The following is a 224,249-nucleotide window of genomic DNA, read 5'->3' as shown; positions in this document are numbered from 1 at the left end:
CGCGACCAGAGTGCGAAGGCGACCTCCGCGACCGCTTCGGGTTCGAGGACGGTGGGCCGTCCGCGTCCCCGTCCGCTCGCGGGTCGAGTGGACGGCTCTGAGGGTGAGGATTCTTCGCGACTCACGGTCCGAGAACACCATTATTGGCGTAATGTGTCAAATATCGGGCTGCCGGACACGGCGGCGGCGGTTCGATGAGCGAAAGGTGAAGGGCGTGGGCGTGTATGCGGTGACCGGATCCGCCTCGGGTATGGGTCGTGCGGTCGCGGAGAGGCTCCGGGGAGCCGGGCACACGGTCATCGGTGTCGACATCAGGGAGGCCGATGTCGTGGCGGACCTGTCGACCGCCCAGGGCAGGCGACAGGCTGTGCGGGACGTGCTGGCGGCCGCGGGCGACCGACTGGACGGCGCCGTCCTCGCCGCGGGACTCGGCCCGGCGCCGGGACGAGACCGCCCCAGGCTGATCGCCGAGGTCAACTACTTCGGTGTCGTCGACCTGCTGGAGGGGTGGCGGGATGCGCTCGCCGCGGCGGGCAACGCCAAGGTGGTCGTCTTCTCCAGCAACTCGACCACGACAACTCCGGCCGTCCCTCGGCGCACGATCAAGGCGTTCCTCGATGGCGACGCGCACCGGGCAGTGCGGTCGGTCCGCGTGTTCGGAAAGGCCGCTCCCGCAATCGCCTACGCGGGATCGAAGATCGCAGTCAGCAGGTGGGTGCGCCGCACAGCGGTGCGATCGGAGTGGGCGGGCGCCGGCATCCGCCTGAACGCACTCGCCCCCGGTGCGATCATGACGCCGCTGCTCGAGAAGCAGCTCTCCACTCCGTCGGAGGCGAAGGCCATCCGCTCGTTCCCGGTCCCCGTCGGAGGATTCGGCGACGCCGGCCAACTCGGCGACTGGGTGGTGTTCATGTTGTCCGACGCCGCCGATTTCCTCTGTGGGAGTGTCGTCTTCGTCGACGGTGGCTCCGACGCGTACTTCCGGCCAGACGACTGGCCGCGGTCCGTCCCGGTTCGGCGGATTGTCTCTTATCTCCGCCGATTCCGGGGATTCGGACGGTGACTCAACGAGGCGCGGGTTCCCGGCACTCGTAGAACCGTGGGGTCGTGTCGACCCGGAGGCGGGTCAGTGCGCGTCGGCTGATGAGCCAACGCCCGTCCTCCTTGCGGTACTCCTCGTGGTAGTGGCCGTACCCGTGGAGGTGCTCCTCCTGGTCGCCGTTCGTCCACCACAGGTGGTCCTCCATCGCCCAGATTCCACGGGCGGTCGTGTCGGAGGTCAGTTCGATCTCGGGGGTGTGACCGTGGTGCACCGAGGTGATCGGGTACCGGCCGTCCAGGACCCGCTTGATGGATGCCGTCACGGCGTCCGGTCCGACCACGCTGTGGTCGCCGAATGTCAGGCTGACGACGTCGTCCGTGTGCAGTGTCGGATAGATGTGCCACTCCTTGTTGTCCATGCACCGCAGCCGCGCCGCGAAGGTTCGCTTGATCTCCTCGATGGCCAGGAACTGTTCAGCGGGGCTGAGTGAATTTTCGATCGTCATGGTGAAACTGTCGGTCATCGTGTGGTCGAGCGCAACAGGTGCTTCGGCTCAGGGGCTGACGAAAACTGTTGCTGCTCTGTGCCGCACGGTCCTGTGTGGTTTGCCGACGGTAATGCCGAGAAGGCGCGGGAGAACAGCGCCCCCGACCGCGCGAGGCTGACTCTCGCCGCCCACGAGGCGATGCAGTTGCAGACAACTCACCGGTGCGAGGTCGGCGAGCTGTGCGGATCCGACGTGATCTCCCGCACAACGGGAGACGGTGATCCGTCGGCGCCTTTGCGGTCCTAGCGTGAGCGAATGGCCGACCAGAGGATCTACATAGTCGATCGCGTGACGACCGAACCCGGGCGCGGGCGAGCTTTCGTCGACGCGTACATGTCGGACTACGTGCCGCAGGCCACGCGCATCGGGATGACGCTCGACCGGGTGCTGGTGAGCCCTCCGGTGTGGTTCGAGGACGACGGGAACACGGTGACCGCGACCTGGACGGTCTCCGGCCACGAGCAGTGGTGGCAGACCGCGATCGCCCGCCGATTCGACGCCGGCTTCGTCGACTTCTGGAATCGCGTCGAGCCGATGGTGGCACAGCGTTCACGCTCGATGGCGGCCGAAGCAGAGAGTGTGGAGGGAATGTGCCGTGTTTAGCGTGACCCGTCTCGTTCACCTGACCGAACCGAGTGACGTGGCCGCCGTCGTCGACCGGATCCGTACCGCCGTGGAGGCGACGCCCCGCCGGTACGCGCTGGTGCGGCCGACGCTCGATGGCGTCCGCAACGGCGGCGACGTCCTCGTCCATCTCCGATTCGCGACACAGGCGGAGTGGGAGCGCTGTCGGTCGGCCGTGGAGTCGGCGATCGGCGGACCGGACGTCCGGCACGTCGACGGCGCAGACTACGTCGCCGGCAGCGGGCGGGAGTCGTGGAGCGGGTCACGCACCGGCGCAGTGGAACCCACGGTGTACCGGACACTGCTCCTGCGGGTGGACGACTCCGCCGCACGCGACCTCGTGGAGAGGTTCGAACAGGAGATGCTCAGGATGCCGCGGCATGTCACGTCGATGCTGTCGTGGCAGCTCAGTCGCGTCACCTCCGCGATCGGCGCGAGCGAGTGGACCCACGTCTGGGAGCAGTCCTTCACGGATGTCGACGGACTCCTCGGTGAGTACATGGCCCACCCGGTGCACTGGGGGTACGTCGACAAGTGGTTCGACCCGGAAGCCGCTGAGTACATCGTGAAGGACCTTGTCTGCCACAGCTTTTGCGCTCTTTCCAACGAGATTCCGCTGAATCGGAATCCGCTCGACAAGAAGGAGGACGGCGTGCGCCGATCCGATCTGCACCCCGACGTCGAGGCGATGCTCGCCGGCCTGGAGGCCGGGTTCCCCGACGTGACGCAGTACCCCGCCGCCGAGCTTCGGCAGGTCATCGTCTCGCGGCGCGCGCCGCTGACCCGGACCCCGGACATGCGGGTCGCGCAGGATGTGGTGATCGACGGACCGGGTGGCGATCTGGCGCTGCGGGTGTACGTCCCGCACGGCGACACCGCATCCCCGCGCCCGGTGATCGTGTTCGCCCACGGCGGCGGCTTCGTGTTCTGCGATCTCGACAGCCACGACGAGTTCTGCCGGTCGATGGCCGAGGCCGTCGACGCCGTCGTCGTGTCGGTGGACTACCGGCTGGCGCCGGAGCATCCGGCGCCGGCGGCGATGGAGGACGTGTACGCGGCGGTGTGCTGGACCGTGGCGAACGCCGCGTCCTACGGGGGCGATCCGGCGCGCGTCGCGGTCGCGGGTGACAGTGCGGGAGGCAATCTTTCGGCGGCGGTGTCGGTGGCGGCGCGGGAGCGCGGCGGCCCGTCGATCGCGGCGCAGATCCTGCTGTACCCGGTGATCGGGGACGACTTCGAGACGGAGTCCTACCAGCGGTACGGCGTCGGCTACTACAACACCACGAAGGCGATGCGCTGGTACTGGGAGCAGTACGCGCCGCACAGCCGGGACAGCGAACTCGTCGTCCCGAGTCGTGCTACGACACTGACGGGGCTGCCACCGGCGTTGGTGGCCACCGCGGAGCTGGACCCGCCGTGCACGGAGGGCGAGGCGTACGCCGAGCGGCTCGCCGCGGACGGCGTTCCGGTGATCGCGCACCGCTTCGACGGCCTGTTCCACGGATTTCTCACCTTCCCGCAGCTGTCGCTGACCGGGCCGGCGAGGCAGGAGCTGTGGCAGCTGATCCGCCGGATCCTCGACCCCGGCTTCGGTGCGTCGAACGCCGAGGAATCGCACGCGCACGCCACGACACGACACTGACGATTCGGGGTGCGAACCCCAACACGCGCAGACACGACAGGGAACACATGACACAACGATTGACGGGCCGCACCGCACTGGTGACGGGAAGCAGCCGGGGGATCGGGCGGGCGATCGCACAGCGTCTGGCGGCGGAGGGCGCCACGGTGGTGGTCACCGCGCGCTCGACGACGCCGTCGCGGTCGGTTCGGGAGGGTCGCGAGCACGTGCTCGAGGGCACCCTCGCCGAGACCGTGGAGCTGATCGAGCGCGCCGGAGGTCGGGCCGTGGCGATCGCGGCGGACCTGGAGGATCCGGTGCAGCGTGCCGGACTGGTCGATGCCGCGGTCGACGCCGTCGGAGGCGTCGACATCCTCGTCAACAATGCCGGTTTCGCCGACTACTCATCGATCGAGTCGATGGGGGAGGACACCTTCGACCGTACTGTCGAGCACTACCTGAAGGTTCCGTTCCTGTTGTCGCAGGCGGTGATTCCCCGTATGCGCAAGGCGGGCGCCGGCTGGATCGTGAACATCGGCTCCTCCACCGGACTCCCGCCGATCCGACCGTTCCGCGAGTACAACAAGACGTCCGGCGACGTGATCTACGCGTCCGCGAAGGCGGCGCTGCACCGATTCACGCAGGGACTGGCGGCGGAGGTTCAGGACGACAACATCGCCGTCAACGTGGTGGGGCCTTCGACGGCGATCATGACGCCCGGTGCGGCGTCGTTGCTGCCGGAGGGCTACGAGGCCGAACCGGTGGAGTACCTCGCGCAGACCGTGCTGGAGATGTGCACCCTGCCCGCGGCGGAGCGCACCGGACTGGTCGCGTTCAGCCTGCACTTCCCGTGGTCGCAGGGCATCGCGGTGACCAGTCTGGACGGCGGGCGTGAACTTCCGCGCCTCGAGCCGCCAGCGTGGGCGAACCCGAACATCGCGGCGGACGGATTGGGGGCGTGACGGTGCAGGTGGGTGCGGCGCGGGAACGCTTCTCCCACGGGGTCGCGGTGGTGACGGGGGCGGCGGCCGGGATCGGTGAGGGCATTGCACGGCATCTCGCGTCACTGGGGATGACGGTGGTGGTCGCGGACGTCGACACCGAGCGGGCAGGGACGGTGGCCGACGACATCGTGGCAGGGGGCGGTCGCGCCGAGCCGTACACCGTCGATGTCGCCGACCCGGAGTCCGTCGAGGCGATGGCGGCGGCCGTGTTCGACTCGCACGGCAGCGTCGAACTGCTCGTGAACAATGCGGGCGTGGAGACCGCCGGCCTGCTGTGGGAGATCGACCGGGAGCGGTGGCGCCGGCTGATGCAGATCAACGTCGACGGCGTCTTCCACTGCCTGCGGTCCTTCGTCCCGCGGATGATCGCGACGGGGACGCCGTCGTGCATCGCGAACCTGTCGTCGGTGGGCGGGCTGAACTCGGTCGCCGTCCAGTCGCCGTACATCGTCAGCAAGCACGCGGTGCTGGCGATGACCGAGTGCCTGCACCAGGACCTGTCGATCGTCGGCGCACCCATCCAGGTCAGTGCGGTCATCCCGCATTCGATTCGCAGCGAGATCTTCCTGTCGGCGCAGCGTGAGGCGCCGACGGCCAACGCCACCGCGAACGCGGTGTTCGCCGCGATGCAGCGCGACAACGTCGAGAGGGGGCTCGATCCGCTCGTCGCAGCGGAGCACATGATCGAGCAGATCGCCCGGGGGGAGTTCTGGATCCACTCGGACGACGAGCTGTGCATCGCCGCCGTCCACCGCCGTGGCCGGCAACTCTTGGAGCTGAACCCGCCCGATGATCCGCACGCCATGCTCACCCGTATGGGGGTGACGGTCGACGGGTCGCGGTGAGGGTGCGTGTTCGCCGAGACGGCGGGCGGCGTGCGCCCGAGATCGTGGCCGGCACGGAACTCCCTGGAGGTGCGGCGCGTCAGTTCTGTATCTGATCGTCCGGCGGGTCCAGGTGGGCACGCTGGCCGTCGCGGTCGAGGATCGACAGCACCTCCGCGGGAGCGTCGTAGGCGGTGATGCCGTGCGGCGTCATCGTGGAGAACTGGGCCGCCTGGCCCGCCTCGACGCGGATCGTGCGTTCGCCGAGCTGGAGCCGCACGGTTCCGGACAACACGGTGAACCACTCGAGGCCCGGATGGATGCCGAGCTTGTCGGCGGGCACCGGGGTCTCGTCGGTGATGCGCAACTTGGCCACGGTCACCCCAGGCAGGCTGCCCTCGCGGGACAGCAGCCACGTCGTGACACCGCGACGTTGCTGCGGTTCGGGCCGGATCACGACGTCGGCGTCGTCGGGCGACTCGACCAGTTCGTCCAGGGTGGTGTCGAGCGCGCGCGCGATGGGCACCAGCTGGTCGAGAGCGATCCGGCGGTGTCCGGTCTCGATGCGGCTCAGCGTGGACGGGCTCATGTGGCAGCGGGCGGCGAGGGCGTCCAGTGACCAGCCGCGGGCCAGCCGCAGGCTGCGGATGCGACGGCGGACCACGTCCTCCAGGACCACTTCTTGCGTCATAGGCAAGATTGTATGCCCCAAGCGCATGAAGGGGTTAGCGTGGCGTCATGGCTCAGCACGCACACACCCATCATCCCGACGGTCACGGTCACGGTCACGGTCACGGGCATGGCCACGGCCACGACCAGACCGGGCTCGCGGACATGCTCGACCTCGACGCCGAGGTGCACGGCCCGCTTCTCGACGAGCTCACCGGGTGGGTGGCCGGACATGCACCGACGGAGGTTCGCACCGTTGCCGACATCGGAGCGGGCACAGGCACCGGCACGCTGGCCTTGGCGCGGCGGTTCCCGGACGCCGACCTGGTCGGGATCGACCGCTCGGCCGTGATGCTCGACCGCGTGCGTGCGGCGGCGCAGGCGCAGGATCTGGACGGACGGGTGCGGCTCGTACGGGCCGATCTCGACGTCGAGTGGCCGGCCGTCGACTCGGTCGACGTCGCGTGGGCGGCGCTGGCGCTGCACGAGGTCGCCGACCCGGACCGTCTGCTCGGCGACGTCCACGGCGCACTGAATCCCGGCGGCGTGCTTGCGGTCGTCGAGATGGACGGGTTCCCCCGGTTCCTGCCCGACGAGATCGGGTTCGGCAGGCCCGGACTGGAGGCCCGCTGTCACGAGGCCCTCCTCGGTGCGGGCTGGAACACCCACCCGGACTGGCGTGAGCACCTCGTTCGGGCCGGGTTCGAGGTCGCCGACCAGCGCACCTTCCCCGTGCGGCACCCCGCGACCGAGAACACGGGCCGCTACGCGCAGACCTTCCTGGGGCGGGCGCGTGACTTCCTCGCCGACCGGATCGACGCCGACGATCTCGCGGCCCTCGACCGGCTGCTCGGTGACGGTCCCGACGCCGTCACGAGGCGCGGCGACCTCGTCGTCGGTGGCAGCCGCACCGCGTGGGCGGCCCGCCGGCCCGCCGATCGGTGACGGCCGTACGGTTGTTCGGAGGTCGCCGGACCCGACGACCGGACCGGCACGCGACGAAGGAGTAAGCGCCCCATGACATCCGCCCGTCCCCGACACTCCCGCGCCGTCGACCGTGAGGTGGTGCGCTGGCGCAACGGTCAGGGCACCACGCAGGTCGTCGCGGAAACCGATCTGTGGCGGGTGAGCATCGCGGACGAGCCGACGAGGTCCACGTTCTCGGTCATCGAGGGCTACGACCGGCTGCTGATGCCGACCGGATCGGTGACGATGGAGATGAGTGGACCGCCGTACGAGACGTCCGGGGAGGTGCAGTCGCAGGGCGAGGTGCACCGGGTGGCGCCGCCCAGGCAGGTGTTCGCGTTTCCGGGCGAGTGGGCCCCGAGTTGCCGGGCGGCCGACCGCACCCGGGCACTGAACGTGATGGGCCGGCGGGGCCGCGTCGAGATGTCACTGCGGATCGTCGACGTGACCGCACGGGTGGACGTCGATGCGGTGCGGATCTACGTCGATCTCGACACCGAGGACGCGGTGATCGTGTCGCCCGGCGACGACACGACGCCCGACTGGGCCGGCGAGTGCGCGGTGGTCTCGATCCGGACTAGGTGAGGATGATCAGCTCCGTCGGGGAGGCGATCTCGACCGTCAGGCCCGCCTTGGCGGCGACCCGGGCGACGCCCTTCACATCGGACGGCTCCGCTCGCGAGACGACGAGGGCGCGCGCCAGCAAGCCCTTGTGATGCTTGTTGAAGTGGCTTACGACCGACCTGCTGCCGTCCGGCTTCTCGGTGAGGACGGTCGCGGTCACCGCCCCGGAGAGCGGGCCGAGCTGCTGGTAGGTGCCGGAGCGGAGGTCCACCACCAGTCCCTCGTCCTCCGCTTCGAGCGCCGGGGTCAGCTCCGGCTTCCACAGCGACTGCAACGTGCCCATCCCGGGCAGCTTCGATCCGCCGGACAGGCGGTACGCGGGGATCGCGTCGCCGGCCCGCACCACACCGAACAGCGCCGACCCGATCGCCAGCCGGGACAGTGCCTTCGCCTTCTGTGCGCGGGTGAACGACTTCGCGTCGAGCGCGTCGAACAGCACCCCGGTGTAGCGCTCGAGTGCGGGACGGGTGGGGGAGGTCCACAAGGCGGCGTTGCGGGCGACCTCGTCGGCCTGGCCGGCGCTGAGGCCCAGCGCCCGGCTGGACGCCTCGACGTCCGCGGCCAACTCGACGAGCGTGTCGACGAGCATCTCGCGGGTCGCGGTCAGCTTCGGAAGCGAGAGTTCCCCGAGATCGAGCGGGGCGCCCTTGCCGCCGTCGGACTTGGTCTCGGATGGGGGCAGCAGTACCAGCACGGGCGGTAACGGTACCGGGCCGCGGACCCGGGCCGGAGGGCCGACTGTCCTGGTACGCCGGTGTGCCGACTATCCTGGTATCCCGTGATCACCCGCCTGTCTCAGCTGTTCCTGCGTACGCTCCGCGACGACCCGGCCGACGCCGAGGTTCCGAGCCACAAGCTGCTCGTTCGTGCCGGCTACGTCCGCCGCATCGCGCCGGGCGTCTACTCGTGGCTGCCGCTGGGCCTGCGGGTGCTGCGCGAGGTCGAGCGCGTTGTCCGTGAGGAGATGGATGCCATTGGCGCCCAGGAGATCTCGCTACCGGCGCTGCTGCCGCGCGACCCCTACGAGACGTCGAACCGGTGGACCGAGTACGGCCAGGGTCTGTTCCGGTTGCAGGACCGCAAGGGCAACGACTACCTCCTCGGTCCCACCCACGAGGAGATGTTCGCGCTCACCGTCAAGGGCGAATACAACTCCTACAAGGACTTCCCGGTCACGCTCTACCAGGTGCAGACCAAGTACCGCGACGAGGAGCGGCCGCGGGCCGGCATCCTGCGCGGCCGCGAGTTCATCATGAAGGACTCGTACTCCTTCGACCTGACCGACGAGGGCCTGGCCACGTCCTACCGCGCGCACCGCGACGCGTACGAGCGCATCCTGCAGCGGCTGGCTGTCAAGTACGTCATCGTCTCCGCGACGTCCGGCGCCATGGGTGGCAGCGCGTCCGAGGAGTTCCTGGCCGAGTCCGAGGTCGGCGAGGACACGTTTGTCCGCTGCCTCGAGTCCGGATACGCGGCGAACGTCGAGGCCGTGACCACGCCGGCGCCCGCGCCGATCCCGTTCGACGGGCTGCCGGCCGCGGTCGTCCACGACACCCCCGACGCCCCGACCATCGCCACGCTCGTGCACTGGGCGAACTCGGCCGGCGTCACGGTCGCCGAAGGTCGTCCGGTTGCCGCCGCCGACACCCTGAAGAACATCGTCGTCAAGACGCGGCGCCCGGGCGGGGAGTGGGAACTGCTCGGCATCGGCCTCCCGGGTGACCGCGAGGTGGACGACAAGCGGCTCGAGGCATCCCTCGAGCCTGCCGAGGTCGAGCTCCTCACGGAGGCCGACTTCGCCGCGAACCCGTTCCTCGTGAAGGGTTACATCGGTCCGAAGGCGCTGCTGGACAACGGTGTTCGCTACCTCGTCGACCCGCGCGTCGCCGACGGCACGTCCTGGATCACCGGGGCCGACGAGCAGGGCAAGCACGTCGTCGGACTGGTCGCCGGCCGCGATTTCACCCCTGACGGCACCATCGAGGCCGCCGAGGTCCGCGACGGCGACCCGTCCCCGGACGGCGCGGGCAAGCTGGTCTCCGCCCGCGGCATCGAGGTCGGGCACGTCTTCCAGCTCGGCCGCAAGTACACCGACGCGTTCGAGGTGAACGTCCTCGGCGAGAACGGCAAGCCCGTTCGCCCGACGATGGGCTCGTACGGCATCGGCGTCTCCCGCCTCGTCGCCGTGATCGCCGAGCAGCAGCACGACGACAAGGGCCTGCGCTGGCCCGCCGAGGTGTCCCCGGCGAACGTGCACCTGGTGATCGCCAACAAGGACGACGCCGCCCGCGAGGGCGCCGAGGCGCTCGCCGCGCAGCTCGACAAGGCCGGCCTGTCGGTGATCCTCGACGACCGCAAGGCCTCGCCCGGCGTGAAGTTCAAGGACTCGGAGCTGCTCGGCGTCCCGCTGATCGTGGTCGTCGGCCGCGGCTACGCCGACGGCAACGTCGAACTGCGGGACCGCTTCACCGGCGAGGCGCGGGAGGTGCCCGCCGACACCGCGCTCGACGAGGTCCTGGCCATCGTCCGGGGCTAGTAGCAGCCGAGCAGGGACCGGGGCCCCGACGCGCAGGCGTCGGGGCCCCGTCGTCACTTCCGGGGGTGCGATCGGCGTCAGACGCCGATCCGCCAGCTCGCGGTGAAGCCGCTCGCCAGATCTCCGGTCACGGTGGCGAGGTTGTCGGCGACGCCGTCGCCCTCCTTCACGAAGACCTGGTCGGTGGCATTGGTGGTCGGGTTGGTGCCCGGGTATCCGGTGCTGTGGTTGACCAGTCCGTTGGTGGTCTCGTCGAAGGCGGCCTGGGTGGTCTTCTTCACAGTGTTGCCGTCCTTGTGCACCTTGAAGTGGATGTGCGTGGTGCGGCCCGAGTACCAGCCCGGGTAGACGGTGTCGAAGGTGACCGCGCCCTGCGCGTCGGTGATCTGGAAGCCGCGCAGGTAGGTGGTGCCGGTGCCGTTGTATCCGCCCGGCTGGCCGGCATATTCGGAGTAGTGGCCGGACGGATCGCAGTGCCAGATCTCGACCGTGTACCCCTCGAGCGGGGCGCATTCGGTGGACGCGTCGGTGACGATCACGGTCATCGCCAGTGGCACGGCCGCCGGGTACAGGCCCTCGGTGATGTCGCGCCGGTAGTACTTCTCGTCGGCCATCATGCCCACCTTGTCGGGGTAAGGGCCCGCGGTCGTGTCGTCGGCCGCGCCGCAACCGGAGCCGTCGTCCGGGGTGGTCGTGGTGGTGTCGTCCGACCCGGAGGTGAGGTCGGACGAGCCGGACCCGAACAGGTCCAGCAGATTGCTGCTCGCGGCGGTGGTGCCGGCGACGGCGAGGAACTTGAGCGCGGAACGGCGATCGAGTGGGGACACGAACTCTCCTGACGGCGGGACCGGTCGTGTGGACCGGCGCGGGCGGACCGGTGGCCGCCCGTGGGCGACATCTCCGGTGAATCGCCACGGACGCTAGCCGCCGGCGATCCGGTCCCGCCGGGGATTCTCCATGGGAGTTTGCTGTCAGTTCGGATCTGTGTTCTCGCTGGTCAACGCCTGTGAATCGGCTGCGAGTGGGGCGATTCGGTGCTCGTACGAGGCCCGATCGGAGGTCACGTCCAGGAACACCCGGTCGAGTCCGAACCAGCGGCGCATCACCTTGGCGGCGGGCCGCGGGAACAGTTGCCACAGCGCGCTTCCGGTGGAAAGCCGGCCCGGGACCACGGCGTGCCTGCCGCCGCGGCGCAGGACCCGTAGGACGGTCGCGGCGACCTGTTCCGGCGGTATGGGACGAGTCAGCGGGCCCGGCGTGGTGCCCGCGATCAATTCGGTGTTCGTGAACGAGGGCAGCACGGTCGAGACCCGCACCCCGCGGTCGGCGAGTTCGGCGTCGAGGGCCTCGCCGAATCCGACCACCGCGAACTTGGTTCCGGTGTAGACGGCCATCCCGGGCGCGGGCATGCGGCCTGCGATGGACGCCACGTTCACGATCCGGCCACCGCCGCGGGTGACCATGCGGCGGGCGGCGGCGCGGGCGCCGTTGATCACGCCGAGGACGTTGATGTCGATCGCGCGGCGGATCAGCGCGTCGTCCTGGTCGAGCACCGGACCGATCGGCATGATGCCGGCGTTGTTCACCCACACGGTGATCGGTCCGAGAGCCGACTCCACCTCGTCGGCGAACGCCGCGACGGAGCCGGGATCGGTGACGTCGAGCCGGTGTCCGTGCACCCCGAGTTCCGCGCAGGTCGCCTCCAGTCGCGCCGTGTCGACATCGCCGACGGCCACCTTCGCCCCCGCGTCGCGCAGCGCGATCGCGATGGTCCGGCCGATGCCGCGGGCACCGCCCGTGACGACCGCCACCCGGCCGGTCGGATCGATTCCCCTCATGCGCGCTGCTCCTTCCGGTCGGTCCTCGCATCGGTGTCGGCACCGGCGTCGAGATCGTCGAGGGTGCGCCGCAGCACCTTTCCCGACGATCCCCGGGACAGGGTGTCGACGAAGACGACGTCTCGCGGCATCCGGGACCGCGGTAGATGTGCGGTCACGTGGGCCCGCACCGCCTCCTCGTCGAGGTCGCCGGTTCCGGGCTGCGTCGCGCCGCGCACGACGTAGGCGCGCAGGCGTTGCCCGAACTCCGCGTCGTCGACCGGCGTGACGGCGGCGTCGTCGATGCCGGGGTGCGTGAGCAGGACGAGCTCGACCTCCTCCGGATAGACGTTCTCGCCGCCCGACACGATCATCGAGTCGGAGCGACCGGACACGTGCAACCGCCCGAGCGGATCGAGGTGGCCGCGGTCGCCGGTGTCGAGGAAACCGTCGGTGTCGCTGCGGCTGGTGCCGTCGGTGTACGCCTCGATCTGGGCGGGTGTGCGCACCAGGATCCGGCCCTCGGTGCCTGCGGTTTCGGACCTGCCGCGGGCGTCGACGATGCGCACCACCGTGCCCAGCGTCGGCCGACCCGCGCAGTTCGGGGCGTCCGCGAGATCCCGGGGCGTCGCGATGCTGATGTAGGCGGCCTCCGTCGACCCGTACAGGTTGTGCAGCACCGGCCCGAACACCTCGGTCGCCTGGGTGACCAGCGCGCCTTCCAGCCGCGCGCCGCCACTGGCAACGATGCGCAGGCTCGACAGGTCCGCGACCCGGACCTGCTCGCCGAGGTCGAGTACCCGCCGGATCATCGTCGGCACCGCGATGAACGCGGCGCACCGCTGCCGTGTGAGGTCGGCAAGTGCCCGAGACGCATCGAAGCGGCGGTGCAGGATCAGCGTCGATCCGAGCATCAGGGTGAGGACCGCGACGAGTAGCCCCCACCCGTGGAACACGGGTGCCGACAACAGGACTCGCTCGCCTCCGCGCAGTGGTATCCGTTCGAGCAGGCCTGCGGTGAGCATCAGGGTGCGCGGTTCGGCGCGGGGTGCGCCCTTCGGCGTTCCACTGGAACCGCTGGTGAGGATCACCAGTGATGCCGCGTGCTTCGGCCGCGGCGGCGGCGTCGCGGACTGCGGTTCGAGCAAGAGGGCCAGCGCGTCCGGGGGGATCTCGCCGTCGTACCAGGCACACCACCGGTGGCCGTCGAAATCGGCAACGGCACCGGCGAACTCCTGGTCGTAGACGATCGCGTCGAGACGCTCCCTGGCGGCGACCACCTCCACCTGCGCGGGCCCGAAGTCTGCGCCGAGCAGGACCACCCGGGCGCCCGCCGCGGACGCCGCGCACAGCGTCACCAGCGCATCCGCATGATTGCGGCAGAGGATCCCGATGCTCTGCTGGGTGTCGTCCACCGGCAGTGTGGCGCGCAGCGCGTTGGCGAGCCGATGGGTGCGGGAGGCGAACTCGTCGAACGTCAGGGCACCGCGGTCGTCGACGAACGCGACCGCGCCGCGGTGCACCGCCGCGCAGTAGGCGGGGAGGCCGCCGAACGGGCCGAGGCGGGCCACGGCCCTGACGCCGGCGGCCAGCGCGCGCGGCCTGCCGGACACCATTCCGGCCCGCCACAGGATACGGGCGGCGACGGCTTCGTTGCGGACTCGGGTTCGCAGGGCGTGAGCGTTCATCGTCGTCCTCGGAGTCGTTGCGGAAAGCCGTCTTTCGCGGGCAGGGCCAGTTTCATGCGGCTGGTCGCGTTCATGACGTGCAGCAGTCCGGCGCGCAACCGGTCGGGGTAGGCGGTGGGGACGCGCTGGGTGGTGACGGTCTGCGGCTCGGTGTAGCGGACGATGCCCTCGCGGCCGTGCCTGCGCCCGACGCCACTGGTCCGCATGCCGCCCATCGGCGCATCGAGCGCAGCGATCGCGGACAGGTAGCCGTCGTTGACGTTGACCGCTCCCGCGATGATCCGCGCAGCGAGTTCGCGGCCGCGCCGCACGTCCTTCGTCCAGACACTCGCGCTCAACCCGTACTCGCCCTCGTTGGCGAGCCGGACCGCCTCCTCGTCCGACGTGACGCGGTACACCGACACCACGGGGCCGAAGGTCTCCTCGGCGTACACGCTCATGTCGGCGGTGACGTCGGTCAGCACCGTCGGGTCGTGGAACAGTGGCCCGACGTCCGGGCGGGGGCGCCCGCCGGTGACCACCGTCGCGCCCTTGGCGACTGCGTCCTCGACGTGCGCGGCGGTGGCCGCGAGTTGACGTCCGGACGTCAGCGACCCCATGTCGACGGCATACGTGTAGCCCGATCCGAGCCGAAGCCTGCGGGTGCGGTCGACGAGGGCCTCCACGAACTGCCCGTAGACCCGCTCGTGGACGTAGATCCGTTCGATGCCGATGCACATCTGGCCCGCATTGGAGAAGCATGCCTGGACCGCGCCGGTCGCCGCGGCGCCGATGTCGGCGTCGGCGCACACGATCATCGGGTTCTTCCCCCCGAGTTCGAGCGACGCCCCGATCAGCCGGTCGGCGCACTGCCGCGCGATGGCGCGCCCGGTCGCGGTGGACCCGGTGAAGCACAGGTGGTCGACGGCGCCGATCAGCGCGGAACCGATCTCGGCTCCCGGTCCCGCGACCACCTGCCAGACCCGTGGCGGCAGACCGGATTCGACCGCGAGCTTGCGTGCAAGCAGCAGTGTCCACGGGGCCTGGGAATCGGCCTTGCTCAGCACGGCGTTCCCGGCGACGAGCGCCGGGATCACGTCGCCGACGGCGAGGAAGAGCGGATAGTTCCACGGCGCGATCACCCCGACCAGGCCCTTGGGCCGGAACCCGACCCGGGCGGCCACGACCCCGGGAACGGCGGTGCTCGCCCGCCTGCCCCGCAGGTGCTGGGCACCGGTGCGGCCGTAATACGTGGCCACCGAGATCACGCCCTGCACCTCGACCGCGGCGTGCACCCGCGCCTTGCCCGTCTCCCACTGCATCAGGTCGCAGAGCAGGTCGTGATGGTCGATCAGGGCCCGCGCGTAACGGCGGACGACTCGCTCGCGGTCTCGGATCGGGGTGTCCGCCCACGCGGTCTGGGCTTCGCGCGCGGACCGTGCCGCGTCGGCCACCGCGGCCGGATCGGCCTGGGGCACACCGGGCAGCGGTTCGCCGGTGAACGGGGCGTTCGCCCGGCGCAGTGGACCGGTGTGGGGGAGTTGAGCGCGCAGCGTGCGGATCAGGGCCGCATCGACCGCGCGGGGATGATCGGCGGCGGGTGGGTCACCGATGTCGGGTGAGCTGACGGATGTCACGTGTTGTTGTCTCCTCGCTCGGAGGGATGGGGGACGGCCCGGCCGCCGAGGGGTGGGGTGACGGCTCGGCCGCCGAGGGGACGGGCTGCGTAACAGTGTGGGGCGGCCGGGGTGCCGGTGTGCCTGTGTGGTCAGCGGTGACGGCGTCGGACGCCGGTCACCACACCAGGCGGACCAGGTAGCGCTCGGCGTACTGCCGAACCGCTTCCTGATTCGAGATGTCCAGCTGGCCTTGAGGATTCAGCATCAGGGACACCGCGATCCGGACGAGGATCTCGGAGACCGCGGTCAGATCCTCGTCCGACATCGTCACCCCGCTGCGGCGCAGGGTGACGGCGACCTGCGCGGCGGCCTGGGTGATCGGCGCGCCATCGGTTCGGTTGGTCAGTCCGAGGATCAGTTCCGGTTCGCTCTCGAGGATCCGCGCGACCAGCGGCATCTCCTGGGCGAGCCGGACACCACGGGTGAAGCACTCCACGACGGCGCTGCGCGGGTCGCGGTTCGCCGCCACCCGGTCCAGTTCCGCGAAGAACGCCGCGGTGTCGTGGAGAACGAGCGTCTCGACCAGTGTGTCCTTGTTCGGGAACCGGCGATAGAGGGTGCTGCGGGAGATGCCGGCCCGGCGGGCGATGTCGTCCATGTTGGTGCGCCGGATTCCGTACCGCTCGAACTCGTCCCGCGCGGCGTCGAGCATCGCCATCTCCGGCGACGCGGACCGCGCGGTGGGTTCGACTGGTGTGGGCATCGGGGTGAGCATATCGGTCGCCGCCTTCCGGCACCGTGGGCGATCCTGGTGCGCCTCGCACGTCGGTACTCGCCTACAGTGCGCGAAGGCGCACCGGCAGGCGGTCCTTCGGTACCGGCAGGGTGGAGTTGTCGAGTTCCCAGCGATAGTCCTCCGGTACCGACCACTCGTACCTGAGCAGCATGTTGTGCATGATCGTCTTGATCTCCATCTGAGCGAAGTACAGACCGATGCACTTGTGCACCCCGCCACCGAAGGGCATCCAGGCGTAGCGGTGCACCTTGTCCTCGGCGCGTTCCTTGGTGAAACGGTCGGGGTCGAAGCGCTCGGGGTCGTTCCACAGCGCGGGATTGTGGTGGTTGACCATGCCGATCGCCGAGACGTAGGTGCCCTCGGGGATGTGGTGTCCGCAGATCTCGGTGTCCTTGATCGCTCGCCGGGGCAGGCCGGGGACCGGGGAGTTCAGCCGCAGCGACTCCTTCATGATCCGGTCCAGGACGGTGAACTCGTCGAGGGTGTCGTAGGAGATCTCGGGGGGCAGGTTCCGCGATTGTTCGCGGGCCTTCTCCTGCCACTCGGGGTGCCGGGCCATGTAGTACGCCATCGTGGTCAGGGTGATGGTCGACGTGTCGTGCGCGGCCATCAGCACGAAGATCATGTGGTTGACCACGTCTTCGTCGGTGAAGGTGTGGCCCTCCTCGTCCTGGGCGTGACACAGCACGGAGAACAGGTCGGGGGTCGCCGTGGCGCGCTTGGCGGGCAGGTGCTCGTAGAAGAAGGCCTCGAGCAGCTTGCGGCCGGCCAGACCGCGCGCCCAGCGCGTGCCGGGGATGTTCTTGCGGATGATCGACAGACCGGCACCGACGCAGTCGACGAACGCCTTGTTGATCCGGTCGGCCTCGGCCCGCGGCAGGTCCAAGCCGAGGAAGATCTCCAGCGCCAGGTCGAGAGTGATCTGTTTGAACTCGTCGAGCAGTCGCACGTCGTCACCGAGTGGCAGGTGGGCGACCCGCTCCGCGAGCATCGGCTGCATGTCCTGCAGGTAGCCCTTGAGATGGGTGTTGCTGAAGGCCTGCTGCATGATTCGCCGGTGGTGACGGTGCTCCTCGAAGTCCATCAGCATGATGCCGCGGCGGAAGAAGGGGCCGATCAGGAATCCCCACGCCGGCTCGTTGGCGAAGGCCTTGTCGCGGTTCATCGCGACGGCCTCGCTGCCGTCGGCGTCGAGGGGGATCACGAACTTGAGGCCGAACGAATTGATGTAGGTGATGTCGCCGTACGCGGCGCGGCGCTTGGCGACCATGTTGATCGGGTCCCGGAAGAACCGGAGCACCTCGATCACGCCCGGGTCGCCGGTTCCGTGAATCGGTTTGAGGCCACTACCCGCCGGAACGGTGGCCAACTGCTTGCGACGCATGGGAACTCCTGAAGGTCGTTCGAAGGTGGTCAGGCCGCGGTGTTGTGCAGGCGTCGCGGATCGACGCCGACGCGCCGCCAGGCGTCGCGGGCCCACGGCAGGTACAGCGCCCCGACGGGGAGCCGGTTGAACACCGGGTTCAGTGCCCGCATGACGCGCGCGAACCTTTGAAAGCGCTTCTCCTTCTTGGCGTCCCATTCGAGGCGGCACACCTCGCGCATCTGTGGGGGCACGGTGCCGACGACGACGGTCCGGGTGAAGGCGTTCAGCGGTGCGGACAGCACCTTCCAGATCGGCGTGGGGATCTGTCGGGGGCCGGGGATACCCTTCCGGATGTACCCGGTCGCGTAGACGATCGTCTTGGTCGGCACGAACCGGTCCAGCATTCCGTCCCAGTACTCGACGAACTCGGCATAGGTCTGCGGCTGGCCGCGGTCGCTGACCCCGTACAGCCGGTACCAGGCCTTGCTCTCCTCGAAGATCTGTTCCTTCTCGGCCTCGGACAGGCGACGAATGAACGTGTCGGTGACGTACAGGACCTGGTCGACGAATGTCGCGTGCGCCCAGTAGAACAACTCGGGGTTCAGCGCGTGGTAGCGCGATCCGTCGGCGATCGTGCCCTTGATGGGCTTGTGGAAGTCGCGGACCGTCCGGCCCCACGCGTGCGGGTCCGCGCTGTAGACGGTCTTCATGATCGGTGGTGCGCTGCGCTTCGCCCGGCCGATCGTGTCGGCGAAGATCACCGAGTGGTCCTCGACGGCCTTGCCGAGCTGTTCGATGCAGTTCTCGGTGCCCGCGAGCCGCTGGAACCCGAGCAGACCGCGCACGTCGCCGTAGAACTTCCACACCAGTGAGTCCGGACCGAGTGGCACCACCAGGTCGGCGGTGTCGTCGTCGACCGGCATCGGCAGTGCCTCGCGGATGCCCTCGTCGAATCCGGGCCGTACCGGCTCGCCGGTCGCGGTGTCGCCGACGGACTCGTGGGTTGACGTCATGCGAACTCCTGTCGCCGGGGACATCGAAGGATCGGGAATGGAAGGAGCGAGACGTTGGAACAAATCTGTGTCTGTGTGTCACACGGTAGCAACGTGGCCCCGCTCACACAAGGGGTTCGGGCATGCAAGTCCGGCCCGACCGGTCACTGCTCGGTCGGGCCGGACTGTTCGTCGAGAGTTTAGGGCGTGGGCTGGTCGCTCGGCGGCAACCATGTACGGGCGGCGGTCACCAACGCGGTCACGCCGATCGGCAGAGTCGGCTCGATGACCGGGGCGTAGTGGGGTGAGTGGTTGGACGGCAGGGTGAGCAGCGCGGGGTCCGTCATGTCTCCCGTGGTGAACAGGGACGGATCCGCCCCGCCGAGCAGCCAGTAGGACAGCGGCGCCCCGGAACTGGTCGCGAGGATGCCGACGTCCTCGCTGCCTGCTCCCGCGCCCGGATCGAGAATGTTGTCCTGGCCGAGCCATGTGGCGAACGCGTCGAGGCTCTTCTTCAATGCCTCCGGGGTGTTCGTGACGACCGGAAACCGTTCGATTTCCGTTATCGTCGGCTCCTCCGGTGCTCCGGCGGTCTCCGCTTCACCGCGAACGATGCGCTCGACACTGTCGAGGATGCGGCGTCGCACGGTGGTGTCGTAGCTGCGAATGTTCAACTGGATCTCGGCGTGACCGGGAATCACGTTGGCGGCGTCACCTGCGTGGATCGACCCGACGGTGAGCACGGCCGTCGCGGTGCTCGGGACCTCGCGGGAAATGATGGTCTGCAGGCGCAGCACCGTTGCCGACGCCAGCACGATGGGATCGACCGAGGCCTCCGGCATCGACCCGTGTGCACCCTTGCCGACGAGCCGCACACGCAGTGAATCCGACCCCGCGTAGGACGCGCCCGGATGCCCGGCGATCTTCCCTGCGGGCAGGGGTGCCACGTGCTGACCGAGCACGACGTCGGGCTTGGGGAACCTGTCGAACAATCCGTCGTCGACCATCGCTTGCGCGCCCGCACCCAGCTCTTCGGCCGGCTGGAACACGAGCAGCAGTGTGCCGTTCCAGCGGGACCGGTCGGCGGCGAGGATCTGCGCCGCGCCGAGCAGGCACGTGGTGTGCAGGTCGTGGCCGCACGCATGGGCGACCGGGACCGTGCCGCCGTGCCCGTCGGTGACCGTCACGGTGCTGGCGTAGTCGAGTCCGGTGTCCTCTCGGATGGGCAGCGCATCCATGTCCGCCCGCAGCAGCGCGGTCGGGCCCGCGCCGTTCTTCAGGACACCGACCACCCCGGTCTTCCCGATTCCGGTGGTGACCTCGAATCCTGCAGCCGTCAGTCGCTCGGCGACGAGGGCGGCGGTGCGGTGTTCCTGGAATCCGAGTTCGGGATGTCGGTGCAGGTCCTTGTACAGGTCGGCGAGCGCCGGATCGATCACGATGTCGCTGGGTGCTGTCATGGTTTTCCCTTCGACGAAGGTCATCTGCTGGGCAGGTGACCCGATTTCGGGTTTCCATGTGCCTTGTGTCCGCCGCCTCGAACGGCGCGCACGTGGGTGCCATTCTTTCATTTCTCATCCGAGCGGGCGCGTTGAGTCGGCGGGTGCGCGAGGCGCACCGAACGCGCGCGCTCCCGGTTGCCCGGTGGCCCGAAGTGGGTCCCCAATCAAGTTACTGGCTGGTAATTTGAGCTGGGACTCCGACGAAAGGCCGAGCCGTGACCGAGCTGCTGTTCAACCCGAAAACCTACGACCCGCAGGAATTCGATCCGGAGACCCGGCGACTTCTGCGCGCGACGATCGACTGGTTCGAGAACCGCGGCAAGGAGCGACTGCTCGCCGACGACCTCGAGGCGGTATGGGTCGCGGACTTTCTCGAGTTCGTGAAGGACGAGAAGCTGTTCGCCACCTTCCAGACCCCTGCCGAGTTCGGCGGCGACGACCCGAACCGGCGCTGGGACGCGGCCCGCAACGCGGCGCTGAGTGAGATCCTCGGGTTCTACGGCCTGGCGTACTGGTACGCCTGGCAGGTCACCATCCTCGGCCTCGGGCCGATCTGGATGAGCGAGAACGACAAGGCCCGCCAGCGTGCCGCCGACGAACTGTCCGCGGGCGGCGTGATGGCCTTCGGCCTGTCCGAGCGCGCGCACGGCGCCGACGTGTACTCCACCGACATGCTTCTCACCCCGGTCGCCGGGGACGACGCGTCGGGTGATGGAGGGATCGCGTTCCGGGCGACGGGGGACAAGTACTACATCGGCAACGGCAACGTGGCCGGCATGGTCTCGGTGTTCGGCCGACGCACCGACATCGACGGCCCCGAGGGCTACGTCTTCTTCGTCGCGGACAGTCGACACCCGAACTACCAGCTGATCGACAACGTCATCCACGGCCAGATGTACGTCAGCACCTTCCGGCTCGAGGACTACCCGGTCCGTGAGGAGGACATCCTGCACACCGGGGTGCAGGCGTTCGAGGCCGCGCTCAACACCGTCAACGTCGGCAAGTTCAATCTGTGTACCGGCTCGATCGGCATCAGCGAGCATGCCTTCTACGAAGCGATCACCCACGCGCACAACCGGATCCTCTACGGGAACCCGGTCACCGACTTCACCCATGTGCGCGCCGCGTTCGTGGACGCATACAGCCGACTCGTCGCGATGAAGCAGTTCAGTGCCCGTGCGGTGGACTACTTCCGCAGCGCCGGCTCGGGCGACCGCCGCTACCTGCTCTTCAACCCGATGACCAAGGCCAAGGTCACCTCCGAGGGCGAGCGGGTGATCGCGCTGCTGCACGACGTCATCGCCGCCAAGGGCTACGAGAAGAACACCTACTTCCGCGAGGCCGTCGAGGTGATCGGCACCCTCCCCAAGCTCGAGGGCACCGTCCACGTGAACGTCGGACTGATCCTCAAGTTCATGCCGAACTACCTGTTCGCCCCGGCGGAGTACCCGGAGATCGGCACCCGGCTCGACGCCGCCGACGACGAGTTCTTCTGGCACCAGGGCCCCACCCGGGGTGCGGCCAAGGTGCAGTTCCACGACTGGGTTCCGGTCTACGAGCGGCACGCCGACCTCCCCAACGTGGCGCTGTTCCTCGAGCAGGCGCGGGCCCTGCAGGAGCTGCTCACCACCGCGGGCCCGGACGCCGCGCAGCAGAAGGATCTGGACTTCCTGCTCAACGTCGGTCACCTGTTCTCGCTGGTCGTCTACGGCCAGCTGATCCTCGAACAGGCCGAGCTCACCGGCCTCGACCGCGATCTGCTCGACCAGATCTTCGACTTCCAGGTCCGCGACTTCTCCGCGTATGCCGTGGCACTGCACGGCAAGCCCTCCTCGACGCAGGCCCAGCAGGCGTGGGCGCTGGGGGTGATCCGCAAGCCGGTGGTCGACGGCCAGCGGTTCGCGAGGGTCTGGGACCAGGTGGTGGCCTACGATGGCGCCTACGAGATGACGCCGTAGCGTCGGCTGGGGGGAACACGATGAAACTTGTTCGTGCGGTGGTGGTGTCGGCAGTCGTTGCGGCATCGATGACGGGCGGCACCGCCGCGGCGTCGACCGGCTCGTCGGCCGACCCGGCAGGGATCTCGCCCACGTACACGCTCGGCGGAGGGGCGCTCGGGTGCGTCGGGACCGTGGATGCGCACTACGATCCGAACGCCCTCTTCTACGGGCAGAACCCGACGATCTGGGTGCGACCGGAGTTCACCTTCGTCCCTGGCCTGTTCCAGAACCCGTACTGCGGCGTCGAGGCCACACTGCGCTGGAAGAACCTGGACACCGGCGCGAGCGGAGTCTTCCCGGGGCCGCCGGTCCCGCTCGGCGACGACACACCGCTGTCGCCGACGGACGGCCCGTGGGTGCCGATGACCGCACCCACCGGGGCCGGACGGATCGAGGTCCAGATCGACACCAATTTCCCGCACGTTCCGGGTCGCGGCACCATCGTCGTCGGCTAGCCATTCGCCACGCCGGTGGGAGATGGCGACCCCTGACGTGCGGGGGCTCTGATCCCGGTTGAGGGCGTGACGCCCGGTGGTGATTCCGCCGGCCGTCGCGCCCTTTCCCGTGTGACGCGGCCGCCGTCGCAGAAGGCTTCGGGTGCGCAGGAACGTGTGTCATGGCGACGGCAGTGATCGGGTGGAGATGGCTGGTCTGCCGCTGTGAGGACTCGGTGAACGAGTTCCAGATTGTTGATCGACACCGGTCGACTGGACACCTTGATAAACAGGTGTCCAGCAAATAGTGTCGGGGACGAGCGACGAGTTGTTCGTCACAGTGCGAGGAGGCTTTGGTGGAGTTTGGCATCACGCTGTTCACGAGCGACCGCGGTATCACCCCCGCGGCCGCGGCGCGGGCGGTGGAACGGTTCGGATTCGATTCGTTCTACGTCCCCGAGCACACGCACATCCCCGTCCGGCGCGACGCCGCGCACCCGCAGACCGGCGACGAATCGCTGCCCGACGACCGGTACATGCGCACCCTGGACCCGTGGGTCTCGCTCGGGACCGCCGCGTCGGTGACCGAGCGGATCCGGCTCGGCACCGCCGTCGCGTTGCCCGTCGAACACGACCCGATCACCCTGGCGAAGACCATCGCCTCCCTCGACCACCTGTCCGGTGGCCGCGTCACCCTCGGCGTCGGCTACGGCTGGAACCTCGACGAACTCACCGACCACGGTGTCCCGACCGGCAAGCGCCGCACCATGCTGCGCGAGTACCTCGAAGGCATGCAGGCGCTGTGGTCGCAGGAGGAGGCGTCCTACGAGGGCGAGTTCCTCAGCTTCGGTCCGAGCTGGGCGTGGCCGAAAACCATTCAGCAGCCGAGGGTTCCGATCATCGTCGGGGCGGCGGGCAACGAGAAGAACTTCAAGTGGATCGCCCGGTCCGCGGACGGCTGGATGACCACCCCGATCGAGCAGGACATCGACGACAACGTCCTGCTCCTGCGCAAGACGTGGGAGGCCGCGGGCCGGGAGGGTTCGCCGCGGATCGTCGTCCTCGACCGCAAGCCGGTCCCCGAAACACTCTCGCGTTGGGAAGACCTCGGGGTCGACGAGGTGGTGTACGGGATGCCGGACGCCGACGAAGCGACCGTCGTCGCGTACCTCGAGAAGCTGGCGGGCAAGCTCGACCGCTCGCCCGCTGCGAACTGAGCGGGGTCGAACACGCTGCGCCCGGACGGGTTTCCCGCCCGGGCGCCTTCGTCTCAGGTGGAGGAGGTGTGCGGTGGCGCATTTCGTGACGCGATACGATTTCCGGGCTCCGGGATACTCGCCCGATGCCCGGCGGCGCCTGTTCGCGGTCGCGCTGGAGCAGGCGTCCTATGTGGATGCGAAGGGGCACACGGCGATCACGCTGTCCGAGCATCACGGCTCGGACGACGGCTACCTGCCCAGTCCGCTGCTCGTGGCGTCCGCGTTCGCGGCACGCACGACGCGGATCCCGATCTCCGTCGCCGCGCTGGTGGTGAACCTCTACGACCCGATCCGTCTCGCCGAGGACATCGCCGTGCTCGACCACCTCAGTGGCGGGCGCGTCACCTACACCGTCGGACTCGGGTACCGGCCCGAGGAGTACGCGCTGTTCGGGCGTCCGTGGAAAACCCGCGCGCGAGACCTGGAGACGGCGATCGGTCGGATATTCGACGCCTGGGCGAGCGGCGAGGTGACACCGGCGCCGTTGACCGTGCCGCACCCGGTGATGTTCTACGGCGGCGGGGTGCCGGCGGCCGCGACGCGGGCGGCACGGCTTGGGTTGCACTTCCAGCCGGAGGTGGTCGACCGGGAGCTGAAGCGGCTCTATGTCGACGAGTGCCGTGCGCTCGGCCGCGACCCGGGGCTCGTGATGTTCCCGCCGCCGGGTCCCGCGACGGTGTTCTGTGCTGACGACCCCGACGCGTTCTGGGCGAAGTTCGGCCACCACCTGCTCGCCGATGCACTGGCCTACCGGTCCTGGATCGGCGAGCGGGACTCGCACGTGAAGGACTCCTCGGCCACCGTCGACGAACTGCGCGAGGCCGGCGTCTACCGGGTGTACACGCCGGAGGATCTGATCGAGGCATGCCGGTCCGGCGTGGTCCCCGTGGTCACCAGCCACCCGCTGTGCGGCGGTATGCCCGAGGAGCCGTCGTGGGAGAGTCTGCGGCTCATCAGCGAAGTGGTCATGCCCGCAACGTGATCAGCGTGGCCTCCCACCGTCCGCCTGGGGGAGCCCGCAACTCCAAGAAGGTTGATTCCGCAGGTTCAGGGGTTGTGCGCGCGGCCGAAGCAGCGGCCAGACCTGGCCTGAGCAGGGCGCCAGTGGTTCGCGTTGCACGGCGGCGGATGCAACGAGTACCCAGTCCTGCTGGTCGTCTTTCCCAGCAACGGACGGCTTTCCGTTGCTCGTGCCGTCGTGACCCATGAGAAGTCGGCTCGCGGGGCGGCAGGAGATGGTCGACGGCCTCGGCGCACTCGGCAATATTGCGTTGGTGGGGCGTAGCCATCGCCCGCCGGCAGGTATCCGCCTATGTCAAGGGCGACGTTCTGCGGATCGCATCTGCCGAGGGTTCCGGCCGGAACGCCTTGAACTGATTCGCGGCATCGTTGGTGTCGAACTCGCGCTCCACACGAGGTCACTCCGAGGTGCAAGTCGGATGCCGATGGCCAGTCCTTGTGTGTGGCACAGCAACGCCCCGGGCCGCGACCCGTCGTGGGGTCGTGGCCCGGGCGGTGCTGTTCGGTTGTGCTTGTTCAGCTGGTGAAGATGAGTTCTCTTCGGTTGTGGGCGGGCACGGGTCTTCGCTGCGGATCCATCCAGCGCGGAGGCACGAACCACGGGTGACCGTCGTCCGTGCTGACGAACACTTCCCATTCACCCTTGTGGATGAGGCCGTGGTGGAAGCGGCAGAGCAGCACCAGGTTCGAGAGTTTCGTGGGACCGCCGTTCGACCAGTGGTGGATGGGGGCACCTCCCTGCACGAAGTGCTTGGGGGAGGGTGGCCGTCGGTCCAGGCGGCCGGGCGGCCGCAGCCTGGGGGTGCCCCCTGCACGAAGTGCTTGGGGGAGGAAGGCGCAGCCGCAGTCGCGGGCGTCGAGGGCGCGGCGGATGCGGCGGGGGATCACGCGGGTGGTGGTGCCGACGTCGAGGGGGTTGCCGTCGTCGTCCATGGCAATCGGGGTTACTGAAGCGTCGCAGGACAGCATGGCCGCGAGGCGAATGCTGATCGGCCCCAGCCATGGCATCCAAGCGGGACCTCTGCGGATGTACGACCGCCCCGGCTCGGCGGCGTTCGCGACGGCCTGCGCGACAGGGCAGCCGTCGGATCCGCAAGTTCCGTAGCAATCTCCTGGACCGCACTGGTTCTCGCTGCGATCGCAGACGGTCGATCGAGCATTGCTCGTGCCGCGGGTACCAATACCCGTGCGGGTGCTCGTGTCGGTATCGGTGTCGGTGCATGCGACGGTGACAGTGACTGTGTTGGTGGTCGGGGTTCCTGCGTCCGTGGTGGTGCGAGTGGCGTTGGCGAGGTCCTTGAGTCCGACGAACATGGTCATGTGCGGTTTCTCGCCGCCTTCTCCGGGTGCGTCACCGGAGTCGAGGTAGTGGCGGACGATGTCGGCGAACGCGTCGGCGCGGCGTCGCGGCGCGGTCCTGAGGTCCTGGTCGGGTTCGCCGTGGGTGTTGTTGCGTCCGGGTTGCGGCTTGGACAGCGCGGACAGGGCGGTGAGGAGTTGTTCGCCGGTGGTCTTGTCGAAGTGCCCTTTGACGCGGACTCTGCCGCCGGCGGTGGGGGAGGCGAAGAACTCGTTGAGTGCCTCGTTCTCGTCGTCGGAGGGTGGCCCGTCGTTGTCTCTTTCGAGCATGGTCTTGAGGGCGGTGGCGCGGTTGGCGGTGTCGGCGGAGTGTTCGTGTTCGGCTGCGGCGACGAGGTAGTCGGTGCACTGTTGGGTGCATTCGGCGACCGGGTCGACCAGCTCGCCGTCCACGACGACGGGGTCGACGTCGGAGAGAAGGTCGGGGATCTGATCGAGCAGGTTGGTGATGGCCCGTACCTGATCGACATCGACGGTGCCGGCTGTGAAGGCGTCCGCGACGTCGGGTCGGTTCCGGAGGCTGCGTCCGGCGGTGATGATCTTCTTCGCGTGCCCGGGGGTGAGTTTGCAGGTGCCGGACAGCCACGCCTGTGTCGACGACGCGCCGACGGTCTGGGCGACACACCGTTCGTCGATCTCGTGGACCAGACGCACCCGCAGGGCGTCGAGTTGCCGCATCCGCGCCGACAGCTCCGGTACCAACTCGAGCAGGGTCTTCTCGTCGAGACGCCAGGCCTCCGCCCCGTGGGGTGCGGTGAGCATCTCGTCGAGTTCCATGAACGAACACTACTAGAACAGGCGTTCGAGTTCAATGGGTTAGCTTGGTGCGCAACAATATTCGAGATCAGTAGCTCGATCATCTGCTGGTGCCGCGGGATGGGGGAAGCGGCGACGGTGGTCACGCCGGCCATTGTCGGCCTGCTGACGGCACCGTAGTCGGGATCGGCAGTAGCTACTATCTTGACAGTAACTGTCATCTAGGGAGACACTTCCAGCATGCGCTGAGGTGTCCTGGAGGTCGCCTTCGCGATCATGGTCGGCACAGGAGGTCTGGAATGTCACTGAGGGAGCGGCAGCGGGCGTTGGTCCGAGCCGAGATTCAGCATGCGGCGTTCGCGCTGTTCGCCCGGGACGGGTTCGATGCCGTGACGACGGACCAGATCGCCGCCGAGGCGGGTGTCTCTCCGAGCACCTACTTCAGGCACGTCCGGAGCAAGGACGATCTGCTGTTGGATCCGGTCCGCGAGGGCGGTGCCGGAATCGTGGCGCTGCTCGAGGAGCGTCCTGCCGACGAGCCGGCGGATGTCGCTCTCTCGCAATCGATCCTGTCGCGCTCGAACGCATTCGCGGCGACAGAGATCGAGCAGTGGCGGGCGGCGTTCCGCACGGCCCCGCACCTGCTCGACCGGGTCGCGCTGATCACCCCGGAACACCGGACGCGGCTGGTCGAACTCGTCGGCCGGCGGATGTCACGGGATCCCGAAGTCGACAGCAACCCCGGACTGCTCGTGCACCTGATGCTCGCCGCCGCCGAATTCGGCTACCTGCAGTGGCTGCGCGGCTCGAGCGACCGAGGCGCTTCCCTGCCCGTGTGCGTCGAGGGAGCTCTCGACGCCGTGCTCGACGAACGGTGGAGCGCAGAACCGAAGGAGCCGCGCGGTCGGAGGGGCCGCGGCTCGGCATCGTGATTCACGACCAAGGACATGGAGGGTTGTCCCAATGAAGCAGGAGCTCAATTCGCCGGATGACACGGTCGATCTGATCGTCATCGGATCGGGCGCAGGCGGGATGGCGGCGGCGATCACCGCCGCGCACAGTGGACTCGACGTCGTCATCGTGGAGAAGTCGGAGTACTGGGGCGGATCGTCCGCCCGATCCGGTGGCGGGGTGTGGATTCCCGGCAACTCCGTGCTGCGACAGCAGGCGCCGGCGGACGATCTCGAGTCGGCACGCACATATCTGACGAGCATCGTCGGTGACGGTGCCGACCGCGAGCGGATCGACACGTACATCGATCGCGGGCACGAGGCCCTCGACTTCCTCATCGAGAACTCGGGGCTGGACCTCGAGTGGGTTCGTGGCTACTCGGACTACTTCCCGGAAGCGCCCGGTGGACGCGTCACCGGACGCTCCTGCGAACCGCGCCCGTTCGACGGCCGGAAGCTCGGGGACGATCTGGCGACCCTGCACCCGTCGTACACGAAGGCGCCGCTCGGTGTGGTCGTCAAGCAGTCCGACTACCGGTGGCTGAGCACCGGGCTGCGGCACTGGCGTGGACCCCAGCGCATGGCCGCGGTGGGGACCCGCACCGCACTGGGCCGTCTCCGCGGAAAGAAGCTGGTCGGCCTCGGTTCCGCGCTCATGGGACAGCTGATGCTGGGTGTTCGCGCCGCCGGGGTGCCGGTTCGGCTGGGGACTGCGATGACCGAGCTTGTCACCGAGGGCGACCGCGTGGTCGGCGTCGTTCTCGACGAGGGAGGTGCCCGCACCACCCTGCGCGCCCGCCGCGGTGTAGTGCTCGCCTGCGGTGGGTTCGACCACAACGCCACGATGCGACAGCAGTACCAGCGCGCCCCGGTGGACACCTCGTGGAGCCTCGGGGCGCCGACCAACACCGGCGACGGGATCACCGCCGGCCTCACCGTCGGAGCCACGGTCTCCTGCATGGACGACGCCTGGTGGGCGCCGTCGATCCCGCTGCCGAACGGGCCGTGGTTCGCGCTGGCCGAGCGGTCGCTGCCGCGCAGCCTGATGGTCAACGCCCGCGGGACGCGGTTCATGAACGAGTCGCTGCCCTATGTGGAGGCCACGCACCGCATGTTCGGCGGGCCGTTCGGGCAGGGCGACGGCCCGGCCGAGAACCTGCCCGCCTGGCTGATCTTCGACCAGACCTACCGGGACCGGTACATGTTTGCCGGCGTTCCCGCCCGGCAACCGTTGCCGCGTTCCTGGCAGCGCGCCGGCGTGATCACCACCGCGCCGACGCTCGCCGACCTGGCCGAGAAGATCGGGGTCCCGGGCGACGCGCTGACCGACACGGTCGACCGGTTCAACTCGCACGCCCGCGCCGGGCACGACCCCGACTTCGGTCGCGGCCAGAGCGGCTACGACCACTACTACGGCGACATCACGAACAAGCCCAACCCCAGCCTCGGCGAGCTGACCAAGGCGCCCTTCTACGCGGCCAAGATGGTGCCGGGGGATCTCGGCACCAAGGGTGGAATCGACACGGACAGTTCCGCACACGCGCTCCGCGCGGACGGCACCGTGATCGCCGGGCTCTACGCGGTGGGCAACACCAGCGCCCCGGTCATGGGACACACCTACGCCGGACCGGGCGCCACCATCGGCCCCGCGATCGTCTTCGGCTATCTCGCCGCGCTCGACGCCGCGCGCAGCTGACGCCGGGCACGACGCGAGCGACGTCGAAGGCCTTTCATCGCGCCGGGTGATATCGGTTCGGGGCCGGCAGCCACGCATCGGCTCGGGGGCCTTCCCGACACCGAAACCTGCGAAAGTCACTCGGGCGCCGCCCATCCCTCGGGATGAGCGGCGCCCGTTTCCGTGTGTCCGTTCAGGCCTTCGCGGCGGAGATCCCCGCGCGGCGGCCGTAGAAGCTGCCGTCGCCGAGGGAGGTGCCCGATGCGTAGCCGCCGGCGCAGACGCCTGCGGTGCAGCGGCCGGCGGCGAAGAGGCCGGGGATCGGTTCGCCGGAGACGTGCAGGACCTCGGAGTCGATCGAGGTGCGCAGGCCGCCGAGGGTGAAGCCGGCGGTGCAGTTCCTCAGATCGAGCGCGGCGATGGGGGAGCCGATCGGCTTGACCCACTCCGGCTTCTTGCCGAGCACCGGGTCCTCACCGTTCTCCGCGTGCCGGTTGTACACCTCGACGGTCGCCTGCAGGGTGCCCGCGGGCAGCCCCATGTCGGACTCGAGTTCCTCGACTGTCTCGGCCACCCACTTGGGCTGGAACCGGAAGAACGGCGTCGAGCTGGTCGCCGCGCAGCCTTCTTCGTAGGCCGCCTCGTCGATGATCAGATAGGCCTGGTTCTCGTTGCGCAGCAACGTTTCCTGGCCGATCCGGCCGGGGTACGTGTCCTCGTTGACGTACCGCTGGCCGCGTCCGTTGACGAGGATGCCGCGGACCATGAGCTGTGGGTCGCCGAAGAACGCGACCTCGGTCGCGTCCATGTGCGCGAGATCCGCACCGATCGCCTGTGCCATCTGGATGGCCTTGCCGTCGTGCTCCTCGATCGCGGCGCCGGGGCGCCCGATCAGCCGCGGTGCGTACGACTGCACCATCTCCTTGTTGTAGGCGAAGCTGCCGGTCGCGAGCACGACGCCGCGGCGGGCGCGGATCGCGAGTTCCTTGCCGTACTGCTTGGCGACGATGCCGACGACGCGCCCCGTCTCGTCCACGATCAGTCGCTGTACCCGCATGTCGTACTCGGACCGCACGCCGAGTGCCTCGGCAGTCTCGACGAGCGGCTTCATCAGCATGTAGCCACCGCCCTTCTCGCCGGTCCGCTTGCCCGTCATCTGCGGGACGTGACCGCGCGGGGCGGGGGAGGCGATCTCCTTGAACGGGGAGGAGTTCTCGCCGCCGGAGTACATCAGCCCGTCGTCGAACGGGGTCTCCCAGCCGGGCTGACCGTAGAAGCTCTCCTTGAACGGCACCCCGTTGTCGACGAGCCAGTTGTAGTGGTCGACGCTGCCGTTGCAGTAGTCGGTGATCTTCTCCTCGTCGGCGCCCGGACCGAGGGCGGCCATCATGAACGCCTTCATGTTCTCGGGGGTGTCGTCGAACCCGAGCGCCTTCTGCAGCGGCGTGCCGCCGCCCAGGTAGATGAACCCACCGGCCAGGGCGGCCGCGCCACCCCATCCGCTGGTCCGCTCGAGCACCAGCACCTCGGCGCCTGCGCGGGCGGCCTCGATCGCGGCGCTGACGCCGGCGATGCCGTAGCCGGCGATGACGACGTCGGCTTCGTGGTGCCAGGTCTCGACGCTCTCTGCGGACTGGGGACGGATGGGGGTGGCCTCGGCCATTGGTGATCGGGTCCTTCTCGTCGGGGATTGTTACTTCAGTGCAAGTATTTCCGCCGCGGGCTCGTCCCGCGGCGGAATCCGCGGACTAGTCCGAACCGTTCTCGGTGGCTTTCGCCGCCGCCTTCTCTGCCGCCCGGGCGGCCTTCGCACGATCCGCGACGACCGCGATGCGGGAGGCGTTCACGCCGCTCGCGAGGGGATACCCGACGTAGTGGGCAAGGAGGATGACGATCTCCTCCATCTGCTCCTCGGTCAGTTCCTCGTTCTGCAGCGCCGCATTGATCTGCACCTTCGCCAGGTCGAACTGGCCCTGAGCCGCGAGCGCCCCGAGTACGAGCAGTCTGCGATCCCTGATCGTCAGCCCGGGCCGGTTCCAGATCTCGCCGAAGAGGTGCTCGACGGTCTGGGTGTAGAAGTCGCCGAGGTCGCCCGAGGGCATCTCCCAGCCGTACACCGTCTTCATCGTCTTCAGTCCGCGGGCACGGATCTCGCTGATCCCGTTCTGATCGGTCATGCGTTCTCCTTCGCAAAGGTGGTGGCGATCTCGCCCGGGCCGACGCCGAGGCCGGCGCCCAGTCCGGCGATCGCGCGGACGGCCAGCGGCAGCTCGACGTCGAGTCGGTCACCGAGGCCGAGGGCGAGCGAGAGGTCCTTCTCACCGAGGTTGCGGGTGTGCGAGAGGATCGGGAACCACGGATCGGACTCCTCGAGCGCCGCGGTCGTCTCGCGCAGCATGATCGCGCCCGCCCCGCCGGTGATGGAATCGGTGTGCCGAACCACCTTCCCGAGCTTGCGGATGTCGATCCCGGCGGCCTCCGCCAGGCGCTGCGCCTCGGTCGCCGCCGTGAACGAGATGAAGTGAAGGAGGTTGCGGGCCAGTTTCATCCGGGTGCCCGCGCCCACCTCACCCGCGTGCACGACCATCTCCGCGAACAGGCCGAACGGCTCCTTCACGGCCGCGAACGCCTCCTCGTCGGCGCCGACCATGACGGCGAGGCGGCCCTGTTGGGCACCCATCGCGCCGCCACTGATCGGGGCGTCCACCAGGTGCACGCCCTCCTCCCGGCAGGTCTGCGCCAGCTCCACCGCGGTGGTGTCCGAGATCGTCGAATGGACCGCGACGACGGTGCCTGGCCGCGCGGTGGACAGGATGCCGTCCGGTCCGGCGACGACATCGCGGACCTGGGCGTCGTCGAGGACGGTCACCGAGATGACCGACGCCTCGGCGGCGACGGCGGCCGGTGTGGCCGCGGCCCGGGCGCCGTCGGCGACGAACGGCTCGACTGCTTCGGGGCGGGCATCGCACACCACGAGCCCACCCGGCCAGGCGAGCAGACGCTTGGCCATCGGGGCGCCCATGTTGCCGAGGCCGATGTAGCCGACGGTCACCGCCGTCGAATCGGGAGCGCTCACGAGCGGTACACCTGCCCGCCGTCGACGTTGTAGATCTGACCGCTGATCCAGCTCGCCTCATCGGAGAGCAGGAACAGGCACAGCCCGGCGAGATCCTCGGGGGTTCCCATACGCTGCAACGGGATCCGCTGGACGATCTGGTCGACAATGGCCTTCGGGGTGGACGTGCGGGTGGCCTCGGTGTCGATCGGGCCGGGTGCGATCGCGTTGATCCGGATCTTCGACCAGCCCAGCTCGGTGGCCAGCTGCTGCGTCAGGCTGTTGATGCCTGCCTTGGCTAGGCCGTAGTAGTTCGAGTAGGTCCAGGCCGCGGTCGAGGACTGGTTCACGATCGAGCCGCCCTTGGCCCGCATGTGGGGGACCACCGCACGGCACACCAGCAGGGCGCCGTCCATGTTGACGCTCATGAACCTGCGGTAGTAGTCCCAGTCCACGGTGAGCAGCGAGTCGATCTTCATGCCGCCGTAGATCGCGGCGTTGTTGACCAGGTGGTCGATGCCGCCGAACTTCTCGATCGTCACGTCGGCCAGTTCCTGCGCCGAGGCGCCGTCGGACACGTCGACCCGCTGGAAGATCGCGGAGCCGCCGTCGGCGACGATCTGCTTGGCGACCTGCTCGCCGAGGTCGGCGTTCAGGTCGGCGACCACCACGTTCGCGCCCTCGGCGGCGAGGCGCTTGGCGTAGACCTCACCGATGCCCTGTGCGGCGCCGGTGACGATCGCGGTGCGTCCGTCGAAACGTCCCATGCTGTTGTCCTGCTTTCTGTCGAGTCGAAGATTGCTCGGGAAGTGGCCGGGTTCTAGGAGGTGGCCGGGCCGGCGACGAGCTTGGTCTCGAGGTACTCCTCGAAGCCCGCGACACCCATCTCCCGGCCGATGCCGGACTGCTTGTAGCCGCCGAACGGGGCGTCCGCGGAGTACCAGAGACCGCCGTTGACGCCGAGGGTGCCGGTGCGCACCCCGGCGACCACCCGTTCGATGCGTCCGGGGTCGGTGCCCCACACGGCCCCGGACAGGCCGTACGGCGAGTCGTTGGCGATCCGGATCGCATCCTCGTCCCCGTCGTAGGGCAGGATCACGAGCACGGGTCCGAAGATCTCCTCCTGTGCCACTCGCGCGGAGTTGTCCAGTCCGGCAATGAGAGTCGGCTGGATGAAGTAGCCGCGCTCCTGGCTTTCGAGGCGACCGCCGCCCGTGACGAAGGTGCCGCCCTCCTCGAGTGCGAGGTTCAGGTAGCCCTCGACGCGCTCGCGCTGCTTCGCCGAGATCAGCGGTCCGCAGACGACGCCGGGCTTGGTCGGGTCGCCGACCCCGACCCCCGCGAGTGCCTTGGCGGCGGCCGCGACGGCCTCGTCGTACTTCTCACGGGGCACCAGCAGGCGGGTGCACAGCGCGCAGCCCTGGCCGGCGTGCACGGCCACCGAGAACGCCGCCATGGAGCTTGCGGCCTTGATGTCGGCGTCGTCGAGGACGATGAACGCGGACTTGCCGCCGAGTTCGAGGAACACCTTCTTCAGGGACTGCGAGGCCGCGGCCATCACGGCGCGGCCGGTCGCCGTGGACCCGGTGAACGAGACCAGGTCGACGCGAGGATCGGTGCACAGTTGCTCGCCGAGCTTGTGATCGGTGGAGGTGACGATGTTGACGACGCCGGCCGGGATCTCGGTCTCCTCGGCGATCACCTTGCCGACCAGCGCGGCGCACCACGGGGTGTCGGGGGCGGGCTTGAGCACGACGGTGTTGCCCGCGGCGAGTGCAGGCCCCAGCTTGGCGAAGTTGATCTGGTGCGGGAAGTTCCACGGTGTGATTGCGCCGACCACACCGACCGCCTCCTTGAGCAGCCGGCGGTGCGTGGGGATTCCCATCGGAGTCGCGTTGCCGAGATCCTGTTCCCACGAATAGCTTTCGGCGAGATCTGCCCAGTAGCGCAGGTCCTCGATCGGACCCTCGAGCTGCGGGCCTGCGGTGAGCATGGCCGGCGCGCCGACCTCGGCGATGGTGACCTCGCGCAGTTCCTCGATGTGCGACTGCAGCGCGTCGCAGAGTTGGCGCAGGCAGCGGGCGCGGAAGGCGTGGTTTCGGGACCAGTCGGTGGTGTCGAAGGCGCGGCGGGCCGCGGTGATCGCGGCATCCATGTCCGACGCAGTGGCCTCGGCGGCGTGGCCGATCACCTCTTCGGTGGCCGGGTTCACGATCTCGAATGTGCCGCCGGAGCCGGGAACCAGTTTGCCGTCGACGAGCAGTGCCGAGCTGTCGGCAGGTCGAAGCGTCATTGCGCAGAACCTTCCTTTCTGGACAGGTGTCTGGACTATAGTTCGAACAAATGTCACACGCAATGGGTTTCGGGCAGAAGTGAATTCGAGATCGGGTCTCGACAAAACGTGAAAGCGGTGTCTACTGTGGGCACCGCCTCGGCGCCCCGGAGTCAGTTTCCGGGCCGTGGGTCGAGTGCTCTCTCGTTTCCCTGTTCGACTGATCGAAGGGAGTTCGTCATGAATCGAGTCGATGTGAGCGCCGGCGGCGGTGTCGTCGGTCGAACCGGGTTTGCCCGGTCGTGCCTCGTGAGATCGGAACGGTAGGGCGCTCAGCCCTGCTGACCAGCGACGATGGCGCGCGACGCGATCCGGGATTCGGCCCGGAAGGATGGTTACGGGCAGCGAACTGTAGTAATGTCTGGACATGTGTCTAGTAGTAATCGTGTTTCCAGTAGCTTCGAATCCACCCGCCGGCGTCTGACGCCCAAGCAGGCCGACACCGTCGACCGCCTCTGTGTGGCCGCGGTGGACGTTCTGCGAGAAGAGGACTTCGCCGGGCTGACGGTCCGCACCGTCGCGGCCAGGGCGGGTGTCGGCCCCGCGACGGCGTACACCTACTTCTCGTCCAAGGAACACCTCGTCGCGGAGGTGTTCTGGCGCAGGCTCTCGCAGTCGCCGCGACCGGAGACGAACGGACACGATCGCACCGGGCGCGTCGTCGCGGTGCTGCGGGACATTGCGCTGCTGCTCGCCGACGAGCCCGGGCTCTCCGCCGCGGTCACCAACGCGCTGCTCGGCAGTGACCCGGACGTCGAACACCTGCGGTTGCGGATCGGCATCGAGATCCGGGACCGGCTCGTCGAGGCGCTGGGCGAGGACGCCGACCCCGACGTGCTCGAGACGCTCGAACTTCTCTACGCCGGAGCGCTGCTCCGAGCCGGCATGGGCTACGGGTCCTACGCGGACCTCGCCGACCGGCTGGAGCGTTCCGCCACAATAATTCTGGAGTAGCCAATGACCGACCCGACTGGTGCGACCCGCGCCGGATCCCTGATCGACCCGGTGGTCTTCAACCCGTACGACTACGACTTCCACGAGGATCCGTATCCCACGTACGCGCGGTTGCGCGCCGAGGCGCCGCTCTACCACAATCCGGAGATCGGGTTCTGGGCGTTGTCCCGGCACGCCGACGTCCAGGATGCGTTCAAGGACAACACGCGGCTCTCCAGTGCCAACGGGGTCTCGCTCGACCCGGCGGCCTACGGTCCGCACGCACACCTGGTGATGTCCTTCCTCGCCATGGACGACCCGCGGCACATGCGGCTCCGGCAGCTCGTCTCCCGCGGCTTCACTCCGCGCCGGGTCGCCGAGATGGACGGCCGGATCCTGGAACTGACACGGCAGTACCTGGATCCGGCGCTGGCGTCGGGTGAGTTCGACTGGATCGCCGAGGTCGCGGGCAAGCTGCCGATGGACGTGATCTCCGAACTGATGGGTGTGCCCCAACCCGACCGTGCGGAACTGCGACGGCTCGCGGATCTGGTGGTGCACCGCGAGGACGGGGTGCTCGACGTGCCGCAGGCGTCGGTCGAGGCGTCGATAAGCCTGATGGGCTACTACAAGGAGATGATCGAGCAGCGCCGGCGCTCTCGCACCGAGGACCTCACGTCGGCCCTGCTGGACGCCGAGATCGACGGCGACAAGCTGTCCGATCAGGAGATTCTCGGGTTCATGTTCCTCATGGTGGTCGCAGGCAACGAGACCACCACCAAGCTCCTCGGCAACGCCCTGTACTGGGGTGCGCACAATCCGGACCAGGTCGCGCCGGTGCTCGGTGACCCAGACCGGGTGTCGGACTGGGTCGAGGAGACCCTCCGCTACGACACCTCCAGCCAGATCGTCGCCCGCACCACCGCCGTCGACCTCGAGTACTACGGGCAGACGGTGCCGGCGGGGGAGAAGATGCTGCTGGTGATCGGGTCGGCCAACCGGGACGAGGACGTGTTCGACGACGCCGACCAGTTTCAGATCGGTCGTGACTCGACCAACAAGCTCGCGAGTTTCGGTGGCGGGGTGCACTTCTGCCTCGGCGCCCACCTCGCCCGGCTCGAAGCCAACATCGCGCTGCGGGAGTTCGCAACCCGGGTGCGCGAGTACGACGTCGACGAGTCCGGAATCGAACGTGTCCATTCGACGAACGTGCGGGGCTTCGCGGCCCTGCCGGTGAAGGTGAAGGTGCGCTGATGCCCCGTTTCGAGCCCAACCCCGACCGCAGGCCCGCGCTGATCAGCGGGGCATCCTCCGGAATCGGCGAGGCCACCGCCTACGCCCTCGCCGAGCTCGGGCACCCGGTCGCACTCGGCGCCCGCCGAGTCGAGCAGACCGAGGCGATCGCGGAGAAGATCCGCGCCAACGGCGGCGAGGCGTTCGTCCACCACCTCGACGTCACCGACGGCGAGTCCGTCGACGCATTCGTCACCGCCGCCGAGGCCGCCCTCGGACCGATCGAGATCGTGGTCTCCGGTGCCGGCGACCTCGAGTTCGGCATGGCCGACGAGATGGATCCGCTCCGCTTCTCCAAGCAGATCGACGTGCACCTGGTCGGCGCGCAGCGACTGGCTCACCGGGTGCTGCCCGGCATGCGCGAGCGCCAGCGCGGCGACTTCGTGTTGATCGGGTCGGACTGCGCCGACCGCCCGCGGCCGGGCATGGGCGCCTACGACGCCGCCAAGGCAGGCCTCGAGGCGATGGGCCGACAGATGCGAATGGAGCTCGAGGGCACCGGAATTCGGGCCTCGATCGTCCGCCCCGGGCCGACCTTCACCGGGATGGGCATGGACTCCACCCCGGAGATCCTCGCCCCCGTCGCCGAACTCTGGAGCAAGTGGGGCTTCGCGCGGCACGGCTACATGCTGCGCGCCTCCGACATGGCCAATGCCGTGCTCGCGGTCGTCACCGCGCCGCGCGGAGCGCATCTCGTGCTCGTCGAGGTGCAGCCGGAGGCCCCGCTGGCACCCCGTCCCACCCCCGAGAGCACCGACTCCACCGAGGAGAAGAACTGATGACGCTTCCACTCCCGCCCCGGGTGTCCGGCGGCGAACACGAGCACGGCCACCTCGAGGAACTGCGCACCGACCCGATCGCGCTGATGCGCCGGGTTCGCGAGGAGTGCGGCGATGTCGGGGTGTTCCGGCTCGTCGATCGTGACGTGGTGATGCTCTCGGGCGCCGAGGCCAACGAGTTCTTCTTCCGGTCCGACGACGAGGACCTCGATCAGCAGGCCGCCTACCCGTTCATGAAGCCGGTGTTCGGCGAGGGTGTCGTCTTCGATGCGAGCCCGGAGCGCCGCAAGGAGATGCTGCACAACACCGCGCTGCGTGGTGAGCAGATGAAGGGCCACGCGACCACGATCGGCATCGAGGTCGAGGACATGCTCTCGCGGTGGGGCGACGAGGGCGAGATCGACCTGCTCGAGTTCTTCGCCGAGCTGACCATCTACACATCCTCGGCGTGCCTGATCGGCAAGAAGTTCCGGGACGAGCTGGACGGCCGCTTCGCCGAGCTGTACCACGATCTCGAGCAGGGCACCGACGCCCTGGCCTTCGTGGACCCGTACGCGCCGATCGAGAGCTTCCGCCGCCGGGACGCCGCGCGCGTCGCCCTCGTCGAGCTGGTGCAGGGCATCATGGACGGCCGGATCGCGAATCCGCCTCAGGGCAAGGAGGATCGGGACATGCTCGACGTCCTGGTCTCGATCAAGGACGAGGAGGGCGACCTCCGGTTCTCCGCCGACGAGATCACCGGCATCTTCATCTCGATGATGTTTGCCGGCCACCACACCACCTCCGGCACCGCGGCGTGGTCGCTGATCGAACTGCTGCGCCACCCCGAGACGATGGCGGCGGTGACGACCGAGCTCGACGAGCTGTACTCCGACGGCGCGGACATCAGCTTCCACGCGCTACGCCAGATCCCGGTGCTCGAGGCCGTGATCAAGGAGACCCTCCGCCTGCACCCGCCGCTGATCCTGCTGCTGCGCGTCGCCCGCGGCGACTTCGAGGTCGGCGGGTTCGCGATCAACGAGGGCGATCTCGTCGCCGCGACCCCGGCGATCTCGAACCGGATCCCCGAGGACTTCCCGAATCCGGACCACTTCGATCCGGGCCGCTACATCGACCCGAACCAGGAGGACATCGTCAACCGGTGGACCTGGATCCCGTTCGGGGCGGGCAGGCACCGCTGCGTCGGCGCGGCCTTCGCGCAGATGCAGCTCAAGGCGATCTTCTCGTTGCTGTTGCGGGACTACGAGTTCGAGATGGCGCAGCCGGCGGACAGCTACCGCAACGACCACTCCAAGATGGTCGTCCAGCTGCAGCAGCCGTGCACGGTCCGCTACCGCAGGCGCACGAGCCGCGCGGCCGCCGTCGGTGCGGCCGCCGCTGCACCCGCGGGCTGCCCGGTCGCGCACAGCACGAGCGAGGCGTGATCATGCGCGTCGAGGCGGACCTGGACCTGTGCCAGGGGCACGCCGCCTGCGAGATGGAGGCGCCGGACGTGTTCACGGTGCCCAAACGGGGGAAGGTCGAAATCCTCGACGCGAACCCGCCCGAGTCGTTGCGCCCCGACGTGGAGAACGCGGTCCGCTACTGCCCGACCCAGGCGCTGCGGATCGTGGAGGACTGACGGCCGGGCGGCCGTCACACACACAGCCCCACCCACACACTTTTTCGAAGGAGAAGAAACCGATGACCGGATTCGATCGCGCCGAGCTCGACGAGATGGTGCAGCGTTGGCTGGATGCGAACAAGAAGGCCGAGGCCGAGGGTGACTGGAAGCCGTTGGCCGAGTTCTACACCGAGGACGCGACGTACGGCTGGAACTACGGTCCGAAGCAGGACTTCATGGCCGTCGGTCGGGACGAGATCCGGGAGGTGGCGCTGGGCCTCGAGATGCAGGGCCTCGAGGGCTGGGAGTACGACTACAAGCACGTTCTCGTCGACGACCGCACCGGCGACGTGATCGGGCTCTGGACCCAGGTCTCCGACGCCAAGCGTGAGGACGGCACCAACTACTCCGTGTACGGCATCGGCGGCAGCTGGTTCAAGTACGGCGGCAACTTCCAGTGGTCCTGGCAGCGCGACTTCTTCGACTTCGGCAACGTCTCCGCACTCTTCATGGAGATGATCCAGAACAACGCGCTGTCCGCGGGTATGCAGTCGCGGATCCAGCGATCCATCTCCGGCGAGAAGCTGCCGGGCTGGTACCCCGTCGGCCAGGCCCCGGTCCCGCTGTGGTGAGTCCCGAGACGGAGCCGGCGCGCTCGTTCGCGGCGCTCTCGCGTGCAGATCTCGCCACCCTGGTGCCGGAACTGCTGCTGACCGGCCAACTCATCGACCGCTCCGGCATGGCGCACCTGATCGTCGAATTCGGGCGCGAGGGTATGGCCCAGGTCGCGATCGAGGAATGGCAGGCGTCGAGTCCCTGGTACACCCGGCGCATGCAGAAGGCGCTGCGGTACGAGGGCGACGACGTGGTGACCATCTTCAAGGGTCTGCAACTCGACATCGGGGCGCCGCCGCAGTTCATGGACTTCCGGTACCGGGTGGACGACCCGCAGCACGGAGAGTTCTGGCTCGACCACTGCGGGGCACTGATGGACGTCGAGCCGCTCGGCGACGAGTACGTCACCGCTATGTGCCACGACATCGAGGACCCGACCTTCGACGCGACGGCACTCGCGACCAACCCGCATGCGCAGGTGCGGCCGATCCACCGGCCGCCGCGGCGGCCCGCCGACCGGCACCCGCACTGCGCGTGGACGGTGATCATCGACGACGCGCACGTTCCGCCCGTCATGGAGTCGCACACCGAGCAGATCGGGCGCACCGCCGCCAACGGCCTGGAACTGAGCCCGATCGACACCAGCGGCGAGGGCAACCACGACTACTCGGGCCCACTGCTCTCGGATGTCCGGTTCGCGGATTTCTCGCAGTCGGCACTGGTGCGGATCGCCGAGGAGGTGTCCCTGCAGCAGCATCTGCTCGCGCTCGGCTTCCTGATCGCCGTCCGCAAGCGGGCCGACGAGGGCAAGGCGCTGGAGATCACCCGCAAGCAGCTCACCGGTATCGCCGGCGTCACCGCGCAGCGGATCCGGGACGCGCTCGGACTGTCCGACGATCTCGAGAGTCTGGCGACGGTGCTGTCGCTGCATCCGCTGTTCAACCCGAAACAGTACGTGGACAGTGAGATTCGTTTCGACGGTGACCGGCTCGAACTCTGGATCGGACGTGGCGGACCGGTGGACGCGGACGGTGGCTGGCCGACCCTGATCGACGGCGAGCACCTGGAGGCGCTGCACGCGCTGGTGCGCGGAGTGAATCCGCGCTTCACCGTCCGGGTCGTTGGCGAGGAGCCCTCGGGCCTGCTCGTCGTGGTCGACACCACCGACGAGCCCGCTCGCGAATGCGTCGAGGTCGCGATCACCAAGGTCAGCACCGGCGCCGCTTTTGTTTTCGAAGACCGCGGAATTCCCCTGCCGCTGTATGTAATCTGACGCTCCACGTCAGCTGCGCGGCCGAACACTCGCAAAGGACATTTGCATGGCCTACACGTTCGCCGATCTGTTCGAGCACTCTGTGGACGCAATGCCCGACCGCGTCGCGATGATCGTCTCCGGCGAGGAGGTGACCTACCGTGAGCTCGACGAGCGGGCCAACCGGCTCGCCCACCACCTCGAGAACACCGGTTTCGGCGTGGGCGCCCACATCGGCATCCACATGCACAACTCGATCGAGACGATGGTCGCGATCATCGCGGCGTTCAAGCTCCGCGCCGTGCCGCTGACCGTGAACTACCGGTACACAGCCGACGAGCTGCAGTACCTCTACGACAACGCCGACCTCGAGGCCCTGGTGTTCCACCAGGGTTTCGCGGACAACGTCGCCGCGGTGCTGCCCGCGGCACCGCGAATCCGGCACCTGATCTCGGTTCCCGACGAGTTGGCGACCGGGCAGGAGGCACAGGTTCCGGACGCGCTCGCGTTCACCGACGCCCTGGCGGAGAGCACGCCCGAGAGGGGATTCGGGGAACGCAGCCCCGACGACCACTACATCTTCTACACCGGTGGCACGACCGGCAGGCCCAAGGGCGTGGTCTGGCGGCACGAGGACATCTGGCGGGTGCTCGCCGGCGGCATCGACTTCTATTCCGGTGAGCCGATCGCCGACGAGTTCCAGCAGTCCCGGAACGGTGTGGCCGCGGGCGAGGCGATGCGGTGGGTGATGCTGCCGCCGCTGATCCACACCTCGGCCCTGATGCCGACCTTCAACGCCTTCTTCTCGGGCAACACCGTGATCATGGAGCCGAAGTTCGACGCCGCCCGGGTGTGGGAGTTGGTCGCCGAACACCGGCCGCAGGTCATGGTGATCACCGGAGACGCGATGGGCAGGCCCCTGATCGACACCTTCCACGAACAGGACCGGGACACTTCGAGCCTGGCGGTGCTCGCATCCGGTGCGGCGTTGTTCTCCGGGTCGGTCAAGGATGCCTTCTTCGAGGCGATGCCGAACCTGATGATCTCCGACTCGGTCGGATCCTCCGAGACAGGATTCGGCGGTATCGGTTTCGCCACCAAGGGGGTGGAGCAACACGGCGGCCCCAAGGTCGGCGGCAACAAGTACTCGGTCGTGGTCGACGACGACGGCCGCATCCTGCCGCCGGGCTCCGGCGGCGAGGGGTGGCTCACCAAGCTCGGCAACATCCCGGTCGGCTACTACAACGACCCCACGAAATCCGGCGAGATCTTCCGCACGGTGACGGGCTCCGCCGACGGGAGTTCCGCGAGCTCCACTCAACGCGCCGTCGTCACCGGCGACCGCGCCCGGATCGAGGACGACGGTTCGATCACCCTGCTCGGCCGCGGAAACATGGTGATCAACACCGGCGGTGAGAAGGTATTCGCGGAGGAGGTCGAGGCGGTCGTCAAGGCGCACCCGGACGTCTACGACGCGATCGTGATCGGCGTTCCCGACGACCGGTGGGGCAACCGGGTCGCCGCGGTGTTGCGGGCCCGCGACGGCGTCGAGCTGGACTTCGAATCCATCGAGAAGCACTCGCGCAGCCAGTTGGCCGGCTACAAGATTCCCCGCACCTTCTGGGTCGCGGCGGAGGTTGTGCGAACTCCCAGCGGCAAGCCCGACTTCGGCTGGGCCAAGGCCCACGCGACGGCGAACGACCCAGACCACCGAATCGACTAGACCTCCGCGCTCGGCGCGGACCTACGAGGAGTCCACTGCAATGGCCGACAACATCGACCTCGATCTGCCCGAAGGCTTCGACTTCACGAGCCCACAACTGCACGGCGAGCGGATGCCGTTCGAGGAGTACGCGAAGCTGCGTCGGCACGCGCCGGTGTGGTGGAACGCAAAGGACCCCGGGATCGACGGGTTCCAGGACGACGGCTTCTGGGTCGTCTCGCGGCACGCCGACATCCGGGACGTCTCCCTGCGTTCGGACGAGTTCTCCTCCAATGTGAACGGCGCGATTCCCCGTCACGAGGCCACGATTTCACCCGAGGAACTCGAGGTCACCAAGCACGTCCTGATCAACAAGGACGCCCCCGACCACACCAAACTGCGCAAACTGGTCTCGCGTCTGTTCACGCCGAGATCCGTGGAGTCGATGCGCGACGAACTCGAGGAACGCGCCGATCGGATCGCCTCGGGGGCCGTCGAGAGCGGTAGCGGTGACTTCGTGCACGAGGTCGCCAGTGAGCTCCCGATGCAGGCGATCTCGGAGCTGCTCGGGGTTCCCGCCGAGGCGCGGCAGCAGCTGTTCGAGTGGTCCAATCAGATGACCGGTTACGACGACGAGACCCTGGCCGGCGAGTCCCGGATGGCCTCGGCGCAGATCCTCGGCTACGCGTACGAGTTGGCGGAGGCTCGGCGGGCGGAACCGCTCGACGACATCATCTCCGCCCTCGTGCAGGCCGACGTCGACGGCGAGGCCCTGACTCCGGAACAGTTCGGGTTCTTCGTCGTGATGCTCGCGGTTGCCGGAAACGAAACAACCCGAAACGCAACGACTCTCGGCTTGATGGCGTTTCTCGAGCACCCCGAACAGTGGGAGCTGTTCAAGCGGGAACGGCCGAAGACCGCTGCAGACGAGATCATCCGCTGGGCGTCACCGCTCATCGCGCAGCAGCGCACCGCGTTGCTGGACACCGAGATCGCGGGTACCTCGATCGCGAAGGGTCAGCGAGTGGTGCTGCTGTACGGGTCGGCGAACTTCGACGAGGAGGTGTTCGAGAACCCGAACACCTTCGACATCCTGCGTGACCCCAACCCGCATCTCGCCTTCGGCGGGACCGGTCCGCACTACTGCATCGGTGCGAATCTCGCGCGGATGGAGATCGATCTGATCTTCAACGCGATCGCCGACCACATGCCCGACATCACCAGACTCGGCGATGCGGTCCGGCTGCAGTCAGGGTGGATCAACGGCATCAAGGAGTTGCGGGTCGACTACGGCTGCCCGCAGTCGGCGAAGGCGCCGGCCGGCGCCGATCAGTGTCCCGTGGTGCACTGAACGTGACGGCGCCGGCGGGGTCGGGGGGACGCAATACCGCGGTGGCACTCCGGGGGCCGACGCGGGATTTCGGGAGAGGGGTGCTGCGGGGGCTCGGCGAGTTCTACAAGATGGCGGCGGATGTCGCCGTCGGCTTGGTGCGGACCCGTTTCCAGCTCCAGGAGTTCCTCGAACAGAGCTGGATGATCGCGCGGGTGTCGATCGTGCCGACCGTTCTGGTCGCCGTGCCGTTCACCGTGCTGGTGAGCTTCACCCTCAACATCCTGCTCCGTGAGATCGGCGCCGCGGACCTCAGCGGTGCGGGTGCCGCTCTCGGTGCGGTCACCCAGGTCGGTCCGGTCGTGACGGTCCTCATCGTGGCCGGCGCAGGCGCGACCGCGATCTGCGCCGACCTCGGGTCCCGGACCATCCGGGAGGAGATCGACGCGATGGAGGTGCTCGGCATCGACCCGATCAACCGCCTGGTCATCCCGAGGGTCGTCGCGTCGACGGTGGTCGCGCTGCTGCTCAACGGACTGGTGTGCGTGATCGGCATCGCAGGCGGTTTCGTGTTCTCGGTGTTCCTGCAGGGCGTCAACCCGGGCGCGTTCGCGGACGGCATCACACTTCTCACCGGCCTGCCGGAGGTGGCCATCTCGATGGTCAAGGCGGCACTGTTCGGACTGCTCGCGGGTCTCGTCGCATGCTACCGCGGCCTGACCGTCCGGGGAGGCCCGAAGGGCGTGGGTGAGGCGGTCAACGAGACCGTCGTCTACGCGTTCATGGCCCTGTTCGTGGTGAACACCATCGTCACCGCCGTCGGTATCCGCCTGACGGCGGGCTGAGAGGGGGGCACGTGGCACTCACACCGACCGGAAAGTTCGGTCCCACCCGGGCCCGTGTCGCCCGGGCGTCGAGGTCGATGGACGACCTCGGGCGCCAGGCCGAGTTCTTCGCCCGCGCCATCGGGTTCATCCCGTGGGCACTGCGCAAGCATCCGAAGGAGGTGCTGAGGCTGATCGCCGAGATCAGCATGGGCACCGGTGCGCTCGCCCTGATCGGTGGCACCGTGGCCGTCGTGGGGTTCCTGACCCTGGCCTCGGGCGGCACCATCGCGATCCAGGGCTTCAGTTCGCTCGGCAACATCGGTGTCGAGGCCCTGACCGGATTCTTTTCCGCGTTCATCAACGTGCGGATCGCGGCACCGGTGATCGCGGGAATCGGGCTGTCCGCGACCATCGGGGCCGGGTCGACCGCACAGCTCGGCGCGATGCGGATCAGTGAGGAGATCGACGCGCTCGAGTCGATGGCGATCAGCTCGATTCCCTACGTCGTCAGCACCCGCGTCCTCGCAGGCATGCTGTCGATACTCCCGCTGTACTCGCTGGCGCTGGTCGCCTCGTTCCTCGCCGGTCGCTTCACCACCGTGATCATCTTCGGGCAGTCCTCGGGCCTGTACGACCACTACTTCACGACCTTCCTCGACCCGGTCGACGTCGCGTGGTCGTTCGTTCAGGTGCTGGTGATGGCGATGCTCGTGATGCTCATCCACACGTACTACGGCTTCAACGCCGCCGGTGGGCCGTCCGGAGTGGGCACAGCGGTCGGTCGCGGCGTACGGCTGTCCCTGATCTGCGTGGTCGCGGTGACGCTGCTCGTCTCGCTCGCGATCTACGGCGGCTCCGGCAACTTCAATCTGTCCGGTTAGGGGGGTACGTGCGCAGGTACGGATACAAGCTGGCCGCGGTGGCGCTGGTCGTCGCGGTCGCCGGCGTCGTCACCCTGGCGATCGCGCTGTTCAATCAGTCGTTCACGCAGCGTGTCCCGGTCACGGTGGTCGCCGAGCGCGCCGGACTCGTCATGGATCCCGGCGCCCGGGTGAAGATGGCCGGGGTGACGGTCGGGACCGTCGAGTCGATCTCCCCGGACAGCGATGCGACCGCGCGACTGTCGCTGCTGCTCGACCCGGACGCGCTCGCCGCGATCCCCGCGAATGTGGCGGTCGAGATCACCTCGAACACCGCATTCGGCGCCAAGTTCGTGAGCATGTCCGCGCCGGCGGAGCCGAGCGAAGCCAGGCTGGCTGCCGGCGCCACCATCGACGCGTCGCACGTGACCGTGGAGATGAACACGGTCTTCGAGAACCTGACCGAGGTGCTGCGCACCGTCCAGCCCGAGAAGCTCGACGCCACCCTCGGCGCCATCTCCACCGCACTGCAAGGTCGGGGTGACCGTCTCGGAAACGCTCTCTCGCAAGCGGATTCGTCCTTGGTTGAGTTCTCGGGCGCCTACCCGGAGCTCGATCGGACGCTGACCTCGCTGCCTCCGGTCACCGACACCTACGCGGCTGTGTCTCCGGACCTCATGCGGTCACTGGAGTCGCTGACCACCTCGGGCGACACAATCGTGGACCAGCAGAAGAACCTGAGTCTGCTGCTGCTGAATGTGACCGGGCTGGCGAACACCGGGGGCGAGGTCCTGGCGCAGAACACCGACGCGGCGACGTCGGTGATGTCCCTGATGCGGCCGACCACCGCCGTGCTCGAGGAGTATTCGCCGGTGTTTCCGTGCATGTTCCACGGTCTGGAGGAGAGCAAGCACATCGGGTGGGGCGCCTACAACGGCCAGCCCGGACTGAAGATGTCGATCAGCCTCGTCCCCGGTGCCGAGCCCTACCACTACCCGGACGACCTGCCGAAAGTCGCGGCGACCGGCGGACCGCACTGCATGGGTCTGCCACTGCGTGACCCGAACGTCAACGCCCCCTATCTGGTGACCGACACCGGAGTGAACCCCTTCGCGCCGGACCGGCAGCCGGGCGGCGGGCAGTCGAACACCACGAAGGATCTGATGAGCTACCTGTTCGGGACGGCGGGCCGATGAGCGCCGGTTCGGCCCTGCGCAAGGGCTACGCGGTCAAGTTCGGCATCTTCGTTCTGGTCATGCTTCTCGTCAACGCGGGCCTGATCCTGGTGTTCGGCCAGCTGCGCAGTGGTGGCGCCACCACCCATGCCGCCGAGTTCACCAGTGCGTCGGGCCTCAAGCCCGGCGACAAGGTGCGCATCGCCGGCGTGCCGGTCGGCGCGGTCAGCTCGGTGCGGCTCGCCGGCGACCACCGCGCCGACGTGGAATTCACCGTCGACGACGGCAACACGCTGACGATCGCGACGAGGGCCGCGGTCCGCTACCAGGACCTCGTCGGGAACCGGTACCTGGAACTGCTCGACAGTCCCGGTGGTGCCGGCAGCGCACAGCCGCTCGCAGCGGGGGAGACGATCCCGGTGGAACGCACCGCACCTGCCCTCGACCTCGACGCGCTGCTCGGCGGGTTCAAGCCGCTGTTCCAGGCGTTGGATCCGGATCAGGTCAACGCGCTGTCGATGTCGCTGCTGGAGGTGTTCCAGGGCCAGTCGGGCACCGTCTCCTCGGTGCTCGCGCACACCGGGTCCATCACGAACACTCTCGCGGACCGGGACGAACTGATCGGCCGGGTGATCGACAACCTCGACGCCGTCCTCGCGGAACTACGGGGACGCGGCGGGCAGTTCGGCGACACCCTCGACCACCTGCAGCAACTCGTCAGCGGCCTGGACGCGGACCGGGAACTGATCGGCGCGGCGGTGTCGAGCGTGAACACGGCGACCGGTACGTTCGCCGACCTGCTCGCGGACACCCGGCCGGACATCTCCGGAACCCTCACCCAGCTCGGTGCGACCCTCGATCCACTGGTCGAGCAGCAGGGCGAGCTGAACCGGATCGTCGAGTCGATGCCGGCGAACTACCGCCAGCTCGTGCGAATCGGCGCCTACGGGTCGTTCTTCAACTTCTACCTGTGCGGCATCGCGATGAAGGTCGACGGCGCCGAGGGCAAGCCGATGACCGTGAACCTGATCGAGCAGAAGACCGGGAGGTGTGCGCCGCGATGAGAACCATGACGGAGAACCGGGCGGTGCGGGTGGGTGTGGTCGGACTGGCCGTCACCGCCGCGGTCGTGGTGGCCGCTCTGCAGTACCAGAACCTGCAGTTCCTCAAGTCCGGTGTCCGGTACAGCGCGGTGTTCGTCGACGCCAGCGGACTCGCTGCAGGCGACGAGGTGAACGCGGCCGGCGTGAAGATCGGCACCGTCGAGGCCATCGGCGTCGAGAAGGGCCGGGCACGAGTCGATTTCCGCCTCGACGAGACCGTCGGCATGGGGGAGAGCACCGCGGCGGCGATCACCACGATGTCGCTCCTCGGCAAGCGGGCGGTGAGCCTGGACCTGCAGGGCGAGGGGCGGATCCCCGTCGAGGGGCAGATACCGCTCGATCGGACCCGCTCGGCGTACTCGCTGCCCGACGTCCTCGGTGACCTGACCACCACCGTCGAGGACATCGACCTCGATCAGCTGTCGGCGTCGCTGGACGAGGTCGGAAAGGTGATGGCGGACAGCGCCCCCAACCTGCGGCCGGCGCTCGACGGTGTCGCCCGCATCTCCGACAGCCTGAACCGGCGCGACGAGACGCTGCGGGCGCTGCTCTCCGACGCCGACAACGTCGCCGGCATCCTCGCCGAACGTGGCCCCCAGGTCGATTCCCTGCTCGTGGACGGCAACGCGCTGCTCGGGGAGCTGGACCGGCGCCAGGCCGCGCTGTCGGAGGTGATCACCAACGTCTCGGCCGTCTCCACCCAGCTCAGTGGGCTGGTACACGACAACGAGGCGCAGATGGCCCCGGTCCTGGACAAGCTCAACACCGTGGTCGGGATCCTGCAGAAGAACAGGGACAACATGTCCCAGGGCATCGACGGGCTCGGCACCTATGTCGGCACGCTCGGCGACACCGTGGCCAGCGGACCCTTCTACTACTCGTACATCCAGAACCTGCTGCCAGGGCAGTTCACCCAGCCGTTGCTCAACGCGGGATTCGGGTTGCCACCCGCGCCGCTGCCCATCCCGGAGATCAAATGACGACCATCCCAGCCGCCTGGCGCAGGCCGGCCCTCGCGGTGGCCGCGCTCGTGCTCGTCGCCGCGCTCGTCGGCGCGGGTTACCTTGCGGTGCAGCATCTTCGCTACTACCGGGTGACCGCCTACTTCACCTCCACCACCGGCCTCTACGTCGGTGACGACGTCCGGGTGGTCGGGGTGGACGTCGGCCGCGTCACGGGTATCGACCCCGACGGGGAGCGGATGCGGGTGCAGCTGAAGCTGGACCGGGCGGTGCCCGTCGCCGTGGACGCGAAGGCGGTCATCGTGGCGCAGTCGCTGGTCTCCGCGCGTTTCGTGCAGTTGACGCCGGCGGTCACCGACGACGACGCGCCCGCGCTGGCCGACGGTGCGGTCATCGGGGTCGATCGCACCGCGGTCCCGGTCGAGTGGGACCAGGTCAAGGCCGAGTTGGGGCGCGCGGCCGACGCCCTCGGCCCCAAGGACGGTGACCCGGGTCCCGCCGCGAACCTGCTCAACGGCGCGGGAACCGCGTTGCAGGGCAACGGAACCGCACTGGGTAACTCGGTCGTCGAGCTGTCGCAGGCGATGAGCACGCTGTCCGACAGCGGCGGCGACCTCTTCGGTACCATCCGCGGACTGCAGGCGTTCACCACGGCGCTCGCCGCGAGCAACGAGCAGATCGTGCAGTTCCAGGGTCGACTGGCGTCGGTGTCGGGCCTGTTGGCGGACAGTCGAACCCAGCTGGCACCGGCACTCGGAGACCTGGACACCGCAATCGTCGACGTGCAGCGGTTCGTCGCGGAGAACCGGACCGGCCTCACCGACCAGGTGCAGAAGCTGGCGGACGTGTCGCAGGTGCTGGTCGACAAGCGGGACGGACTCGAGAAGATCCTGCACCTGGGTCCGACCGCGCTGTCGAACTACTACAACATCTACCGGCCTGCGCTCGGCTCGATGATCGGTGTGCCCGCCTTCCAGAACGTCGGCAATCCGATCAACTTCATCTGCGGAGCGATCGCCGGTGTCGCGAACGAGACGTCGGAGAAGGGCGCTGAGCTGTGCGCCCAGTATTTGGGCCCGCTGCTGAACACGGTCAAGGCGAACTATCCGGACCTGACCTTGAACCCGAGCCGTTCCCTCGGTGCCCATCCGGATCAGTTGGTCTACAGCGAGCCGCAGCTGAAGCCGGCCGCTCAGGCGACCGCGGCGGCGACCGTGACGTCGATGCCTGCGCTGACCATGCCGACCGTCCCGGTGCCTGACCTGGGCGGGCTCCTCGCACCGTGGAAGGGGAACCGATGATCGGCAGAGCGTGGGCGGCGGGCGGCGTCGCGTTGACGGGGGCGCTGCTGCTGTCGGGCTGTCAGTGGAGCGGGCTCAACTCCGTCGCTCTGCCTGGCGCGGCGGGACGCGGCGAGGGCAGCTGGTCGGTGGTGATCGAGATGCCCGATGTCACCACCATCAGCCCGAACTCGCCGGTGATGGTCGGCGACGTCACGGTCGGCAGCATCAGTGCGATCGAGACCGCCGACTGGCATGCGAAGGTGACCGTCTCCCTGGACGGTTCGGTGCAGTTGCCGGCGAACGCCACCGCCCGGATCGGTCAGACCAGCCTGCTCGGGTCCAAGCACATCGCTCTTGCGCCGCCCACCGACGTCCCGCCGGAGGGAACGCTGGCCGACGGTTCGGTGATTCCGCTGGAGCGGGCGGGGGTGTATCCGACCACCGAGGAGGCACTGACCGCGCTGTCGGTTGTTCTCAACGGTGGTGGGCTCGCGCAGGTGCAGACCATCACCACCGAACTGAACAAGGCACTCGACGGCCGACAGGATTCGGCGCGGAACCTGCTGTCCCAGATGGACACCCTCGCCGACACCCTCGACCGGCAGCGGGGCGCGATGGTGACCACGATGGCGAACCTCGACGGGTTCGCAGGCGAGATCGCGTCGCAGCGCGACGTACTCGGTCGTGCGCTCGACACCCTGGACCCGGCGATGAAGGTGCTCTCGGATCAGCGTGCCGAGCTGACGTCGGCCCTCGGTTCGGTCGGTCGGTTCGGTGACGTGGGAACCGAACTGGTCAACCGGACCCGGGACGACCTGAAGGCCAATCTGGCCGCGCTGGAGCCGACGTTCGCGCAGATCGCGGCCGCGGGACCGGACCTGATCAACAACCTCGGCAGTCTGAGCACCTTCCCGTTCCCGCAGGTCACCCTCGATCAGGCGATGCGGGGCGACTACACCAACCTCTGGGTGCTGGTGGACCTCACGGCCGCGCGCCTGCAGGAGAGCATTGCCGGTGGCGCCCTGGTGGGACCGCCGACGGCCGTCTCCGCGGGCGCGGTGGCCGACCCGATGACCGCGCCACTGGCGGCGGTCGCAGGGCAGCAGCAGTCGCCGAAGGGGGAGGGCAGCGGCCGATGATCCTGACCAAACTGGTTCGCACGCAGTTGACGATCTTCGCGGTCATCGCGGTGATCGGGATGACCGCGGCGGCGATCTCGTACCTGCGGATCCCGACCACCCTCGGGATCGGTCGCTACACCGTCACCGTCGAGATGCCGAACGCGGGCGGGCTGTACCGCAACGCGAACGTCACCTATCGCGGTGACACGATCGGACAGGTTCGCGAGGTACGCCTCGACCCCGACGCGGTGCGGGCCGAGCTGTCCCTGCAGAGTTCGACGCCCGTGCCGACCCTCGATCTCGCGGTGGCGGTGCGTAGCGTCTCGGCGATCGGCGAGCAGTATGTGGACCTGCAGCCGAGCACCACCGAGGGTCCCTTCCTGAGCGACGGGGACGTGATCGAGGCATCGCAGGTGACCGTGCCGCAGGAGATCGGTCCGGTGCTCGACCAGGCCAAGGCGATGCTCGCGACCGTCCCGCAGGACAAGCTGCGCGCGGTGATCGACGAGTCCGCGGCCGCGTTCGCCGGAAAGGGCCCGGACCTGGCGCGCCTGCTCGACTCCACCACCTCGTTCGTCGATCAGGCTTCGGCCGCAACGACTCCCGCGACCACCCTGGTGCGAAATCTGGCGCCGCTGCTCGACACGCAGGTCGTCACCGGCGACCAGATCCGGCAGTGGACCGCGAACGTGGCGCATCTGAGTGAGCAGCTCGCGGTCGCGGACGGCTCGGTCCGCGGCATCCTCGACAATGGGCCCGCGGCGGCCGCCGAGGCGGACACCCTGTTCCAGGACCTGCGACCGACGCTGCCGGTGCTGCTCGCGAACTTCACCAGTACCGCCCAGGTGGCGGTCACCTACAACCCGTCGATCGAGCAGGTGCTGGTGATCCTGCCTCCGCTCGTGGCCGCGCAGGAGACCGTCGTGCAGAAGGGGCAGGCCGACGGCGCCGCGTACGTCAACTTCCATGTGCAGGCACAGGACCCGGCCGCGTGCTCCACCGGCTACCTTCCCGCCGACCAGCGCCGGGACCCGACCGACATGAGCGTGCCCGACACCCCACCGGACCTGTTCTGCAGTGTGCCGCAGGACTCGAAGTTCGCCGTCCGCGGATCCCGGAACATCCCCTGCATGGACGTACCCGGCAAACGCGCCCCGACGCCCGCGATCTGCAAGAGCGACGAACCGTTCGTGCCCGCGGGCACCAACGCCCCCGACGAGTTGTACGCCGGGCCCGACGGAACGCAGTACGTCCACACCGAGGTGGCGCCCGCGGCGGCGGGTGGGGGAGGTGACGCCGGATGGCAGCAACTCCTGGGCCCACGGCCGTGACCGCGGCGCGACCCGACGCCGTCGTGGCGATCACCGACACCGGCGGCGCCGACGGTGACGATGCGCCCCACGGGCGGCGATGGTTGCGGATCCTGCTGTCCCTCATCGGGATCGCCGCGACCGGTGCGTTGGTCGCCGGAGTCGTGACAGCCGGGTCGACGTGGCTAGCGGACCGGTCCCTGGCCGCGCATCGGCAGGCGCGCGTCGACGCCGCCACCGAGGGTGTGCTGGCAATGATCGACGTGCACACCGACACGGCGGACGCCGACCTCGCGCGACTACGCGAACGGAGTACCGGGCAGTTCGCCGACGAACTCGCCGACGGACACGCGGGACTGGCCACCGCGATCCGGGACGCGGCGGTGAACTCCGACGGCCGCATAGACTCCGCCGCCCTCGCGTCGGAGACGGATGGATCGGCGGTGGTGATCGTCGCGGCGTCCGCCCAGGTCGCGAACGTCGACAGCCCGACCGCCGCGCCGCGCAGCTACCGGTTGCGGGTGACGGTGGACGGCGTCGACGGACGGCTGCTGATGTCGAAGGTGGAGTTCGTGCCATGAAGGGAAGGCGCATCGCGCTGGTGACCGCCGCCCTCGCGGTGGTCGCGATGGTTGTCGCCTTCACGGCGCTGTCGTGGGCGAACCGTGCGGCCGCCGAGCGGGAAGCGGTCCGGACCGACGCCGTGGCCGTGGGGCCTGCTCTGGTCGAGTCGGTGCTGAGCTACAACTCGCCGACCGTCGACGCGGATCTGGACCGGGCCGCACAGGCCGCCACCGGAGAATTCCGGGAGCGCTTCACCGACTACGCAACGAAAACCGTTGCCCCGCAGTCCAAGGAGCAGGGGATCAGTACCCGGGCTCGGGTGGTGGATGTCGGATTCGTCAGTGGCACAGACGATCACGTGCGGCTGCTGATGTTCGTGGACCAGATCACGACGTCCACGGCGCAACCGGCCCCCGCGAGCGCGACCAGTCGGGTGGAGGTGGGTCTGGACCTGGTCGACGGTCAGTGGCGCATCGCGGAGTTGACGCCCGTGTAGGTCGCGGTGTTCGCGCGAGGGGTGGGTGAGTCGCCACCTTGGGTGTCTGTCGACGCCGGCTGCGTGGGCGGAGTCTTGATGTCAGCAAGCAAGACCAACCCCCACCACCAGCAAGGAGAAACACCATGTCGAACACCATCAAGCGAGTTCTGGCCACCGCGGCGATCGCCGCTTTCGCAGTCGCCGGCGGCGCCGGCATCGCGTCGGCTGACGGCGGTGCCGCGAACGGTGGCAGCGCAAACGGCGGCTCGGCGACCACGGGCGCGGGTGGTGCCGGCGGTGCCGGGGGTGCCGGTGGCAACAACGGTGGCGTCGTGCTCGGCGGCGTCAACATCGGAGGCGGCAACCAGACGGGGCCGGTCGTCGGTAACGGTGGCGCCGGTGGTGCGGGTGGCAACAGTGGCGGCGCCAATGCCAACGGTGGCAGCGCCAACGGCGGCACCGGTGGTGCCGACACCTCGAACAGCGGCAACAACAGCGGCAACACCACCACGACGACCACGACAACCGAGGACAACTGCGGCATCATCTGGTTCTTCTGCTGACGTACCCGCGTCTGCGACACCTACCGACAGGCCCGGCACCTTCTGGTGCCGGGCCTGGCGGCCTGCGTTCCTGCGGGGCCGCTCGCGTGGACGAACACGGGTGGGGGTGGGGTCGACACTCCACCTTGGGTGTCTGTCGGTGGGGGGCATATGAGCGGAGTCTTGATGTCAGAAGGCAAGACCAACCCCCAATCATCTTCCAGGAGAACACAATGTCGAACACCATCAAGCGAGTTCTGGCCACCGCGGCGATCGCCGCTTTCGCAGTCGCCGGCGGCGCCGGCATCGCGTCGGCTGACGGCGGTGCCGCGAACGGTGGCAGCGCAAACGGCGGGACGGCGACCACGGGCGCGGGTGGTGCGGGCGGTGCCGGTGGTGCCGGTGGCAACAACGGCGGTGTCGTGCTCGGCGGCGTCAACATCGGTAGCGGCAACCAGTCGGGTCCGGTGGTCGGTAACGGCGGTGCGGGCGGTGCCGGTGGCAACAGTGGCGGCGCGAATGCCAACGGTGGCAGTGCGAACGGCGGGACCGGTGGTGCGGACAGCTCGGGCAGCAACAACAACAGCGGGAACACCACCACGACCACCACCACGGACGTCCAGGACTGCCCCTTCTACTGGCCCTTCTGCTGATGCCACGGCCGCAACGGCCCAGTTGACACGGCCGGAACCGCCCAGTCGACACGGCCGGAACGGCCCAACCCGTCGGGGCCGGTGCTCCACCCGGAGCGCCGGCCCCGACCCCCGACCACTCTCCACGAAAGGACCACACAATGTTCACCACCACCTCGACCATCGTTCGCGGGACGCTCGCCGGACTCGCCGTGACCGCAACCCTGCTGTCGGGCGGCACTGCCCTCGCCGCCGCCACTCCGATTCCCGAGGGGCCGCCCGCGCCGGCAGTCGCGCCGGGCGCCACCGGACCACTGCAGAACGGGCCGGGCGGCGTCGTGCTCGGCGGCGTCAACGTCGGACCCCTGGGCGCGGGTGGCCTCACCGCCGGGCCCGGTGGAGTCGGGTTCGGTGGCATCGACCTCGGTACGGGCTCGCCGCTCGGATTCTGACGATTCCGATGTAAGGAACTGACGAGCTGCGGCGATACATCCATTGCCCGCACATGCGAGACCGGGACGGGAGGACGTCATGTCGAGCACCACCCCTGAACAGGGCCGCCGCACCACCGTGGTCGCCGACGACGGAGTCCCGATCGCGGTCCACGAATACGGTCCCGCCGATGCCGACGTCACCGCGGTGTTCCTGCACGGGCACTGCATGCAGTCCGGGTCGTGGGACCTGTTGCGGTACGCGCTGGAAGCGTCCTGGGGCGGCCGGGTGCGGATGGTGTTCTACGACCACCGCGGCCACGGCCGGTCCGGCCACGCGGATGCGAGCACCTACACGATCGACCAACTCGGTCGTGACCTCGACACCGTGATCAGCACCGTCGCACCGTCCGGCCCGCTGGTGCTGATCGGGCACTCGATGGGCGGCATGACCGTGCTCACCTACGTGCGCCAGCAACCGGATTCGGTGCGGGGCAGGGTGGCCGGGGTCGCGCTGATCTCAACGGCGGCAGCCGGATTGGCCGATGCGGGACTCGGGCGGCTGTTGCGCAGCCCGGCGGTCGGTGCCTTCCATGCCGCGGTCCGCTGGGCGCCGCGCGTCACGGCCGGCTCGAAACGGGTGAGTTGCCTGGTCGGGGCCGCCGCGGTCCGTGTCGCGGGCACCCGCGGCCGCGTCGCCGACCCCAGGATGGTCGCGGTCGTCGCGGCGATGGCGGGCGAGACGTCGGTGGTGACGATGTCGAGCTACCTGAAGTCGTTCGTGGATTTCGACGAGTCCGCGGCCGTGGCCGCGCTGGCCGGTATCCCCGCGGTGGTGGTGTGCGGCTCCGCGGACGTGCTGACGCCGCTCACGCACTCGGAGGCCCTGGTGGCCAGTTTGCCCGGCGCGGACCTGGTGCGCATCACCGGAGCCGGTCACTCGGTGATCGTGGAACGGGCCGCCGAGGTGGCAGCGGCGCTGGACGGACTGATCGCACGTGTGGGCGGAGGTCGGGACAGCCTCGTTCCCGCCGGCTGAGGTCACAGGTCGTGACTGGTGACGATTCCGCTGTGCAGGGCGCGTTCGGCGAGCGCCACCCGCTTCTGGTTCTGCGGCAGGTCCTCGACCCCGAACTTCCCGAACAGCGTCCGCAGGTGCGCCTTGACCGTGTCGACGGTGAGGAACAGTTCCTCCGCGATCTGCTGATTCGACGCCGGATTCGAGAACGAGACGCCGTGCTTGTACGGCCGGCACAGTGCGACCAGCACCGACCGCTGCGTCTGCGTGAGGGCGCGCACGTTCGGTGCCGACCCGGCCACCATCGTCGCGTCGTCCGCGACACCGCCGAACTCCTGGAACGTCAAGGCCGTCCCCCCGACCCGGACGCTGTCGCCGGGCCGCAGCCGACGGCGCCCGGTGATCCGGTCGCCGTTGACATAGGTCCCGTTCCTGGACAGCCCGTCGTCCACGATCGTCCAGTGCCCGCCCACGTACTCGAGCACCGCGTGGATCCGTGAGACCTCGTCGTCGTCCGGGAGTGACAGATCCGCTTCGGCGGAGCGGCCGACGATGACACGGGGCCGATCGGGTGACAGCTCCCACGCAGTCTGCCCACCCCGGCCGTCCGAAGAGGTCAGCCGGGCCAGCGCGACACCGTCCGTGGTCACGAACTCATCGTCCCTCGTGGTGGGCGGTGCGCGCCAGCCGACCGGCAGATTCAGCCCGTGGGCCCGAACAGGGGACCACCACCGAACGCGCCGCGGTGCGACACCGGTTGACCACCCGTGACATCGGTGACGCCGTACTCCAGCGCCGTCTCCGCGGTGACGAGGGTGTGGCCGCTGCGGTCACCCACGTTCGGGTCGTTCGCCAGCGCGACGATCACGCGCCCGACGAACTCCGGTGACTCGGCGTCCTCGAGGGAGAAGCCCTCGAAGCTCTTCATGCCGCTGGCGACCATCCGCTCGTTGCGGATCAGCCCGAGCCAGAAACTGAGGGCGGTGACACCGGTGCCCTTGAGTTCGACGGCCATGTCGGCCGCCATCTTGTCCAGTCCCGCCTTGGACATGCCGTACAGCACCGAGTGCAGGTAGCCGCGGGTGCCGAACGAGGAGATGTTGCCGATGATCCCCGAGCCGCGGGGCACCATCAGCTTCGCCGCTTCGACGCTCGCGACGTAGTGCGCGCGCAGCCCCAGCCCGATCAGGCTGTCCCAGTCGTCGACCGGGCGCTTCCAGAACGGCTGCGAAAATCCCGCGTACCCGTCGGCCGGGCCGGCCCACACATTGTTGATCAGCAGGTCCAGCCGCCCGCCCTGCTCCTCGGCGATCCGCGCGAACAGCTTCTCGATCTGGGCGTCGTCGCTGTGATCGCACTGCACCGCGATGCCCTGGCCGCCGCGTTCGGTGACCTCGGTGGCCGTGCGGTCGAGCTTGCCGCCGGTCCCGACCTCGCCGCGCGCGGTGACGTACACCGTCCAGCCGTCCGAGCCGAGAGCGAGGGCGATGCCCTTGCCGACACTGCGGCTCGCGCCCGTGACCAGCGCGACGCGCCGGTCGACCCCGTTGTTCGTGCCCGGCGCGCTCACGAGGCCGCCTCCGCGAACGCACCCTCGACGACGACGGTCTCCGCCGGGAGCGGACGGACCATCGCCCACGTCTCGGTGAAGTGGCACTTCGACATCTTCCACTCGCCGTCCTCGAGGACGTACTCGTCGTCGTACTCGCCGGTCATCAGCTTCTCGGTGTTGTCCATGAGGTTGAGCTGGCGGAACCGCAGCGTCCACCGGCCGGTCGCGGTGCCGTCGCCGGTGACCGTGATCTCGGGGTGCATCCCGTGATGCATGTCGAAGATGACGTGCTTGCCGTCGACGGTGTGCAGTGCGACCTTCGTGAAGATCTCCGCCATCGGGTCCGCGTCGTCGAACGCGCCGAGGCGGCCGTAGTCGATGCGCGCGCCACGGTGAATGAAGCAGTCGCGGAACGTCTTCGGATCCTTCGCGTCGCACGCGCGCCAGTACCGGTGTTTGAGCGCCTTGATCGCCTCGACCTGTTCGATTCGTTCGAGGCGAAGCGAGAGGTCTGTCTCCATGCTGTTCGTCACCACCCCGACACTAGAGTGTCGGCCGTCACACGGGGGCGGTTCTCCCGCCCAGTGACACGGAACCGGGCGGCGGCCTGCGCCGACCGCGCTGCCTGCGCCGTGTCCTGTCCCGAGCGAACCCGCGACCCGGCTCCGGTCGGCGGATGACGGTGCGGGTGACCACGCTCAGGAAGTACTGTGCGGGCACCACTTTCGTGTTCATGGTCCACGGGGGAGCGCCGGGCGAGGTCCGCGCGTGTCCTCGTCACAGGTCAGGAGTCGCCTTGTCCCGGTCGTCCGTAATCCGTCGCGCCGTCCTGGCCGTCGCGCTGTCGACTGCCGTCATGGCTCACGCGCCCGCGGTCGGCGGTGCGCAGTCGTCCTCGTTCCCGTCCTCGTCGCAGGATGGGTGTGCGACCGCCGGACCGGAGGCAACCTGTGTCGAGGCCACGGTCGAACTGTCCGGATCCACGCGCGACGTGCTGTGGTACCTGCCGAGCGGTCCGGCGAGCGTGCTGATGCTCGTCGAACACGGATTCGGGCGCACCTGCGCGAACCTGCACGGTACCGCCGAGACGATCGCCGGGCAGGGCCTGATGGTCGTGTGCCTGGACGAGGACATGACAGCGGGCAATCCGGCGCTCGCCACAGAGTTCGCGGACGCACTGGCGGAGCGGTCGCTGGTGCCGCCGAACGGCGCGCCGCTTCCACAGCGGTACATCGTCGGTGGTCATTCCGCGGGTGGGCACTTCGCCGCGCTTGTGGGCGCGGGCCTGGTCGAGCGGGGCTATCCGGACCTCGCCGGGGCGGTGCTGTTCGATCCGGTCGCCGCGGAGGGCTTCACCGCTGCGGTCCGGGCGGTGTCGGCGTCCGGGACGCGTCCGGTGCTCTCGATCGCGGCCCGGCCGAGCCTGGTGAACCTGTTCGGCAACTCGTTCGGGGCGCTGGCCTCGCTCGGCGCGGGCTTCGTCGGTGTCCAGTTGCTCTGGGCGGAGGTGGAGGCCGGCCGTCCCACCGGGGGCAGCTGCCACATCGACGCAGAGGGGGAGGACACCGACCTCATCGGCATCGCCGGCGCCGCGTGTGCGCCCGACCCGGTCCAGACGGCGCGGCTGCGGGACTTCGCCGGGACCTGGGCCCGCGACCTGGCGACGGGCGCCCGGACACCGTCCCATTACTGCCTGGACGCCGCCGAGCCGGGCAGCTGCGGCGAGACGGTGGCGGCGATGCTGGCGGGGGCGCGACCGGTCGCGGCGGTGATCCCGGCCGGCTGACCTGCGCTCGGTCGGACCCCGCGCCGAAGAGCGGAAGGCGAATCCCGATCGCTCGTTGTCAGACGCGCGCAGCCACGGCACGGGCCAACTGGTCGACGGTTTCGCTTGCGCAGAGGCGGTTGTCGCCGACGCCACCGCGTGCCCCGCGTTTGGCCCAGCCGACGACGTACAGGTTGTGGAGGGGTGCCCCGGTCTCGTGCGAGATCACCCGGCCGCGATCGTTGGGGACGGCACCACGCGCGTCGAGGGGGATCCCATCGATGGGCTTGGTGGTGAATCCGGTGGCGCAGATCGCGGAGTCGGCGCGGAAGGTACGCCCGGTCTCCGTCGTGACGGTGACGCCGCCGGCCGCGTCCCGGCGCACGCCGGCAACCTCTTGCCCGAATGACAACACGACGCGCAGACGGACGCCGGTGCCGTCGGCGGACGCAGTCGCGGCGTCGAGGTCGGTCGAGCTCAGATCGGTGACGGGGAGCCGCGCGAGGTCGCGCACGAGCGCGTCGTCGGCGTCGGGGCTCGGCGCGGAGCCCGCGCTGTCGATCAGCAGCTCGGTTTCGGCGAGGTCCCGCAGTTCGTGGAACGCGGACGGCGTGAACGACGCACGGTCGGGGGCCGAGCGCGACAGGACGACCACCTGGTTGATCCGCCCGTCGGCCGGACCGCGGGCGCGGGAGTTCGCCGCCCACCGGACGACGTCGAAGGCAACGTTCCCCGCGCCGACCACGAGGCAGGTCGCCCCGAGGGGAGTCGGCGGGCGGAAACCGGACTCCTCGCAGTTTTCGGCCACCAGGATGTCGATCGCCTGGTGAATGCCGTCGTCGGTGCCGACGGTCACGCCGTGGCCGGCGACGGACCCGGGGCGGCGCGGCTGCGAGGCGCCGCAGGCGAGGACCACCGCGTCGAACCTCGCGCGGAGTTCGTCGACCGAGATGTCGACGCCGACCTCGGTGTTGGCGACGACGGTGACACGGTCGTCCCCGAAGGGAACGTCGAACAGCCGAATCATCTCGCGCACGCCGACGTGATCGCGTGAGACTCCCCGGTGCAGCAGGCCACCGATCGTGTCGTACTGCTCGTAGACGGTGACGCGAATCGACGTCGACCGGCGGAGGAGTTCGCGCACCGTGTACATCGCGGCAGGCCCCGAGCCGACGACGGCGACCGTGATCCCGTCGCCCGGACGGCCCAGCGGTCGATCGAATGTGGTGCGCCGCCGCTGTGTCCTCGTGGTTGCCGGGCTCCGAGCGTAGAACTCCCTGTTGCGAGCGGCGTTCGGACGCTCGACGACGGTCAGCGCCCATTCGGGTTTGATCGCCGACGCCGGGCAGGCCTCGACGCAGGCGGTGCAATCGATGCACGAGCCCGGATCGATGAACAACGTCTCGGCCGTCTCGAAAGCCGGTTCGCCGGGAATCGGATGGATGCAGTTCTGCGGGCACACCCGCACGCATGAGGCGTCTTTGCAGCAATGCCCCAGGATGACGTGGGTCACGATGACTCCTGCGTGATCAGAGAAGGTTCGACTTTCGATAGATCCATCGCGCGCCTGGATTCAGCAACCCTTCTCTGCTGAGGAACTCGATGAACGGCTCGGCGGCTTTGCGGAACATCATCCGGTGATGCTCGTTTGCGTCGATGTTCGCCTTCACGACCTTCCAGTCGAGGCCGAGGTCCTCGTACACGCGTCGATTGACCAGCGTCCGCGCGATGAGATGGGTGCCGCCCGCGAGGGCCAGGGTGCTGACGAACCGCCGCAACCGCGAGATTCCCACCAGCCGATCCCGGATCTGCCGCCGGGCGAAGGCCATGTGCCTGGACTCCTCGACGACGTGGATGTACGAGGTGCGGCGGATGGGTGCGGCGACGTCGTCGTCGGTCATCCAGTCGCGTTGCATGACGTCGAAGATCTCTTCGCCGGCGAGCACGACGCCATACGCCACCTCGCCCCATACGAAGTGCCGGAACACCCATCCGAAGAAGTCCAGTACGCGATCGCGTGGATGGAAGCGGGATCCGATGGCATCGACGACATTGACGAACATCAACGAATGCAGATTCTCGTCCGCGCACTCGTTCAGAAGGAATTTGACGTCCGGACGTGACGGGTCTGCACTGTGGCTCGCCCGCAGCAGCGCCACCTGCAGGCCGACCTCCAGCCAGATGGCCACACCGAGGAACTGCCCAACTTCGGCCCGGGTGAGTCGAACCCGTTCGGCCTCGGACATCTCCGCCCACAATGGGGTTCCGAACAACGGTGACCACTCGGGCGTCATTCCATGACGCCGGTCGTCCGCCGGATCGGAGTCGCACACGAGCGGATCCCTCGGATCGAAGGACAGTCGCCGGGCGGACTCCGTCAGAGTCTGGAACAGCACATCGCTGTCGGAAACGGACATCCCTTTCGTGCTCCTCTGGCTTCCCCGTGGGGGGGTGAATGGAACATGTGGCCTTCGCACATGTACGTGTGGCAGTCACAGTCACAATTCTTCAAAGATCACGAAAACGATCGCCGCCACCAGTTGTACCGACTTGGAATCCCGTTCGCCACTTGGACATTCGACCAGGCGGCAGGCCGGAGGGTGTCCCGCATACCGACCGTTCCGAACGGATCTGTCGCTCACGTGGTTGCGGTACCGGGTGGACGTGGTCGGCTCACTCGGACCGACGACGGCGGCACGGGTGCCGGGTCGCCGGGTCCTGCTCAGTCGCGGGTGGGCTTCACAGCAGCGCGCGCGGCGTGCAGGGTCTCGCCGAAGGCGCATTCGGACAGTTCCGCGAGCCCGGGCTCCTCGCCGACGTGTTCGGGGGCGCGCATCGCGAGCAGGACGTTGAGCAACATGCCGTTCGCGATGAACTCGCGGGCCTTCTCGGGTGTGCAGCCGGTGCGGGTGCGGATCACGGTGTAGATCTGCGACATCGCGGCACGGGCCTGGGCGCCGATCTCCGGCGTCCCGCCCGCGGTGAAGCCGTGCATCATCACCAGCAGCATGTCGCCGTCGGAGACCAGCTGGCTGTACGCCGAGCCGAGCCGGGTCCAGTACTCCTCGCTGTCGGCCGACGGCGCGTCCGGGTCCGCGTCGATCCGGTCCAGTTCGGTGTCGAACGCCTCCACGATCCTGGCGAGGGCGCGGGCGAACACCTCGCGGAACAGTTCGGCCTTGGTGCCGAACATGCGCACCACGTAGGGCTGCGACACCTCGGCGAGTTTGGCGACGGCGTCGGTACTGGTCCCGGACCAGCCGCCGCGGGCGAATGCGGTGGTGGCGGCCGCGAGGACGAGCTCACGGCGATCGGCGGCATTCATCCGCGTGGCCGGGCGGGAACCGTTCGTCGCAGACATGTTGACAGGTTATCACTCGATGCCTTAGCTTCGTGGCGGCTAAGTAATCATTCGATGCTTACAAAGCTCGGAAATGCGACATATCGAGTCCACCGACATATCGAGTCCACTGCGAACTCCGTTCGAGGAGAAGTGATGACCGCAACCACAGACCAACTCGCGCCGTCCGGCGCCGCACCCGAGGCCGTTCCCGGTCGGCGGGTCCCGATCTGGCTCGCGATGCTCGCCGCCTCGCTGCCCATGTTCATGGCCACGCTCGACAACCTGGTGATGACGAGCGCGCTGCCCGTGGTCAGGGCCGACCTCGGCGCCTCGGTCGGGCAACTGCAGTGGTTCCTCAACGCCTACACCCTGGCGTTCGCGACACTGATGCTCTCCGCCGCCGGGCTCGGCGACCGCTGGGGGCGCAGGCGCGTGTTCGTGTACGGCATAACAATTTTCGCGGTGGCCTCGGTCGCGTCCGCACTGTCCACGACGGCGGGGATGCTGATCGCGGCCCGCGCCGTGCAGGGTGTCGGTGCGGCGGCGATCATGCCGCTCTCGCTTGCCCTGCTCGCCGGCGCCGTACCCGCGGCGAAGCGGGCACTCGCGATCGGGGTCTGGGGCGGGGTGTCCGGTCTCGGTGTTGCGCTCGGCCCGGTGGTCGGCGGCGCCGTCGTCGACGGTGTCTCCTGGCAGGCGATCTTCTGGATCAACGTGCCGGTCGCGGTGATCGCCGTGCCGCTCGCCCTGTACGCGCTCGGGGAGTCGCGCGGGAGGCGGCAATCGCTGGACCTGCCGGGTGTGGCTCTCGCGGGCGCGGGAGTCTTCCTCGCGGTCTGGGGGATCGTGCACGGCAACGACGACGGGTGGACCTCGGTGACCGTGCTCGGCACCCTCGCTGTCGCGGTGATCGCCTTGTCCGCGTTCGTGATTCGCGAGCTCCGCACCGACAGTCCGGTGATGCCGATGCGGATGTTCCGCTCCCGGAGCTTCACCGTCGCCAACGTGATCGGCCTGACGTTCACCCTCGGCATGTTCGGTGCGGTGTTCCTGCTCTCGCAGTACCTCCAGATCGTCATGGGCTACACACCCTTCGAGGCCGGCCTGCGGACCCTGCCCTGGACGGCGGCGCCGATGGTCGTCGCCCCGATCGCCGGCCTCCTCGCGCCCCGGCTCGGGCTGCGGACACTGCTGGTGGCGGGTCTGACCCTGCAGGCGGCATCCCTGGTCTGGATGGCGTCGATCATCGAGCCGGGGACGCAGTACCCGACGATCGTGCCGGCCCTGGCCATGGCGGGCATCGGCATGGGCCTGACCTTCGCGCCGAGCGCGACCGCCGTCCTCGCGGACATGCCGGACGACGACCACGCCACCGCCAGTTCGGTGAACTCCACGATCCGGGAAGTCGGGGTCGCGCTCGGTGTCGCCGTCCTCACCGCCGTGTTCCTCGGGCAGGGAGGCGCCCTCACCCCGGCCGGATACACCGACGCACTGCAACCCGCACTGCTCGTCGGCGCCGCGTCCGTGGGCGTCGCGGTGCTCGCCGCGCTGATGATGCCGGGCCGCACCCGCGGGTGAAAAAACTGATGCGGGGTGTGCCCCTTCCGTGACAGGGTCGAGGTACACCCCGCATTCGAGACGACCGACGGCCCGCCGTCGTCGACCCAACCGACGGCACCGCCGTCGTCAACCCAACCGACGGCACCGCCGTCGTCGACCCAACCGACGGCACCGCCGTCACCGGGGTGCCATCACCGAAAACGAGGAGTTGTCACCCATGCCCCCGACCCGGGTGGGTCCCACACTGATGAGCTGGGCATCCCAGCTTGAGGAATCCACACTCGCGCAGGCCCGGCAGACCGCCGCCATGCCGTTCATCCATCCGCACGTCGCTCTGATGCCGGATGCGCACAGCGGTAAGGGAAGTGCCGTCGGCACCGTCATCCCGACCCGCGGGGCCGTGATGCCCGCCGCCGTCGGCGTCGACATCGGCTGCGGCATGATCGCCGTCCGCACCGTGTTCACGATGAAGGACGTCGAGCGCCGGATCGCCGTCACCGGCGTCGGGCTGGGCGCGCTGCGCAAGTCCGTCGAATCGGCCATCCCCCTCTCGCCCGGTCACTACAACCGCGACACCCACCAGTGGGACTTCACGGCCCCGCGGATCGCGGAACTCGAATCCCGGGCGGCCGCCGACGGCGTCGATCTTGCGCACTCCCCGAAGTGGCGGCAGCAACTCGGATCCCTCGGGGGTGGAAACCACTTCATAGAACTGTGCCTCGACGAGTCGGATCGGGTGTGGCTGTTCCTCCACAGCGGAAGCAGGGGAGTGGGCAACCGGATCGCCCAGCACCACATCCGCGTCGCCCAACAGGCGTGCGCCCACCGACACGTCGACCTGCCCAACCGGGACCTCGCCTACCTGACCGAGGGCACCGCCGAGTTCGATCGGTACCTGGCCGACCTGCACTGGGCGCAGCGCTTCGCCTACCTGAACCGCGCCGAGATGATGGACCGGTTCGGTGCCGTCTTCGCGCGGTGGATGGGCACGCCGGATCATCGCGAGACGGAACGCACGAACTGCCATCACAACTACACCCGGCAGGAGACCCACGGCGGCGAACAGGTGTGGCTCACCCGCAAAGGAGCTGTCGATGCGCACGTCGGAGTCCGCGCCGTCATTCCCGGATCGATGGGCACCCACTCGTACGTCGTCGATGGCCTCGGCAACGCCGACGGCCTGTGCTCCGCCCCGCACGGTGCCGGCAGGCGCTTCTCCCGCACCGAGGCCAAGCTCCGGTTCACCCGCGCCGACCTGCGGGCGCGGATGGTCGGCATCGAGTACCGCGACAGCGCCGAGTTCATCGACGAGATCCCCGATGCCTACAAGGACATCGAGACCGTCATGTCCGACGCCCGCGACCTGGTCCGGGTCGTGCACGAACTGCGGCAGATCCTCAACGTCAAGGGGACCTGACGCGCCCTGACCGAACTACGGCTGGCCGGGGAAGGCGACGGTCGGGGGAGCGACGCCGAGCACGGCCCGCCAGTTCGCGGCCCGCACCGCCGACTCGGTCAACGCGTCGACGGCGCTCGCGCGGGTCGGTTCGGACTGCGCGCGTTCGATCACCGACCGCCACGCCACCGCGGCGTCGACCTCGACCTGCACCGCCAGCTGGAGGGCGGCGGTCGGGTCGGTGACCGGGAACGGGAGGGTGTAGCCAGGTTCGGCGCCCGGTGCGGTGACGGCGGCGGCGGAGAGTGCGTCGATCGTCGCGTCCCGTCGGGCCCGGTGGGCGGCGGTGTCGGCCGCGACCTGGGCGGCCCGGGTCGGGTTCGAGTACGCGGCCACGATGCCGTACGCGAACACGGCGGCGTGCTCGGCACGCAGAGCGTCGACGAGGGCCTGCTGCTCGGGTCCGAGCTTCGCCGTCGCCGAGGTGGTGGGGGAGGTCACAGCAACATCACCGCCTGCTGCGCGGCGACAGCCGCGCTGATCGAGCCGAGCAGGCCGGCCCGGTGGCCGTCCAGTCGGCGAGCGAGAGTGGCTGCGCCACGCTGGGATTCGGCGAGCATCGCCCGCAACTCGTCGACCGTCGCCGGTGCCGAGGAGGTCGCGCTCGGCGGCGCCGAGGAGGTCGCGGTGGCGGTGGCCGGGTCCTGACCCGCGGCGCGGGCGATCTCGGCGGCCAGTGCGTCCCCGTGGGCGGTGCGCTCGGCGGCGATCACCGCGAGGGCTCCGGCCCGCTCCGGTGCCACCGCGGCCGCGGCAGCGGCGGCCGTGGCATCCCGGCGGGCCGCGTCGAGCGCGGTCGTCAGCGGATCCGGCTCGTCGGTCCGGTCGTCGTCGGTGCTCGCACACCCCGCCGCGGTCACGACGGTGGCGAGTCCGAGGGCAAGTGCACCGACCTTCAGGGCGGCGCGTCGGGACAGTGCGTACGACGAAGGTGGGTTCACGCCGGGCGGCGGAGTGAGGTTGGGGGCTGCGGGCACGCCGCTCATCTTGTCAGGCGTTGCGGGCATACGGCGGCAGGGGCGGCTTGGTCACCGAGCCGTCGAATGCGCGTTATTCTAGATCTTCGCGCCCCGAGGTGAGCGAAACGCGCAATCCCGGTGCCGACGACTTGTGATCCGACCACAACTGAACGAGGAGCTCTACTGATGCCGGTTCCGTCGAGGGAGAGGGTGATCGAGCTTCTCTCCGATCTCGTGCCCCGTCAGGGCTACGACCTGGAGGACGTGACGGTCACGAAGGCCGGCAGCCGCAGTGTGGTTCGGGTGATGGTCGACAGCGACGCCGGGCTCGCGCTCGACGACGTCGCCGACCTGAGTCGGCTGATCTCGGACCGGCTCGACGGCGAGTCCGAATTCGGCGAATCCCCCTACACCCTCGAGGTGACCTCCCCGGGCGTCGACCGCCCGCTGACCGAGCCGCGGCACTGGCGCCGGGCGCAGGGTCGCCGGGTGCGGGTCGACATCGGCGACGAGAAGCTGCTGGCCCGGGTCGGAGTGCTCGGCGACGGCGTGGTCGCCCTCGTCGTCCCGGCCAAGGGAGGCCCGGAGGTCCGCGAGATCGCACTCGCGGACGTCGTGAAAGCCGTGGTGCAGGTGGAGTTCTCGGCGCCGAACGCGAAGGAACTCGAACTGGCGGGTGGTGTGGCCGCCGGCCGCGCGGTCCCGGGCGAGATCGACGAGACAGACCTCGACGAGACAGACGACGAAATCCAGGCGGAGGGATAGACAAGTGCATATCGAAATGTCGGCGCTGCGAGCGATCGAGGACGACAAGGGCATCTCGGTCGATACGATCATCGAGACCATCAAGAGCGCGCTGCTGACCGCCTACCGGCACACCGAGGGTCACCAGCCGCACGCGCGAATCGACGTCGACACCAAGTCCGGCCTGGTGCGGGTGATGGCACACGAGGTCGACGCCGACGGCAACCGGGTCGGCGAGGAGTGGGACGACACCCCGGAGGGGTTCGGCCGCATCGCCGCGACCACGGCCCGTCAGGTCATCCTCCAGCGGCTGCGCGACGCGGAGAACGAGAAGAGCTTCGGCGAGTTCTCCACGCACGAGGGTGAGATCGTCGGCGGCGTCATCCAGCGCGACACCCGCGCGAACGCGCGCGGCGTCGTCGTCGTCCGGATCGGCAGCGAGGCCACCGGCGCCGAGGGGATCCTGCCCGCGGCCGAGCAGGTGCCCGGCGAGGTGTACGAGCACGGCGAGCGGATCAAGTGCTACGTCGTCGGCGTCACCCGGGGACAGCGCGGACCGCAGATCACCCTCTCGCGGACGCACCCGAACCTCGTGCGGAAGCTGTTCGCACTCGAGGTGCCGGAGATCGCCGACGGCTCCGTCGAGATCGTCGCGGTCGCCCGTGAGGCCGGCCACCGGTCGAAAATCGCCGTCGCGTCGCGGGTGTCGGGTCTGAACGCGAAGGGTGCCTGCATCGGCCCGATGGGGCAGCGGGTGCGCAACGTGATGAGCGAACTGGCCGGTGAGAAGATCGACATCATCGACTTCGACGAGAACCCGGCGAAGTTCGTCGGCAACGCACTCTCGCCGTCGAAGGTGGTGTCGGTCACAGTCGTCGACGCCGACGCCCGGGCTGCCCGCGTCGTCGTGCCGGATTTCCAGCTGTCGCTGGCCATCGGCAAGGAGGGGCAAAACGCCCGCCTGGCTGCACGGCTGACGGGGTGGCGGATCGACATCCGCAGCGACGCCGCTCCGGACGCCGACGCCCCCGCCGGACCGTCGTCGACGCGCGTGTAGTGGACGCCATGCGGATATCGGTCGACAACAGCGGTAGAGTGGTCAATGGCTCGGCATGAGTTCTCGGCAGACGTGCGCCTGCGACCCGGTCACCCGGTGCGGACGTGCATCGGATGTCGGCAGCTCGCGCCAGCCGCAGATCTGCTGAGGGTCGTGGCACGACCCACCGAGCCGGAGGGCTGGGTGGTGGTGCCCGACCCGGGGCGCAGGCTTTCCGGCCGCGGTGCATGGTTGCACCTCGACCGGCGGTGCCTGGGTCAGGCGGAGAAGCGTCGAGCGTTCGGAAGAGCGCTGCGAGTGTCCGGAAGCCTGGACACGGCGGCCCTCGGTCGCGCGATCGGTACGGATCTTGCGATCGGTACCGATCTCCCAACCGAACCGCATCCACAACAGAGCAGTACCTCGTGAACCCGGTACTCAAATATGCAGTACAGAACAGCGGTACCCGGGAACACAGGCAATCTCTCGAGAAGAGTCAGGCAAACACACTCATGAGCACACCGTGAAGCACCAACGATGATCGTCCATCGGAGTTAACCCGAGGTCGTGCGGGCATTTCGCCACGCTCGGCCTCTCAGTAGAGGAGAGCAGTGGCAGGCAAGGCCCGCGTGCACGAGTTGGCCAAGGAACTCGGTGTCACCAGCAAGGAACTTCTCGCTCGGCTCAAGGAGCAGGGCGAATTCGTGAAGTCGGCGTCCTCCACCGTGGAGGCGCCGGTTGCGCGACGGCTGCGGGAATCGTTCCCGTCGGCCAAGGGTGACGCGGCTCCCGCGCGCCCGGAGGCCGCGAAGCCGGCCACCACCGCCAAGCCCGGCGGACCCCGTCCCGGCCCGAAGCCGGCCGCACCGGCGCCGGCCGCCCCCGCTGCAGCGGCCCCCGCCGCTCCGGCACCGGCCGCACCGGCTCCGGCCGCCGCGGCGCCGATCCCGGCCGCACCGAAGCCGCCCACCCCGGGCCCGAAGCCGGCTGCCCCGGCTCCGGCAGCTCCGGCTCCGGCGGCTCCCGCCGCCAGCGCCGCCCCGGCACCCCGTCCTGCGGCTCCGGGCCCCAAGCCCGGTCCGAAGGCGCCGCGCGTGGGCAACAACCCGTACTCGTCGGCCCCCGCCGAGCGTCCGGCACCGCGTCCGGCGCCGCGGCCCGGCGGCCCGCGTCCGGGTCCCGGCCAGGCCGGTCCGCGTCCGGTTCCCGGCGCGCCGCGTCCCCAGGCGGGCCCCGGTGGCCCGCGTCCGGCCCCCGGCCAGGGTGGCCCGCGTCCGAGCCCCGGCTCGATGCCCCCGCGCCCGAACCCGGGTGCCATGCCCGCACGCTCGTCCCGTCCGGCCCCCGGTGCCGGTCGCCCCGGTGGTGGGCGTCCCGGCGGTCCGGGTGGACGCCCCGGCGGCGGTGGCGGCGGCTACCGCGGTGGCGGCGCCCCCGGTGCCGGCGGTGCAGGTGCTCCCGGTGGAGCTCCCGCGGGCGGTTTCCGCGGTCGTCCCGGTGGCGGCGGCGGTCGTCCCGGCCAGCGTGGTGCTGCGGCCGGTGCGTTCGGTCGTCCCGGCGGCGCGCCCCGGCGTGGTCGCAAGTCGAAGCGTCAGAAGCGGCAAGAGTACGACTCGATGCAGGCGCCCGCCGTCGGCGGCGTGCGGCTGCCGCGCGGCAACGGCGAGACCATCCGGCTCGCCCGCGGCGCGTCCCTGTCGGACTTCGCCGAGAAGATCGACGTCAACCCGTCGGCCCTGGTCCAGGCGCTGTTCAACCTCGGTGAGATGGTCACCGCGACGCAGTCCGTCAACGACGAGACCCTCGAGCTGCTCGGCGGCGAGATGAACTACGTCGTCCAGGTCGTCAGCCCGGAGGACGAGGACCGCGAGCTGCTCGAGTCGTTCGACCTCACCTACGGCGAGGACGAAGGCGGCGAGGAGGACCTCGAACAGCGTCCGCCGGTGGTCACCGTCATGGGTCACGTCGACCACGGCAAGACCCGACTGCTCGACACCATCCGCAAGGCCAACGTCCGCGAGGGCGAGGCCGGCGGCATCACCCAGCACATCGGTGCCTACCAGGTGCTGACCGAGCTGGACGGCGTCGAGCGACTGGTGACGTTCATCGACACCCCGGGTCACGAGGCGTTCACCGCCATGCGTGCCCGTGGTGCGAAGGCCACCGACATCGCGATCCTGGTCGTCGCGGCCGACGACGGCGTCATGCCGCAGACGGTCGAGGCGATCAACCACGCCCAGGCGGCCGACGTGCCGATCGTGGTCGCGGTCAACAAGATCGACAAGGAAGGCGCCGACCCGGCGAAGATCCGCGGTCAGCTCACCGAGTACGGCCTGGTGGCAGAGGAGTACGGCGGCGACACCATGTTCGTCGACATCTCCGCCAAGCAGGGCACCAACATCGAGCAGCTGCTCGAGGCGGTCCTGCTCACCGCGGACGCCTCGCTCGACCTGCGCGCCAACCCGGACATGGACGCCCAGGGTGTCGCCATCGAGGCGCACCTCGACCGCGGCCGTGGCCCGGTGGCGACCGTGCTCATCCAGCGCGGCACCCTGCGGGTCGGCGACTCGATCGTCGCCGGCGACGCCTACGGTCGCGTCCGGCGCATGGTCGACGAGTACGGCGAGGACGTGCTCGAGGCCCTGCCGTCGCGTCCGGTACAGGTCATCGGCTTCACGTCGGTGCCCGGTGCGGGTGACAACCTGCTCGTCGTCGACGAGGACCGGATCGCCCGGCAGATCGCGGACCGGCGCAACGCACGCAAGCGCAACGCGCTCGCTGCACGCAGCCGCAAGCGGATCAGCCTCGAGGATCTGGATGCCGCGCTCAAGGAGCACAACGAGCTCAACCTCATCCTCAAGGGCGACAACTCCGGCACCGTGGAGGCCCTCGAGGAGGCGCTGCTCGGGATCGAGATCGACGACGAGGTGCAGCTGCGGGTCATCGACCGCGGTGTCGGTGGCATCACCGAGACCAACGTCAACCTGGCGTCGGCGTCGAACGCGATCATCATCGGCTTCAACGTCCGCGCGGAGGGCAAGGCGACCGAACTCGCCAACCGCGAGGGCGTCGACATCCGGTACTACTCGGTGATCTACCAGGCCATCGACGAGATCGAGAAGGCCCTCAAGGGCATGCTCAAGCCGGTCTACGAAGAGGTCGAGCTCGGCAAGGCGGAGATCCGTGCCATGTTCCGGTCCTCGAAGGTCGGCAACATCGCGGGCTGCCTGGTCACCTCCGGCATCATGCGGCGCAACGCGAAGGCGCGCCTGCTGCGTGACAACGTGGTTGTCGCGGAGACGATCACCATCTCCTCGCTCAAGCGGGAGAAGGACGATGCCACCGAGGTGCGCGAGGGTTACGAGTGCGGTCTGACCGTCACCTACAGCGACATCAAGGTCGGTGACGTGATCGAGGCGTACGAGCTGCGCGAGAAGCCGCGCGACTAGTGGTGGCACGGGTGTCCCGCGGGCCGGTGCGGCCCGCGGGACACCCGCCGCACCCGATCCCCCAGGAGGCTGCTTGTATCTCGGCGCGCTCGAACTGGACATCCTCCTCGGCGACATCCGCTCGCTGAAGGAGAAGCGTTCGGTGGTCAAGCCCGTCATCGCCGCGCTCGCCCGATACGGGGTGTCGGTGGCGGAGACCGGGGAACACGATCATTACCGGCGCGCCGCGATCGGGGTGGCAGTGGCCAGCGCGGACGTCAAGCACCTCAACGAGATCCTCGACACCTGCGAACGTACGGTCGCGGCGCGCCCCGAGCTGCAGTTGCTGTCCGTGCGTCGAAGGATGTTCGGTCCGGAGGACTGAAACCGGTTCCCGGGTGTATATCGATGGAAGAACCGACGGCACCGCCGTCGGCAGCAGTACCGACGGCACCGCCGTCGGCAGCAGTACCGACGGCACCGCCGTCGGGTGGTATGAACGGCGGCACTACCGTCGGGTGATGTGGGCGGCACGTGCCGTCGTGTGAGAAGGGACTTCGGTCATGGCAGACCCGGCGCGGGCACGAAAGCTCGCCAAGCGCATCTCGACGATCGTGGCGTCGGCGATCGACCACGAGATCAAGGATCCGCGGCTCGACTACGTCACCATCACCGACGCGAAGGTGACCGCCGATCTGCACGATGCGACCGTGTACTACACCGTGCGCGGCGTGGACCTCGACAGTGAGCCGGACTTCGAGGGCGCGGCCGCCGGCCTCGCGAAGGCGACCGGAGTGCTGCGGTCGAAGGTCGGGGCGGGAACCGGGGTTCGGTTCACCCCGACACTGACGTTCGTCGCCGACACCGTCCCCGATGCGGCGCGGCACATGGAGGAACTGCTCGCCCGGGCGCGCGCCGCGGACGACGAAGTCGCGAAGGCCCGTGAGGGGGCTTCGCACGCCGGTGAGTCGGACCCCTACAAGGAGCCGAAGCCGGTCGAAGACGACCGCGCGGACGACGCCGACTAGGGCCCGGCGATGACCGTGACCGCGCAGACCTCGCACGTGCAGGAACCCGGTGGAGACATCGACCTCGAGACCGCAGTCGTGCTGCTGTCGGAGGCCACCTCGGTGACGGTGCTCTGTCACGTCCAACCGGACGCGGACACCATCGGCAGCGGGCTGGCGCTGGCGTTGGCATTGGATCGCCGCGGCACACCGGTGCAGGTGTCGTTCGCACATCCGGCCGTGCTGCCGGAGTCGATGCGCACCCTGCCCGGGGTGAATCTGCTCGTGCCGCCGGACCAGGTGGCCGACGAGGTGGATCTGGTGGTCACGGTGGACTGCGGCAGCCGTGGGCGCCTCGGTCGCCTCGGTGCGCGGCTGGACACCGCCCGCGAGACGCTGGTCATCGACCATCATCGGTCGAACACCCGGTACGGCAGGCACAACCTGATCGACGAAACGGCGGAGGCGACCGCGGCCGTCCTTACCCGGCTGTTCGACCAGTGGGGGGTGGCGATCGACCGGGACATCGCGCACTGCCTGTTTGCCGGTCTGGTCACCGACACCGGGTCGTTCCGCTGGGTGCAGCCCGGCACGCACGCGCTCGCGGAGCGGCTGATCGACACCGGCATCGACTCCGCGGCCATCACCCGGCGGCTGCTCGACACCCATCCGTTCGGCTGGCTGCCGATGCTGTCGTCGGTCCTCGGATCGGCGCAACTGCTCCCCGACGCCGCCGGTGGTCGCGGCCTGGTCTACGCGCTGGTCCGGTACGCGGACACCGCCGGGATGGGCGCCGAGGAGATCGAGTCCGTCATCGACATCGTGCGCACGACCGCGCAGGCCGAGGTCGCCTCGGTGCTCAAGGAGAACGAACCCGGCGTGTGGTCGGTGTCGCTGCGGTCGAAGTCGGCGATCGACGTGTCCGAGGTCGCCGCCCGGCTCGGCGGCGGCGGGCACCGGTTCGCGTCCGGCTACACCGCGCACGGTGACGCGGACACCGTCGTCGCCGATCTGCTCTCGACCGTTGGCTGACGCCATCGGCACCGACCCCGACCGGGTCGACGACCGGCCTTCGGCCAGGCGGATCCTCGGACTTGCCCTGCCCGCGCTCGGGGTCCTGGCCGCCGAACCCCTGTACCTGCTCTTCGACATTGCCGTCGTCGGTCACCTGAACGCACTCGCGCTGGCGGGTCTGGCGGTCGGAGGTCTCATCCTCGCGCAGGTCAGCACCCAGCTGACGTTCCTGTCCTACGGCACCACCGCCCGGGCGTCCCGGTTACACGGTGCGGGTGACGAGCGGGGTGCGGTCGAGGAAGGTGTGCAGGCGACGTTCCTCGCCGCCGCGATCGGGATCGCGATCGTCGTGGCCGTGCAGGTGCTGGCCCGGCCGGTGACGACGCTGATCGCCGGTGGCGACGACATTGCGACGGAGGCGGTGGCCTGGTTGCGGGTCGCGGTGTTCGGGGCGCCGCTGATCCTGATCGCGATGGCCGGGAACGGCTGGATGCGCGGTGTGCAGAACACGATGCGTCCGTTGCGGTTCGTCCTCGCAGGGCTCGCCCTGTCCGCGGTGCTGTGCCCGGTTCTCGTACACGGATTGCTCGGGGCGCCCCGGCTGGAACTGGTCGGATCGGCGGTGGCGAACGTGGTCGGCCAGGTGGTGACGGCGACGTGCTTCGTGCTGGCGCTGGCGCGGTCCGGAGTGCCGCTGCGACCGCGGTCCTCGGTGATGCGTGCGCAGGTCGTGCTCGGCCGGGACCTGATCCTGCGCAGTCTCGCGTTCCAGGCCTGCTTCCTGTCGGCGGCAGCGGTGGCGTCCCGGTTCGGTGCGGCCGCCGTCGCCGCGCACCAGGTGGTGCTGCAGCTGTGGAATCTCGTCGCGCTGACCCTCGACTCTCTGGCGATCGCCGCGCAAACCCTGGTCGGTGCCGCCCTCGGAGCCGGTCGGGTCGCCGGTGCCAGGGGACTCGCGCGCCGGCTGACCGGCTGGTCGACGATCTTCGCGCTGGTGCTCGCGGCGGTGTTCGCGCTCGGCCACCAGATCATCCCGACCCTGTTCACCCCGGATGCGGACGTCCAGGACCAGACGCGGGTGATCTGGTGGTTCTTCGTGGCGATCATGCCCGTCGCGGGCGTGGTGTTCGCCCTCGACGGGGTGCTCCTCGGTGCCGGCGACGCTGCCTTCCTGCGGACCGCCACCCTGGCCTGCGCGGTCGTCGGTTTTCTGCCACCGATCTGGTTGTCGCTCGTGTACGACTGGGGGCTGGCAGGAATCTGGACGGGGCTGACGGTGTTCATGGTGCTACGGATGCTCGCCGTCGTGTGGCGGACGGCTTCGGGGCGCTGGGCCGTCGGCGGTGCCGACCTTCAGCTCGGATCCGGAACCGAAGATCAGGTGGGAAGGTAGTGAGCGTGACACGCAAGTTGTGGGCGGTGAGCGACATTCATGTCGGGCACCGCGGAAATCGTCCCGTCACGGAGGAGCTGTACCCGGAGTCCCCGCAGGACTGGTTGATCCTGGCCGGTGACGTCTCGGAGAAGACCGACGACATCGCCTGGGCGCTCAAGACGTTGCGGGGGCGGTTCGAGAAGGTCATCTGGGTGCCGGGTAACCACGAACTGTGGACCACCGCGAAGGATCCGGTGCAGATCCACGGCGCCGCCCGCTACGACTACCTGGTGACGATGTGCCGGGAACTCGGTGTGGTCACCCCGGAGGACCCGTATCCGGTGTGGGAGGGGGAGGGCGGCCCGGCGACTCTGGTGCCGATGTTCCTCCTCTACGACTACACCTTTCGGCCCGAGGGCACGTCGACGAAGGAGGAGGCACTCGAGTTCGCCCGCGAGAAGAACGTCGTCGCCACCGACGAGTTCCTGCTCGGGTCCGAGCCGTACGCCACCCGTGACGCGTGGTGCGCGGCGCGATTGGAGTCCACCCGAGCCCGCCTCGACGCGCTGGACCTGTCGATTCCGACCGTGCTGATCAACCACTTCCCCTTGGTGCGGGAACCCACGCGGGTGCTGTTCTACCCGGAGTTCTCGCTGTGGTGCGGCACCGAGCAGACCGCGGACTGGCACACCCGGTACAACGCGATCTGCAGCGTCTACGGGCACCTGCACATTCCGCGCACCACCTGGTACGACGGGGTCAGGTTCGAGGAGGTCTCGCTGGGCTACCCGCGCGAATGGCAGCGGCGCGGTCTGCCCGAGAGGCTGCTGCGGCAGATTCTCCCGGTGCCCGAGTACGCGCCGGGCACGCTCAACAAGTGGGGCGGACACTTCAAGGTCACCCCCGAACAGGAAGCCGAGATGGAACGAATGAGGGCGGCGCGCGCGTGATCGAGAAGATTCTCCCGGCCGGTGTCGAATACGCCGAACTGTTCTCCGACCCGCCGGAACTGGTGCCGCACCCGAGCGAGGCCGCACTGATCGCGCGGGCAGTGGACAAGCGTCGCCGCGAATTCGTCAGTGTCCGGCACTGTGCCCGGCAGGCGATGGGCAAGCTCGGGGTCGACCCGGCACCGATCCTCAAGGGGGAGAGGGGTGTTCCGCTGTTCCCGCGCGGTGTCGTCGGCAGCCTGACGCACTGTGACGGCTACCGCGGGGCGGTGCTCGGCTACTCGATGGCCGTGCGGTCGGTGGGGATCGACGCCGAACCGCACGGCCCGCTGCCCGACGGAGTGCTGGATGCGGTGAGCCTGCCCGCCGAACGGGACTGGCTCGCCGGCGGGACACCCGACGGCGCCGACGTGCACTGGGACCGGCTGCTGTTCTGCGCGAAGGAGGCCACCTACAAGGCGTGGTTCCCGCTGACATACCGCTGGCTCGGGTTCGAGGACGCACACATCACCTTCGAGCTCGGCGACGCCGGCGACGGCCGCGCGACCGGCACCTTCCACACGGACCTGCTGGTGTCGGGGGAGACGAACGACGGCCCGCCGCTGTCCTCGTTCGACGGCCGCTGGCTGGTGGACGGCGGCCTGGTGATCGCCGCGATCACCGTCCAGTAGTCTCGAAAACCGTGTCTGCTCACCGCCCCCCGTCCTCCGGCCTGCACGGCGCCGGGTTGTTGATCGTCGACAAGGACGCGGGCATGACCAGTCACGACGTCGTCGCCCGCTGCCGGAAGATCCTGCACACCCGCAAGGTCGGGCACGCGGGCACCCTCGATCCGATGGCCACCGGCGTGCTCGTCCTCGGCGTCGAGCGGGCCACGAAATTGCTCGGCCTGCTGTCGCTGACGACGAAGGCGTACTCGGCGACGATCCGGCTCGGACAGTCCACCACCACCGACGATGCGGAGGGGGAGGTGCTCGCCGACGCGGACGCCTCCGCGGTGACCGACGAGCAGATCGCCGCGGTGATCGCGACCCTGACCGGGAAGATCTCCCAGGTGCCGACGCGGGTCAGTGCGATCAAGGTGGACGGGCAGCGGGCCCACAAACTGGTCCGCGAGGGCGAGGACTTCGAGCTCGCGGCCCGGCCCGTGACCGTGGACCGGTTCGATGTGACGGCGACGCGACGACTGGACACGTTCGTGGACCTGGACGTCGAGGTCGAATGCTCGTCCGGCACCTACGTCCGAGCCCTCGCCCGCGACCTGGGTGCTGCCCTCGGTGTCGGCGGACACCTGACCGCGCTGCGCCGGACCCGGGTGGGACCGTTCACCCTCGACCACGCCCGCACCCTGGAGCAGTTGGCCGAGGCTCCGGCCGTCAGCCTCGACATCGACCAGGCGTGCCAGACGGCGTTCGCGCACCGGCAGATCTCGGCGGACGAGGCCGAGTCGATCAGCCAGGGCCGCTGGCTCGACCCGATCGGTATCCCGGGCACCTACGCCGCGATCGACCCGACCGGACACACCATCGCACTGCTGCAGGAACGCGGCCGGCGGGCCAGCTCGGTGATGGTGGTGCGACCGGCGACACTGCGCGGCCTGTAGGCCCGCCGCGGACTCGCGCGGGCCGACCGGCCCTCGCGAGGGCTCAGCTCTCCACGAGCCAGATCGCTTCTGCGGCAGGGTTTCCCAGTTCGACCGCGTCTCCGTCGCCGAGTCGGACCGAGACGGTGCCTGCGAAGTCGCGCCGCTGCAGCACGGTGATCGTCAGGTCCAGGCAGATCCCGACGGTGTCGAAGTACCGCAGCATCGCCGGGTCGGAATCGGAGATCCGGGCGACGACACCGGACTCGCCGTTTGTGAAGTCGCTCAGCTGGCGTGCCGGCGGGGTGGGGATGGTGCCGTCCGCCGCTGGAATCGGATCGCCGTGCGGATCGCGTTCGGGGTGACCGAGCTTGGCGTCGATCCGAGCGATCATCAGGTCGGAGACGGCGTGCTCGAGCACCTCGGCTTCGTCGTGCACCTCGTCCCAGCCGTACCCGAGCTCGCCGACGAGATACGTCTCGATCAGACGGTGCCTGCGCACCATCGCCACCGCCGCGGCGCGACCGGCGTCGGTCAGCGAGATCGACCCGTAGCGGGCATGGTCGACCAGGCCCTGGTCGGACAGTTTGCGGATCGCCTCGGAGACGGTCGACGCCGACACCCCGATCCGCTCGGCGAGCATCTTGGTCGACACCTGCTCGCCCGACCACTCGCCGGCCGTCCAGATCACCTTGAGATAGTCCTGCGCGACCGTCGTCAGCGTCAGGCCGCGGCCCGCCGTGGGGGCGACCCCGCTGGTCGACCCGTCTGATCCGCTTCTACGCTCACCCACGGAACTGAGCTTAGGCAATGCGCACCTGGTGCGGCACCTCGACACTCGTGGGGTGGTGCCGAACGTGACGGTGGTCGCGACGGGTCGTAGGCTTCCAGGCGTGCAGAGATGGCGAGGGCTCGACGACGTTCCAGCCGACTGGGGCCGCTGCGTACTCACGATCGGTGTGTTCGACGGTGTGCATCGTGGGCACGCGCAGCTGATCAGTCGGGCGGTCAAAGCGGCCAGCGAACGCGGAATCCCCAGTGTGCTCATGACTTTCGATCCGCATCCGATGGAGGTGGTACGGCCCGGCAGTCACCCGGGACAGCTGACCACCCTGCGACGCCGGGCGGAACTGGCCGAGTCGCTCGGGATCGACGTGTTCTGCGTCATCCCGTTCACCACGGAGTTCATGAAGCTCAGCCCCGAGCAATACGCCCACGAGATTCTCGTCGAGCGGTTGCACGTGGCCGAGGTCGTGGTCGGGGAGAACTTCACCTTCGGTCGCAAGGCGGCAGGAACGGTGCCGATGCTGCGCGACATCGGTACCCGCTTCGGCTTCGCCGTCGACGGGGTGAACCTGCTCGCCGAGCACACCGTCACCTTCTCGTCCACATACATCCGCTCCTGCGTCGACGCGGGCGACGTGGCGGCCGCCGCGGAGGCGCTGGGTCGGCCGCACCGCGTCGAGGGCGTCGTCGTGCACGGCGAGCGCCGCGGCCGTGATCTCGGCTTCCCGACGGCGAACATCGCGCCGCCGGAGCACGCGGCCATCCCCGCCGACGGCGTCTACGCCGCGTGGTTCACGGTGCTCGCCCAGGATCCCGTCGAGGGTTCGCTGCCGCCGGGCGTCGCCTACAAGGCCGCGGTCTCGGTCGGCACCAACCCGACGTTCTCCGGCCGTGCCCGCACGGTCGAGGCGTTCGTGCTGGACGCGGCCCCGGACCTGTACGGACAGCACGTCGCCGTCGACTTCGTCCGGCGCCTGCGCGGCATGGAGAAGTTCGACTCGATCGAGGCGCTGATCACGCAGATGGGCCGGGACGTGGACGAAACCCGCGACCTGCTCGCTCGCGTCGACGTGCACGGGTGAGGCCGGTCGGGGGCGCCCGAACCGGCTGGTAGGATCTTCTCTCGGTGTGTGCTGCGGTTTGCGGCGGCCACGCCACCCTGGCTCCGGGCAGCTACGCCGTTGCCCGGGTTTTCGTCGCGCAGACATCAGTAACAGGAGTGACAGTGGCGCTGACCACCGAACAGAAGAAGGCCGTCCTCTCCGAGTACGGACTGCACGAGACCGACACCGGTTCGCCGGAGGCGCAGGTTGCGCTGCTGACCAAGCGGATCGTCGATCTCACCGAGCACCTCAAGACGCACAAGCACGATCACCACTCCCGCCGCGGCCTGCTGCTGCTGGTCGGACGCCGTCGTCGTCTGCTCAAGTACGTCCAGAAGGTCGACATCGCGCGTTACCGTTCGCTCATCGAGCGTCTGGGTCTGCGTCGATAAGAGGTTTCGACGCATCGCGCGGTCCCGAGACACGACGGACCGCGCGGACGCGAACATCCCGGTAGCCAACGAGGCGAGTGCATAGACTGACCTCGTTGGCTACCGGTGTTTGTCGGGTGGCGAAAGAACAATCGGGCCGCCCGACGGACACGGTTCCATCGACGAACCACCGGATCCACGAGGGATCCCGCCGTACGTACCTGCAGACGTGGCAGTCGGTCTTCGGTAGTGGCCACTCGGACGATCGTCCCAAGGCGGACGATCTGCGATTGGCTTCGATCGACGGCCGCCTCCGCGCAAAGGGTTCGGCTCGCCCCCGAACAGGGGACGCGAACGCACCCGGCAGGTGCGTCGTCGCCGCCAGGAGGGTGGCGACGACCATGCGGACACGGCGAAGACGAGAGGGAAGAGAAGAGAAAAGATGACCACCAACACCGCAGTCGAGGTCGACGAGGGCGTGTTCGAATCCACCGCCGTCATCGACAACGGGAGCTTCGGCACCCGCACCATTCGTTTCGAGACCGGTCGCCTCGCGCAGCAGGCCGCCGGCGCCGTCGTCGCGTACCTGGACGACGAGACCATGCTGCTGTCGGCCACCACGGCCAGCAAGCAGCCCAAGGAGCACTTCGACTTCTTCCCGCTGACGGTGGACGTCGAGGAGCGCATGTACGCCGCGGGCCGCATCCCGGGCTCGTTCTTCCGTCGTGAGGGCCGCCCCTCCACCGACGCGATCCTGACCTGCCGCCTGATCGACCGGCCGCTGCGCCCGTCGTTCGTCGATGGCCTGCGCAACGAGATCCAGGTCGTCGTGACGGTCCTGAGCCTCGACCCGAAGGATCTGTACGACGTCGTGGCGATCAACGCCGCGTCCGCGTCCACGCAGATCGCCGGCCTGCCGTTCTCCGGCCCGGTCGGTGGCGTGCGCGTCGCGCTGATCACCTCGGACGAGAACAAGGCCGGCCAGTGGGTCGCGTTCCCGACCGTCCAGCAGCTCGAGAACGCCGTCTTCGACATGGTTGTCGCGGGCCGCGTCGTCGAGTCCGGTGACGTCGCCATCATGATGGTCGAGGCCGAGGCCACCGACAACGTCATCGCGCTGATCGACGGCGGTGCGCAGGCACCGACCGAGGCGATCGTCGCCCAGGGCCTCGAGGCCGCCAAGCCGTTCATCGCCCGCCTGTGCGAGGCGCAGCAGGCCCTCGCCACCGCGTCCTCGAAGCCGACCGGTGACTACCCGGTGTTCCCGGCCTACCAGGACGACGTCTACGCCGCCGTCGAGGCCGCCGCCACCGAGAAGCTCTCGGCCGCGCTGACCATCGCCGGCAAGCAGGAGCGCGACGACAAGACCGACGAGGTCAAGCTCGAGGTGCTCGAGCAGGTCGCCCCGAAGTTCGAGGGTCGCGAGAAGGAGATCGGCGCGGCGTTCCGCTCGCTGACCAAGAAGCTGGTCCGGCAGCGGATCCTCAAGGACCACTTCCGGATCGACGGCCGCGGCATCACCGACATCCGGTCGCTCTCGGCCGAGGTCGCGGTCATCCCGCGGGCGCACGGCTCCGCACTGTTCGAGCGTGGCGAGACCCAGATCATGGGCGTGACCACCCTCGACATGGTCAAGATGGCGCAGCAGGTCGACTCGCTCGGCCCGGAGACCAGCAAGCGCTACATGCATCACTACAACTTCCCGCCGTACTCGACCGGTGAGACGGGCCGCGTGGGTTCGCCGAAGCGTCGCGAGATCGGCCACGGCGCCCTCGCCGAGCGCGCCCTGGTGCCGGTGCTGCCGAGCCAGGAAGAGTTCCCGTACGCGATCCGTCAGGTCTCGGAGGCGTTGGGCTCCAACGGTTCCACCTCGATGGGTTCGGTGTGCGCCTCGACCCTGTCGCTGCTCAACGCCGGTGTGCCGCTGAAGGCTCCGGTGGCAGGCATCGCGATGGGCCTGGTCTCCGACGAGGTCGACGGCGAGACCCGCTACGTGGCGCTGACCGACATCCTCGGTGCCGAGGATGCCTTCGGCGACATGGACTTCAAGGTCGCGGGCACCAAGGACTTCGTGACGGCGCTTCAGCTCGACACCAAGCTGGACGGCATCCCGTCGCAGGTCCTCGCCGGCGCGCTGTCGCAGGCGCACGACGCCCGGACCACGATCCTCGAGGTCATGGCCGAGGCCATCGACACCCCGGACGAGATGAGCCCGTTCGCGCCGCGGATCACCACCATCAAGGTGCCCGTGGACAAGATCGGCGAGGTCATCGGCCCCAAGGGCAAGATGATCAACTCGATCACCGAGGAGACCGGCGCCAACATCTCCATCGAGGATGACGGCACGGTGTACGTCGGTGCCGCGGACGGCCCGTCCGCGCAGGCCGCGATCGACAAGATCAACGCCATCGCCAACCCGCAGCTGCCCAAGGTGGGCGAGCGCTTCCTCGGCACGGTCGTCAAGACCACCGCCTTCGGCGCGTTCGTCTCGCTGCTCCCGGGCCGCGACGGACTGGTGCACATCTCGAAGCTGGGCAACGGCAAGCGCATCAGCAAGGTCGAGGACGTCGTGAACGTCGGAAGCAAGATCCGGGTCGAGATCGCGGACATCGACAACCGCGGCAAGATCTCGCTGGTGCCCGTCGAGGACGACGCCGCCGAGGCGCCGGCCGAGAAGGACGCCGACGCGTAGCAGTCGCCTTCGCAGTACCCTCGGGTGCCCCCGACCGCGTGCGGTCGGGGGCACCCGGCGTTTCCGGCGCCGTGACCGGAAAGTTGCCTTCGAGGTGACTGTTTCGCGCTGCGAACCGCTGAGAGCGGTGGTTTGCTGAACGCGTGAACACAGGTGCTCCTGTTTTCGACAAGTCCGCCCAGGCCCGGAACTTGGTTCTCGCGACCTGGACGTCGACCATCTGTTTCTGGGCCTGGAACATGATCGGCCCGATGTCCACCACCTACGCCGACCGGCTGGAACTGAGCAGCTCGCAGGCGTCGATGCTGGTCGCGACGCCCATCCTGGTCGGATCACTCGGCCGGATCGTCACCGGACCGCTCACGGATCGCTTCGGCGGTCGGGCGCTGTTCATCTTCGTCGCGCTCGCCTCCATCGTTCCCGTGCTCGCCGTCGGGTTCTCCGCCGAGGCCGACTCGTACGTGATGCTGCTGGTGTCCGGGTTCCTCCTCGGCGTGGCGGGCACGGTGTTCGCGATCGGCATCCCGTTCGCGAAGTCCTGGTACGAGGCGAGCAGGCACGGCTTCGCCACCGGCGTGTTCGGGGCCGGGATGGTGGGCACGGCCCTGTCGGCGTTCTTCACCCCTCGATTCGTGCGCTGGTTCGGGCTGGTTCCGACCCACGTCATCGTCGCCGTCGCGCTCGCGGCCACCGCGGGCCTCTGCGTGGTGCTGATGAGGGACTCGCCGGCGTTCACGCCGAACGAGGAACCGGTGGTCCCCAAGCTCACCGCCGCCGCGAAACTCGGTGTGACATGGGAGATGTCGTTCCTCTACGCGATCGTGTTCGGCGGCTTCGTGGCGTTCAGCAACTACCTGCCGACGTACATCAAGACGATCTACGACTTCTCGGCGGTCGACGCGGGCACGCGTACCGCCGCGTTCGCGCTGGCCGCGGTGATCGCCCGTCCGATCGGTGGATCGCTGTCGGACCGGATCGCACCGAAGTGGGTCGTGCTGGTGTCCCTCGCGGGCACCGCGGCCCTGGCGGTGGTGGCGACGTTCCAGCCCCCGCCGGACTTCTGGGCGGCGGTCACCTTCATCTCCCTGGCGATCTTCCTCGGCATCGGGACCGGCGGCGTGTTCGCGTGGGTGGCACGGCGGTCACCGGCGAAGAGCGTCGGCAGTGTCACCGGAATCGTCGCCGCGGCGGGCGGCCTCGGCGGCTACTTCCCGCCGCTCGTGATGGGCGCGACCTACAACGAAGAGGACAACAACTACACCGTGGGACTGCTGCTGCTGGCGGTGACCGCCGGAGCCGCCTTCCTGTACACCGCGCTCAAGCTGCACGCCCGGGAACCCGAGAAGGCAAGCACGACAGCGGGATAGACGCACGATTCGAGAATCAGCGGCGGTGCCGGAGGCAGTGGGCGCCGACGGCACAGAGGAGGCGACGTGACGTCCAGCGGGTCGAGCACCGGAGGTGCGGTGGAGGACGTGCTGCTGCGCAGCGGCCGATTCTTCACTCCCGGCACGTTCTCGGCGGACCGCCGGACCGTCAGCCGCGAGGGCGGCCGGGAAGGCGACATCTTCTACCGCGACCGGTGGAGCCACGACAAGGTCGTTCGTTCCACCCATGGCGTGAACTGCACCGGATCGTGCTCGTGGAAGATCTACGTCAAGGACGGCATCATCACGTGGGAGACCCAGGAAACCGACTACCCGTCCGTCGGTCCCGACCGGCCGGAGTACGAGCCGCGGGGCTGCCCGCGTGGTGCGGCCTTCTCCTGGTACACCTATTCGCCGACCCGCGTGCGGTACCCGTACGCGCGCGGCGTCCTCGTCGAGATGTACCGGGAGGCGAAGGCCCGCCTGAAGGACCCGGTGCTGGCGTGGGCGGAGATCCAGAACGATCCGGAACGGCGCAGGCGGTACCAGCGGGCCCGCGGCAAGGGCGGCCTGGTCCGGGTGAACTGGGACGAGGCAACTGAGATGATCGCGGCCGCGCACGTGCACACCATCAAGGAGTACGGCCCGGACCGGATCGCCGGGTTCTCGCCCATCCCGGCGATGTCGATGATCTCTTTCGCGGCCGGTTCCCGGTTCGTCGAACTGCTCGGCGGGGTCATGACCTCGTTCTACGACTGGTACGCCGACCTGCCCGTTGCATCGCCGCAGGTGTTCGGGGACCAGACCGACGTCCCGGAGTCGGGGGACTGGTGGGACGCGAGCTACCTGCTGATGTGGGGCTCGAACGTCCCCGTCACCCGGACACCGGATGCGCACTGGATGGCGGAGGTCCGCTACCGCGGCACCAAGGTTGTCGCCGTCAGCCCGGATTACGCCGACAACACCAAGTTCGCCGACGAGTGGATGCCGTGTGCGGCGGGCACCGACGGCGCGATGGCGATGGCGATGGGGCACGTGATCCTGTCCGAGTTCTTCGTCAAGGCGCGGGAGCCGTTCTTCGTCGACTACGTGCGCCGCTACACGGACCTGCCGTTCCTGATCAAGCTCGAGGAACGCGACGGGCGGCTCGTCCCCGGAAAGACGCTCACCGCAGCGGATCTGGGGGAGAGCGTCGAGAACGCCGCCTTCAAGCCGGTGATCGTCGACGGCGCCACCGACGCGCCCGCCGTGCCGCACGGATCGCTCGGGTTCCGGTTCGGGGACGAGGGTGTCGGCAAGTGGAACCTCGACCTCGGCGACCTGGTCCCGTCCCTGACCGTCGCCCACGCGCAGCAGAGCGAGGTCGCGACGGTGACGTTCCCGCGCTTCGACACCGTCGACGGCCGCGGCGAGACCGTCGAACGCGGCGTACCGGTCCGCACCGTGGCGGGGCACCGCGTGTGCACGGTGTTCGACCTGATGCTCGCCCAGTACGGGGTGGCGCGACCGGGCCTGCCCGGACAGTGGCCGACCGGCTACGACGACCACACGTCGCCGTACACGCCGGCGTGGCAGGAACCGATCACGGGAGTGTCCGCGGCACAGGTGATCCGGATCGCGCGCGAGTTCGCGACCAACGCGGTCGAGTCCGGGGGCCGGTCGATGATCATCATGGGCGCCGGCATCTGCCAGTGGTTCCACGGCGACGCCACCTACCGGGCCATCCTGAGCCTGCTGCTGCTGACGGGGTCGATGGGCCGCAACGGCGGTGGCTGGGCGCACTACGTGGGCCAGGAGAAGTGCCGGCCGGTCACCGGGTGGGCGACCGTCGCGATGGGCACCGACTGGAGCAGGCCCCCGCGTCAGATGGCGGGCACCTCCTACTGGTACGCGCACACCGACCAGTGGCGCTACGACGGCTACCGCGCCGACGCCCTGGCCAGCCCCACCGGCCGCGGCCGATTCGCCGGGCGGCACACGATGGACGTGATGGCTTCCGCGGTCGCGATGGGCTGGACGCCCTTCTACCCGCAGTTCGACCGCTCCAGCCTCGACCTGGCCGACGAGGCGACGGCCGTCGGCAAGGACGTCGCCGCGCACGTCACCGAGCAACTGGCGTCCGGCGAGCTGAACCTGGCCGTCACCGACCCCGACAACCCGCGCAACTGGCCGCGGGTGCTGAGCATCTGGCGCGCGAACCTGCTCGGCTCGTCGAGCAAGGGAAACGAGTACTTCCTCAAACACCTGCTCGGCACCACGTCGAACCTGCAGGCGACTCCGACCCGGGAGGAGTTGCGGCCAACCGGCGTCGAATGGGTGGACGAGACACCCGAAGGCAAGCTGGACCTGGTGATGTCGATCGACTTCCGGATGACCTCCACGACCCTGCTGTCCGACGTGGTGCTGCCGGCGGCCACCTGGTACGAGAAGCCGGACCTGTCCAGCACCGACATGCACCCCTACCTCCACGCGTTCACCGCGGCCATCGACCCGCCGTGGGAGACGAAGTCGGACTTCGAGGCGTTCGCGGCGATCGCTCGGGCGTTCTCCGCGCAGGCCCGGACGCATCTGGGCACCCGCACGGACGTCGTCCTGGGCACCCTGCAGCACGACACCCCCGGCGCGATGGCGTATCCCGGTGGCACCGAATCGGATTGGCGCACCATCGGGGAGGTGCCCGTGCCCGGCCGGACGATGGGACCGCTGGTGGTGGTGGAGCGGGACTACACCGCCATCGCCGAGAAGTGGTCCGCCCTCGGCCCTCTGGTCGAGAAGGCCGGCCTGGTGACCAAGGGGGTGACGTTCCATCCCGACCGGGAGGTCGCCGAACTGGCCGCGCAGCACGGCGTGATGAGTTCCGGTGCGGCGGCGGGACGTCCGGCACTCGACACCGCGGAGAAGATGTGCGAAGCGGTGCTGCGGTTGTCCGGCACCTCCAACGGGCGGCTCGCGGTGGAGGGGTTCCGACAGCTCGAACAGCGCACCGGCCGCCAACTGGTGCACCTGGCCGAGGGCAGCGAGGAACGCCGGATCACGTTCGCCGACACCCAGGCCCGGCCGGTGCCGGTGATCACCAGCCCGGAGTGGTCGGGCAGCGAGACCGGCGGTCGCCGGTACGCGCCGTTCACGGTGAACATCGAGGAACTCAAGCCGTTCCACACCCTGACCGGACGGATGCACTTCTTCCTCGACCACGACTGGATGGAGGAACTCGGCGAACAGTTGCCGATCTACCGGCCGCCACTGGACATGGCGCGCCTGTTCGACGAGCCGCACATCGGTGAGGTGCGGGAGGGGATCGGCCTGACGGTGCGATATCTGACCCCGCACAGCAAGTGGTCCATCCACTCCGAGTACCAGGACAACCTGTTCATGTTGTCGCTGTCCCGGGGTGGACCGACCATGTGGATGAGCCCGACGGACGCGGCGAAGATCTCGGTCCATGACAACGACTGGGTCGAGGCCGTGAATCGCAACGGCGTGGTGGTGTGCCGGGCCGTCGTCTCACACCGCATGCCCGAGGGAGTGGTGTACGTGCACCACGCCCAGGAACGCACGATCGACGTGCCCCGAACCGAGACCACCGGCAACCGGGGCGGCATCCACAACTCACTGACCCGGCTGCTGATCAAGCCGACGCACCTGGCCGGCGGCTACGCCCAGACGTCGTGGGCGTTCAACTATCTCGGCCCGACCGGCAACCAGCGCGACGAGGTGACGGTGGTCCGCCGCCGCAGCCAGGAGGTGACGTACTGACATGAAGGTCATGGCACAGCTCGCGATGGTGATGAACCTCGACAAGTGCATCGGCTGCCACACCTGCTCGGTGACGTGCAAGCAGGCATGGACGAACCGATCCGGCACCGAGTACGTGTGGTTCAACAATGTCGAAACCCGGCCGGGGCAGGGCTATCCGCGCACCTACGAGGACCAGGATCGGTGGCGCGGTGGCTGGGTGCGGGACTCGAGGGGGCGGCTGCGTCTGCGCGACGGCGGCCGGCTCAAGAAGCTGTCGCGGATCTTCTCGAACCCGAAGCTCCCGGAGATCTCGGACTACTACGAGCCGTGGACCTACGACTACGAGAATCTCACCAACGCGCCGCTCGGTGATCAGATGCCGGTGGCTCCGCCCCGCAGCCTGATCACCGGCAAGCCGATGAAGGTGGAGTGGTCGGCGAACTGGGACGACAACCTCGGCGGGTCACCGGAGATCCTCGCCGACGACCCGATCCTGAAGAAGGTCTCCGATCAGGTCACACTCGAACTCGAGCAGACCTTCATGTTCTACCTGCCCCGGATCTGCGAGCACTGCCTGAACCCGGCCTGCGTCGCGTCCTGCCCGTCGGGGGCGATGTACAAGCGGTCCGAGGACGGCATCGTGCTCGTCGACCAGGACAAGTGCCGCGGCTGGCGGATGTGCGTGTCCGGATGTCCGTACAAGAAGGTGTATTTCAACCACAAGACCGGCAAGGCCGAGAAGTGCACGTTCTGCTATCCGCGCGTCGAGGTGGGCCTGCCGACGGTGTGCGCGGAGACCTGCGTCGGGCGGCTGCGCTACATCGGGCTGATCCTCTACGACGTCGACCGGGTGCTCGAGGCGGCATCGGTGACGGACGACAAGGATCTGTACGAGGCGCAGCTGGACACCCTGCTCGATCCGAACGATCCGCACGTGGTCGCCGCCGCGCACGCCGCAGGCATCCCGGACACCTGGATCGAGGCGGCACAGCGGTCGCCGATCCACGCGCTGATCAAGGAGTTCCGGGTCGCGCTGCCGTTGCATCCGGAGTTCCGGACCATGCCGATGGTCTGGTACGTGCCCCCGCTGTCACCGGTCGTCGACGCCGTCAGCCGCGACGGTCACGACGGCGAGGACCTGGGCAACCTCTTCGGCGCATTGGAATCGCTGCGGATTCCGATCGAGTACCTGGCCGAACTCCTCGCTGCGGGGGACACCGAGGTGGTCGCCGGGGTGCTGCGCAGGCTCGCGGCGATGCGCTCGTACATGCGTGACATCAACCTCGGACGGCTCCCGCAGGAACACATCCCGGCAGCGGTCGGAATGACCGAGGAACAGATGTACGCGATGTACCGGCTGCTCGCACTCGCGAAATACGAAGAGCGGTATGTGATTCCGTCCGCCTATGCCGAGGAGGCGCATGGGCTGGAAGAGACCGTCACGGAATGCGCGCTCGACTTCGAGGGCGGTCCCGGCCTGTACGACCAGGGATCGGGGCCGTTCGGGGAGGCGAGTGGCGGTCCGGTCCCGGTGGCGGTGGAGACGTTCCACGCGCTGCGGCAACGGCAGACCAGCGAGGCGATGGGCGCGAACGCGAGCAACCCGTCGCGGGTGAACCTGCTGAACTGGGACGGCAAGGGTGTGCCGGACGGCATGTTCCCGGGCGAGGGGACCCGGCGGTGAAGGGAACCGTGCGATGAAACTGCTACGCCGCCCGACCTCCTCGGGGAACGCTCGGCTGGTGCAGCGGCACCGGTTGGTGTGGCAGGCGTCGTCGTTGCTGCTGGCCTACCCGGACGACGGCCAGGACGACCGGCTCGCCGCCGTCGACGCGCTGCTCGCCCACCTGCCCGGTGAGCTCGCGGACCCGCTCGCCGCGCTCGCCCGGCACCTGCGGGAGCGGCCCCCGCTCGAGGCGGCCACCGCGTACGTCGACACCTTCGACTTGCGCCGCAGGACCACGTTGTTGCTGACCTACTGGACCGACGGGGACACCCGCAACCGCGGGTCGGCGATCCTGAACTTCGCCCGCGCCTACCGGGAGGCGGGCGCGGAGCCGCCGACCGGGGAGTCCGCCGACCACCTCGCCGTGGTGCTCGAGTTCGCCGCCACCGTCGCCCCCGACATCGGGGGCCGGTTGCTGGCGGCGAATCGGGCCGCGATCGACATGCTGCACCTCGCGCTTCGCGAGTCGGGGTCGCCGTACGCGGACGTGCTCGGCGCGGTCGCCGCGACGCTGCCCCCGGCGACCGAACCGGACCGGAAACGGGCCCGGGACCTGGCGCTGACCGGTCCGCCCGCCGAGGCGGTCGGCCTGCAGCCGTTCACGCTGACCGTGCCGCCGAGGCGACAACCGGGTGATTCGCCGCGATCGGAAGGAGCGCACTGACATGTCCGCCGGGGAGATCTACTGGGACGTCGTCCCGTACGTGACGCTCGCGATCCTGGTCATCGGCACCTGGTGGCGATACCGGTACGACAAGTTCGGCTGGACCACCCGCTCCTCCCAGCTCTACGAGAACCGGCTGCTGCGGATCGCGAGTCCGCTGTTCCACTTCGGCATCCTGGTGGTGATCCTCGGCCACGTCATCGGCCTCGTCATCACCGAGTCCTGGACCGAGGCGATCGGCATCAGTGGGCACATGTACCACTGGGGTGCGGCGATACCCGGCGTCATCGCCGGCCTCGCCACCCTGGTCGGCGTGGCACTGCTGATCTACCGGCGTCGGACGACCGGCCCGGTGTTCACCGCCACCACCCTCAACGACAAGGTCATGTACGCCCTGCTCGTCGCCGCGATCGTCGCCGGGCTCGCGACCACGATGATCGGCGCCTTCGAAGGGAACGAGGCCCACAACTACCGCGAGACCGTCTCGCCGTGGTTCCGGTCGATCTGGATCCTGCAGCCGCGGGGCGACCTGATGGCGGAGGCGCCGCTGTCGTTCCACATCCACGTCACGATCGCGCTGGTCCTGTTCGCGCTGTGGCCGTTCACCCGGCTCGTGCACGCCTTCAGTGCGCCGTTCGCGTACCTGTTCCGGCCGTACATCGTGTATCGCAGCCGCGAGGGCGCACGCCCGGGGGAACTCGTCGGCTCGGAGCCGCACCGGCGCGGCTGGTGACGGCGCCGCCTTCGGACGGATGTGGACGCGGCTGTACTGTTTGGACTTCTACGTCCGGACTTTCTCCCGAGGACCGCTGAACCACTACATGGCCACCACAGCTCGCAGTCGCACCACCACGATCCCGAGGAAACGAACCCGCACGCCGCGGTCCACCGTGCGTCGCACGGTGCTGCCCGGGGGGCTGCGGGTGGTGACCGAACACATGCCCGGCGTGCGCTCGGCGTCCGTCGGCGTCTGGGTGGGGGTGGGTTCGCGCGACGAGCAGGCGTCCGTCGCCGGCGCGGCGCACTTCCTCGAGCACCTGCTGTTCAAGGCAACCCCCACCCGCAGCGCGCTCGACATCGCGCAGGTGGTCGACGGGATCGGTGGGGAGCTGAACGCGTTCACCTCCCGCGAGCACACCTGCTTCTACGCGCACGTCCTCGACGAGGATCTGCCGTTGGCGATCGACATCGTCAGCGACGTGGTGCTGCGCGGGAAGTGCCGGTCCGCGGACGTCGACATCGAGCGCCAGGTGGTGCTCGAGGAGATCGCGATGCGCGACGACGACCCCGAGGACCTGCTCGGCGACGAGTTCCTCACCGCCCTGTTCGGCGATCATCCCGTCGGCCGGCCGGTGATCGGGTCCACCGAGTCGATCGAGGCGATGACGCGCACCCAACTGCACTCGTTCCATGTCCGCCGGTACACGCCGGAGCGGATGGTGGTGGCCGTCGCGGGCAACGTCGATCACGACGAGACCGTCGAGCTGGTGCGCCGGGCGTTCGGCGGCCACCTGACCGACGGCGCCGTTCCCGCCCCACGGCGGGAGGGCAGGCTGCGGCCGCGTTCGGCGCCTGCGCTCAGCGTGCTGCGGCGGGACAGCGAACAGGCCCACCTCTGCGTCGGCGTGCGTGGCCTGGGCCGGCACGAGGGCCACCGGTGGGCGCTGTCGGTGCTCAACACCGCGGTCGGCGGCGGGCTGTCCTCGCGGCTGTTCCAGGAGATCCGGGAGGAACGCGGCCTGGCGTACTCGGTCTACTCGAGCGTCGACACGTTCGCCGACACGGGGGCGTTCTCGGTGTACGCGGGCTGCCAGCCGGAGAACCTCGCGGATGTCACCACCCTGATCCGGGAGGTGCTCGCGCAGGTCGCCTCGAACGGCATCACCGATGCCGAGTGCGCCCGCGCGAAGGGCTCGATCCGCGGGGGAATGGTGCTCGGGCTGGAGGATTCGGGTTCGCGGATGCACCGGATCGGCCGCCAGGAACTGAACTACGGCAGCCACCGCACCATCACCGAGACGTTGCGGCGGATCGACGCCGTCACCACCGAGGAGGTGCGGGAGGTCGCGGCGATGCTGCTGACCCGGCCGTTCGCGGCGTCCGTGGTCGGACCCTACAAGCGGGCGCGGGACCTGCCCGCCGTGGTGCGTGGGATCGTCTGATGCTCGCGAAACTGGGGTCACGCCGGGCGATTCCGTTCTTCGTCGTCCTGGTGATCACCCTGGTCATGTTGTTCTCGCCGGGGTCGACGGTGCCGAGTGGGCCGCCGAACAGCGACAAGGTCACGCACCTGCTGATGTTCCTGGCCCTCGCGGTCGCCGCGCGGTACGCCGGGTTCCGGGCCGGGTGGGTGCTGCTCGGCGGCGCGCTGTACGCCGCGGTGTCGGAGGTGCTGCAGGCGCTGCTGCCGATCCATCGCAGCGGATCGATCTGGGACTGGGTCGCCGATGTCGTCGGCGTCGCGGTGGGCCTGGCACTGGTGTGGTGGGTGGCCCACCGCCGACGGTCCGGGGGTGCCCGATCAGGACGCGAAGAGTCCCAGCAGGCCACCGAGATCGAGTGACCCGAAGTCGGCCGAACCGCCACCGCCGGTGGAGGGATTGCAGCCGGTGACGGTGATCGAGTGCCACTGCCGGTCGCCGATCCACTCGGGGGTCTCGGTCGGGGTCTGCCCGTTGTTCCCGGGCGGGCCGAGCACCATCCGGTAGTCGATCTTGTGCGTGTCGGCGTCCGGGTTCGGCAGCGCCGGGTTCCAGGCGCCGTTGAGGTTCTTCAGGTCCTGGACGTAGGTGGCAAGCACCGGCGCCCGGTCGGAGACCATGGTGCGGTTCTCGACGGTGTTCTCCGGAACCTCGTCGGGCCACGTCGGCGACTCCGCCTTCGAGGCCATGTTCGGCGTGCCGGTCCGCCAGACCGGGAATCCGACGCCGATGTCGCGTCCCTCGGGAACCTCGTCGTCGATGCGCCAGTCGATCGTGTAGGTGGTCACGTTCGTCTGGTTCTCGATGTTGAACTCGGCCTTACAGTTGCCCAGGTCCTTCGCCCAGAACTGCACCGGGCCGGTGCGCTGCCCCTCGTCGGCGGTTTCGGCGACGGCGGGTGCGCTGGAGAACGCGAAGATCGATCCCGCTGCCACGGCCAGGGCCGCGGTCACTCTCACGGATGCATTCATGTGGCGGTTCCTTTCGTCTCGTGGCCGGGCAGCCTAACCACGGGTGGTCGTCGGGAACGCCGGAATGACCGAAGTCGAGTAGCCAGCGAGTAGCGTGCCTCCTCTCGCCCGGGAACGGCGGAGTCAGCGGGCCGCCGGGCGCCCGGGCCGCGGGATCTCCCTGACCTGCGGCGGCAGTCCCCACTGGATCCGGCCGAGACGGCTGACCGGCGCGATCGCCGCGAAGTCGGGCAAGCCGTCCCCGGCGAGCGTCTCGGTGCGCACGGAGATTGCGCGCACCGATCCCATCACCACGAAACTGTCGCCGACCTCGATCACCCGGAAGAGTTCGCATTCGATGGCGATGGGGGACTCCGCCACCCGCGGCGCCGCCACCCGCTCGCTCGGCTCGGCGGTGACCCCGACCGTGTCGAATTCGTCGACCGCGGCGTCGAACATCGCCGAGCTCGCGTTGACCTGCTCGATCAGGTGCGCCGGCGCCAGGTTCACCACGAACTCGCCCGTCGCCTCGATGTTGCGGAGGCTGTCCTTGCGGGTCACCGAGGTGAACTGCACGACAGGCGGATTCGCGCTGGCGACGGTGAAGAAGCTGTAGGGCGCCAGGTTCGGGGTGCCGTCGGCCGCGCGTGTGGAGACCCACGCGACGGGCCGCGGCACCACCGACGCGGTGAGGAGTTGGTACATCCGGTGCGGGGCGGTGGCGGCGGGGTCGAAGAGCGTTCGCACCCCGACATCGTGCCACCGTGCGCGGCCCGTGGGCGGGTCGACGATTCAGCCCCCGCCCGACGTCACATCCCGGGCATCATCGGCATCCCGGGCATCATCGGCATGCCGGGCATCATCGGCATGCCCATGTGATGCATCCACATCATGAACTGATGCCACCAGGACATCATGTCGGAAGGCATTGCGATCACTTCCTCACCTAGGTTCCGCCCGTCCATTGTCCGCCCGACGGGGGCCGGAGTCGATTGCGTAGGCTTGCCTGGACGTGCAAGACGATCGGATGGAGTGAGGGTCAAGTGACGGTGATTCGGGTCGGTGTCCTGGGTGCCAGGGGCAAGGTCGGCCGTACCATCTGCGAGGCCGTCGAGGCGGCTCCCGACCTGGAACTGGTGGCGCAGGTCGACGCGGGCGATCCGATCGAGATGTTCGTCGACACCCGCACCCAGGTGGTCGTCGACTTCACCAACCCCGACGTGGTGATGGGCAACCTGGAGTTCCTCGTCGCGAACCGGATCCACGCCGTCGTCGGCACCACCGGCTTCGACGAGGACCGCCTCGCGCAGGTGCAGCGCTGGCTCACCGAGCAGCCCGAGGTCGGCGTGCTGATCGCTCCGAACTTCGCGATCGGCGCGGTGCTGTCGATGCGGTTCGCACAGCAGGCCGCGCGGTTCTTCGACTCCGTCGAGGTCATCGAACTGCACCATCCGAACAAGCTGGACGCGCCGTCCGGCACCGCCTACCGCACCGCGGCGCTGATCGCCGCAGCCCGCGCCGAGGCCGGGCGGGGACCGAGCCCCGACGCGACCACCACCGAACTCGACGGCGCCCGAGGCGCGGATGTCGACGGGGTCCGGGTGCACTCGGTGCGCCTGGCCGGACTGGTCGCGCACCAGGAGGTGCTGCTCGGCACCCAGGGCGAGACCCTGACGATCCGGCACGACTCCATCGACCGCAACTCGTTCGTGCCGGGTGTGCTGCTCGGTGTCCGCGAGATCGCGGGCCGTCCCGGCCTCACCGTCGGCATCGACCCCCTGCTGGACCTGTGAAGGGCACCTCGACCAAGGTCCTCGTGGCGATCGCGGCGATCGTCGTCGCGCTGGCCTTCTACTTCGTGCTGCTCGGTCAGCGTGGCATCGCCCTGATCCAGGACGGTGGCGCCGTCCCCGTCGTACTCGGCATTGCGGTACTGGTCCTCCCGTTCATCGGCGTCTGGATGGTCTACTCGACGGTGCGTTCCGGCTTCCAGCACCAGCATCTGGTGGCCCGGGCCCGCGACGAGGGCCGCGACCTCGACGTCTCCGATCTGCCGAGGATGCCCTCCGGGCGGATCCAGCGGGACGCCGCGGACGCGCTGTTCGCGCAGGTGCAGACGGAGTGGGAGGCCGACCCCGACAGCTGGCTCACCACCTACCGGCTGGCCCGCGCCTACGACTACGCCGGCGACCGCTCGCGGGCGCGCGAGACGATGCGTCGCGCGGTGGCGCTCGAAGCGGCCGAGCGTGGAGCGAACTAGCGGCGCACCGGGATCGTCCGGGCGGTTGTCCGGGAGTTCGAGCACCAATTCAAGAGATTACGGGGTACCGGAGAAATGCCGCGTCTGCTGATCGTCCACCACACGCCGTCGCCGTTCATGCAGGCGATGTTCGAGGCGGTCGTCTCCGGCGCGACCGCGCCGGAGATCGAGGGCGTGGAGGTCGTCCGGCGGGCAGCGCTCGCGGTGACACCGTCGGACATGCTGGAAGCGGACGGCTACCTCCTCGGATCACCAGCCAACCTCGGCTACATCAGCGGTGCCCTCAAGCACGCGTTCGACATGTGTTACTACCCGATCCTCGACTCCACGCGCGGACGGCCCTTCGGGCTGTACCTCCACGGGAACGAGGGAACGGAGGGCGCCGAACGCGCGGTGGACTCGATCACCACCGGCCTCGGATGGGTGAGGGCGGCTGCGGACGTCGTGGTGTCCGGGAAGCCGAGCAAGGCCGACATCGAGGCGTGCTGGGAGCTGGGGGCGACCGTGGCTGCGGGTCTGATGGGGGAATGAGCGGCGCTACGAGCTCGGTGTCGCCGTCGCGGTCACGCTCGCGGGCTGAATCGGGGGCCTGGCGCGGGCGCTGACCGCCGGACCGGTCCGGGCCCGAGGGCGCCCTTTCGGGGCGGCCGGAGGTCGGGTCGGAGTCCGCGAATCCGGCCATACAGGGCGTGCATGGATGTATGGTCGTGCCCTGGATGTGCCGAGTTCTGGTCTGTACCGCGCGGCGGATGGAGGGGCCCGATGGGCGGAGGCTTCGGTGCGGCCGCACTGCCCGGATCGCCTGCGGACGTGACCACGGACTGGCTTCAGCGCGTACTTTCCGACACCGACGCGCGGGTGGCGGTCGAGGGATTCGACCTCGAACCGGTCGGAACCGGACAGACGGCGGCCACGTACCGACTGACCGTGCGGTACCGACGCGCGTCGGACCTCCCGGACACGTTCGTTCTGAAGCTTCCGTCCCAGGACGACTCGGTGCGTGACCGAGTGGCACTCGGCTACCGGTCGGAGCACGCCTTCTACACCCAGGTCGCGGCGTCGGTCCGGATGCCGGTCCCGCGGTGCTTCTACTGCGAAACAGACGACGGTGGAAGAGATTTCGTACTCCTTCTGGAGGATCTCTCGCCTGCCGTCCAGGGGGACCAACTACGCGGCTGCGGCATGACCGAGGCCCGGCTGGCGGTGACGGCGCTGGCCGGCCTGCACGGCCCGGGGTGGTGCGACCCGCGCTGGACGGACTTCACCGGCACCGTGATGCCGAGGCCGGGTGAGGACACCGCCGCCGGCCTCGGCGAGGTCTGCCGGGTGGCGGCCGACACCACGATCGAGCGCCTCGGTGGACGCCTCGGTGAGGCGGACGTTCGCACCTTGCGTGAATCGGCGGACCTGATCGGCGCCTGGCTGCTGCGCGACGTGGAGCGGTTCGCGATCCTCCACGGCGACTTCAGGCTCGACAACCTGCTCTTCCATCCGGACGGCGAACGGATCGGCGTCGTGGACTGGCAGACCCTCGCCGTCGGCCTGCCTGCCCGCGACCTCGCATACTTCGTGGGGACCAGCTTCGCGCCCAGCACGCGAGCCGACTGCGAGCGCGAGCTCGTGGAGGTGTACCACCGCGCACTCCTCGAACACGGTGTCGAGGGATACGGCCTCGACGAGTGTTGGCGCGATTACCGCGTCGCCGTGCTGCAGATACCGATGATCACCACGCTCGGCTTCGCGTTCTCCGCGGCCACCGACCGTGGTGACGACATGATCGTGACGATGCTGGAGCGGGGCTGCGCGGCGATCCGCGACCTCGGCTCCCTCGACCTGATCCGGGAGCAGGCGTGACGCGGACACTGGACGAACTCGGCTGTTACCTGCTCGGCGGCCAGCCCCGTTCGGCGCGAGAGGTTCTCGACGAGGTGGCGGACGCCGAACGTCTCGGGCTCGGCACGGCCTTCCTTTCCGAGAGGTACAACAAGAAGGAGATCGGTGCCTTCGCCGGGGCCGCGGCCGCGGCCAGCACCAGCGTCCGCCTGTGCACCGCCGCCACCAACCACAACACCCGGCACCCGATGGTGACCGCGGGCATGACGCGGACACTGCGTGACCTCACCGACGGACGTTTCACCCTCGGCATCGGTCGCGGTGTCGCGGTGCTGCAGGGCGCGTACGGAATCCCGCCGATCACCACCGCCCAGATGGCCGACTTCGCGCTCCTGATGCGCAGGCTCTTCCGCGGCGAGACGATCGTCGGTCACGACGGACCGTCCGGCCGCTACCCGGTGCTGTACCTCGACTCCGAACTCGACGAGTACCTCCCACTGGGGATCGTGGCCTTCGGACCCGAGACCCTCAAGCTCGGCGGCAGGCTCTTCGACGACGTGGTCCTGCACACCTACTTCACCGACGAGACCACCAGCCGCTGCGTCGACCTGGTCAAGTCCGCTGCCGAGGAGGCGGGGCGGGACCCCGACAGTGTGAAGGTCTGGGCCTGCCTCGCCACCGTCGGTGATCACATCGCTCCCGTGGACGTACTGCGCAAGACCGTCGGACGGCTGGGCACCTACCTGCAGGGATACGGCCAATTGCTCGTCGACACCAACGGCTGGGATCCGGTCGTGCTGCAAAGGTTCCTGTCCGACCCGGTGATCAGCAGCGTCGGGGGCCTCGACATCGTCGGGACCACCGACCAGCTGGAGCACGCGGCCGGCCTGCTGCCCGACGAGTGGCTGGCCCCCGCGGCCACCGGCACACCCGCGCAGTGTGTCGACGCGATCCGCCATCAGTTCGACCTCGGCTGCGACGGCGTCATCCTGCACGGCTCGACCCCGGCCGAACTGGCCCCGATCGTCGCCGCCTACCGCGGCGCGTGCTGACCCGCGCGGGCCGAGGTGCCCCTGCCCCGGGTGCGGGTCACCGCACCGGGACGGTGTTCGGGTCCGCGGGATCGACGGGGGACGGATCGAACGGCGGCGGGTTGTCGGGGTCGAATCGTCCCGGCAGCGTGGAGCAGGTCGCCCCGGGTTCGGGAAAGGTGTTCGGGTTCAGCCGGAGGGCCGAGACGAACAGGTCGATGCGGCGGTCGTAGGTGTCGCCCAACGCGAGCTGGTGGCCCCACGACTGCAACGAAATCGGTTCCGGCAGTCCGGGATACGGGGACATCAGCAGGTAGCTGTTCCCGTCCACCCGCGCCGCGAGGCGGCTGCGGTCGTCGCCGCGGATCCGGTCCGGGTCGTACGCGATCCACACGGCGCCGTGCTCGAGCGAGTGCACGATGTTCTCGGTCCGCACCGGGGTGTCGTACACGACGCCGTTGCAGGCCGCCCACGTCGCGTCGTGCGGTCCGCCGACCGGCGGCACCATGTCGTAGGCCACGCGCTGCGTCGGACTCACGTGCAGACCGACGGGCGGCTCCACGACGACGATCCCGTCGATGCCGGTCGACGGATCCGGGTTGTCGACGGTCGGGCCGAACGGGTCCGCGGTGGCGGTGCCCTCCACCGACGCCGAGCACCCCAGGGCGGTCAGGGCCAGGACGGCGACGGTGATCGAAATCGCGATGCGCACCCGCGGGATGGTAGCGGCAGGGCGGTGTCGGTGGTCCGTGGCAGGGTGGACGGCATGCTGACGATGACTGCGGCCGCGGCGCGCCGGACCGCGCTGGCCGCGCAGGGCTTCGCCGACCGCAGGCCGGCGGGGACGGCGACGCGTCGGCAGGTGCTGAAGGTCGTCGGGCGGACCGGGCTGTTGCAGCTGGATTCCGTCTCGGTCGCGGTCCGCGCGCACTACATGCCGGTGTTCAGTCGCGTCGGCAGGTACGACCGCGACCTGCTCGACTCGGCGGCCTGGCGGCACACCGTCGCCAAACCCCGTGCGCTCGTGGAGTACTGGGCGCACGAGGCGGCGCTGATCCCGATCGAGGACTGGCCGCTGCTGCGCTGGCGCATGCGGGACTACGCCGCCGGGCGGTGGGCGGGGGAGCGCCGCGTCCTCGAGCGCAACCCCACGCTCGCCAGGGACGTGCTCGACGCGATCGCCGAGGTCGGTGCGGCGACGGCCGGGGACGTCGAAGGGCACCTGCGGATCACGCCGCCCGCGGGCGGCCGGACGTGGTGGGGTCGCAGCGACACCAAGGTCGTCTGCGAACAGCTCTTCGCCGCCGGCGCCCTGTCGGTCGATCGCCGGGTCGCGTTCGCCCGGCACTACGACCTCGCCGATCGGGTGCTGCCCGCCGAGGTCCTCGCCGTCCGCGTCGAGGAATCCGACGCCGTCCGCGAGCTGGTCCGACGCTCGGCGGCGGCGCTCGGGGTCGGCACCGAGGCCGATCTGCGGGACTACTACCGGCTTTCGGCGGCACAGTGCCGCACTGCGGTCGCCGACCTGGTCGACGAGGGCACGCTGATCCCGGTCTCCGTGCGCGGCTGGGACGCGCCCGGCTACCGGCACGCCGACGCCCGCACGCCGCGACGCGCGACCGGCACCGCGCTGCTGAGCCCGTTCGATCCGCTGGTGTTCTGCCGCCCACGCACCGAACGGATCTTCGGGTTCCGGTACCGGATCGAGATCTACACGCCCGCCCACAAACGGGTCCACGGGTACTACGTGTTCCCGTTCCTGTACGGCGGCGAGCTGGTCGCGCGCGTGGACCTCAAGGCCGACCGGGCCGCCGACGCGCTGCGGGTGCCCGGCGCGTTCGTCGAGCCCGGACACCACCCCGGCGAGGTCGCCGACGCGCTCGCGGCCGAACTGCGCGCGATGGCGGACTGGCTCGGCCTGTCCGACGTCGTCGTGGGCGAGCGGGGCGACCTCGCCGCCGCGCTCGCGGCCCGGGTGTGAGCGCGGCCCGGCGTCAGCCCTGGTCGGAGAGCGGTCCGAGCTCGGCGTCGAGCACCCGCTGCACCACCTTCATCGCCGACAGTGCCGCCGGGGCGCCGCAGTAGCCGGACGAATGGATCACGGCCTCGGTGATCTCGGTGCGGGTCAGGCCGTTCGTCAGCGCGCCGCGCACGTGACCCTCGAGTTCCTCGTGCGCCCGCAGCGCGATCAGCATCCCGATGTTCAGCAGGCTGCGATCCCGCCGCTCCAGACCGGGGCGGGTCCACACCCCGCCCCACACCGTGGCGGTGACGTGATGCTGGAGGGCCTCGGAGTCGGTGCCCCGGCTGCGGTCGAGGGCACGGTCGACGAACTCGTCGCTCATCACCGCACGCCGCACCGCCAGTCCCGCGTCGTAGCCGGTGTCGTGCTCGCTCATTTCGGATACCTCCGGGGTCGATCGGATCGTGAGTGCCCCGAGGGGCACATCCGATTCTGCCCGGCGGCTAGAGGTCCAGGCCCGGCGAGGTCGCCAGGGTGATCAGCTGGTCGACCGTCGGGGCGGCGTCGAGGAGGTCGACGCTGAAGGTGACTGTGGTGCCCGACGGGCGGGCCACGGCCACGAACGTCGTGCCGTACTCGTCGGTGACGTGCACCCGGGTGCCGTCCGGGCGGAGGTCGCCCGCCGGGGGTGTGTCGGGTGGCAGTGCCGGTGCGATGGTGACCCGGAGACGCGTGTCGCCGGTGGTGCCAGGCAGCGTCACCTCCGTGCACACCGACGTGCGGGTGGAGTCGGTGAGCTGTAGCGATCCGAGGGGACGGTCCGGGGGCGAAGGCATCGGGCCGAGGGCGGCCCAGGCGGTGTCGAGCGCGACGCCGAGCCGGTCCACGTCGGCGCGGGTCAGCGGACGGCCCTGGCGATTCTGTCCCGTGCCGCAGCCCATCCGCGCCGCGGCGGTGCCGGCGGGAACCGGTGTGGTGGTGCGCAATCCGGGGTCGGCGGCGATCGAGGCCAGCTCGTCGACGGTCAGGGGCAGGGCGCCGCTGTGCGCGTCGCCGTCCTCGTCGTCGACCGTGACGATGACGCGTGAGCCGTCCGGCGGGTAGGCCGTCGCGACGGCGGCCAGGGTGCGCACACCGCGGAGCTCGGACCAGGTGTCCCGGACGTCGACGACGGTGCCGTCGGGGAGGAGACGCCGCTCGTCCAGCTCACCCGCCACGCACGGCGGTGGCGGACGGTCCCAGGTCCGGACCGCGGCGTACAGGGTCCCGGTGTGGCCGCCCCGGACCACGATTCCCCTGGCGTCGCTCTTGCCGGTCACGTCGTCGGGGTCGACGTGGTCGGGGAGGGTGTCGGTGTTGATCCGAAAGATCGGCTGGAACAGCAACATTCGAGATGGTGCGTCGAACAGTACCTCGACGTCCGTCGGGAGGGTGCCGAGGAGTGCCTCGGTCATCGCCGTCGCCTTGGCCGCGGTGAGCCAGGTGAAGTCCGGGTCGTCGTAGCCGTACGACGCGCCGTACATGCGCCAGCTCGCCGCGGTCACGGGTGGCGGCGAGGGTAGCACCTCGTCGCAGCCCGGGATGTCGACCGGATACGCGACAGGTTCGGTGACGTACTCCGGTGCCGTCGAGTCGGTGCTGTCGTGGGGCAGTGCCCATGCGGCGCCGATCCCCAGCGCGACGATCGCACCGACGACGGCGGTGTCGCGCCACGACCACCGGGCCCGACGTGTGTCAGGCCCGGTGGTCTGCTTCGGTGCGCTCACCGCCGCGGCGTCGGTCCCCGGCCCGGGTCAGCCCTCGAGGAACTTGGTCAGGCCCTTGGAGGCGGTGTCCAGCGCCATCTTCTGGGCCTTCTTCACCAGGAAGCCGGGCACCGGAATCCTCGGATCGACGGTCAGAGAGAACTGAACGTGGGTGCCGCCGTTGCCGTTCGAGGTCAGGACGTAGCTGCCGTCCTGCTGCTTCTGCTGGGTGCCCGACACCAGTGTCCACGCCAACTTCTCGTCGCCCTCGAAGGTGTAGTCGACGACCTGCTCGTCGGTGATGCCGACCACCGAAACGGTCATCCGCACCCGGTTCGGCCGACCGTCGGGGTGGGTGCTCTCGACGGTCACCGACTTGTGCGCCGACGACCACTCGGGCAGCCGCTCGACCGCGACGAGCGCCGCCATCACCGTCGACGGATCGGCATCGACTTCGAACTCCTTGGACCCGGACACTGCCATGACCCACCCCTTCGCGCTTGCTGTGACAACCTGAGTCGTCAGTAGATCACTACCGGAGAAGATCACCACCGGGCGACACAACCTTACCGGTGGGTCAGTTACAGGCCGAACCTCGTGTTCTCCCGGCTGCGGCGCATCTGATCGCTCAGTGCCCCCTGTACGGCCTGCGCCACCCACGAGTTCAGTGACACCCCGTTCTGTGCGGCGGCCTCCTCGGCGCGCGCCTTCACCTGCTCGACCAGTCGCAGTGTCACCCGGGAGATGTCGCCGCCGAGGTCGTCGAAGTCCGACGACCGCGGCGGCGTCCCGGTCTCCGTCCGGGGCGCCTGCCCCGACTCCGTGGCCCGGTCGGTCTCGTCGGCTCGGTTGGTCTCCGTGGCCCGCTCGGCGCCGGTGACCTCGACGCTCGCCTCGGTGCCGGTCAGGCGCACGTGCACGGCACGGTCGCCGAGCGCGGTCGAGACCTCGGTGGCGAGGTCGGACAGCGCGCTGATCAGCATGAGGCGGGCCGAGTTCTCCGCGGCGTCGGCGAGGGCCTCCGCGATGCGTCGGGTGTTCTCGTCGCCGAGGGCCGCGACTGCGGTCAGGTCGCGACGCAGGGTCTGGGTGTAGTTCGACAGCTCCATGGCACCATGATGACGCCACGTGTGACGTCAGTCAAGGGGATGTGGTGTCGGATGTGGCGTCACGGTGGCGTCAGGAGAGGAGTTTCGCCTTCAGCGCGGCGATATCGGCATCCGTCAGACCGAGTCCCTGGCGCACGTAGGCGTCGAAGCTGCCATAGCGCTCCTCCGCGGTCGCGAACGAGGTGTCCAGCCAGCTCTGCTGCACGCCGTCGATCGACCCCGTGCTACCGGTGCCGTCCGTGCCGCGGTAGACGTTCGACAGCATGAAGTCCTCGTTCACGGTCGCCCGGTCGACGCCGAGGATGGTCAGCAGCACCGCCGTGGTCCATCCGGTCCGGTCCTTGCCCGCACTGCAGTGGTAGAGCACCGCGCCGTCGGTGTCGCGAATGTCGCGCAGCACCGCACCGAACGCCTCGTTCGCGCCGGGTCCGTCGATGAACGCGACATACGCCGACTTCAGGTCCACCAGTGTGGTGATCGGCGAACCGCCGAGCACGTCGTACCAGTTCGCGGTCGCGCCGGCCGGTACCTTGTCCGGCTGGATGGTCCGCTCGTACACGGTGCGGAGGTCGTCGACGACCTTCACGTTCAGGGACTGCAGCTTCGTCAGGTCCGCCGCGCTCAGGCTGCTCAGGGCGTCGGTGCGGTAGACGAGGCCGGTCTTGACGGTCTTGCCGTCCGTCGTCGTGTAGCCGCCGACGTCGCGGGCGTTCTTCGCGCCGTCGAGGTGCAGCGAGCGGTCGAAGTCGACATGGTCGGCGATGGAAACCGGTGCGGCGATCGCCGCCGACGAGCCGCCGCCGACGAACAGGGCGGTGGCTGCGGCGAAGGCGGCAGTGGCGCGAATCAGACGATTGGTGGTCACGCGGGGCTCCCTCGGATCGAATCGATTGGACGCTCGTCTGGATGTCTACACCCGCGACGCCACCGGGAGTTGAGGATTGGGCGTTCATCGGTGAACGATTCGAGATTCCTCGGGACGCGCGATCGCGGGGAGTGGGCCGCGTGCCTTCGGGATTCGCCTCGGAAGCCGGGACGGCGCCCGGAAGGCGGTGCATACTCCGTGTGCCGTTCGATCAGGGCGGGACACGTCGATTCGAGGAGAGATATGCAGAACAGCGATATCAGCACGGTGGTCGACCAAATCTGGTGGATGCGGGCTCTCCTTCTGCTCGGGCCGTACGTCGGATCGGACGTATAGACACGCCTACCGTCGTCGTTGGATCGCCCGATGGTCCCGCGCCCGCCGAAGGCGGGCGCGGGACAGGGAGCCGGATCTGCGGCGAGGGGCGGGGCCGGGACCGCCTATCGTGCAGGTGGCAGACGGGTCTGCGGAAGGTGGGAGTGCAGTGCGGCAAGCGGTGTCCCTGAAGGTGCAGCTCATCGCGAAGACGGAGTTCTTCGCGCCCGACGACGTGCCGTGGGAGACGGACGCGGACGGCGGCGAGGCTCTCGTCGAGTTCGCCGGGCGCGCCTGTTACCAGAGCTGGAACAAGCCCAACCCGCGGACCGCCACCAACGCCGGCTACCTGCGGCACCTGCTCGAGGTCGGGCACGAGTCGGTCCTCGAACACGGCAGCGTCAGCTTCTACATCACCGGCATCTCGCGGTCCTGCACCCACGAACTGATCCGGCACCGGCACCTGTCCTACTCCCAGCTGTCGCAGCGGTCGGTGTCCGAGCGGGACGCCAAGGTCGTCGTGCCGCCCGCCATCGCAGGCGATCCCGAACTCGAGGCCCTGTTCGAGGCCGCGACAGAGGCCAGTCGCGCCGCCTACGGTGAACTCCTCGAGGCGCTCGACGGCAAACTCGCGCACGTGCCCAACGGCTCACTGCGCGGACGGCAGGCCCGGCAGGCGGCCCGCTCGGTGCTGCCCAATGCCACCGAGACCCGGCTGGTGGTGACCGGCAACTACCGGGCGTGGCGGCACTTCATCGCGATGCGTGCCACCGAGCACGCGGACGTCGAGATCCGGAAGGTCGCGGTCGAGTGCCTGCGTCAGCTGTCTGCGGTGGCACCAAACGTGTTCGGCGACTTCGGTATTGCGGAACTTTCCGACGGCACCGAGGTGGCGGTCGGCGAGTTCGGCACCGGCGCCTGACGGGGTGCCGCGGGTCGGGTCCGCACGGTGTGCGGAGTGGGCGGCGTCACCGGGTAACCTTGACAACCATGACCCATGCTGAATCCGCACCAGTCGAGCGCCCGTTCGGCACCGTCCTGACCGCGATGGTGACCCCGTTCACAGCCGACGGGAAGCTGGACGTGGATGCGGGTGTGCGGCTGGCCACCCATCTCGTCGACGGCGGATGCGACGGCCTGGTTCTCGCGGGCACCACCGGCGAATCGCCGACCACCACCGAGTCCGAGAAGCTCGAACTGATGCGCGCGGTGATCGACGCCGTGGGCCACCGCGCGAAGATCGTCGCCGGCGCGGGCAGCAACGACACCGCGCACAGTGTCGAACTCGCCCGCGACGCCGCGAAGGCCGGCGCGCACGGCCTGCTCGTCGTCACCCCCTACTACTCGAAGCCGCCGCAGTCCGGGTTGCTCGCCCACTTCACCGCCGTCGCCGACGCCACCGATCTGCCGGTGATGCTCTACGACATTCCGCCGCGCTCGGTGGTGCCGATCGCCACCGAGACGATCTACCGGCTCGCCGAGCATCCCCGGATCAAGGCGGTCAAGGACGCCAAGGGTGATCTCGCCGCCGGGGCCGAACTGATCGCCAACACCGACCTCGAGTTCTACTCGGGCGACGACCCGCTCAACCTGCCGTGGTTGTCGGTCGGTGCCGTCGGATTCGTCAGCGTCATCGGGCATCTCGTGCCCGGACGGCTGCGCGAGCTGCTCGCCGCGTACCAGGCGGGTGACATCGTGCGAGCCCGCGAGATCAACGCCGGCCTGCTCCCCGTTATCCGGTCGGTCGGCCGACTCGGTGGCGTCAGCGCCTCGAAGGCGGGCCTGCGCCTGCAGGGCATCGAGGTCGGTGATCCGCGCCTGCCGCAGGTGCCGCCGACACCCGATCAGGTCGAGGTGCTGGCCGCCGACCTCCGTGCCGCTGGGGCGCTGTCGTGACCCGCCCGGTGCGCCGTCGCAGCGCACGTCGTCAGGCCGGTCCGCCGAGCACTCCGCCCGTCGCGCCCGAAACACAGCCCGTGAGCGCCGCTCCGGAGACGGAAGCCCCCGCGGCGGCCGAGAAGGCCGCGCCCGCGAAGGCGAAGAAGGCCGCGGCGAAGAAGACCGCGCCGGCCAAGGCCGAGGCCGCGCCCCGGGAGAAGGCGGGCCAGGAGAAGGCGGGCCAGGAGAAGGCGGCCCAGGAAAAGGCCCCGCGCCGGCGCCGGTCGCAGGGTGGTGGCAAGGCGCCGCGGCAGCCGAAGGGCCGCCCCGACGGCATCGTCGGTGTCGACCCGACCGAACGGCTCGGCCTGCCCCCCAAGGCGCCCCACAACGGGCTCCGGGTCGTCGCGCTCGGCGGTATCGGCGAGATCGGTCGCAACATGACCGTCTTCGAGCACCAGGGCAAGCTGCTCATCGTGGACTGCGGTGTGCTGTTCCCGGAGGACCAGCAGCCGGGCGTCGACCTGATCCTGCCGGACTTCGCGCACATCGAGGACCGGATGGACGACGTCGAGGCCGTCGTCCTCACCCACGGTCACGAGGACCACATCGGTGCGGTGCCGTTCCTGCTCCGCCTGCGGCCGGACGTGCCGGTGATCGGCTCCAAGTTCACCCTCGCCTTGGTCGCGGCGAAGTGCCGCGAACACCGCCAGCGGCCGAACCTCGTCGAGGTCGTCGAGGGTCAGATGACCACGCACGGGCCGTTCGAGTGCGAGTACTTCGCCGTCAACCACTCGATCCCCGACGCGATCGCGGTCGCGATCAAGACCTCCGCCGGCGTCGCGCTGCACACCGGTGACATCAAGCTCGACCAGCTGCCGCTCGACGGCAGGCTCACCGACCTCGCCGGGTTCTCCCGGCTCGGGGACGAGGGCGTCGACCTGTTCCTGGTGGACTCGACCAACGCCGAGGTGCCCGGATTCGTCACCCCCGAACGTGAGATCGGTGGGGTCCTCGACGGAGTCATCGGCAAGGCCAAGCAGCGGGTCATCGTCGCCTCGTTCGCGAGCCACGTGCACCGGATCCAGCAGGTCGTCGACGTTGCGGTCCGCTACAACCGCCGGATCGCGTTCGTCGGACGCTCGATGGTCCGCAACATGCAGATCGCGCAGGATCTCGGCTACCTGTCGGTGCCGGACGGCGTGGTCGTCGACATCGACACCGCCGCCAACCTGCCCGACGACCGGCTCGTCCTGATCTCCACCGGCTCGCAGGGCGAACCGCTGTCCGCGCTGTCGCGGATGGCGCGCGGCGAGCACCGGCAGATCAACATCCGCGCCAACGACCTCGTGGTGCTGGCGTCGTCGCTCATTCCGGGCAACGAGAACTCGGTGTTCGCGGTCGTCAACGGGCTCGCCAAGCGCGGCGCGACCGTCGTCACCCAGCAGAACGCCAAGGTCCACGTCTCCGGGCACGCGTCCGCAGGCGAGCTGCTGTACCTGTACAACGCGGTCCGGCCGACCAACGCCATGCCGGTGCACGGCGAGTGGCGGCACCTGCGCGCCAACGCCGCCCTGGCCGCTGCGACCGGCGTGCCGGAGGACCGGATCGTGCTCGCCGAGGACGGCGTCGTCGTCGACATGGTCGACGGGCTCGCCGAGATCGTCGGTCGCGTCCCGGTCGGGCACGTGTACGTCGACGGCAACTCGGTCGGCGATGTCGGCGACTCCACGCTGTCGGACCGGCTGATCCTCGGCGAGGGCGGCTTCATCTCGATCTCCCTCGCCGTCGACGAGCACACCGGCAAGGCCGTGAGCACCCCGCAGGTGTCCGGTCGCGGATTCTCCGACGACCCGGCCGCACTCAAGGAGGCGGCGGTACTCGTCGAATCCGAACTGGCCCGCCTCGCGGGGGAGGGCATCACCGACACCCACCGGATCGCGCAGGCCGTGCGCCGGGTCGTCGGCCGCTGGGTCGCAGACAAGTACCGGCGTCGTCCGATGATCGTTCCGACCGTCATCGGCGTGTAGGAGCCTTCACCGCGTTCGGCCCCCGGTTTCGCCGGGGGCCGAACGTGTTTCGCGTGACCGGCGCCGTCAGGCGAGCAGCCGCCACAGTCCGATCAGGCCGAGCGTCACAATCGCGGCACGCAGTGCGTTGGGGGGCAGTCGCCGGCCGTAGCGGGCGCCGACGGACCCGCCGACCAGCGATCCCGCCGCGATCAGGCCGGCCGCGGCCCAGTCGATCCGGTCGAACGCGACCAGCGTGTACGTCGTCGCCGCGACGACATTCACCAGCAGCGCCAGCAGGTTCTTCGCCGCGTTCATCCGCTGCATCGACTCGGGCAGCAGCGCACCCATCACCCCGATCAGCAGGATGCCCTGCGCCGCGGTGAAGTAGCCGCCGTACACGCCGACCGCGAACGTGCCCGCGGTGAGCGCGATCATGCGGCCGGTGCCCACGTGGTCGGCGGTGCGGCCCGCCGCCTCCGCCCGGGAACGCGCCCACGCCTGGATCCGCGGCCCCGTCACCACCAGGATCAGCGCCCCGATCAGCAGGATCGGCACGATCGTCACGAACGCCTCGTCCGGCAGTCGCAGCAGCAACCACGAACCGAGCAGTGCACCGAGCAGCGAGGCCGGGATCTGCCAGCGCAGCCGATCCCACTGGCCGCCCAGTTCCCGCCGGTAGCCCCAGGTTCCGGAGACACCGCCCGCCACGAGTCCGACCGCGTTCGACATCGTTGCGACCACCGGGGGATAGCCGAACGCCACGAGCGTCGGGAATGTGACCAGCGTCCCGGATCCGACGATCGCATTGATGCCGCCGGCACAGAACCCGGCCAGCGCGATGACGATCATTTCGGCGGCGGACATTCTCGGCACGCTATCGGCGCCGACTTCCTCGCCGACGCGCGGGGAGCGGTAGCGTGCGCGGCATGAGCCTCGCCCGTGACGAACGCCACGCCCTGGTGGAGACGATGACCGCGGTCGGACCCGACGCCCCGACCCTGTGCGGGGACTGGACCACCCGCGACCTCGCCGCGCATCTGGTGCTCCGGGAACGGCGCCTCGACGCGTCCCCCGGGATCATGATCGCGCCCCTGGCCGGATACACCGCGAAGGTGCAGGCCGAACTCGCGCGGCGCCCGTACCCCGAGCTGCTCGAGCTGGTGCGCACGGGTCCACCGGTCTGGTCGCCGTTGTGGCTCGTCGACGCCCAGGCGAACCTGGGGGAGATGTTCGTGCACCACGAGGACGTCCGGCGGGCCGGCGGCGACTGGGAGCCTCGTGACCTGGGGGCGGACTGGGACGCCGCACTGTGGGCGCTCGCGAGGCGGATGGGCAGGATGGCGTTCCGGAAGGCTCCCTGCACCGTCGTCATCGACGCCGGGCAGGGGCGCCGGGTGGTCCCGCGGAAGGCCGCCGGCGCGGACGCGGTGACCCTGACCGGCACTCCCGCCGAGCTGGCGCTGTACGCGTTCGGGCGGGACGCGGTCCGAGTCGCGTTCGACGGCCCGGACCAGGCGGTCGCCGCGGTCCGGGCGATGCCGCGGGGCGTCTGACACCCCTGTTGCGGGTGTTGCGGATGGTCCCGATGGGGCCGAAGCGACTAGCCTGACCATCATGGCTGGTAAGTCCGGAACCCGATCCACCACGAGCACCCCGCGGTCGACCGCGCGCGGTGGGTCGTCCGGTGGCTCGTCCTCCCCGGGCTCGAAGGGCGGGGCCGCGAAGGGCGGGGCGTCGAAGAGCGGGGGCGCCAAGCCGCGCAGTCGAACCACCAAGACCGTCAGCACCCCGCGCAAGGCCACCGCACCCCGGCCCGCGAACCGTCGTCCCGCCGCCCGCAAGTCCGGCGGCGCGTTGCAGACCGTCGGCGCCGGTCTCGGTCGCGGCTGGACGCTGATGGCCCGCGGAGTCGGGGCCACCACCCGAACCGTGGGCCGTGCCGCGGACATCGAGCACGGGCACCGCCGCGACGGGATCGCGCTCGGCCTGATCGCGGTCAGTGCCGTGATCGCCGCCGCGATGTGGTTCTCGGCCGGCGGACCCGTCGGCGGCTGGATCGAGACCGGGATCCGCGCGCTGTTCGGCGGCGGCGCCGCGATGCTGCCGGTGATCGGTGTCGTGGTCGCGGTGATCCTGATGCGGACCGAGCCGAATCCGGAAATCCGCCCACGCCTGGTGCTCGGCTCCCTGCTCATCGCGGTACCCGCGCTCGGCGTGTACCACGTGATCAGCGGCGAACCCCGCGACGCAGACGGTCGGGCAAACGGCGCCGGCATGATCGGTTACATCGCGGGCGGGCCGCTCACCGACGGAGTGACTTTCTGGCTGTCGGTGCCGTTGCTGCTGCTCGCGATGGGTTTCGGTGTGCTGCTGCTGACCGGGACCACCGTCCGCGAGGTGCCCGGTCGGCTGCGCTCACTGGTCGGCGCGTCACGGCACGACGACGATTACGAACCGTACGACGGCGAAGGGGACGCCTACGACGACGAGGCCGTGTCGGAGTACGGCGACCACGAACCCGACTACCTCAAGGGGCTGCGCAACCTGCGCCCCACGCGCCGCCGCAACGAGGCCGACTACGACCCGTCCCTGTTCGACGCGGACGGCTACCCGGTCGACGACGGCCGGCCCGCCGGTGGGGACAGCGGCCGGCCCGCCGGGGTCAACGCGTCCGGGTACGCCCGCTTCGACGACCATCCGGTCGCCACCGATCCGGCCACGAACTACCCGCTCGACGAGGGATACGCGCCGACGGAAGTGCTCGTCCGCGATCCGGACCTCGAGGCCGCCGCGACGGCGGCCACGGCCCCGCCCAAACCCAAGCCGAAGGCGAAGCCGCAGGTCAAGCCCGTACCGCCGGCGCCGAAGCCCGACGACGAACCGGAGATGCTGATCCCGGAACGGGTGATCGAGGGCGACTACACCCTGCCCCCGGCGAACCTGCTGATCGAGGGCGATCCGCCGAAGACCGGCAGTTCCGCGAACCAGGCGATGATCGACGCCATCACCGAGGTGCTCGAGCAGTTCAAGATCGACGCCGCGGTCACCGGCTACACCAGAGGCCCGACCGTCACCCGCTACGAGGTCGAACTCGGCCCCGGCGTGAAGGTCGAGAAGATCACCGCGCTCGCCCGGAACATCGCGTACGCCGTCGCCACCGACAATGTGCGGCTGCTGGCACCGATCCCCGGCAAGTCCGCGGTCGGTATCGAGGTGCCCAACACCGATCGGGAGATGGTCCGACTCGCCGACGTGCTCGCCGCGCCGAGCACCCGCAAGGATCATCACCCGCTGGTCATCGGCCTCGGCAAGGACATCGAGGGCGACTTCGTCAGCGCAAACCTCGCGAAGATGCCGCACCTGCTGGTCGCCGGCTCCACCGGCTCCGGTAAGTCCAGCTTCGTCAACTCGATGCTGGTGTCGCTGTTGCAGCGGGCGACGCCGGACGAGGTCCGGATGATCCTGATCGACCCGAAGATGGTCGAGTTGACGCCCTACGAGGGCATCCCGCACCTGATCACTCCCATCATCACCCAGCCGAAGAAGGCGGCCGCCGCGCTCGCCTGGCTCGTCGAGGAGATGGAACAGCGGTACCAGGACATGCAGGCCAACAAGGTCCGGCACATCGACGACTTCAACAAGAAGGTCAGGTCCGGGGAGATCACCGCGCCGCTGGGCAGTGAGCGGGTGTACCGGCCGTACCCGTACATCCTCGCGATCGTCGACGAGCTCGCCGACCTGATGATGACCGCGCCGCGCGACGTCGAGGAGGCGATCGTCCGGATCACCCAGAAGGCCCGCGCCGCCGGCATCCACCTGGTGCTGGCCACCCAGCGCCCGTCGGTCGACGTCGTCACCGGTCTGATCAAGACGAACGTGCCGTCCCGGCTCGCGTTCGCGACCTCCTCGCTGACCGACTCTCGGGTCATCCTCGATCAGCCGGGCGCCGAGAAGCTGATCGGCATGGGTGACGGGCTGTTCCTGCCGATGGGTGCGGGCAAGCCGACCCGTATGCAGGGCGCGTTCATCACCGACGAGGAGATCGCGGCCGTCGTCGACTTCACCAAGAACCAGGCCGAACCCGAGTACACCGAGGGCGTCACCACGGCCAAGGCCGCGGAGAAGAAGGAAGTCGACCCCGACATCGGCGACGACATGGACGTCCTGCTCCAGGCCGTCGAACTGGTGGTCACCAGTCAGTTCGGGTCCACCTCGATGCTGCAGCGAAAGCTGCGCGTCGGGTTCGCGAAGGCCGGACGACTGATGGACCTGATGGAGACCCGCGGCGTCGTCGGCCCCAGCGAGGGATCGAAGGCGCGCGAGGTGCTGATCAAGCCGGACGAGCTGGACGGGCTGCTGTGGTCGATCCGGGGTGGGGACCCGGACGAATCCGCATCCGACGACTGACCTGGTCGTTGGTGGTGAGGCATGGTCGTTGTGATTGAATGGGGAGGCTTTGGAGGGGAGTATCCCCGTGATCCGTGGCAACCTCGTCAACACGAACGGCGCCGTCGCCGCTCCGGGGTTGTCGGTCGGACGTTCCGGCGGCGCGCGGCGCGTGTCCACCGGGTGACGGACGGCGGGAGAGACCTCCGGTGTCTTCACCGACCCCGGAGGTTTGCGCGTGCACATCACACCACTGGTCTGGATCATCACCTGCTTGGTGATTCTGGGCCTGTTCGTCTTCGACTTCTTCGCCCACGTGCGGACACCGCACGCACCCACCCTGCGTGAATCCGGCTTCTGGTCGGCCGTCTACATCGGCATCGCGATCCTGTTCGGGCTGTTCGTCATGTGGCAGTGGGGAACCGGCGCAGGCGGCGAGTACTTCGCCGGGTACATCACCGAGAAGGCGCTCTCGGTGGACAACCTGTTCGTCTTCGTGATCATCATGTCGAGCTTCGCGGTGCCCCGTGAGTACCAGCAGAAGGTGCTGTTGTGGGGCATCGTGATGGCCCTGGTCCTGCGCGGCGCCTTCATCGCGGTCGGCGCCGCGGCGATCAACGCCTACAGCTGGGTCTTCTACCTGTTCGGCTTCTTCCTCGTGTACACCGCGATCAAGCTGGTCAAGGACCACGGGAACGAGGCCGAGGCCGAGGAGGAGCGGGAGAATCGGATCGTCGGGCTGGTGCGGAAGGTCGTGCCGACCACCGAGGAGTACGACGGCGACAAGCTGGTCACCAAGATCGACGGCAAGCGATTCGTCACTCCGCTCCTGCTCGCCCTGGTCGCCATCGGCTTCACGGACATCCTGTTCGCGCTCGATTCGATCCCGGCCATCTACGGACTCACCAAGGAGCCGTACATCGTCTTCACCGCCAACGCATTCGCGCTGATGGGCCTGCGGCAGCTGTTCTTCCTCATCGGCGGCCTGCTCGAACGGCTGGTGTACCTGTCCTACGGCCTGTCGATCATTCTCGCGTTCATCGGTGTGAAGCTGGTGCTGCACGCGCTGCACGAGAACACCTTGCCGTTCATCAACGGTGGCGAGCACGTCAGCGTGCCCGAGGTCAGCATCGCGTTCTCACTGATCTTCATCGTCGGTGTTCTGATCGTCACCACCGTGGCCAGCCTGCTCAAGACCCGTGGCGACCAGGCCGAGAAGGCCTCCGCCTGATCGCTCGACGCCCTTCGGCGGCGCGCTACACCGGTGGGGTGAAGGTCCCCATGACGGGCTTCCACTCGGTGTAGCGCGCGTCGATGACGATGCCGGCGTGGGTGAACGGGTCGTCGGAGAGCAGTTTCTCGGCCGCCTTCACATCCGGGACCTCCAGCAGCAGCAGAGCGCCGCTGTCGTCCAGGTAGGGCCCGGCCGTGAGGACGTGACCCTGTTTGACCAGCTCGGCCAGCCATACGAGGTGGGCGGGGCGGTGTATGTCACGGTCGGGTACCGAGCCGTCGCGGTAGACGTACTCGACGGCGATGTATGGCATCGGGACTCGCTTCCTACTACGACCGACACGAGAACGCCCGGGACATCTCCACCCCGCCCGGCTCCGTCGGATACCGCGGTCTGCAAACACAGAACGATCGGTACGGAATTTCCGGCCGAACGCGGGTGTGCTGAGAGTATTCCGTCAGACGCTTCGGCGTCGAGAAATACGCGGACCGTTCCAACTTTGCTACCGAAGAGTCACCTGGCGGTGAATGCGCCCATCACGGGGGTCCACTCGGTGAACCGGGCGGCCTCGACGAGACCGGCCCGGCCGAACGGGTCGTTCTCGAACAGGGTGCGGGCGGCTTCCACGTCGGCGGCGGACACGAGGATCAACGCGCCGGTACCGTCGGCGTAGGGCCCGGTGCTCAGGACCGTGCCCGACTCCACCAGACCGGCCAGCCAGCCCCGATGATCGGGACGGAGTGCGTCCCGCGCTGCGGCAGTGGAAGCACTGTAGGTGTATTCGACGGCGATGACGGGCACGAAGGGCTCGCTTTCTCTCGGGGCGGTGAACGGCGCGGTGGGAAGGAAATCAGAGGGTCAGCAACATGCGGGTGTTGCCGAGTGTGTTCGGTTTGACATAGCTCAGGTCGAGGAACTCGGCGACACCGGTGTCGTAGGACCGGCACATCTCGGCGTACACCTCGGCGGTGACGGGCGTGCCCTCGATCTCGACGAACCCGTGCCGGCCGAAGAAGGAGACCTCGAACGTGAGGACAAAGACCCGCTCGAGTTCCAGTTCGCGCGCCATCTCGACCAGACGGGCGACGACCAGGTGGCCGACACCGCGGCCCTTGACCTTCGGATCCACTGCCACCGTGCGGATCTCGCCCAGGTCGGCCCACAGCACGTGCAGCGCGCCGCAACCCACGATCTCACCGTCGAGCTCGGCGACCCAGAACTCCTGGACCGCCTCGTACAGCGTCACGAGGTTCTTCTCCAGCAGGATGCGGCCGGCGTAGACGTCGATCAGGCGCTTGATGTCCGGGATGTCGGAAGTGCGCGCGCGACGTACCGCCGGCGTGCCCGGTACGAATTTGCTGGGGCCTGAAGTCATGGGGTGCACAGTAGTCGGGGCATGAAACGATATTCTGAGCCATGTGCCGTCCCGCCTTGCCTCCGCCCGCCTCGATGACGCCTCGGGCATGCGCCTTCGACGCGACCCTCGGGGGGTGGGGAGATGACCGCGCAGCAATGGGAGTCGAACGGCGCTTCGATGCCGTCGACTGACCTCCCCGAGACCGTCGCCGGTCGCCCGGTGCCGCTGCTGAACATCGCGAATGTGCTGACGGTGCTGCGTATCGTGCTCGTTCCGGTGTTTCTGGTGGTGTTGTTCGTCGGCGACGGGCACGAGACCGCGTGGCGGATCGCGGCGACGGTCGTGTTCGCGGTCGCGGCGATCACCGACCGGATCGACGGTCAGCTGGCCCGCAAGTACGGCCTGGTGACCGATTTCGGCAAGCTCGCCGACCCGATCGCGGACAAGGCGCTGATCGGTGCGGCCCTCGTCGGCCTTTCGATACTCGGCGATCTGAGCTGGTGGGTAACTGGGATCATCGCCGCGAGAGAGATCGGCATCACCGTTCTCCGATTCGCGGTGCTGCGGCACGGTGTGATCCCCGCCAGCCGAGGCGGCAAGCTCAAGACTCTGGTACAGGCCCTGGCGATCGGGATGTACCTGCTCCCGCTGTCCGGTGCCTGGGCGAGCGCCGCGGCCGTCGTGATGGGATTGGCGGTGGCCCTGACCGTCGTCACCGGACTCGACTACGTCGTGCAGTCGATTCGGTTGCGCGCAGGGGTGCACTCGCACCATCCCGCGCAGTGACCGATCCGCTGACCACGGGCACCGACGCCCCGGCACTGGTGGCGGAGCTGACCGGTCGACGGCAGACGGTCGCCACCGCCGAATCGCTCACCGCCGGACTGCTCGCCGCGACCATCGCCGGGGTACCCGGTGCCAGCGTCGTGCTGCGTGGGGGCTTGATCGTGTATGCCACCGAACTCAAGGCGGACCTGGCCGGCGTGTCCCCGGCGACGCTCGCGTCGGACGGCCCCGTCGCCGCGAGCACGGCCGCCGAACTGGCCACGGGTGCCGCGGCCCGGTGCGGCGCCGACTGGGGTGTGGGGCTGACCGGGGTGGCGGGACCGGATCCGCAGGACGGCAAGCCGGTCGGGACGGTGTTCGTCGGCGTCGCGGGCCCGGACGGGGTCCGGGTTCGGCAACTGACGTTGCCGGGAAATCGCTGGGATATCCGGCGCGGGGCGGTGATCGAGGCCCTGTCCGACGTCCTCGGTCGCGTGCGCTCGGGGTCGGCGGGATAGGGTCGGGAACCAACTCGACACGACGACACGTTGAATCAACAGGACTCGTCGTATCAACCGTCGGGTGCAGACGAAGGAGGTGCCAGATGACCGTGTTGTTGCGAGAAGCGCTCGGGGACAGTCTTCGGCGCACGAGGGTGGCCCAGAGCCGCACCCTGCGCGAGGTGTCAAGCTCGGCGCGGGTCAGCCTGGGTTACCTCTCCGAGGTGGAACGGGGCCGCAAGGAGGCGTCGAGCGAGCTGCTCGCGGCCATCTGTGACGCGCTCGACGTTCCGCTGGCAGAGGTGCTCCACGAAGTGAGCGAGACACTGTCGGACGCCGTGATGGATCGCACACGGACCGCCTCGCCCGAGGTGGAACAGTCCCCGGCGGTTCGAGAGGCGGTGCCGTCTGCAGCCCCGCGCATCGACGAGGACACCCGAATGGTGATTCCGGCGCCGTCGGCCACGGCCTTGGCCGCGGCCTGAGCGAGGAAACGGCGTCGGCCGTGGGCTGACCGCGGAGGGCGTGCACGTCGTCCGATCCGTCCGGTTTCGGTCTGTCGGTTCCGGTACGGCGCGGATGGCGTGCGATGGCCGCGGATCGCTGTAGATTCGACATCGAGCCACCGGATTCACGCGCGTGGTGGCTCGCTCGAGCACCAGGTGAGGGCAGTGGCGCTAGTCCGGTGGGCGACGGTCGCGCACCGGGTCGCGGATGACGCGGCATCAGATGGAGGCAGGATCAAACCAATGGCAAACCCGTTCGTCAAGGCCTGGAAGTACCTGATGGCGCTCTTCAACTCGAAGATCGACGAGAAGGCGGACCCGAAGGTTCAGATTCAGCAGGCAATCGAGGACGCGCAGCGTCAGCACCAGGCGCTCTCGCAGCAGGCCGCGTCCGTCATCGGCAACCAGCGTCAGCTGGAGATGAAGCTCAGCCGCCAGCTCGACGAGGTCGAGAAGCTCAACGCCAACGCTCGCCAGGCCGTGACCCTCGCCGACCAGGCTCAGACCGCGGGCGACACGGAGAAGGCCATCCAGTACACCAACGCGGCCGAAGCGTTCGCCGCGCAGCTGGTCACCGCCGAGCAGTCCGTCGAGGACCTCAAGGCGCTGCACGACCAGTCGCTGCAGGCGGCTGCGCAGGCCAAGAAGGCCGTCGAGCAGAACGCGATGGCGCTGCAGGCCAAGGTCGCCGAGCGCACCAAGCTGCTCAGCCAGCTCGAGCAGGCGAAGATGCAGGAGAAGGTCAGCGATTCGCTGCGGTCCATGGACGCCACGCTGTCCGCGCCCGGCAACACGCCGAGCCTGGACGCCGTGCGCGACAAGATCGAACGTCGCTACGCGGATGCCCTCGGCTCGGCCGAGCTGGCCCAGAACTCCGTTCAGGGCCGGATGATGGAGGTTCAGCAGGCCAGCGTCCAGATGGCCGGCCACAGCCGCCTCGAGCAGATCCGTGCCTCGATGAAGGGCGACGCGCTGCCCGCCGGCGGTGCCGCCACCCCCGCTGCAGGCACCGCGACCCCTGCCGTCGCGCCGAAGACGCCTGCCGCCAAGCCGGATGCCGCAGGCCCGGCCGCGCAGTAGCCACTCACCGTCGCCGCGAGAGCCCGCCCCGGAACCTTCCGGGGCGGGCTCTCGCGTGTCGTGGACCTGGTGACGGCACGGGACGCTCTCCGGCTCCGTCCCTGCCCGCGCCGCCGGTACTCGCGGGGTCGGGGTCAGGGTCGGGTCGCGTCAGTCGTCGACGCCGCGGGCGGCGAGGGCTTCGCCCATCGCGTCCGCGGTCCGCAACGCACCGATCACGACGGGCACCGCGAGCGCGCGCAGCGAGAAGCCGAGCCCTCGGGCCCGGCGTGCCTCGGTCACCTCGGCCACCAGGCCGGCGAGCAGGGGGATGCAGCGGATCGTCATTGCCAGCACGAGACCGACCCGGTCGGGATTGACGCCGAATCGGCGCAGCGGGCCCAGGACCCGGTGCAGGGCGTCGAGCATGTCCAGGACTCGCGTGGTCAGCGACACGAGCGCCGCGACCGCGACCGACAGCAGCAGTACCCCGCACACCACGAGCGCCCGGCGCCACCCGGTGAACACCACCTGGAATGCCGCGATGAACGCGAGCATCCAGAGCACCGGACGCAGCTGGGCGAGCGCGACGCGCGGCGGGATCCGGGCGATGGCGTACCCCGAGACGACGACGGCCGCGGCCGGGACGAGATGCCACGGCGCCCGGACGGTCGCCGCGAGCGCGATGAGGACCAGCATCAGCCCGGCCAGTTTCGCCCCGGCCGGCAGCCGGTGCAGAACCGAGTGGCCGGGCCGGTACAGGCCGAGCGTCGTCATCCGACGAGCCGCCGGTAGAAGCCGATCGCCTCGGCGGGGGAGCCGTCGGCGGCGACACCACCCGAGTCGACGACGATCACCCGGTCGAAGTCGTGGAGCAGGTCGAGGTGATGGGTCACCGCGATCAGCTGCTGCGGCAGTGCCGCGAACGTCTCGGCGACCAGCCGGGTGTTGCGCAGGTCCAGCAGGGTCGTCGGTTCGTCCGCGACGATCACCTCGGGGTCGGTGACCATGATCGCCGCGAGCGCAAGGAGCTGCTTCTGACCGCCGGACAGCAGGTGGGTGGGGTGGTCGGCGTGACCGGCCAGGCCGAACCGGTCCAGCACCTCGGTGACACGGGACTCGCGTTCGGCGGCCGACAGTCCCGACTTCTTGAGGGAGAACGCGATGTCCTCGGCCACGGTCGGCATGATGATCTGGTGGTCCGGGTCGGTGAACACGAACCCGACCTTGCGGCGCACACTGCGCCCGTCCCTGGCGGTGTCCAGGCCGTCGACGGTGACCTTCCCGGCGCTGGGCACGACCAGCCCGTTGACCATCCGGGCGAGCGTCGACTTGCCGCTGCCGTTGGCGCCGACGACCCCGATCCGGGATTCCGTCAGGGTCAGGTCGACGCCCGCGAGCACCGCGCGCTCCCCGTAGTGGTGCGCGACTGACTGGAAACGGATCTCGCTCATCGGGTGCGTGGGTGCGAGGTCAGGCCGGGTCGACCGCGGGTGCCGTGGACACTCGCCGATCGGTGAGCAGCGCGGGATACGCGCGGTGCACCTGGGCCGCGACCACAGCCGCAACAACGGCCTTGACCGCGTCGCCCGGAAGGAAGGTGGCGTTCGCGGACAGTGCCGCCCAGAAGGTGAGATCGGTGCGTAGCAGCATTCCGGCGATGCCGAACGCGTACAGCACAACGATGCCACCGAGCAGGTTGATCAGCGTCCCGAGAATCACGTTGTAGCGCGGCAGCGCCTTGACCGTCAGCCAGCCGATGACCGCCGCGGTCGGGATCCAGCCGATCAGGAAGCCCGCGGTCGGGCTGGCCAGCGCGGTCAGTGAGGTCCGGCCGCCGGCGAGGACCGGCAGGGCCAGGCCGACCGCGATGACCGTGAGCACGGCGAGCGTGCCCTTGCGCGCCCCGAGCAGTGCGCCGGCGGCCATCACGCCGAGGCTCTGCAGGGTGATCGGAACCCCCGAGGTGCCGATGGTGATGGTGCCGGGCAGGCCGAGCGCGATGATCAGCGCCGCGAAGACGGCGACCTGGGCGAGGTCGCGCGCGGTCAGCGGGGAGGCGCCGGAGATTCGGGAGGACACGACGGTGCAGAGCTCCTTGCAGGACGGGGACCGGTCGAGCTTATGTCAGGCCGCTCACACGGTGGTCGCCCTCCACCCCGCCGGGAGGTGGGCAGGGCATGGGGGATCACCCTGATCTTTCCCTGATCTTGCCGTTGAGCTGGTGATATGTAGCTCGCGACGTGTCAGGCTGGATGGCAACGGACCACCAAGTCGTGGTGTTCCGCCGGATGGAACGGAGGACCGACGTGTTCTGGAAGATTGTCGGCGTGGTGGCGCTGGTGTGGGTTGCCCTGGCGCTGGTCGGGGTGCTCGTGAAGGGACTGTTCTGGATCCTCGCGGTCAGCGCGGTCGTGTTCGGTGTCTACCTGTTGGTCAAGGCGTTCTCGGACAAGGACTCGAGCGACGTCACGAGGATCTGACGTCGCGAGGACCGGGCCGTCACGAGGATTCGGGGTCGGTCAGATGCAGGCAGGCGAGATCGACGAACGCTCGTGCGATCGGTGTCAGCAGGCGCGGGTTGGTGACCAGGTGGACCGTGCGGATCGGGGCATCGGCGATGGGGAGCAGTCGCAGCCCGGAACCGCGGGCATAGGACTCGGGCAGTATCCCGATCCCGACGCCGGCGCGGGTCAGCTCTGCGACGAGGTCCGCAGAGCCGGCCTCGGCGACCACTCGGCGTGGCAGTCCCGCTGCGGTGAACGCGTCGTCGCTCTGCCTGCGGGCTCCGGTCCCGGCGGGGAAGTCGATGCTCGGTTCGGTGGCGAGGTCGAGCAGGGTGATCCGGGCTCGTCCGGACCACGGGTGCTCGTCCGGGACGACGGCGGTCAGTCGCTCGGTGCCGAGTGCGACCGCGTCGAGGCCCGCCTGCGGGCGGGTGTGCCAGAGGCCGATGAAGCCGAGGTCGAGGTCGCCCGAATCGACCTGGGCGGCGATTGCTTCGCTCATCGCGGGGACGAGTTGGACGGACACGCCCGGATGGCGGTCGCGGTACTCGCGGACCAGCGCGGGCAGGTCCAGTTGGGTCAGTGTGGAGATCGTGCCGATCCGAAGTACGCCCGCGACGGTGTCGGTGGTGCTCGCCACTCCGGCCCGCAACCGTTCGGTCGCGGCGAGAACCTCGCGGGCGTGCAGCACGAAGTCCTCGCCGGCGGGCGTGAGCGTCACCCGGCGGCTGGTGCGGTCGAACAGGCGGGCGCCGAGTTCGGATTCGAGGGCAGCGACCTGGTGGCTGAGTGCGGACTGGGCCACGTGAAGGCGTTGCGCGGCGCGGGTGAAGTGTCGTTCCTCGGCCACGGCGAGCGCGTATCTGAGCTGGCGGAACTCCACCGAATCACTCTATCATCACATTTCACGATCAACAGCATCTGATTCAGATGTTAGACAGATGCTTCGTGCGGGCCAAGAATCGAGCGAGTGACCACGACCTCCACCTCTGTCTCGACCGGACTGTCCCGGCCGCTGTTGCTCCTCATGGCGGTCGCGACCGGCCTGTGTGCGGGCGGCAACTACTTCAACCAGCCACTGCTGGACTCGATCGCGGATGCGCTGGGCGTCAGTCAGTCGACGGCGGCGGTCACCGTCACGGTCGCGCAGGTGTCCTACGGAATCGGCCTGCTGTTCCTGGTCCCGCTCGGCGACCTGCTGGACCGGCGCGCACTCAGCGTCGGCCTGATGCTGCTCGCGGCCGCCGGGCAGGCGGTCAGCGGGTTCGCGCCGTCGATCGGCTGGCTGATGGTCGGGACCGCGGCCGCCGGGCTCTTCTCCGTGGCCGCGCAGGTGCTGGTGCCGTTCGCCGCCACCCTCGCCGCGCCGGAGCGCCGCGCCACCGCGGTCGGCACGGTGATGAGCGGTCTGCTCGTCGGCATCCTCCTCGCTCGCAGCGTCGCGGGGCTGCTGTCCGGGCTCGGCGGCTGGCAGACGGTGTACCGGGTGTCGGCGGTGCTGATGGTGGTGATCGCGCTCGCGTTGTGGCGTGCGCTGCCTCCCTCCAGGGAGGATCTCGGCCTCGGTTACCGCGGGATTCTGGTCTCGATGGGGCGACTGATCCGGGACGAGCCGCGCCTGCGGATCCGCAGCGTGCTCGGCGGGGTCGCGTTCGCGTCCGTCGGTGTCGTGTTCGCGACGATGGCGTTCCTGCTCTCGGGGGACAGCTTCGGTTTCGACGATGCCGCGATCGGACTGGTCGGCCTGGCCGGCGTCGCCGGGGCTCTGATGGCGAATGCGGCCGGACGCCTCGCCGACCGCGGATTCGTGCAGGCCACCACGGGGACCGGGGCGGTGCTGCTGTGTGCGTCGTGGGGGCTGTTCGCGCTCGGCGGCCACAGCCTGCCTGCATTTCTGGCCGCCATGCTCGTCGCGGACATGGCGTTGCAGAGCGTGCACGTGAGCAATCAGAGCGTGATCTACACCCTCGCGCCGCACGCCCGCGCCCGCGTGACCTCCGTCTACATGACGACGTACTTCATCGGCGCGGCCACCGGCTCCGCGCTCGGATCGCTCGCGTGGGCGTCGGCTGGCTGGCCCGGGGTGTGCCTGCTCGGCCTGGTCCTCGCGATCGTCGGCCTGCTGGTGTGGGTGGCGGACCTGCGCGCCGTGGCACGCGAGTCGGCGGCGGAACAGGCATCCTGAAGGACATGGAACCGGCCGGCACAGAAGCGATCCCCGAGGACTGGCAGCGCGGTGTGGTCATCGTCGCGCACCCCGACGACATCGAGTACGGCTGCGCGGCCGCCGTCGCGCGGTGGACGAAGCAGGGCAAGGACATTCGCTATGTTCTCGCCACCAGCGGCGAGGCGGGAATCGAGGGACTCGCGCCGGCCGAGTGCGCACCGCTGCGCGAGGCGGAGGAACGCCGATCGGCCGCCGTGGTCGGCGTGAGCGAGGTCGAGTTCCTCGGGCATCCGGACGGCCGCCTCGAGTACGGTCTCGCGCTGCGCAGGTCGCTGGCCGCGGCGATCCGGCGCCACCGCCCCGAGTTCGTGGTGACGCTGAACCACCACGAGACGTGGGCGCCGGGGATGCGAAACAGCGCCGACCACCGGGCGGTCGGGCAGGCCGCCCTCGACGCGGTGTCCGATGCCGCCAACGAGTGGATCTTCCCCGACCTGACCGAGCCCCGCTGGACAGGCGTGCGCTGGGTCGCGGTCAACGTGATGGTCGGCGTCACCCATGCCGTCGACGTGACGGACACGGTCGACCGGGCCGTGGCCTCGCTGTCCGAGCACGCCCGCTACCTCGCTGCACTGAGCGACACCCCGGTCGCCGAGCAGGCCGCGGCGCAGATCGAGATGGCGACCGGCCCGAAGGTCGGGTTCCCCGCGGAGCGGGCGGTCGGGTTCGAGCTGTACTCGTTCTGACCGCCGGCCCCGCAGGATGTCAGCCGATCGGCGCGCCCACGATGGCTCGACCGGCCCGCGGCACCGTCTCGATGTCGAGGGGCAGTGGCGCGATCCGTTCCCCGTCGGCGTACGCGACGATCCCGGTGGGAGCGGAGCCCGCGGAGCGACCCGGGATGTGAGCCTCCAGCCGGACGCGCCGGGAGCGGTACACCTGCACCTCGTCGAGGTTCACGTGGGTGCCCTTGTAGACGGTGGGGAACAGGCGCACCAGCTTGAGCCGGCTGCCCGGTGACACCACGACCACGTCGAACAGACCGTCGGTGACGCTGGCGCCGGGCGCGATCAGCATTCCGCCGCCGTACGAGGTGCCGTTGCCGACCGACACCATCGCCGCGTCCACCTCGAGGGTGCGGTCGTCGAGGACGATTCGGTACCCGATCGCCCGCAGGCTCGCCAGCTCGGCGAGCATCGCCAGGTTGTAGCGCATCGGGCCGCGGGGCCACGTCATCCGGTTCGCCCGCTCGGTCACCAGCGAGTCGAAGCCGCTGCACAGTACCGTGCCGAACCAGTGCACGCCGGAGTCACCGAGGAGGGCCCGACCCAGGTCGACCTCGGCGACCTCGCCGTCCACCACGACGTCCGCCGCCGCAGCCGGGTCGTCCATCGGCACGCGGAACAGCCGGGCGTGGTCGTTGCCGGTGCCGCCCGGCACGATGCCCAGCGGGACCTCGGTGCCTGCCAGCGCCTGCCAGGCGATGTTCACCAGCCCGTCCCCACCCACCGCGACGAGGGCGTCGGTGCCGGAGGCGACGGCGGCGCGCGTCAACGCGAGCGCCTCCTCGGGCGTGCGACCCTCGATCGTGGTGACGTCGAGTCCGCGCTCGCGCAGGCGCGCCGTCGCGGCAGCGGTCACCTCGTGCGGGTGCCCGCCGCCGGCGTGCGGATTGGTGAGCACCGTCACCGATTTCATGGGATCAGCTTTCCAGGGTTGAGGATCCCGGCGGGGTCAATTGCGTCCTTGACCGCTCGCAGCACGCTCGCGCCGAGTTCGCCGATCTCGTCGGTCATCCACGGCCGGTGGTCGCGCCCGACGGCGTGGTGGTGGGTGATGGTGCCGCCCGCGGACACGATCGCATCCCCGGCCGCCCGTTTCGCCGCCTCCCACTGGGGCAGCGGATCGCTCGTCTGCGCGCACACGATCGTGAAGTACAGCGAGGCGCCGGTGGCGTAGGTGTGCGAGATGTGGCACATCACCAGCGGTGGGGTGCCCTGCGCGGCAAGGGATTCGGTGAGCGCGGCGGTGACCGCCGTCCGCAGGTGCGTCAGGTTGGACCAGTGGGTCGCGGTCTCGAGGGTCTCGACGATCGCGCCGGCGTTCAGCAGGGCGTCGCGCTGGTACGGCGCGTCGAAGCGGCCGTGCTCCCACGCGCGGGCCGGGCCGTCGCCGAGGTCGGTGCCGCCGGCCGCGGCCAGCAGCGCGCCCGCCTCCTCGGAGCGTGCCCGCACGTGCGCCTCGGTGCCCTCGAACGTGGTGATCGCCAGGCATCCCGCGGTCGGGCTCTCGCCGCCGATGTCCCCGGCCAGGGCCAGGTTGATGCCGGTCTCGGCCTCGTCGGACAGGCGCATCACGGTGGGGGCGGCGCCGGTCTGGATGACGGCGCGCAGCGCGTTCGCCCCGGTCTCGAAATCGGGGAACGACCAGGCCCGGTACGAGGTGGTCGCGGGCGTGGGATGAACCCGGACCGTGACGTCGGTGATGACGCCGAAGGTGCCCTCGGAGCCGACGAACAGTTCGCGCAGGTCGGGTCCGGCGGCGGAGGCGGGACCGCGGCCGAGGTCGAGTGTGCCGGTCGGGGTGGCGACGCGCATGCGCTGGACCATGTCGTCGAAGCGGCCGTATCCGGCGGACGCCTGCCCCGACGATCGGGTGGCCGCGAAGCCGCCGATGGTGGCGAACTGGTAGCTCTGCGGGAAGTGGCCGAGTGAGAATCCGTGCGCGCCGAGCAGTTCCTCCGCCTGCGGTCCGGTCAGTCCGGCCTGCAGAACCGCGATCCCGGACACCGGATCGAGGTCGACGAGGGCGTTCAGACGGCGTAGGTCGAGGGCGAGGACCGTGCCGAATCGTCCTCGTACCGGATCGACGCCGCCGACGACGCTCGTGCCACCGCCGAACGGGACCACCGCGACCGCGTTTTCCGTGCACCACTGCAGCAGGTCGACCACCTGCTCGTGGGACCCGGGGAGCACCACCGCGTCGGGGGCATCCTGTGCGTGGGTGTCCTTGCGGCGCAGCAGGTCCGGGGTGGACTTGCCGCCGGCGTGCCGGAGGCGGGCGCCCTCGTCGGTGCGGACGTGATCCGCGCCCACGAGTTCGTCGAGCGCGGCCCGGTGCGCGTCGGTCAGCGTGCTCGGTCGCAGGGTGACCTCGGATTCGGTGGGGGGAGCGGACTGCTGCGCACCGACCCCAAGTGCGGTGCCGAGCAGGGACAGGACCTGAGGGGAGAGTTGCTTGCGGAATGCGTCGAGTCCCCAGGCGTCCCACTCCATCGTCGGTGCCTCGGTCGCCGGACGCTCGAGAGATTCGGGCGCTGTGAAGTCGGTCATGCGTTACAGTGTTACACACGATGTCTATCCGTAACGAAGAAATCGAGACAGTGGAGCTCGAACAGCCACGCAGCGTCGACGACCAGATCCTCGACGCGGCACGGACCTGCGTGCTCGAGTTCGGCCTGCGTCGCACGACACTCGCGGAGATCGCCCGGCGCGCCGGCGTCAGCCGCCCGACCGTCTACCGGCGATGGCCGGACACCCGCGCGGTGGTCGGGGACCTGCTGACGCGCGAGATCGGGTCGGCGATCCCGCTGATCCCGCAGGACGGACCGGTACGCGAGCAGTTGGTGCGCGCAGTGGCGGTGGCGGCCGAGACCGTGCGCACCCACCCGCTGTTCGTGAAGATCCTGCGGTCCGACCCCGAACTGCTGATTCCCTACATCGTCGACCGGCTCGGCGCCAGCCAGCGCGCCATCATCGACCACCTCGTCCCGGTCGTCGCGGCCGGTCAGGTGGACGGTTCGATCCGCGCGGGCGATCCGTCCGTCATCGCCACCATGGTGCTGCTGATGACGCAGTCCGCCGTTCAGTCCGCAGGCATGGTCGCCGAACTGCTGGCGCCCGAGATGCTGATCGCGGAGCTTTCCACCGCCGTCGATTCCTATCTGACCCCACCGCCCGTCTGAGACCCGGAACTCCGGGACCCGGAACAAGGAGCCCAACTTGCACGCTCATGCGCCGACCGCACTCAATGCCACCCGCCGCACCCGGGAGCTCGCCGGACTCGGGGACGGCGACCCGATCGACGTCCTGGTGATCGGTGGCGGCGTCACCGGGGTCGGGGTCGCGCTCGACGCCGCGTCCCGAGGGTTGCGGACCGTCCTCGTCGAACGCCGCGACCTCGCCTTCGGCACCAGCCGGTGGAGTTCGAAACTCGCGCACGGCGGGCTGCGCTACCTGGCGACCGGCAATGTCGGTATCGCGCGGGAGAGTGCCGTCGAACGCGGCATCCTGATGACCCGCACGGCGCCACACCTGATCCGGGCGTTGCCGCAGCTGGTGCCGCTGCTGCCGTCCGTCGGCCGGTTCGAGAAGGCGTTGGTGCGTACCGGTTTCCTCGCCGGTGACGCATTGCGCGCGACGGCGCGCACCCCGGCCTCGGTGCTGCCGCGGTCGCGTCGCATCGGCGCCGCCGCCGCGATCGCGCTGGCGCCTGCGGTTCGCCGCGAGGGGTTGCGCGGGGGACTGCTCGCCTACGACGGCCAGTTGGTCGACGATGCCCGTCTGGTTGTCGCGATCGCCCGTACCGCCGCCGGTCACGGCGCGAAGATCCTGACCCGGGTCGCCGCGCATGACGTCACCGGCGATTCCGCGCGCCTGCGCGACGAACTGACCGGGGAGGAACTCACCGTCCGGGCACGGGCCGTGGTCAACGCCGCCGGGGTGTGGGCCGGGCAGGTCGACCCCGACATCACGCTCAAGCCCAGCCGCGGCACCCACCTGGTGCTGTCGGCCGAGCGGCTCGGCAACCCGACGGCGGCGCTGACCGTGCCGATCCCGGGCGAGACCAACCGCTTCGTGTTCGCCCTGCCCGCGCAGCTCGGGCGGGTGTACCTCGGGTTGACCGACGAGGCGGCGCCGGGGGAGATTCCCGACGTGCCGGTCGCCACCGACGTCGAGATTGACTTCCTGTTGACAACCGTCAACACCGCGCTCGGTGGCGAGCTGACCCGCGCCGACGTGCTCGCGAGCTACGCGGGCCTGCGTCCGCTGCTCGACACCGGCGACGGCGCCACCGCCGACCTGTCCCGCAATCACGCAGTCCTGACGTCGGGCAACGGCGTCGTGAGCGTCGTGGGCGGCAAGCTGACCACCTACCGGAAGATGGCGCAGGATGCCGTCGACGCCGCGATCCGGGCGGGTGGCCTCGCGGCCGGGTCCTGTGTGACGACGAACCTTCCGGTCGTCGGGGCCGGACCTGCCCCGACGGGACTGCCGGCCTCGCTGGTCGCCCGGTACGGCGCCGAGTCGGCGGCCGTCGCAGAGGCCGGTGACCTCACACCGGTCGCGGACGGCCTCGACGTCACCCGCGCGGAACTCGCCTTCGCCGTCGGGCACGAGGGCGCCCTCGACGTCGGCGATCTGCTAGACCGCCGTACCCGCATCGGTCTCGTTCCGGCCGACCGGGCACGCGCCCTCGACGCGGCGAGCGAAGCGCTCGGCTGAGCCGGTGCCCGGCAGGCCCGGAGTCCTGCGAACTCGGAGCCCTGCCGACCCGGTATCTGTCGGGGGCCCGACGTAGCGTGGGGCGGGTCCGGTTCGACAAGGCTGCACCGACCTCCCGGGAGAGCGACCGCCATGACCACCGATTCCCAGAACGCCGCGAAGTCCGACATCCTCGACCTGCTCACCGAGCAGCGCCGCACGTTCCTGATCACCTTTCGTGGCCTCGACGACGCCGGTGCGCGTACCCGGTCGACGGCAAGTGAACTGACGCTCATTGCGCTTCTCAAGCACGTCACCGGAACCGAGCGGGGCTGGGTCCACACGATGACCTCGCGGGACGAGACCGCCGAGTTCGACATGGCGGCGGGGATGCAGTCGTGGACCGTCGGCCCCGACGAGACGCTCGAAACCTTGCTCGCCGACTACGGGGTCGCCGCCCGGGAGACCGAGGCCGCCATCCGGGACGTCGACTTGGACCTGCCTGTGCCCCTGCCGACCGCGCCGTGGTCACCCGAACGGGAGTGGTGGAGCGGGCGGAAGATCCTGATGCACATCCTGCGGGAGACCGCGCAGCACGCCGGGCATGCCGACATCATCCGCGAGAGTCTCGACGGCGCGAACACCACTATGCAGATGGGTGCCGACGCCGGGATGGAGTTCTAGGGGTCATCGAGGCCGCCCGCGCTCGGCGGCGACACCGAAGTAGTCGCCGCCGCTGCGCTCGGGGTTGTGGGTGCGGTGTTCCGGGTTGTGGGTGCCCCAATCGCGGGCGCGGTCGGCCGGGATCATCTTCGGTATGTGCTTGCGGCAGTGGATGTACGCCTCCTCGACGTGAACGAGGACCCAGCGCTCGGCGCGACGCCCGCGCACCTGTTCCGGCGGGAGGTCCGGGTGCGCGAGGCGCACCTGGTCGTCGGGGACGAGGGCGGTGCCGTTGACGTGCAGGCCGATCAGGTCGGTGACGAAGTCCGCCATGAACAGGCCGATGTGCGGGTTCTCGACGATGTTGCCCAGGCTCGCCATCACCCCGTTGCCCTGATACTCGGGATAGCCGATCAGGTCGGGGGAGAAGACCCGGACGAATCCCGGCGGTCCGGCCCGCATCGACACGTCACACGACCCGTCGGCCGACGCGGTCCCGATGAACAGCAGATCCATCCGCCGGACGAACTCGATCATCGCGGGTTCAGGCGGCTGCACATCTGGCGCGAATAGAAGCGTTCGGCGCGGAAGGAGGTCCCCAGCTCGTCCTGCATTGCCGTCTCGCCGCGGGTGCCACACGCGGCGTCGAGGCCGACCTCTCCGTTCGAGCCTCGATCGGTACCGGTCATCGTTGTCCACTTCGGATCCCCGAGAAATTCGTGCTGCAAAATTCGTGCTGCAAATTCGTGCTGCGACATTCGTGCCGGGAAGTCGTCGACCCCAGGATCGGTCCCGCCCGGGTCCGCCGCCAGTGACCCTGGGGTGAAGGTTGTTGCCACCTTCGGCCGCTCGCCCGATCGGTGCCCGCGAGGCGGCTGCGCGGCGTAGCGTTGGGCGCCATGAGCATTCGGCTCGGATACCAGATGCCCAACTTCAGCTATGGAACCCCGGTCCGGGAACTGTTCCCGACCGTCGTCGCACAGGCCCGCGAGGCCGAGGCGGCGGGCTTCGACACCGCGTTCGTGATGGACCACTTCTACCAACTGCCCGGGATCGGCGAGCCCGACGAGCCGATGCTCGAGGCGTACACGGCGCTGTCGGGGCTGGCGATGGCCACCACCGACATCAAGCTGTCGGCGCTGGTCACCGGCAACACCTACCGGAACCCGCCGATGCTCGCCAAGACCGTCACCACCCTGGACGTGGTGAGCGGGGGTCGCGCGGTGCTCGGGATCGGTGCCGGGTGGTTCGAGCTGGAGCACCGCCAGTTCGGCTACGAGTTCGGCACCGTCGCCGAGCGCATGGACCGGCTCGGTGAAGCGCTCGAGATCATCGTGCCGATGCTGCGCGGGCAGCGTCCCACCGTCGAGGGCGCCTGGTACCGCACCGAGAGCGCGATCAACGAGCCCCGGATCCGCAACGACCTGCCGGTACTCCTCGGTGGTGGCGGCGAACGCAGGACGTTCGGATACGCGGCCCGGTACGCCGATCACCTGAACATCATCTGCAACACCACGGAACTGCCACGCAAGCTCGACGCCCTCGCGCAGCGGTGCGAGGAGGCCGGCCGGGACCGCTCCACCCTCGAGACCAGCTACCTCGCGTCCGTCATCGTCGACGAGAGCGGCGACCGCGCCCGGCAGCTGCAGCGCGAGTTCCTGCTCTCCCGCGGAGTCGACCTCGACACCCTGGACGACGCGGCGCGCGCCGCCGCCACCGACCGGCAGTTCGTCGGCGACCCGGACGAGGTGGCCGAGCAGATCCAGACCCGGGTCCTGGACCGTGGGGTCGACGGGGTCGTGATCAATCTCGTTCTCAACGGGGCCGAACCGGGGATCGTGGAGTTGGCCGGCCGTACCCTCGGACCGCTGGTGGCCGGCTGAGTGATCTCCCGACCACACGGTGGGCGGAAGGTGGCCACACACACTGCGTTTCAATCACGCAATTGAGCAAATTACCTGCTTAGTCTTGCGCAATGACTACATCGAAGCACGAGGCCGCGCCGCCAGGGATCGCGGGCCGCCACCTCTCGTACCTGGCCTTCGCTGTGATCGTCATCGCCTACCTCGTAATCATCAAGATCAGCGGGACGCTGATCGGCAACTGGGCCGACGAGGACGACATCCTGACCACCCGAGGGGTGGCCTTCACCATGCTGATCCCACTGGGACTCTCCGTGATCTTCACCTACGGAGTCATTGCCGCGCTCGGGTGGTGGCGGCCCGTGATGAAGGACGACCGCCCGGTCAACCGATGGGTTTGGGTCGTGCCGGCCATCCTTCTCGGCGCGATCCTGCTGGGTGTCAACTACAGCGCACTCTCGGAAAAGGGCTGGCTGTTCATCGTCTGCCTGCTCATCGCCACGCAGTTCGTCGGCTGGGGCGAAGAGGGCATGTTCCGCGGCATCGGTGTGACGGTGCTGCGCCAACACGGCCTTCGCGAAGGGCAGGTCGCCCTGTGGTCCAGCCTCATCTTCGGCGTGGTGCACCTGTCGAACGCCTTCACCGGCGGCGGCGCAGGCGCGATCGCCCAGGCGGTCATCGTCAGCCTCGCGGGATACTTCTTCTACCTCACGCGCCGTGTCTCGGGCAGCAACGCACTCAACTCCGTCATGCACGGACTCTTCGACTTCTCGCTGCTCACCGGGGCGGCCATCCTGCTGGACCAGCAGGCGTACCTCGGAACATTCGCGCCTCTGCTGGCCTACCCGATCCTCGCGATCATTCTCCTCGTCAAGAGGCGGAGCATCGAGCCGGCCGACCGCGCCGGCGACAACGCGGTCGCGTCCCTCACCTAGTGACGCCCGGCCCGGCGCGGAGTGCGTCCACAGTCGCGCCGGGTAGGCACGTCGCCGAATCAGCCACCGCGGTAGGTCTGCGGCACCGGGCGAGGAAGAGTTCACACCGCTGGGGCGGTGTGGAAGTCGCGTTCCATCCCGCCGGGGAACAGCTCCCGCAGTAGGTCGTGGAGCTGGTTGACGAGTCGGCGGTTCTGTTTGGCCAGGCCGACCCGGCGTTCGTCGAGAATCCGCAGGACGTCGGTGTGGCCTTCGGGGGCGACCGGCCGCGCGCCACCGAGCGACAGGTCACGCCGGATCGGCTCCGCCGGACCGGCACTGTGGCACCCTGGTCGGATGCGCGTCGCAGTCGTCGCCGGACCTGATCCCGGTCATGCCATTCCCGCCATCGCTCTGTGTCTGAAACTGATTGCCGCGGGGGATGATCCGGTGCTGTTCACCGGAGATCGATGGCTCGATGCGGCGCGGGGGGCCGGGATCTCGGTGCGCAAGCTCAAGGGGCTGGCGCCGCGGCCCGAGGACGACGACCTCGACGCAGGCGCGCGGATCCATTCCCGGGCGGCATACATCTCCACCGAGATCCTGCCGGACCTGAGCGCGATGCTGCCGGAACTGGTGGTCTCGGACATCCTCACCGCCGGTGGCGGCATGGCCGCCGAGCGACTCGACGTGCCCTGGGTGGAGTTGTCCCCGCATCCGCTGTACCTCCCGTCGAAGGGACTGCCGCCGATCGGCAGCGGCCTCGCGCCGGGGGAGGGCCTGCGCGGACGCGCACGCGATGCCCTGATGCGGGCGGCCACCGCCCGGTCCATCAAACAGGGTCTGCGCCAGCGGTCCGAGGCGCGCGTCGGGGTCGGGTTGCCCGCGCAGGATCCGGGCCCGGTGGCCCGGCTGATCGCGACCGTGCCCGCGCTGGAGGTGCCGCGGCCGGACTGGCCCGAACACGCGCACGTCGTCGGCCCCCTGTTGTGGGAGCCGACGACCGATCTCCTCGGGCTGCCGCCCGGGGACGGCCCGCTGGTGACGATCGCGCCGTCGACCGCGCACACGGGTGCCGAGGGCATGCTCGAAACCGCGCTGACCGCGCTCGACGGGACCGGGGTGCGGGTGGTGGCGTCGATGCTCGACGCCCCACCTGCCGACCTGCCGTCCTGGGCGCGGGCGGGCCTCGGAAGGCAGGACGCGCTGCTCGCCGATTCGTCGGTGGTGGTGTGCGGCGGCGGCCACGGCATGCTGGCGAAGACGCTCCTGGCCGGGGTTCCCGCGGTGACCGTGCCGGGCGGCGGTGACCAGTGGGAGCTGGCGAACCGGGCGGCCCGGCAGGGCAGTGCCCTGGTGGTGCGCCCGCTGACCGCCGACGCGCTTCGGGAGGCGGTGCTGCGGATGCTCGACGAGCCGTCGTTCGGGGAGGCGGCGCGGGAGGCCGCGCGGACCGCCGGCGACGTCGAGGATCCGGTGGCGGTGTGCCGGGCGGCGGCCGAGGCGGGGCTGTCGCTGCCCTGACGGTCTCGGCCCCGAGGGTTCGCGGCCGTCGGCTACCGTGAAGTCGTGCGACTGACCGAGTTCAACGAACTGGTGCACGGCGAGTTCGGCCGTCTCTACGGCGAATCCCTGCTGGTGGACCACGTGCTGCTCAGCCTGGGCGGAAAGACCGCGGCCCAGGCGATCGAGGACGGTCGCGAGCCGCGGGAGGTGTGGCGCGCGCTGTGCGCCGAGTTCGACGTGCCCCGCAATCGCTGGTAGGAGCCCGGACGCGGCCGACACGCCGCCCGGCCCGTTGACTCGAACAGGTGTTCGCCTATGCTTGGGGGGTGCTCGTCAGGTCGCGTCGGCAAAGTTTGTCGGTGCCCCCGTCTACGGTGACGGCATCAAGAAGAACCGCTCGGATCACGAGTGCTGACCGAACACCAGTCGTTGACTAAGGAGAACCGATGGCACCGCAGGCACACGATCGCGACAAGGCGCTCGAGCTCGCACTGGCGCAGATCGACAAGAACTTCGGCAAGGGTTCGGTGATGCGTCTCGGCGAGGAGGCTCGCCAGCCCATCTCGGTGATCCCCACCGGTTCCATCGCCCTCGACGTCGCACTCGGCATCGGTGGTCTGCCCCGCGGTCGCGTCGTCGAGATCTACGGCCCGGAGTCCTCGGGTAAGACGACCGTCGCACTGCACGCGGTCGCCAACGCGCAGGCCGCCGGCGGCATTGCCGCGTTCATCGACGCCGAGCACGCACTCGATCCGGAGTACGCCCGCAAGCTCGGTGTCGACACCGACGCGCTGCTGGTCTCGCAGCCGGACACCGGTGAGCAGGCCCTCGAGATCGCGGACATGCTGATCCGCTCCGGCGCACTCGACATCATCGTCGTCGACTCGGTGGCCGCGCTGGTGCCGCGCGCCGAGATCGAGGGCGAGATGGGTGACAGCCACGTCGGTCTGCAGGCCCGCCTGATGAGCCAGGCGCTGCGCAAGATGACCGGTGCGCTGAACAACTCGGGCACCACCGCGATCTTCATCAACCAGCTGCGCGAGAAGATCGGCGTGATGTTCGGCTCCCCGGAGACCACCACCGGTGGTAAGGCGCTCAAGTTCTACTCCTCGGTGCGCCTGGACGTGCGCCGCATCGAAACCCTCAAGGACGGCGGCGACGCGGTCGGTAACCGCACCCGCGTCAAGGTCGTCAAGAACAAGGTGTCGCCGCCGTTCAAGCAGGCCGAGTTCGACATCCTCTACGGTCAGGGCATCTCCAAGGAGGGGTCGCTGATCGACATGGGCGTCGAGCACGGCTTCATTCGCAAGTCGGGCTCCTGGTTCACCTACGAGGGCGACCAGCTCGGGCAGGGCAAGGAGAATGCCCGGAAGTTCCTGCTGGAGAACACCGACATCCGTGACGAGATCGAGAAGAAGATCAAGGAGAAGCTGGGCATCGGTGCCGACGTGACCGCGGAGGGCGGCGACGACGCGCCCGTCGACTTCTAGGAGATCCACCGTGGAACCGGACGACCGCCCGCGGAGGTCCCGCAGGCGGACCGGTGACGGCGACTCACGGCGGGCCGGCGACGTCGCCTCCCGCTCACCGGCCGAGCAGGAGGCGCAGGCCAAGGATCTGTGCCTGCGCCTCCTGACGGACCGCGCGCGCAGTCGTGCGGAACTGTCGAAGAAGTTGACGGACAAGGGTTTCGACGTCGAGGTGATCGTGCGGGTCCTGGACCGGCTCACCGAGGTCGGGTTGGTCGACGACGCCGCGTTCGCCTCCCAGTGGGTGCACTCACGGCACACGTACTCCGGCAAGGGCAGGCGTGCGCTGGCGATGGAACTGCGCACCAAGGGCGTTGCCCCCGATGTCGCGGCGGTCGCTCTCGATCAGATCGACGGCGACGACGAACGCGAACGCGCCGCCGAACTGGTGCGCCGGAAGCTGCGGACCGCCTCCCTGGACTTCGAGGTGGACGGTCCGGGCGGACGCAGCAGCGAACGCGACCGTCTGGTGCGCCGGCTGGTGTCGATGCTGGCGCGTCGCGGCTACCCGCAAGGCATGTGCTTCGACGTGGTGAAGACCGAGCTCGCGCAGGCCGGCTCGGACACCGAGGGTTTGGACGACCGCTGAGGTCGGAGCGTCGCCCGGGTCGACGCGGCCGTCACACCATGTCCATGCCCGGTGCGGCGGGCGGTACCGGTGGCGCGACCGCCGGGCGGCCCTTCTTGCCGCTGCGCAGACGCTTCTCGACGTACGTCGCGAGCGCGGACAGGGCCGAGTTGAGCACGATCATGATCGCCGCGACCACCAGGAGCGACGGCAGGTAGTTGCCGTAGAACGCGCCCAGTTGCTGGCCGGATCGCACGACCTCGACGTAGCCGATCAGGTAGCCGAGCGCGGAGTCCTTCAGCGCCACCACCATCTGGGAGATGATCGCCGGCAGCATCGTCGTGATCGCCTGCGGCAGCAGAATCGTGCGTGTGATCAGGCCCTTGCGCATCCCGAGAGCCTTCGCGGCCTCGGTCTGCCCCCGCGGGAGGGAGGTGATCCCGGCGCGCACGATCTCGGCGATCACCGAGCCGTTGTAGAGCGTCAGACCCGTCACCACCGCGGCGAGCGCCAGGTACTTCGCCTTGAACACCTGGTAGTCGGCGAACACCTGGTAGGCGAAGATCATCAGGATCAGCACCGGGATGGCGCGGAACAGTTCGACGACGAAACCGCACGCCGTCCGGACGATCCGGTGGTCCGACAGTCGGCCGACGCCGAGGAGCACACCGAGGATCAATGCGAGCACGATCGAGATGGCGGCGGCGGTGAGCGTGCCGCGGATGCCCGGGAGGAGGTACGTCGTCCAGGACGTCGTCTCGGTGAACGGACTCCATTTCTCCGCCGTCAACTGGCCCTTGGCGTCGAGCGCCCGGTACACCAGATAGCCGACGGCAACGAGGAGCGCCGCCACGGCCACCGAGGCGAGCCGGTGGAGCGTGCGGGCGCGGGGTCCTGGGGCGTCGTAGAGGACGGTCGCCTGAGGGGTTGCTGTCGCCCGGGTCACCGTGCCACCTCCATCCGCTTGCCGAGATAGCCGAACAGCAGACCCATGGGCAGGGTCAGGATCACGAAGCCAAGCGCGAAGATCCCGCCGACCACGAAGATCGCCGCCTCGTTCTCGATCATGGTCTTCATCAGCAGCGACGCCTCCGCCACTCCGATCACCGACGCGATCGTGGTGTTCTTGGTCAGCGCGATCAGGACACTGCCGAGCGGGGCGATCACCGTCCGGAAGGCCTGCGGCAGCACGATCAACCGCAGGTTCTGCCCGAACGTCAGGCCCAGCGACCGGCCCGCCTCGGCCTGGCCGACGTGCACCGTGTTGATGCCTGCGCGGAGCGACTCGCACACGAAGGCCGCCGTGTACACGGCCAGTCCGAGGACGGCGAGTCGGAAGTTGTTGTCCACCAGCGAGGTCGGGGAGTTCTCCGGGGCCAGCCGCACACCCATCGTCTGGTACAGGCCGAACGAGCAGAAGAGGATGATCAGCGTCAGCGGGGTGTTGCGGAAGACGGTCACGTAGGCCGCGCCGAGCCAGCGGGCCACCGGGACGGGGGAGACCCGCATCGCGGCGAGCACCGTGCCGATGACGAGTGCGCCGACCGCGGACAGCGCGGTCAGTTCGATCGTCGTCCAGAACGCGGAGATCAGCTGATCCCCGTACTTGCTGAGCAGGTCCACGTCACTCCCGGGTGCGGCGGCGACGGCCGCGGCCCGGGCATCTCGCCCGGGTCCGCGGCCGTCGGGTGGTCAGTAGCGGTTGACGGTGGGGGGCGCGGGGATCGGGTAGCCGGACGGTCCGACGTTCTTCTCCAGCGCCGCCTGCCAGGAGCCGTCGGCGATCATCGCCTCGATGGCGTCGTTGATCTTGGCGCGGGTCTCGTCGTCACCCTTGGCCAGTCCGACGCCGTAGTTCTCGGTGGTGAACTGGTCGCCGACGACCTTGAGCTGGCCGGGATACTGGGCGGCGTAGCCGGCCAGGATGATCGCGTCGGTGGTCACCGCGTCCACGGCACCGTTGCGCAGCGCCTCGACGCACGCGGAGTAGGTGTCGAACTCCTGCAGCTGCACCTCGTTGGCGTAGGTGTCCTTGACCTTCTGCGCCGGGGTGGAGCCGGTCACCGAGCACAGCTTCTTGCCGCCGTTCAGCGACTCGGGGCCGGTGATGTCGGTGTTGTCGGAGCGCACCAGCAGCGACTGCCCGGTGGTCAGGTACGGGCCGGCGAAGTCGACCTTCTCCTTGCGGGCGTCGGTGATCGAGTAGGTCGCCACCACGTAGTCGACCTCGCCGTTCTGGATCAGCGTCTCGCGCTGCGCGGACGGGGACTCCTTGAAGGTGATCCCGGACGGCTCGACGCCGAGCTTGCCCGCCACATAGGTGGCGACGTCCACGTCGAAACCGCTGAACGTGCCGTCGGGGTTGCGCAGCCCGAGACCGGGCTGGTCGAACTTGATGCCGACCGTGAGCGTTCCCGATTCGGCGCTCTGGCTGGCGCTCTTCTCCTCGTCGCCGCCACAGGCGGTCGCGACGACGGCGACGGCGAGCACTCCGACCCCGACTCGTAGCGCGCGGGTGATCCTCATGTGTTCCTCTCCTTCGGGTCGAGCAGCGGAATTTCGGCGATGGTCAGTGTGGTCAGTGGCCGAGGATCTTTCCGAGGAAGTCCTTGGCGCGTGGCGATTTCGGTGCGGTGAAGAAGGTGTCCGGGTCGGTGTCCTCGACGATCTGGCCGTCGGCCATGAACAGCACCCGGTCGCCGGCCTTGCGTGCGAATCCCATCTCGTGGGTGACCACGAGCATCGTCATGCCCTCCTTTGCGAGGTTGGTCATCACGTCGAGGACCTCGCTGACCATTTCGGGATCGAGCGCGGAGGTCGGCTCGTCGAACAGCATCACCTTGGGGTTCATCGCCAGCGCGCGGGCGATCGCCACCCGCTGCTGCTGACCGCCCGACAGCTGTGCGGGGTACTTGTCGGCCTGGTTGCCGATCCCGACCCGGTCGAGCAGCTCCACGGCCCGGGCCCTGGCGTCGGGCTTGCTCATCTTCCGCACCTTCACCGGGGCGAGCATGACGTTCTCCAGGATCGTCTTGTGCGCGAACAGGTTGAACGACTGGAACACCATCCCGACGTCGGCGCGCAACGCGGCCAGCGCCCTGCCCTCCGCGGGCAGTTCCCTGCCGTCCACGGCGATGGTGCCCTCGTCGACGGGTTCGAGCCGGTTGATCGTGCGGCACAGCGTCGACTTCCCGGACCCGGACGGACCGACCACGATCACCACCTGACCGGTGGGGACGTCGAGGTTGATGTCGCGGAGAACGTGCAGGTCGCCGAAGTGCTTCTGCACCCCGGTCATCGAGATCATCGTCGGGGAGATGGCGGTCGGCGCGCCCGCGCCCGATACGCCCGCGTTCGTCATAGTGATGGACCCTAGGTGCTGGGCAGGACGAACCCCAGTCTTTGTGTCGACTCGGCCGGTCGGCGTAATGGAACTTTTACCAAGGCAACGAATCGACGCCCGATCCTGCGATCCCTCACGGAACCCGTCGCGAGTCGTTGCGACGGGTGTTTACTGGTTCGAGTACGAACAAAGCCTGCCGAGGGGGCTCCATGACGTACGCGAACGCCGAGATCGACCAGATCCACCAGGGCCGCGGATCGGGGTGGCCGACATGACCGCGGTGTCCCCGAAGCCGAATCTCGAGGCTTCTCGGCCGTTCCCGGCGCGGCTCGGGCCCAAGGGCTCGTACGTCTACCGGATGGTCACCACGACCGACCCGAAGATGCTCGGGGTGCTGTACCTGGTCACGTCGTTCGCGTTCTTCCTCGCCGGCGGTCTGATGGCCCTGCTGATGCGCGCGGAGCTCGCGGTGCCGGGGATGCAGTTCCTGTCGAACGAGCAGTTCAACCAGCTGTTCACGATGCACGGAACGGTGATGCTGCTGCTGTACGCGACGCCGATCGTGTTCGGCTTCGCCAACTACATCCTGCCGCTGCAGATCGGCGCGCCGGACGTCGCGTTCCCGCGGCTGAACGCGCTGAGCTACTGGCTGTACCTGTTCGGGGCCCTCATCGCGATGGCCGGTTTCGTCACCCCCGGCGGCGCCGCCGACTTCGGCTGGACCGCCTACAGTCCGCTCACCGACGCCGTGCACGCGCCCGGTGTCGGCGCCGACATGTGGATCATGGGACTGGCGGTCGCCGGTGTCGGCACGATCCTCGGTGGCGTGAACATGATCACCACGGTGGTGTGCCTGCGGGCCCCCGGGATGACGATGTTCCGGTTGCCGATCTTCACCTGGAACATCCTCATCACGATGATCCTGGTGCTGCTCGCGTTCCCGATCCTCACGGCCGCACTGATGGGAGTGTTCGCCGACCGACACCTCGGTGCGCACGTGTTCGATCCCGCCAACGGCGGAAACATGTTGTGGCAGCACCTGTTCTGGTTCTTCGGTCATCCCGAGGTGTACATCGTCGCGCTGCCCTTCTTCGGCATCATCACCGAGGTGATCCCGGTGTTCAGCCGCAAGCCCCTCTTCGGATACAGCGGGATGGTGTTCGCGACGATGTCGATCGCCGCCCTGTCGATGGCGGTGTGGGCGCATCACATGTACGCCACCGGCGCGGTGCTGCTGCCGTTCTTCTCGTTCATGACCTTCCTGATCGCCATCCCGACCGGCGTGAAGTTCTTCAACTGGATCGGCACCATGTGGCGCGGCCAGCTGACATTCGAGACGCCGATGCTGTTCTCGGTCGGCTTCATCGTGACCTTCCTCTTCGGCGGTCTGTCGGGCGTCGTGCTCGCCAGCCCGCCGCTCGACTTCCACGTGACCGACTCGTACTTCGTGGTCGCGCACTTCCACTACGTGCTCTTCGGCACCATCGTGTTCGCCACCTACGCCGGCATCTACTTCTGGTTCCCGAAGATCACCGGGCGGATGCTGGACGAGCGGCTCGGCCGGTGGCACTTCTGGCTCACGTTCATCGGCTTCCACACCACCTTCCTGGTGCAGCACTGGCTCGGCGCCGAGGGCATGCCGCGTCGCTACGCGGACTACCTGCCCTCCGACGGGTTCACCACACTCAACGAAGTCTCCACGATCGGCGCGTTCATCCTCGGGGCCTCGACGCTGCCGTTCCTGTGGAACGTCTTCAAGAGCTACCGCTACGGCGAGGTCGTCACGGTCGACGACCCGTGGGGCTTCGGCAACTCGCTCGAATGGGCCACGTCCTGCCCGCCGCCGCGGCACAACTTCACCGAACTGCCCCGGATCCGCTCCGAGCGACCGGCGTTCGAGCTGCACTACCCGCACATGGTCGACCGGATGCGCGCCGAGGCCCACGCCGGGCGCGCCCACGGGTCGACCGCGGTCGCCGAGGTCGCCGCCGGCTCCGCCGACTGAGACAGGAGACCCGCCATGCAAGGCAATCTGCCCGACCTGCCGTACTACGGACTGGACTGGGAGATGTTCTTCCCGACCAACCTGTACGTTGCATTCGCCAAATGGTGGAATCCGCTCTGAGCGTCCGGTGGCGGCGGTCGAGCGGTGGTGTCCGGTGCCGGTGCACGCCGCGTTCCGGGGAAGGGCGACGCCCGTGGCCGGTGACCTCACGACCCGCGCCGAGATCGACGTGCTGCTCCGCTGCTTCTACGGCCGCGCCCTGGTCGACGAGTTGCTGGCGGAACCGTTCACGGAGGTGCGCGAACAGGGACTCGAGTCGCACCTGCCAGTGATGTGCGACTTCTGGGAGACGATCCTGTTCTCCGCAGGCACGTACCGGGGCAGTCTGTTCCGGATCCACCGGCAGGCGTACGAACGGCACCCGTTCGACGGCGAGCATTTCGACCGCTGGCTGCTGCTCTGGCGCGAGGCGGTCGACGAGCTGTACACCGGGCCGGTCGCGGACCGGGCAAAGCTGCAGGGGCAACGGATCGCCACCGCGATGCACCGCCGGCTGGCGGGTCTGCCCAGCCTCGCGGCCGAGGCGGTCCGGACCGGGGCGGCAGCGATGCCGACCGGGGTGGTCGAGGCGGTTCCGGACGCGGTGAGGGGTGCTCCCGGTCAGGCCGTACCCTGGTGGGGTGGACACGATCGACCCCGAGACCTCGACAGCACCCCGTAGCTACGAGGTCCGCACCTTCGGCTGCCAGATGAACGTGCACGACTCGGAGAGGCTGTCCGGTCTGCTCGAGGACGCCGGCTACACCAAGGCCGTGCCCGGCACCGACCCCGACCTCCTGGTGTTCAACACCTGCGCCGTCCGGGAGAACGCCGACAACAAGCTGTACGGCACCCTCGGTCACCTGCGCCCGACGAAGGACGCACACCCGGGCATGCAGATCGCCGTCGGTGGCTGCCTCGCCCAGAAGGACCGCGACACCGTGGTCAAGAAGGCGCCGTGGGTGGACGTGGTGTTCGGCACCCACAACATCGGATCGCTGCCCGCCCTGCTCGACCGGGCGCGGCACAACCAGCAGGCCGAGGTCGAGATCCTGGACTCGCTCGAGGCGTTCCCGTCGACCCTTCCCGCCAAGCGGGAGTCCGCCTACGCCGGCTGGGTGTCGATCTCCGTCGGCTGCAACAACACCTGCACGTTCTGCATCGTGCCTGCGCTGCGCGGCAAGGAGGTGGATCGCCGGCCCGGCGACATCCTCGCCGAGGTACAGGCCCTGGTGGACGAGGGCGTGCTGGAGGTGACCCTGCTCGGTCAGAACGTCAACGCCTACGGCGTCTCGTTCGCCGACCCGGAAGCGCCGCGGGACCGAGGCGCGTTCGCGAAGCTGCTGCGCGCCTGCGGCGACATCGAGGGCCTCGAGCGGGTCCGGTTCACGTCCCCTCATCCCGCCGAGTTCACCGACGACGTCATCGAGGCGATGGCCGCCACCCCGAACGTGTGCCCGCAGCTGCACATGCCGCTGCAGTCCGGCTCGGACCGTGTCCTGAAGGCGATGCGGCGGTCGTACCGCAGCACCAAGTTCCTCGGCATCATCGAGAAGGTCCGTGCGGCCATGCCGCACGCCGCGATCACCACCGACATCATCGTCGGCTTCCCCGGCGAAACCGAGGAGGATTTCCAGGCCACCCTCGACGTCGTCAGGCAGGCGCGGTTCACCAGCGCCTTCACCTTCCAGTACTCCAAGCGTCCCGGGACCCCGGCCGCGGAGATGGACGAGCAGCTCCCGAAGGAGGTCGTGCAGGAACGCTACGACCGGCTGATCGAGTTGCAGGAGCAGATCACCCTCGAGGAGAACCAGAAGCTGGTCGGTGTCGAGGTCGAGTTGCTGGTCGCCGCCGGTGAGGGCCGCAAGAACGCGGAGACGCTGCGGATGAGCGGTCGCGCCCGCGACGGCCGCCTGGTGCACTTCCGTCCCGAGGGCCGGCTGGACGGGCAGGTCCGTCCCGGCGACGTGATCACCACTGTCGTCACCGGCGCCGCGCCGCACCACCTGATCGCCGACGGTCCGGTGCTCGGCCACCGTCGGACCCGGGCCGGCGACTCGCACGAACGCGGCATCACCCCGAAGACCCCGCCGATCGGGGTCGGCCTGGGACTCCCGCAGATCGGCGCGCCCGCGCCGCTGCCGACCGTGACCGGATGTGGAGCATGAGCAACAACGAGCCCGACCCCATCGAGCAATACCGCAAGGACATCGACGCCGCCGAGAAGAAGGTGGCGCGCGAGATCGACCCCGGCATGCGGGCACTCGTCGTCGCGGTCGGCATCCTCGCGTTGATGGCGACGTTCGCGTTGCCGCACACCGGGGGCGCGAAGGGCTGGGACGTCCTGGTCGGTAACGACGCCGCCCTGGCCGAGGACATCGCCCTCCCGTCGCGGGTGTTCGTCTGGCTGACGCTGGTGTTCGGGATCGTCTTCGGCATGCTCGCGCTGGTGACCCGGCGCTGGGTCCTGGCGTGGATCTCGGTCGCCGGATCGGCGGTGGCCAGCGTGTTCGGCATGCTGGCGATCTGGTCCCGGCAGACCCTCGACGCCTCTTCACCCGGTGGTGGGCCCGGGATCGGCCTGATTCTCGGGTGGGTCCTGATCATGGTGCTGACCTTCCACTGGGTGCACGTGGTGTGGCAGCGCACCGCGCTCCAGCTGGCGGCGGAGGAGGAACGGCGTCGCAAGACCGCGGAGGGTGACCAGAACAACCTCATCTGGGGGGATCGCTGACGGTCCCCGGGCGGGAGTGACGTCGGGCTCGAAGGAGTCGAATCGTGCCTTTCACCCTGCCCGCGGGAGCCGACGTGGTCGTGGAGACCGAGGTCAGGCATTCCCGCTTCATCGCGGCGCTGCGGCGTGTCGACAGCCCGGCCGAGGCGCAGGACTTCCTGGAGGATCAGCGGCGCCTGTATCCCGACGCGCGACATCACTGCTGGGCCTACGTCACGGGTAACGAGCAGTCGGACCGGGCCGAGCGGTCGGGTGACGACGGCGAACCCGGTGGCACGGCCGGGGTGCCGATGCTCCAGGTGCTCCGGGCTCGGGAGCTGGTGGACGTCGGGGTGGTCGTGACGCGGTACTTCGGCGGGATCAAGCTCGGCGCGGGCGGGCTCGTGCGTGCCTACTCGGGTGCGGTGGCCGCCGCGGTCGACGCCGCCGCCGGGTCGTCACGGTGGCTGAGCCGGGAACGCCTCGAATTGCTGTCCCTTGAGGTCGGCCACGACACCGCGGGCCGGGTCGAGGCGGACCTGCGGGGGCGCGGGGTTGCGGTTGTCGACACCGCGTACGGCGCCAGGGTCACCTTCACTCTCGCGACCCGGGATCCCGAGCACCTGGCGGCCGCCGTCGCGGAACTCACCGCCGGCGCGTCGGAACTCGTCCCGGCGGGCGTCCGCTGGGTGGATTCCGAGCTGCCGCGCCGGTGAGTGAATCTTTCCCCAGAGGGGCCCCACCCGACCGGGGCGAGATTCACTCACGGACGGCGGTTCCGTCTATCGGTCGCTGACGGCGGTGCCGTCTATCGGTCGCTGACGGCGGTGCCGTCTATCGGTCGCTGACGGCGCCCTCGGCGGCGTCGGCCCATTCCCGCCACTGCCGGGCCTGGGCGAGGGCCTTCTCGGCGTCCTTCGTCTTGCCTGCCGCGGTGGCCTTCGCGGCCTGCTCCTCGAACTGCGCGACCCGCTCCCGGAACTGGGCGGCACGCGCCATCGCCTCCGGGTCGGTGCGCCGCCACTGCGAGTCGGCGGCGTCGCGGACCTTCTTCTCGATGGCGTGCAGCCGGCCTTCGAGGTCGTGCATCTTCTCGCGGGGGACCTTGCCGATCTCGTCCCACTTCTCCTGCAGGTCCCGCAGGGCGGCGCGGGCGCCGTCGAGGTCCTTGGCCGGGTCGATGTGGACGCTGCCGAGCAGTGCCTCCTTGGCGGTGGCGTTCTCCTCGAACTCGGCGTCCCGCTCGGACGCGGCGGCGTTGCGGTTGCCGAAGAACACGTCCTGTGCCGCCTTGAACCGCTTCCACAGCGCGTCGTCCGCTTCGCGCGGTGCGCGTCCGGCGGCCTTCCACTCGGTGAGCAGATCGCGGAACGCGGATGCGGTCGGACCCCAGTCGGTCGAGTCCTTCAGCTCCTCGGCGCGTTCGCAGAGTTCTTCCTTGCGGGTCTTCGCCGCGGCGCGCTCGCGGTCGAGTTCGGCGAAGTGGGCGCCGCGCCGGCGGTTGAACGCCTCACGGGCCTTCGAGTACCGCTTCCACAGCGCGTCGTCGAGCTTGCGGTCGACACCCCGGATGGACTTCCACTCCTCGAGGATCTCGCGGAGCCGGTCGCCTGCGGCCTTCCACTGGGTGGATTCGGCGCCGATCCGTTCGGCCTCGGCGGCCAGTTCCTCCTTGCGGTGGGTGTGCTCCTCGCGTTCGTGTTCGCGTTCGGCCTTCTCCGCCTCGGCGGCCTCCTGAGAGCCGGCGATGACGGCGTCCAGGCGCTTGGCCAGGGCGTCGATGTCGCCGATGACGGCCGCGGTCGGCAGGGACTCGGCCAGCGCGGCCGCCGCGGTGCGGGTCCGGCGCGCGTCGCCGGAGCCGGAGGTCAGGCGGGCTTCGAGCAGGCTCACCTCGGTGGCCAGGTCGTCGTAGCGGCGGCCGAAGTGGGCCAGCCCCTCGGCGGCGTCGCCGGCCTGCCACGACCCGATCTGGCGCTCGCCGTCCGCGGTCGTGACCCAGGCGGTGCCGTCCTCGTCGACGCGTCCGAATCGGCTCGGATCGCTCGGCGGCGTCACCGCCGGTGCGTGCACGGCGGCGGGGGCAGCGGGTTTCGCGGGACCGGGTTTCGCGGCGCCCGGCTTGGGGGCGCCCGGCTTGGGAGCGCCCGGCTTCGGGGCGCCGGGCTTGGGTGCGCTGCTGTCGGTCATGACTCCTCATCTCTGCCGCGCGTCACGGCTGCCGCTGCCTCGTTCGTCGCACGCCGATCCTCACGTCTGCGCGCGCTGGTCCCATTCAACCCGGAACAAGGTGTCAGGACCATTGAAACAGCTTGGACCGCGAGAGTAGGGATTGCGCGGGATGCGGCGTGCGCGCAAAGGACGGATCTGGTGGTGGAACCGCGACGGGTGGCGACTACCGTTGGCCGGTGTGTTCACCGCCGCAGCCCTGGTCTCCTCCCCGCCCCTGCTGATTCCCGAACTCGCGGGCGCGGCGGCGACAGAGACCGCCGACCTGCGTGCCGCCACCCTCGATGTCGCCGGTGAGCTGGCCGGACTCGCTCCGACGTGGACCGCGATCGGGGTCGGAGCCACGGAGGCCGAGGTTCCCGCCGCGGCACGCGGCACCTTCCGCGGGTACGGCGCCGACGTGCGGGTGGCCCTGGGGGCGGCCGGCGAGCAGGGCGTCGCCGATCCGAATCTGCCGCTCGCCGCGCTGATCGCCGGCTGGCTGCGCGGGGCCGTCCGCTCGGCAAATCCAGGGGCGCCGGGCACCGAGATCGAGACGATCCTGGTCGCCCCCGACACGTCTCCGGTGTACTGCGCCCAACTCGGTGCCCGGTTGCGGAAGCAGCTGGACGCCGACCCGCGCCCGCGCGCTGTCCTGGTCGTCGCCGACGGTGCGAACACGCTGACCCCGAAGGCGCCCGGCGCCTACGACGACCGCGCGCCCGTCGCGCAGGCCGAGCTCGATCACGCGCTCGCGGAGGGCGACGTCGAGTACCTCGCCCAGCTGGACCCCGTCGCCTGTGCCGATCTCGGCATCGCCGGCCGCCCCGCCTGGCAGGTCCTGGCCGCGCTGTTCGGCCGCACGCCGAGGAAGTGCCGCACCGACTACCAGGGCGCCCCGTACGGCGTCGGCTACCACGTGGGGCTGTGGCTGCCGTGACCGACACCTCGAGGCCGGTCGCGGTCGTCGGTCCGACCGCGACCGGAAAGTCCGATCTCGGGCTCGCCCTCGCGCAGCGGCTCGGCGGCGAGATCGTCAACATCGATGCGATGCAGCAGTACCGGGGCATGGACATCGGCACGGCCAAGCTGCCGGTCGCAGAGCGGCGAGGCATCCCGCACCACCAGCTCGACGTCCTCGACGTCACCGAGACCGCCACGGTCGCCCGGTACCAGCAGTCCGCCCGCGCCGACGTCGAGGCGATCCTGGCCCGCGGCGCGGTGCCGGTGATCGTGGGCGGATCGATGATGTACGTGCAGTCGCTGCTCGACGACTGGGAGTTCCCGGCGACCGACCCGCAGGTCCGCGCGAAGTGGGAGGCGGTGCTCGCCGAGCGGGGGGTGGCGGGCGTGCACGCGGAACTGACGCGGGTCGACCCACAGGCCGCCGCGACGATCCTGCCCACCGACGGCCGCCGGATGGTGCGCGCCCTCGAGGTGGTTGAGCTGACCGGGCGCCCGTTCGCCGCGTCGGCCCCCACGATCGGCGAGCCGCGGTGGGGGACGCGCGTGATCGGAGTCGACCGGGACACCGCCGAGCTCGACGAGCGGATCGAGCTGCGGACCCGGCTGATGTTCGAGTCGGGACTCGTCGACGAGGTCGAGACGCTTGTCGCGGCCGGCCTGCGGGAGGGGGTCACCGCGCCGCGGGCGATCGGCTACGCGCAGGTACTCGCGGCGTTCGACGGGGAGTACGACCTCGACGAGGCCCGGATGCGCACCCTGATCGGCACCCGCCGGTACGTGCGCAGGCAGCGGTCGTGGTTCCGGCGGGACCAGCGCGTGCGGTGGCTGGACGCGGCGAGGCCGGACCTGGTCGACGTGGCCCTGGCCGTCGTGCAGGCACCGCCCGTCGTGCAGGCACCGCCCGTCGTGGAGGAGTTGTCGAGCGTGGATGAACAATCGGTCGTGGAGGAGCAGTGACGAAGAAGACGGCGCGCCGGACGCCGGGTGGGCAGCCCCGGGTGACGGTGCGCAACGCCCGGTTCCAGCAGTGGCAGTCGTACCTGACCACCCGGGCGAAGCGGACAAAGGCAGGGCGGTTCCTGATCCAGGGCGTCCGGCCGCTGACCCTGGCACTCGAGCACGAGTGGCCCGTCGAGACGCTGCTGTTCCGCGTGGACGGCCCGCCGCTGTCCGAATGGGCCCGCGGCGCCCTCGAGCGGTGGTCGGGCGAGACGGTCGGCGTAGCGGGCGAACTGCTTGCCGAACTGGGTGAGAGGTCGGAATCGGCGCCGGAGCTGATCGCGGTCGCGAAAACCCGGATGCGACCGCTGTCGGCGCTGACATTGCGCCGCGGTGAGCGGGCGCCGCTACTGGTGGTGTTCGACCGGCCGTCGTCGCCCGGCAACCTGGGTACTCTGATCCGCAGCGCCGACGCGTTCGGGGCGGACGCGGTGGTGGTCACCGGGCACGCCACGGACCCGTTCGACCCGCAGTGCGTGCGCGCGTCCACCGGTTCGTTGTTCGCAATGCCGGTGTTCACCGCCGCCGACCCCGACGAAGTGGTCGCCTTCCGCGGCCGCCAGAAGATGGAGATGCAGATCGTGGGCACCGACGAGCACGGCGCTGTCACGATCGCCGACCACGACCTGAGAGGTGGAACGATCCTGGTGATCGGTAACGAGACCCGTGGCATGAGCGCCGCCTGGCGCGGCGCCTGCGACGTCACCGTCAGCATTCCGATCGGCGGCGCCGCGAGTTCGCTCGGCGCGCCGTCGGCCGGTGCGGTGTGCCTGTACGAGGTCACGCGACAGCGGATGACCGCGGTGGGGGGCACCCGATGAACATCGCCGATCACCTGGCCGCGCGGATGAGCCTGTTCGGGGCGGCGGCGACGATGCCCGGCGTGGGTCGCACGGCCGCCATGCAGTTCAGCAAGGGCCACGGGACGGAGAACGACTTCGTCCTGCTGCCCGACCTGGAGGCGACGATCGACCTGACCGAGGCGCGGGTGTCGACGCTGTGCGACCGGCGCAGCGGGCTCGGCGCCGACGGGTTGCTGCGGGTCGCGCGGGCGGGCGTGCTGAAGGAGGCCGGGGTGCTGGACGCCCTGCCGAAGGGTGTCGGCGTGGACGACTGGTTCATGGACTACCGCAATGCCGACGGGTCGATCGCCGAGATGTGCGGCAACGGGGTCCGGGTGTTCGCGCACTTCCTGCGGGCGTCCGGGCTCGAACTCGCCGACGAGTTCGTCGTCGGATCCCGGGCAGGTGCGCGCCCGGTCGTGGTGCACGGCCTCGACGGCGCGACCGCCGACGTGACCGTCGACATGGGTGTGGTCAAGGAACTCGGGACCTCCACCGCCACGGTCGCGGGCACCGAGTTCAGCGGTCTCGGCATCGACGTCGGGAACCCGCACCTGGCGTGCGTGGTCGAGGACCTGACCGCCGAGTCTCTGGCGGCACTCGACCTGACGGTCGCCCCCGACTTCGACGCCGACTTCTTCGAGCACGGCGTGAACATCGAGATCCTCACCGCGCTCGCCGACGGCGCCGTGGACATGCGCGTGTACGAGCGCGGGGTGGGGGAGACCCGTTCCTGTGGCACCGGAACCGTCGCCGCGGCGGCCGCGGCGTTGCGCGCCGCGGGCAGGTCCGAGGGCGAGGTCGAGGTCCGGGTGCCCGGCGGTGAGGTGCGTGTCGCCGTCAAGTCCGGCAAGGCGACCCTGCGGGGGCCGTCGGTCCTGGTCGCTTCCGGCAGCCTGGACGAGACCTGGTGGTCGTCTCTCGGCGGGTAATGCGGATGCACCGCGGGGGCCGTCCGTGGGACGATGGCGGGGTATGACGAATTCAGACGAAATGACTCACGACACCGACCACCACGATGATCGGCCCGCCGGTGTTTCCGGCCACGATCCGTCGGTGGGTGAGATGCAGCTCGACGAGCGCAGCGCGCTTCGCCGAGTGTCGGGCCTGTCCACCGAGCTCACCGATGTCACCGAGGTCGAGTACCGGCAGCTGCGCCTCGAACGGGTGGTGCTGGTGGGGGTCTGGACCTCCGGCACCGCCACCCAGGCCGAGGCCAGCATGGCCGAACTCGCCGCTCTTGCGGAGACCGCCGGATCGGAGGTCCTCGAGGGCCTCGTCCAGCGCCGCGACAAGCCGGATGCGGCCACGTACATCGGGTCTGGCAAGGCCGGTGAACTGCGTGAGGTGGTTCTCGCGACCGGCGCCGACACCGTCATCGCCGACGGCGAGCTCACTCCCGCTCAGCTCAATGCGCTGGAGAAGGTCGTCAAGGTCAAGGTGATCGACCGCACCGCCCTGATTCTCGACATCTTCGCCCAGCACGCCACGTCCAGCGAGGGCAAGGCGCAGGTCGCGCTGGCGCAGATGCAGTACATGCTGCCGCGGCTGCGCGGTTGGGGCGAGTCGATGTCGCGACAGGCGGGCGGCCGCGCCGGCAAGGACGGCGGCGTGGGAACGCGCGGACCGGGCGAGACGAAGATCGAGACCGATCGGCGGCGGATCCGGGAGCGGATGGCGAAGCTGCGCCGCGAGATCAAGGAGATGAAGGGTGCCCGCGACACGAAGCGCACCCGGCGGCTGCGCAGCGACATCCCGTCGGTCGCGATCGTCGGATACACCAACGCAGGCAAGTCGAGTCTGCTCAACGCCCTGACCGGCGCCGGCGTCCTGGTACAGGACGCGCTGTTCGCGACCCTGGACCCGACCACCCGCAAGGCAGAGTTTCCGGACGGCCGCGAGTACGTGCTGACCGACACCGTCGGATTCGTCCGGCACCTGCCCACGCAGCTCGTGGAGGCGTTCCGGTCGACGCTCGAGGAGGTCGCGGACGCCGACCTGCTGCTGCACGTCGTCGACGGTTCCGATCCGCTGCCGACCGATCAGATCAAGGCGGTCCGGGAGGTCATCACCGAGGTCCTGCGGGAATCGGACGCCCCGGCACCGCCGGAACTGCTGGTGGTCAACAAGATCGACGCCGCCGACCCGATCACCCTCACCCAGCTGCGCGGCCTGCTGCCGGGCGCGAGGTTCGTCTCCGCCCGGACGGGGGAGGGCATCGAGGATCTGCGGGCCACCCTCGCGAACCTGGTGAGTCCGCCGGAGGTCGAGGTCGAGGTCCTCGTGCCGTACACGCGCGGCGATCTGGTGGCCCGAATTCACTCGGATGGGCGAATTCTCGGCTCAACACACGAGGTGGAGGGCACACTGATCCAGGCGAAGGTGCCGCCGGCGCTGGCCTCCGCCCTGGAACAGTTCCGTCACAGCGCCGCGTGAGTACCGCGACGGCACCGCCGTCGGAACCCCGCGACGCTGAGGAGAACTCGAGGATGACCGGATCGAACGCCGCGGTGCGGAGACGGATGGCGGCGCTCGCGCTGACGGTGGTCGGGTCGGCGATCCTGACGGCGGCCCCGGCCACCGCCCAGGGTTCGGGCGGCTCGACCGGATCGTCGACGGGGTCCGACGCCGTCGACGCGACGTTCGAGACGTTGTGTACGCCAACCGAGTCCGGCCTCTCCGAGATCTCCGGTCTGGCTGCCACCGGCGACAAAATCCATGCGATCGGTGACAGTGGCACCGACGACAGGGTGTGGGTGCTCGACAACCAGTGCCAGGTCATCGACACGGTGCCGGTGCCACCCACCCCGGTCGACGTCGAGGACATGGCCCTGTCCGACGGTCGGCTGTGGCTCTCGGACACCGGCGACAACAACAAGGTGCGCCAGCAGGTGTCGCTGACCGACGTGGACCCTGCAACCGGCGCCGGTGCCATGCACCTGCTCACGTACCCCGACGGCCCGCACGACGCGGAGACGCTGCTCGTCGGCAGGGACGGCCGGCCGGTGATCGTCACCAAGGAGGTGCTCGCGGCCAGCGGGATCTATCGCCCGGCCGGCGGCGCCACCCTCGACGAGCTCGGTCCGGGACCGGCGCCGCTGGAGCGCGTCGGACAGCTCGCCTACGCGCCCACCGACACGCCCGGCAGCCCGATGCCGGTCGCGGGGTCGATCCTGATCACCGGCGGCGCGGTCAGCGCCGACGGTCGGGTCGTCGCGGTCCGCACCTACACCGACATCTACCTCTACCCGGCGCCCGACGGCGACATCGTGGCCGCGCTGACAACCGCGACGCCGGTGCGCGTCCCGATGCCGAACCAGCCGCAGGGCGAGGCGATCGCGTTCACTCCGGACGGCGACCTGCTCAGCGCGTCCGAGTCGAACGGCGGTGCGCTGCCACCGATCCAGATCCTGCGCGGGGCGACCGCGCTGGTGCCGCTGCCCGCAGTGCAGCCCGTCGCGCAGCCGGTCGCGGCGAGCGCGGGCGGCACGAACACCAGCGCGGTGGTCGCTGCGGGCGTCGGGGTCGGCGCCGCCACGCTCGGAGCCGCCGTGTTGTATCGGGCCCGCCGGGGAGCCTGAACCCGCAACCGGGTCCGCTGCGGTTCGTCCCACCTGCCCGAATCGTCCGCTGTCCGATTCGGTTCGGGGCACCGACCGGCGGATACTGGCGCGGTGCCCGACATTCACGTCCTGCTGCGGTCGCTGTCGCGACTGTCGCTGATCGGCCCGACGGCCACGGTTGCCGTCACGGTCGCCGCTACGTTTGCGGTCCTTGCGCTCCTCGGGCTCGCGCGCCGGTTGCCGCGGCGGGAACTGCGCCGCGCCGCCGTCGCGGCACCTCTGGGTGTGGTGATGGTGCTGTCCGCGGTGTGGGCGGCCGGCCGTCCACTTCCGTTGCAGCTCAGCGGTGTCGGGGTCACAGCGGTCGTGCTGGGTGTCACCGGGGTGTGCGTGGCGGTCGCGACGGCGGTGTCCGCCGGCTCACGTCGAGTCCTGGTGCCCGCGGTGGCGGCTCTTGCGGCCGTGACACTGGCGGGGTCCGCGGTCGCGGTGGTGAACCGGGACAGCGGGCGTTACCCGACCGCGGGTTCACTGCTTGGCCACCGCGCGCCGGCGGCGGTGCGCTACGTCGATTTCGGTGAGGTGCCCGGACCGCAGCAGCGGGTGCAGGCAGGTACCCCCGTGTCGCGGGTCTGGAAGCCGCCGCTGCGCGCCGCCCGGGACGGACTGCTCACGCACGCGCAGATCCCCGGCGGACGTTCCGGTTTCGCGGCCCGGCCCGCGCTCGTCTACCTACCGCCGGCATATCTGGACTCGCCGCGGCCGCTGCTCCCAGTGCTGGTGCTCGTCGCCGGTAACCCCGGCCGACCCGAGGACTGGCTCGACATGGCGTTGGCCGAGACGGTGTCCGCATTCGCGGCGGCACACGACGGGCTGGCGCCGGTGGTGATCGTGCCGGACGCGCTCGGCGGCGACGACGCGCTACCCCTGTGCCTGGACTCACGGCTCGGCAACGTCGAGACCTACCTCGCGGTCGACGTTCCGGAATGGGCGCACACGCAGCTGCAGGTCAGTGCCGACCCCCGGTCGTGGGCGATCGGCGGCTACTCCTACGGCGGCACCTGCTCGGTGCAGCTGGCCGTCAACCGGCCCGACGTCTACCCGACCTTCCTCGACATCTCCGGGCAGGACGAACCGTCCCTCGGCGACCACGCGGAGACGGTTGCCGCGACCTTCGGCGGCGACGAGTCCGCGTTCGCGGCGGTCAGCGCCCGGGACGAGCTGGGACGAGGCGCGGCTCCGGACATCGCGGGGGTGTTCGTGGCGGGTGCGGACGACGACGAGTACGGACCGCAGCAGCGCCGCATGTACGCCGCGGCCCGGGCTGCGGGCCTGGACGTGCGCTACTACGAACTGCCGGGTCCGCACAGCGGTGACGTGTGGGCGCCGGCCTTCGCGGGCGAACTGGGCTGGATCGCGGCTCGTACCCACCTGGTCGCCGACTCCTGACCCACCGCGCGGCAGGGTTCTGCCGGACCGGCTCGGCGCGGTGGCAGTCGGGCCGGCGATGCCACAGGATGGACGGCATGGACCCCGTCGAGGCGTTGCGGGAGATCGCGTACTGGCTCGAACGCGGGCGGGCGGAGACCCACCGGGTGCGGGCCTACCGCCGCGCGGCGGACATCGTCGAGGAGCTGTCGCCGCAGCAGCGGGACCGGCTCGGCCGCACGGACACCTGGACTGCCCTCTCCGGCATCGGGCCGAAGACGGCGGCGGTGATCGCGCAGGCGTGGTCCGGGCAGGTGCCTGCGTACCTCACCGAGGTCGAGAACGCCGCCAAGCAGATCGGGGAGGGCGGCCGCGAGCTGCTCGCCGCGCTTCGCGGCGACCTGCACACCCACTCCGACTGGTCGGACGGAGGCAGCCCGATCGCCGAGATGATGCATCGTGCCGCCCTGATCGGGCACGACTACTGCGCACTGACCGACCACTCGCCGCGGTTGACCGTCGCCAACGGGCTGACCGCCGAGCGGCTGCGCCGCCAGCTCGACGTCGTCGCCGAACTCAACGCGGAGCTCGCCCCGTTCCGGATCCTGACCGGGATCGAGGTCGACATCCTCGACGACGGCAGCCTCGACCAGGATCCGGACCTGCTCGCCGAGCTGGACGTCGTGGTCGCGAGCGTGCACTCGAAGCTGGCGATGGAGTCCGACGCGATGACCCGGCGGATGGTGCGGGCGGTCGCGAATCCGCTCGTCGACGTGCTCGGGCACTGCACCGGCCGGCTCGTCGAGGGCGGGCGGGGTACCCGCCGCGAGTCCGCGTTCAACGCGGAGGTGGTGTTCGAGGCGTGCAGTCGGTTCGACACCGCCGTCGAGATCAACAGCCGTCCCGAACGCCGCGACCCGCCGTCGCGGCTGATCCGGCTCGCCCTCGAACGCGGCTGCCTGTTCGCGATCGACACCGACGCGCACGCGCCCGGCCAACTCGACTTCCAGGGTTACGGCTGCGAGCGCGCGCAGGCGTGCGGAGTGCCGGAGGACCGGATCGTGAACACCTGGCCTGCGGACGAGCTACTGTCCTGGACAGTCGCCTGACCGAGACCCGGGTGACCCCTGGTGCCGGTCGCGTCCGGTGACGGCCCCGCCGCGAGAAGGAGCAATCGTGACCGGATCCACCCGCGCTCGTGCACTCGGCCTCACGCTCGCGGTCGCCGCCGCGCTGTTCGGCGCCGCGCCCGCCCACGCCGTGCCGGAGGCCGCCGCGCCCGGCACCGTCACCTCGACGGCCGCGCTGCCGCAGGATCTCTGGTACCCCGGAACCGCCCACGCGGAGAAGCTCACCTACTGGACCACCGGGGCGAACGGCGAGCCCGCGCTCAGCACCGGCACCGTCTTCCTGCCCGCCGGGCCGGCGCCCGAGGGTGGCTGGCCGGTGATCTCGTGGGCGCACGGCACCGTCGGACTCGGTGACGACTGCGCACCGTCGGTGGCGGGACCGGCCGCCCGCGACCGCGACTTCGCCTACCTGGGAACCTGGCTGTCCCAGGGCTACGCGATCGTCGCCAGCGACTACGCCGGCCTCGGCACACCCGGCACGATGCCCTACCTGGACGGCAAGGCCGAGGCCCACAGCGTCGTGGACATGGTCAAGGCCGGCCGCAACGCACAGCCCGGCCTGTCGAACAGGTGGGTGACCATCGGCCAGTCGCAGGGTGGCGGCGCCGCCATCACGACCGCGCGCCACGCCACCGAATTCGGCGGGCCCACGCTGGACTACCGCGGCGCGGTCGGGACCGGCGTGCCCGCCTACATCGAGAACATCGTCGCGCTCGCCGGGCCGGGGGTGCCGCCGGTCGCGCTGCCCGCAGGCCTCACCGCGTACGCGCTCTACATCCTCGCGGGCCTGAACGCCGCGCACCCCGAGGCGAGCATCCCGTCGCTGCTCAGCGACGAGGGCAGGTCATGGATGGCGAGGGCCGAGACCGAGTGCATCGGGCCGTTCGAGGAGTCGGTGCGCGGCCTGGTGCTCGGGTCGTTGTTCGTGAAGCCGCTCTCGTCGATCCCGAACGTGCACGGACTGCTCACCGACTACATGGGCATTCCCGAAACGGGCTACGACAAGCCGTTCTTCATCGGTCAGGGCCTGCGGGACACCGACATCATCATGCCCTCGACGCTGCAGCTCGGCGCCACGCTCGCCCGCAACGGGGAGCCGGTGACGTTCAAGACCTACCCGACCGACCACAGCGGCACCATGGCCGCGTCCCTGGCCGACACCGTGCCGTTCGTGCGGGACCTCTTCGACGGCACGCCGCCCGCACCGTCGTTCGGCAGCTGACCCTCCGGTCGGCGACCGCGGCGCACGGCCGGCGTCGCGGACGTCAGGCGGACGCCGCCGGTGTGACCCGAGGGACCTCGGCGCTGGTGGCCTTCGCGTCGAAGTAGTCGCCGCCCTTGCGGCGGCTGTCGTCGGTGCCCCAGTCCCGTGTCCGTGCCACCGGTGCCATCTGCGGTATGTGCTTGCGGCAGTGGATGTACGCCTCCTCCACGTCGACGACCACCCAGAGTTCGGGGGCGCGTCCGCCGGTGTGGTCTTCGGGAAGGTCGGGTACCTGTGCACGCAACGCCGGATCGTCGACGATGCGGGCCCGGCCGTTGACGTGCAGGCCGATGAGGTCGCGCACGAAGTCGATCATCAGGATGCCGACGTGGGGATTCTCCCGAATGTTGCCGAGGCTGGCCATCACCCCGTTGCCGCGGTACTCGGGATAGGCCAGGGTGTGCGCGTCGATGACATGGATGAATCCCGGTGCTCCAGCGCGAAACGACGAATCGCATTCCCCCCGCGCATCCGAGGTCGCGACGAACATCATCTCCTGGCGGCACGTGAACTCGATCATCTCCGGGTTCAGGTGTGCGAGGACCTGATCGGAATAGAACCGTGCCGCGCGTTCGACGGTGCCGTACTCGCGCTGCAGTTCATGTTCGCCGACACTCCCCACCGTGTCACGAATGGTCATGCAACTCCTCGGAACGCTCGGACCCCGCAGGCGCCGGGTGTGGACGCGACAACGCTAGCCGGGCCGTGGACCTGCCGCAGCGGTTCGTCCTTTGCCCACGACGCACGGCGTGTCCGCCGTCGACCTGGCCGTTTCTCGGCTATCGCGCCGTGACAGAATTTGCGTCGTGACCAAGCGAGAAACGGCCCCCGCACGCACCGCCGGACTGGGGTGGAGCCTGCACGGAGATGGCAAGACGATCACCGACGGAGCCGTTGTCGCGCCCGACGAACGACTCAGTTGGCCCCGAACGGTGGGCATCGGAATGCAGCACGTGATCGCCATGTTCGGGGCGACGCTGCTGGTGCCGACGATCACCGGGTTCCCGGTCACCACGACGCTTCTGTTCTCGGGCATCGGCACCGCGCTGTTCCTGCTGATCACCCGCGGACGGGTGCCCAGCTACCTGGGGTCGTCGTTCGCGTTCATCGCCCCGCTCACCGCCGCCGCCGCGGACGGGCCCGCCGCCCAGCTCGGAGCGGTCATGTCCGTCGGCGTGGTGCTGATGCTCGTCGGGCTGGCGGTGAAGCTCGCAGGAGCACGCGTGCTCGACGCGGTGATGCCGCCGATCGTGACCGGTGCCGTGGTCATGCTGATCGGCCTGAACCTGGCCCCGGCGGCGGTCGGGTCCTTCGAGGCCCAGCCGCTGATCGCCGCGGTCACGCTGGTCGCGGTCCTCGTCGTCACCGCGATCGGTCCCGGACTGCTCGGCAGGCTCGGCATTCTCGCGGGCGTGGTGATCGGCTGGGTGTTCGCCGCGGTCACCGGGGGCCTCGCGGAGGACAGGGTGGACGCGTTGCGGGAGGCGGCGTGGATCGGCGTTCCGCACCTGCACGGACCGGAATTCCGCTGGTCGGTGATCGCGCTCGCGTTGCCGGTCGTGATCGTCCTGATCGCCGAGAACGTCGGTCACGTCAAGGCGGTCTCCGCGATGACCGGACGCAACCTCGACTCGATCGCCGGTGACGCGTTGTTCGCGGACGGCCTCGCGACCACCCTCGCCGGGGCAGGCGGCGGATCGGGCACGACGACCTACGCCGAGAACATCGGCGTGATGGCCGCGACGCGCGTCTACTCGACCGCCGCGTACTGGGTCGCCGCGGCGACCGCGGTGGTCCTCGCGTTCTCGCCGAAGTTCGGTGCCCTGGTGTTCACCGTGCCCGACGGCGTGATCGGCGGCGCGACGCTGGTGCTGTACGGCCTGATCGGCATCCTCGGTGTGCGGATCTGGTCCGACGCGAAGGTCGACTTCACCGATCCGGTGAATCTGACGGTGGTGGCGGCCGCGCTGGTGGCCGGGATCGGCGACCTGACCCTGTCGATCGGGTCCGTCGAACTCGGTGGCATCGCCTGGGGTTCGGTGGGCATCCTCGTCGGCTACCCGCTGATGCGGGCGCTGGCCAGGTGGCGCCGCTGACGGCACCTCATCCGCGCACTCGGTCACCGGCGCGCCAGCGGCGCTGCGCCCGGAGCACACTGGACCAGTCGCGGTATCCGAGACGTTGGGCGATCTCGTGCCGCGGCACGGTGTGTTCGCGCAACAGGCTCTCGGCGACGTTGCGGCGGACCCCGTCGAGCAGTTCGCGGAACGACGTCCCTTCGTGCTCGAGGTACCTGCGCAGTGTCCGCGGTGCACAGTGCAACCGGAACGCCACGTCCTCGAGCGTCAGGTCCAGTGACGACCGGTCGAGCAGGTGTGCGCGCACCCGCGCGGCCACGCCTGTGTGGTGCAGTCGTTCGGCGCGGATCCGCTCGCACTGCGCGACCAGCAGTTGTGTGGTGTGGGTGTTCGCCATCGGTGGGACCTGGTCGAGATACGCCGCGTCCAGGACCACCTCGCTGCGTGGGTGCCCGAAGGTGACCGGCACGCGGAAGTAGTCGTCGTACACCGCGGTGGAGCCGGGTTCGTCTGTGGCGAGCCGGATCTCGCGCAGCGGCACCTGGTCGCGGCCGGGGAAGATGTCCCGGTGGATCTGCAGGACGGCGGCCATGTCGCGTTCGACGAGGAACCGCCGGATGTCCTCGGGCACGTCGTCCGCCTCGAGGGTCAGCACGTAGCGGTCGTCAGCGTCGATCCGGGCCGTCATCGTGGTGAAAGCGAACGTGAGCAGCGCGAAGTGGAGGCCGCGTTCGACGGTCTCGCGGGCGGACGCGGATGCGGTGAAGAGGAATCCGAGGTAGCCGTACGCGGTCAGGCGGTAGAGCCGGCCCAGTTCGACGCCGACGCCGGGCCGGTTGCCCATCGCGGCCACGAGGTTCCGGATCACCGCCACCTCCTGGCACGCCTCGACGAGGATTTCGGGGTCGGTGAGCGCCGCCGCATCGATTCGCGTGCCCCGCAGCAGCGTCTCGACCGGAATGCCCTTGGCGTGGGCCCATTCGCACATGATCGCGACGGACACCACGGTGCGTGGGTGGTCCCACGGGTCGGTGATGGCCGCGATCACCCTGTTCGAGGCCTGCGCCGGTTCCGGTGAGAGTTCGCGCCGGACGGCGGCCCCGGGGATCATTCCGCCAGTTTCACCGACCGTGGTCGCTCCGTCAACGAGGCCGAATCGGGGGTTGGTGGCCGGAACGGTCGCGTTGTGGCCTCGACTGTCCTGGCCGATTCGGAGTGCGCGCTCTACGGTGTCGAACAGGTGAGCCAAGTCACAATCGAACGGAGGCGTTGCATGAAGGTCAAGGCTGCGGTCGTCGAGGAAGTCGGTGCACCCTGGAAGATCTCCGAGGTCGAGTTGGGGGATCCGGTCGCCGGTGAGGTACAGGTGAGGCTCGCCGCATCGGGGCTGTGTCACTCGGACGCGCACGTGGTGGCCGGAAGCAGTCCGGTGCCGTTCATGCCCGTCCTCGGCGGCCACGAGGGTGCCGGTGTGGTCACCAAGGTCGGGCCGGGCGTCAGCGGGATCGAGGAGGGCGACCACGTCGTGCTCGCGTTCATCCCGGCGTGTGGCACCTGCCCGTCGTGCGCGACCGGTCTGCAGAACCTGTGCGACGAAGGCGCCGGGCTGCTGACCGGACAGTCCATCGCGGACAAGACCTTCCGCGTCACCAGGGACGGCCGGCCGGTGATCCAGATGTGCCTGCTCGGCACCTTCGCGCCCTACGTGACGGTCAGCCAGGCATCGGTCGTCAAGATCGAGAAGGACATCCCGCTGGAGACCGCGGCTCTCCTCGGGTGCGGCGTGTCAACCGGCTGGGGGTCGGCGACGGAGATCGGCAACACCCGACCCGGGGACACCGTGGTCGTGATGGGCGTCGGCGGTGTCGGCATCAACGCGGTCCAGGGCGCCAGGTTCGCCGGTGCACGCTTCGTGATCGCGATCGATCCCGTGGACTTCAAGCGCAAGAAGGCACTCGAGTTCGGGGCCACCCACACCTACGCCTCCGTCGCGGAAGCGGCCGCCGAGCTGCCCGAACTCACCTGGGGGGCAATGGCGCAGGTCTCGATCATCACCGTCGGTGAGATCAAGGGCGAACACATTCAGCAGGCTCTGAGCCTGACCGGGAAGGGCGGCCAGGTGGTCGTCACCGGCATGGGTGACTTCAGTCAGTCGACGGTCGATCTCAACCTGTTCGAGCTGACTCTGCTGCAGAAGCGTGTGCAGGGCGCGATCTTCGGCGGCGTCGGACCCCGCACCCAGATACCCAAGCTGCTCGACCTCTACCGCACGGGGCAGCTCAAGCTCGACGAACTCGTCACCACCCGGTACCGCCTCGAGGACATCAATCAGGGCTACCAGGACATGTTCGACGGCAAGAACCTGCGCGGCATCGTCGTCTACTCGGACGACGACCGCTGAGTCCGACGACCGCTGAGTCCGACGACCGCTGAGCTCGGCGACCACCGAGTTCCGATGAGGGCCGAGCCCCGATCGGCCGCCACCCCCAGTACAGACGCAGAGAAGCCGGAGCACCTCCCGATGCAGATCCACGACAAGAACTACATCGACGGCAAGTGGACCGTCTCGAGCGGAACGACGCGGATCCCCGTGACGAATCCGGCCGACGACGAGGTGATCGCCGAGGTCGTCGCGGGCACCAGCGACGACGTCGACGCCGCCGTCGCGGCCGCCCGGGCCGCGTTCCCGGCCTGGGCCGCGACGCCGGTGGCGCAGCGCGCCGATCTCCTCGCCGCCGTCGCCGGCAAGCTGATCGAGCGTGCGGAGGAGATAGCCCGCACGATCTCCACCGAGATGGGATGCCCGATCGCGGTGTCACGGGCGATTCAGATTCCGCTGCCGATCAACAGCTTCGCCGAGTCCGCGAACATCGTGCGCGACTACCGGTTCGAGAGCGAGTACCGCGGATCCACGATCGCCCGCGAACCGTTCGGTGTGCTCGGAGCGATCACGCCGTGGAACTATCCGCTGCACCAGATCGCGCTGAAGGCCGCGTACGGTCTCGCCGCCGGGAACACCGTCGTCGTCAAGCCCAGCGAGGTCACCCCGCTGTGCGCGATCATCCTCACCGAGATCATCGACGAGGTCGGCTTCCCCCCGGGTGTCTTCAACATCGTGTTCGGTTCGGGTGCCGAGGTCGGCGAGGCGATCGCCGCCCACGACGATGTCGACATCGTCAGCTTCACCGGGTCGACCCGGGCGGGGCGGCGCGTGTCCGAGGTGGCCGCCGGGAACCTCAAGAAGGTCTCGCTCGAACTCGGCGGCAAGAGCCCGAACGTCATCCTCGACGACACCGACCTCGCGACGGCCGTCCCGTCGTCCGTTCGGGCGATGATGATGAACTCGGGTCAGACGTGCACCGCGCTCACCCGCATGCTGGTGCCGCGCGACCGGCTCGCCGAGGTCGAGGCACTGGCGAAGGCGAGCGCCGAGGCGCTGCCGGTCGGGGACCCCGCGGACGAGGGGATCGCGGTCGGTCCGCTGTCCTCGCGTGCCCAGCAGCAGCGGGTGCTCGGCTACATCCGAACCGCGATCGACGAGGGCGCCCGCGTCGTGACCGGCGGTGCGACCGACACCGATGCGCCCGGTGCCTTCGTGCGGCCGACGGTGTTCTCGGACGTCACCCCGGACATGACGATCCACCGCGAGGAGATCTTCGGACCGGTGCTCGCGATCGAGGCGTACGACAGCGAGGAGGACGCGATCCGACTGGCCAACGACACCGACTACGGTCTGGCCGGAGCGGTCTGGTCCGGATCCCGGGAGCGCGCGGAGAAGGTGGCCCGCCGGATCCGTGCCGGACAGGTGCAGATCAACGACGGCGCCTTCAACGTCAACGCGCCGTTCGGTGGTTACAAGCAGTCCGGAAACGGCCGCGAGGCAGGTGTGTACGGGCTCGAGGAGTTCCTGGAGGTCAAGGCAATTCAGCGGTGACATGCGGCGGCCGCCGCCGGCGTCGGCCGGCGGCGGTGCACCGACTGCGTGAGACCTGCCGTGGAGTCGCGTTCGCGAGCCACCACGAGACGAACCCGTGTGGTGGGAGGCCGGTGGCACCAGGGTGCGAGAAGTGTCGTGTCGGTCACAGTTTCTGCTCGTTCGGGTCATCGACCCGCACCGGGTCGAGCCCTAGCCTGGGCGCATGGAACGCACTCTCTTCGAGCCCGAGCACGAACTCTTCCGCGAGTCCTACCGCAAATTCCTCGACCTCGAGGTCGCACCCCACCACGATGCGTGGGAGGAACAGAACATCGTCGACCGCGAGGTCTGGAAGAAGGCCGGCGAGCAGGGTTTCCTCGGCATGGCGGTGCCGGAGGAGTTCGGCGGCGGCGGGGTTCACGATTTCCGCTACAACGCCATCATCACCGAAGAGACCACTCGCCGCGGCTTCAGCGGAATCGGCTTCATGCTGCACAACGATGTCGTCGCGCCGTACCTGATGGACCTGACCACCGAGGAGCAGAAGCGACGCTGGCTGCCCGGGTTCTGTTCGGGTGAGATCATCACCGCGATCGCGATGACCGAGCCCGGTACCGGATCGGACCTGCAGGGCATCAAGACCCGTGCGGTCAAGGACGGCGACCACTGGATCCTGAACGGCTCCAAGACGTTCATCACCAACGGCATCAACGCCGACCTGGTCGTCGTCGTTGCGCAGACCGACCCGGAAAAGGGTGCGCAGGGGTTCTCCCTGCTGGTCGTCGAACGCGGCATGGACGGCTTCGAACGGGGCCGGAACCTCGACAAGATCGGTCTCAAGGCGCAGGACACCGCCGAGCTGAGCTTCACCGATGTGCGGGTGCCCGCGGCGAACCTGCTCGGCGAGGAGGGGATGGGTTTCATCTACCTGATGAAGAACCTGCCGCAGGAACGCCTCTCGATCGCCGTGGTTGCGGCGGCCGCAATGGAGTCGGTGCTCGAGTCGACGATCCAGTACTGCCGTGACCGGAAGGCGTTCGGAAAGTCGATCGGCAGTTTCCAGAACACCCGGTTCGAGCTCGCCGACCTAGCGACGCAAACCCAGATCGCCCGGGTCTTCGTGGACAAGTCCATCGAACTGCTCAACGAGGGCAAGCTCACCGTCCAGGAGGCCGCCATGGCCAAGTGGTGGACCACCGAGAAGCAGGTCGAGCTGATCGACCGCTGCCTGCAGCTGCACGGTGGCTACGGCTACATGCGGGAGTACCCGATCGCCAAGGCGTACATGGATTCCCGGGTGCAGACCATCTACGGCGGCACCACCGAGATCATGAAGGAGATCATCGGCCGGGGGCTCAACCTGTAGACCGCGAGACCTGTGTGAGGGGCACCATCGGGGCCGTGACGGACATTCGTCACGGCCCCGATGGCTTTCGGCCCACTCAGATCTTGCGCATCACCGTGACGACCTTGCCGAGGATCTGCGCGTCGTTGCCGGGAATCGGCTCGAACAGCTCGTTGTGTGGCATCAGCCACACCTCACCCTTGGTGCGCTTGAACGTCTTCACGGTCGCCTCGCCGTCGATCATTGCGGCGACGATGTCGCCGTTCTCCGCCACCGACTGCTGCCGCACGACGACCCAGTCGCCGTCACAGATCGCGGCGTCGATCATCGATTCGCCGACCACCTTGAGCAGGAACAGTGAGCCCTGGCCGACGAGTTCCCGGGGCAGGGGGAAGACGTCTTCGACCGCCTCCTCCGCGAGGATCGGCCCGCCCGCGGCGATGCGCCCGAGGACCGGCACGAAGGCCGGCTTCGGGGCCTCGGACTCGGACTCGGCACCCGCGGTGGACTGCTCGGACCCGGCCCGCTGGCCGGCGGCAGCCACCGGTTCGTCGAGGCCGCGTACGTCCACCGCGCGAGGACGATTCGGATCGCGGCGCAGGAAGCCCTTGCGTTCGAGGGTGCGCAACTGGTGGGCCACCGAGGACGTCGACGTCAACCCGACCGCGTCGCCGATCTCTCGGATGCTGGGCGGGTAGCCGCGTTCGCTGACCGACGAACGGATCACCTCCAGCACACGGCGCTGCCGGTCCGTTAGCCCCGCCGTCGGGTCGGGTCGGCCTGCGCTGGCCGCCGAACCTTCGCGGGAGCTGTCGTCCTTCATGGAGGGCCTCCTCGATGTCGTGCGCGTCGGTGTGTCCTGGTGGGCCCATGCGGTCGGGCCCGGTGCCGGTGGGTGCTGCCTGTGGAGCTGGTGGTGCCTGTGGTGCGCGTGGTGTGGCTGAGCGGGTCGGGTGTGACGCGTGGGCGTGTTGTGGCTTCTGACACGAATCTAGACGCAAATCCCGTGCTTATCAAACATCTGTTCGACATTCCCGCGAAGAATGCGGGACTTTGCCGGAGGCGCGTGGTAGAAATTCGAACATGCGTTCTTTCGAACGGGTGATCGAACGACATGTGGATTGTTCTGACGTATTGACCCAGAGGTACCTGGAGTACCAGACCAGAGGTACCTGAAGTTCCAGTCCAGAGGTGCCTGAAGTACCAGTTCAGGGGTACCTGGAGTACCAGGCAGACAGGCGGAGATTCTCATGAGCGTTGCGATTGACATCGACGGCGTTGCGGGCGGCGACCGGCCGGGGTCTCGCCGGTGGGAGGCGGGCACCCGCCGGGTGGCCGAGCGTTGGGAGGACGAGCGGGCACCGCGACCTCGGCACGGCACCCGGCGGTCCGTCGACACGCGTCGGCCGGGCGGTCGTCCGCTGGCGTACGGGGCGGCCAGGGTTCCGGTCTCCCGGGTCCCGCACGCCCGCACCGGGCAGGAGGTCGGGTGGGGTGCCATGGTGGTGGCCGCGCTGGCGGCGACCCTGGTGGTGTTCGGGTTCTTCGGTCTCGCGCAGTGGACGGCGGGCGACTCGGTGCCGGACCGGACCGAGGTGGTGCAGGTACGTGCCGGCGAGTCCCTCGGCGACGTGGCCGAGCGGGTGGTGCCGGGTGGAGCGGTCGAGCAGGTGGTGGCGCGAATCGCTGAACTGAACGCCTTGTCCGGGTCCGGCTTGCATCCGGGTCAGTCGCTGATCGTGCCGGTCTCGTCGGCGGGCTGAGGAGGGGAACCGCGCAGCCGAGAGCGAGGCGACGGTATTGTCGAACCTTGTTGGCCCCACCACATCCAGTGGATCGCACGGGCCCGGACTGCTGGGGACGCATGACTTCCTCGGGTTTCCCGGGTCGCGCGACCGCCGGCACGGTTCAGACGAAGGATTCGCCATGCATTGCCCGTTCTGCCGGCATCCCGATTCGCGCGTCGTCGACTCGCGGGAGGCGGACGAGGGGCAGGCGATCCGTCGTCGCCGGTCCTGCCCCGAGTGTGGGCGTCGGTTCACCACCGTCGAGACCGCGGTCATGTCCGTGGTCAAACGCAGTGGGGTGACCGAACCGTTCAGCCGTGAGAAGGTCGTTCGCGGTGTGCGGCGTGCCTGCCAGGGTCGCGACGTCGCAGACGACGCGCTCTATCAGTTGGCGCAGAAGGTCGAGGAAGCGGTGCGGGCCGGCGGGTCCGCGGAGATCCCGAGCAACGAGATCGGCCTCGCGATCCTGGGACCGCTACGCGACCTCGACGAGGTCGCGTATCTCCGGTTCGCGTCGGTGTACCGATCCTTCTCGTCCGCCGAGGATTTCGAGCGCGAGATCCAGGACCTGCGGGTGCACCGGGAGGAGTCCGCCCGGGCCGCGGCAGAGGGCCGGTCCGAGGCGGGGGCGTCGGAGAAGCAGGACGTCTCCTAGATCCGATTCCCGCGGATCGGGGTCGGGTGGAGTCGATTCGGATGCGCCCGGTGTTCGTCTCCCGGGCCGCCCTGCGTCGCCTACTTGCCGATCGCGGCCATCGCCTTGCGGATCCTCTTGTCCGACACCGGGTACGGCGTGCCCAGGGATTGCGCGAACAATCCCACCCGAAGTTCCTCGATCATCCAGCGGATCGCGTCGACGTCCGGATCGTGGTGCCGGCGCGGATCGAGGCGGGCGAGTAGCTTGCCGTACTCGTCGAACACGGCGTCCAGCACGGTGAGGTTCTGCCGGTCCCGCACTGCCGACCCGGGGAGGGCTTCGAGTCGCATGATCGCGGCGTCGAGGTAGCGGGGCAGCTCGCGTAGCCTCGTCGCCCCGGTGTCGGTGACGAATCCGGGGTACACCAGCGTGTCCAGTTGTTCTCGAACGTCGTCGGCGGCATCGCCCCGCGCGCCGTCGAGCAGGACCCGAAGCTGCTGTGCTCGTGACAGGATCGGGACGACGAGACGTACCAGGACCGCCACCTCGCGGGACAATTCGGCGCGCACTGCCCGCTGCAGGGTCTCGAAGCCCTCGGGGGTGCGGGGCGGTCCGCCGTGACGCTCGATCAGCGCGTCCACCGCACAGGTCCGACAGTCCTCGACCAGGGCGTCGACGCTGCCGTGCGGATTCTGACTCAGCGCCAGTCGATCCCGGGTGCCGAGTCCGCCGATCGCGGACTTCGTCGGGGTCGGGACCGCGGCGAGCAGCAGTGCCCGGGTGCCCTCCCGCATGGCGCGGCGCTGGGCAGCCGGGGTCGCAAGCACCCGAACGGCGACACCGCCGGCCTCGGGGACCAGTGCGGGATAGCCGACCACCTTCTGGCCACCGAGTGTGCGGGTGACGGTGTCCGGCACGGTTCCCAGGGTCTCCGATGTCCACACCGTGGCGGCGGCCCGTTCGGTGGTGGCGGCCGCCTTCGACACCGCCGCGGCGACGCGGGGTGCCTGACCGGCCCGCAGGTCGTCGAGGCTCTTGCTGCGGCCCAGGACCTTGCCGCCCGGGTCGACGGCGGCAAAGGTCATGCGCAGGTGGTCCGGAACGGCCGTGAGGTCGAAGTCCGCCGGGGTGATCGGGGCACCCGCCATCCGGGTCAGCTCCCTGGCGATCGCGACGGTCAACGGCTCGGTCCGGGGCTTGACCACGGACAGAGCCGCCCGCGCGTAGTCCGGTGCCGGGACGACGGTGCGGCGCAACGACTTCGGCAGCGTCTTGATCAACGCGGTGACCAGGTCCTCGCGCATGCCGGGCACCAGCCACTCGAACCCGACATTGCGTACCTGTGCGAGCAGCGCGACCGGAATGCGTGCCGTGACGCCGTCGTCCTCGGTTCCGGGTTCGAACTGGTAGGTCAGCGGGAACGAGATGTCACCCTGGCGCCAGGTGTTCGGGTAGTCGCCGCCCAGAACGGTGGTGGCCTCGGGGTTGACGACGTTCGCGGCGGTGAACGTCAGCAGGTCGGGGTCGTCCCGTCGCGCCTTCTTCCACCAGGTGTCGAAGTGCCGGGCGGACACCGCTTCCGAGCTGATGCGCTGGTCGTAGAACTCGAACAGCGCCTCGTCGTCGACGAGGATGTCGCGCCGGCGGGCCCTGGTCTCCATCTCCTCGACGTCGTCCAGCAGGGCGCGGTTGGCATGGAAGAACTTGTGCTGCGTCTGCCACTCGCCCTGTACCAGCGCGTGCCGGATGAACAGTTCGCGGGACGCCTCGGGGTCGATCGCCGAGTAGGTGACCGCGCGCTTGGCGACCAGCGGGATGCCGTACAGGGTGACCCGCTCGTACGCCATGGCGCAGGCCCGTTTCGTGGACCAGTGCGGCTCGGAGTACGTGCGCTTGACCAGGTGCGGGGCCATCTTCTCGGCCCATTCCGGCTCGATGCCCGCGGCCATCCGCCCCCACAGGCGTGACGTCTCGACCAGTTCGGCGGCCATCACCCAGCGCGGGGGCTTCTTGAACAGCGACGAGCCCGGGAAGATCGCGAACCGGGCGCCGCGGGCACCGAGGAAGTCCTTCTTCTCGCCCTCTCGCAACCCGATGTGCGAGAGGAGTCCCGCGAGCAGCGCCTGGTGCACGGAGTCGGGGGAGGCTTCCGTGTCGGCGACGGACCAGCCGAGGGAGCGGGTGATCTGCGACAGCTGACCGTGCAGGTCCTGCCACTCCCGAATCCGGAGCCAGTGCAGGTACTCGGCCTTGCACATCTTCCGGAACTGGTTGGAGGAGAGCTCTCTGCGTTGGGTGCGCAGGTACTCCCACAGCTTCGTGTACGCCAGGAAGTCCGAGCCGGCGACCGTGAACCGGGCGTGCTTCTCGTCCGCGGCCTGCTGGTGCTCGGCCGGGCGTTCGCGCACGTCCTGGATCGACAGCGCCGAGACGATCACCAGCATCTCGCGCAGGCAGCCGGTGTGGTTGGCCTGCGCGAGCATCCGAGCCATGCGCGGGTCGACCGGGATCTGCGCCAGCTCGCGTCCGACCGGCGTGAGTTCGGCGGGCGCGTCCTTGCGGGCCGGCACCAGGGCGCCCAGTTCCTCGAGCAGCGCGACACCGTCGCGCACGGCCCGCGGATCGGGCTTCTCGACGAACGGGAACGCCTCGATGTCGCCGAGTCCGAGTGCCGTCATCTGCAGCACGACCGACGCCAGGTTGGTGCGCAGGATCTCCGGTTCGGTGAATTCGGGGCGGGACTCGAAGTCCTCCTCCGAGTACAGCCGGATGCAGATGCCGTCCGCGACACGGCCGCAGCGTCCGGCCCGCTGCCGGGCTGACGCCTGCGAGATCTCCTCGATCGGCAGCCGCTGCACCTTGGTGCGCACCGAGTACCGGGAGATGCGGGCGGTTCCCGGATCGACGACGTAGCGGATGCCGGGCACCGTCAGCGACGTCTCGGCGACGTTGGTGGACAGGACGACTCGTCGCCCGCTGTGCTTCTCGAACACCCGGTGTTGCTCGGCGGCGGACAGTCGTGCGTACAGCGGCAGGATGTCCAGGCCGCGGATCCTCCGATCCCGCAACGCGTCCGCGGTGTCGCGGATCTCCCGCTCGCCGGACAGGAACACCAGGATGTCGCCGTCGCCCTCGGCCATCAGCTCCTCGACGGCCTCGCCGACCGCGTCCACCGGATCCCGGTCAATCGTCTGCTCGCCGACGTGCACGGTCAGCGGGCGGTACCGCATCTCGACGGGAAAGGTTCGGCCGGAGACCTCGACGATCGGCGCGGGCACCCCGTCGACCGCGAAGTGCTCCGCGAACCGCTCCGGGTCAATCGTCGCCGAGGTGATGATCACCTTGAGGTCGGGACGGCGGGGGAGCAGTTGCTTGAGGTAGCCGAGGATGAAGTCGATGTTCAGGCTGCGTTCGTGCGCCTCGTCGATGATCAGCGTGTCGTATCGGCGCAGCAGCCGGTCACGCTGGATCTCGGCGAGCAGGATGCCGTCGGTCATCAGTTTGACGAGCGTGCCGTCGGACACCTGGTCGGTGAACCGGACGGTGTAGCCGACCGCGTCCCCGAGCTCGGTGTCCAGTTCCTCCGCGATCCGCTCGGCGACCGTGCGGGCGGCGAGGCGGCGAGGTTGGGTGTGCCCGATCAGGCCGCGGATGCCGCGGCCGAGATCGAGACAGATCTTCGGAATCTGGGTGGTCTTGCCGGAGCCCGTCTCGCCGGCGACGATCACGACCTGGTGCGCCTCGATGGCGGCGGCGATGTCGTCGCGGCGGGCACTGACGGGCAGTGCCTCCGGATAGCTGGTCCGCGGGACACGGGAGCGACGGGTGGCGATCCTTGCCCGGGCGGTGGCGAGCTCGGTGGCGACCGCGTCGAGTTGCTCGGCCGAGCGGGCGCGATCGAGACGCCGCCGCAGGCGGTACTCGTCACGGAGGGTCAGGTCGCCCAGCTGTCGCTTGATGTCGCGACGGGAGGGGCCGGGCTGCGCGGCAGGAGATGTGGTGGACATGCTCAGGCCAGGGTATCGAAGCCGAGGCCGTCGATCCCGCGTGGCGTCGAGTCGATCCGGCCGCGTGTCCGCCGCGCGTGCGACTATCTGGCCATGAGTGCAGACCTTCAGGCCACCGCCGGGACGCACCCGGTCGCTCGCGTGCTGCGCCTGGCCTTCGCCGCGCTGGGGCTTCTCGCCCTGATATGGATTCCCTTGAACAGTGGCGACGACTTCAGTTGGTTCAACTACTTCAGCTACTTCACCGTGCTGAGCAACGTGCTCGCGGTGGTCGTGCTGCTGATCGGCGCGGCGGCGGATCCGCCCGGCCGCGCCTGGCAGTCGTTCCGGGGTGCGGTCACCGTCTACATGGTCATCACCGGAATCGTGTACGCGATCCTGCTCTCGAACATCGACGTCGGCATGCAGGGTCAGTGGACCAACGACATCGTGCATCGGGTGCTGCCGTTGGTACTGATCGTGGATTGGGTGGTCGACCCGCCGCGGATGCGGATCAGTGACGGCCAGGCGATGACGTGGCTGTGGTTCCCGGTCCTGTACGGCGTGTACACGCTCGTGCGCGGCCCGATCGCCGACTGGTACCCGTATCAGTTCATCGATCCCCGGACACAGGGCTATCTGCAGATGACGATCGGGTTGGTGGTCCTGATCGGAGCCTTCGTGCTGATCTGTCTGGCCGTGAATGTCGCCGGGCGCGCCGCCCGCCGGTGGCGATACGGTGAGGGCACACACGAGGCACCCGGCACCGGTGTCGAGAGGAAGGTCGAGGAATGAGCGGTTCGCTCTGGCACGGTTTCGCCGACATGGGCGCGGTTCAACGCGACGGCGCGTTCGTCGTCAGTCGTGGTGAGGGCGCGTACATCTGGGACGAGAACGGCACCCGCTACCTGGACGCGACCGCGGGACTGTGGTTCACCAACGTCGGGCACGGGCGCACGGAGATCGCGGACGCGGTCGCGAAGCAGCTGTCGACGGTGGCGCACTTCTCGAACTTCGGGGACTTCGCGCCGGAGACGACGGTCGCGCTCGCGGACAAGCTCGCCGAGATCGCCCCGGTGCCCGGCAGCAAGATCTTCTTCACCTCCGGCGGATCCGACTCGGTGGACACCGCTGCGAAGCTGGCCCGCCGCTACTGGAACGAGGTCGGCAAGCCGGGCAAGCGGATCGTCGTCGGCCGGCAGAAGGCCTACCACGGCATGCACGTCGCCGGCACCGCGCTCGCCGGGATCCCGGTGAACCGGGAAGGGTACGGCGAGCTGATGCCCGACACCCGAACGGTGGAGTGGGACAACGCCAAGAGCCTGCTGGAGCTGATCGAGCGGGAGGGCGCGGAGGCCATCGCGGCGTTCTTCTGTGAGCCGATCATCGGCGCAGGCGGGATCTACCTGCCGCCGGAGGGCTATCTCGCCGAGGTCCGCGAGATCTGCCGCGACCACGACATCCTGTTCGTGGTCGACGAGGTGGTCACCGGATTCGGCCGGATCGGCGGATCCTGGTTCGCGTCCACCCGATTCGACCTGCAGCCGGACATGATCACCACGGCGAAGGGCCTGACGTCGGGCTACGTCCCGATGGGTGCGGTGTTCATCGCTCCGCGCGTCGCCGAGCCGTTCTTCGCCGGCGGGGTGTGGTGGCGGCACGGCTACACGTACGGCGGCCACGCCGGTGCGGCCGCTGCCGCGCTGGCCAATCTCGAGATCATCGAGCGGGAGAACCTGCTCGCTGAATCGGCGCGCCTGGAACGGTCGCTGCACGAGCACCTGGCTCCGCTCGCCGACCATCCGCGCGTGCAGGAGGTGCGCAGCGGACTCGGCGCCGTAGCCGCCGTCCAGCTGGCGGACCCGGCGGAGGCGCTGCCGTTCGTGAAAACTCTTCGCGAACACGGCATCTCGGGCCGCGCGGCCGGAGTGGGGGCGATGCAGTTCTCGCCCTCGTTCGTGATGAGCGACGAGCAGGTCGCCGAGATGGCGGCCGGGGTCCGCGCCGCGCTGGGTTAGGACGCAAGTCTGACGATTCGAGTGTCCGGGTGGCAGAACCGGCATTCGAGGACATTGCGGCCGCGGTGGTCGGCGGGGTCGAATGCCGGTGGTCGGCCGCCGTGTGAGCCGCGGCGGCGACGGTGCCAGGCGTGGACCTTTCGGCGATGACCGCGTCGATCCCGCGGCGCCGCAGCAACTCCCGACTGGCGCGGGCTCGCTTCGGTGGCGTTCCCGCGCATGCAGGCTCCGGGTTGAGTTCCGTGCCGGACCCCGGCCAACCGGTTGATGGGGCGGCCCTTGACGACCGCTTAGTGCTGTAGCGGCATTACCGGCCTCCACTGTGGCGGGTCTGCTGTTCTCGGATGAGGTGTTACGGCGTGAGTCGTGCGAGGACGGTCGCCTCCAGCGGCGGGTGGAATCGGCGGCGATGCTGGTCGCGGCCGCGATTTCGGGGTGGTCGAACCCCGTTGTGCCGTAACGAGATCGGGTGGCCCGTACGGCATCGGGGTGGTCGCGGCCTGCGGGGTGTAGTCGAGGTCGCGGAGCACGATCACCGATGCCTCGGCCGACGGTGTGGCCGGTGGAGCGGTGCGGTCGCCGACGGGCAGCGTCGCGGGCTCGACGGCCAGCCGATACCACGCGTACGCCCCGACGTGTCATGTTCGTCCTCGTCCCTGAGGGTGAACAGGTTCCCGGGAAGTAGAGCAGATTCGATATCGGGTGCGGTGAGCAGATCCACGCTGCCCAGGTCGGTGTCGACGCGCACTCGCAGCGCCACGCGCCCCATCCATGTGGTCGGGCCCTCGGCGGAGTCGGAGTGACACTGTCAACTCGAGTCCATGTGGACAACCCACTAACCACATGAGGCTCTTGCTTCACACATGGCCTGTTGCATCGCGCAGGTGTACCGGCGGCGACTATCGCCCTCGGATTGCTCGAGTTGACAGTGCCCTCACAACAGGGCCACTACCGCCCCGATGGCTCCGACGGCCTTGCCCACGCCGTCGATGAGTGAACTGATGTCAAGGTTCGCCGAGGCCGCCCACCGCCATCGGTATCCCTGCGCGTTGAACGCGGGCCAGGCGTTCCTGAGTGCAGGGTTGGTGCCGCTGACGTTCCAATCGAAGTCCCGTGAGCCTGGCTCGAACGTGCCGTGCACACGGCCACTCGCCGGCATCACGAATGAGGGATGTCCGGAGCCGGTCGTCAAAACCCAAGCAACCGAAACGGTGTAACTCGTGGCTCCTGAAACATGCAGGTGACCGCTGTAGTTATAGCTGCCATCGGGATACACGACCATTTGGGTCCATCCGCCGACGGGAACGCCTCCACCGAACGCGATCCGACCAGACCCGCCGATTTGGGTGAAGCCCCGTATCTCCGCAGCTGGCATTGGAGAGCCATTGGTGGCCAACGTTTCCCAATCCACGCTGTCCAACTCGGCCCCTTCGGTTTCCACTTTGTCTTTGATCCGATCTGGGTCCGGCGTCGCCGCGGGCGCGGCCAAGTCCGCCCCGGTGATGATCGGACCGGAGCCGGGTCGGGGGGCAGTGCTCGCTTCGTGGGCAGATACCTCCCCGACATCCACATACTGATCGGTGGCACCTTCGGTGACGTGGGACACAGACATGTCTTTTCCTTCCGATAAGGATGGCAAACGATTTGCCATCTCGTTCCCCTGAACGGAATCCGGTCGGGACAGCTGGCCGGCGACGGGGAAAACCCTGGACTTGAAATTTGGCCGATTGCTGCGGGCGATAGCCGCAGTGTCGGTGAACGCCAACCTGGAGAGGAACCCGACCCGGATACCCCTGCCGTCCGGATGCTCTGATCCGCCTCCGCGGTGGCAGAACCGAACCGCCCGCTCGGCAGGTACAGGTTCTCCGGATTCCGGATCGCTGCGTAACCATCAGGGCACTGCCAGCTTGAGGTCGTATGGACATCCGTTAACCACATGAACCACATACGTCACACGCGAACTGGTGCATCACGGAGGTGAAACCGACGAAAATCGCCCTCGGATTGCTCAAGTTGACAGTGCCTCGGCGTGGGTGGGCAACCATCGCGGGGGGCATTCCGGTCGAGTTCGACTTCCCACATGAGCTGTCGCCGTTCTCGTCGGAGGGTGGTCCGCCGGGTGCGCCTCGGTTTGCGCTGCCGGTCATTCGGTCTTGATGGTGATTTTCACGTTGCGGCCTACTTCGATGGTCACCGACGACGACGGCGTCTCCGTATTTCGGTCCTCGTCCTGGTCGCCGCCGCCGATTCCTGGCACGACCGCGGTGTACGCCTCGTACGCATCGTTGGTGATGTACTGATACGGGATGGTCCCGTAACCCCGCCCGTACGGCGACTGCGAGGCCCAAGTGGTGCCCCAGCTGTTCCGAACGATGAAATAGCCCCCGCCCGGACTGCTCGCCGTTTCCTGGTAGCCGACCAGACACACTGCGTGCCCACCGGCCACCGGTTCGTTGCCGATTCTCATGGTGATGCGGCCAGACCGGCGGGTTTCGGCGGACTGATACCAGCTGTTGTACACCGGGAACGACAGCGTCACCGGCCGCTGCCGGGCGAGTTGCGTCTTGTACTCGGCGACATTGCGCGACGGGACGGCGACCGTCGCCAACCGGTGGCCGAGTCCGTCGGACCGGGCTGCCGCCGGACGCGAACCATGGTTGTTGCAGGGGGGGTTCGGATTGTACGGCCACACCTGTTCCCTGCACTGGCCGCTTGTCTGCAGGGCCGTCACTGCCCGGTTCTGCCAGGTGCCGCAGGTATCGGCGGACCCGTCGATCAACTTGATCTCGTAGTACAGGTGTTGCTCGGACAGGTCCCGGACAAGCCCCCGTCGGTGGAGGACGTACTCGTTCAGCGCGGTCAACGTGAACGACACGCAGGTACCACGTGACGCTTGGCTACGGATCGCCGGCAGGTACGGGATCAGATTCACCGCTGGAGGCAGGGCAACCGGCTCTGCCTCCACGGCTTCCTCGGGAACCGTCGCCTCGGCCGCGGCGATCATCTCGTCCGTGGGGAGTAGCGCTCCGAGTGCGAGGTCAGGTTCCGCCGGCCGGCCGACCAGTTCTGCCCGATCAGGAGGAAGTGCCTCCACTGCGGAGTGCAGCCATTCCTGGAACGTCTGGTCGTCGAGCCCGAGTACATTCCGGAACTCCTCGGACACATCGGGAACCGCCGCAGCTGCGACTACTTGCTCCGCATCCGTCAGGCCTAGTTCGGCGAGGGCTGCGTCGATCGGATCGGCCACGATCACAGCCTCGGGGCGAGCCGGTACGGCGGTCAGCAGATGGCCTCCGAACGCCGAGATCTCGACGAGACCATTCGTCCCCCCGGTGGCAGCACCGGCCTCGGCCTTACTCTTTCGGGCCATGAGATTCACCCCTCCTGGTGTAGGGAGAAATGCTTGATTTTCGCTTGATTTTCGTGCGGTTCACGGAGGTCGAAATACCCGCATGGTTATTGCCCGAGAATTCGCTGAACGTGCGGTTCAGGGACTTTCGTCGTCTTCCTGCCTTGGAGGCAGGACCCCCGTTCCGTAATCGGAAGTGTCCGCGGGGGCGGACAATTCGATTTGCTCGTTCGCCGGAAGGCGTGCGCGGGCCGCCTCAACCAGGGCGCGGGCCTCCTCCGGGTCCACCTGCAACTGCTCTACGATCGACCGGAATCCGTTGTCCGTCGCAGCGAGGGCGACCACCTGTTGAGCGGTGGTGACCCATACGGCCTGCATCCTTCCGACCACATCATCGGTCCAGCCGTCCACCGACTCGAGTGGAATATTCGAGATTGCGCTCACCTTCCTTCTCCGATGGAACGTGTGGTGGATTAATGTTCCCGAATCCAGAGATGTGCGTGCTGTGTGGTGGATCCGCGCGCGTGCTTTTAGTATCTCCACCCACCGGGTGGCAGACGCGAGTAGTCGACTACTCGTTTTCCGCCTTTCCCGATCGGGAGTGCGCGAAGGGAGCGCCTGGCAGGTCTGACCTTTTCACGTCCACGCGATGACCGTTGACGACGACCGCTGCACGGAAGACGACGGCGAGCTTGTCACAGCTGGTGGCCAGACCGCGCCAGCGTTTCAGGTGGTGGAACCGGTGTTCGAGGACATCGCGGCCGCGGTGGTCGACAGGGTCGAATGCTGGTTGGGCAGCTCGATCCGCGGGTTCGTGTAGAACCCCCAGTCTGGCGGGTGACGTTGGTGCGCGCGGGCGTTCCTCGAGTCTACCGAGACAGCTCGGTCGATCATCCCAACAGCGTCCGCCACCGCGAGAAGACGTTCCAGGGCCCGATCTTAGGTGCCGTCATCTGCGAGGCGGCGGTGCGAGGTCCAGATGGTCTGCCACGGACCGACCACCGCAGGGATGTCGCGCCAGGCGATCCCGCACCGGTAGCGGTCACGATGCCCTCGGTCATCGCCCTCGATCGAGAGCGGGCGCCCACGTCGTGAAACCGCGTCACCCGAACAGCGTCGCACGAGCGCGTCAGCGCCCGCGGCGGCGGAACATGGCCGTGAGGCGTTGGCGCAGAGTGGGTTTGACCGGTGCGAGGTCGACCTTGGGGCGCTGCTCGGCGTCGGAGGTCGCCTGCGCGTACCGGGTGTGCAGCTGTGCCCGGACCTCGTCGGGGGTGTATGCGCGCCGCTTGCGTTCGGAGCGCACGGTGAGTGCCCCGGTCGCGGCGACGCCCACGACACCGGCGAGACCGACGACCTTCCACAGGTGCCTTGGTTGCAGTCGCATCGCTCTAACCTAGGGGGATGAGTCGGCGAATGCACGAATCCCAGGTGAGCCTCGACGTGGCGGTGGATGCCACCCGCACCGGGGACATCTGGATCTTCCGGGGGCAGTCCGGCGCCGACCGTGCGATCCAGACGCTGACCAACAGTCCGGTCAATCACGTGGGCATGTCGGTGGTCCTCGACGACATGCCGCCGCTGATGTGGCACGCCGAGCTGGGGCACTCGCTGCAGGACATGTGGACGGGGCGATACCAGCGCGGGGTGCAGCTGCACGACCTCCGGGCGGCGGTGCAGGTGTGGGGCGCGAAGTACGGCCAGCGTGGATGGCTGCGGCAGCTGGAGTTGCCGGTGACCCGGGACCAGGAGGACGAGCTGTTGCGCGTCATCGCCCGACTCAACGGTGCCCCGTTCCCTTCCACCGCGAAGCTCGCCTCGCGGTGGTTCGGTGGCAGGCTGCCCGTGCTGCGTAGGCGGAGGCAGGAGCAGATGGCCGGGCTCGAGAGCGCGTACTGCGCCGAGGTCGTCGCGCAGACCTACGAGTCGATGGGACTGCTGACCGGTCGCCGCAAGACCAACTGGTACGACCCCGGGAAGTTCTGGAGTGGGGACCGGTTGCCGCTTGCCGACGGGGTGCGGCTGGGGGACGAGATCGCGGTTCTGCTCAGTGCGGCGGATCTGGCGGCCGGGCGCGCGCCGAAAGCCTGATCCGACCCGGCCGGCCGACGCGGGCCCACCGGACGCGGCGGCCCGATCGGCCCGATCAGCCGGAAATGTCGGGAGTTCGACAGTCGCCCGGGCGTGATTCTTACGCCGGATTTCGATGTCGAACCCGACTCATTCTGTGACCGGCGCCACTGTTTCGTCGTGTCGGTTGTCACAAATGCGACGAAAACCTTCTGGTTTGTTTCCGGTCGGAACCGCGTGGTGCCCTGCGGGGACGCCGTTCTATACCAGTAATTGTGTTGTGTCATCACGCAACACGCCGCTCGTGACCATCTCGTGATCATCGCCTACGGTCGTTTCAGCTCGAAACAACCGGGCTACCGCCGACCCGCTACCGCTCGATCCTGTCCCGCGGGCCGGACGCCACCAACTTCCCGGGACAGGAGTGGGACGACGACACGCTCAGGGCGCACCGCGAGTGCGGCCCGGGCCCGTCACGCCGGCGGCAAGGAGAGGATTCATCCGAATGACTCGCTTCACCCCCAAGCGCGCCCTCGGCGCCGTCGCCGCCACCGCTGCTCTCGCCGCCGTCCCGATGGCGCTGAGCGCAGGCACCGCCTCGGCCGCCACCCACAACTGGGACGGCGTCGCGAACTGCGAAAGCAGCGGCAACTGGTCCACCAACACCGGTAACGGCTTCTACGGCGGCCTGCAGTTCACGCAGAGCACCTGGGAGGCCTACGGCGGCTCGGGTCAGGCGAACCACGCCAGCAAGGCCGAGCAGATCCGGGTCGCGGAGAACGTCCTCGCCGGGCAGGGTGTCGGTGCGTGGCCCGTGTGCGGTCAGTACCTGACCGCCGGTGTCTCCGACATCGCCGAGCCGGTCGCTCCGGCCCCCGCGCAGACCCCCGTCCAGGAGGCCGCCACCCAGATCGCCGAGTCCGCCCCGGTTCAGACCCTCGGCGCGTCGAGCTACGTCGTCCAGGCCGGCGACACCCTGTCGCGGATCGCCGCCGATCACGGTGTCGACCTGTCGGTGTTCGCCAAGCAGGTGTCGAACATCGACCTGATCTTCCCCGGACAGGTGCTCGCCCTGTCCTGATGCGGTGATGCCGCTGCGCCGCCCGGTCACCGTCTCAGACGGTCACCGGGCGGTCGCGTTGCACCAGGCCGCCGACCTCGATCCAGCCGTTCGGGGTCAGGCGGGTGAGGATCTTCGACCCGCGTCCCTGGGTGATGTGCAGGTTGCGCCGGAGGTGGTCGGTGATCCGGATGGCCGCGGCGCCGGTCGCCTCGTCCTCGGGAACCCCGAAGTCCGGGGCGAACATCCGCGCCGCGATGGCGCCTTCGCCCGCCCATGCCCACACGTAGTGGTGGCCGTCGGTGAACGACGTCGCGTCGACGGCATGTACGGCCGCGCTGTCGGGTTTGCAGTGCAGCGTGAACTCCGGCGCCCAGTCCGCCTTCGCCCGGACCCAGGTGACGCCGTCGCTGGTGTGCGTCGCGACGGGGCCGGCGGGGACTTCCAGGGTGTCGACCCGCAGTCCCTGCTCGGTCAGCCACCAGGACACTCCGACCGTGGGGTGTCCGGCGAAGGGGAGTTCGGTTGCGGGGGTGAAGATCTGGGCGGTGGTCGCCTCCGCGTTCGGCTGGGGTAGATCGACGAAGACGGTTTCGCTGAACCCGAGCTTCGTCGCCAGCCGTTGGCGATCCGGCGGCGACACCTGGGCCGCGTCGACGATGCCGAGCGGATTGCCGTGGCGCCCATCGTGATCGGTGAACACCCGGACGACGTCTACCTGAATGCTCATCGTAAAACGATACCGCCGTACCGAGTGACGAAAGGTGCACTTCGCGTAACGATCCCGGCGCACGCGCCTCGGTGACGAGACGGACCGGACGGTCGTCCCAGTCGTGCTTCGCCGGCGCCCTCGGCCTGGAGGAACGCGTCCCGGGTGCCGGCGGCGGCGCGAAGCCGTCCGAGAGGTAATGGCGATAGGTTTCGGTACACTGATAGGCGTGTCCGATCAGACCTATCAGCCCACCCTTGCGCAGCTGCGCGCGTTCGTCGCGGTCGCCGAATATCGCCACTTCGGCACTGCGGCAACCCGCCTCGGCGTGAGTCAGCCCACACTGTCGCAGGCGCTCGCCGCGCTGGAGTCCGGCCTCGGTGTGCAGCTGATCGAGCGCAGTACCCGCCGCGTGCTCGTCACCGCCGCGGGCGCGGCCCTGCTGCCTCAGGCCAAGCAGATCCTCGACGCCGCCGACGGATTCGTCGCCACGGCTGCCGGAGTCGGCCACGCCCTGTCCGGTCCGTTGCGAATCGGGCTGATCCCCACCGTCGCGCCCTATGTGCTTCCGGCGTTGCTGCCCGCGCTGAGCAATGAGCTTCCCGCCGTCACCCCGCAGGTCGTCGAGGACCAAACCGCGCGGCTGCTGGAGGCGCTGCGCGGCGGCGTGCTGGACGTGGCAATGCTCGCGTTGCCGTCGGAGGCCTCCGGGGTGGTTGAAATACCCTTGTACGACGAGGATTTCGTCGTCGTGGTGCCCCGAGGTCACCGGTTGGCGGGGCGCATGGACCTCGCGCCCGGAGTCCTCGACGAGCTGGCCTTGCTGCTGCTCGACGAGGGGCACTGCCTGCGGGACCAGACCCTCGACCTGTGCCGCTCGGTGAATGCGCACCCGATTGCCGGTGACACCCGCGCCACGTCGCTGACCACCGTCGTGCAGTGCGTCGCCGGCGGTCTCGGAGTGACTCTGGTGCCCGAATCGGCGGTCGAGGTGGAGACCGCGCGTGGGGACCTCGCCACCGCGCGGTTCGCCGCGCCCGTGCCGGGCCGCACGATCGGGCTGGTGTTCCGGGCGTCGAGCACACGCGTGGAGGCTTACAGCCGGCTCGCCGACATCGTCCGTTCCGTCGCTCCCGCCGGTGTGGCCCTGCGTCCGTGAGCCGGCCGCTCGTCCGGTTCCCGCCGGGCCGCGCCGAGTGCTCCGCCGACGCCGACCCCCGGGGTCGGGGAGTGGCCGGACGAGCGGTCCTGCGCGCGGTGGCGAAGAATCCGGGTGGGAAGATCGTCGAACACGACCTGCGACCTCCCGTACCCGGGCCCGCAGGCCACCGATCAGGACGTCCGTCGCGTCAGGGCGACGGCGTCACGACCCGACAGTTGAAGGAGAGACAGGCGTGAGCACCAGTGTCATCGTGGCGGGGGCCCGGACCCCGATCGGCAAGCTGTCGGGCGCGTTGGCGTCGTTGACGGCGGCGGACCTCGGCGGGCGGGCGATCGCCGCCGCGATCGAGCGCGCAGGCGTCGGGACCGACGGCGTCGACGCCGTGGTCATGGGCACCGTCGTCCAGGCCGGGGTCGGCCCGAACCCGGCGCGTCAGGCGGCGGTCGCGGCGGGGCTGCCGATGACCGTGCCCGCGACCACCGTCAACAACCTCTGCCTGTCCGGGCTCGAGGCGATCATGCAGGCCGACCGGTTGATCGCGACCGGAGCCGCCGACGTCGTCGTGGCCGGCGGCATGGAGTCGATGACGAACGCCCCGTACCTGGTGCGCGGCGCCCGGCAGGGCCTCAAGTACGGCTCCACCGGCTTCGAGGACGCGCTCGACCGGGACGCGCTGACCTGCGCGTTCGACGGCATCTCCATGGGTGCGTCCACCGAGCGCTACCAGGCGTCGGAGAACATCTCCCGTGCCGAGCAGGACGAGTTCGCGGCCCGCTCGCACCGTCTCGCGGCGGAGGCGACGGAGTCCGGCGCGTTTGCGGCGGAGATCGCCCCGGTGGAGATCGCCTCCCGCAAGGGCACCGTCACGGTCGCCGTCGACGAGGGCATCCGCGCCGAGACCACCGTCGACTCGCTCGGCAAGCTGCGTCCGGCGTTCGCGAAGGACGGCACCATCACCGCCGGCGCCTCCTCGCAGCTGTCCGACGGCGCGGCCGCGGTGGTCGTGATGCGCAAGGACCTCGCCGAGGCCCGCGGCATCGAGTGGCTCGCCGAGATCCGCGCGCATGCGCTGGTCGCCGGCCCGGACACCTCTTTGCTGCACCAGCCCGCCAACGCGATCGAGGCCGCGCTCAAGCGCGACGGCGAGACCACCGTCGCCGATCTGGACCTGTTCGAGATCAACGAGGCGTTCGCGGGTGTCTCCATCGCGTCGATGCGCCAGCTCGGTGTCGACGCCGACAAGGTCAACATCCACGGCGGCGCGATCGCGGTCGGACACCCGGTCGGTATGTCCGGCGCGCGAATCGCCCTGTCCCTGGCGCATTCGCTCAAGGCGGCCGGTGGCGGCAAGGGCGCGGCCGCACTGTGCGGCGGTGGCGGTCAGGGTATCGCCATGATCCTGTCCGTGTAAGCAGCTGCGCTGCCTGTCGCGCTCGTGGTGGCTCCCTACCGCGAGCGCGCACAGGCGCGTCAGCGCCTGCCGCGTTTGGCGGCGGGCTTTCCCTTGCCGCCCTTGGTGTTTCGCTGGACCGGCACCTTGCCCGCCTCGACACGGGCCGCTCGTTTGGCGGCCGCCTTCTGCGACGCGGTGCGTTTGGGTGCCGGTTCGTCGGTGCCGCGGCCGCGAGACGAGTTGGCGCTGCGCCCACGCACGATGCCGACGAACTCCTCGACGAGCTCGGTGGTCCGGTCGGCAGGCCAGGCCAGGGCGACTGGGGAGACCGGGGCGTCGGTGACGGTCCGGTAGGTCAGGTCTTTGCGATGATGCAGGCGCGCCAGGGACTGCGGCACCACCAGCACGCCGACACCGGCCGCGACGAGTTCGACACCCTCGGCCGTCGTGTCGGGACGGTGCTGCGCGGCGGTGCCCGGCCGGGTCGGCCACTCGAGCGCATCGTCGTGCGGGTGCAGCAGGATCTCATCGGCCAGATCCACCGCGGAGACCTCGTCGGCGGCGGTGATCACATGGTCCTTCGGCACGACGACCACCGGGGTCTCCTCGTAGAGAGCGATCACGCTCAGTCCGTCGCGATCGACCGGCAGACGCACCAGCCCGGCGTCCGCGCCGCCCGAACGCAGCAGGTCCGGGGCCTCGGCGGCGGTCACGGTCACCAGCTCCAGAGGGACGTCGGGCAGGCGTTCGCCCCAGATGCGCACCCACTTGGCCGGGGTGACGCCGGGCACGTACGCGAGCCGGAACGGAGTGGGTGCGGCGGGCTCGGTCATTCCGCCAGGCTACCGGGCCGCCGCGGTCGTGACGGCGCTCGATAGGCTGGAGCCATGAGTGCGCAGAAGACACCCCAGACGATGAAGCCGGCCACCGCCGCGAAGAAGCTGGACGTGTACCTCGAGGCCACCCCCGCCGACTTCCGGGAGGGTGCCGTGTCCCGGGAGCAGCTTGCGGAACTGCGCACCAACCCGCCGCAGTGGCTGCAGGACCTGCGCGCCAACGGCCCACACCCGAAGAACGTGGTCGCCGCCAAGCTCGGCGTCTCGATCGCCGGGCTCGCCCGTGGCGGCGTCACCGAGGCCCTGACCACCGAGCAGATCGATGCCCTGCTCGGTGACCAGCCGGACTGGCTCGTCGCCGAGCGCGCGAACCTGGTCGAGGTCCGCAAGGACGAGAAGCGGATTCGCGAGCAGCAGGTGGCGCAGCGGGAGGCGTCGAACCGCAAGCAACGCAATGCCAAGCCGATCCTGCACCCGCAGGACTGAAGGCGGCACCGCGTAACGCGTGGCGACGCGAACGCGATGGGCTGATCGGTGTCCGGGGGAGCACCCGGACACGCCTGGTTTGGACGTCACCACTGCTGATGAGGAGCGCCACGCGTGTCGAACCCGCATGACATGAGTTCGGATCCAACCGTCATCATCCCGCGTGTGGATCCGGCCCAGGTTCCCTCGTCGACCCCCGAACCGGGCGCCGGCTCGGGGCGACGTGGGAAGGCGATCGCCGCCGGAGCCTCCGTCGCCGCCCTGGTGATCGGCGCGTTCGCGGGTTACCTCGTGGGCTCGAACGGGTCGGACACCGAGACCGCGACGCCGGTCGCGGCAACCACCGTCGTCCCGACGACCACCGCTGCCGCGCCGGTACCGGGACCCGGACAGTTCCTCGCGGCGTCCGGCACCGTCGACACGATCGCGGGCAACACCTTCGTCCTCAAGGCCGCGGACGGCACCAAGGTCACCGTCGGCACCACGGGCACGACGCGCATCATCACACTGAAGGGCGACACCCTCGGTGATCTCGAGGTCGGCGACTCCGCAGTCGTCCAGGGCGCGCAGTCCGGCACGGACTTCGCCGCCGACCTGGTGATCGCCGGCGCGCTGCCCGGACTCGTCCCGACCACCGCCGCGACCCCGGAACCGGAGCCCGAACCCGTCGCGGCACAGCCGGCGCCGCGACAGCAGTCCGCCGCACCCGTCGTGACCGAGGCGCCGACGCAGCCGACCCAGACCCAGAGTCCTGCCGCACCCGCACCCGCGCCCGAGGCCGACGACGAGATCGGCCCGAGCGGCGGCTACGGTCCGCAGGGCGACTACGGGCCGAGCGGCAACTACGGCCCGAAGGGCGACTACGGACCGAAGGGTGACTACGGACCCAAGGGCGACTACGGCCCGAACTGATCGGGTCGCATGCGCAGTCGGGTAGTCCGCTACTCGTGTCAGACCGTCGAGCGCGACCTAGCGTCGGTCCTGCTGATGGGCGCACACGAAGCGAAGCACCGCCCGAACCGGTCACCTCGGCCGGTCCGCCCGGGCGGGACGGCTTCCCGACGCGGAAGGATCCGCCATGATGGCGAAGCACGAGGTAGTCCAGGGAGACACGCTCTCGACGCTGGCCGAGAGGTACTACGGCGATGCTCGGCTGTTCCGGGTGATCGCGGTGGCCAACCACCTGCCGGACCCCGACCTGATCCTGGTCGGCCAGGAGCTCGTTGTCCCGTATGTCACCTACCGGCACCGGGTGGTGGCCGGTGACACCAAATCCGGGCTGGCCGCGAAGTTCTCCCACGACACCGCCATGCGCGGCGTGATCGAGATCGCCAATCACGCCGCGCAGAGGGACATCAGGGTGGGCGAGTGGCTGCTCATCCCCGACCTGGGTGATGTCGGGCACCACACTCTGGTCGCCGGCGAGACGCTCCAGGACCTGGCGCTTCGCTGGTACGGCGAGGCGAATCTGTGGCCGATCATCTCCATCGCCAATCACCTCGAGGACGAACCACCCCTGGGGACCGTGCTGATCCAGCCTCGGCTGAACGGACGGCACACCGTGGTCGCTGGTGACACCCTGTCGCAACTCGCGCTGGAAACGTACGGTCCCGGAGACCTCGACACCAAGGTGGCCCTCGTCGCGGCCGCGAATCTGATTCCCGACCCGAACCTGATCCGCGTCGGGCAGGTCCTCTTCTTCCCGTCGACGAACTGACGGAACGCCCCTCACCGAGCGTGTGCGGACTTCGATCCCACGCGGCGGGTGACCGCCATCCGGAACCCCTCCGGCTTGAACGTCAGCTGTTCGCGCACGTCGAGCGTGTAGGCGGGGTCGGCCGTGAATTCGTAGCGGTGCAGGATGGTGGCGAGCGCGAGAATCATTTCGTGGTATGCGAACTGCCTGCCGATGCATGCCCGGATTCCGGTGCCGAACGGCTTGTACCCGTGGCCGGGCCGCGCGCGGACCTGCTCCGGCAGGAACCGGTCCGGCCGGAACTCGCCGGCGTCGTCACCCCACACCGCCGGATCGCGGTGGACCCGCTGCAACACCACCATCAGCATCTGCCCCTTCTCGAAGGGGTAGCGGCCGCCGAGGACGGTGTCCTGCTTGGCTTCCCGGAAGTACCCGGGAGCCGTCGGCCACAGCCGCAGCGTCTCGTCGAGAACCCGGCGGACGGCCCGGAGCTTCGCCACCTCCTCGAACCGGACGGGGATGCACGGCGCCGACATCGGCGCAGCCCACAACGCGTCGACCTCCGCGCGCGCCCGAGGCGCCTCCTCCGGATGCCGCGCGAGCAGGTACAGCGCGAAAGCCAATGCGGACGAGCTGGTTTCGTGTCCGGCGACGAGGAACGTGAGGATCTGGTTGCGCACGTTGACGGCGTCGAGGCGCTCGCCGGTCTCCGGGTCCCGGGTGGCGAGCATCAGGTCGAGCAGGTCGAGTGGCTCGTCGTGGGGACGGGCATGCCGGTCCGCGACGACATCGTCGACGACCGTGAACATGTGCTCGATGTTGCCGCGGTGGTCGCGAGCGCGGCCCGTGACGCGGTCGTACAGGGCACGTCCGGGCACGGGGACACCCTGCTTCTGCACGTACCCGAGCGCACTGATCATCGCCCGGATGAACGGGTCGAGGTCGGCGCGGTCGAACGAGCCGAAGCGGTAACCGAACCCGCAGCGGCCGATCGTCTCGAGTGTCAGTTTCGTCATCTCGGCCGCCACGTCGAGCTCACCGGGGGCCGAGTCCCATGCCGCGCACATCTCGTCGACGACCTCGACCATCGTGTCGTGGTACGACCGCATCGCCGACTGGGTGAACGCCGGTGCGAGGATCGCGTGCGCCTTCGCCCAGTTGGGTTCGTCGTTGTAGGCGGTGAACAACCCGTCCGCGACGATGGGGCGCAGCAGCTGCAGCGGTCGCGCGACCGCCTTCTGCCACACGGCATCGTCGTTCACCTCGGCCGCGAGGTCCGCGCCGCCGACGAACGTCAGACGCAACCCCAGGATGCGGCGCTGGTAGATCGGCCCCAGCCGGTCGAGCATCCGCGCGGTCTTCTGCATCGGCCGTACCGGGTCGAGCCCGAGCACGTCACCGAGAATCGGTACCCGCCGGGGCGGGTGTGGTGGTCGCAGAACCCCCGACATGACATTCCCCCTCTTCGTGTGGAGCGAAACTCCGCTCACCCCTCGATCACTTCGAACTCGTCGAAGACGACCTCGCCCGCGGCGTCGGATTCGGCGAGGTTGACCTCGCCGACCAGTGCCCAGCCGTGGTCGCCGTTCGGGTCGGCGAGGGTCTGCCGCACGCGCCACAGTTCCGCCTCCCGTGACACCGTGAACAGCTGCGGGCCGCGGGCGTCGGGTCCGGTGCCGATCTCGTCGTACTCGTCGAAGTACAGCTCCATCAGCTCCGACCAGTCCTGCTCCTCGAGCCCGTCACCCAGCTCGGCCAGCAGGTCCCATCGGTGCCGGGACGCCAGCTCCACTCGCTTGAACATCGCATTGCGGACCATGACGGTGAACGCGCGGACGTTGGCCGTGACCGGGCGCGGGATGTCTGCGCCGAACGCGACCTGCTGGTCGTCGGACTCGACACCAGGGTTGGTGAGCTGCTCCCACTCGTCGAGCAGCGACGAGTCGACCTGGCGGATCAGCTCGCCGAGCCACTCGACGATGTCCTCGAACTCCTCGGTGCGCGCGGAGTCGGGAACCGTCTGCCGCAGAGCGCGGTACGCGTCGGCGAGGTAGCGCAGCACCAGGCCCTCGGACCGGGCGAGGCCGTAGTGGCTGACGAGTTCGGCGAACGTCATGGTCTTCTCGATCATGTCCCGCACCACCGACTTCGGGGACAGCGCGAACTCCGACACCCACGGGTGCCCGCCCCGGTACGTCTCGAACGCCGGGTACAGCAGCTCCTCGAGCGGCTTCGGCCAGGTGATGTCCTCGAGGAGTTCCATCCGCTCCTCGTACTCGATGCCGTCGGCCTTCATCTGCTGCACGGCCTCACCGCGGGCGGCGTGCTGCTGCGCCATCAGGATCTGCCGCGGGTCGTCGAGGGTGGACTCGATCACCGACACCACGTCGAGGGCGTAGGTGACGGCGTCGACGTCGAGCAGTTCGATGGCCGCGAGCGCGAACGGCGACAGCGGCTGGTTGAGCGCGAAGTCGCGCTGCAGGTCGACGGTCAGCCGCGCCCACGAGCCGTTCTCGTCCGGCTCGTCCAACTGCTCGACGATCCCGGCCTGCAGCAGGCCGCGGTAGAGGGCGATCGCGCGACGGATGTGCTTGCGCTGCTGCGGCCGCGCCTCGTGGTTGTCCTCGAGCAGGTGTCGCATCGCGGTGAAACAGTTGCCGGGCCGGGCGATCACGTTGAGCAGCATCGAGTTCGACACCCGGAACCGGGAGGTGAGCTGCTCCGGGGCGGCGGCGACGAGACGTTCGAACGTCGGCTCACCCCACGAGACGAAGCCCTCCGGCGGCTTCTTGCGCTGAATCTTCTTGAGCTTCTTCGGATCGTCACCGGCCTTGAGAACGAGGCGGTGGTTCTCGATCTCGTGCTCGGGCGCCTGAACCACGACGGTGCCCATGGTGTCGAACCCGGCGCGGCCGGCGCGGCCGGCGATCTGATGGAACTCGCGCGCACGCAGGTGCCGGGTGCGGGTGCCGTCGAACTTCGTCAGCCCGGTCATCAGGACGGTGCGGATCGGGACGTTGATGCCGACGCCGAGGGTGTCGGTGCCGCAGATGACCTTGAGCAGGCCGTCCTGCGCGAGCCGTTCGATCAGGCGCCGGTACTTCGGCAGCATGCCCGCGTGGTGCACGCCGATGCCGTGCCGCACCAGCCGGGACAGCGTCTTGCCGAAGCCGGTGGTGAACCGGAATCCGCCGATCGCGTCGGCGATCGCGGCCTTCTCCTCCTTGCTGCACATGTTGACGCTCGTCAACGCCTGCGCGCGTTCGAGGGCGGCGGCCTGCGTGAAGTGCACGACGTACACCGGCGCCTGGTGCGTGGTGACCAGTTCCTCGATCGTCTCGCCGATCGGTGTCCTCGCGTACGAGAAGGTCAGCGGCACCGGCCTTTCGGTGCCCCCGACCACCGTGGTGGGCCGGCCGGTACGGCGGGTGAGGTCATCCGAGAAGAACGACACGTCGCCGAGGGTCGCGGACATCAGCAGGAACTGGGCGTTCGGCAGTTCGATCAGCGGCACCTGCCACGCCCAGCCACGGTCCGGTTCGGAGTAGTAATGGAACTCGTCCATCACGACCTGGCCGATGTCCGAGTCCGCGCCCTGCCGCAGCGCCAGGTTCGCGACGATCTCCGCGGTCGCGCACACGATCGGCGCCGACGAGTTCACCGACGCGTCGCCGGTCATCATGCCGACGTTCTCGGCGCCGAACACTTCGCACAGCGCGAAGAACTTCTCGCTCACCAGAGCCTTGATCGGCGCGGTGTAGAAGGTGCGCCTGCCGTCCGCGAGCGCGGCGAAGTGCGCACCGATCGCGACCATCGACTTGCCCGACCCGGTCGGGGTGGACAGGATGACGTTCGCGCCCGAGACGATCTCGATCAGCGACTCCTCCTGCGCGGGATACAGCGTCAGCCCGCGCTCCGATGCCCAGCCGGCAAAGGCGTCGAAGAGGGAGTCGGCATCGGGGGAGTCGGGGACCAGATCGGAGAGCAGCACCGATACAGGCTATTCGAGAAGGTGGACCCGGGGTGCCCTGGTGTCAGGTGGCGCTGCGTTCGTCGGCGCCCATCGCGTCGAGAACCGCCTCGCGGGTCGCGCTGGGACCGGTGATCTGCGATTCGCCGACCCCGTCCGCGAGCATCTGCCTCCACCTGTCGTGGTCGAATTCCATCGGCCGGGTGGTGGCGACGAAGTCTTCGATCACGCGCAGGAACCGGATCGGGTCGTCGTGGAACGGGAAGTGCCCGCTGCCGGGGAAGATCTCCAGGCGGGAGTGGGGGAGCGCGGAGTGTGCGAGGTGGGCGTGACTGACCGGGATGACGGCGTCGCGGTCGCCCCAGATGATCTGGACGGGCAGGTCGGCGGTCAGGTAACAGCGGTCGAGCATGGTGACGACCTGACCGCGCCAGTCGACGACGGCCCGCAGGGTGCGCAGGAACGCCTCCCGGGCGGTGGGGTCGGGCAGGTCGCGCAGCACCCGGACCAGGTCGGGTGTGTCGTGGAAGAGCGCGGCACCCTTGAACGGTCCCCGATACAGGTGGTCCGCCACCTGGCCGAGCGCCCCGACCAGCGTGAGTGCCCCGGGGATCTGCAGCAGGCGCAACGCCTCGTTGGCGATCGGGAGGGCCGCGAACCGCAGTGCCGGGTTGACGTCCTTGGTGACGCCGCCCGGGGAGACCACCACGAGGCGTTCGATCATCTGCGGGAACTGGTACGCGAACTGCAGGGCGACGCCGCCGCCGAGCGAGTGGCCGACCACCGTCGCCCGGTCGAACCCGAGGACCGTCAGCAGGTCCCGCATGCCGTTGGCGTACGCGGCGATCGAGTAGTCGGCGCGCGGCTTGTCGGAACGCCCGTGGCCAAGCAGATCCGGCGCGATCACGGTGAAGTTCTTCGCCAGGTGAGGGATGACCTCGTTCCACGTTGCCGAGTTGTCACCGATGCCGTGGATCAGGAGCAGCGCCGGCCCGCTGCCGGCCATCCGGAATGCACGCCGGTATCCGTGAATGGTCCGGAACGCGAGGCGGGGTTCGGTGTCGGGCACCGGACGCAATGCGCGGGTTCGGTCTCCGCCCATGGGTCACTCCTGTCGTTCGTCGGCTCCGTACCCCTGACAACAGGGTGTTTCGTTGGCCGACCTACCGAGCGATGATTTGGACGATCGTATAGATGAACTCCTCTGCGCGCCTGATAACTGTAAAACGGATTTACAGGTCGCGCCCGCCGGGCCCGTCCCCGAGGCCGGGCCCCTCGTCGTTGCCGTCGAGTTGGGCGAGGAAGCGCTCGAACTCGGCACCGAGTTCGTCGCCGCTGGGCAGTTCGCTGTCGGTGGCCAGCAGGCTGGACTGCTGTTCCTGCGCGGTCACGTACGTGTCGTACTGGCGTTCCAGCGCGCGCACCACGGACTCGACCTCTTCGTTCCCCGTGACCTGGGCGTCGACCTGCTCTCGGACCCGTGCGGCGGCCTCGCCGAGCGCCGCCAGCGGCAGCGTCAGCTCGCCGGCCTCGCCGACGTGTTCGAGCAGGGTCTCCGCGGCCGCCGGGTAGTCGGCCTGTGCCAGGTAGTGCGGGACGTGCACCGAGTACCCCATCGACTCGTGCCCGTGCTGGGACATCCGGAGTTCGAGCAGCGACGACGCGCTCCCGGGGATGCGCAGGTCGCCCGGCCAGCCCTGGTTCTCACCGATCAGGTCCGGGTTCGCCGAGTGCGCAGTCACGCCGAGGGGGCGGGTGTGCGGGACCGCCATCGGGATCGCGTTCAGCCCGATGGTGCGGCGCACGCCGAGCTGTTCGGCCAGCAGCCGCACCGCGGTGGTGAAGCGCTCCCACCTGAGGTCCGGTTCCATGCCGGCCAGCAGCAGGAACGGGATGCCCTCGGTGTCCTTGACGGCATAGAGATTCAGTTCCGGGGCGTCGTAGTCCGTGAAGTGGTTCGACTTGAACGTCATCGTCGGCCGGCGCGACCGGTAGTCGATCAGCTCGTCCACGGCGAACGAGGCGACGAGTTCGGTCTCGAGGCTCTCGCGGAGGTGGGTCGTGGCGAGCTTCACCGCGTGACCGGCGTCGGAGAACCCTTCCAGCCCGTGCACCAGGACCGGGCCGCGGCCGTCGTTGGCAGACACCACCGGGGCCGGGAACTCCAGCTCGTACATGCCCGACTGCTCGTCCATCGTTCACAACCCCTTCGCGTCTTCGTTGTCGACCAGTGTCCCTTACCGGTCGGCGGGGCGCGTCACCCCCGGGTCTCGCGCCCACACTCGCCTCGATCAACGTGACGGGCGGGCACATCATTCCCTGTTCGTTGCCGGTTTCGGTGTTCGCTGTCGGCGGACGCGCCGTGGCCTTCGGCGGCGACCGGTCGTCGAGCTGGCAGAGTTGGGGCACACGCCCGCGATCGCCGAGAGGACCTTGTCGTGACACGCCGAATCCTGGTGGCCGGAGCCGCCGCCGTCACCCTCGCCGTCGCCGGGTGCTCGTCGAACGTCTCGGGGGTTGCGGAACCGGTCGGGGGAGCCGCCGTCGTCTCCGGAGGCACCGCCGCCCCGAAGGCCGGCGGCGCGTCGACCGATCGGATCGCGGCGCCGCTGTCGTCGATGCTCTTGACGCCCGAGAACTTTCCGCAGCCGTACCAGGCGATCGTGCTGCCGGAACAGGCGGTCGAGCAGGCCGCCGCCGACCTCGACGGGATCCCCGCCGGTGCGAAGGTGGACCCTGCCGGCTGCAAGCCTCCGCCGCAGAACTTCGGTCCCGACGCCACCGCCCTTGTCGTCGGCACCGACAACGCCGCCCGGGCCACCATCTCCATCGAGCTGACCCGCGTCGACGCGCCCCTGTCGGACCGCGCCGCCGAGATCGACCGGTGTCTCGAGGTGACCACCACGAAGAACGGGGCGTCCGCGAAGGTCACCACCGTCGTGCTGCCCGCCCCGCCGCTGAACGCCGACGACACCCTCGCCCTGCGGCAGACCGTCTCCTCCGGCAATGCCGACCAGTCGGTGACCCAGTCGATGCTGCGGCTCTTCGCTCAGGTCGACGACGTTCGGATCTCCGCCACCTACATGTCGTTCGGGGACGGCGCCCCCGATTCGGCGACGCTCGACCTGCTGTTCACCGAGGCGGTCCAGAAGGTCAACGCGGCCGCGAAGTAAAGCCGCGCGCGCGGGATTGGGGACGGCACGCGAATCCGTCCACAGGCCGGGCGAATTCGGCCATCGCGGACCGGTTGGCGTCGCGGCCGTCGGGGACGGTTCGTGCATGGCAACCATGTACCCGAACAGTCCGCACGGACGGGTTCACCTCAGCGACCCCGCAGACCTGATCGCCGCCGTCCCCGCGCTGCTCGGCTTCCGGCCGCACCGCTCCCTCGTGGTGATCTGCCTGGGAGGTGTCCCGGCGACGGTGCAGGCCGTGATGCGACACGACCTCGCGGGCACCGCCTCGAACTGCGACCGCCTGTCCGTGGACCGTCTCGCGGCGCTGTGCGAACGAGCCGGCGCCGCCTCCGTGATCGTCGTGGTCGTCGACGACCGAGCGCACGGCGACGGTCCGATCCACGACCTGCACCACGCCCTCGTCGACCTCCTCTCCGCGTCCCTCGCCGAGGTCGGCGTCGCGCTGGCCGGCGCTCACGCGGTCACCGGCATCGAAACCGGTGCGCAGTGGTGGGGTCTGCTCGGAGATCCGCGCCACGGCACCGTTCCCGACCCGACCGCATCGGCGGTGGCCGTGGCCCAGGTGATCCGCGGCCGCCCGATTCGCGCGTCGCGGCTCGAACTCGAACGAATCCTCGAGCCGCGCCCGCGCGCGGACCGGGACCGCGTCGCACGCCTCCTCGCATTGGCCCGGCATCCGACGTCGCGGGCGCGGCCGCGGTCCGTCCGCTCCGCGCTCGAAGACGTGCTCGCGCGCATCGCCTCCTCCGACGGAGCCCTCTCCGACGAGGGGGTCGCCGCGATCGCCGTCGCTCTGGAGGCACCGGCCGTGCGCGACTCGGTGCTCGCGCTCGCGATCACCGAACTCGCCGATGCCGCCGAACGGGCATGGATCGTCATGGCCCGGGCACTGTCCGGGCCCGCCCGCGCCGAACCGGCCGCGCTGCTCGGGTTCAGCGCCTACGCCCGCGGTGACGGACCACTCGCCGGGGTGGCCCTCACCGCCGCCCTCGACGCCGACCCCGGGCATCGCCTCGCCGGGCTCCTCGACGACGCCCTGCACGGCGGTATTCGTCCGGACGTGATCGTCGACCTCGCCCGGACCGGCCGCGACGTCGCCCGGACCCTCGGCGTGACCCTGCCGCCGGCCGCGTGAGCGCGAGTGGCGGCGGAGGGACTACCGGAAGTTCCGGGACACCAGCGCGTCCACCAGGTCGGCCGTGGGGAAGTCGGCCATCACCGCGCCGGTCCGCCCTGCCGGATTCGCGGTGAGGAAGGCCTCCGTGCGGTCGAGGATCCCGATGACACCGGGCCCGCCCCGCGCCACGGTGACCGGAACGGTCCCCGTCGCGAGTGCGACCGGATTTCCGGTTCCGCTGAGGTGGTTGACGAAGAAGGTGGCCGGAGAGCCGGACGCGGCCCGCTCGAACTGCCCCCGGACCAGTTCCCACTTGCGGTCGACCTCGCCGAGTCCGGCGAGCTCGTAGGTGTCCTGGATGTCGGTGCCTGCGCCGCCCCAGAGCGGACCGTACGAGGCCGAGCCCGGGAAGTCCTGGATCACGACGATCTTGCCGCGCACCGCACCGAGAGCCGGGAAACCACTTCCGGCGGGAGCATGCCACAGGTGTTGCCGGAGCCGGTCACGCGTTTCGGCGTTCTCGTCGATGTACCAGTTCAACGTGTCCTCGTAGCCGCGGGTGTTCTCGGCTGCCGTGTACTCCTCCTTGAGTCGCATCACGACGGCCTCGGTCGGGTGATCGCGCAGGAAATCCGTCACCTGCACAACGACATTCGTGAAGTTGGTGTGCAGGTACTCGACCCCGTGATGGATCGGGAACACGTCCCGGAAATGGCGGGTCCGAACGTCGAGGACCCGGATTCCGGCCCGCAACTGGGTCGGGAGATCGTGGTCCTGGGTGAGGGCGAACACCGACGCCCCCATCGCCATCGTGTCGTGGGTTCCGGGCAGCGACAGCTCCGACAACCCGACGTCGTCGGGAAGCCCGCCCATCCAGTCCGGATTCTCGGCCCGATCGAGCCCGCTGTCGGCGACCGAGCCGGAGGAACTGCCCAGTGCCGGCGTACTGCCGGAATCGGCGGAACCGGTGGTGGCCGCGGCGAGCGGCGCCGGAATCAGGAGGAGTGCGGTGACGAGGGCGAACAGTGAACGCCTCGCGCGCCCTGCACGCACAACCCGGAGGTGCACCGCCACAGCAGATCCGTCCTTTGCTCACGCGCATCGACAGGGAGCCGTCGACGGCCCACGAACGGAGTGCAGCATCGCACGTCGGCTCGCGGCGCGGTCGGGATCGCGAGATACGGCACCGCACGGGCCGGTGTGCGCGGCCCGTGCGGTGTCTGTCAGCTCCGCCCTGCGGCGTGCGAACGATCGCCGAGGGCCTGGAGATAGGCCCAGGCGTCCGAGACGATCTCGTCGAGGTCGGTGTGCTGCGGCTTCCACCCCAGTTCGGCGATCGCCTTCTCGCTCGACGCGACCAGGACCGCCGGGTCGCCGGCACGCCGGGGTGCGTCCTCCGACGCGATCGGAAGACCCGTCACCCGCCGGCACGCCGTGATCACCTCGCGCACACTGAAACCCGCGCCGCTGCCGAGGTTGTAGACGGAATGCGTTCCGGCGGTGGCGTGGTCGAGCGCGAGCAGGTGCGCGTCCGCGAGGTCGAGGACGTGGATGTAGTCGCGCACCGCGGTGCCGTCGGGCGTCGGCCAGTCGGTGCCGAACACCGATATCTTCTCGCGCTGGCCCAACGCCACCTGGAGCACCAGGGGGATGAGATGCGTTTCCACCACCCGGTTCTCGCCCGCGCCCCGGTACGCGCCCGCGACGTTGAAGTAGCGCAGGCTCGTCGCGGCCAGACCGTAGGCGTTCGCGTACGAGGTGATCGCGTGGTCGATCGCCAGTTTCGTGGCGCCGTACGGATTGGTCGGCCGCGTCGGATCGTCCTCGGTGATCGGGGTGCGGTCCGGTTCCCCGTAGGTGGCCGCCGTCGACGAGAACACCAACCGCGGGGTGCCCGACGCCCGCATCGCCTCCAACAGCGCCAACGTCGTGACCACGTTGCCCTGCCAGTACTTGGCCGGTTCGAGCACCGACTCGCCGACCAGCGACTGTGCCGCGAAATGCAGCACGCCGTCGAACCCGGGATCGCGGCTGAGCACCTGTGCCGCCGCGGTCGCGACATCGCCCTCGACGAACTCGGCGCCGACCGGGACCGCATCGGCGTTACCGGTCGACAGGTCGTCGACGACGACCACATCGTGACCGCGTTCGAGCAACACGGTCGCGCACACACTGCCCACGTAACCGGCACCGCCGGTGACCAGAAGTCGCACCTGGAATCAGACCTGCTTGACCTGGACGGCGTGCGCCATCTCCGCGGGCAGATCGACACCCTCGTGACCCGGGACGGTGATCGTCACCGAATCCGGGTGGGTCTCGACCGTCACGCGGGCATTGGGCACCACGCCCGCATCGCGCAGCTGTCCGATGATCTCGGGGTCCGACTGCACGTGCTCGGCGAGCCTGCGCACCACCACCGCTGTGGGCTGACCCGGCGGCACCTCGGTGAGCCGGATCAGTGTCTCGGCGCCCTCGTCGGCATCGAGGCCGAGCTGCGCGAGACCCGGGATCGGGTTGCCGTACGGGGAGGTCGTCGGGTTGTTGAGCACCTTCACCAGACGGCGCTCCACCTCCTCGCTCATCACGTGCTCCCAGCGGCACGCCTCCGCATGCACCTGATCCCACTCGAGGCCGATCACGTCGACCAGCAACCGCTCGGCGAGCCGGTGCTTGCGCATCACCGCGACTGCGAGATCGCGGCCCTTCTCGGTCAGTTCCAGGTGCCGGTCACCGGCGACCAGCAGCAGTCCGTCCCGCTCCATGCGGGCCACGGTCTGGCTGACGGTCGGGCCACTCTGCTCGAGTCTCTCTGCGATCCGGGCCCGCAGTGGCACAACGCCTTCTTCTTCAAGGTCGTAAATCGTCCGGAGGTACATCTCCGTGGTGTCGACCAGATCCTTCACGCTCACGCCCCTTCGTTCGCGGTGATTCTACCGGGGGGATCCGACGAATCGTTGCCACACGCGCTGAGCGTGCGACTCACACCACACGCGGCACATGGTGTACAACGCCGTGCGCCGCTCGCGCCTTCCCACCGAGCGCCAGTAGCGTGACCTCATGGCCGACAAGTCCCCTCCTGTCACCCCGCATCGCGGCGCCGACGGCGTCGTCGTGTGGAGCCCGGACTATCTGAACTATCGGTGGAGTGCGGACCACCCGATGAATCCCACCCGCCTGGACCTGACCATGTCCCTGGCCCGGGGGCTGGGGCTGATCGAGGGCGCCGAGATCGTCGCCCCCGACCCGGCGAGCGACGCGGACCTGTTGCGGGTCCACACCCCCGGGTACGTCGCGGCCGTCAAGGCCGCCGGGGTAGGCCCCGCGCAGGGCCTCGCGGACGCGCGCGCCGAGGGGGAGGCCGCCCCGCACGGACTCGGCAGCGAGGACAACCCGATCTTCCCGCACATGCACGAGGCGAGCGCGATCCTGGCCGGGGGCACGCTCGCCGCCGCCCGCGAGGTCGCCGCCGGGCGCACCCGGCGGGCAGTGAGCATCGGGGGCGGCATGCACCACGCGATGGCCGACTGGGCGTCCGGGTTCTGCGTCTACAACGACGCGGCGATCGCGATCTCGTGGTTGCTGGACAACGGATTCGACCGGATCGCCTACATCGACGTCGACGCCCACCACGGCGACGGGGTGCAGCACGCCTTCCTCGGCGATCCGCGTGTGCTGACCGTGTCCATCCATCAGCACCCGGCCACCCTGTGGCCCAACACCGGCTGGTCCAGCGAGGTCGGATCCGGTGCCGGGGAGGGCACCTCCGTCAATGTGCCGGTGTTGCCGGGAACCGTGGACTCGGTGTGGCTGAGGGCATTTCACGCGATCGTGCCCGCCGCGGTCGCAGCGTTCAAACCCCAGATCGTCATCAGCCAGTGCGGCGTGGACAGTCACCGGGAGGATCCGCTCGCGGACCTCTCGCTGACCGTGGACGGCCAGCGTGCCGCGTTCCGTGCGATGCGCGACCTCGCCGACCGGTACGCCGACGGACGCTGGATCGCCGTCGGCGGCGGTGGCTACGGACTCGTGCGGGTGGTGCCGCGTGCCTGGACCCACCTGATCGCGACCGCGCTCGACCGCGACCTGGATCCGACGGTGGCCGTCCCCGCGGCCTGGAGGGAGCGGGTCGCGGCGATGGCGCCGGGCGTCGATCTGCCGACCACCATGACCGACGGCGGGGTGACCGACCACCTGCCGTGGGACGGTCCCGGCGGCACCCCCGAGACGGGCGTGAACACCGTCGACCGGGCACTGGTCCGCGTCGACGCCGCCATCATCGCCACCCGCAGGGCCAGCTTCCCGCTGCTGGGCCTGGACCCGGAGGACCCCCGTGACTGACATCACCAACCCCGACTCGACCCCGCAGCCGATCCGGCCCGCCTTTCCCTCCCACTGGATCGCGGACGTGCTCGCCACCGACGGCGGCGCCGTGCACCTGCGTCCGATCACCCCGGAGGACGCGGACCGGCTGGTCGCGTTCCACGCCAAGCTGTCCGAGCGGACCCGCTACCTGCGCTACTTCGGGCCGTACCCGACGATGTCGAACCGGGACATCGTGCACTTCACCACCGTCGACCACCACAATCGGGTGGCGTTCGTCGCGATCCTCGGCGACGAGATCATCGCCGTCGGTCGGTACGAGCGACTGCTCGAGGTCGGGGACGGAAAGTCGGCCGAGGTGGCGTTCGTCGTCGCCGACGAACACCAGGGCCGCGGCCTTGGACCGATCCTGCTCGAACACCTCGCCGGCGCGGCCGCCGAGAACGGCCTGACCATGTTCGTCGCCGAGGTCCTCGCCGAGAACCGCAACATGGTCTCCGTGTTCCGGGAGGCCGGTTACCAGGTCAGCCGCAGCTTCGACGGCGGGGTGCTGCGACTCGAATTCGCCATCGACCCGACCGAGGCGCTGCTGACCGTCCGCAACGCCCGGGAGCGGGCCGCCGAGGCGCGCAGCGTGCGCAACCTGCTCAGTCCGCAGTCGGTGGCGGTGATCGGCGCGTCCACCGACAACGGCAAGGTCGGCAACGCGGTCCTGCGCAACCTGCTCGAGGCCGGGTTCACGGGGCCGGTCTACCCGGTCAACGCCGAACACCGGTCGGTGCGCGGCGTGCGGGCGTACCCCTCGGTGCGGGACATCCCCGACGACGTGGACCTCGCGGTGGTCGCCGTGCCCGCCGAGGCGATCGACTCCGTCCTCGACGACTGCCTCGCCAAGGGCGTCAAGGCGCTCGTCGTCGTGTCCTCGGGGTTCAGCGAGACCGGGTCCGACGGCTACACCTCCGAGCGCAGGCTCGTGCACGCCGCCCGCGCCCACGGCATGCGACTGGTCGGCCCGAACGCGCTCGGTGTCGCCAACACCAACCCCGCGGTGCAGTTGAACGCGACCCTGGCGCCGGTGCTTCCGCACGGCGGCAAGGTGGGATTCTTCTGTCAGTCCGGCGCTCTCGGCATCGCGATTCTCGACGAGGCGGCCCAGCGCCGCATCGGGTTGTCCACTTTCGTCTCCGCCGGCAACCGCGCCGACGTCTCCGGCAACGACCTGCTCCAGTACTGGGACACCGACCCGGAGACCGAGGTCGTGCTGCTGTACCTGGAGTCGTTCGGCAACCCGCGCAAGTTCTCGCGGATCGCGCGGCGGGTCGCCCGCAACAAACCGGTCGTCGCTGTCAAGTCCGGCCGGCACGCCGTCCCGCCCGCGCTGAAGGCGAACGCCGTCGAGATCGACGACCCGATCGTCTCCGACCTGTTCGCGCAGGCGGGTGTCGTGCAGGTGGGGTCGATCGCCCAACTCTTCGACTGCGCGGTGCTTTTCGGCTACCAACCGCTGCCCGCGGGACCGCGGCTCTCGGTGGTCGGCAACTCGTCGGCGCTCGGCGTGCTGGCCGTGGACGCCGCACGCTCCCAGGGGCTGGAGGCGGGCGACCCCGTCGATCTCGGAGCACAGGCCGGTCCGGAGGAGTTCGCGGGCGCGGTCAGCGCGGCGATCGAGGATCCCGACGTGGATTCGGTGATCGCGGTGTTCGTGCCGCCGGTCGCGATGGACCCGGAGCCCTACGCCAAGGCGGTGCGCGACGCCGCCCGCGACTCCGGCAAGCCGATCGTGACCACTTTCCTTGCTGCCGAGGGTATTCCGGACGTGCTCGCGGTGCTCGGCCCGGACGGCAACCCGATCCGCGGCTCGGTGCCGTCCTATCCGGAACCCGAGCGGGCGGCGTTGGCGCTGGCGCGGGCGTGGCGCTACGCGCAATGGCGCGACAAGCCGATCTCGCAGGTGGTGCGGCCCGACGGTATCGACGCCGCCCGCGCCGCCGAACTGGTGGACTCGTGGCTGGCGGACAGCGGCGGCGAGGGGCGGTGGCTGACCGACTTCGAGGCAGCGGAACTTCTGGCGTGCTACGGCGTCGCGATCGCCCAGTTCGCCGCCGCGTCCAGCGAGGCGCAGGCGGTCGCCGCGGCCGAGGCCCTCGGCTATCCCGTCGCGGTGAAGGCCACCCGTGAGCAGTGGCGGCACCGCCCCGACCTCGGCGGGGTGCGCCTCGACCTCGACACCGAGGACGCCGTGCGCCGGGCCTACCGCGACCTCGCGGCGGCATCGGGGGACCCGCTGCTGTACGTGCAGAAGATGGCGACGAAGGGATTCGGCTGCGCCATCGGCGTGCAGGACGACCCGTCGTTCGGGTCGCTGATCTCGTTCGGGCTCGCCGGTGTGATCTCCGACCTGCTCGGGGACCGCGCCTACCGGGTGCTGCCGCTGACCGAGGAGGAGGCCGGCGAACTCATCGACGCGCCGAAGGCCGCACCGCTGCTTGCCGGCTACCGCGGCGGGCCGGGAGTGAACAGGGCGGCGCTGGTGGATCTGTTGCAGCGGATCTCGGCGCTGGGGGACGACCTGCCCGAGGTGCGGGAACTGGTCTGCGAGCCGGTCCTGGCGAGCGAGAGCGGCGCCGAGATCACCGACTCGCGGGTTCGGATCGGACCCGAACCGAGCACGCGCGTCGACCTGGGGCCGCGCCGCCTGCGCTGAGCCACCCACGTCCGGCGCAGCAGGCCCACGGACACGGACGTGGGCCCCGGACACAGACGCGCCGGCCGATCCGTCGCTCCCGAGGGGGGAAGGAGCTTCGGATCGACCGGCGCTGGTTCGTGGGGGAGTGACGTCAGCTGGCGTAGGACCGCAGGCGGTCGGCCCGCTCGCCCTGACGCAGCTTGCCCATCACCTCGCGCTCGATCTGCCGGACCCGCTCACGGGAGAGGCCGAAGATCTTGCCGATCTGATCGAGCGTGCGCGGCTGGCCGTCGTCGAGCCCGTACCGCAACCGGATCACCTGCTGCTCACGCTCGTCGAGCGTGGCGAGCACGCTGCGAACGTCGCTGTGCAGCAGTCCGGCGATGACGGCATTCTCCGCGGACGTGGCCTCGGAGTCCTCGATGAAGTCGCCGAGCGGCGCCTCCTCGTCGGTGCCGACCGGCATGTCCAGGCTCACCGGGTCGCGGCTGTGGTCGAGCAGGTCCGCGATCTTCGCGGCGGGGATGCCCGATTCCTCCGACAGTTCCTCGTCGGTCGCCTCCCGGCCGAGCTGCTGGTGCAGTTCCCGCTTGATCCGGGCCAGCTTGTTCACCTGCTCGACCAGGTGGACGGGCAGCCGGATCGTGCGGGACTGGTCCGCCATGCCGCGCGTGATCGCCTGACGGATCCACCAGGTGGCATACGTCGAGAACTTGAAGCCCTTCGCGTAGTCGAACTTCTCCATCGCGCGGATCAGGCCCAGGTTGCCCTCCTGGATCAGGTCCAGCAGCGGCATCCCGCGGCCGGTGTACCGCTTGGCCAGGGAGACGACCAGGCGCAGGTTGGCCTCCAGCAGGTGACTGCGGGCCTTCTCGCCGTCGCGGACGATGGCGGCCAGGTCGCGCTTCTTGTTGGCCGTCAGGCGCTTCCCGGTCTCCAGCACGTGCGCGGCATACAGTCCCGCCTCGATCCGCTTCGCAAGCTCGACCTCATCCGCGGCGGTCAGCAGCGCAGTACGCCCGATCCCGTTCAGGTAGACACGTACCAGGTCTGCGGCCGGGGACTGGGCATCCAGATCCTCGGGAGTCGGGCGCGCTCGGCGGGTGGTGGGGCTCGTCATGACCTGCCTCCTCATCGGTGGTCTCTCATGTGGTTCAACGCCCCGCCACCAGGCAAAGTTCCCGTGCGATCTCCGTCACATCGCCGCTGACCTGCAGGTTCCCGCCACTCGACCTGAGAAGTTACTGAGAAGAACGATCGCCGGGAACCGGCTTCACATTCCCACCGGGAGCACCAGACCGTGCCGGACCAATCCGTGCACGAGTGCGGCCGCCGAACCCGCGAGCGGATCGGCGTCCTCGCCGTGCGCGGCGGCGAGCAGTTCGACCAGTTCCCCCAACGCCAGCCCGTCCGGACGCATTCCACCCAGCAACGCCGCCGCGAGCTCGTCCACCTCGTGCTGCCACGCCGGACCGTCGCCCCGGTGCAGCCGCGCCACGACCTGCTGCCACCCCTCCTCACCCGGCAGGTACACCCGCTCCAGCGCAGTGGCCGGGGCGACCTCGAACCGCTCCGCGAGGACGTCCCGGTCCCGCAGCCACGCCGCCCGGTCCAGGTAGCCGAGTGCCTCGTCGCCCAGCGGATCGCTGTAACCGTGCCGCAGATCCTCGGCCAGCACGTCCGACGGGGCATCGGTGCGGCGCAGGTACACGAACCCGAACCCGATTCCCTCGACATCGCTGTCGGCGAAGTGCGCCAGCCACGACTCGGCCTGCGCGGCGGTCGCCGGATCCCGCGGGTCCAGCCCAGCGTCACGCATCCACGTCCCCACGTACAGCGCGGGATCCGCGACGTCGCGCTGCACGATCCACGCGTCGACACCGTGAGCAGGCAGCCACGACGCGACCCGCGACCGCCAGTCCTCCCCGGCGACGTGCACCCACGACGCCAGCATCGACGCGGTCCCGCCCGGATTCAGGTGGTCGATCGCCCGCGAGATCATCAGCTCGCTCGCCCCGTCGAGGTCCAGGCCCGAGTCCCGGTAGGTGTGCTCGACCCGGGCCCGCCCGACCACGAACGGCGGATTCGCGACGACCCGATCGAACGTCCGCCCCGCGACCGGCTCGAACCACGACCCCGGCAACAGTTCGACGTCCACACCGTTGAGCGCGAACGTCGCCGCCGACAGGTCCAGCGCCCGCAGGTTGATGTCCGTGGCCGTCACCGCCCGGGCGTACCCGGCGGCGTGCAACGCCTGGATGCCGCAGCCCGTGCCGACGTCGAGCACCGTTCCGGTCCCGGCCGTCGGGGTGCCGCGCAGCAGCGACAGCGACGCATGCCCGACCCCGAGAACATGGTCGGGGGCCGTGGTCCGCGGCCGCATGCTGCCGTCCAGGTCGGAGATCACCCAGCGGTTGCCCTGCCCGAGATCCATCGGCCGCAGGTCCAGCGCCGGCCGCACCAGGTCACCGTCGCGTTCGAGCAGCCCCGCCGCGACCGCATGGTCGAGATCCACCGGCGCGAGCGCCGCTGCGACCTCGCTCGCCGGGCAGTCGTCGCCGAGCAGGAACAACCGGACCAGCACCCCCAGTTCGCCGGCGTCCCGGGTCGCGCGGCGAACCGGCACCGGTTCGCTGCGGCCCAGAGCCGCGTGCGCATCGTCGCCGAGTGCCTCCAGGACGGCGTCGGCGGTGTAGTCGGTGCGGTGCAGGGCCTCGCGCAGCGGGCCGCACAGGGAGAGGAGGTCGCGGTTCACGCGGCCATTGTCTCAGTGGGGACGGCGGCTGCCCGTCAGCCCTCGATCGTGCGATGGTCCGTGGACTCGATCGCCGGTCCCGCGACCGGCTTGTGGTCGAATCGGCGCGGCTCGTCGGCGCGCCGCGGCGGCCGGTCGTTCGCGACGAGGACGGCGATCCACGGCAGCGGAATCGACGCACCGATGATCAGCAGGCTGATCCACCCGTTGCCCCACGCGCTGTACGCGATCGCAGCGAGCACCAGTGCGGGGATCCGGATCCCCATCATGATCGTGTACTTGCGGATACGGGCCCGCTGCTGCTCGTCGAACGACTGTGCCGCATCGGTGATCAGAATCGGGTTCCGCGAGCTCTCGTCGCCCTGGTCCTGCGGGGGGATGGCTGAACTCGAAGACATGACTCCAGCGTCCCACTCGCAGAGCCCAGATGCACCACCGGGGGCTCGCCGGACTCCCAGGGATGCGTCATCATGGACGAGTGAGCACTGTGACCAAGGAACGTCCCGACACCACGACCGACGAGTCCACCGACGACGACGTCCCCAAGTACTTCCACTACGTCAAGAAGAACAAGATCGCCGAGAGCGCGGTCATGGGCACCCACGTCGTCGCTCTGTGCGGCGAGGTGTTCCCGGTGACCAAGTCGCCGAAGCCCGGATCCCCGGTGTGCCCCGACTGCAAGAAGATCTACGACGGGCTCCGGCCGGGCGAATGAGTCGGCTCGCTGACGGGCGAGTGAGTCGGCTCGCTGACGGGCGAGTGAGTCGCCTCGCTGACGGGCGAGTGAGTCGCCTCGCCGACGGGCGATCGAGTCGGCTCGCCGACGGGCGAGTGAGTCGCCTCGCTCGCGAGCAGGTGGGGTGGCTCGGGTAGGTCGCACATGTCCGGATGTTCGGGGTCGGCCGCCTCGTGCCTGCCCCGATCAGGGTTCACGATGCGGATGGGTGCCGTGGCCAGCCGCCGGGTCAGGCTCGGGACCGAGCCGTCGGCGGCCGGGGTCGAGGCCGCCTGTGACGCGAGCCACTCCCGCATCTGCTCGATCCGGGTGGCCCGAGCCGGCCAGAACTCCTGGATCGTCGCGTTGAACTGGGCGCCCAGCACCACCGCGAACCCCAGGAAGAACGTGAACAGCAGGAACGCGATCGGAGCCGCCAACGCCCCGTATGTGTAGCCGGTACCGGTCACCCACGTCAGATAGTGGCGCAGCACCGTGCTCGCCGCCATGAAGAACACCCCCGCGAGCAGCGAACCGCCGAGCAGGCGATGCCACGGCAGCGACTTCGGCAGCGCCACCTTGTACAGCGTGGTCAGGCCGGCGATCAGCAGCAGTCCGACCGCCGGATAGTAGAACGCGTCGACCATGCGGGAACCGACGTCGTACCACGACGCGGGCATCACCCGGCCGATCATCGTCGGCCCGAGCGCCACCAGCGGCAACACGAACACCGCCACGATGAGGAACATCACGTAGAGCAGCAGCGCGAAGATCCGCTGCCACACCGGATGGCGGGCGTCCTTCTGCCCGTGCGCCTCGACGATCGAGTCGACGAACGTCGAGATCGCCGACGAGCCCGCCCACAACGACAGCAGGAAGCCTGCGGAGATGATCTCGGGGCGCCCCCGACCGAGCACATCCGACACCGTCGGCGAGATCAGCTGGTCGACGACGTTCTCACTGAACGCGGACCGGCTGAAGGTGATGATCTTCGACTCGATGATCCGCACCGTGTCGGGGCCGAACAAACCGCCGACGTAGCCGATACTCCCGAGCAGACCCAGCAGCAGTGGTGGCAGCGACAGCGTCTGCCAGAACGCGGCCGTCGCGGCCTTCCCGAAGATCGAGTCCCCCCAAGCCTTGACCGCGGTGCGGCGGATCACCAGCCAGGCCTTCCACAGCGGGTGCCGGTCCGGGATGTGGTCCGCGTGGTGGGTGGGCAGATCCGACGGCGCCCCCGGGACCTCGCCCGGGTGCTGGGGGCCGATCGGTTCGCTCATGATGCTTCCAGCATCCCTGACGAGCGGGTGCTGGTCCGCACCGGTGGCGTCCGTGTCGCGAAGGCAACACCGGTCGCCCACCCGTCGGTGTTGCCTTCGCGACACCTCCGGTCGCACGGGCCATCGGATGCAGAGAACGTCGGCGGGGGGCGTTAGGCTCGTCCGGCAGTCTTCACGGTCGAGATCGACCCCCACAGTCGAGAAGGAGCGGACGCGACAGTGCTCACGGGTAACACCGAATCACCAGCCCCCGCACCCGTCGCCAACCTCCGAGCCTGGCAGCGGCGTGCGCTGACGAAGTACCTGGCAACGAAGCCGAGGGACTTCCTCGCGGTGGCGACCCCAGGCGCAGGCAAGACCACCTTCGCGCTGCGGGTCGCCGCGGAACTGCTCGGGGACCGGACCGTCGACGAGATCACCGTCGTCGCGCCGACCGAACACCTCAAGCACCAGTGGGCCGAGTCCGCCGCCCGGATGGGCATCGCGCTGGACTCCAACTTCTCCAACTCGACCGGTCAGACCTCCGCCGACTACCACGGCGTCGTCGTCACCTACGCACAGGTGGCGTCGCATCCGACGAAGCACCGGGTGCGTACCGAGAACCGCCGCACCCTGGTCATCCTCGACGAGATCCACCACGGCGGTGACGCCAAGAGCTGGGGTGACGCGATCCGCGAGGCGTACGAACCGGCGACCCGCCGGCTGGCGCTGACCGGTACCCCGTTCCGCAGTGACGACTCCGCGATCCCGTTCGTCCAGTACGAGCCGGACAACGAGGGACTGATGCGGTCCAAGGCCGATCATGCCTACGGATACTCCGACGCCCTCGCCGACGGCGTCGTGCGTCCCGTGGTGTTCCTCGCGTACTCCGGTGAAGCGCGTTGGCGCAACAACGCCGGTGAGGAATTCGCCGCGCGCCTCGGCGAGCCGCTGTCCGCCGAACAGACCGCGCGGGCCTGGCGGACCGCCCTCGATCCGAACGGTGACTGGATCCCCGCGGTCCTCGCCGCCGCGAACACCCGGCTCCAGCAGTTGCGGTCCGATGGCATGCACGACGCCGGCGGCCTCGTCATCGCCACCGATCAGACCGTCGCGCGCGCCTACGCGAAAATCCTGGAATCGCTCACCGGGCGGGCGCCGACCGTCGTGCTCTCCGACGACCCCACCGCCTCGAAGCGGATCGCCGAGTTCAGCAGCAACACCGAGCCGTGGATGGTTGCGGTCCGGATGGTGTCCGAGGGCGTCGACGTGCCCCGCCTCGCGGTCGGGGTGTACGCGACCAGCGCGTCGACCCCGCTGTTCTTCGCGCAGGCGATCGGCCGCTTCGTGCGGTCCCGCAAGAAGGGGGAGACGGCCAGCGTCTTCGTGCCGTCCGTGCCCGTCCTGCTCGACCTGGCCAGCCAGCTCGAGGTCCAGCGCGACCACATCCTCGGCAAGCCGCACCGCGAGAAGGACGGCCTCGACGACGAACTGATCGCCGACGCGAACAAGCAGAAGGACGAGCTCGGCGAGGAGGAGAAGGCGTTCACGTCCCTCGGCGCCGACGCCGAACTCGACCAGGTGATCTACGACGGCTCCTCGTTCGGCACCGCGACCTTCGCCGGCAGCGACGAGGAAGCCGACTACCTGGGACTGCCGGGTCTCCTCGACGCCGACCAGATGCGGGCGCTGCTGCGGGAACGGCAGGCGGGCCAGCTCGACAAGTCGAAGGCATCCGCACCGGCGGCGCCGGTCCCTCCGCCCGTCGTAGCCGACCGCGCAGGGTCGGCCGCCAAGCTCGCCGAGCTGCGCAAGGAACTCAACGGGCTGGTCGCGATGACCCACCACCGGACCGGCAAGCCGCACGGCTGGATCCACGGCGAACTGCGCCGGGTGTGCGGGGGACCTCCGACCGCCATCGCGACCGTCGATCAGCTCACCGAACGGATCGCCACGCTGCGACGCTGGTGACCGCACCGCGGTCGTGGCGGTCGTGACCGCGCCGCACCGCGGCGGTGGTGACCCGCCGCTGCACCGACCGCCGGACACGAGGAAGGGCCCGCACCACATGGTGCGGGCCCTTCCGGTCGAATGGGGGTCTGAGGTCAGGCCGCCCGGTTCTGACGGCCTAGATCGCTGCCTCGTCGATGGCGCCGGAGACGATGGTGGCGTTCATCGCGCGGAGTCGATCCTCGTGCTCGTTGGCGTGATGCTGGCAGAAGAGGAGTTCTCCACCAGTGGCGAGCACCGCGCGGACGCGAGCTCCGGCACCACACCGGTCGCACCGGTCGGCTGCGGTCAACGGGGGGCTGGTCAGTGTTCCGGGCATGACTCCTCCGTACTGGCTCCCGGTGCGACCCGGGACCCCTGGGGGCTGGTCCGCCGCGTCGGGTGACGCGGTGGCATCACTCTGTCAGACGTTTGGCGTTCGGACGATGTTCCCGACGGTGTTTCTTTGTGGTTTCACTAACAGAAAACACGGCCGGACCGGTGATGCAGGTCACCGAACGGGCGCGGGATAGGGTCTGTCCGTGACGGACCCGACCCTCGTACACATGTGCACCGCAGCCGAGTGGGAGCAATCCCGGACCGCCGGTGTGCGTGTCCCGGACTCGTTCGCCGAGGACGGGTTCGTGCACCTGTCGACGCTGCAGCAGGTGCACCTGCCCGCGAACCGTCTGTTCGCCGGGCGCGACGATCTGGTCCTGCTGTACCTCGACGCGACCGGGCTCGGCGCCGAGGTTCGCTGGGAACCCGGGGTGCCGACCGATCCGGCGTCGATGCGGTTCCCTCACCTGTACGGCCCGCTCCCCGCTGCCGCGGTCATCGCGGTCGCGCCGTACCGGCCGGGCCCGGACGGCACGTTCGGAACACCCCCGAATCCATGACCTGCGACCGGAAACTCGTTCCAGCGCTACCGTTGAGACATGAACGTGGAAGTGACCCCACTGCCCGGGATCGGGATCCGCAAGGACTTCGAACTCTCCACCGGGCGACGCGTCGGGGTGGTGACGCTGCGCGACGGCGGGACCGACCTGATCGTCTCGAAGAAGGACGATCCCGACGCCTGCCAGGCCTCGGTGCGGTTGACCGACGACGAGGCGGCCGTGCTGGCGAATCTGCTCGGGGCGCCGCAGCTGGTGTCGCAGCTGCGGGAGGAGCACCGGGACCTGCCCGGCATCACCACCCGGCAACTCCCGATCACCGAGGAGTCACCGTTCGACGGCCGCACGCTGGGGGAGACCGCGATGCGGAGCCGGACCGGGGTGTCGGTGGTGGCCGTGATGCGGGCCGGCCAGGCGTACCCGTCGCCGAATCCGGATTTCAATCTGACCGAGGGCGACCTGCTTGTCGCAGTCGGCACTTCCGACGGCCTGGACGCCGCCACCAAGATCCTGCACCACGGGTGAGCCGTGGATAGCACCGCGCTCGCGCTCGTCGAGCTGGGTGCGGTCTTCTTCGTCCTCGGTGTGCTCGGTCGCCTCGCCGGCCGTGTCGGCATGTCGCCGGTTCCGCTGTACCTCGTCGGAGGTCTGTGCTTCGGGCAGGGCGGATTCATCACGCTCGGCGACATCAGCGGCTTCGGCCACCTGGCGAGCGAGATCGGCGTCGTTCTGCTGCTGCTGCTGCTCGGACTCGAGTACTCCGCGTCGGAACTGATGACCGGGCTGCGCAAGTCGTGGATGGCCGGCGTCCTCGACCTGGTCCTCAACGCGGCTCCCGGTGTGGCCGTCGCGCTGCTGCTCGGCTGGGGTCCGGTCGGCGCGCTCGTGATGGCCGGTGTCACCTACATCTCGTCGTCCGGCATCGTGGCCAAGGTACTCAGCGACCTCGGTCGGCTCGGCAACCGCGAAACCCCGGTGGTGCTCTCGATCCTGGTGTTCGAGGATCTGACGATGGCGGTCTACCTGCCGATCCTCACCGCGATCCTGGCCGGGGTCGGTCTCGTCGGGGGAGTGAAGGCACTGGTCGTCGCCCTGCTGATGCTGGCGCTCGTACTGACGGTCGCGCTGCGTTACGGCCACGTGGTGTCCGCGATCGTGGACGCCAAGGACCGCGAGGTGTTCCTGCTCAAACTGCTCGGTGCGGCGCTGCTCGTGGCGGGGTTCGCGTCCTCGCTGCAGGTGTCGGCCGCGGTCGGGGCGTTCCTGCTCGGCATCGCGATCTCGGGGGCGACCGCCCGCAACGCGGCCCAGGTCCTCGAGCCGTTGCGGGACCTGTTCGCGGCGATGTTCTTCGTGGTGTTCGGTCTCAACACCGACCCCGCGACCGTCCCGCCGGTGCTCGGCTGGGCGGCGGCGCTGGCGGTGGTCACCACGGTGACGAAGATCGCGACCGGGGCGTGGGCCGCCCGCAGGCAGGGTGTCGCCCTGATGGGTCAGTCCCGCGCCGGGGCCGCGCTGGTCGCCCGCGGCGAGTTCTCGATCGTCATCGCCGGTCTCGCGGTCTCCGCGGGTGCCGTCGAGGGGGAGATCGCGGCGCTCGCGACCGCGTACGTCCTCCTGATGGCTGTGCTCGGACCGGTCGCCGCCCGGATCGTCGAACCGGTCACCCGGTTGCTCGTGCCCCGGCTACGCGAACGGCCGTCGGCTCAGGAGCCGACGGCCGTTCCGGACGAGACGGGCGAGATCTGACGATCTAGTCGAGGTAGTCGCGCAGCACCTGCGAGCGCGACGGGTGGCGCAGCTTCGACATGGTCTTCGACTCGATCTGGCGGATCCGCTCGCGGGTGACGCCGTAGACCTGGCCGATCTCGTCGAGGGTGCGGGGCTGGCCGTCGGTCAGGCCGAACCGCAGCCGCACGACGCCGGCCTCGCGCTCGGACAGCGTGTCGAGGACCGACTGCAGCTGATCCTGCAGCAGCGTGAACGACACCGCGTCGACCGCGACGACGGCCTCGGAGTCCTCGATGAAGTCGCCGAGCTGGCTGTCGCCCTCGTCGCCGATGGTCTGGTCCAGGGAGATCGGCTCGCGCGCGTACTGCTGGATCTCCAGCACCTTCTCCGGCGTGATGTCCATCTCCTTCGCGAGCTCCTCGGGAGTGGGCTCGCGGCCCAGGTCCTGGAGCAGCTCACGCTGGATACGGCCGAGCTTGTTGATCACCTCGACCATGTGCACGGGGATGCGGATGGTGCGGGCCTGGTCGGCCATCGCGCGGGTGATCGCCTGCCGGATCCACCAGGTGGCGTACGTGGAGAACTTGTAGCCCTTGGTGTAGTCGAACTTCTCGACCGCGCGGATCAGGCCCAGGTTGCCCTCCTGGATCAGGTCCAGGAACGCCATGCCGCGGCCGGTGTAGCGCTTGGCCAGCGACACGACGAGGCGCAGGTTGGCCTCGAGCAGGTGGTTCTTCGCCCGGTTGCCGTCGCGGCAGATCCAGTTCATGTCGCGGCGTTGCGCGGCGGGGAGCTTCTCGCCCTTCTCGGCGTGCTCCTGCATCAGCTGGGTCGCGTACAGGCCGGCCTCGATGCGCTTGGCGAGCTCGACCTCCTCCTCGGCGTTGAGGAGCGCGACCTTGCCGATCTGCTTGAGGTACGCGCGCACCGAGTCGGCGGAGGCGGTGAGCTCGGCGTCCTTGCGGGCCTGCCGCAGCGCCTCGGACTCCTCCTCGTCCCAGACGAAGTCGCCGGACGCCTTGTCCTTCTCGGACGGCTCCTCGGTCGCCTCGTCCTCCTCGACGGTGACCTCCTCGACGACCTCGTCGGTCAGGTCGCCCTCGGGCACGTCGAGATCGCCGATGTCGCCGTCGTCGAGACCCTCGTCCATCGCATCGGGGTCGCCGGCCTTGGCGGTCGCCTTCTTGGCGCCCGCCTTCTTCGCGGCCGCCTTCTTGGCAGGGGCCTTCTTCGCGGCCGCCTTCTTGGCAGGGGCCTTCTTCGCGGCCGCCTTCTTCGCAGGGGCCTTCTTCGCCGCCGCCTTCTTCGCGGGAGCGGTACCGGTGACCTCCGCTTCGGTCGCGGAGTCGGAGGTCGGACTGGTTTCGGTGGCGGCCACGTACGCCCTTTCGTGACGGAGTCGTGCGGCGTCACGCCAGAGTGGATTTCCGGCGGAGAGGTCAGTTGATTTCGGCCGGCTTGGACGTCGGCCTCACCATTGTAACTATCGTCGCGGGGAGCTACGTTCCGATGCTGGTCACAGCGGCGAGAGCGGCCCCCGCGATACCCGCCGTGTTCTGCAGCGACGCCGCGACGACCGGTGTTCTGTTGGTCAGGTGGGGGATCCACTTCTCGGCCTTGCGGCTGATTCCGCCGCCCGCGATGAACAGGTCCGGCCACAGCAGGTCCTCGTAGCGGGTGAGCACCCGGGAGACCTCCTTCGCCCACTCCTTGTAGGACAGGTCCTTGGTCTCCTTGGCCGCGGACGAGGCCCGGTGCTCGGCCTCCTTGCCGTCCACCTCCATGTGCCCGAACTCGGTGTTCGGCAGCAGCACGCCGTGGTTGAGAATCGCCGAGCCGATGCCGGTGCCGAAAGTGAGCAGCACGACGACGCCGTCCACGTCCTTGCCCGCGCCGTACCGGTCCTCGGCGACCCCGGCCGCGTCGGCGTCGTTGAGCACGGTGACGGCGCGGCCACCGAGCGCTCCGGAGAACAGGGCGTTGGCGTCGGTCCCGATCCACGTCCCGTCGATGTTGGCGGCGGTGCGCGCGACGCCCGCCGTGACGACGGCGGGCAGTGTGATCCCGACCGGTCCGTCCCATCCGGCCTGCCGCACGATGTCGGCGACGGTCGCGGCGACGGCGGTGGGCGTGGCCGGCTGCGGGGTGAGGATCTTGATCCGGTCACCGATCAACTGGCCGGTGTCCAGGTCCACCACACCGCCCTTGACGCCGCTGCCCCCGACGTCGATGCCGAAACCCCGATTCGCCTGCTGCGTCGTCATGCCGGTCACGATAGTGGTTGTGGGTGCTGCGTGACGGGAACCGGTGAGGCACCATGGGGCGTGCCGCTTTTCGCCGATCATCCCGCAGTCCGTGCCCACCTCGACGCCGTTGTCGCACAGGCCCCCGACGACCCGGCCGCGTTGCGCGCGGTGGCGGTTCGGGTCGCGGTCGAGGCGGCCGAGCACGTCGCGCGCCGCCGTCCGGAGGTCTTCGCAGCGGTCGGTGACGAGGCCGCCTCCGACGCCGTGACCACGAAGAGCACCCCCACCGATCCGGTGACCGTAGTGGACACCGAGACCGAGGACGTGATCCGGGCGCGGCTGGCCGAGATCCGTCCCGGTGACGCGGTGCTGGGGGAGGAGGGTGGGCGCGACGGCGGCCCGGCCGGAGTGCGCTGGGTCGTCGACCCCATCGACGGCACCGTCAACTTCCTGTACGGGATCCCTGCGTACGCGATCTCCGTGGCCGCCCAGATCGACGGCGTGTCCGTCGCGGGCGCGGTGGTCGACGTCGCGGCGGGTGCGGTCTACTCGGCCGCCCGTGGTCTGGGCGCGACGCTCCACGAGGCCGACGGCACGGCGCACCGACTGCGCTGCACCACAGTCACCGAGGTGTCGATGTCGTTGCTTGCGACCGGCTTCGGGTACGCGCAGGGCCGCCGTCGCCGGCAGGGCGAACTGGTCGCCGCGCTGCTGCCCCGCGTTCGCGACATCCGCCGGATCGGGTCTGCCGCGCTGGACCTGTGCATGGTTGCGGCGGGTCGGGTCGACGCACACTTCGAGCACGGTCTGAGCCCGTGGGACTGGGCCGCAGGCGCGCTCGTCGCGGAGGAGGCCGGTGCCGTGGTGCGGTTGCCGTCGGCGGAGTCCAGCGGCGACGAGGGTGCGATCGTGGTGGCCGCCGCCCCGGGGGTCGCGAGGGCGTTGGATGCGCTGTTCGCGGAGGTGGGGGCGCTCGACCCGATCCCGGTGTAGCGGCGGCCGCCGAGGACGGCACAGTCGGTGCGAAGCGGCCGCCGAGATCAGCAGTGCGCGGCGCGCGCGGCCTTGAGGAGGTCGATGTCCACCGCGCCGGCGCCGCCGGGGGCGGCGGTCTTCAGCGAGGAGAGGACCTCTTCGGCGTCGGTGTTCGGCTGGAGCTTGCGGAAGTACGTGCCCAGTGCGAGGTCGACGATGTCGTCGCTGCGGCCGTCCTGGATCAATTCCGCGCACGGCATGGCCAGCCACAGGGCGCTGGCGGCCGCGAGGCCGTTCGATCCGAACCGGATCTGACCCTGGCACTGCATGTTCTGGTCGACGTAGACCGGGTCGTTGCCGGACTGTACGTCGGGTGCGGAGGCGAAGCCGTAGTCGCTGAGCTGGGACGCCACGTCCGCGGCCTGGCCGCGCTCACCGTTCGCGTTGAAGACCCGGACGCGGGTGGAGGCGAGCGGGGCCGGCTCGACGTCGAGCAGCGTCGTCGCGGACACCGGCTCGCCCAGCGGCTGCGGTTCGGGCTCGTTCGGGTCGAGCGGACCGGACACGGACGGCGGGTTGCACACGACCGGGGCGGACAGCTCCTCCGGCTTGGTCAGGATCCGGAACCACACCACGGCGCCGAGGACGGCGAGGACCGCGATGAGGGCGATCACCGGCAGTGCCCGGCGGTACGGGTAGGGCTTGCCGTTGGGGCCCGTGGAGCTGCCCTCGGTGATCAGTGAAACCACGTTGCGTCCTGACCTCTCGCTGTTCGGGTGCTGCTGCGTGCGCACAGCGTAGTGAAGGGCGGTGCCGGGTTGCGACACCGGAGGTCAGGCGGCGTGGGCGTGGTCGGCTGCGACGGCCTGCGCCGCGCGCGGCGTGTCGCGGTGTGACGGATGTCCTCCCGGCCCGGAATGTCCAGGGCCGCGGAGGTGTTTGTGACGATTGCCGGACGATTTTCGGGCCACGGGGAAATGGACCGAGACATTTTCGCCGAGTTCGGCTATTGTCTGCCCGCCTGATCGTGACAGGACGATGGTCGCGGAGGTGTGCAAGTTTCGGAGAATGTGAGGCGAATCATATTTTCTGTTGCTAACTTCCGGGCACGAATTTTCGTTCTGCCGCGTTGTGCAGCGAGGCTGCGACAGGCGGCGCGCCCACCGGGGCGTGGGGACGGGGACAGATGACGAGAGAGGACGAGGGGAACACGAGATGGCAACCGACTACGACGCACCGAGGCGTTCGGAATCCGATGAGGTGTCGGAGGACTCGCTGGAGGAGTTGAAGGCGCGGCGAAACGAGGCCCAGTCCGCGGTCGTCGACGTCGACGAGTCGGATACGGCGGAATCCTTCGAACTGCCGGGCGCCGACCTGTCCGGCGAGGAGCTGTCGGTTCGTGTGGTGCCGAAGCAGGCGGACGAGTTCACGTGCTCGAGCTGCTTCCTGGTGCACCACAGGAGCCGGCTGGCCAGCGAGGCCAACGGCGTCATGATCTGCATGGACTGCGCCGCCTGACGGTGCAGTACTGCGGCCGCGCAACCCGCCCGCGACCGAGCCCGTGGAGGCTCGGCCGGCGGTGAGGTGCGGCGGTGTCGCGCACCGACCCCGCGCCCGGACGAACAAGCGCCCGATCCGACCTGGACATCCAGTTCGGACCGGGCGCTCGTCGTTCGGGTACGGCTACGACGCGGTGGTCTTCCAGCCCAGTGCCGCGGCCAGCTCGTGCGGGCGGCGGGTGCTGACCAGCCAGTACGGCGTCGGATCGTCCGGATCGTCGAGCAGGATCAGCAGCATCGGCTTGACCCAGGTGCGGTTCTGCACGAACGCGGCCGGATCGAGCTGGCGGCCGAGCGCGGCGGACTTCGCCGACGGCGGCACCACCGCCACCCGGGAGATCACGTCGACGGGCAGGTGGGCGCGCCCGATCTGCAGCTCGCCCGGACCGCCGTCGGCGCCGGGCGTGACCTCGACCCGCCATCTGCTCAGCCACAGCAGGCCCCACGCGGGGAAGGGGAGCAGCAGCACGTACGGCACCCAGGCGAGGATGCTCGGCGCTCCCATGTGCACCTCGGCCGCGAGCAGGCCGGCGACCGCCAGACCCGCAACCCACCACCACAGCGGGACCCAGAGCCGCTCGGAATAGATCGGTGGTGCGGTGGCGGCCGTGTTGTGGACGGACGTCGATTCGTGGTTCCCAGGTCGGGGGTTCGCAGACACACACTCAGAGTAGTCTCGGTGCACGTGAGCGATCTTCCTGCCGTCGAGCTGCTACGCCTCGACCCCGAGATACCACTGCCGCGACGTGCCCACGAGGGTGACGCCGGCGTCGACCTCTGCTCGACCGTCGACGTGACCCTCGAGCCCGGCGAGCGGGCCCTGGTGGGCACCGGCATCGCCGTGGCGCTGCCGCTGGGGACGGTGGGATTGATCCATCCCCGCTCCGGCCTGGCCGCGAAGTCGGGGCTGTCGGTGGTGAACACCCCCGGAACGGTGGACGCCGGATACCGCGGGGAGATCAAGGTCTGCCTGATCAATCACGACACCCGCACCCCGATCGACATCCGCCGAGGCGACCGGATCGCGCAGCTGCTGGTGCAGCGCGTCGAATTGGTGACGTTCGTGGAGGTCGACTCGCTCGACGACACGAGCCGGGGCGCGGGTGGACACGGTTCGAGCGGTGGGCATGCGCTGCTGCACGCGGCGGCGGGCCCGGCCGAGGAAGAGGCACGCTGATGTTCGGACGGAAGAAGAAGGACGCCGCGGCGGCCGACGAGTCGTACTCGGCGGATGTCCCGGTGGACGACACCGACCCCACGGCCGTCACCGACGAGTTCCCGGCGCTCGGCACCGAGGATCGCGGTCCCTATGACGTGAACGACCTGGACGTCGATCCGGCCGAGGGGCGCCTGGACCTGGGCTCGGTTCTCGTTCCGGTGCCCGACGGCGGCCAGATCCAGGTGGAGATGGCGCCCGACGGGTCACCGCAGGCGGTGCACCTGGTGACGCAGCACGGCCGGATCACCGTGGCCGCGTACGCCGCCCCGAAGTCTCCGGGGCAGTGGCGCGAGGTGACCGCCGACCTGGCCGACTCGCTGCGCACCGACAACGCGCAGGTGACGGTCCAGGGCGGACCATGGGGGCGCGAACTTCACGCGGTGACGCCCAACGCCGACCTGCGGTTCATCGGCATCGACGGGTACCGCTGGATGATCCGCTGTGTCGCGGCCGGGCCCGCCGGCTCCGCCGGTGCGGACGCACCCCTCGCGCAGATCGCGCGGGAGGTGCTGCGCGAGACCGTCGTCCGCCGCGGCGACGAACCGCACCCGGTGCGGACCCCGCTGCCGGTGATCCTGCCGCAGGTGCTGGCCGAGCAGTTGGTTGCCGCCCAGCAGCAGCAGGTCCTGGCGCAGCAGCAGGCCGCGGAGCAGCAGGCCGTGGCGCAGCAGCAGGCGGCCGAGGCCGCGGCGCTCGCCCAGCAGGAACGGGACGCGACGCCGCCGGAGCATCGACCCGGCGGTTCCGGCTCGGCGATGCAGCAGATGGACCGAAACTAGCTCCGCTGGCCGGCCGCCTCCAGGAGCGCGTTCAGGCAGTTCCGGCCGAGGACGGCGGGATCGGCGCCGACCTGGTCGAGGGTGACGGTGTGGAGGGCGGCGTCCGGGAGGATCCGCGTCCACAGTCGTGCGACCTCGATCGGGTGCACGGCGTCGTCGATCGCGGCGCAGATGCCGACGGGTACCGCGGTGTGCGCCATCTCGTCCTCGGTGAGGCCGTGGTACCCGGCGGCCTCGTCGAGTGCGAGTGGCAGGTGCGGCCACTGCGACCGCCAGGAGCGTTCCAGTTCCCCGCCCAGCCACGCGGGTGAGGTTTCGATCATCGCGCTGGTGACGGCCTCGAGTCCGTCGGCGCGGAGCCGGGTTGCGGTGAACGTGGCGCTCATCGCGGCGGGGGCATCGGTGGGGTCGCCGGTCCACGCGGGCAGTGCCGCGAGGACGCCCACCGCGCGGTCCGGGTGTCGCGTCGCCCACTCCAGCGCGACCGAGGCGCCGATCGAGATCCCCGCGGCGAGCACGCGGCCGTGTTCGGCGGCGGCGGCATTGAGCGCGTCGAGATAGCTGCCGACCACCCGGCGAGGGTCGGGATCGACGGCAACTACATGGACTCCGACCTGCGACAACGCGCCGGTGAAGGCGCGCGCGGCGAAGTCGGCATCGGACCCGGTTCCGGGTAGGGCCACCGCGACCGGTGGCAGCGTCAGCTGTGCCATACGTCGATAGTGCACGGCCGTCCGGGGACGGTCTGCAGGCGGTCTTGTTGACCGGTTCGGAAGTGGGTCTACAGTGGCGATCACACAGACCTACAAGCGGGGCGAGGGATCGCACCGTACCTGCTCGGAGGAGCGCGCAATGGCACTCGCGGCCAACGGATATTTCCGACGACTGTCCCGGCGGCTGACCGGAGATCTCGACGAACTCGACGCGGAGGAGATGGCGGAGTCCTCGCAGGCGTCGGGGGCCCAGCGGGCCAGTGACTGCCGGCACGGCGAGGAGGTGACGATGCAGGGCCGCTTGCGCAGTGTGGAGTCCTGTTCCAAGTCGTCGAGCGCCACCGTGCAGGCGGAATTGTTCGACGGCACCGATCCGGTGACGCTGGTGTGGATCGGCCGCCGCCGGATCGCCGGGATCGAGACCGGAAAGAAGCTGCTGGTCCGCGGCAGGCTCGGGGACCGCAACGGGCAGAAGGTCATTTACAACCCCTACTACGAACTGCTCGGCGACTCGTAGGAACTTCCGCAGGTGGAATGCTCCGGGTGACGGCCGGTGCCCACCTCGATCGCGATGTGGCACCCTCGTGTGGTGACCGACAGGCAGCAGCCCACCATCCTCGAACAGCTCGGCGGTATCAGCGGGCTCGTCTACTCGACGCTGCCGATCGTGGCGTTCGTCCCGGTGAACAGTTTCTTCGGCCTGACCGCGGCGATCTGGGCCGCGCTCGGGGTCGCGGCGGCGGTGCTGGTGTGGCGGCTGGTCGTGCGTGGCACCGTGCAACCGGCGATCTCGGGTTTCATCGGGGTCGGGATCTGCGCGTTCATCGCACACCGGACCGGTGACGCGAAGGGTTACTTCCTGTTCGGGATCTACACGTCGCTGCTGTACGCGGGCGCCTTCGTGGTGTCGATTCTCGTGCGGTGGCCGCTGGTCGGCGTGGTGTGGGGCTTCCTCAACGGGCACGGCAACAGCTGGCGTCGGTCGCGGGCGGCGATCCGCGCCTACGACATCGCCACCCTGGCGTGGGCGGTGGTCTTCGGGGCCCGGTACCTCGTGCAGTCGCAGCTCTACGACACCGATCACACCGGGTGGCTGGCGGTGACCCGGATCGGGATGGGCTGGCCGCTGACGGCGCTGGTTCTGCTGGTGACCGTCTGGGCGGTGCGCAGGGCGGACCAGTCGGTCGATGCGGAGGCGCTGGACGCGGACACGCTCGACGACGCCGCGGTCGACGACGGGGTGGTCGACGACGGGGCGGTGGACGCGAACCCGCAGGATTCGGACCGGGACACCCGCTCGTAGCTTCGGATCGACTTCGATGCGTTATGGAACTGCGGAGAAATTGTTATCTTCTGCGCGATTATTCATTCGAATGGATGAATTCCCGATATTCGTACGCCGTCGAAATGTCTTTGTCCGTTAGCGGACCGATTGCGCGGGAATCAGGCAAATCCGAAGTGCCGTAATTCCTGTGAAAGGCGAAGTATCTGTCCGCTTCGTCGGGATCAGCCCACGCCGGGTCGCTCGGCAGGGTGCCCGGTCTCGGGCCCCGGTCGCAGCGACAGCGTCACCACCGCGATTATCGCGCAGACCGCTGCCACCGCCGTGGTCACCCACAGCACGGCGTCCAGGCCGTCGACGAATGCGCCGTTCGCCGACCGCAACAGCTGTGGGAGGTCGAGTCGGCGGGCGATTTCGTCGGCGGCGGGCACACCCTGACGTGCCCGCTCGGCGAGCGGCTGAGGGAGCGCTCCGGTGTTCAGGTTCGCCCGGTAGACGGAGTTCAGAACGGTGCCGAGGACGGCGACCCCGATCGTCCCGCCGGCCTGGCGCAATGCCTGGATCAGCGCCGCTCCGGACCCGGCCCGCTCCTCGGACAGGGCACCGACGGCGGCGGCCATGATCACCGGCAGTGCCAGCCCGAGCCCGAGTCCCGCGACGGTGAACCAGGTGGCGACCAGGCCGTAGCCGGTGTCCGCCCCGGTGACGGTGCCGAGGGCGGCGCCACCGGCCAGGACCCCGAAGCCGAGTGCGGCGACCGCACCGGGGCCGAGGTGGTTGCCCAGGGCGTCGCCGATCCGGGCGCCCGCCGCGAGTCCGGCGATCAGCGGCAGGAGTTTGACCCCGGTGGTCAGGGCGTCGTTGCCCTGCACGGACTGCAGCAGTTGCGGCAGCGCGAAGAACAGACCGAACATCACCAGGCTCATCAGGGTCGAGAGCGTTGCACCCCAGGTGAATTCGCGAACGGTGAAGAGCGAGGGGTCGACGAGAGGATGGGCCGCGATGCGGAGCCGAACCGCGAATGCGGCCAGCAGTGCCGCCGCGACGGCCAGAGCGCAGAGGGTTACCGCATCGGACCAGCCGGAGGTGCCCGCCCGCGTCAATCCGTAGGTGAGGGCGAACAGTCCCGTGCTGGCCAGTCCGGCACCGGGCAGGTCGAACGGGATCTTCTGCTTGGACCGGGACTCCGGCACCAGGGCCGCGACCGCCACGACCCCGACACACACCAGCGGCAGGTTGATCAGGAACACCGACCCCCACCAGAAGTGCTGCAGCAGCCAGCCGCCGACCAACGGGCCGAGAGGGAGTCCGACGGCCGTCGCAGTGACCCAGACCGACAACGCCCGGGCCTGCTCGCGGCGGCCAGGGAAGAGCACCGGCAGTACCGCGAGCGACATCGGCATCATCACGGCCGCGGCCAGGCCGAGGAGCGACCGGGCGGCGATCAGCTGACCGGCGGTGCCGGCGAAGGCGCAGAGCAGTGACGCGACACCGAACAGTGTCATCGCGCCGACGAGCAGGCGTTTGCGGCCGACCCGGTCGCCGATCGCACCGGCAGGTAGCAGCGCCGCGGCCATCACGAGCGTGTAGGAGGACACGAACCACTGCAACTGTTCGGTGCTCGCGCCCAGGTCGACGGCGAGAGTGGGGAGCGCCACCACGAGAACGGTGGTGTCCAGGCCGATGGTGAGCATCGCAACGGCGAGCGCCGAGAGCGCCCACCAGCGACGGCGCGTGGAGACGGAGTTCTTCGATGTGACGACCATGACGGTCACCTCGAAACGAGAGCTGCAACCAGTCGACGGTAACCCCTGTGAAAATCCGTCGACAAGGGCCCGGCGTCCGGCCCGCTCAGCGGGTCAGGCCGACCGCCTCGCGCAGTTCGTCCTCCACCTCGACCGAGGCCACGAAAACCAGTTCGTCGCCGCCCTCGATCGGGTCGTCGGGCTGAGGCACGATCACCCGGCCGCCACGGATGATCGTGACCAGCGCGGCGTCGCGAGGCAGCTGCATCCGGCGCACGGGCTTGCCCGCCAGTGCGGTGTCGGGAGGCAGGGTGATCTCCACCAGGTTCGCCTGACCCTGCCGGAATGTCATCAGCCGCACCAGATCTCCGACCGAGACCGCCTCCTCGACCAGCGAGGCGAGCATCCGCGGCGTCGACACCGCGACGTCGACACCCCAGGACTCGTCGAACAGCCACTCGTTGCGGGGATCGTTCACCCGGGCCACGACGCGCTGGACCGCGAACTCGGTCTTGGCGAGCAGGCTGACCACGATGTTGGCCTTGTCGTCGCCGGTGGCGGCGATCACCACGTCGTACGACTCGAGTTTGGCGGCCTCGAGCAGCCCGAGTTCACAGGCGTCGGCATGCACCCAGTGCGCCTCCGGAATCGCCTCCGGGTCGACGTGCTCGAGTTTGCGCTCGAGCAGCATGACGTGGTGGTCCCCGCGGACCAGTTCGCGGGCGATCGAACGGCCGACGGCGCCGGCTCCGGCAATTGCGACTCTCATCGGGTACATCCGATCGGGTAGTGGTGAGCGGTCACGCTCGCGGGTACTCGGGACGGTGTCGGTGGTCTCACTCGTCCGCCGGCGGGGGAGTCGTCGCGAGGGCCACGGCCTCGGCGACGGTGCCGGACACGGCGGCGATGTACACCTGGTCGTCCGCCTGGATCACCGTCTTGAGGTTCGGCAGTACGCCGGTGCCGAAGCGGATGAGGAACGCGACGCGGGAACCGGTGAACTCCTCGAGTTCGGTGACCTTGTGCCCGACCCAGTCCTCGTGCAGGTCGAGCTCTGCGACCGCGACGGTGCCCGTCGGATCCCGCCACTTCGCGGTGTGCGACTCGAGTGTCAGGTGGTGCAGGAACCGGTCCGTCGTCCACGGCACCGTGGCCACCGTCGGGATGCCCAGCCGCTCGTACACCGCTGCGCGTTTGGCGTCGTAGATCCGTGCGACCACCCGGTTGACGCCGAAGGTCTCCCGGGCCACGCGCGCGGAGATGATGTTCGAGTTGTCGCCCGAGGACACCGCGGCGAATGCCTCGGCCCGCTCGATTCCCGCCTTGATCAGCACGTCGCGGTCGAAGCCCATGCCGACGACCCGCTGCCCGGTGAACTCCGGGTCGAGGCGCCGGAACGCCTCCGGGTCGCGGTCGATGATCGCGACCTCGTGGCCGATCCGGTTCAGCCCGGCCGCGAGGGCCGATCCGACCCGGCCGCACCCCATCACGACTACGTACACCGCTGGCCCCTCCGCTCCGGTCTCGACGGAGCTGTCTCTCGTGCCGTGCACACGGCACCGCTTCCTTGTGAACCCGAACGGTACCGCTCCTGATCGGCGGGTGCCCGCACGCGTGCCGAAATCGGCGGTGTTCGGTGCGGATGGCGCCGGATCGGTGCCGACGGCTTACGCTTTGGCGGTGTCAAAGCTCTCGACCGCTGCGAAGCGGCTGTTGGTGGGTAGACCGTTCCGGAGCGACAAGCTGGGGCACACCCTGCTGCCCAAGCGGATCGCGCTCCCGGTCTTCGCATCCGATGCGATGTCCTCGGTGGCCTATGCGCCGGAGGAGATCTTCCTGGTCCTGTCGGTGGCCGGCATCTCCGCATACGCGTTCACCCCGTGGATCGGGCTCGCGGTCTGCGTGGTGATGGCCGTCGTCGTCGCCAGCTACCGGCAGAACGTGCACGCGTACCCGTCCGGCGGCGGCGACTACGAGGTCGCGACCGTCAACCTCGGCCCGAACGCCGGCCTCACCGTCGGCAGCGCCCTGATGGTCGACTACGTGCTCACCGTCGCGGTGTCGATCTCGTCGGCGGCATCGAACATCGGATCGGCGGTCCCGTTCGTCGCGACGCACAAGGTGCTGTTCGCGGTCGCGGCGATCGTGCTGCTCACCGCGATGAACCTGCGCGGGATCCGGGAATCGGGGACCGCGTTCGCGATTCCGACCTACGCGTTCATCGTCGGCATGTTCGCGATGCTCGGCTGGGGGCTGTTCCGGATCTACGTGCTCGGCGACGACGTGCGTGCGGTGTCGTCCGGATTCGAACTGCAGGCGGAGGACTCTCATCTGTACGGGATCGCGTTCGCCTTCCTGATCGCCCGCGCGTTCTCCTCCGGATGCGCGGCGCTGACCGGTGTCGAGGCGATCTCCAACGGCGTGCCTGCGTTCCGGAAACCGAAGTCCCGCAACGCGGCGACCACGCTGCTGTTGCTCGGCACATTCGCCATCACGCTGCTGATGGGCATCATCATCCTCGCCCAGAAGATCGGCGTGGTGTACGCACACGACCCGGCCACCCAGCTCATCGGGGCGCCGGCGGACTACCAGCAGAAGACGCTGATCGCCCAGCTCGCCGAGGCGGTGTTCTCGGGCTTCCCGATCGGGTTCTACTTCATCGCGACCGTCACCGCCCTGATCCTGGTTCTGGCGGCGAACACCGCGTTCAACGGTTTCCCGGTGCTGGGTTCGATTCTCGCGCAGGACCGCTACCTGCCGCGTCAGCTGCACACGCGCGGCGACCGCCTCGCGTTCAGCAACGGCATCCTCTTCCTATCCGGTGCCGCGATCGCCTTCGTGGTGCTGTTCGGTGCCGAGGTCACCAAGCTGATCCAGCTCTACATCGTCGGCGTCTTCGTCTCGTTCGTGCTCAGCCAGACCGGCATGATCCGGCACTGGACCCGGCACCTGAGGGACGAGACCGATCCCGCACAGCGACGGCACATGCAGCGCTCGCGGGTGATCAACTCGATCGGCCTCGCGATGACCGGTGCGGTGCTGGTGATCGTGCTGCTCACCAAGTTCGCGGCCGGTGCCTGGATCGCGATCGTCGCGATGGTCGCGATCTTCGTGGTGATGAAGTCCATTCGGCGGCACTACGACAGCGTCGCCGCAGAGCTCGAGGAGCAGGAGTGGGATGGGGTGCTCCCCAGTCGTACCCACTCGATCGTGCTGGTCTCGAAGATGCACATGCCGACCATGCGGGCACTTGCGTACGCCCGCGCGACCCGCCCCGACACGCTGGAGGCGGTGACCGTCAACGTCGACGAACCGGACACTCGGGCATTGGTGCGGGAATGGGAGAAGAGCGACATCACGGTGCCGCTCAAGGTGATCGAGTCGCCGTACCGGGAGATCACCAAGCCGGTACTGGACTACGTCCGGCGGGTGCGGCGGGATTCGCCCCGCGACGTGGTGACCGTCTTCATTCCCGAGTACGTCGTCGGCCACTGGTGGGAGCAGATCCTGCACAACCAGAGTGCACTGCGGCTCAAGAGCAGGCTGCTGTTCCAGCCCGGTGTGATGGTGACCTCGGTGCCCTGGCAGCTGACCTCGTCCGAACGGGTCAAGCGTTACACCGTGCCGACCGGCCCCGGCGGGACCCGACGCGGATTCGACGCGCCCGAAGGAAACGTGAAGCAGTGAGCGAGAACTGGTACGGCCGGGAGCTCGAGGTCACGCTGGGCAATCCGGGTCATGGCGGGTTCTGCGTGGCCCGGTACGAGGGCCGCGTGGTGTTCGTCCGGCACGGGCTGCCGGGTGAGGTGGTGC

The 224,249-nt window shown here is 69.4% G+C and carries 217 protein-coding genes and 2 pseudogenes (2 of these 219 running past the window's edge); 137 read left to right on the top strand and 82 right to left on the bottom strand.

Features of this window, described 5'->3' with window-relative positions; all coding sequences use genetic code 11:
* Positions 1–125 carry the 5' end (the start) of a TetR/AcrR family transcriptional regulator gene (locus ACWEPG_RS17875; RefSeq protein ID WP_452594899.1) on the bottom strand. It extends 520 nt beyond the left edge of the window, so only the first 125 of its 645 coding nucleotides appear in the window; it begins with the start codon at positions 123–125; the stop codon falls past the left edge of the window.
* A gap of 89 nt (positions 126–214) precedes the next feature.
* On the opposite strand from ACWEPG_RS17875, the gene ACWEPG_RS17870 reads away from it, so the two are divergent.
* Entirely contained in the window at positions 215–1,063 is an 849-nt protein-coding gene (locus tag ACWEPG_RS17870; RefSeq protein ID WP_450116448.1) for an SDR family oxidoreductase, read from the top strand.
* A gap of 1 nt (position 1,064) precedes the next feature.
* Here the strand turns inward: ACWEPG_RS17870 and ACWEPG_RS17865 are convergent, their stop codons facing one another.
* Positions 1,065–1,547, bottom strand: a complete 483-nt coding sequence (locus tag ACWEPG_RS17865) for a nuclear transport factor 2 family protein (RefSeq protein ID WP_452594898.1) — start codon at positions 1,545–1,547, stop codon at positions 1,065–1,067.
* Between the two features lie 297 nt (positions 1,548–1,844).
* Between ACWEPG_RS17865 and ACWEPG_RS17860 the strand changes: the two genes are divergently transcribed.
* The 5 genes and pseudogenes from ACWEPG_RS17860 to ACWEPG_RS17840 all read left to right on the top strand — a co-directional run bounded on the left by ACWEPG_RS17860 (position 1,845) and on the right by ACWEPG_RS17840 (position 5,683).
* Positions 1,845–2,192, top strand: a complete 348-nt coding sequence (locus tag ACWEPG_RS17860; protein ID WP_452594897.1) for a hypothetical protein — start codon at positions 1,845–1,847, stop codon at positions 2,190–2,192.
* Positions 2,167–2,781, top strand: a pseudogene (locus tag ACWEPG_RS17855) (Dabb family protein); the annotation flags it as partial. The gene ACWEPG_RS17860 and the pseudogene ACWEPG_RS17855, both read left to right, overlap by 26 nt.
* Positions 2,782–2,901: 120 nt before the next feature.
* Complete coding sequence (locus tag ACWEPG_RS17850) at positions 2,902–3,855, top strand: alpha/beta hydrolase (RefSeq protein ID WP_452594925.1); 954 nt, start codon at positions 2,902–2,904, stop codon at positions 3,853–3,855.
* A gap of 47 nt (positions 3,856–3,902) precedes the next feature.
* On the top strand, positions 3,903–4,796 hold the full coding sequence (locus tag ACWEPG_RS17845) for an SDR family NAD(P)-dependent oxidoreductase (RefSeq protein WP_452594896.1): 894 nt from the start codon (positions 3,903–3,905) through the stop codon (positions 4,794–4,796).
* Positions 4,793–5,683, top strand: a complete 891-nt coding sequence (locus tag ACWEPG_RS17840) for an SDR family NAD(P)-dependent oxidoreductase (protein ID WP_452594895.1) — start codon at positions 4,793–4,795, stop codon at positions 5,681–5,683. Before ACWEPG_RS17845 ends, ACWEPG_RS17840 begins: the two co-directional genes overlap by 4 nt.
* Before the next feature lie 79 nt (positions 5,684–5,762).
* On the opposite strand, the gene ACWEPG_RS17835 is transcribed toward ACWEPG_RS17840, so the two are convergent.
* Positions 5,763–6,353 carry a helix-turn-helix domain-containing protein gene (locus ACWEPG_RS17835; protein ID WP_452594894.1) on the bottom strand — a complete coding sequence of 197 codons (591 nt, stop codon included), beginning with the start codon at positions 6,351–6,353 and terminating at the stop codon, positions 5,763–5,765.
* Positions 6,354–6,400: 47 nt separating this feature from the next.
* Here ACWEPG_RS17835 and ACWEPG_RS17830 point away from each other — a divergent pair, with 47 nt between their 5' ends.
* Both ACWEPG_RS17830 and ACWEPG_RS17825 read left to right on the top strand, forming a co-directional pair.
* The gene (locus ACWEPG_RS17830) at positions 6,401–7,276 is read left to right on the top strand and encodes a class I SAM-dependent methyltransferase (protein WP_452594893.1); all 876 of its coding nucleotides are present in this window, start codon (positions 6,401–6,403) and stop codon (positions 7,274–7,276) included.
* Positions 7,277–7,348: 72 nt separating this feature from the next.
* Positions 7,349–7,882 carry a HutD family protein gene (locus tag ACWEPG_RS17825; RefSeq protein ID WP_452594892.1) on the top strand — a complete coding sequence of 178 codons (534 nt, stop codon included), beginning with the start codon at positions 7,349–7,351 and terminating at the stop codon, positions 7,880–7,882.
* Here the strand turns inward: ACWEPG_RS17825 and yaaA are convergent.
* Positions 7,875–8,615 (bottom strand): peroxide stress protein YaaA, encoded by a 741-nt coding sequence (yaaA, locus tag ACWEPG_RS17820; protein ID WP_452594891.1) that lies wholly within the window; start codon positions 8,613–8,615, stop codon positions 7,875–7,877. The genes ACWEPG_RS17825 and yaaA overlap by 8 nt on opposite strands.
* Positions 8,616–8,699: 84 nt before the next feature.
* On the opposite strand from yaaA, the gene ACWEPG_RS17815 reads away from it, so the two are divergent.
* Positions 8,700–10,457, top strand: coding sequence for a proline--tRNA ligase (locus ACWEPG_RS17815; protein ID WP_450116457.1), 1,758 nt, complete (start codon positions 8,700–8,702; stop codon positions 10,455–10,457).
* Between the two features lie 77 nt (positions 10,458–10,534).
* Here ACWEPG_RS17815 and ACWEPG_RS17810 read toward each other — a convergent pair whose 3' ends face one another.
* The 8 genes from ACWEPG_RS17810 to ACWEPG_RS17775 form a co-directional block, all read right to left on the bottom strand.
* Positions 10,535–11,284, bottom strand: coding sequence for a dioxygenase family protein (locus ACWEPG_RS17810; protein ID WP_450116458.1), 750 nt, complete (start codon positions 11,282–11,284; stop codon positions 10,535–10,537).
* A 144-nt stretch (positions 11,285–11,428) separates the two neighbouring features.
* On the bottom strand, positions 11,429–12,295 hold the full coding sequence (locus ACWEPG_RS17805) for an SDR family oxidoreductase (RefSeq protein ID WP_452594890.1): 867 nt from the start codon (positions 12,293–12,295) through the stop codon (positions 11,429–11,431).
* On the bottom strand, positions 12,292–13,962 hold the full coding sequence (locus ACWEPG_RS17800) for an AMP-binding protein (RefSeq protein ID WP_452594889.1): 1,671 nt from the start codon (positions 13,960–13,962) through the stop codon (positions 12,292–12,294). The genes ACWEPG_RS17805 and ACWEPG_RS17800 overlap by 4 nt, the downstream gene beginning before the upstream one ends.
* Positions 13,959–15,578 carry a succinic semialdehyde dehydrogenase gene (locus tag ACWEPG_RS17795; protein WP_452594888.1) on the bottom strand — a complete coding sequence of 540 codons (1,620 nt, stop codon included), beginning with the start codon at positions 15,576–15,578 and terminating at the stop codon, positions 13,959–13,961. The genes ACWEPG_RS17800 and ACWEPG_RS17795 overlap by 4 nt, the downstream gene beginning before the upstream one ends.
* A gap of 157 nt (positions 15,579–15,735) precedes the next feature.
* Positions 15,736–16,335, bottom strand: a complete 600-nt coding sequence (locus ACWEPG_RS17790) for a TetR family transcriptional regulator (RefSeq protein WP_452594887.1) — start codon at positions 16,333–16,335, stop codon at positions 15,736–15,738.
* A 61-nt stretch (positions 16,336–16,396) separates the two neighbouring features.
* A complete protein-coding gene (locus tag ACWEPG_RS17785; protein ID WP_452594886.1) occupies positions 16,397–17,740 on the bottom strand; it encodes a cytochrome P450 in 1,344 nt (447 codons plus the stop codon).
* A 29-nt stretch (positions 17,741–17,769) separates the two neighbouring features.
* On the bottom strand, positions 17,770–18,645 hold the full coding sequence (locus ACWEPG_RS17780) for an oxygenase MpaB family protein (RefSeq protein WP_452594924.1): 876 nt from the start codon (positions 18,643–18,645) through the stop codon (positions 17,770–17,772).
* A gap of 269 nt (positions 18,646–18,914) precedes the next feature.
* Positions 18,915–20,174 (bottom strand): amidohydrolase, encoded by a 1,260-nt coding sequence (locus ACWEPG_RS17775; RefSeq protein ID WP_452594885.1) that lies wholly within the window; start codon positions 20,172–20,174, stop codon positions 18,915–18,917.
* Between the two features lie 257 nt (positions 20,175–20,431).
* Between ACWEPG_RS17775 and ACWEPG_RS17770 the strand changes: the two genes are divergently transcribed.
* The 4 genes from ACWEPG_RS17770 to ACWEPG_RS17755 all read left to right on the top strand — a co-directional run bounded on the left by ACWEPG_RS17770 (position 20,432) and on the right by ACWEPG_RS17755 (position 24,891).
* Entirely contained in the window at positions 20,432–22,174 is a 1,743-nt protein-coding gene (locus tag ACWEPG_RS17770) for an acyl-CoA dehydrogenase family protein (RefSeq protein ID WP_452594884.1), read from the top strand.
* A 20-nt stretch (positions 22,175–22,194) separates the two neighbouring features.
* Positions 22,195–22,671: a hypothetical protein gene (locus tag ACWEPG_RS17765; RefSeq protein ID WP_450116466.1), complete on the top strand. Its 477-nt coding sequence runs from the start codon at positions 22,195–22,197 to the stop codon at positions 22,669–22,671.
* Positions 22,672–23,006: 335 nt separating this feature from the next.
* The gene (locus tag ACWEPG_RS17760; protein WP_450116467.1) at positions 23,007–23,867 is read left to right on the top strand and encodes an LLM class F420-dependent oxidoreductase; all 861 of its coding nucleotides are present in this window, start codon (positions 23,007–23,009) and stop codon (positions 23,865–23,867) included.
* Between the two features lie 85 nt (positions 23,868–23,952).
* Positions 23,953–24,891, top strand: coding sequence for an LLM class flavin-dependent oxidoreductase (locus ACWEPG_RS17755; RefSeq protein ID WP_452594883.1), 939 nt, complete (start codon positions 23,953–23,955; stop codon positions 24,889–24,891).
* A gap of 554 nt (positions 24,892–25,445) precedes the next feature.
* On the opposite strand, the gene ACWEPG_RS17750 is transcribed toward ACWEPG_RS17755, so the two are convergent.
* The gene (locus ACWEPG_RS17750) at positions 25,446–27,065 is read right to left on the bottom strand and encodes a DUF222 domain-containing protein (protein WP_452594882.1); all 1,620 of its coding nucleotides are present in this window, start codon (positions 27,063–27,065) and stop codon (positions 25,446–25,448) included.
* 278 nt (positions 27,066–27,343) lie between these two features.
* Here ACWEPG_RS17750 and ACWEPG_RS17745 point away from each other — a divergent pair, with 278 nt between their 5' ends.
* Both ACWEPG_RS17745 and kstD read left to right on the top strand, forming a co-directional pair.
* Positions 27,344–27,976 (top strand): TetR/AcrR family transcriptional regulator, encoded by a 633-nt coding sequence (locus ACWEPG_RS17745; protein WP_450116512.1) that lies wholly within the window; start codon positions 27,344–27,346, stop codon positions 27,974–27,976.
* A gap of 31 nt (positions 27,977–28,007) precedes the next feature.
* Positions 28,008–29,690 carry a 3-oxosteroid 1-dehydrogenase gene (kstD, locus tag ACWEPG_RS17740; protein ID WP_452594881.1) on the top strand — a complete coding sequence of 561 codons (1,683 nt, stop codon included), beginning with the start codon at positions 28,008–28,010 and terminating at the stop codon, positions 29,688–29,690.
* A 172-nt stretch (positions 29,691–29,862) separates the two neighbouring features.
* Here the strand turns inward: kstD and ACWEPG_RS17735 are convergent, their stop codons facing one another.
* The 5 genes from ACWEPG_RS17735 to ACWEPG_RS17715 all read right to left on the bottom strand — a co-directional run bounded on the left by ACWEPG_RS17735 (position 29,863) and on the right by ACWEPG_RS17715 (position 35,017).
* Positions 29,863–31,332, bottom strand: coding sequence for an FAD-dependent oxidoreductase (locus ACWEPG_RS17735; RefSeq protein ID WP_450116510.1), 1,470 nt, complete (start codon positions 31,330–31,332; stop codon positions 29,863–29,865).
* An 85-nt stretch (positions 31,333–31,417) separates the two neighbouring features.
* On the bottom strand, positions 31,418–31,846 hold the full coding sequence (locus ACWEPG_RS17730) for a carboxymuconolactone decarboxylase family protein (protein ID WP_452594880.1): 429 nt from the start codon (positions 31,844–31,846) through the stop codon (positions 31,418–31,420).
* The gene (locus ACWEPG_RS17725; protein WP_450116508.1) at positions 31,843–32,745 is read right to left on the bottom strand and encodes an NAD(P)-dependent oxidoreductase; all 903 of its coding nucleotides are present in this window, start codon (positions 32,743–32,745) and stop codon (positions 31,843–31,845) included. Before ACWEPG_RS17725 ends, ACWEPG_RS17730 begins: the two co-directional genes overlap by 4 nt.
* Positions 32,742–33,491: an SDR family oxidoreductase gene (locus ACWEPG_RS17720; protein WP_450116507.1), complete on the bottom strand. Its 750-nt coding sequence runs from the start codon at positions 33,489–33,491 to the stop codon at positions 32,742–32,744. Before ACWEPG_RS17720 ends, ACWEPG_RS17725 begins: the two co-directional genes overlap by 4 nt.
* Positions 33,492–33,544: 53 nt before the next feature.
* On the bottom strand, positions 33,545–35,017 hold the full coding sequence (locus ACWEPG_RS17715; RefSeq protein WP_450116506.1) for an aldehyde dehydrogenase: 1,473 nt from the start codon (positions 35,015–35,017) through the stop codon (positions 33,545–33,547).
* A 396-nt stretch (positions 35,018–35,413) separates the two neighbouring features.
* Between ACWEPG_RS17715 and ACWEPG_RS17710 the strand changes: the two genes are divergently transcribed.
* From ACWEPG_RS17710 to ACWEPG_RS17600, 23 genes are all read left to right on the top strand, one after another.
* Complete coding sequence (locus ACWEPG_RS17710) at positions 35,414–36,010, top strand: TetR/AcrR family transcriptional regulator (protein ID WP_450116505.1); 597 nt, start codon at positions 35,414–35,416, stop codon at positions 36,008–36,010.
* A 3-nt stretch (positions 36,011–36,013) separates the two neighbouring features.
* Positions 36,014–37,243, top strand: a complete 1,230-nt coding sequence (locus tag ACWEPG_RS17705) for a cytochrome P450 (RefSeq protein ID WP_450134525.1) — start codon at positions 36,014–36,016, stop codon at positions 37,241–37,243.
* On the top strand, positions 37,243–38,061 hold the full coding sequence (locus ACWEPG_RS17700; RefSeq protein ID WP_450116503.1) for an SDR family oxidoreductase: 819 nt from the start codon (positions 37,243–37,245) through the stop codon (positions 38,059–38,061). Before ACWEPG_RS17705 ends, ACWEPG_RS17700 begins: the two co-directional genes overlap by 1 nt.
* Positions 38,061–39,485 (top strand): cytochrome P450, encoded by a 1,425-nt coding sequence (locus ACWEPG_RS17695; RefSeq protein ID WP_452594879.1) that lies wholly within the window; start codon positions 38,061–38,063, stop codon positions 39,483–39,485. Before ACWEPG_RS17700 ends, ACWEPG_RS17695 begins: the two co-directional genes overlap by 1 nt.
* A 2-nt stretch (positions 39,486–39,487) precedes the next feature.
* Entirely contained in the window at positions 39,488–39,682 is a 195-nt protein-coding gene (locus ACWEPG_RS17690) for a ferredoxin (RefSeq protein ID WP_450116501.1), read from the top strand.
* A 62-nt stretch (positions 39,683–39,744) separates the two neighbouring features.
* Positions 39,745–40,296 (top strand): nuclear transport factor 2 family protein, encoded by a 552-nt coding sequence (locus ACWEPG_RS17685; RefSeq protein ID WP_450116500.1) that lies wholly within the window; start codon positions 39,745–39,747, stop codon positions 40,294–40,296.
* On the top strand, positions 40,290–41,552 hold the full coding sequence (locus ACWEPG_RS17680; RefSeq protein ID WP_450116499.1) for a hypothetical protein: 1,263 nt from the start codon (positions 40,290–40,292) through the stop codon (positions 41,550–41,552). The genes ACWEPG_RS17685 and ACWEPG_RS17680 overlap by 7 nt, the downstream gene beginning before the upstream one ends.
* A gap of 46 nt (positions 41,553–41,598) precedes the next feature.
* A complete protein-coding gene (locus tag ACWEPG_RS17675; RefSeq protein ID WP_452594878.1) occupies positions 41,599–43,254 on the top strand; it encodes an acyl-CoA synthetase in 1,656 nt (551 codons plus the stop codon).
* Between the two features lie 40 nt (positions 43,255–43,294).
* Complete coding sequence (locus tag ACWEPG_RS17670) at positions 43,295–44,584, top strand: cytochrome P450 (RefSeq protein ID WP_450116497.1); 1,290 nt, start codon at positions 43,295–43,297, stop codon at positions 44,582–44,584.
* A gap of 110 nt (positions 44,585–44,694) precedes the next feature.
* Positions 44,695–45,408: an MlaE family ABC transporter permease gene (locus ACWEPG_RS17665; RefSeq protein WP_450116516.1), complete on the top strand. Its 714-nt coding sequence runs from the start codon at positions 44,695–44,697 to the stop codon at positions 45,406–45,408.
* A gap of 77 nt (positions 45,409–45,485) precedes the next feature.
* Entirely contained in the window at positions 45,486–46,271 is a 786-nt protein-coding gene (locus ACWEPG_RS17660) for an MlaE family ABC transporter permease (RefSeq protein ID WP_452594923.1), read from the top strand.
* Between the two features lie 8 nt (positions 46,272–46,279).
* The gene (locus ACWEPG_RS17655) at positions 46,280–47,446 is read left to right on the top strand and encodes an MCE family protein (RefSeq protein ID WP_450116496.1); all 1,167 of its coding nucleotides are present in this window, start codon (positions 46,280–46,282) and stop codon (positions 47,444–47,446) included.
* Positions 47,443–48,489 (top strand): MCE family protein, encoded by a 1,047-nt coding sequence (locus ACWEPG_RS17650; RefSeq protein ID WP_450116495.1) that lies wholly within the window; start codon positions 47,443–47,445, stop codon positions 48,487–48,489. Before ACWEPG_RS17655 ends, ACWEPG_RS17650 begins: the two co-directional genes overlap by 4 nt.
* Positions 48,486–49,508, top strand: coding sequence for an MCE family protein (locus ACWEPG_RS17645; RefSeq protein WP_450116494.1), 1,023 nt, complete (start codon positions 48,486–48,488; stop codon positions 49,506–49,508). The genes ACWEPG_RS17650 and ACWEPG_RS17645 overlap by 4 nt, the downstream gene beginning before the upstream one ends.
* Positions 49,505–50,791 carry an MCE family protein gene (locus ACWEPG_RS17640; protein ID WP_450116493.1) on the top strand — a complete coding sequence of 429 codons (1,287 nt, stop codon included), beginning with the start codon at positions 49,505–49,507 and terminating at the stop codon, positions 50,789–50,791. The genes ACWEPG_RS17645 and ACWEPG_RS17640 overlap by 4 nt, the downstream gene beginning before the upstream one ends.
* Positions 50,788–51,912 (top strand): MCE family protein, encoded by a 1,125-nt coding sequence (locus ACWEPG_RS17635; protein ID WP_450116492.1) that lies wholly within the window; start codon positions 50,788–50,790, stop codon positions 51,910–51,912. The genes ACWEPG_RS17640 and ACWEPG_RS17635 overlap by 4 nt, the downstream gene beginning before the upstream one ends.
* Positions 51,909–53,225, top strand: coding sequence for an MCE family protein (locus ACWEPG_RS17630; RefSeq protein WP_450116491.1), 1,317 nt, complete (start codon positions 51,909–51,911; stop codon positions 53,223–53,225). Before ACWEPG_RS17635 ends, ACWEPG_RS17630 begins: the two co-directional genes overlap by 4 nt.
* Positions 53,195–53,785, top strand: a complete 591-nt coding sequence (locus ACWEPG_RS17625) for a hypothetical protein (RefSeq protein ID WP_450116490.1) — start codon at positions 53,195–53,197, stop codon at positions 53,783–53,785. Before ACWEPG_RS17630 ends, ACWEPG_RS17625 begins: the two co-directional genes overlap by 31 nt.
* Positions 53,782–54,264, top strand: coding sequence for a hypothetical protein (locus ACWEPG_RS17620; protein ID WP_452594877.1), 483 nt, complete (start codon positions 53,782–53,784; stop codon positions 54,262–54,264). Before ACWEPG_RS17625 ends, ACWEPG_RS17620 begins: the two co-directional genes overlap by 4 nt.
* 125 nt (positions 54,265–54,389) lie before the next feature.
* On the top strand, positions 54,390–54,809 hold the full coding sequence (locus ACWEPG_RS17615) for a hypothetical protein (protein WP_450134536.1): 420 nt from the start codon (positions 54,390–54,392) through the stop codon (positions 54,807–54,809).
* 212 nt (positions 54,810–55,021) lie between these two features.
* Positions 55,022–55,441: a hypothetical protein gene (locus tag ACWEPG_RS17610; protein ID WP_450116487.1), complete on the top strand. Its 420-nt coding sequence runs from the start codon at positions 55,022–55,024 to the stop codon at positions 55,439–55,441.
* A 140-nt stretch (positions 55,442–55,581) separates the two neighbouring features.
* Complete coding sequence (locus ACWEPG_RS17605) at positions 55,582–55,872, top strand: hypothetical protein (RefSeq protein ID WP_450116486.1); 291 nt, start codon at positions 55,582–55,584, stop codon at positions 55,870–55,872.
* A 79-nt stretch (positions 55,873–55,951) separates the two neighbouring features.
* Complete coding sequence (locus tag ACWEPG_RS17600) at positions 55,952–56,890, top strand: alpha/beta fold hydrolase (protein ID WP_450116485.1); 939 nt, start codon at positions 55,952–55,954, stop codon at positions 56,888–56,890.
* Positions 56,891–56,892: 2 nt separating this feature from the next.
* Here ACWEPG_RS17600 and ACWEPG_RS17595 read toward each other — a convergent pair whose 3' ends face one another.
* The 3 genes from ACWEPG_RS17595 to ACWEPG_RS17585 are packed head-to-tail and all read right to left on the bottom strand — an operon-like array spanning position 56,893 to position 58,942.
* A complete protein-coding gene (locus tag ACWEPG_RS17595) occupies positions 56,893–57,519 on the bottom strand; it encodes an FHA domain-containing protein (RefSeq protein ID WP_450116484.1) in 627 nt (208 codons plus the stop codon).
* A gap of 50 nt (positions 57,520–57,569) precedes the next feature.
* Positions 57,570–58,439 (bottom strand): SDR family NAD(P)-dependent oxidoreductase, encoded by an 870-nt coding sequence (locus tag ACWEPG_RS17590; RefSeq protein WP_450116483.1) that lies wholly within the window; start codon positions 58,437–58,439, stop codon positions 57,570–57,572.
* Positions 58,436–58,942: a nuclear transport factor 2 family protein gene (locus ACWEPG_RS17585; RefSeq protein WP_452594922.1), complete on the bottom strand. Its 507-nt coding sequence runs from the start codon at positions 58,940–58,942 to the stop codon at positions 58,436–58,438. Before ACWEPG_RS17585 ends, ACWEPG_RS17590 begins: the two co-directional genes overlap by 4 nt.
* Before the next feature lie 335 nt (positions 58,943–59,277).
* On the opposite strand from ACWEPG_RS17585, the gene ACWEPG_RS17580 reads away from it, so the two are divergent.
* A complete protein-coding gene (locus tag ACWEPG_RS17580) occupies positions 59,278–60,207 on the top strand; it encodes an alpha/beta hydrolase (protein ID WP_452594876.1) in 930 nt (309 codons plus the stop codon).
* A gap of 58 nt (positions 60,208–60,265) precedes the next feature.
* Here ACWEPG_RS17580 and ACWEPG_RS17575 read toward each other — a convergent pair whose 3' ends face one another.
* The 3 genes from ACWEPG_RS17575 to ACWEPG_RS17565 form a co-directional block, all read right to left on the bottom strand.
* Positions 60,266–61,699: an FAD-dependent oxidoreductase gene (locus ACWEPG_RS17575; protein WP_452594875.1), complete on the bottom strand. Its 1,434-nt coding sequence runs from the start codon at positions 61,697–61,699 to the stop codon at positions 60,266–60,268.
* Between the two features lie 16 nt (positions 61,700–61,715).
* Complete coding sequence (locus ACWEPG_RS17570) at positions 61,716–62,603, bottom strand: AurF N-oxygenase family protein (RefSeq protein ID WP_450116480.1); 888 nt, start codon at positions 62,601–62,603, stop codon at positions 61,716–61,718.
* Positions 62,604–62,908: 305 nt separating this feature from the next.
* The gene (locus ACWEPG_RS17565) at positions 62,909–63,547 is read right to left on the bottom strand and encodes a TetR/AcrR family transcriptional regulator (protein WP_452594874.1); all 639 of its coding nucleotides are present in this window, start codon (positions 63,545–63,547) and stop codon (positions 62,909–62,911) included.
* Between the two features lie 135 nt (positions 63,548–63,682).
* On the opposite strand from ACWEPG_RS17565, the gene ACWEPG_RS17560 reads away from it, so the two are divergent.
* On the top strand, positions 63,683–65,107 hold the full coding sequence (locus ACWEPG_RS17560; RefSeq protein ID WP_450116478.1) for a DHA2 family efflux MFS transporter permease subunit: 1,425 nt from the start codon (positions 63,683–63,685) through the stop codon (positions 65,105–65,107).
* A gap of 199 nt (positions 65,108–65,306) precedes the next feature.
* Positions 65,307–66,506: an RtcB family protein gene (locus tag ACWEPG_RS17555; RefSeq protein WP_452594873.1), complete on the top strand. Its 1,200-nt coding sequence runs from the start codon at positions 65,307–65,309 to the stop codon at positions 66,504–66,506.
* A 15-nt stretch (positions 66,507–66,521) separates the two neighbouring features.
* On the opposite strand, the gene ACWEPG_RS17550 is transcribed toward ACWEPG_RS17555, so the two are convergent.
* Positions 66,522–66,986, bottom strand: a complete 465-nt coding sequence (locus ACWEPG_RS17550; protein ID WP_450116476.1) for a ferritin-like domain-containing protein — start codon at positions 66,984–66,986, stop codon at positions 66,522–66,524.
* Positions 66,983–67,522, bottom strand: a complete 540-nt coding sequence (locus ACWEPG_RS17545) for a hypothetical protein (protein WP_450116475.1) — start codon at positions 67,520–67,522, stop codon at positions 66,983–66,985. Before ACWEPG_RS17545 ends, ACWEPG_RS17550 begins: the two co-directional genes overlap by 4 nt.
* Before the next feature lie 168 nt (positions 67,523–67,690).
* On the opposite strand from ACWEPG_RS17545, the gene rimP reads away from it, so the two are divergent.
* The 11 genes from rimP to truB all read left to right on the top strand — a co-directional run bounded on the left by rimP (position 67,691) and on the right by truB (position 78,661).
* Positions 67,691–68,269 (top strand): ribosome maturation factor RimP, encoded by a 579-nt coding sequence (gene rimP, locus ACWEPG_RS17540; protein WP_450116474.1) that lies wholly within the window; start codon positions 67,691–67,693, stop codon positions 68,267–68,269.
* 16 nt (positions 68,270–68,285) lie between these two features.
* A complete protein-coding gene (gene nusA, locus ACWEPG_RS17535) occupies positions 68,286–69,305 on the top strand; it encodes a transcription termination factor NusA (RefSeq protein WP_450134744.1) in 1,020 nt (339 codons plus the stop codon).
* Between the two features lie 45 nt (positions 69,306–69,350).
* Complete coding sequence (locus ACWEPG_RS17530) at positions 69,351–69,713, top strand: YlxR family protein (RefSeq protein WP_450116473.1); 363 nt, start codon at positions 69,351–69,353, stop codon at positions 69,711–69,713.
* 182 nt (positions 69,714–69,895) lie between these two features.
* On the top strand, positions 69,896–72,733 hold the full coding sequence (gene infB, locus ACWEPG_RS17525) for a translation initiation factor IF-2 (protein ID WP_450134550.1): 2,838 nt from the start codon (positions 69,896–69,898) through the stop codon (positions 72,731–72,733).
* Positions 72,734–72,806: 73 nt separating this feature from the next.
* Positions 72,807–73,097 (top strand): DUF503 domain-containing protein, encoded by a 291-nt coding sequence (locus ACWEPG_RS17520; protein WP_450117184.1) that lies wholly within the window; start codon positions 72,807–72,809, stop codon positions 73,095–73,097.
* 178 nt (positions 73,098–73,275) lie between these two features.
* Positions 73,276–73,740 (top strand): 30S ribosome-binding factor RbfA, encoded by a 465-nt coding sequence (gene rbfA, locus ACWEPG_RS17515; protein ID WP_450134552.1) that lies wholly within the window; start codon positions 73,276–73,278, stop codon positions 73,738–73,740.
* Between the two features lie 9 nt (positions 73,741–73,749).
* The gene (locus ACWEPG_RS17510; RefSeq protein ID WP_452594872.1) at positions 73,750–74,751 is read left to right on the top strand and encodes a DHH family phosphoesterase; all 1,002 of its coding nucleotides are present in this window, start codon (positions 73,750–73,752) and stop codon (positions 74,749–74,751) included.
* On the top strand, positions 74,744–76,126 hold the full coding sequence (locus ACWEPG_RS17505; protein ID WP_450117177.1) for an MATE family efflux transporter: 1,383 nt from the start codon (positions 74,744–74,746) through the stop codon (positions 76,124–76,126). Before ACWEPG_RS17510 ends, ACWEPG_RS17505 begins: the two co-directional genes overlap by 8 nt.
* A 5-nt stretch (positions 76,127–76,131) precedes the next feature.
* Positions 76,132–77,058 (top strand): metallophosphoesterase family protein, encoded by a 927-nt coding sequence (locus ACWEPG_RS17500; RefSeq protein WP_450117178.1) that lies wholly within the window; start codon positions 76,132–76,134, stop codon positions 77,056–77,058.
* Positions 77,055–77,729: a 4'-phosphopantetheinyl transferase Npt gene (npt, locus tag ACWEPG_RS17495; RefSeq protein ID WP_450117179.1), complete on the top strand. Its 675-nt coding sequence runs from the start codon at positions 77,055–77,057 to the stop codon at positions 77,727–77,729. The genes ACWEPG_RS17500 and npt overlap by 4 nt, the downstream gene beginning before the upstream one ends.
* An 11-nt stretch (positions 77,730–77,740) precedes the next feature.
* Positions 77,741–78,661, top strand: a complete 921-nt coding sequence (truB, locus tag ACWEPG_RS17490; protein WP_452594871.1) for a tRNA pseudouridine(55) synthase TruB — start codon at positions 77,741–77,743, stop codon at positions 78,659–78,661.
* Positions 78,662–78,704: 43 nt separating this feature from the next.
* On the opposite strand, the gene ACWEPG_RS17485 is transcribed toward truB, so the two are convergent.
* Positions 78,705–79,367 carry a metal-dependent transcriptional regulator gene (locus tag ACWEPG_RS17485; protein ID WP_452594921.1) on the bottom strand — a complete coding sequence of 221 codons (663 nt, stop codon included), beginning with the start codon at positions 79,365–79,367 and terminating at the stop codon, positions 78,705–78,707.
* Positions 79,368–79,533: 166 nt separating this feature from the next.
* Between ACWEPG_RS17485 and ACWEPG_RS17480 the strand changes: the two genes are divergently transcribed.
* The 10 genes from ACWEPG_RS17480 to ACWEPG_RS17435 all read left to right on the top strand — a co-directional run bounded on the left by ACWEPG_RS17480 (position 79,534) and on the right by ACWEPG_RS17435 (position 93,650).
* Positions 79,534–80,508 (top strand): bifunctional riboflavin kinase/FAD synthetase, encoded by a 975-nt coding sequence (locus ACWEPG_RS17480; protein WP_450117181.1) that lies wholly within the window; start codon positions 79,534–79,536, stop codon positions 80,506–80,508.
* A gap of 143 nt (positions 80,509–80,651) precedes the next feature.
* The gene (gene rpsO, locus ACWEPG_RS17475) at positions 80,652–80,921 is read left to right on the top strand and encodes a 30S ribosomal protein S15 (RefSeq protein ID WP_450117182.1); all 270 of its coding nucleotides are present in this window, start codon (positions 80,652–80,654) and stop codon (positions 80,919–80,921) included.
* A 421-nt stretch (positions 80,922–81,342) separates the two neighbouring features.
* The gene (locus ACWEPG_RS17470) at positions 81,343–83,592 is read left to right on the top strand and encodes a polyribonucleotide nucleotidyltransferase (protein ID WP_450117183.1); all 2,250 of its coding nucleotides are present in this window, start codon (positions 81,343–81,345) and stop codon (positions 83,590–83,592) included.
* Between the two features lie 143 nt (positions 83,593–83,735).
* Complete coding sequence (locus ACWEPG_RS17465) at positions 83,736–84,959, top strand: nitrate/nitrite transporter (protein WP_450114274.1); 1,224 nt, start codon at positions 83,736–83,738, stop codon at positions 84,957–84,959.
* A 66-nt stretch (positions 84,960–85,025) separates the two neighbouring features.
* Complete coding sequence (locus tag ACWEPG_RS17460; RefSeq protein WP_452594870.1) at positions 85,026–88,715, top strand: nitrate reductase subunit alpha; 3,690 nt, start codon at positions 85,026–85,028, stop codon at positions 88,713–88,715.
* Between the two features lies 1 nt (position 88,716).
* Entirely contained in the window at positions 88,717–90,381 is a 1,665-nt protein-coding gene (gene narH, locus ACWEPG_RS17455; RefSeq protein ID WP_452594869.1) for a nitrate reductase subunit beta, read from the top strand.
* A gap of 13 nt (positions 90,382–90,394) precedes the next feature.
* Positions 90,395–91,087 carry a nitrate reductase molybdenum cofactor assembly chaperone gene (gene narJ / locus ACWEPG_RS17450; protein WP_450114277.1) on the top strand — a complete coding sequence of 231 codons (693 nt, stop codon included), beginning with the start codon at positions 90,395–90,397 and terminating at the stop codon, positions 91,085–91,087.
* Between the two features lies 1 nt (position 91,088).
* The gene (narI, locus tag ACWEPG_RS17445; RefSeq protein WP_452594868.1) at positions 91,089–91,820 is read left to right on the top strand and encodes a respiratory nitrate reductase subunit gamma; all 732 of its coding nucleotides are present in this window, start codon (positions 91,089–91,091) and stop codon (positions 91,818–91,820) included.
* Between the two features lie 88 nt (positions 91,821–91,908).
* Positions 91,909–93,249 carry a M16 family metallopeptidase gene (locus ACWEPG_RS17440; protein WP_450114279.1) on the top strand — a complete coding sequence of 447 codons (1,341 nt, stop codon included), beginning with the start codon at positions 91,909–91,911 and terminating at the stop codon, positions 93,247–93,249.
* Positions 93,249–93,650: a VanZ family protein gene (locus tag ACWEPG_RS17435; protein WP_450114280.1), complete on the top strand. Its 402-nt coding sequence runs from the start codon at positions 93,249–93,251 to the stop codon at positions 93,648–93,650. Before ACWEPG_RS17440 ends, ACWEPG_RS17435 begins: the two co-directional genes overlap by 1 nt.
* Here ACWEPG_RS17435 and ACWEPG_RS17430 read toward each other — a convergent pair.
* A complete protein-coding gene (locus tag ACWEPG_RS17430) occupies positions 93,609–94,259 on the bottom strand; it encodes a hypothetical protein (protein ID WP_452594867.1) in 651 nt (216 codons plus the stop codon). The genes ACWEPG_RS17435 and ACWEPG_RS17430 overlap by 42 nt on opposite strands.
* Before the next feature lie 123 nt (positions 94,260–94,382).
* Positions 94,383–94,985: a flavin reductase family protein gene (locus tag ACWEPG_RS17425; RefSeq protein WP_452594866.1), complete on the bottom strand. Its 603-nt coding sequence runs from the start codon at positions 94,983–94,985 to the stop codon at positions 94,383–94,385.
* 302 nt (positions 94,986–95,287) lie between these two features.
* On the opposite strand from ACWEPG_RS17425, the gene dapB reads away from it, so the two are divergent.
* From dapB to ACWEPG_RS17400, 5 genes are all read left to right on the top strand, one after another.
* A complete protein-coding gene (gene dapB, locus ACWEPG_RS17420) occupies positions 95,288–96,031 on the top strand; it encodes a 4-hydroxy-tetrahydrodipicolinate reductase (protein WP_450114378.1) in 744 nt (247 codons plus the stop codon).
* Positions 96,028–96,498, top strand: coding sequence for a hypothetical protein (locus ACWEPG_RS17415; RefSeq protein WP_450114283.1), 471 nt, complete (start codon positions 96,028–96,030; stop codon positions 96,496–96,498). The genes dapB and ACWEPG_RS17415 overlap by 4 nt, the downstream gene beginning before the upstream one ends.
* Before the next feature lie 75 nt (positions 96,499–96,573).
* Complete coding sequence (locus tag ACWEPG_RS17410) at positions 96,574–97,029, top strand: flavodoxin family protein (RefSeq protein WP_450114284.1); 456 nt, start codon at positions 96,574–96,576, stop codon at positions 97,027–97,029.
* Positions 97,030–97,260: 231 nt separating this feature from the next.
* Positions 97,261–98,352 carry a phosphotransferase family protein gene (locus tag ACWEPG_RS17405; RefSeq protein ID WP_452594865.1) on the top strand — a complete coding sequence of 364 codons (1,092 nt, stop codon included), beginning with the start codon at positions 97,261–97,263 and terminating at the stop codon, positions 98,350–98,352.
* Positions 98,349–99,383, top strand: coding sequence for a TIGR03857 family LLM class F420-dependent oxidoreductase (locus ACWEPG_RS17400; RefSeq protein ID WP_452594864.1), 1,035 nt, complete (start codon positions 98,349–98,351; stop codon positions 99,381–99,383). The genes ACWEPG_RS17405 and ACWEPG_RS17400 overlap by 4 nt, the downstream gene beginning before the upstream one ends.
* Positions 99,384–99,420: 37 nt before the next feature.
* On the opposite strand, the gene ACWEPG_RS17395 is transcribed toward ACWEPG_RS17400, so the two are convergent.
* Positions 99,421–100,074 carry a DUF3105 domain-containing protein gene (locus tag ACWEPG_RS17395; protein WP_452594863.1) on the bottom strand — a complete coding sequence of 218 codons (654 nt, stop codon included), beginning with the start codon at positions 100,072–100,074 and terminating at the stop codon, positions 99,421–99,423.
* A gap of 54 nt (positions 100,075–100,128) precedes the next feature.
* Here ACWEPG_RS17395 and ACWEPG_RS17390 point away from each other — a divergent pair, with 54 nt between their 5' ends.
* The gene (locus tag ACWEPG_RS17390) at positions 100,129–101,343 is read left to right on the top strand and encodes a winged helix-turn-helix domain-containing protein (protein WP_452594862.1); all 1,215 of its coding nucleotides are present in this window, start codon (positions 100,129–100,131) and stop codon (positions 101,341–101,343) included.
* Positions 101,344–101,356: 13 nt separating this feature from the next.
* Here ACWEPG_RS17390 and ACWEPG_RS17385 read toward each other — a convergent pair whose 3' ends face one another.
* The 5 genes from ACWEPG_RS17385 to ACWEPG_RS17365 form a co-directional block, all read right to left on the bottom strand.
* Positions 101,357–101,761 (bottom strand): carboxymuconolactone decarboxylase family protein, encoded by a 405-nt coding sequence (locus ACWEPG_RS17385; protein WP_452594861.1) that lies wholly within the window; start codon positions 101,759–101,761, stop codon positions 101,357–101,359.
* 67 nt (positions 101,762–101,828) lie between these two features.
* On the bottom strand, positions 101,829–103,091 hold the full coding sequence (locus ACWEPG_RS17380; protein ID WP_452594860.1) for a hypothetical protein: 1,263 nt from the start codon (positions 103,089–103,091) through the stop codon (positions 101,829–101,831).
* A 27-nt stretch (positions 103,092–103,118) separates the two neighbouring features.
* On the bottom strand, positions 103,119–103,553 hold the full coding sequence (locus tag ACWEPG_RS17375) for an SRPBCC family protein (protein ID WP_450114291.1): 435 nt from the start codon (positions 103,551–103,553) through the stop codon (positions 103,119–103,121).
* A gap of 98 nt (positions 103,554–103,651) precedes the next feature.
* Entirely contained in the window at positions 103,652–104,179 is a 528-nt protein-coding gene (locus tag ACWEPG_RS17370; RefSeq protein ID WP_452594859.1) for a toxin-antitoxin system HicB family antitoxin, read from the bottom strand.
* Positions 104,180–104,249: 70 nt separating this feature from the next.
* Complete coding sequence (locus ACWEPG_RS17365; RefSeq protein WP_452594858.1) at positions 104,250–105,044, bottom strand: tyrosine-protein phosphatase; 795 nt, start codon at positions 105,042–105,044, stop codon at positions 104,250–104,252.
* A gap of 484 nt (positions 105,045–105,528) precedes the next feature.
* Between ACWEPG_RS17365 and thyX the strand changes: the two genes are divergently transcribed.
* The 3 genes from thyX to ACWEPG_RS17350 all read left to right on the top strand — a co-directional run bounded on the left by thyX (position 105,529) and on the right by ACWEPG_RS17350 (position 109,267).
* Positions 105,529–106,281, top strand: coding sequence for an FAD-dependent thymidylate synthase (thyX, locus tag ACWEPG_RS17360; RefSeq protein WP_450114294.1), 753 nt, complete (start codon positions 105,529–105,531; stop codon positions 106,279–106,281).
* 68 nt (positions 106,282–106,349) lie between these two features.
* Positions 106,350–107,255, top strand: coding sequence for a 4-hydroxy-tetrahydrodipicolinate synthase (gene dapA, locus ACWEPG_RS17355; RefSeq protein ID WP_450114295.1), 906 nt, complete (start codon positions 106,350–106,352; stop codon positions 107,253–107,255).
* Positions 107,252–109,267 (top strand): ribonuclease J, encoded by a 2,016-nt coding sequence (locus tag ACWEPG_RS17350; RefSeq protein ID WP_450114296.1) that lies wholly within the window; start codon positions 107,252–107,254, stop codon positions 109,265–109,267. The genes dapA and ACWEPG_RS17350 overlap by 4 nt, the downstream gene beginning before the upstream one ends.
* 66 nt (positions 109,268–109,333) lie before the next feature.
* Here ACWEPG_RS17350 and ACWEPG_RS17345 read toward each other — a convergent pair whose 3' ends face one another.
* Positions 109,334–110,113, bottom strand: a complete 780-nt coding sequence (locus ACWEPG_RS17345; protein WP_452594857.1) for a sulfite exporter TauE/SafE family protein — start codon at positions 110,111–110,113, stop codon at positions 109,334–109,336.
* Between the two features lie 62 nt (positions 110,114–110,175).
* On the opposite strand from ACWEPG_RS17345, the gene ACWEPG_RS17340 reads away from it, so the two are divergent.
* The 3 genes from ACWEPG_RS17340 to ACWEPG_RS17330 all read left to right on the top strand — a co-directional run bounded on the left by ACWEPG_RS17340 (position 110,176) and on the right by ACWEPG_RS17330 (position 114,866).
* Positions 110,176–110,802: a TIGR03085 family metal-binding protein gene (locus tag ACWEPG_RS17340; RefSeq protein WP_452594856.1), complete on the top strand. Its 627-nt coding sequence runs from the start codon at positions 110,176–110,178 to the stop codon at positions 110,800–110,802.
* 61 nt (positions 110,803–110,863) lie between these two features.
* Entirely contained in the window at positions 110,864–113,656 is a 2,793-nt protein-coding gene (locus tag ACWEPG_RS17335; RefSeq protein ID WP_452594855.1) for a DNA translocase FtsK, read from the top strand.
* Positions 113,657–113,873: 217 nt separating this feature from the next.
* The gene (locus ACWEPG_RS17330) at positions 113,874–114,866 is read left to right on the top strand and encodes a TerC family protein (protein ID WP_452594854.1); all 993 of its coding nucleotides are present in this window, start codon (positions 113,874–113,876) and stop codon (positions 114,864–114,866) included.
* Between the two features lie 25 nt (positions 114,867–114,891).
* On the opposite strand, the gene ACWEPG_RS17325 is transcribed toward ACWEPG_RS17330, so the two are convergent.
* The 3 genes from ACWEPG_RS17325 to ACWEPG_RS17315 all read right to left on the bottom strand — a co-directional run bounded on the left by ACWEPG_RS17325 (position 114,892) and on the right by ACWEPG_RS17315 (position 116,244).
* Complete coding sequence (locus ACWEPG_RS17325) at positions 114,892–115,182, bottom strand: YciI family protein (protein ID WP_450134579.1); 291 nt, start codon at positions 115,180–115,182, stop codon at positions 114,892–114,894.
* A 200-nt stretch (positions 115,183–115,382) separates the two neighbouring features.
* Positions 115,383–115,670, bottom strand: coding sequence for a YciI family protein (locus ACWEPG_RS17320; RefSeq protein WP_452594853.1), 288 nt, complete (start codon positions 115,668–115,670; stop codon positions 115,383–115,385).
* A gap of 49 nt (positions 115,671–115,719) precedes the next feature.
* On the bottom strand, positions 115,720–116,244 hold the full coding sequence (locus ACWEPG_RS17315; protein ID WP_450114303.1) for an amino-acid N-acetyltransferase: 525 nt from the start codon (positions 116,242–116,244) through the stop codon (positions 115,720–115,722).
* Between the two features lie 159 nt (positions 116,245–116,403).
* On the opposite strand from ACWEPG_RS17315, the gene pgsA reads away from it, so the two are divergent.
* From pgsA to ACWEPG_RS17295, 4 genes are all read left to right on the top strand, one after another.
* A complete protein-coding gene (gene pgsA / locus ACWEPG_RS17310) occupies positions 116,404–117,012 on the top strand; it encodes a CDP-diacylglycerol--glycerol-3-phosphate 3-phosphatidyltransferase (RefSeq protein WP_450114379.1) in 609 nt (202 codons plus the stop codon).
* The gene (locus ACWEPG_RS17305) at positions 117,009–117,509 is read left to right on the top strand and encodes a CinA family protein (protein ID WP_450114304.1); all 501 of its coding nucleotides are present in this window, start codon (positions 117,009–117,011) and stop codon (positions 117,507–117,509) included. Before pgsA ends, ACWEPG_RS17305 begins: the two co-directional genes overlap by 4 nt.
* A gap of 86 nt (positions 117,510–117,595) precedes the next feature.
* Positions 117,596–117,976 (top strand): helix-turn-helix domain-containing protein, encoded by a 381-nt coding sequence (locus ACWEPG_RS17300; protein ID WP_450114305.1) that lies wholly within the window; start codon positions 117,596–117,598, stop codon positions 117,974–117,976.
* A 264-nt stretch (positions 117,977–118,240) separates the two neighbouring features.
* Positions 118,241–119,077, top strand: a complete 837-nt coding sequence (locus tag ACWEPG_RS17295) for a PspA/IM30 family protein (protein WP_450114306.1) — start codon at positions 118,241–118,243, stop codon at positions 119,075–119,077.
* Positions 119,078–119,227: 150 nt separating this feature from the next.
* Here ACWEPG_RS17295 and ACWEPG_RS17290 read toward each other — a convergent pair whose 3' ends face one another.
* From ACWEPG_RS17290 to ACWEPG_RS17280, 3 genes are read right to left on the bottom strand one after another with little or no spacing between them, the layout of a single operon-like run.
* A complete protein-coding gene (locus ACWEPG_RS17290; protein WP_452594852.1) occupies positions 119,228–119,833 on the bottom strand; it encodes an energy-coupling factor transporter transmembrane component T family protein in 606 nt (201 codons plus the stop codon).
* Positions 119,830–120,510, bottom strand: coding sequence for an energy-coupling factor ABC transporter ATP-binding protein (locus ACWEPG_RS17285; RefSeq protein WP_452594851.1), 681 nt, complete (start codon positions 120,508–120,510; stop codon positions 119,830–119,832). Before ACWEPG_RS17285 ends, ACWEPG_RS17290 begins: the two co-directional genes overlap by 4 nt.
* A 19-nt stretch (positions 120,511–120,529) precedes the next feature.
* Entirely contained in the window at positions 120,530–121,126 is a 597-nt protein-coding gene (locus ACWEPG_RS17280; RefSeq protein ID WP_450114380.1) for a biotin transporter BioY, read from the bottom strand.
* 221 nt (positions 121,127–121,347) lie between these two features.
* Here ACWEPG_RS17280 and ACWEPG_RS17275 point away from each other — a divergent pair, with 221 nt between their 5' ends.
* On the top strand, positions 121,348–121,539 hold the full coding sequence (locus ACWEPG_RS17275) for a hypothetical protein (RefSeq protein WP_452594850.1): 192 nt from the start codon (positions 121,348–121,350) through the stop codon (positions 121,537–121,539).
* Positions 121,540–121,558: 19 nt separating this feature from the next.
* Here ACWEPG_RS17275 and ACWEPG_RS17270 read toward each other — a convergent pair whose 3' ends face one another.
* On the bottom strand, positions 121,559–122,446 hold the full coding sequence (locus ACWEPG_RS17270; protein WP_450114310.1) for a LysR family transcriptional regulator: 888 nt from the start codon (positions 122,444–122,446) through the stop codon (positions 121,559–121,561).
* Between the two features lie 144 nt (positions 122,447–122,590).
* Here ACWEPG_RS17270 and ACWEPG_RS17265 point away from each other — a divergent pair, with 144 nt between their 5' ends.
* Complete coding sequence (locus tag ACWEPG_RS17265) at positions 122,591–123,748, top strand: MFS transporter (RefSeq protein WP_450114381.1); 1,158 nt, start codon at positions 122,591–122,593, stop codon at positions 123,746–123,748.
* 5 nt (positions 123,749–123,753) lie between these two features.
* Positions 123,754–124,476: a PIG-L deacetylase family protein gene (locus tag ACWEPG_RS17260; RefSeq protein WP_450114311.1), complete on the top strand. Its 723-nt coding sequence runs from the start codon at positions 123,754–123,756 to the stop codon at positions 124,474–124,476.
* A 19-nt stretch (positions 124,477–124,495) separates the two neighbouring features.
* Here ACWEPG_RS17260 and ACWEPG_RS17255 read toward each other — a convergent pair whose 3' ends face one another.
* A complete protein-coding gene (locus ACWEPG_RS17255) occupies positions 124,496–125,428 on the bottom strand; it encodes a diacylglycerol kinase (protein ID WP_450114312.1) in 933 nt (310 codons plus the stop codon).
* On the bottom strand, positions 125,425–127,005 hold the full coding sequence (locus ACWEPG_RS17250; RefSeq protein WP_452594920.1) for an FAD-binding oxidoreductase: 1,581 nt from the start codon (positions 127,003–127,005) through the stop codon (positions 125,425–125,427). The genes ACWEPG_RS17255 and ACWEPG_RS17250 overlap by 4 nt, the downstream gene beginning before the upstream one ends.
* 77 nt (positions 127,006–127,082) lie before the next feature.
* On the opposite strand from ACWEPG_RS17250, the gene ACWEPG_RS17245 reads away from it, so the two are divergent.
* The 3 genes from ACWEPG_RS17245 (at position 127,083) to ACWEPG_RS17235 (ending at position 129,897) form a co-directional block, all read left to right on the top strand.
* Entirely contained in the window at positions 127,083–127,694 is a 612-nt protein-coding gene (locus ACWEPG_RS17245) for a TetR/AcrR family transcriptional regulator (protein WP_450114313.1), read from the top strand.
* A gap of 37 nt (positions 127,695–127,731) precedes the next feature.
* Complete coding sequence (locus tag ACWEPG_RS17240) at positions 127,732–129,234, top strand: glycerol-3-phosphate dehydrogenase/oxidase (protein ID WP_452594849.1); 1,503 nt, start codon at positions 127,732–127,734, stop codon at positions 129,232–129,234.
* A 132-nt stretch (positions 129,235–129,366) separates the two neighbouring features.
* Positions 129,367–129,897, top strand: coding sequence for a DinB family protein (locus tag ACWEPG_RS17235; RefSeq protein ID WP_452594848.1), 531 nt, complete (start codon positions 129,367–129,369; stop codon positions 129,895–129,897).
* A gap of 3 nt (positions 129,898–129,900) precedes the next feature.
* Here the strand turns inward: ACWEPG_RS17235 and ACWEPG_RS17230 are convergent, their stop codons facing one another.
* Positions 129,901–130,413, bottom strand: a complete 513-nt coding sequence (locus ACWEPG_RS17230) for a pyridoxamine 5'-phosphate oxidase family protein (RefSeq protein WP_452594847.1) — start codon at positions 130,411–130,413, stop codon at positions 129,901–129,903.
* A complete protein-coding gene (locus ACWEPG_RS17225; RefSeq protein WP_452594846.1) occupies positions 130,410–130,715 on the bottom strand; it encodes a hypothetical protein in 306 nt (101 codons plus the stop codon). The genes ACWEPG_RS17230 and ACWEPG_RS17225 overlap by 4 nt, the downstream gene beginning before the upstream one ends.
* 60 nt (positions 130,716–130,775) lie before the next feature.
* Here ACWEPG_RS17225 and ACWEPG_RS17220 point away from each other — a divergent pair, with 60 nt between their 5' ends.
* The 6 genes from ACWEPG_RS17220 to recX all read left to right on the top strand — a co-directional run bounded on the left by ACWEPG_RS17220 (position 130,776) and on the right by recX (position 136,276).
* Entirely contained in the window at positions 130,776–131,759 is a 984-nt protein-coding gene (locus tag ACWEPG_RS17220; RefSeq protein ID WP_452594845.1) for an LLM class F420-dependent oxidoreductase, read from the top strand.
* 92 nt (positions 131,760–131,851) lie between these two features.
* The gene (locus ACWEPG_RS17215) at positions 131,852–132,673 is read left to right on the top strand and encodes a CPBP family intramembrane glutamic endopeptidase (protein ID WP_450114319.1); all 822 of its coding nucleotides are present in this window, start codon (positions 131,852–131,854) and stop codon (positions 132,671–132,673) included.
* 336 nt (positions 132,674–133,009) lie between these two features.
* Positions 133,010–134,176: a glycosyltransferase gene (locus ACWEPG_RS17210; RefSeq protein ID WP_452594844.1), complete on the top strand. Its 1,167-nt coding sequence runs from the start codon at positions 133,010–133,012 to the stop codon at positions 134,174–134,176.
* Positions 134,177–134,221: 45 nt separating this feature from the next.
* Complete coding sequence (locus tag ACWEPG_RS17205; protein ID WP_450114321.1) at positions 134,222–134,416, top strand: DUF3046 domain-containing protein; 195 nt, start codon at positions 134,222–134,224, stop codon at positions 134,414–134,416.
* Positions 134,417–134,604: 188 nt separating this feature from the next.
* Entirely contained in the window at positions 134,605–135,648 is a 1,044-nt protein-coding gene (gene recA, locus ACWEPG_RS17200) for a recombinase RecA (RefSeq protein ID WP_450114322.1), read from the top strand.
* A gap of 10 nt (positions 135,649–135,658) precedes the next feature.
* On the top strand, positions 135,659–136,276 hold the full coding sequence (gene recX, locus ACWEPG_RS17195; RefSeq protein ID WP_450114323.1) for a recombination regulator RecX: 618 nt from the start codon (positions 135,659–135,661) through the stop codon (positions 136,274–136,276).
* Positions 136,277–136,307: 31 nt separating this feature from the next.
* Here recX and ACWEPG_RS17190 read toward each other — a convergent pair whose 3' ends face one another.
* The 4 genes from ACWEPG_RS17190 to ACWEPG_RS17175 form a co-directional block, all read right to left on the bottom strand.
* Complete coding sequence (locus ACWEPG_RS17190) at positions 136,308–137,201, bottom strand: amino acid ABC transporter permease (RefSeq protein WP_450114324.1); 894 nt, start codon at positions 137,199–137,201, stop codon at positions 136,308–136,310.
* The gene (locus tag ACWEPG_RS17185) at positions 137,198–137,878 is read right to left on the bottom strand and encodes an amino acid ABC transporter permease (RefSeq protein ID WP_452594843.1); all 681 of its coding nucleotides are present in this window, start codon (positions 137,876–137,878) and stop codon (positions 137,198–137,200) included. Before ACWEPG_RS17185 ends, ACWEPG_RS17190 begins: the two co-directional genes overlap by 4 nt.
* 69 nt (positions 137,879–137,947) lie before the next feature.
* A complete protein-coding gene (locus tag ACWEPG_RS17180; protein ID WP_450114326.1) occupies positions 137,948–138,781 on the bottom strand; it encodes a glutamate ABC transporter substrate-binding protein in 834 nt (277 codons plus the stop codon).
* 52 nt (positions 138,782–138,833) lie between these two features.
* Positions 138,834–139,562 carry an amino acid ABC transporter ATP-binding protein gene (locus ACWEPG_RS17175; protein WP_452594919.1) on the bottom strand — a complete coding sequence of 243 codons (729 nt, stop codon included), beginning with the start codon at positions 139,560–139,562 and terminating at the stop codon, positions 138,834–138,836.
* A 307-nt stretch (positions 139,563–139,869) separates the two neighbouring features.
* Between ACWEPG_RS17175 and ctaD the strand changes: the two genes are divergently transcribed.
* The 5 genes and pseudogenes from ctaD to ACWEPG_RS17150 all read left to right on the top strand — a co-directional run bounded on the left by ctaD (position 139,870) and on the right by ACWEPG_RS17150 (position 145,071).
* Complete coding sequence (gene ctaD, locus ACWEPG_RS17170; RefSeq protein WP_450114327.1) at positions 139,870–141,603, top strand: aa3-type cytochrome oxidase subunit I; 1,734 nt, start codon at positions 139,870–139,872, stop codon at positions 141,601–141,603.
* A gap of 193 nt (positions 141,604–141,796) precedes the next feature.
* Positions 141,797–142,222, top strand: a pseudogene (locus tag ACWEPG_RS17165) (group III truncated hemoglobin); the annotation flags it as partial.
* Between the two features lie 61 nt (positions 142,223–142,283).
* Entirely contained in the window at positions 142,284–143,810 is a 1,527-nt protein-coding gene (miaB, locus tag ACWEPG_RS17160) for a tRNA (N6-isopentenyl adenosine(37)-C2)-methylthiotransferase MiaB (protein ID WP_450114328.1), read from the top strand.
* Positions 143,807–144,376 carry an Rv2732c family membrane protein gene (locus tag ACWEPG_RS17155; protein ID WP_450114329.1) on the top strand — a complete coding sequence of 190 codons (570 nt, stop codon included), beginning with the start codon at positions 143,807–143,809 and terminating at the stop codon, positions 144,374–144,376. The genes miaB and ACWEPG_RS17155 overlap by 4 nt, the downstream gene beginning before the upstream one ends.
* Positions 144,377–144,420: 44 nt before the next feature.
* The gene (locus ACWEPG_RS17150) at positions 144,421–145,071 is read left to right on the top strand and encodes an IMPACT family protein (RefSeq protein ID WP_452594842.1); all 651 of its coding nucleotides are present in this window, start codon (positions 144,421–144,423) and stop codon (positions 145,069–145,071) included.
* 118 nt (positions 145,072–145,189) lie between these two features.
* On the opposite strand, the gene ACWEPG_RS17145 is transcribed toward ACWEPG_RS17150, so the two are convergent.
* Positions 145,190–146,545, bottom strand: a complete 1,356-nt coding sequence (locus ACWEPG_RS17145; RefSeq protein ID WP_452594841.1) for a DUF349 domain-containing protein — start codon at positions 146,543–146,545, stop codon at positions 145,190–145,192.
* A gap of 220 nt (positions 146,546–146,765) precedes the next feature.
* Here ACWEPG_RS17145 and ACWEPG_RS17140 point away from each other — a divergent pair, with 220 nt between their 5' ends.
* The 9 genes from ACWEPG_RS17140 (at position 146,766) to ACWEPG_RS17100 (ending at position 156,713) form a co-directional block, all read left to right on the top strand.
* Positions 146,766–147,503, top strand: coding sequence for a class III extradiol dioxygenase subunit B-like domain-containing protein (locus ACWEPG_RS17140; protein WP_450114332.1), 738 nt, complete (start codon positions 146,766–146,768; stop codon positions 147,501–147,503).
* Complete coding sequence (gene miaA, locus ACWEPG_RS17135) at positions 147,491–148,486, top strand: tRNA (adenosine(37)-N6)-dimethylallyltransferase MiaA (protein ID WP_452594840.1); 996 nt, start codon at positions 147,491–147,493, stop codon at positions 148,484–148,486. The genes ACWEPG_RS17140 and miaA overlap by 13 nt, the downstream gene beginning before the upstream one ends.
* Complete coding sequence (locus tag ACWEPG_RS17130) at positions 148,483–149,349, top strand: TrmH family RNA methyltransferase (protein WP_452594839.1); 867 nt, start codon at positions 148,483–148,485, stop codon at positions 149,347–149,349. Before miaA ends, ACWEPG_RS17130 begins: the two co-directional genes overlap by 4 nt.
* Positions 149,350–149,429: 80 nt before the next feature.
* Positions 149,430–150,302, top strand: coding sequence for a diaminopimelate epimerase (gene dapF / locus ACWEPG_RS17125; RefSeq protein ID WP_452594918.1), 873 nt, complete (start codon positions 149,430–149,432; stop codon positions 150,300–150,302).
* A gap of 61 nt (positions 150,303–150,363) precedes the next feature.
* Positions 150,364–151,806 carry a GTPase HflX gene (gene hflX / locus ACWEPG_RS17120; RefSeq protein WP_450114385.1) on the top strand — a complete coding sequence of 481 codons (1,443 nt, stop codon included), beginning with the start codon at positions 150,364–150,366 and terminating at the stop codon, positions 151,804–151,806.
* Between the two features lie 53 nt (positions 151,807–151,859).
* Positions 151,860–152,951 carry a hypothetical protein gene (locus ACWEPG_RS17115; RefSeq protein WP_450114335.1) on the top strand — a complete coding sequence of 364 codons (1,092 nt, stop codon included), beginning with the start codon at positions 151,860–151,862 and terminating at the stop codon, positions 152,949–152,951.
* Positions 152,952–153,044: 93 nt separating this feature from the next.
* A complete protein-coding gene (locus ACWEPG_RS17110; RefSeq protein ID WP_452594838.1) occupies positions 153,045–154,382 on the top strand; it encodes an alpha/beta hydrolase in 1,338 nt (445 codons plus the stop codon).
* Positions 154,383–154,459: 77 nt separating this feature from the next.
* Positions 154,460–155,470: a PHP domain-containing protein gene (locus ACWEPG_RS17105; RefSeq protein WP_450114337.1), complete on the top strand. Its 1,011-nt coding sequence runs from the start codon at positions 154,460–154,462 to the stop codon at positions 155,468–155,470.
* Positions 155,471–155,534: 64 nt separating this feature from the next.
* Positions 155,535–156,713 (top strand): alpha/beta hydrolase, encoded by a 1,179-nt coding sequence (locus ACWEPG_RS17100; RefSeq protein WP_450114386.1) that lies wholly within the window; start codon positions 155,535–155,537, stop codon positions 156,711–156,713.
* A gap of 43 nt (positions 156,714–156,756) precedes the next feature.
* On the opposite strand, the gene ACWEPG_RS17095 is transcribed toward ACWEPG_RS17100, so the two are convergent.
* Entirely contained in the window at positions 156,757–157,395 is a 639-nt protein-coding gene (locus ACWEPG_RS17095; protein ID WP_450114338.1) for a pyridoxamine 5'-phosphate oxidase family protein, read from the bottom strand.
* A gap of 166 nt (positions 157,396–157,561) precedes the next feature.
* Between ACWEPG_RS17095 and ACWEPG_RS17090 the strand changes: the two genes are divergently transcribed.
* Entirely contained in the window at positions 157,562–158,851 is a 1,290-nt protein-coding gene (locus ACWEPG_RS17090; protein WP_450114339.1) for a uracil-xanthine permease family protein, read from the top strand.
* A gap of 7 nt (positions 158,852–158,858) precedes the next feature.
* Here ACWEPG_RS17090 and ACWEPG_RS17085 read toward each other — a convergent pair whose 3' ends face one another.
* Positions 158,859–159,944, bottom strand: coding sequence for an AraC family transcriptional regulator ligand-binding domain-containing protein (locus ACWEPG_RS17085; RefSeq protein ID WP_450114340.1), 1,086 nt, complete (start codon positions 159,942–159,944; stop codon positions 158,859–158,861).
* A gap of 162 nt (positions 159,945–160,106) precedes the next feature.
* On the opposite strand from ACWEPG_RS17085, the gene ACWEPG_RS17080 reads away from it, so the two are divergent.
* From ACWEPG_RS17080 to ACWEPG_RS17070, 3 genes are all read left to right on the top strand, one after another.
* A complete protein-coding gene (locus ACWEPG_RS17080; protein ID WP_450114341.1) occupies positions 160,107–161,234 on the top strand; it encodes an NDMA-dependent alcohol dehydrogenase in 1,128 nt (375 codons plus the stop codon).
* Between the two features lie 120 nt (positions 161,235–161,354).
* Complete coding sequence (locus tag ACWEPG_RS17075) at positions 161,355–162,767, top strand: aldehyde dehydrogenase family protein (RefSeq protein WP_450114342.1); 1,413 nt, start codon at positions 161,355–161,357, stop codon at positions 162,765–162,767.
* A gap of 205 nt (positions 162,768–162,972) precedes the next feature.
* On the top strand, positions 162,973–164,115 hold the full coding sequence (locus ACWEPG_RS17070) for an acyl-CoA dehydrogenase family protein (RefSeq protein ID WP_450114343.1): 1,143 nt from the start codon (positions 162,973–162,975) through the stop codon (positions 164,113–164,115).
* Positions 164,116–164,191: 76 nt separating this feature from the next.
* Here ACWEPG_RS17070 and lexA read toward each other — a convergent pair whose 3' ends face one another.
* Positions 164,192–164,917 (bottom strand): transcriptional repressor LexA, encoded by a 726-nt coding sequence (lexA, locus tag ACWEPG_RS17065; protein ID WP_450114344.1) that lies wholly within the window; start codon positions 164,915–164,917, stop codon positions 164,192–164,194.
* A gap of 427 nt (positions 164,918–165,344) precedes the next feature.
* On the opposite strand from lexA, the gene ACWEPG_RS17060 reads away from it, so the two are divergent.
* Both ACWEPG_RS17060 and nrdR read left to right on the top strand, forming a co-directional pair.
* Positions 165,345–165,857, top strand: coding sequence for a LysM peptidoglycan-binding domain-containing protein (locus ACWEPG_RS17060; protein ID WP_450114345.1), 513 nt, complete (start codon positions 165,345–165,347; stop codon positions 165,855–165,857).
* Between the two features lie 163 nt (positions 165,858–166,020).
* Complete coding sequence (gene nrdR, locus ACWEPG_RS17055; protein ID WP_450114346.1) at positions 166,021–166,536, top strand: transcriptional regulator NrdR; 516 nt, start codon at positions 166,021–166,023, stop codon at positions 166,534–166,536.
* 80 nt (positions 166,537–166,616) lie between these two features.
* Here nrdR and hrpA read toward each other — a convergent pair whose 3' ends face one another.
* Positions 166,617–170,525 (bottom strand): ATP-dependent RNA helicase HrpA, encoded by a 3,909-nt coding sequence (hrpA, locus tag ACWEPG_RS17050; RefSeq protein ID WP_450114347.1) that lies wholly within the window; start codon positions 170,523–170,525, stop codon positions 166,617–166,619.
* Between the two features lie 93 nt (positions 170,526–170,618).
* On the opposite strand from hrpA, the gene ACWEPG_RS17045 reads away from it, so the two are divergent.
* Together ACWEPG_RS17045 and ACWEPG_RS17040 are read left to right on the top strand one after the other, a co-directional pair.
* Positions 170,619–171,299: a Pr6Pr family membrane protein gene (locus tag ACWEPG_RS17045; RefSeq protein WP_452594837.1), complete on the top strand. Its 681-nt coding sequence runs from the start codon at positions 170,619–170,621 to the stop codon at positions 171,297–171,299.
* On the top strand, positions 171,296–172,522 hold the full coding sequence (locus ACWEPG_RS17040) for an aminotransferase family protein (RefSeq protein WP_450114349.1): 1,227 nt from the start codon (positions 171,296–171,298) through the stop codon (positions 172,520–172,522). The genes ACWEPG_RS17045 and ACWEPG_RS17040 overlap by 4 nt, the downstream gene beginning before the upstream one ends.
* Positions 172,523–173,456: 934 nt before the next feature.
* On the opposite strand, the gene ACWEPG_RS17035 is transcribed toward ACWEPG_RS17040, so the two are convergent.
* From ACWEPG_RS17035 to ACWEPG_RS17025, 3 genes are all read right to left on the bottom strand, one after another.
* Positions 173,457–174,134, bottom strand: coding sequence for a hypothetical protein (locus tag ACWEPG_RS17035; RefSeq protein WP_450114350.1), 678 nt, complete (start codon positions 174,132–174,134; stop codon positions 173,457–173,459).
* A 531-nt stretch (positions 174,135–174,665) separates the two neighbouring features.
* Positions 174,666–175,892: a C1 family peptidase gene (locus ACWEPG_RS17030; protein WP_450114387.1), complete on the bottom strand. Its 1,227-nt coding sequence runs from the start codon at positions 175,890–175,892 to the stop codon at positions 174,666–174,668.
* Positions 175,893–176,009: 117 nt separating this feature from the next.
* Positions 176,010–176,315 carry a hypothetical protein gene (locus ACWEPG_RS17025; RefSeq protein ID WP_450114351.1) on the bottom strand — a complete coding sequence of 102 codons (306 nt, stop codon included), beginning with the start codon at positions 176,313–176,315 and terminating at the stop codon, positions 176,010–176,012.
* A 205-nt stretch (positions 176,316–176,520) separates the two neighbouring features.
* Between ACWEPG_RS17025 and ACWEPG_RS17020 the strand changes: the two genes are divergently transcribed.
* Positions 176,521–176,691, top strand: a complete 171-nt coding sequence (locus ACWEPG_RS17020) for a hypothetical protein (protein ID WP_450114352.1) — start codon at positions 176,521–176,523, stop codon at positions 176,689–176,691.
* A 309-nt stretch (positions 176,692–177,000) separates the two neighbouring features.
* Here the strand turns inward: ACWEPG_RS17020 and ACWEPG_RS17015 are convergent, their stop codons facing one another.
* Positions 177,001–177,258, bottom strand: a complete 258-nt coding sequence (locus tag ACWEPG_RS17015; protein ID WP_450114353.1) for a hypothetical protein — start codon at positions 177,256–177,258, stop codon at positions 177,001–177,003.
* Positions 177,259–177,275: 17 nt separating this feature from the next.
* On the opposite strand from ACWEPG_RS17015, the gene ACWEPG_RS17010 reads away from it, so the two are divergent.
* A complete protein-coding gene (locus tag ACWEPG_RS17010) occupies positions 177,276–177,962 on the top strand; it encodes a hypothetical protein (RefSeq protein ID WP_450114354.1) in 687 nt (228 codons plus the stop codon).
* A 484-nt stretch (positions 177,963–178,446) separates the two neighbouring features.
* Positions 178,447–179,022 carry a transglycosylase family protein gene (locus ACWEPG_RS17005; RefSeq protein WP_450114355.1) on the top strand — a complete coding sequence of 192 codons (576 nt, stop codon included), beginning with the start codon at positions 178,447–178,449 and terminating at the stop codon, positions 179,020–179,022.
* Positions 179,023–179,056: 34 nt separating this feature from the next.
* On the opposite strand, the gene ACWEPG_RS17000 is transcribed toward ACWEPG_RS17005, so the two are convergent.
* Entirely contained in the window at positions 179,057–179,731 is a 675-nt protein-coding gene (locus ACWEPG_RS17000) for a PhzF family phenazine biosynthesis protein (protein WP_450114356.1), read from the bottom strand.
* Between the two features lie 208 nt (positions 179,732–179,939).
* Here ACWEPG_RS17000 and ACWEPG_RS16995 point away from each other — a divergent pair, with 208 nt between their 5' ends.
* On the top strand, positions 179,940–180,869 hold the full coding sequence (locus ACWEPG_RS16995) for a LysR substrate-binding domain-containing protein (protein ID WP_450114357.1): 930 nt from the start codon (positions 179,940–179,942) through the stop codon (positions 180,867–180,869).
* Positions 180,870–181,104: 235 nt separating this feature from the next.
* Positions 181,105–182,283 (top strand): acetyl-CoA C-acyltransferase, encoded by a 1,179-nt coding sequence (locus tag ACWEPG_RS16990; RefSeq protein WP_450114358.1) that lies wholly within the window; start codon positions 181,105–181,107, stop codon positions 182,281–182,283.
* Between the two features lie 59 nt (positions 182,284–182,342).
* On the opposite strand, the gene ACWEPG_RS16985 is transcribed toward ACWEPG_RS16990, so the two are convergent.
* On the bottom strand, positions 182,343–183,098 hold the full coding sequence (locus ACWEPG_RS16985; RefSeq protein ID WP_450114359.1) for a LysR substrate-binding domain-containing protein: 756 nt from the start codon (positions 183,096–183,098) through the stop codon (positions 182,343–182,345).
* Positions 183,099–183,152: 54 nt separating this feature from the next.
* Between ACWEPG_RS16985 and ACWEPG_RS16980 the strand changes: the two genes are divergently transcribed.
* From ACWEPG_RS16980 to ACWEPG_RS16970, 3 genes are all read left to right on the top strand, one after another.
* Positions 183,153–183,587 (top strand): DUF5997 family protein, encoded by a 435-nt coding sequence (locus tag ACWEPG_RS16980; protein WP_450114360.1) that lies wholly within the window; start codon positions 183,153–183,155, stop codon positions 183,585–183,587.
* 132 nt (positions 183,588–183,719) lie between these two features.
* Positions 183,720–184,499 carry a hypothetical protein gene (locus tag ACWEPG_RS16975; protein WP_450114361.1) on the top strand — a complete coding sequence of 260 codons (780 nt, stop codon included), beginning with the start codon at positions 183,720–183,722 and terminating at the stop codon, positions 184,497–184,499.
* A 166-nt stretch (positions 184,500–184,665) separates the two neighbouring features.
* Positions 184,666–185,304 carry a LysM peptidoglycan-binding domain-containing protein gene (locus ACWEPG_RS16970; protein WP_450114362.1) on the top strand — a complete coding sequence of 213 codons (639 nt, stop codon included), beginning with the start codon at positions 184,666–184,668 and terminating at the stop codon, positions 185,302–185,304.
* An 11-nt stretch (positions 185,305–185,315) separates the two neighbouring features.
* Here ACWEPG_RS16970 and ACWEPG_RS16965 read toward each other — a convergent pair whose 3' ends face one another.
* The 4 genes from ACWEPG_RS16965 to ACWEPG_RS16950 form a co-directional block, all read right to left on the bottom strand.
* A complete protein-coding gene (locus ACWEPG_RS16965; protein WP_452594836.1) occupies positions 185,316–186,734 on the bottom strand; it encodes a cytochrome P450 in 1,419 nt (472 codons plus the stop codon).
* A 35-nt stretch (positions 186,735–186,769) separates the two neighbouring features.
* Positions 186,770–189,274, bottom strand: a complete 2,505-nt coding sequence (locus ACWEPG_RS16960; protein WP_450114364.1) for a DEAD/DEAH box helicase — start codon at positions 189,272–189,274, stop codon at positions 186,770–186,772.
* A gap of 43 nt (positions 189,275–189,317) precedes the next feature.
* On the bottom strand, positions 189,318–190,355 hold the full coding sequence (locus tag ACWEPG_RS16955) for an alpha/beta fold hydrolase (protein ID WP_450114365.1): 1,038 nt from the start codon (positions 190,353–190,355) through the stop codon (positions 189,318–189,320).
* A 130-nt stretch (positions 190,356–190,485) separates the two neighbouring features.
* Complete coding sequence (locus ACWEPG_RS16950) at positions 190,486–191,448, bottom strand: proteasome assembly chaperone family protein (RefSeq protein ID WP_450114366.1); 963 nt, start codon at positions 191,446–191,448, stop codon at positions 190,486–190,488.
* A 243-nt stretch (positions 191,449–191,691) separates the two neighbouring features.
* On the opposite strand from ACWEPG_RS16950, the gene ACWEPG_RS16945 reads away from it, so the two are divergent.
* The gene (locus ACWEPG_RS16945) at positions 191,692–192,426 is read left to right on the top strand and encodes a sensor domain-containing protein (RefSeq protein WP_450114367.1); all 735 of its coding nucleotides are present in this window, start codon (positions 191,692–191,694) and stop codon (positions 192,424–192,426) included.
* 106 nt (positions 192,427–192,532) lie between these two features.
* Positions 192,533–193,585, top strand: a complete 1,053-nt coding sequence (locus ACWEPG_RS16940; protein ID WP_450114368.1) for a DUF4192 domain-containing protein — start codon at positions 192,533–192,535, stop codon at positions 193,583–193,585.
* A gap of 21 nt (positions 193,586–193,606) precedes the next feature.
* Here the strand turns inward: ACWEPG_RS16940 and ACWEPG_RS16935 are convergent, their stop codons facing one another.
* The 3 genes from ACWEPG_RS16935 to ACWEPG_RS16925 form a co-directional block, all read right to left on the bottom strand.
* Positions 193,607–194,641, bottom strand: a complete 1,035-nt coding sequence (locus tag ACWEPG_RS16935) for a phosphatidylinositol-specific phospholipase C (RefSeq protein WP_452594835.1) — start codon at positions 194,639–194,641, stop codon at positions 193,607–193,609.
* Positions 194,642–194,790: 149 nt separating this feature from the next.
* Positions 194,791–195,780: a UDP-glucose 4-epimerase GalE gene (gene galE / locus ACWEPG_RS16930; RefSeq protein WP_450114370.1), complete on the bottom strand. Its 990-nt coding sequence runs from the start codon at positions 195,778–195,780 to the stop codon at positions 194,791–194,793.
* 6 nt (positions 195,781–195,786) lie between these two features.
* Entirely contained in the window at positions 195,787–196,470 is a 684-nt protein-coding gene (locus tag ACWEPG_RS16925) for an iron dependent repressor, metal binding and dimerization domain protein (RefSeq protein ID WP_450114388.1), read from the bottom strand.
* Between the two features lie 154 nt (positions 196,471–196,624).
* Between ACWEPG_RS16925 and ACWEPG_RS16920 the strand changes: the two genes are divergently transcribed.
* Together ACWEPG_RS16920 and ACWEPG_RS16915 are read left to right on the top strand one after the other, a co-directional pair.
* A complete protein-coding gene (locus ACWEPG_RS16920) occupies positions 196,625–197,905 on the top strand; it encodes an acetoin utilization protein AcuC (RefSeq protein WP_450114371.1) in 1,281 nt (426 codons plus the stop codon).
* Between the two features lies 1 nt (position 197,906).
* Positions 197,907–200,591 (top strand): bifunctional acetate--CoA ligase family protein/GNAT family N-acetyltransferase, encoded by a 2,685-nt coding sequence (locus tag ACWEPG_RS16915; protein ID WP_450114389.1) that lies wholly within the window; start codon positions 197,907–197,909, stop codon positions 200,589–200,591.
* Positions 200,592–200,724: 133 nt separating this feature from the next.
* Here ACWEPG_RS16915 and ACWEPG_RS16910 read toward each other — a convergent pair whose 3' ends face one another.
* The 3 genes from ACWEPG_RS16910 to ACWEPG_RS16900 all read right to left on the bottom strand — a co-directional run bounded on the left by ACWEPG_RS16910 (position 200,725) and on the right by ACWEPG_RS16900 (position 203,726).
* Positions 200,725–201,693 (bottom strand): sigma-70 family RNA polymerase sigma factor, encoded by a 969-nt coding sequence (locus tag ACWEPG_RS16910; RefSeq protein WP_450114372.1) that lies wholly within the window; start codon positions 201,691–201,693, stop codon positions 200,725–200,727.
* A gap of 153 nt (positions 201,694–201,846) precedes the next feature.
* Positions 201,847–203,328 carry a DUF7782 domain-containing protein gene (locus ACWEPG_RS16905; protein ID WP_450114373.1) on the bottom strand — a complete coding sequence of 494 codons (1,482 nt, stop codon included), beginning with the start codon at positions 203,326–203,328 and terminating at the stop codon, positions 201,847–201,849.
* A gap of 35 nt (positions 203,329–203,363) precedes the next feature.
* Entirely contained in the window at positions 203,364–203,726 is a 363-nt protein-coding gene (locus ACWEPG_RS16900) for a DUF3099 domain-containing protein (RefSeq protein WP_450114374.1), read from the bottom strand.
* 80 nt (positions 203,727–203,806) lie between these two features.
* Between ACWEPG_RS16900 and ACWEPG_RS16895 the strand changes: the two genes are divergently transcribed.
* Entirely contained in the window at positions 203,807–204,043 is a 237-nt protein-coding gene (locus tag ACWEPG_RS16895; protein ID WP_450114375.1) for a DUF3039 domain-containing protein, read from the top strand.
* Here the strand turns inward: ACWEPG_RS16895 and ACWEPG_RS16890 are convergent.
* On the bottom strand, positions 204,016–205,323 hold the full coding sequence (locus ACWEPG_RS16890; RefSeq protein ID WP_452594834.1) for a YhjD/YihY/BrkB family envelope integrity protein: 1,308 nt from the start codon (positions 205,321–205,323) through the stop codon (positions 204,016–204,018). The genes ACWEPG_RS16895 and ACWEPG_RS16890 overlap by 28 nt on opposite strands.
* Before the next feature lie 219 nt (positions 205,324–205,542).
* On the opposite strand from ACWEPG_RS16890, the gene ACWEPG_RS16885 reads away from it, so the two are divergent.
* A complete protein-coding gene (locus ACWEPG_RS16885) occupies positions 205,543–207,273 on the top strand; it encodes a DEAD/DEAH box helicase (protein ID WP_450134629.1) in 1,731 nt (576 codons plus the stop codon).
* 157 nt (positions 207,274–207,430) lie between these two features.
* Here ACWEPG_RS16885 and ACWEPG_RS16880 read toward each other — a convergent pair whose 3' ends face one another.
* Positions 207,431–207,631, bottom strand: coding sequence for a DUF7455 domain-containing protein (locus ACWEPG_RS16880; RefSeq protein ID WP_450115915.1), 201 nt, complete (start codon positions 207,629–207,631; stop codon positions 207,431–207,433).
* A 226-nt stretch (positions 207,632–207,857) separates the two neighbouring features.
* On the opposite strand from ACWEPG_RS16880, the gene ACWEPG_RS16875 reads away from it, so the two are divergent.
* The 3 genes from ACWEPG_RS16875 to ACWEPG_RS16865 are packed head-to-tail and all read left to right on the top strand — an operon-like array spanning position 207,858 to position 209,936.
* Entirely contained in the window at positions 207,858–208,190 is a 333-nt protein-coding gene (locus tag ACWEPG_RS16875; protein WP_452594917.1) for a DUF952 domain-containing protein, read from the top strand.
* A 39-nt stretch (positions 208,191–208,229) separates the two neighbouring features.
* A complete protein-coding gene (locus tag ACWEPG_RS16870; RefSeq protein WP_450115916.1) occupies positions 208,230–208,712 on the top strand; it encodes a cation:proton antiporter regulatory subunit in 483 nt (160 codons plus the stop codon).
* Positions 208,713–208,715: 3 nt separating this feature from the next.
* Positions 208,716–209,936, top strand: coding sequence for a cation:proton antiporter (locus ACWEPG_RS16865; protein WP_452594833.1), 1,221 nt, complete (start codon positions 208,716–208,718; stop codon positions 209,934–209,936).
* A 4-nt stretch (positions 209,937–209,940) separates the two neighbouring features.
* On the opposite strand, the gene ACWEPG_RS16860 is transcribed toward ACWEPG_RS16865, so the two are convergent.
* Complete coding sequence (locus tag ACWEPG_RS16860; protein ID WP_452594832.1) at positions 209,941–211,296, bottom strand: RNA polymerase sigma factor; 1,356 nt, start codon at positions 211,294–211,296, stop codon at positions 209,941–209,943.
* Positions 211,297–211,417: 121 nt separating this feature from the next.
* Positions 211,418–212,182, bottom strand: a complete 765-nt coding sequence (ppgK, locus tag ACWEPG_RS16855) for a polyphosphate--glucose phosphotransferase (protein ID WP_452594831.1) — start codon at positions 212,180–212,182, stop codon at positions 211,418–211,420.
* A 141-nt stretch (positions 212,183–212,323) separates the two neighbouring features.
* Here ppgK and ACWEPG_RS16850 point away from each other — a divergent pair, with 141 nt between their 5' ends.
* Complete coding sequence (locus ACWEPG_RS16850) at positions 212,324–213,157, top strand: inositol monophosphatase family protein (RefSeq protein WP_452594916.1); 834 nt, start codon at positions 212,324–212,326, stop codon at positions 213,155–213,157.
* Positions 213,158–213,204: 47 nt separating this feature from the next.
* Here the strand turns inward: ACWEPG_RS16850 and cei are convergent, their stop codons facing one another.
* Positions 213,205–213,888, bottom strand: a complete 684-nt coding sequence (cei, locus tag ACWEPG_RS16845) for an envelope integrity protein Cei (protein WP_450115920.1) — start codon at positions 213,886–213,888, stop codon at positions 213,205–213,207.
* A gap of 466 nt (positions 213,889–214,354) precedes the next feature.
* Here cei and ACWEPG_RS16840 point away from each other — a divergent pair, with 466 nt between their 5' ends.
* A complete protein-coding gene (locus ACWEPG_RS16840) occupies positions 214,355–214,657 on the top strand; it encodes a DUF4193 domain-containing protein (protein ID WP_387469245.1) in 303 nt (100 codons plus the stop codon).
* Between the two features lie 165 nt (positions 214,658–214,822).
* On the opposite strand, the gene ACWEPG_RS16835 is transcribed toward ACWEPG_RS16840, so the two are convergent.
* Positions 214,823–215,287 carry a DUF3093 domain-containing protein gene (locus ACWEPG_RS16835; protein WP_452594915.1) on the bottom strand — a complete coding sequence of 155 codons (465 nt, stop codon included), beginning with the start codon at positions 215,285–215,287 and terminating at the stop codon, positions 214,823–214,825.
* Positions 215,288–215,377: 90 nt separating this feature from the next.
* On the opposite strand from ACWEPG_RS16835, the gene dut reads away from it, so the two are divergent.
* Complete coding sequence (dut, locus tag ACWEPG_RS16830) at positions 215,378–215,875, top strand: dUTP diphosphatase (protein ID WP_450115921.1); 498 nt, start codon at positions 215,378–215,380, stop codon at positions 215,873–215,875.
* On the top strand, positions 215,875–216,696 hold the full coding sequence (locus ACWEPG_RS16825; RefSeq protein ID WP_450115922.1) for a DUF3710 domain-containing protein: 822 nt from the start codon (positions 215,875–215,877) through the stop codon (positions 216,694–216,696). The genes dut and ACWEPG_RS16825 overlap by 1 nt, the downstream gene beginning before the upstream one ends.
* Here ACWEPG_RS16825 and ACWEPG_RS16820 read toward each other — a convergent pair.
* Entirely contained in the window at positions 216,693–217,409 is a 717-nt protein-coding gene (locus tag ACWEPG_RS16820) for an alpha/beta fold hydrolase (RefSeq protein WP_452594830.1), read from the bottom strand. The two genes, ACWEPG_RS16825 and ACWEPG_RS16820, sit on opposite strands and share 4 nt — an antisense overlap.
* A 139-nt stretch (positions 217,410–217,548) precedes the next feature.
* On the opposite strand from ACWEPG_RS16820, the gene ACWEPG_RS16815 reads away from it, so the two are divergent.
* On the top strand, positions 217,549–217,926 hold the full coding sequence (locus ACWEPG_RS16815) for an OB-fold nucleic acid binding domain-containing protein (protein ID WP_450115924.1): 378 nt from the start codon (positions 217,549–217,551) through the stop codon (positions 217,924–217,926).
* 54 nt (positions 217,927–217,980) lie between these two features.
* Positions 217,981–218,712 carry a DUF3159 domain-containing protein gene (locus tag ACWEPG_RS16810; RefSeq protein WP_452594914.1) on the top strand — a complete coding sequence of 244 codons (732 nt, stop codon included), beginning with the start codon at positions 217,981–217,983 and terminating at the stop codon, positions 218,710–218,712.
* Positions 218,713–218,915: 203 nt separating this feature from the next.
* On the opposite strand, the gene ACWEPG_RS16805 is transcribed toward ACWEPG_RS16810, so the two are convergent.
* From ACWEPG_RS16805 to ACWEPG_RS16795, 3 genes are all read right to left on the bottom strand, one after another.
* Complete coding sequence (locus tag ACWEPG_RS16805; RefSeq protein ID WP_452594829.1) at positions 218,916–220,457, bottom strand: MFS transporter; 1,542 nt, start codon at positions 220,455–220,457, stop codon at positions 218,916–218,918.
* Between the two features lie 85 nt (positions 220,458–220,542).
* Positions 220,543–221,205: a potassium channel family protein gene (locus ACWEPG_RS16800; protein ID WP_450115926.1), complete on the bottom strand. Its 663-nt coding sequence runs from the start codon at positions 221,203–221,205 to the stop codon at positions 220,543–220,545.
* Positions 221,206–221,272: 67 nt separating this feature from the next.
* Positions 221,273–221,938 (bottom strand): potassium channel family protein, encoded by a 666-nt coding sequence (locus ACWEPG_RS16795; RefSeq protein WP_450115927.1) that lies wholly within the window; start codon positions 221,936–221,938, stop codon positions 221,273–221,275.
* A gap of 178 nt (positions 221,939–222,116) precedes the next feature.
* On the opposite strand from ACWEPG_RS16795, the gene ACWEPG_RS16790 reads away from it, so the two are divergent.
* On the top strand, positions 222,117–224,123 hold the full coding sequence (locus ACWEPG_RS16790; RefSeq protein ID WP_450115928.1) for an APC family permease: 2,007 nt from the start codon (positions 222,117–222,119) through the stop codon (positions 224,121–224,123).
* On the top strand, positions 224,120–224,249 hold the 5' portion of the coding sequence (locus ACWEPG_RS16785; protein ID WP_452594828.1) for a class I SAM-dependent RNA methyltransferase. The gene runs 1,139 nt beyond the window's last position; 130 of the gene's 1,269 nt are visible here — the first part of the coding sequence; the start codon lies at positions 224,120–224,122; its stop codon lies beyond the right edge, outside the window. The genes ACWEPG_RS16790 and ACWEPG_RS16785 overlap by 4 nt, the downstream gene beginning before the upstream one ends.

Source organism: Rhodococcus sp. NPDC004095, from assembly GCF_053604015.1.
This window is presented reverse-complemented; position numbering and strand designations above follow the sequence as displayed.

What these genes read in the sequence shown, in the direction of transcription:
- ACWEPG_RS17865 (WP_452594898.1), bottom strand. Translation starts at nt 1,547, where the DNA reads ATGACGATCGAAAATTCACTCAGCCCCGCTGAACAGTTCCTGGCCATC.
- ACWEPG_RS17860 (WP_452594897.1), top strand. Translation starts at nt 1,845, where the DNA reads ATGGCCGACCAGAGGATCTACATAGTCGATCGCGTGACGACCGAACCC.
- ACWEPG_RS17850 (WP_452594925.1), top strand. Translation starts at nt 2,902, where the DNA reads ATGCTCGCCGGCCTGGAGGCCGGGTTCCCCGACGTGACGCAGTACCCC.
- ACWEPG_RS17845 (WP_452594896.1), top strand. Translation starts at nt 3,903, where the DNA reads ATGACACAACGATTGACGGGCCGCACCGCACTGGTGACGGGAAGCAGC.
- ACWEPG_RS17835 (WP_452594894.1), bottom strand. Translation starts at nt 6,353, where the DNA reads ATGACGCAAGAAGTGGTCCTGGAGGACGTGGTCCGCCGTCGCATCCGC.
- ACWEPG_RS17830 (WP_452594893.1), top strand. Translation starts at nt 6,401, where the DNA reads ATGGCTCAGCACGCACACACCCATCATCCCGACGGTCACGGTCACGGT.
- ACWEPG_RS17825 (WP_452594892.1), top strand. Translation starts at nt 7,349, where the DNA reads ATGACATCCGCCCGTCCCCGACACTCCCGCGCCGTCGACCGTGAGGTG.
- ACWEPG_RS17805 (WP_452594890.1), bottom strand. Translation starts at nt 12,295, where the DNA reads ATGAGGGGAATCGATCCGACCGGCCGGGTGGCGGTCGTCACGGGCGGT.
- ACWEPG_RS17800 (WP_452594889.1), bottom strand. Translation starts at nt 13,962, where the DNA reads ATGAACGCTCACGCCCTGCGAACCCGAGTCCGCAACGAAGCCGTCGCC.
- ACWEPG_RS17790 (WP_452594887.1), bottom strand. Translation starts at nt 16,335, where the DNA reads ATGCTCACCCCGATGCCCACACCAGTCGAACCCACCGCGCGGTCCGCG.
- ACWEPG_RS17785 (WP_452594886.1), bottom strand. Translation starts at nt 17,740, where the DNA reads ATGCGTCGCAAGCAGTTGGCCACCGTTCCGGCGGGTAGTGGCCTCAAA.
- ACWEPG_RS17780 (WP_452594924.1), bottom strand. Translation starts at nt 18,645, where the DNA reads ATGCCGGTCGACGACGACACCGCCGACCTGGTGGTGCCACTCGGTCCG.
- ACWEPG_RS17775 (WP_452594885.1), bottom strand. Translation starts at nt 20,174, where the DNA reads ATGACAGCACCCAGCGACATCGTGATCGATCCGGCGCTCGCCGACCTG.
- ACWEPG_RS17765 (WP_450116466.1), top strand. Translation starts at nt 22,195, where the DNA reads ATGAAACTTGTTCGTGCGGTGGTGGTGTCGGCAGTCGTTGCGGCATCG.
- ACWEPG_RS17750 (WP_452594882.1), bottom strand. Translation starts at nt 27,065, where the DNA reads ATGGAACTCGACGAGATGCTCACCGCACCCCACGGGGCGGAGGCCTGG.
- ACWEPG_RS17745 (WP_450116512.1), top strand. Translation starts at nt 27,344, where the DNA reads ATGTCACTGAGGGAGCGGCAGCGGGCGTTGGTCCGAGCCGAGATTCAG.
- kstD (WP_452594881.1), top strand. Translation starts at nt 28,008, where the DNA reads ATGAAGCAGGAGCTCAATTCGCCGGATGACACGGTCGATCTGATCGTC.
- ACWEPG_RS17735 (WP_450116510.1), bottom strand. Translation starts at nt 31,332, where the DNA reads ATGGCCGAGGCCACCCCCATCCGTCCCCAGTCCGCAGAGAGCGTCGAG.
- ACWEPG_RS17730 (WP_452594880.1), bottom strand. Translation starts at nt 31,846, where the DNA reads ATGACCGATCAGAACGGGATCAGCGAGATCCGTGCCCGCGGACTGAAG.
- ACWEPG_RS17720 (WP_450116507.1), bottom strand. Translation starts at nt 33,491, where the DNA reads ATGGGACGTTTCGACGGACGCACCGCGATCGTCACCGGCGCCGCACAG.
- ACWEPG_RS17715 (WP_450116506.1), bottom strand. Translation starts at nt 35,017, where the DNA reads ATGACGCTTCGACCTGCCGACAGCTCGGCACTGCTCGTCGACGGCAAA.
- ACWEPG_RS17710 (WP_450116505.1), top strand. Translation starts at nt 35,414, where the DNA reads ATGTCTGGACATGTGTCTAGTAGTAATCGTGTTTCCAGTAGCTTCGAA.
- ACWEPG_RS17705 (WP_450134525.1), top strand. Translation starts at nt 36,014, where the DNA reads ATGACCGACCCGACTGGTGCGACCCGCGCCGGATCCCTGATCGACCCG.
- ACWEPG_RS17700 (WP_450116503.1), top strand. Translation starts at nt 37,243, where the DNA reads ATGCCCCGTTTCGAGCCCAACCCCGACCGCAGGCCCGCGCTGATCAGC.
- ACWEPG_RS17695 (WP_452594879.1), top strand. Translation starts at nt 38,061, where the DNA reads ATGACGCTTCCACTCCCGCCCCGGGTGTCCGGCGGCGAACACGAGCAC.
- ACWEPG_RS17690 (WP_450116501.1), top strand. Translation starts at nt 39,488, where the DNA reads ATGCGCGTCGAGGCGGACCTGGACCTGTGCCAGGGGCACGCCGCCTGC.
- ACWEPG_RS17685 (WP_450116500.1), top strand. Translation starts at nt 39,745, where the DNA reads ATGACCGGATTCGATCGCGCCGAGCTCGACGAGATGGTGCAGCGTTGG.
- ACWEPG_RS17675 (WP_452594878.1), top strand. Translation starts at nt 41,599, where the DNA reads ATGGCCTACACGTTCGCCGATCTGTTCGAGCACTCTGTGGACGCAATG.
- ACWEPG_RS17670 (WP_450116497.1), top strand. Translation starts at nt 43,295, where the DNA reads ATGGCCGACAACATCGACCTCGATCTGCCCGAAGGCTTCGACTTCACG.
- ACWEPG_RS17665 (WP_450116516.1), top strand. Translation starts at nt 44,695, where the DNA reads ATGGCGGCGGATGTCGCCGTCGGCTTGGTGCGGACCCGTTTCCAGCTC.
- ACWEPG_RS17660 (WP_452594923.1), top strand. Translation starts at nt 45,486, where the DNA reads ATGGACGACCTCGGGCGCCAGGCCGAGTTCTTCGCCCGCGCCATCGGG.
- ACWEPG_RS17650 (WP_450116495.1), top strand. Translation starts at nt 47,443, where the DNA reads ATGAGCGCCGGTTCGGCCCTGCGCAAGGGCTACGCGGTCAAGTTCGGC.
- ACWEPG_RS17645 (WP_450116494.1), top strand. Translation starts at nt 48,486, where the DNA reads ATGAGAACCATGACGGAGAACCGGGCGGTGCGGGTGGGTGTGGTCGGA.
- ACWEPG_RS17640 (WP_450116493.1), top strand. Translation starts at nt 49,505, where the DNA reads ATGACGACCATCCCAGCCGCCTGGCGCAGGCCGGCCCTCGCGGTGGCC.
- ACWEPG_RS17635 (WP_450116492.1), top strand. Translation starts at nt 50,788, where the DNA reads ATGATCGGCAGAGCGTGGGCGGCGGGCGGCGTCGCGTTGACGGGGGCG.
- ACWEPG_RS17630 (WP_450116491.1), top strand. Translation starts at nt 51,909, where the DNA reads ATGATCCTGACCAAACTGGTTCGCACGCAGTTGACGATCTTCGCGGTC.
- ACWEPG_RS17625 (WP_450116490.1), top strand. Translation starts at nt 53,195, where the DNA reads ATGGCAGCAACTCCTGGGCCCACGGCCGTGACCGCGGCGCGACCCGAC.
- ACWEPG_RS17620 (WP_452594877.1), top strand. Translation starts at nt 53,782, where the DNA reads ATGAAGGGAAGGCGCATCGCGCTGGTGACCGCCGCCCTCGCGGTGGTC.
- ACWEPG_RS17615 (WP_450134536.1), top strand. Translation starts at nt 54,390, where the DNA reads ATGTCGAACACCATCAAGCGAGTTCTGGCCACCGCGGCGATCGCCGCT.
- ACWEPG_RS17610 (WP_450116487.1), top strand. Translation starts at nt 55,022, where the DNA reads ATGTCGAACACCATCAAGCGAGTTCTGGCCACCGCGGCGATCGCCGCT.
- ACWEPG_RS17605 (WP_450116486.1), top strand. Translation starts at nt 55,582, where the DNA reads ATGTTCACCACCACCTCGACCATCGTTCGCGGGACGCTCGCCGGACTC.
- ACWEPG_RS17600 (WP_450116485.1), top strand. Translation starts at nt 55,952, where the DNA reads ATGTCGAGCACCACCCCTGAACAGGGCCGCCGCACCACCGTGGTCGCC.
- ACWEPG_RS17585 (WP_452594922.1), bottom strand. Translation starts at nt 58,942, where the DNA reads ATGGAGACAGACCTCTCGCTTCGCCTCGAACGAATCGAACAGGTCGAG.
- ACWEPG_RS17580 (WP_452594876.1), top strand. Translation starts at nt 59,278, where the DNA reads ATGGCTCACGCGCCCGCGGTCGGCGGTGCGCAGTCGTCCTCGTTCCCG.
- ACWEPG_RS17570 (WP_450116480.1), bottom strand. Translation starts at nt 62,603, where the DNA reads ATGTCCGTTTCCGACAGCGATGTGCTGTTCCAGACTCTGACGGAGTCC.
- ACWEPG_RS17565 (WP_452594874.1), bottom strand. Translation starts at nt 63,547, where the DNA reads ATGTCTGCGACGAACGGTTCCCGCCCGGCCACGCGGATGAATGCCGCC.
- ACWEPG_RS17560 (WP_450116478.1), top strand. Translation starts at nt 63,683, where the DNA reads ATGACCGCAACCACAGACCAACTCGCGCCGTCCGGCGCCGCACCCGAG.
- ACWEPG_RS17555 (WP_452594873.1), top strand. Translation starts at nt 65,307, where the DNA reads ATGCCCCCGACCCGGGTGGGTCCCACACTGATGAGCTGGGCATCCCAG.
- rimP (WP_450116474.1), top strand. Translation starts at nt 67,691, where the DNA reads ATGCCGGTTCCGTCGAGGGAGAGGGTGATCGAGCTTCTCTCCGATCTC.
- nusA (WP_450134744.1), top strand. Translation starts at nt 68,286, where the DNA reads ATGTCGGCGCTGCGAGCGATCGAGGACGACAAGGGCATCTCGGTCGAT.
- ACWEPG_RS17530 (WP_450116473.1), top strand. Translation starts at nt 69,351, where the DNA reads ATGGCTCGGCATGAGTTCTCGGCAGACGTGCGCCTGCGACCCGGTCAC.
- rbfA (WP_450134552.1), top strand. Translation starts at nt 73,276, where the DNA reads ATGGCAGACCCGGCGCGGGCACGAAAGCTCGCCAAGCGCATCTCGACG.
- ACWEPG_RS17510 (WP_452594872.1), top strand. Translation starts at nt 73,750, where the DNA reads ATGACCGTGACCGCGCAGACCTCGCACGTGCAGGAACCCGGTGGAGAC.
- ACWEPG_RS17470 (WP_450117183.1), top strand. Translation starts at nt 81,343, where the DNA reads ATGACCACCAACACCGCAGTCGAGGTCGACGAGGGCGTGTTCGAATCC.
- narH (WP_452594869.1), top strand. Translation starts at nt 88,717, where the DNA reads ATGAAGGTCATGGCACAGCTCGCGATGGTGATGAACCTCGACAAGTGC.
- narJ (WP_450114277.1), top strand. Translation starts at nt 90,395, where the DNA reads ATGAAACTGCTACGCCGCCCGACCTCCTCGGGGAACGCTCGGCTGGTG.
- narI (WP_452594868.1), top strand. Translation starts at nt 91,089, where the DNA reads ATGTCCGCCGGGGAGATCTACTGGGACGTCGTCCCGTACGTGACGCTC.
- ACWEPG_RS17440 (WP_450114279.1), top strand. Translation starts at nt 91,909, where the DNA reads ATGGCCACCACAGCTCGCAGTCGCACCACCACGATCCCGAGGAAACGA.
- ACWEPG_RS17435 (WP_450114280.1), top strand. Translation starts at nt 93,249, where the DNA reads ATGCTCGCGAAACTGGGGTCACGCCGGGCGATTCCGTTCTTCGTCGTC.
- ACWEPG_RS17430 (WP_452594867.1), bottom strand. Translation starts at nt 94,259, where the DNA reads ATGAATGCATCCGTGAGAGTGACCGCGGCCCTGGCCGTGGCAGCGGGA.
- ACWEPG_RS17410 (WP_450114284.1), top strand. Translation starts at nt 96,574, where the DNA reads ATGCCGCGTCTGCTGATCGTCCACCACACGCCGTCGCCGTTCATGCAG.
- ACWEPG_RS17405 (WP_452594865.1), top strand. Translation starts at nt 97,261, where the DNA reads ATGGGCGGAGGCTTCGGTGCGGCCGCACTGCCCGGATCGCCTGCGGAC.
- ACWEPG_RS17390 (WP_452594862.1), top strand. Translation starts at nt 100,129, where the DNA reads ATGCTGACGATGACTGCGGCCGCGGCGCGCCGGACCGCGCTGGCCGCG.
- ACWEPG_RS17385 (WP_452594861.1), bottom strand. Translation starts at nt 101,761, where the DNA reads ATGAGCGAGCACGACACCGGCTACGACGCGGGACTGGCGGTGCGGCGT.
- ACWEPG_RS17375 (WP_450114291.1), bottom strand. Translation starts at nt 103,553, where the DNA reads ATGGCAGTGTCCGGGTCCAAGGAGTTCGAAGTCGATGCCGATCCGTCG.
- ACWEPG_RS17370 (WP_452594859.1), bottom strand. Translation starts at nt 104,179, where the DNA reads ATGGAGCTGTCGAACTACACCCAGACCCTGCGTCGCGACCTGACCGCA.
- dapA (WP_450114295.1), top strand. Translation starts at nt 106,350, where the DNA reads ATGACCCATGCTGAATCCGCACCAGTCGAGCGCCCGTTCGGCACCGTC.
- ACWEPG_RS17345 (WP_452594857.1), bottom strand. Translation starts at nt 110,113, where the DNA reads ATGTCCGCCGCCGAAATGATCGTCATCGCGCTGGCCGGGTTCTGTGCC.
- ACWEPG_RS17340 (WP_452594856.1), top strand. Translation starts at nt 110,176, where the DNA reads ATGAGCCTCGCCCGTGACGAACGCCACGCCCTGGTGGAGACGATGACC.
- ACWEPG_RS17335 (WP_452594855.1), top strand. Translation starts at nt 110,864, where the DNA reads ATGGCTGGTAAGTCCGGAACCCGATCCACCACGAGCACCCCGCGGTCG.
- ACWEPG_RS17325 (WP_450134579.1), bottom strand. Translation starts at nt 115,182, where the DNA reads ATGCCATACATCGCCGTCGAGTACGTCTACCGCGACGGCTCGGTACCC.
- ACWEPG_RS17315 (WP_450114303.1), bottom strand. Translation starts at nt 116,244, where the DNA reads ATGACTTCAGGCCCCAGCAAATTCGTACCGGGCACGCCGGCGGTACGT.
- pgsA (WP_450114379.1), top strand. Translation starts at nt 116,404, where the DNA reads ATGCCGTCGACTGACCTCCCCGAGACCGTCGCCGGTCGCCCGGTGCCG.
- ACWEPG_RS17300 (WP_450114305.1), top strand. Translation starts at nt 117,596, where the DNA reads ATGACCGTGTTGTTGCGAGAAGCGCTCGGGGACAGTCTTCGGCGCACG.
- ACWEPG_RS17295 (WP_450114306.1), top strand. Translation starts at nt 118,241, where the DNA reads ATGGCAAACCCGTTCGTCAAGGCCTGGAAGTACCTGATGGCGCTCTTC.
- ACWEPG_RS17290 (WP_452594852.1), bottom strand. Translation starts at nt 119,833, where the DNA reads ATGACGACGCTCGGCCTGTACCGGCCCGGCCACTCGGTTCTGCACCGG.
- ACWEPG_RS17285 (WP_452594851.1), bottom strand. Translation starts at nt 120,510, where the DNA reads ATGAGCGAGATCCGTTTCCAGTCAGTCGCGCACCACTACGGGGAGCGC.
- ACWEPG_RS17275 (WP_452594850.1), top strand. Translation starts at nt 121,348, where the DNA reads ATGGAACGGAGGACCGACGTGTTCTGGAAGATTGTCGGCGTGGTGGCG.
- ACWEPG_RS17265 (WP_450114381.1), top strand. Translation starts at nt 122,591, where the DNA reads ATGGCGGTCGCGACCGGCCTGTGTGCGGGCGGCAACTACTTCAACCAG.
- ACWEPG_RS17260 (WP_450114311.1), top strand. Translation starts at nt 123,754, where the DNA reads ATGGAACCGGCCGGCACAGAAGCGATCCCCGAGGACTGGCAGCGCGGT.
- ACWEPG_RS17255 (WP_450114312.1), bottom strand. Translation starts at nt 125,428, where the DNA reads ATGAAATCGGTGACGGTGCTCACCAATCCGCACGCCGGCGGCGGGCAC.
- ACWEPG_RS17250 (WP_452594920.1), bottom strand. Translation starts at nt 127,005, where the DNA reads ATGGAGTGGGACGCCTGGGGACTCGACGCATTCCGCAAGCAACTCTCC.
- ACWEPG_RS17245 (WP_450114313.1), top strand. Translation starts at nt 127,083, where the DNA reads ATGTCTATCCGTAACGAAGAAATCGAGACAGTGGAGCTCGAACAGCCA.
- ACWEPG_RS17235 (WP_452594848.1), top strand. Translation starts at nt 129,367, where the DNA reads ATGACCACCGATTCCCAGAACGCCGCGAAGTCCGACATCCTCGACCTG.
- ACWEPG_RS17230 (WP_452594847.1), bottom strand. Translation starts at nt 130,413, where the DNA reads ATGATCGAGTTCGTCCGGCGGATGGATCTGCTGTTCATCGGGACCGCG.
- ACWEPG_RS17220 (WP_452594845.1), top strand. Translation starts at nt 130,776, where the DNA reads ATGAGCATTCGGCTCGGATACCAGATGCCCAACTTCAGCTATGGAACC.
- ACWEPG_RS17215 (WP_450114319.1), top strand. Translation starts at nt 131,852, where the DNA reads ATGACTACATCGAAGCACGAGGCCGCGCCGCCAGGGATCGCGGGCCGC.
- ACWEPG_RS17210 (WP_452594844.1), top strand. Translation starts at nt 133,010, where the DNA reads ATGCGCGTCGCAGTCGTCGCCGGACCTGATCCCGGTCATGCCATTCCC.
- recA (WP_450114322.1), top strand. Translation starts at nt 134,605, where the DNA reads ATGGCACCGCAGGCACACGATCGCGACAAGGCGCTCGAGCTCGCACTG.
- ACWEPG_RS17180 (WP_450114326.1), bottom strand. Translation starts at nt 138,781, where the DNA reads ATGAGGATCACCCGCGCGCTACGAGTCGGGGTCGGAGTGCTCGCCGTC.
- ACWEPG_RS17175 (WP_452594919.1), bottom strand. Translation starts at nt 139,562, where the DNA reads ATGATCTCGATGACCGGGGTGCAGAAGCACTTCGGCGACCTGCACGTT.
- ctaD (WP_450114327.1), top strand. Translation starts at nt 139,870, where the DNA reads ATGACCGCGGTGTCCCCGAAGCCGAATCTCGAGGCTTCTCGGCCGTTC.
- ACWEPG_RS17155 (WP_450114329.1), top strand. Translation starts at nt 143,807, where the DNA reads ATGAGCAACAACGAGCCCGACCCCATCGAGCAATACCGCAAGGACATC.
- ACWEPG_RS17145 (WP_452594841.1), bottom strand. Translation starts at nt 146,545, where the DNA reads ATGACCGACAGCAGCGCACCCAAGCCCGGCGCCCCGAAGCCGGGCGCT.
- dapF (WP_452594918.1), top strand. Translation starts at nt 149,430, where the DNA reads ATGCAGTTCAGCAAGGGCCACGGGACGGAGAACGACTTCGTCCTGCTG.
- hflX (WP_450114385.1), top strand. Translation starts at nt 150,364, where the DNA reads ATGACTCACGACACCGACCACCACGATGATCGGCCCGCCGGTGTTTCC.
- ACWEPG_RS17115 (WP_450114335.1), top strand. Translation starts at nt 151,860, where the DNA reads ATGACCGGATCGAACGCCGCGGTGCGGAGACGGATGGCGGCGCTCGCG.
- ACWEPG_RS17105 (WP_450114337.1), top strand. Translation starts at nt 154,460, where the DNA reads ATGGACCCCGTCGAGGCGTTGCGGGAGATCGCGTACTGGCTCGAACGC.
- ACWEPG_RS17095 (WP_450114338.1), bottom strand. Translation starts at nt 157,395, where the DNA reads ATGACCATTCGTGACACGGTGGGGAGTGTCGGCGAACATGAACTGCAG.
- ACWEPG_RS17085 (WP_450114340.1), bottom strand. Translation starts at nt 159,944, where the DNA reads ATGATCCCCGGGGCCGCCGTCCGGCGCGAACTCTCACCGGAACCGGCG.
- ACWEPG_RS17080 (WP_450114341.1), top strand. Translation starts at nt 160,107, where the DNA reads ATGAAGGTCAAGGCTGCGGTCGTCGAGGAAGTCGGTGCACCCTGGAAG.
- ACWEPG_RS17075 (WP_450114342.1), top strand. Translation starts at nt 161,355, where the DNA reads ATGCAGATCCACGACAAGAACTACATCGACGGCAAGTGGACCGTCTCG.
- ACWEPG_RS17070 (WP_450114343.1), top strand. Translation starts at nt 162,973, where the DNA reads ATGGAACGCACTCTCTTCGAGCCCGAGCACGAACTCTTCCGCGAGTCC.
- lexA (WP_450114344.1), bottom strand. Translation starts at nt 164,917, where the DNA reads ATGAAGGACGACAGCTCCCGCGAAGGTTCGGCGGCCAGCGCAGGCCGA.
- ACWEPG_RS17060 (WP_450114345.1), top strand. Translation starts at nt 165,345, where the DNA reads ATGAGCGTTGCGATTGACATCGACGGCGTTGCGGGCGGCGACCGGCCG.
- nrdR (WP_450114346.1), top strand. Translation starts at nt 166,021, where the DNA reads ATGCATTGCCCGTTCTGCCGGCATCCCGATTCGCGCGTCGTCGACTCG.
- hrpA (WP_450114347.1), bottom strand. Translation starts at nt 170,525, where the DNA reads ATGTCCACCACATCTCCTGCCGCGCAGCCCGGCCCCTCCCGTCGCGAC.
- ACWEPG_RS17045 (WP_452594837.1), top strand. Translation starts at nt 170,619, where the DNA reads ATGAGTGCAGACCTTCAGGCCACCGCCGGGACGCACCCGGTCGCTCGC.
- ACWEPG_RS17040 (WP_450114349.1), top strand. Translation starts at nt 171,296, where the DNA reads ATGAGCGGTTCGCTCTGGCACGGTTTCGCCGACATGGGCGCGGTTCAA.
- ACWEPG_RS17035 (WP_450114350.1), bottom strand. Translation starts at nt 174,134, where the DNA reads ATGTCTGTGTCCCACGTCACCGAAGGTGCCACCGATCAGTATGTGGAT.
- ACWEPG_RS17030 (WP_450114387.1), bottom strand. Translation starts at nt 175,892, where the DNA reads ATGGCCCGAAAGAGTAAGGCCGAGGCCGGTGCTGCCACCGGGGGGACG.
- ACWEPG_RS17020 (WP_450114352.1), top strand. Translation starts at nt 176,521, where the DNA reads ATGACCGTTGACGACGACCGCTGCACGGAAGACGACGGCGAGCTTGTC.
- ACWEPG_RS17015 (WP_450114353.1), bottom strand. Translation starts at nt 177,258, where the DNA reads ATGCGACTGCAACCAAGGCACCTGTGGAAGGTCGTCGGTCTCGCCGGT.
- ACWEPG_RS17010 (WP_450114354.1), top strand. Translation starts at nt 177,276, where the DNA reads ATGAGTCGGCGAATGCACGAATCCCAGGTGAGCCTCGACGTGGCGGTG.
- ACWEPG_RS17005 (WP_450114355.1), top strand. Translation starts at nt 178,447, where the DNA reads ATGACTCGCTTCACCCCCAAGCGCGCCCTCGGCGCCGTCGCCGCCACC.
- ACWEPG_RS17000 (WP_450114356.1), bottom strand. Translation starts at nt 179,731, where the DNA reads ATGAGCATTCAGGTAGACGTCGTCCGGGTGTTCACCGATCACGATGGG.
- ACWEPG_RS16985 (WP_450114359.1), bottom strand. Translation starts at nt 183,098, where the DNA reads ATGACCGAGCCCGCCGCACCCACTCCGTTCCGGCTCGCGTACGTGCCC.
- ACWEPG_RS16980 (WP_450114360.1), top strand. Translation starts at nt 183,153, where the DNA reads ATGAGTGCGCAGAAGACACCCCAGACGATGAAGCCGGCCACCGCCGCG.
- ACWEPG_RS16975 (WP_450114361.1), top strand. Translation starts at nt 183,720, where the DNA reads ATGAGTTCGGATCCAACCGTCATCATCCCGCGTGTGGATCCGGCCCAG.
- ACWEPG_RS16970 (WP_450114362.1), top strand. Translation starts at nt 184,666, where the DNA reads ATGATGGCGAAGCACGAGGTAGTCCAGGGAGACACGCTCTCGACGCTG.
- ACWEPG_RS16965 (WP_452594836.1), bottom strand. Translation starts at nt 186,734, where the DNA reads ATGTCGGGGGTTCTGCGACCACCACACCCGCCCCGGCGGGTACCGATT.
- ACWEPG_RS16955 (WP_450114365.1), bottom strand. Translation starts at nt 190,355, where the DNA reads ATGGGCGGAGACCGAACCCGCGCATTGCGTCCGGTGCCCGACACCGAA.
- ACWEPG_RS16950 (WP_450114366.1), bottom strand. Translation starts at nt 191,448, where the DNA reads ATGGACGAGCAGTCGGGCATGTACGAGCTGGAGTTCCCGGCCCCGGTG.
- ACWEPG_RS16940 (WP_450114368.1), top strand. Translation starts at nt 192,533, where the DNA reads ATGGCAACCATGTACCCGAACAGTCCGCACGGACGGGTTCACCTCAGC.
- ACWEPG_RS16920 (WP_450114371.1), top strand. Translation starts at nt 196,625, where the DNA reads ATGGCCGACAAGTCCCCTCCTGTCACCCCGCATCGCGGCGCCGACGGC.
- ACWEPG_RS16910 (WP_450114372.1), bottom strand. Translation starts at nt 201,693, where the DNA reads ATGACGAGCCCCACCACCCGCCGAGCGCGCCCGACTCCCGAGGATCTG.
- ACWEPG_RS16900 (WP_450114374.1), bottom strand. Translation starts at nt 203,726, where the DNA reads ATGTCTTCGAGTTCAGCCATCCCCCCGCAGGACCAGGGCGACGAGAGC.
- ACWEPG_RS16890 (WP_452594834.1), bottom strand. Translation starts at nt 205,323, where the DNA reads ATGAGCGAACCGATCGGCCCCCAGCACCCGGGCGAGGTCCCGGGGGCG.
- ACWEPG_RS16880 (WP_450115915.1), bottom strand. Translation starts at nt 207,631, where the DNA reads ATGCCCGGAACACTGACCAGCCCCCCGTTGACCGCAGCCGACCGGTGC.
- ACWEPG_RS16875 (WP_452594917.1), top strand. Translation starts at nt 207,858, where the DNA reads ATGTGCACCGCAGCCGAGTGGGAGCAATCCCGGACCGCCGGTGTGCGT.
- ACWEPG_RS16870 (WP_450115916.1), top strand. Translation starts at nt 208,230, where the DNA reads ATGAACGTGGAAGTGACCCCACTGCCCGGGATCGGGATCCGCAAGGAC.
- ppgK (WP_452594831.1), bottom strand. Translation starts at nt 212,182, where the DNA reads ATGACGACGCAGCAGGCGAATCGGGGTTTCGGCATCGACGTCGGGGGC.
- ACWEPG_RS16840 (WP_387469245.1), top strand. Translation starts at nt 214,355, where the DNA reads ATGGCAACCGACTACGACGCACCGAGGCGTTCGGAATCCGATGAGGTG.
- ACWEPG_RS16825 (WP_450115922.1), top strand. Translation starts at nt 215,875, where the DNA reads ATGTTCGGACGGAAGAAGAAGGACGCCGCGGCGGCCGACGAGTCGTAC.
- ACWEPG_RS16820 (WP_452594830.1), bottom strand. Translation starts at nt 217,409, where the DNA reads ATGGCACAGCTGACGCTGCCACCGGTCGCGGTGGCCCTACCCGGAACC.
- ACWEPG_RS16815 (WP_450115924.1), top strand. Translation starts at nt 217,549, where the DNA reads ATGGCACTCGCGGCCAACGGATATTTCCGACGACTGTCCCGGCGGCTG.
- ACWEPG_RS16810 (WP_452594914.1), top strand. Translation starts at nt 217,981, where the DNA reads ATGTGGCACCCTCGTGTGGTGACCGACAGGCAGCAGCCCACCATCCTC.
- ACWEPG_RS16805 (WP_452594829.1), bottom strand. Translation starts at nt 220,457, where the DNA reads ATGGTCGTCACATCGAAGAACTCCGTCTCCACGCGCCGTCGCTGGTGG.
- ACWEPG_RS16800 (WP_450115926.1), bottom strand. Translation starts at nt 221,205, where the DNA reads ATGAGAGTCGCAATTGCCGGAGCCGGCGCCGTCGGCCGTTCGATCGCC.